This window comes from Aureimonas frigidaquae (assembly GCF_001463905.1).
Lineage (GTDB): Bacteria > Pseudomonadota > Alphaproteobacteria > Rhizobiales > Rhizobiaceae > Aureimonas > Aureimonas frigidaquae.
In genome coordinates this window covers 171,146-373,094 of the sequence record NZ_BBWR01000003.1, presented here as the reverse complement: position 1 = coordinate 373,094, position 201,949 = coordinate 171,146, and the positions used below count along the sequence as shown (strand labels likewise).

General features: G+C 66.4%; 189 protein-coding genes, 2 tRNA genes, 2 pseudogenes and 1 riboswitch (1 of these 194 only partly in view). Of the genes and pseudogenes, 96 read left to right on the top strand and 97 right to left on the bottom strand.

Annotated elements, in window-relative coordinates; translation table 11 throughout:
• Window positions 1-12: 12 nt before the first annotated feature.
• On the bottom strand, window positions 13-534 hold the full coding sequence (locus AUL30_RS05425; protein WP_244490718.1) for a L,D-transpeptidase family protein: 522 nt from the start codon (window positions 532-534) through the stop codon (window positions 13-15).
• Between the two features lie 129 nt (window positions 535-663).
• Between AUL30_RS05425 and AUL30_RS05420 the strand changes: the two genes are divergently transcribed.
• Together AUL30_RS05420 and AUL30_RS05415 are read left to right on the top strand one after the other, a co-directional pair.
• The gene (locus AUL30_RS05420) at window positions 664-1,347 is read left to right on the top strand and encodes a response regulator transcription factor (RefSeq protein WP_062226815.1); all 684 of its coding nucleotides are present in this window, start codon (window positions 664-666) and stop codon (window positions 1,345-1,347) included.
• A gap of 108 nt (window positions 1,348-1,455) precedes the next feature.
• On the top strand, window positions 1,456-1,932 hold the full coding sequence (locus AUL30_RS05415; RefSeq protein WP_062226814.1) for a Crp/Fnr family transcriptional regulator: 477 nt from the start codon (window positions 1,456-1,458) through the stop codon (window positions 1,930-1,932).
• A 36-nt stretch (window positions 1,933-1,968) separates the two neighbouring features.
• Here AUL30_RS05415 and AUL30_RS05410 read toward each other — a convergent pair whose 3' ends face one another.
• From AUL30_RS05410 to AUL30_RS05380, 7 genes are all read right to left on the bottom strand, one after another.
• Entirely contained in the window at window positions 1,969-3,591 is a 1,623-nt protein-coding gene (locus AUL30_RS05410; protein WP_062226813.1) for an FGGY-family carbohydrate kinase, read from the bottom strand.
• Window positions 3,592-3,595: 4 nt separating this feature from the next.
• Window positions 3,596-4,372 (bottom strand): SDR family NAD(P)-dependent oxidoreductase, encoded by a 777-nt coding sequence (locus AUL30_RS05405; RefSeq protein WP_062226812.1) that lies wholly within the window; start codon window positions 4,370-4,372, stop codon window positions 3,596-3,598.
• Between the two features lie 47 nt (window positions 4,373-4,419).
• Complete coding sequence (locus tag AUL30_RS05400) at window positions 4,420-5,421, bottom strand: ABC transporter ATP-binding protein (RefSeq protein WP_062226811.1); 1,002 nt, start codon at window positions 5,419-5,421, stop codon at window positions 4,420-4,422.
• Between the two features lie 10 nt (window positions 5,422-5,431).
• Window positions 5,432-6,262, bottom strand: a complete 831-nt coding sequence (locus AUL30_RS05395) for a carbohydrate ABC transporter permease (RefSeq protein WP_062226810.1) — start codon at window positions 6,260-6,262, stop codon at window positions 5,432-5,434.
• A gap of 4 nt (window positions 6,263-6,266) precedes the next feature.
• Window positions 6,267-7,139: a carbohydrate ABC transporter permease gene (locus AUL30_RS05390; protein WP_062226809.1), complete on the bottom strand. Its 873-nt coding sequence runs from the start codon at window positions 7,137-7,139 to the stop codon at window positions 6,267-6,269.
• 76 nt (window positions 7,140-7,215) lie between these two features.
• Window positions 7,216-8,532: an ABC transporter substrate-binding protein gene (locus tag AUL30_RS05385; RefSeq protein ID WP_062226808.1), complete on the bottom strand. Its 1,317-nt coding sequence runs from the start codon at window positions 8,530-8,532 to the stop codon at window positions 7,216-7,218.
• Window positions 8,533-8,665: 133 nt separating this feature from the next.
• On the bottom strand, window positions 8,666-9,664 hold the full coding sequence (locus AUL30_RS05380; RefSeq protein WP_244490717.1) for a sugar-binding transcriptional regulator: 999 nt from the start codon (window positions 9,662-9,664) through the stop codon (window positions 8,666-8,668).
• 74 nt (window positions 9,665-9,738) lie between these two features.
• Window positions 9,739-9,853: riboswitch (SAM-I-IV-variant riboswitch) on the top strand.
• 49 nt (window positions 9,854-9,902) lie between these two features.
• Here AUL30_RS05380 and AUL30_RS05375 point away from each other — a divergent pair.
• Complete coding sequence (locus AUL30_RS05375; RefSeq protein WP_062226807.1) at window positions 9,903-10,226, top strand: hypothetical protein; 324 nt, start codon at window positions 9,903-9,905, stop codon at window positions 10,224-10,226.
• 11 nt (window positions 10,227-10,237) lie between these two features.
• Here AUL30_RS05375 and AUL30_RS05370 read toward each other — a convergent pair whose 3' ends face one another.
• Complete coding sequence (locus tag AUL30_RS05370; RefSeq protein WP_062226859.1) at window positions 10,238-10,501, bottom strand: hypothetical protein; 264 nt, start codon at window positions 10,499-10,501, stop codon at window positions 10,238-10,240.
• 166 nt (window positions 10,502-10,667) lie between these two features.
• On the opposite strand from AUL30_RS05370, the gene hemF reads away from it, so the two are divergent.
• Window positions 10,668-11,576, top strand: a complete 909-nt coding sequence (gene hemF / locus AUL30_RS05365) for an oxygen-dependent coproporphyrinogen oxidase (protein WP_062226858.1) — start codon at window positions 10,668-10,670, stop codon at window positions 11,574-11,576.
• Window positions 11,577-11,656: 80 nt separating this feature from the next.
• On the top strand, window positions 11,657-12,976 hold the full coding sequence (gene chrA, locus AUL30_RS05360; protein WP_157069920.1) for a chromate efflux transporter: 1,320 nt from the start codon (window positions 11,657-11,659) through the stop codon (window positions 12,974-12,976).
• Between the two features lie 432 nt (window positions 12,977-13,408).
• On the opposite strand, the gene AUL30_RS20260 is transcribed toward chrA, so the two are convergent.
• From AUL30_RS20260 to AUL30_RS05330, 7 genes are all read right to left on the bottom strand, one after another.
• Window positions 13,409-13,837, bottom strand: a complete 429-nt coding sequence (locus tag AUL30_RS20260) for a type II toxin-antitoxin system PemK/MazF family toxin (protein ID WP_083507677.1) — start codon at window positions 13,835-13,837, stop codon at window positions 13,409-13,411.
• Between the two features lie 25 nt (window positions 13,838-13,862).
• Window positions 13,863-14,051 (bottom strand): hypothetical protein, encoded by a 189-nt coding sequence (locus AUL30_RS19215; RefSeq protein WP_062226805.1) that lies wholly within the window; start codon window positions 14,049-14,051, stop codon window positions 13,863-13,865.
• 110 nt (window positions 14,052-14,161) lie between these two features.
• Window positions 14,162-14,431, bottom strand: coding sequence for a DUF1289 domain-containing protein (locus AUL30_RS05350; protein WP_062226804.1), 270 nt, complete (start codon window positions 14,429-14,431; stop codon window positions 14,162-14,164).
• Between the two features lie 5 nt (window positions 14,432-14,436).
• Window positions 14,437-14,895 carry a DUF1178 family protein gene (locus tag AUL30_RS05345; RefSeq protein WP_062226803.1) on the bottom strand — a complete coding sequence of 153 codons (459 nt, stop codon included), beginning with the start codon at window positions 14,893-14,895 and terminating at the stop codon, window positions 14,437-14,439.
• Entirely contained in the window at window positions 14,892-15,746 is an 855-nt protein-coding gene (locus AUL30_RS05340; protein WP_062226802.1) for a carbon-nitrogen hydrolase family protein, read from the bottom strand. The genes AUL30_RS05345 and AUL30_RS05340 overlap by 4 nt, the downstream gene beginning before the upstream one ends.
• Window positions 15,747-15,749: 3 nt before the next feature.
• Window positions 15,750-16,016, bottom strand: coding sequence for a glutaredoxin 3 (gene grxC / locus AUL30_RS05335; RefSeq protein ID WP_062226857.1), 267 nt, complete (start codon window positions 16,014-16,016; stop codon window positions 15,750-15,752).
• Complete coding sequence (locus tag AUL30_RS05330; RefSeq protein ID WP_083507675.1) at window positions 15,928-16,797, bottom strand: ComF family protein; 870 nt, start codon at window positions 16,795-16,797, stop codon at window positions 15,928-15,930. The genes grxC and AUL30_RS05330 overlap by 89 nt, the downstream gene beginning before the upstream one ends.
• 142 nt (window positions 16,798-16,939) lie before the next feature.
• Between AUL30_RS05330 and AUL30_RS05325 the strand changes: the two genes are divergently transcribed.
• On the top strand, window positions 16,940-17,836 hold the full coding sequence (locus tag AUL30_RS05325) for a methyltransferase domain-containing protein (protein WP_062226801.1): 897 nt from the start codon (window positions 16,940-16,942) through the stop codon (window positions 17,834-17,836).
• A 3-nt stretch (window positions 17,837-17,839) separates the two neighbouring features.
• Here AUL30_RS05325 and AUL30_RS05320 read toward each other — a convergent pair whose 3' ends face one another.
• The 5 genes from AUL30_RS05320 to AUL30_RS05300 all read right to left on the bottom strand — a co-directional run bounded on the left by AUL30_RS05320 (window position 17,840) and on the right by AUL30_RS05300 (window position 21,771).
• Window positions 17,840-18,121, bottom strand: coding sequence for a hypothetical protein (locus AUL30_RS05320; protein ID WP_157069918.1), 282 nt, complete (start codon window positions 18,119-18,121; stop codon window positions 17,840-17,842).
• Window positions 18,122-18,237: 116 nt separating this feature from the next.
• Window positions 18,238-18,636, bottom strand: coding sequence for a (deoxy)nucleoside triphosphate pyrophosphohydrolase (locus AUL30_RS05315; protein ID WP_062226799.1), 399 nt, complete (start codon window positions 18,634-18,636; stop codon window positions 18,238-18,240).
• A 19-nt stretch (window positions 18,637-18,655) separates the two neighbouring features.
• Window positions 18,656-19,435 (bottom strand): GNAT family N-acetyltransferase, encoded by a 780-nt coding sequence (locus AUL30_RS05310; protein WP_244490716.1) that lies wholly within the window; start codon window positions 19,433-19,435, stop codon window positions 18,656-18,658.
• A complete protein-coding gene (gene argJ, locus AUL30_RS05305; RefSeq protein WP_062226797.1) occupies window positions 19,416-20,648 on the bottom strand; it encodes a bifunctional glutamate N-acetyltransferase/amino-acid acetyltransferase ArgJ in 1,233 nt (410 codons plus the stop codon). Before argJ ends, AUL30_RS05310 begins: the two co-directional genes overlap by 20 nt.
• Window positions 20,649-20,817: 169 nt before the next feature.
• Window positions 20,818-21,771 (bottom strand): peptidylprolyl isomerase, encoded by a 954-nt coding sequence (locus tag AUL30_RS05300; RefSeq protein WP_157069916.1) that lies wholly within the window; start codon window positions 21,769-21,771, stop codon window positions 20,818-20,820.
• A 240-nt stretch (window positions 21,772-22,011) separates the two neighbouring features.
• Here AUL30_RS05300 and secA point away from each other — a divergent pair, with 240 nt between their 5' ends.
• Together secA and AUL30_RS05290 are read left to right on the top strand one after the other, a co-directional pair.
• Window positions 22,012-24,687: a preprotein translocase subunit SecA gene (secA, locus tag AUL30_RS05295; protein WP_062226795.1), complete on the top strand. Its 2,676-nt coding sequence runs from the start codon at window positions 22,012-22,014 to the stop codon at window positions 24,685-24,687.
• 152 nt (window positions 24,688-24,839) lie between these two features.
• Window positions 24,840-25,433 (top strand): hypothetical protein, encoded by a 594-nt coding sequence (locus tag AUL30_RS05290; RefSeq protein WP_157069915.1) that lies wholly within the window; start codon window positions 24,840-24,842, stop codon window positions 25,431-25,433.
• 26 nt (window positions 25,434-25,459) lie between these two features.
• On the opposite strand, the gene AUL30_RS05285 is transcribed toward AUL30_RS05290, so the two are convergent.
• The 4 genes from AUL30_RS05285 to AUL30_RS19675 form a co-directional block, all read right to left on the bottom strand.
• A complete protein-coding gene (locus AUL30_RS05285; RefSeq protein ID WP_062226793.1) occupies window positions 25,460-26,467 on the bottom strand; it encodes a L,D-transpeptidase family protein in 1,008 nt (335 codons plus the stop codon).
• Window positions 26,468-26,632: 165 nt separating this feature from the next.
• Entirely contained in the window at window positions 26,633-27,592 is a 960-nt protein-coding gene (locus AUL30_RS05280; protein WP_062226792.1) for an acetyl-CoA carboxylase carboxyltransferase subunit alpha, read from the bottom strand.
• A gap of 136 nt (window positions 27,593-27,728) precedes the next feature.
• The gene (locus AUL30_RS05275) at window positions 27,729-28,664 is read right to left on the bottom strand and encodes a tyrosine recombinase (RefSeq protein WP_062226791.1); all 936 of its coding nucleotides are present in this window, start codon (window positions 28,662-28,664) and stop codon (window positions 27,729-27,731) included.
• Window positions 28,665-28,694: 30 nt separating this feature from the next.
• On the bottom strand, window positions 28,695-28,871 hold the full coding sequence (locus AUL30_RS19675; protein ID WP_157069913.1) for a hypothetical protein: 177 nt from the start codon (window positions 28,869-28,871) through the stop codon (window positions 28,695-28,697).
• A gap of 159 nt (window positions 28,872-29,030) precedes the next feature.
• Here AUL30_RS19675 and AUL30_RS05270 point away from each other — a divergent pair, with 159 nt between their 5' ends.
• Window positions 29,031-29,612, top strand: a complete 582-nt coding sequence (locus tag AUL30_RS05270; protein WP_062226856.1) for a shikimate kinase — start codon at window positions 29,031-29,033, stop codon at window positions 29,610-29,612.
• 11 nt (window positions 29,613-29,623) lie between these two features.
• The gene (gene aroB / locus AUL30_RS05265) at window positions 29,624-30,760 is read left to right on the top strand and encodes a 3-dehydroquinate synthase (RefSeq protein WP_062226790.1); all 1,137 of its coding nucleotides are present in this window, start codon (window positions 29,624-29,626) and stop codon (window positions 30,758-30,760) included.
• Here the strand turns inward: aroB and AUL30_RS05260 are convergent.
• Window positions 30,732-31,448, bottom strand: a complete 717-nt coding sequence (locus AUL30_RS05260) for a YoaK family protein (RefSeq protein ID WP_157069912.1) — start codon at window positions 31,446-31,448, stop codon at window positions 30,732-30,734. The two genes, aroB and AUL30_RS05260, sit on opposite strands and share 29 nt — an antisense overlap.
• Entirely contained in the window at window positions 31,442-31,741 is a 300-nt protein-coding gene (locus AUL30_RS05255; protein ID WP_062226788.1) for a BolA family protein, read from the bottom strand. The genes AUL30_RS05260 and AUL30_RS05255 overlap by 7 nt, the downstream gene beginning before the upstream one ends.
• A gap of 115 nt (window positions 31,742-31,856) precedes the next feature.
• On the opposite strand from AUL30_RS05255, the gene AUL30_RS05250 reads away from it, so the two are divergent.
• From AUL30_RS05250 to AUL30_RS05235, 4 genes are all read left to right on the top strand, one after another.
• Window positions 31,857-32,465, top strand: a complete 609-nt coding sequence (locus tag AUL30_RS05250) for a J domain-containing protein (RefSeq protein WP_062226787.1) — start codon at window positions 31,857-31,859, stop codon at window positions 32,463-32,465.
• Window positions 32,466-32,561: 96 nt separating this feature from the next.
• Window positions 32,562-33,548 carry a cobaltochelatase subunit CobS gene (gene cobS, locus AUL30_RS05245; protein WP_062226786.1) on the top strand — a complete coding sequence of 329 codons (987 nt, stop codon included), beginning with the start codon at window positions 32,562-32,564 and terminating at the stop codon, window positions 33,546-33,548.
• Window positions 33,549-33,551: 3 nt separating this feature from the next.
• Window positions 33,552-35,447, top strand: a complete 1,896-nt coding sequence (gene cobT, locus AUL30_RS05240; protein WP_062226785.1) for a cobaltochelatase subunit CobT — start codon at window positions 33,552-33,554, stop codon at window positions 35,445-35,447.
• Window positions 35,447-36,448: an esterase-like activity of phytase family protein gene (locus AUL30_RS05235; RefSeq protein ID WP_062226784.1), complete on the top strand. Its 1,002-nt coding sequence runs from the start codon at window positions 35,447-35,449 to the stop codon at window positions 36,446-36,448. Before cobT ends, AUL30_RS05235 begins: the two co-directional genes overlap by 1 nt.
• A 24-nt stretch (window positions 36,449-36,472) precedes the next feature.
• Here AUL30_RS05235 and AUL30_RS05230 read toward each other — a convergent pair whose 3' ends face one another.
• A complete protein-coding gene (locus tag AUL30_RS05230) occupies window positions 36,473-37,165 on the bottom strand; it encodes a queuosine precursor transporter (RefSeq protein WP_062226783.1) in 693 nt (230 codons plus the stop codon).
• 151 nt (window positions 37,166-37,316) lie between these two features.
• Window positions 37,317-37,616 (bottom strand): 50S ribosomal protein L28, encoded by a 300-nt coding sequence (gene rpmB / locus AUL30_RS05225; RefSeq protein WP_062226782.1) that lies wholly within the window; start codon window positions 37,614-37,616, stop codon window positions 37,317-37,319.
• Between the two features lie 248 nt (window positions 37,617-37,864).
• Between rpmB and AUL30_RS05220 the strand changes: the two genes are divergently transcribed.
• Together AUL30_RS05220 and AUL30_RS05215 are read left to right on the top strand one after the other, a co-directional pair.
• Entirely contained in the window at window positions 37,865-38,215 is a 351-nt protein-coding gene (locus AUL30_RS05220; protein ID WP_062226781.1) for a hypothetical protein, read from the top strand.
• A gap of 164 nt (window positions 38,216-38,379) precedes the next feature.
• Window positions 38,380-39,168 carry a DUF3108 domain-containing protein gene (locus AUL30_RS05215; RefSeq protein WP_062226780.1) on the top strand — a complete coding sequence of 263 codons (789 nt, stop codon included), beginning with the start codon at window positions 38,380-38,382 and terminating at the stop codon, window positions 39,166-39,168.
• A 7-nt stretch (window positions 39,169-39,175) separates the two neighbouring features.
• On the opposite strand, the gene gloB is transcribed toward AUL30_RS05215, so the two are convergent.
• The gene (gene gloB, locus AUL30_RS05210) at window positions 39,176-39,952 is read right to left on the bottom strand and encodes a hydroxyacylglutathione hydrolase (RefSeq protein ID WP_062226855.1); all 777 of its coding nucleotides are present in this window, start codon (window positions 39,950-39,952) and stop codon (window positions 39,176-39,178) included.
• Between the two features lie 120 nt (window positions 39,953-40,072).
• On the opposite strand from gloB, the gene AUL30_RS05205 reads away from it, so the two are divergent.
• Both AUL30_RS05205 and AUL30_RS05200 read left to right on the top strand, forming a co-directional pair.
• A complete protein-coding gene (locus AUL30_RS05205; RefSeq protein ID WP_062226779.1) occupies window positions 40,073-40,834 on the top strand; it encodes a class I SAM-dependent methyltransferase in 762 nt (253 codons plus the stop codon).
• Window positions 40,835-40,937: 103 nt separating this feature from the next.
• Window positions 40,938-41,921 carry an aldo/keto reductase gene (locus tag AUL30_RS05200; protein ID WP_062226778.1) on the top strand — a complete coding sequence of 328 codons (984 nt, stop codon included), beginning with the start codon at window positions 40,938-40,940 and terminating at the stop codon, window positions 41,919-41,921.
• Window positions 41,922-41,945: 24 nt separating this feature from the next.
• Here the strand turns inward: AUL30_RS05200 and metW are convergent, their stop codons facing one another.
• Window positions 41,946-42,623 (bottom strand): methionine biosynthesis protein MetW, encoded by a 678-nt coding sequence (gene metW / locus AUL30_RS05195; protein ID WP_157069910.1) that lies wholly within the window; start codon window positions 42,621-42,623, stop codon window positions 41,946-41,948.
• Window positions 42,620-43,801: a homoserine O-acetyltransferase MetX gene (gene metX / locus AUL30_RS05190; RefSeq protein WP_062226777.1), complete on the bottom strand. Its 1,182-nt coding sequence runs from the start codon at window positions 43,799-43,801 to the stop codon at window positions 42,620-42,622. Before metX ends, metW begins: the two co-directional genes overlap by 4 nt.
• Window positions 43,802-43,954: 153 nt before the next feature.
• Here metX and pheA point away from each other — a divergent pair, with 153 nt between their 5' ends.
• From pheA to AUL30_RS05170, 4 genes are read left to right on the top strand one after another with little or no spacing between them, the layout of a single operon-like run.
• Window positions 43,955-44,755 (top strand): chorismate mutase, encoded by an 801-nt coding sequence (pheA, locus tag AUL30_RS05185; protein ID WP_062226776.1) that lies wholly within the window; start codon window positions 43,955-43,957, stop codon window positions 44,753-44,755.
• 26 nt (window positions 44,756-44,781) lie between these two features.
• Complete coding sequence (locus AUL30_RS05180; protein WP_062226775.1) at window positions 44,782-45,885, top strand: pyridoxal phosphate-dependent aminotransferase; 1,104 nt, start codon at window positions 44,782-44,784, stop codon at window positions 45,883-45,885.
• Window positions 45,882-46,832: a prephenate/arogenate dehydrogenase family protein gene (locus tag AUL30_RS05175; protein ID WP_062226774.1), complete on the top strand. Its 951-nt coding sequence runs from the start codon at window positions 45,882-45,884 to the stop codon at window positions 46,830-46,832. The genes AUL30_RS05180 and AUL30_RS05175 overlap by 4 nt, the downstream gene beginning before the upstream one ends.
• A 40-nt stretch (window positions 46,833-46,872) precedes the next feature.
• A complete protein-coding gene (locus tag AUL30_RS05170; protein ID WP_062226773.1) occupies window positions 46,873-48,066 on the top strand; it encodes an MFS transporter in 1,194 nt (397 codons plus the stop codon).
• 11 nt (window positions 48,067-48,077) lie between these two features.
• On the opposite strand, the gene AUL30_RS05165 is transcribed toward AUL30_RS05170, so the two are convergent.
• Both AUL30_RS05165 and AUL30_RS05160 read right to left on the bottom strand, forming a co-directional pair.
• The gene (locus AUL30_RS05165; protein WP_062226772.1) at window positions 48,078-48,782 is read right to left on the bottom strand and encodes a GntR family transcriptional regulator; all 705 of its coding nucleotides are present in this window, start codon (window positions 48,780-48,782) and stop codon (window positions 48,078-48,080) included.
• 10 nt (window positions 48,783-48,792) lie between these two features.
• Window positions 48,793-49,794, bottom strand: coding sequence for a 4-hydroxyproline epimerase (locus AUL30_RS05160; RefSeq protein ID WP_062226771.1), 1,002 nt, complete (start codon window positions 49,792-49,794; stop codon window positions 48,793-48,795).
• Window positions 49,795-49,981: 187 nt separating this feature from the next.
• On the opposite strand from AUL30_RS05160, the gene AUL30_RS05155 reads away from it, so the two are divergent.
• Window positions 49,982-51,436, top strand: a complete 1,455-nt coding sequence (locus tag AUL30_RS05155) for an NAD-dependent succinate-semialdehyde dehydrogenase (RefSeq protein ID WP_062226770.1) — start codon at window positions 49,982-49,984, stop codon at window positions 51,434-51,436.
• 9 nt (window positions 51,437-51,445) lie between these two features.
• Here the strand turns inward: AUL30_RS05155 and iolB are convergent, their stop codons facing one another.
• The 8 genes from iolB to AUL30_RS05115 form a co-directional block, all read right to left on the bottom strand.
• A complete protein-coding gene (gene iolB / locus AUL30_RS05150; RefSeq protein WP_062226769.1) occupies window positions 51,446-52,255 on the bottom strand; it encodes a 5-deoxy-glucuronate isomerase in 810 nt (269 codons plus the stop codon).
• The gene (iolE, locus tag AUL30_RS05145) at window positions 52,252-53,166 is read right to left on the bottom strand and encodes a myo-inosose-2 dehydratase (protein WP_062226768.1); all 915 of its coding nucleotides are present in this window, start codon (window positions 53,164-53,166) and stop codon (window positions 52,252-52,254) included. Before iolE ends, iolB begins: the two co-directional genes overlap by 4 nt.
• Before the next feature lie 7 nt (window positions 53,167-53,173).
• Entirely contained in the window at window positions 53,174-55,006 is a 1,833-nt protein-coding gene (gene iolD, locus AUL30_RS05140) for a 3D-(3,5/4)-trihydroxycyclohexane-1,2-dione acylhydrolase (decyclizing) (protein ID WP_062226767.1), read from the bottom strand.
• Window positions 55,003-56,916 (bottom strand): bifunctional 5-dehydro-2-deoxygluconokinase/5-dehydro-2-deoxyphosphogluconate aldolase, encoded by a 1,914-nt coding sequence (locus tag AUL30_RS05135; protein WP_062226766.1) that lies wholly within the window; start codon window positions 56,914-56,916, stop codon window positions 55,003-55,005. The genes iolD and AUL30_RS05135 overlap by 4 nt, the downstream gene beginning before the upstream one ends.
• Window positions 56,913-57,686: an ATP-binding cassette domain-containing protein gene (locus AUL30_RS05130; RefSeq protein ID WP_062226765.1), complete on the bottom strand. Its 774-nt coding sequence runs from the start codon at window positions 57,684-57,686 to the stop codon at window positions 56,913-56,915. The genes AUL30_RS05135 and AUL30_RS05130 overlap by 4 nt, the downstream gene beginning before the upstream one ends.
• The gene (locus AUL30_RS05125) at window positions 57,686-58,792 is read right to left on the bottom strand and encodes an ABC transporter permease (protein WP_062226764.1); all 1,107 of its coding nucleotides are present in this window, start codon (window positions 58,790-58,792) and stop codon (window positions 57,686-57,688) included. The genes AUL30_RS05130 and AUL30_RS05125 overlap by 1 nt, the downstream gene beginning before the upstream one ends.
• Window positions 58,793-58,858: 66 nt before the next feature.
• Complete coding sequence (locus AUL30_RS05120) at window positions 58,859-59,800, bottom strand: sugar ABC transporter substrate-binding protein (RefSeq protein ID WP_062226763.1); 942 nt, start codon at window positions 59,798-59,800, stop codon at window positions 58,859-58,861.
• An 88-nt stretch (window positions 59,801-59,888) separates the two neighbouring features.
• A complete protein-coding gene (locus AUL30_RS05115) occupies window positions 59,889-60,713 on the bottom strand; it encodes a MurR/RpiR family transcriptional regulator (RefSeq protein WP_062226762.1) in 825 nt (274 codons plus the stop codon).
• A gap of 132 nt (window positions 60,714-60,845) precedes the next feature.
• Between AUL30_RS05115 and AUL30_RS05110 the strand changes: the two genes are divergently transcribed.
• Together AUL30_RS05110 and iolG are read left to right on the top strand one after the other, a co-directional pair.
• Entirely contained in the window at window positions 60,846-61,982 is a 1,137-nt protein-coding gene (locus AUL30_RS05110; protein ID WP_062226761.1) for a Gfo/Idh/MocA family protein, read from the top strand.
• Complete coding sequence (gene iolG, locus AUL30_RS05105; protein WP_062226760.1) at window positions 61,979-62,980, top strand: inositol 2-dehydrogenase; 1,002 nt, start codon at window positions 61,979-61,981, stop codon at window positions 62,978-62,980. Before AUL30_RS05110 ends, iolG begins: the two co-directional genes overlap by 4 nt.
• A 123-nt stretch (window positions 62,981-63,103) precedes the next feature.
• On the opposite strand, the gene AUL30_RS05100 is transcribed toward iolG, so the two are convergent.
• Window positions 63,104-63,313: a cold-shock protein gene (locus AUL30_RS05100; protein ID WP_062226759.1), complete on the bottom strand. Its 210-nt coding sequence runs from the start codon at window positions 63,311-63,313 to the stop codon at window positions 63,104-63,106.
• 748 nt (window positions 63,314-64,061) lie between these two features.
• Between AUL30_RS05100 and AUL30_RS19210 the strand changes: the two genes are divergently transcribed.
• The gene (locus AUL30_RS19210; protein ID WP_192843011.1) at window positions 64,062-64,511 is read left to right on the top strand and encodes a MarR family winged helix-turn-helix transcriptional regulator; all 450 of its coding nucleotides are present in this window, start codon (window positions 64,062-64,064) and stop codon (window positions 64,509-64,511) included.
• Between the two features lie 10 nt (window positions 64,512-64,521).
• On the opposite strand, the gene AUL30_RS19670 is transcribed toward AUL30_RS19210, so the two are convergent.
• Entirely contained in the window at window positions 64,522-64,677 is a 156-nt protein-coding gene (locus AUL30_RS19670; RefSeq protein WP_157069909.1) for a hypothetical protein, read from the bottom strand.
• Window positions 64,678-64,993: 316 nt separating this feature from the next.
• Here AUL30_RS19670 and AUL30_RS20255 point away from each other — a divergent pair, with 316 nt between their 5' ends.
• The 3 genes from AUL30_RS20255 to AUL30_RS19665 all read left to right on the top strand — a co-directional run bounded on the left by AUL30_RS20255 (window position 64,994) and on the right by AUL30_RS19665 (window position 70,142).
• Window positions 64,994-65,164 carry an ArdC-like ssDNA-binding domain-containing protein gene (locus AUL30_RS20255; RefSeq protein WP_407638263.1) on the top strand — a complete coding sequence of 57 codons (171 nt, stop codon included), beginning with the start codon at window positions 64,994-64,996 and terminating at the stop codon, window positions 65,162-65,164.
• Between the two features lie 1,065 nt (window positions 65,165-66,229).
• Window positions 66,230-68,944 (top strand): Ig-like domain-containing protein, encoded by a 2,715-nt coding sequence (locus AUL30_RS05090; protein ID WP_062226757.1) that lies wholly within the window; start codon window positions 66,230-66,232, stop codon window positions 68,942-68,944.
• Window positions 68,945-69,797: 853 nt separating this feature from the next.
• Window positions 69,798-70,142 (top strand): hypothetical protein, encoded by a 345-nt coding sequence (locus AUL30_RS19665; protein WP_157069907.1) that lies wholly within the window; start codon window positions 69,798-69,800, stop codon window positions 70,140-70,142.
• Here the strand turns inward: AUL30_RS19665 and AUL30_RS05085 are convergent.
• Together AUL30_RS05085 and AUL30_RS05080 are read right to left on the bottom strand one after the other, a co-directional pair.
• Window positions 70,077-71,471, bottom strand: coding sequence for a M20/M25/M40 family metallo-hydrolase (locus AUL30_RS05085; protein WP_062226756.1), 1,395 nt, complete (start codon window positions 71,469-71,471; stop codon window positions 70,077-70,079). The two genes, AUL30_RS19665 and AUL30_RS05085, sit on opposite strands and share 66 nt — an antisense overlap.
• A gap of 78 nt (window positions 71,472-71,549) precedes the next feature.
• Window positions 71,550-72,134, bottom strand: coding sequence for a YqaA family protein (locus AUL30_RS05080; RefSeq protein ID WP_244490715.1), 585 nt, complete (start codon window positions 72,132-72,134; stop codon window positions 71,550-71,552).
• A gap of 233 nt (window positions 72,135-72,367) precedes the next feature.
• Between AUL30_RS05080 and AUL30_RS05075 the strand changes: the two genes are divergently transcribed.
• Together AUL30_RS05075 and AUL30_RS05070 are read left to right on the top strand one after the other, a co-directional pair.
• The gene (locus AUL30_RS05075; protein ID WP_062226755.1) at window positions 72,368-74,014 is read left to right on the top strand and encodes a dihydroxyacetone kinase subunit DhaK; all 1,647 of its coding nucleotides are present in this window, start codon (window positions 72,368-72,370) and stop codon (window positions 74,012-74,014) included.
• Window positions 74,015-74,095: 81 nt separating this feature from the next.
• Window positions 74,096-76,099 carry a PhoX family protein gene (locus tag AUL30_RS05070; protein ID WP_407638262.1) on the top strand — a complete coding sequence of 668 codons (2,004 nt, stop codon included), beginning with the start codon at window positions 74,096-74,098 and terminating at the stop codon, window positions 76,097-76,099.
• A gap of 43 nt (window positions 76,100-76,142) precedes the next feature.
• Here AUL30_RS05070 and AUL30_RS05065 read toward each other — a convergent pair whose 3' ends face one another.
• The 6 genes from AUL30_RS05065 to AUL30_RS05040 form a co-directional block, all read right to left on the bottom strand.
• Window positions 76,143-79,223: an efflux RND transporter permease subunit gene (locus AUL30_RS05065; RefSeq protein ID WP_280137386.1), complete on the bottom strand. Its 3,081-nt coding sequence runs from the start codon at window positions 79,221-79,223 to the stop codon at window positions 76,143-76,145.
• Entirely contained in the window at window positions 79,220-80,287 is a 1,068-nt protein-coding gene (locus AUL30_RS05060; protein ID WP_062226754.1) for an efflux RND transporter periplasmic adaptor subunit, read from the bottom strand. Before AUL30_RS05060 ends, AUL30_RS05065 begins: the two co-directional genes overlap by 4 nt.
• The gene (locus AUL30_RS05055) at window positions 80,284-81,363 is read right to left on the bottom strand and encodes an efflux RND transporter periplasmic adaptor subunit (RefSeq protein ID WP_062226753.1); all 1,080 of its coding nucleotides are present in this window, start codon (window positions 81,361-81,363) and stop codon (window positions 80,284-80,286) included. Before AUL30_RS05055 ends, AUL30_RS05060 begins: the two co-directional genes overlap by 4 nt.
• Window positions 81,364-81,472: 109 nt before the next feature.
• The gene (gene amaB / locus AUL30_RS05050) at window positions 81,473-83,002 is read right to left on the bottom strand and encodes an L-piperidine-6-carboxylate dehydrogenase (RefSeq protein WP_083507686.1); all 1,530 of its coding nucleotides are present in this window, start codon (window positions 83,000-83,002) and stop codon (window positions 81,473-81,475) included.
• 38 nt (window positions 83,003-83,040) lie between these two features.
• A complete protein-coding gene (locus tag AUL30_RS05045; protein WP_062226849.1) occupies window positions 83,041-84,333 on the bottom strand; it encodes an NAD(P)/FAD-dependent oxidoreductase in 1,293 nt (430 codons plus the stop codon).
• A gap of 134 nt (window positions 84,334-84,467) precedes the next feature.
• Complete coding sequence (locus tag AUL30_RS05040) at window positions 84,468-85,814, bottom strand: dicarboxylate/amino acid:cation symporter (protein WP_062226848.1); 1,347 nt, start codon at window positions 85,812-85,814, stop codon at window positions 84,468-84,470.
• A 247-nt stretch (window positions 85,815-86,061) separates the two neighbouring features.
• On the opposite strand from AUL30_RS05040, the gene AUL30_RS05035 reads away from it, so the two are divergent.
• The 7 genes from AUL30_RS05035 (at window position 86,062) to yjfF (ending at window position 94,273) form a co-directional block, all read left to right on the top strand.
• Window positions 86,062-87,891 (top strand): sensor histidine kinase, encoded by a 1,830-nt coding sequence (locus AUL30_RS05035; protein ID WP_062226752.1) that lies wholly within the window; start codon window positions 86,062-86,064, stop codon window positions 87,889-87,891.
• A complete protein-coding gene (locus AUL30_RS05030; RefSeq protein WP_062226751.1) occupies window positions 87,888-89,225 on the top strand; it encodes a sigma-54-dependent transcriptional regulator in 1,338 nt (445 codons plus the stop codon). The genes AUL30_RS05035 and AUL30_RS05030 overlap by 4 nt, the downstream gene beginning before the upstream one ends.
• 108 nt (window positions 89,226-89,333) lie before the next feature.
• Window positions 89,334-89,615 (top strand): hypothetical protein, encoded by a 282-nt coding sequence (locus tag AUL30_RS05025; RefSeq protein ID WP_157069903.1) that lies wholly within the window; start codon window positions 89,334-89,336, stop codon window positions 89,613-89,615.
• An 88-nt stretch (window positions 89,616-89,703) separates the two neighbouring features.
• Complete coding sequence (gene ytfQ, locus AUL30_RS05020; RefSeq protein ID WP_062226749.1) at window positions 89,704-90,666, top strand: galactofuranose ABC transporter, galactofuranose-binding protein YtfQ; 963 nt, start codon at window positions 89,704-89,706, stop codon at window positions 90,664-90,666.
• Window positions 90,667-90,771: 105 nt separating this feature from the next.
• Window positions 90,772-92,298 carry a sugar ABC transporter ATP-binding protein gene (locus AUL30_RS05015; RefSeq protein WP_062226748.1) on the top strand — a complete coding sequence of 509 codons (1,527 nt, stop codon included), beginning with the start codon at window positions 90,772-90,774 and terminating at the stop codon, window positions 92,296-92,298.
• Window positions 92,295-93,305: an ABC transporter permease gene (locus AUL30_RS05010; RefSeq protein WP_062226747.1), complete on the top strand. Its 1,011-nt coding sequence runs from the start codon at window positions 92,295-92,297 to the stop codon at window positions 93,303-93,305. The genes AUL30_RS05015 and AUL30_RS05010 overlap by 4 nt, the downstream gene beginning before the upstream one ends.
• A complete protein-coding gene (gene yjfF, locus AUL30_RS05005; protein ID WP_062226746.1) occupies window positions 93,302-94,273 on the top strand; it encodes a galactofuranose ABC transporter, permease protein YjfF in 972 nt (323 codons plus the stop codon). The genes AUL30_RS05010 and yjfF overlap by 4 nt, the downstream gene beginning before the upstream one ends.
• On the opposite strand, the gene AUL30_RS05000 is transcribed toward yjfF, so the two are convergent.
• Window positions 94,230-95,513 carry a multidrug effflux MFS transporter gene (locus AUL30_RS05000; protein WP_157069902.1) on the bottom strand — a complete coding sequence of 428 codons (1,284 nt, stop codon included), beginning with the start codon at window positions 95,511-95,513 and terminating at the stop codon, window positions 94,230-94,232. The genes yjfF and AUL30_RS05000 overlap by 44 nt on opposite strands.
• A 218-nt stretch (window positions 95,514-95,731) precedes the next feature.
• On the opposite strand from AUL30_RS05000, the gene AUL30_RS04995 reads away from it, so the two are divergent.
• The 7 genes from AUL30_RS04995 to AUL30_RS04965 all read left to right on the top strand — a co-directional run bounded on the left by AUL30_RS04995 (window position 95,732) and on the right by AUL30_RS04965 (window position 102,475).
• Window positions 95,732-96,952, top strand: a complete 1,221-nt coding sequence (locus AUL30_RS04995) for an aminotransferase (RefSeq protein ID WP_062226745.1) — start codon at window positions 95,732-95,734, stop codon at window positions 96,950-96,952.
• Window positions 96,949-98,025, top strand: coding sequence for an agmatinase (speB, locus tag AUL30_RS04990; protein ID WP_062226744.1), 1,077 nt, complete (start codon window positions 96,949-96,951; stop codon window positions 98,023-98,025). The genes AUL30_RS04995 and speB overlap by 4 nt, the downstream gene beginning before the upstream one ends.
• Before the next feature lie 50 nt (window positions 98,026-98,075).
• Window positions 98,076-99,104 carry an ABC transporter substrate-binding protein gene (locus AUL30_RS04985; protein WP_062226846.1) on the top strand — a complete coding sequence of 343 codons (1,029 nt, stop codon included), beginning with the start codon at window positions 98,076-98,078 and terminating at the stop codon, window positions 99,102-99,104.
• Window positions 99,104-100,138, top strand: a complete 1,035-nt coding sequence (locus AUL30_RS04980; RefSeq protein ID WP_062226743.1) for an ABC transporter ATP-binding protein — start codon at window positions 99,104-99,106, stop codon at window positions 100,136-100,138. Before AUL30_RS04985 ends, AUL30_RS04980 begins: the two co-directional genes overlap by 1 nt.
• Window positions 100,135-100,992 (top strand): ABC transporter permease, encoded by an 858-nt coding sequence (locus tag AUL30_RS04975; RefSeq protein WP_062226742.1) that lies wholly within the window; start codon window positions 100,135-100,137, stop codon window positions 100,990-100,992. Before AUL30_RS04980 ends, AUL30_RS04975 begins: the two co-directional genes overlap by 4 nt.
• Window positions 100,989-101,786, top strand: a complete 798-nt coding sequence (locus tag AUL30_RS04970; protein WP_062226741.1) for an ABC transporter permease — start codon at window positions 100,989-100,991, stop codon at window positions 101,784-101,786. The genes AUL30_RS04975 and AUL30_RS04970 overlap by 4 nt, the downstream gene beginning before the upstream one ends.
• Window positions 101,787-101,896: 110 nt before the next feature.
• The gene (locus AUL30_RS04965; protein WP_062226740.1) at window positions 101,897-102,475 is read left to right on the top strand and encodes a hypothetical protein; all 579 of its coding nucleotides are present in this window, start codon (window positions 101,897-101,899) and stop codon (window positions 102,473-102,475) included.
• Window positions 102,476-102,481: 6 nt separating this feature from the next.
• On the opposite strand, the gene AUL30_RS04960 is transcribed toward AUL30_RS04965, so the two are convergent.
• Entirely contained in the window at window positions 102,482-104,530 is a 2,049-nt protein-coding gene (locus tag AUL30_RS04960) for an NAD(+) synthase (protein WP_062226845.1), read from the bottom strand.
• Window positions 104,531-104,945: 415 nt separating this feature from the next.
• Between AUL30_RS04960 and AUL30_RS04955 the strand changes: the two genes are divergently transcribed.
• Window positions 104,946-107,609 carry a glucose/quinate/shikimate family membrane-bound PQQ-dependent dehydrogenase gene (locus AUL30_RS04955; RefSeq protein WP_062226739.1) on the top strand — a complete coding sequence of 888 codons (2,664 nt, stop codon included), beginning with the start codon at window positions 104,946-104,948 and terminating at the stop codon, window positions 107,607-107,609.
• 153 nt (window positions 107,610-107,762) lie between these two features.
• On the opposite strand, the gene AUL30_RS04950 is transcribed toward AUL30_RS04955, so the two are convergent.
• The gene (locus AUL30_RS04950) at window positions 107,763-108,257 is read right to left on the bottom strand and encodes a YciE/YciF ferroxidase family protein (RefSeq protein ID WP_202814476.1); all 495 of its coding nucleotides are present in this window, start codon (window positions 108,255-108,257) and stop codon (window positions 107,763-107,765) included.
• A gap of 188 nt (window positions 108,258-108,445) precedes the next feature.
• Here AUL30_RS04950 and AUL30_RS04945 point away from each other — a divergent pair, with 188 nt between their 5' ends.
• On the top strand, window positions 108,446-109,327 hold the full coding sequence (locus AUL30_RS04945; protein ID WP_062226737.1) for a manganese catalase family protein: 882 nt from the start codon (window positions 108,446-108,448) through the stop codon (window positions 109,325-109,327).
• A gap of 179 nt (window positions 109,328-109,506) precedes the next feature.
• On the opposite strand, the gene AUL30_RS04940 is transcribed toward AUL30_RS04945, so the two are convergent.
• From AUL30_RS04940 to AUL30_RS04925, 5 genes are all read right to left on the bottom strand, one after another.
• Window positions 109,507-109,854 (bottom strand): DUF427 domain-containing protein, encoded by a 348-nt coding sequence (locus tag AUL30_RS04940; RefSeq protein WP_192843009.1) that lies wholly within the window; start codon window positions 109,852-109,854, stop codon window positions 109,507-109,509.
• A 31-nt stretch (window positions 109,855-109,885) separates the two neighbouring features.
• Window positions 109,886-110,131 (bottom strand): hypothetical protein, encoded by a 246-nt coding sequence (locus tag AUL30_RS04935; RefSeq protein ID WP_062226735.1) that lies wholly within the window; start codon window positions 110,129-110,131, stop codon window positions 109,886-109,888.
• Between the two features lie 27 nt (window positions 110,132-110,158).
• On the bottom strand, window positions 110,159-110,356 hold the full coding sequence (locus AUL30_RS19205) for a hypothetical protein (protein WP_083507673.1): 198 nt from the start codon (window positions 110,354-110,356) through the stop codon (window positions 110,159-110,161).
• Between the two features lie 79 nt (window positions 110,357-110,435).
• Window positions 110,436-110,837, bottom strand: a complete 402-nt coding sequence (locus tag AUL30_RS04930) for a response regulator (protein WP_062226734.1) — start codon at window positions 110,835-110,837, stop codon at window positions 110,436-110,438.
• A gap of 57 nt (window positions 110,838-110,894) precedes the next feature.
• Window positions 110,895-111,374 carry a MarR family winged helix-turn-helix transcriptional regulator gene (locus AUL30_RS04925; RefSeq protein WP_062226733.1) on the bottom strand — a complete coding sequence of 160 codons (480 nt, stop codon included), beginning with the start codon at window positions 111,372-111,374 and terminating at the stop codon, window positions 110,895-110,897.
• Between the two features lie 168 nt (window positions 111,375-111,542).
• Between AUL30_RS04925 and AUL30_RS04920 the strand changes: the two genes are divergently transcribed.
• Entirely contained in the window at window positions 111,543-112,025 is a 483-nt protein-coding gene (locus tag AUL30_RS04920; RefSeq protein WP_062226732.1) for a MarR family winged helix-turn-helix transcriptional regulator, read from the top strand.
• A gap of 12 nt (window positions 112,026-112,037) precedes the next feature.
• On the opposite strand, the gene AUL30_RS19660 is transcribed toward AUL30_RS04920, so the two are convergent.
• Complete coding sequence (locus AUL30_RS19660) at window positions 112,038-112,187, bottom strand: hypothetical protein (protein WP_157069899.1); 150 nt, start codon at window positions 112,185-112,187, stop codon at window positions 112,038-112,040.
• A 176-nt stretch (window positions 112,188-112,363) separates the two neighbouring features.
• Between AUL30_RS19660 and AUL30_RS04915 the strand changes: the two genes are divergently transcribed.
• Both AUL30_RS04915 and AUL30_RS04910 read left to right on the top strand, forming a co-directional pair.
• Window positions 112,364-112,810 (top strand): DUF892 family protein, encoded by a 447-nt coding sequence (locus AUL30_RS04915; protein ID WP_062226844.1) that lies wholly within the window; start codon window positions 112,364-112,366, stop codon window positions 112,808-112,810.
• Between the two features lie 211 nt (window positions 112,811-113,021).
• Complete coding sequence (locus AUL30_RS04910) at window positions 113,022-114,194, top strand: zinc-dependent alcohol dehydrogenase (RefSeq protein ID WP_062226731.1); 1,173 nt, start codon at window positions 113,022-113,024, stop codon at window positions 114,192-114,194.
• Window positions 114,195-114,234: 40 nt separating this feature from the next.
• On the opposite strand, the gene AUL30_RS04905 is transcribed toward AUL30_RS04910, so the two are convergent.
• The 5 genes from AUL30_RS04905 to AUL30_RS04890 all read right to left on the bottom strand — a co-directional run bounded on the left by AUL30_RS04905 (window position 114,235) and on the right by AUL30_RS04890 (window position 117,752).
• The gene (locus AUL30_RS04905) at window positions 114,235-114,570 is read right to left on the bottom strand and encodes a hypothetical protein (RefSeq protein ID WP_157069897.1); all 336 of its coding nucleotides are present in this window, start codon (window positions 114,568-114,570) and stop codon (window positions 114,235-114,237) included.
• Between the two features lie 92 nt (window positions 114,571-114,662).
• Window positions 114,663-114,809 carry a hypothetical protein gene (locus AUL30_RS19655; protein WP_157069895.1) on the bottom strand — a complete coding sequence of 49 codons (147 nt, stop codon included), beginning with the start codon at window positions 114,807-114,809 and terminating at the stop codon, window positions 114,663-114,665.
• Between the two features lie 128 nt (window positions 114,810-114,937).
• On the bottom strand, window positions 114,938-115,429 hold the full coding sequence (locus AUL30_RS04900; protein ID WP_192843014.1) for a VOC family protein: 492 nt from the start codon (window positions 115,427-115,429) through the stop codon (window positions 114,938-114,940).
• A gap of 104 nt (window positions 115,430-115,533) precedes the next feature.
• Window positions 115,534-116,460, bottom strand: a complete 927-nt coding sequence (locus AUL30_RS04895) for an amidohydrolase family protein (RefSeq protein ID WP_062226728.1) — start codon at window positions 116,458-116,460, stop codon at window positions 115,534-115,536.
• Window positions 116,457-117,752: an MFS transporter gene (locus AUL30_RS04890; RefSeq protein ID WP_062226727.1), complete on the bottom strand. Its 1,296-nt coding sequence runs from the start codon at window positions 117,750-117,752 to the stop codon at window positions 116,457-116,459. The genes AUL30_RS04895 and AUL30_RS04890 overlap by 4 nt, the downstream gene beginning before the upstream one ends.
• A gap of 207 nt (window positions 117,753-117,959) precedes the next feature.
• On the opposite strand from AUL30_RS04890, the gene AUL30_RS04885 reads away from it, so the two are divergent.
• Complete coding sequence (locus tag AUL30_RS04885; protein ID WP_062226726.1) at window positions 117,960-118,910, top strand: LysR family transcriptional regulator; 951 nt, start codon at window positions 117,960-117,962, stop codon at window positions 118,908-118,910.
• A gap of 395 nt (window positions 118,911-119,305) precedes the next feature.
• Here AUL30_RS04885 and AUL30_RS04880 read toward each other — a convergent pair whose 3' ends face one another.
• Genes AUL30_RS04880 through AUL30_RS04865 form a run of 4 tightly spaced genes read right to left on the bottom strand, consistent with a single transcriptional unit; the run spans window position 119,306 to window position 125,272 of the window.
• On the bottom strand, window positions 119,306-121,060 hold the full coding sequence (locus tag AUL30_RS04880; protein WP_062226725.1) for a dihydroxy-acid dehydratase: 1,755 nt from the start codon (window positions 121,058-121,060) through the stop codon (window positions 119,306-119,308).
• Window positions 121,061-121,072: 12 nt separating this feature from the next.
• Complete coding sequence (locus tag AUL30_RS04875) at window positions 121,073-122,518, bottom strand: NAD-dependent succinate-semialdehyde dehydrogenase (RefSeq protein ID WP_244490714.1); 1,446 nt, start codon at window positions 122,516-122,518, stop codon at window positions 121,073-121,075.
• A gap of 26 nt (window positions 122,519-122,544) precedes the next feature.
• Window positions 122,545-124,419 (bottom strand): thiamine pyrophosphate-binding protein, encoded by a 1,875-nt coding sequence (locus AUL30_RS04870; protein ID WP_062226723.1) that lies wholly within the window; start codon window positions 124,417-124,419, stop codon window positions 122,545-122,547.
• A 49-nt stretch (window positions 124,420-124,468) separates the two neighbouring features.
• The gene (locus AUL30_RS04865; protein ID WP_062226722.1) at window positions 124,469-125,272 is read right to left on the bottom strand and encodes an IclR family transcriptional regulator; all 804 of its coding nucleotides are present in this window, start codon (window positions 125,270-125,272) and stop codon (window positions 124,469-124,471) included.
• Between the two features lie 374 nt (window positions 125,273-125,646).
• Between AUL30_RS04865 and AUL30_RS04860 the strand changes: the two genes are divergently transcribed.
• From AUL30_RS04860 to AUL30_RS04840, 5 genes are all read left to right on the top strand, one after another.
• Window positions 125,647-126,699 (top strand): ABC transporter substrate-binding protein, encoded by a 1,053-nt coding sequence (locus AUL30_RS04860; protein WP_083507670.1) that lies wholly within the window; start codon window positions 125,647-125,649, stop codon window positions 126,697-126,699.
• Window positions 126,700-126,784: 85 nt separating this feature from the next.
• Window positions 126,785-127,720: an ABC transporter permease gene (locus tag AUL30_RS04855; protein WP_062226720.1), complete on the top strand. Its 936-nt coding sequence runs from the start codon at window positions 126,785-126,787 to the stop codon at window positions 127,718-127,720.
• 36 nt (window positions 127,721-127,756) lie between these two features.
• Window positions 127,757-128,884 (top strand): Gfo/Idh/MocA family protein, encoded by a 1,128-nt coding sequence (locus AUL30_RS04850; RefSeq protein ID WP_062226719.1) that lies wholly within the window; start codon window positions 127,757-127,759, stop codon window positions 128,882-128,884.
• 8 nt (window positions 128,885-128,892) lie between these two features.
• Window positions 128,893-129,720, top strand: coding sequence for a sugar phosphate isomerase/epimerase family protein (locus tag AUL30_RS04845; RefSeq protein ID WP_062226718.1), 828 nt, complete (start codon window positions 128,893-128,895; stop codon window positions 129,718-129,720).
• Window positions 129,717-130,544, top strand: coding sequence for an ATP-binding cassette domain-containing protein (locus tag AUL30_RS04840; protein ID WP_083507669.1), 828 nt, complete (start codon window positions 129,717-129,719; stop codon window positions 130,542-130,544). Before AUL30_RS04845 ends, AUL30_RS04840 begins: the two co-directional genes overlap by 4 nt.
• Before the next feature lie 534 nt (window positions 130,545-131,078).
• Here AUL30_RS04840 and AUL30_RS19650 read toward each other — a convergent pair.
• Window positions 131,079-131,573 carry a hypothetical protein gene (locus AUL30_RS19650; protein ID WP_157069894.1) on the bottom strand — a complete coding sequence of 165 codons (495 nt, stop codon included), beginning with the start codon at window positions 131,571-131,573 and terminating at the stop codon, window positions 131,079-131,081.
• Window positions 131,574-131,805: 232 nt separating this feature from the next.
• On the opposite strand from AUL30_RS19650, the gene AUL30_RS04830 reads away from it, so the two are divergent.
• From AUL30_RS04830 to AUL30_RS04800, 7 genes are read left to right on the top strand one after another with little or no spacing between them, the layout of a single operon-like run.
• Window positions 131,806-132,618 carry a FadR/GntR family transcriptional regulator gene (locus AUL30_RS04830; RefSeq protein WP_083507668.1) on the top strand — a complete coding sequence of 271 codons (813 nt, stop codon included), beginning with the start codon at window positions 131,806-131,808 and terminating at the stop codon, window positions 132,616-132,618.
• Window positions 132,615-133,061 carry a ribose 5-phosphate isomerase B gene (gene rpiB, locus AUL30_RS04825; RefSeq protein WP_062226716.1) on the top strand — a complete coding sequence of 149 codons (447 nt, stop codon included), beginning with the start codon at window positions 132,615-132,617 and terminating at the stop codon, window positions 133,059-133,061. Before AUL30_RS04830 ends, rpiB begins: the two co-directional genes overlap by 4 nt.
• A 29-nt stretch (window positions 133,062-133,090) precedes the next feature.
• Window positions 133,091-134,011, top strand: a complete 921-nt coding sequence (locus AUL30_RS04820) for an NAD(P)-dependent oxidoreductase (protein WP_062226715.1) — start codon at window positions 133,091-133,093, stop codon at window positions 134,009-134,011.
• Window positions 134,008-134,685: an amino acid ABC transporter permease gene (locus tag AUL30_RS04815; protein ID WP_062226714.1), complete on the top strand. Its 678-nt coding sequence runs from the start codon at window positions 134,008-134,010 to the stop codon at window positions 134,683-134,685. Before AUL30_RS04820 ends, AUL30_RS04815 begins: the two co-directional genes overlap by 4 nt.
• Before the next feature lie 11 nt (window positions 134,686-134,696).
• Complete coding sequence (locus AUL30_RS04810) at window positions 134,697-135,371, top strand: amino acid ABC transporter permease (RefSeq protein WP_062226713.1); 675 nt, start codon at window positions 134,697-134,699, stop codon at window positions 135,369-135,371.
• Window positions 135,368-136,123, top strand: coding sequence for an amino acid ABC transporter ATP-binding protein (locus AUL30_RS04805; RefSeq protein WP_062226712.1), 756 nt, complete (start codon window positions 135,368-135,370; stop codon window positions 136,121-136,123). Before AUL30_RS04810 ends, AUL30_RS04805 begins: the two co-directional genes overlap by 4 nt.
• Before the next feature lie 44 nt (window positions 136,124-136,167).
• Window positions 136,168-136,962: a transporter substrate-binding domain-containing protein gene (locus AUL30_RS04800; protein WP_062226711.1), complete on the top strand. Its 795-nt coding sequence runs from the start codon at window positions 136,168-136,170 to the stop codon at window positions 136,960-136,962.
• A 237-nt stretch (window positions 136,963-137,199) separates the two neighbouring features.
• On the opposite strand, the gene AUL30_RS04795 is transcribed toward AUL30_RS04800, so the two are convergent.
• On the bottom strand, window positions 137,200-138,027 hold the full coding sequence (locus tag AUL30_RS04795; RefSeq protein ID WP_062226842.1) for an oxidoreductase: 828 nt from the start codon (window positions 138,025-138,027) through the stop codon (window positions 137,200-137,202).
• A gap of 95 nt (window positions 138,028-138,122) precedes the next feature.
• Here AUL30_RS04795 and AUL30_RS04790 point away from each other — a divergent pair, with 95 nt between their 5' ends.
• Window positions 138,123-139,016 (top strand): AraC family transcriptional regulator, encoded by an 894-nt coding sequence (locus AUL30_RS04790; RefSeq protein WP_062226710.1) that lies wholly within the window; start codon window positions 138,123-138,125, stop codon window positions 139,014-139,016.
• Window positions 139,017-139,403: 387 nt separating this feature from the next.
• On the opposite strand, the pseudogene AUL30_RS20060 reads toward AUL30_RS04790, so the two are convergent.
• Window positions 139,404-140,024: pseudogene (locus AUL30_RS20060) on the bottom strand (tyrosine-type recombinase/integrase).
• 321 nt (window positions 140,025-140,345) lie between these two features.
• Between AUL30_RS20060 and AUL30_RS04780 the strand changes: the two are divergent.
• Together AUL30_RS04780 and AUL30_RS04775 are read left to right on the top strand one after the other, a co-directional pair.
• On the top strand, window positions 140,346-141,659 hold the full coding sequence (locus tag AUL30_RS04780; RefSeq protein WP_062226709.1) for a ComEC/Rec2 family competence protein: 1,314 nt from the start codon (window positions 140,346-140,348) through the stop codon (window positions 141,657-141,659).
• Window positions 141,660-142,382: 723 nt separating this feature from the next.
• Window positions 142,383-142,958, top strand: a pseudogene (locus AUL30_RS04775) (helix-turn-helix domain-containing protein); the annotation flags it as partial.
• Between the two features lie 224 nt (window positions 142,959-143,182).
• Here AUL30_RS04775 and AUL30_RS04770 read toward each other — a convergent pair.
• Window positions 143,183-143,259, bottom strand: a tRNA-Arg gene (locus AUL30_RS04770).
• A 673-nt stretch (window positions 143,260-143,932) separates the two neighbouring features.
• Between AUL30_RS04770 and polA the strand changes: the two genes are divergently transcribed.
• The 11 genes from polA (at window position 143,933) to AUL30_RS04715 (ending at window position 156,098) form a co-directional block, all read left to right on the top strand.
• Window positions 143,933-146,857 carry a DNA polymerase I gene (gene polA, locus AUL30_RS04765; RefSeq protein ID WP_062226841.1) on the top strand — a complete coding sequence of 975 codons (2,925 nt, stop codon included), beginning with the start codon at window positions 143,933-143,935 and terminating at the stop codon, window positions 146,855-146,857.
• Window positions 146,857-147,591 (top strand): orotidine-5'-phosphate decarboxylase, encoded by a 735-nt coding sequence (pyrF, locus tag AUL30_RS04760; protein WP_062226707.1) that lies wholly within the window; start codon window positions 146,857-146,859, stop codon window positions 147,589-147,591. Before polA ends, pyrF begins: the two co-directional genes overlap by 1 nt.
• A 23-nt stretch (window positions 147,592-147,614) precedes the next feature.
• Complete coding sequence (locus AUL30_RS04755) at window positions 147,615-147,908, top strand: DUF1330 domain-containing protein (RefSeq protein WP_062226706.1); 294 nt, start codon at window positions 147,615-147,617, stop codon at window positions 147,906-147,908.
• A gap of 153 nt (window positions 147,909-148,061) precedes the next feature.
• A complete protein-coding gene (locus tag AUL30_RS04750) occupies window positions 148,062-149,456 on the top strand; it encodes a polyhydroxyalkanoate depolymerase (protein WP_083507685.1) in 1,395 nt (464 codons plus the stop codon).
• A 217-nt stretch (window positions 149,457-149,673) separates the two neighbouring features.
• Window positions 149,674-150,093, top strand: coding sequence for a DUF2852 domain-containing protein (locus AUL30_RS04745; protein WP_062226705.1), 420 nt, complete (start codon window positions 149,674-149,676; stop codon window positions 150,091-150,093).
• Between the two features lie 125 nt (window positions 150,094-150,218).
• On the top strand, window positions 150,219-150,983 hold the full coding sequence (locus tag AUL30_RS04740; protein WP_244490713.1) for a M48 family metallopeptidase: 765 nt from the start codon (window positions 150,219-150,221) through the stop codon (window positions 150,981-150,983).
• A 67-nt stretch (window positions 150,984-151,050) separates the two neighbouring features.
• The gene (locus AUL30_RS04735) at window positions 151,051-151,725 is read left to right on the top strand and encodes a phosphoribosylanthranilate isomerase (RefSeq protein ID WP_062226839.1); all 675 of its coding nucleotides are present in this window, start codon (window positions 151,051-151,053) and stop codon (window positions 151,723-151,725) included.
• Complete coding sequence (gene trpB, locus AUL30_RS04730; protein WP_062226704.1) at window positions 151,722-152,942, top strand: tryptophan synthase subunit beta; 1,221 nt, start codon at window positions 151,722-151,724, stop codon at window positions 152,940-152,942. Before AUL30_RS04735 ends, trpB begins: the two co-directional genes overlap by 4 nt.
• Before the next feature lie 9 nt (window positions 152,943-152,951).
• Window positions 152,952-153,785: a tryptophan synthase subunit alpha gene (gene trpA / locus AUL30_RS04725; protein ID WP_062226703.1), complete on the top strand. Its 834-nt coding sequence runs from the start codon at window positions 152,952-152,954 to the stop codon at window positions 153,783-153,785.
• A 56-nt stretch (window positions 153,786-153,841) separates the two neighbouring features.
• Window positions 153,842-154,735, top strand: coding sequence for an acetyl-CoA carboxylase, carboxyltransferase subunit beta (gene accD, locus AUL30_RS04720; protein ID WP_062226702.1), 894 nt, complete (start codon window positions 153,842-153,844; stop codon window positions 154,733-154,735).
• Between the two features lie 28 nt (window positions 154,736-154,763).
• A complete protein-coding gene (locus AUL30_RS04715; RefSeq protein ID WP_083507684.1) occupies window positions 154,764-156,098 on the top strand; it encodes a bifunctional folylpolyglutamate synthase/dihydrofolate synthase in 1,335 nt (444 codons plus the stop codon).
• Between the two features lie 16 nt (window positions 156,099-156,114).
• Here AUL30_RS04715 and AUL30_RS04710 read toward each other — a convergent pair whose 3' ends face one another.
• From AUL30_RS04710 to AUL30_RS04690, 5 genes are all read right to left on the bottom strand, one after another.
• Window positions 156,115-156,735, bottom strand: a complete 621-nt coding sequence (locus AUL30_RS04710) for a class I SAM-dependent methyltransferase (RefSeq protein ID WP_062226700.1) — start codon at window positions 156,733-156,735, stop codon at window positions 156,115-156,117.
• Window positions 156,736-156,786: 51 nt separating this feature from the next.
• Window positions 156,787-157,428, bottom strand: coding sequence for a class I SAM-dependent methyltransferase (locus AUL30_RS04705; RefSeq protein ID WP_062226699.1), 642 nt, complete (start codon window positions 157,426-157,428; stop codon window positions 156,787-156,789).
• 199 nt (window positions 157,429-157,627) lie between these two features.
• Window positions 157,628-158,764, bottom strand: a complete 1,137-nt coding sequence (gene dnaJ, locus AUL30_RS04700) for a molecular chaperone DnaJ (RefSeq protein ID WP_083507683.1) — start codon at window positions 158,762-158,764, stop codon at window positions 157,628-157,630.
• A gap of 194 nt (window positions 158,765-158,958) precedes the next feature.
• Complete coding sequence (gene dnaK / locus AUL30_RS04695; RefSeq protein ID WP_062226698.1) at window positions 158,959-160,893, bottom strand: molecular chaperone DnaK; 1,935 nt, start codon at window positions 160,891-160,893, stop codon at window positions 158,959-158,961.
• A 210-nt stretch (window positions 160,894-161,103) separates the two neighbouring features.
• Window positions 161,104-163,596: a transglycosylase domain-containing protein gene (locus tag AUL30_RS04690; RefSeq protein WP_062226697.1), complete on the bottom strand. Its 2,493-nt coding sequence runs from the start codon at window positions 163,594-163,596 to the stop codon at window positions 161,104-161,106.
• Between the two features lie 218 nt (window positions 163,597-163,814).
• Here AUL30_RS04690 and AUL30_RS04685 point away from each other — a divergent pair, with 218 nt between their 5' ends.
• Window positions 163,815-164,402, top strand: a complete 588-nt coding sequence (locus tag AUL30_RS04685) for an HdeD family acid-resistance protein (protein ID WP_062226696.1) — start codon at window positions 163,815-163,817, stop codon at window positions 164,400-164,402.
• A 27-nt stretch (window positions 164,403-164,429) separates the two neighbouring features.
• On the opposite strand, the gene AUL30_RS04680 is transcribed toward AUL30_RS04685, so the two are convergent.
• Entirely contained in the window at window positions 164,430-165,188 is a 759-nt protein-coding gene (locus AUL30_RS04680; RefSeq protein WP_062226837.1) for an SDR family NAD(P)-dependent oxidoreductase, read from the bottom strand.
• Between the two features lie 145 nt (window positions 165,189-165,333).
• On the opposite strand from AUL30_RS04680, the gene AUL30_RS04675 reads away from it, so the two are divergent.
• The 3 genes from AUL30_RS04675 to AUL30_RS04665 all read left to right on the top strand — a co-directional run bounded on the left by AUL30_RS04675 (window position 165,334) and on the right by AUL30_RS04665 (window position 169,714).
• Window positions 165,334-166,557 carry an ABC transporter substrate-binding protein gene (locus AUL30_RS04675; protein WP_062226695.1) on the top strand — a complete coding sequence of 408 codons (1,224 nt, stop codon included), beginning with the start codon at window positions 165,334-165,336 and terminating at the stop codon, window positions 166,555-166,557.
• Window positions 166,554-169,025, top strand: a complete 2,472-nt coding sequence (gene hrpB, locus AUL30_RS04670; protein WP_062226694.1) for an ATP-dependent helicase HrpB — start codon at window positions 166,554-166,556, stop codon at window positions 169,023-169,025. The genes AUL30_RS04675 and hrpB overlap by 4 nt, the downstream gene beginning before the upstream one ends.
• 113 nt (window positions 169,026-169,138) lie before the next feature.
• Complete coding sequence (locus AUL30_RS04665; RefSeq protein ID WP_280137385.1) at window positions 169,139-169,714, top strand: ActR/PrrA/RegA family redox response regulator transcription factor; 576 nt, start codon at window positions 169,139-169,141, stop codon at window positions 169,712-169,714.
• A gap of 16 nt (window positions 169,715-169,730) precedes the next feature.
• Here AUL30_RS04665 and AUL30_RS04660 read toward each other — a convergent pair whose 3' ends face one another.
• On the bottom strand, window positions 169,731-170,228 hold the full coding sequence (locus AUL30_RS04660) for an MmcB family DNA repair protein (RefSeq protein ID WP_062226693.1): 498 nt from the start codon (window positions 170,226-170,228) through the stop codon (window positions 169,731-169,733).
• A gap of 273 nt (window positions 170,229-170,501) precedes the next feature.
• On the opposite strand from AUL30_RS04660, the gene AUL30_RS04655 reads away from it, so the two are divergent.
• Window positions 170,502-171,272 (top strand): L,D-transpeptidase, encoded by a 771-nt coding sequence (locus AUL30_RS04655; RefSeq protein WP_062226692.1) that lies wholly within the window; start codon window positions 170,502-170,504, stop codon window positions 171,270-171,272.
• Between the two features lie 89 nt (window positions 171,273-171,361).
• Here the strand turns inward: AUL30_RS04655 and AUL30_RS04650 are convergent, their stop codons facing one another.
• From AUL30_RS04650 to AUL30_RS04640, 3 genes are all read right to left on the bottom strand, one after another.
• Window positions 171,362-171,766, bottom strand: a complete 405-nt coding sequence (locus tag AUL30_RS04650) for a VOC family protein (RefSeq protein WP_062226691.1) — start codon at window positions 171,764-171,766, stop codon at window positions 171,362-171,364.
• A gap of 70 nt (window positions 171,767-171,836) precedes the next feature.
• Entirely contained in the window at window positions 171,837-174,011 is a 2,175-nt protein-coding gene (locus tag AUL30_RS04645) for a malate synthase G (protein ID WP_062226690.1), read from the bottom strand.
• An 86-nt stretch (window positions 174,012-174,097) separates the two neighbouring features.
• Window positions 174,098-175,324, bottom strand: coding sequence for an ROK family transcriptional regulator (locus AUL30_RS04640; protein ID WP_062226689.1), 1,227 nt, complete (start codon window positions 175,322-175,324; stop codon window positions 174,098-174,100).
• Between the two features lie 178 nt (window positions 175,325-175,502).
• Here AUL30_RS04640 and AUL30_RS04635 point away from each other — a divergent pair, with 178 nt between their 5' ends.
• The 3 genes from AUL30_RS04635 (at window position 175,503) to AUL30_RS04625 (ending at window position 178,549) form a co-directional block, all read left to right on the top strand.
• The gene (locus AUL30_RS04635) at window positions 175,503-176,531 is read left to right on the top strand and encodes a sugar ABC transporter substrate-binding protein (RefSeq protein WP_062226688.1); all 1,029 of its coding nucleotides are present in this window, start codon (window positions 175,503-175,505) and stop codon (window positions 176,529-176,531) included.
• Window positions 176,532-176,669: 138 nt separating this feature from the next.
• On the top strand, window positions 176,670-177,764 hold the full coding sequence (locus tag AUL30_RS04630; RefSeq protein ID WP_062226687.1) for an ABC transporter permease: 1,095 nt from the start codon (window positions 176,670-176,672) through the stop codon (window positions 177,762-177,764).
• Window positions 177,761-178,549, top strand: a complete 789-nt coding sequence (locus tag AUL30_RS04625) for an ATP-binding cassette domain-containing protein (RefSeq protein ID WP_062226686.1) — start codon at window positions 177,761-177,763, stop codon at window positions 178,547-178,549. Before AUL30_RS04630 ends, AUL30_RS04625 begins: the two co-directional genes overlap by 4 nt.
• A 78-nt stretch (window positions 178,550-178,627) precedes the next feature.
• On the opposite strand, the gene AUL30_RS04620 is transcribed toward AUL30_RS04625, so the two are convergent.
• The 5 genes from AUL30_RS04620 to hemP form a co-directional block, all read right to left on the bottom strand.
• Complete coding sequence (locus tag AUL30_RS04620) at window positions 178,628-179,422, bottom strand: lytic murein transglycosylase (protein ID WP_244490712.1); 795 nt, start codon at window positions 179,420-179,422, stop codon at window positions 178,628-178,630.
• A gap of 143 nt (window positions 179,423-179,565) precedes the next feature.
• Entirely contained in the window at window positions 179,566-180,345 is a 780-nt protein-coding gene (locus AUL30_RS04615; RefSeq protein ID WP_062226684.1) for a heme ABC transporter ATP-binding protein, read from the bottom strand.
• Window positions 180,342-181,427 carry a FecCD family ABC transporter permease gene (locus AUL30_RS04610; RefSeq protein ID WP_062226835.1) on the bottom strand — a complete coding sequence of 362 codons (1,086 nt, stop codon included), beginning with the start codon at window positions 181,425-181,427 and terminating at the stop codon, window positions 180,342-180,344. The genes AUL30_RS04615 and AUL30_RS04610 overlap by 4 nt, the downstream gene beginning before the upstream one ends.
• Window positions 181,427-182,356 carry a heme/hemin ABC transporter substrate-binding protein gene (locus AUL30_RS04605; protein WP_062226683.1) on the bottom strand — a complete coding sequence of 310 codons (930 nt, stop codon included), beginning with the start codon at window positions 182,354-182,356 and terminating at the stop codon, window positions 181,427-181,429. Before AUL30_RS04605 ends, AUL30_RS04610 begins: the two co-directional genes overlap by 1 nt.
• The gene (hemP, locus tag AUL30_RS04600; protein ID WP_192843008.1) at window positions 182,353-182,532 is read right to left on the bottom strand and encodes a hemin uptake protein HemP; all 180 of its coding nucleotides are present in this window, start codon (window positions 182,530-182,532) and stop codon (window positions 182,353-182,355) included. The genes AUL30_RS04605 and hemP overlap by 4 nt, the downstream gene beginning before the upstream one ends.
• 209 nt (window positions 182,533-182,741) lie before the next feature.
• Here hemP and AUL30_RS04595 point away from each other — a divergent pair, with 209 nt between their 5' ends.
• Together AUL30_RS04595 and AUL30_RS04590 are read left to right on the top strand one after the other, a co-directional pair.
• Window positions 182,742-184,853, top strand: a complete 2,112-nt coding sequence (locus AUL30_RS04595) for a TonB-dependent hemoglobin/transferrin/lactoferrin family receptor (protein ID WP_062226681.1) — start codon at window positions 182,742-182,744, stop codon at window positions 184,851-184,853.
• A gap of 80 nt (window positions 184,854-184,933) precedes the next feature.
• Entirely contained in the window at window positions 184,934-185,263 is a 330-nt protein-coding gene (locus AUL30_RS04590) for an antibiotic biosynthesis monooxygenase family protein (RefSeq protein ID WP_062226680.1), read from the top strand.
• Between the two features lie 55 nt (window positions 185,264-185,318).
• Here AUL30_RS04590 and AUL30_RS04585 read toward each other — a convergent pair whose 3' ends face one another.
• Complete coding sequence (locus tag AUL30_RS04585; protein WP_062226679.1) at window positions 185,319-186,497, bottom strand: NAD-dependent epimerase/dehydratase family protein; 1,179 nt, start codon at window positions 186,495-186,497, stop codon at window positions 185,319-185,321.
• Between the two features lie 95 nt (window positions 186,498-186,592).
• Between AUL30_RS04585 and AUL30_RS04580 the strand changes: the two genes are divergently transcribed.
• From AUL30_RS04580 to AUL30_RS04555, 7 genes are all read left to right on the top strand, one after another.
• Window positions 186,593-187,654, top strand: coding sequence for a glycosyltransferase family 4 protein (locus AUL30_RS04580; RefSeq protein ID WP_062226678.1), 1,062 nt, complete (start codon window positions 186,593-186,595; stop codon window positions 187,652-187,654).
• 101 nt (window positions 187,655-187,755) lie between these two features.
• On the top strand, window positions 187,756-188,802 hold the full coding sequence (locus tag AUL30_RS04575; protein WP_157069892.1) for a GlxA family transcriptional regulator: 1,047 nt from the start codon (window positions 187,756-187,758) through the stop codon (window positions 188,800-188,802).
• Between the two features lie 178 nt (window positions 188,803-188,980).
• Complete coding sequence (locus AUL30_RS04570; RefSeq protein WP_062226833.1) at window positions 188,981-190,282, top strand: quaternary amine ABC transporter ATP-binding protein; 1,302 nt, start codon at window positions 188,981-188,983, stop codon at window positions 190,280-190,282.
• Window positions 190,198-191,040, top strand: a complete 843-nt coding sequence (locus AUL30_RS04565; RefSeq protein ID WP_062226677.1) for an ABC transporter permease — start codon at window positions 190,198-190,200, stop codon at window positions 191,038-191,040. The genes AUL30_RS04570 and AUL30_RS04565 overlap by 85 nt, the downstream gene beginning before the upstream one ends.
• A gap of 40 nt (window positions 191,041-191,080) precedes the next feature.
• Window positions 191,081-191,926, top strand: a complete 846-nt coding sequence (locus AUL30_RS04560; RefSeq protein WP_062226676.1) for a glycine betaine ABC transporter substrate-binding protein — start codon at window positions 191,081-191,083, stop codon at window positions 191,924-191,926.
• Window positions 191,927-192,156: 230 nt separating this feature from the next.
• Window positions 192,157-192,306: a DUF1127 domain-containing protein gene (locus AUL30_RS19200; protein WP_083507665.1), complete on the top strand. Its 150-nt coding sequence runs from the start codon at window positions 192,157-192,159 to the stop codon at window positions 192,304-192,306.
• 158 nt (window positions 192,307-192,464) lie between these two features.
• Window positions 192,465-193,091: a ribonuclease D gene (locus AUL30_RS04555; RefSeq protein ID WP_062226675.1), complete on the top strand. Its 627-nt coding sequence runs from the start codon at window positions 192,465-192,467 to the stop codon at window positions 193,089-193,091.
• On the opposite strand, the gene AUL30_RS04550 is transcribed toward AUL30_RS04555, so the two are convergent.
• The 6 genes from AUL30_RS04550 to aroA all read right to left on the bottom strand — a co-directional run bounded on the left by AUL30_RS04550 (window position 193,078) and on the right by aroA (window position 200,647).
• Entirely contained in the window at window positions 193,078-194,061 is a 984-nt protein-coding gene (locus AUL30_RS04550) for a hypothetical protein (RefSeq protein ID WP_062226674.1), read from the bottom strand. The two genes, AUL30_RS04555 and AUL30_RS04550, sit on opposite strands and share 14 nt — an antisense overlap.
• Before the next feature lie 10 nt (window positions 194,062-194,071).
• Window positions 194,072-195,217 carry a UDP-galactopyranose/dTDP-fucopyranose mutase family protein gene (locus AUL30_RS04545; protein ID WP_062226673.1) on the bottom strand — a complete coding sequence of 382 codons (1,146 nt, stop codon included), beginning with the start codon at window positions 195,215-195,217 and terminating at the stop codon, window positions 194,072-194,074.
• Between the two features lie 120 nt (window positions 195,218-195,337).
• On the bottom strand, window positions 195,338-195,958 hold the full coding sequence (locus AUL30_RS04540) for a GNAT family N-acetyltransferase (protein WP_062226672.1): 621 nt from the start codon (window positions 195,956-195,958) through the stop codon (window positions 195,338-195,340).
• A gap of 671 nt (window positions 195,959-196,629) precedes the next feature.
• Window positions 196,630-198,336 carry a 30S ribosomal protein S1 gene (gene rpsA / locus AUL30_RS04535; protein WP_062226671.1) on the bottom strand — a complete coding sequence of 569 codons (1,707 nt, stop codon included), beginning with the start codon at window positions 198,334-198,336 and terminating at the stop codon, window positions 196,630-196,632.
• Between the two features lie 309 nt (window positions 198,337-198,645).
• Window positions 198,646-199,284, bottom strand: a complete 639-nt coding sequence (gene cmk / locus AUL30_RS04530; RefSeq protein ID WP_062226670.1) for a (d)CMP kinase — start codon at window positions 199,282-199,284, stop codon at window positions 198,646-198,648.
• A gap of 4 nt (window positions 199,285-199,288) precedes the next feature.
• Window positions 199,289-200,647, bottom strand: a complete 1,359-nt coding sequence (gene aroA / locus AUL30_RS04525) for a 3-phosphoshikimate 1-carboxyvinyltransferase (RefSeq protein WP_062226669.1) — start codon at window positions 200,645-200,647, stop codon at window positions 199,289-199,291.
• Window positions 200,648-200,920: 273 nt separating this feature from the next.
• Here aroA and AUL30_RS04520 point away from each other — a divergent pair, with 273 nt between their 5' ends.
• Both AUL30_RS04520 and AUL30_RS04515 read left to right on the top strand, forming a co-directional pair.
• Window positions 200,921-201,334, top strand: a complete 414-nt coding sequence (locus AUL30_RS04520; RefSeq protein ID WP_062226668.1) for a TIGR02300 family protein — start codon at window positions 200,921-200,923, stop codon at window positions 201,332-201,334.
• Between the two features lie 119 nt (window positions 201,335-201,453).
• Window positions 201,454-201,529 (top strand) — tRNA-Ala (locus AUL30_RS04515).
• A 97-nt stretch (window positions 201,530-201,626) separates the two neighbouring features.
• On the opposite strand, the gene lhgO is transcribed toward AUL30_RS04515, so the two are convergent.
• Window positions 201,627-201,949: the 3' end of an L-2-hydroxyglutarate oxidase gene (gene lhgO, locus AUL30_RS04510; protein WP_157069926.1), read on the bottom strand. 901 nt of this gene lie beyond the right edge of the window; 323 of the gene's 1,224 nt are visible here — the last part of the coding sequence; its start codon lies beyond the right edge, outside the window; the stop codon is at window positions 201,627-201,629.

The following is a 201,949-nucleotide window of genomic DNA, read 5'->3' as shown; positions in this document are numbered from 1 at the left end:
GGCCGGGCGCGGTCAGCGCAGGACGCGGAGCCGCGAGCGGCGCGACAGAACCGGCGCGAGCCGCTCCATGTCGGCCGGCAACAGCGCGACGCAGCCCTGCGTGGGGCCGAGCCCGGCCCGCGCCACATGCAGAAAGATCGCGCTTCCGCCGCCGCGCTGCCGACGCGTCAGGTTGAAGTCCAGCACCACGCCGAAATCATAAAGCCTGTCCCTGCGCTGCAGTGTTTCGGCGCTGGCCGGAAAGGGCAGGCGCACGTGGCGGTTATAGGCCGCATGGCGGGGCGCATCGCACCAGCCGTCGGTCGGCCGCGTCCACAGGACCGGCAGGCGCGGCGCAAGGCGCGTCATGCGCCCCGGCCGGCGAAAGGCCGACAGGAGCGGCATCGACGCGGCCGGCGTTGCGCCGTCCCCTTCCCGCTTGAAGATGGTCGTGCCGGAGCGGCCGAGCGCGCAGGGCAGGCTCAACGGACCGGCCCGCAGGATGCCCCGCAGGGGCGAAAGAGGTGAGCGGCGCACCGTGATCACCTGGCTCATCAAGTGTTTTTGCATTGCATCCGCTGGAAAAATGGCATGCTTCATCACACATTAGACTGATAGGGCCGTGATCGACACGGCTCTTCCGCATGTTCGACACTTCACGCCCATACCAACTCATATGGTTTCATGAACGCACGCAGCATCCTGATCGTAGACGATGACGACGACCTGAGGCAGACCCTGACGGAGCAGCTTTCGCTCTATGAAGAGTTCAATGTCCTCGACGAGCCGACCGCCACGAAGGGCATCGCGACCGCGCGTGCGGGATTGATCGACCTCGTGGTGATGGATGTCGGCCTGCCCGACATGGACGGGCGCGAAGCCGTCAAGCTCTTGCGCAAGTCCGGCTTCAAGGCGCCGATCATCATCCTGACGGCGCAGGACGCCGATTCCGACACGATCCTCGGGCTGGAAGCGGGCGCCAACGACTACGTCACCAAGCCATTCCGCTTCGCCGTGCTCCTGGCGCGGATCCGCGCCCAGCTCCGCCAGCACGAGCAGAGCGAGGACGCGACCTTCCAGATCGGTCCCTATGTCTTCAAGCCGAGCCAGAAGATGCTTCTGGACGAAAAGGGCGGGAAGATCCGGCTGACCGAAAAGGAAACCGCGATCATACGCTACCTCTACCGGGCCGATCGGCGCGTCGTCACGCGCGATATCCTGCTGGAGGAGGTCTGGGGCTACAATTCCGGCGTGACCACCCATACGCTGGAAACCCACGTCTACCGCCTTCGTCAGAAGATCGAGCCCGAACCCTCCGCGGCACGGCTGATCGTCACCGAGGCCGGTGGCTACAAGCTGATGCCCTAACGGCAGATCGCGCGCCTTCCAGCCGTCATCTTGACGGTTTGGAAGGACATTGCTTCTACCCTTCGCTCCGATACGCATGGAAATGGCATCGGAGCATCGCGTCGGTTCATGGGTCTGGAAAGCGACATCGCCCTTCTGGGCAATGTGCCTGTCTTCGCCGACATGTCGCGCGAGCAGCTCCGACTTCTCGCCTTCGGCGCGGAGCACCGCTGGCTGTCGGACGGGGAAACCCTGTTCCGCGAAGAAGCCCGCGCCGATGGCGGCTTCGTGGTCGTATCGGGCGAAATCCTCCTGATGTCGCGGGATCGCAGCCGGGTCCTCGCCGTGGCGCCCGAAGGCGCGCTGATCGGCGAGTTGTCGCTGATCGCCGAAACGCGCCGGCACTCCACCGCGGTAGCGCGGGGCGAGACGGAAGTCATCCGCATCGGCCGGCAGCTCTTCCGCCGGCTTCTGGAGGAATTTCCGGACATCGCCGCGTCGATCCAGGCCACCCTGGCGGCCGAGCTGATCGGCCTGACCGCTCGCATCGACACGCTGTCCCCCTATTTCGACGCTCCGGACGAGGACGAGGGCACCGGGCACTGACGCGCCCGGTACCTGTCACGGATCACTCCGCGCGGGTCAGTCGGCCAAGGCCCTGATCTGACGCTCCGCCTGCCGCAGGATGTGATAGGCCTTGAGCTTGCGCGCGTGGAAACCCGCCATGGCTTCGTTCGGGACCGTTTCTTCCCCGATGCCGCCCATCTGCGCGGCGGCCGCCGACAGGCTGGGGAAGGCACGCGCCGCCACGGCGCCGATGATGGCACTGCCCAGAAGGACCGGCTCGGGCGTCGTGGGAAGGGCGACGCGCATGCCGGTGGCATCCGCAAGAATGCGCCGCAACAGGGTGGAGCGTGCCGCCCCGCCCGACACGACAATGGCGTCGAGGCTGACGCCCTTCTCCCGCATGGCGCGCACGATATCGCCCGTGCCGTAGGACAGGCCGCACAGTCCGGCGACGAAGAGGCGCACCAGCGCCGTATCGCTGGCATCCAGCGTCAGCCCCGCCAGGGCGGCCGTCGCGGCAGGGTCAGCCTCGGGCGAGCGGTTGCCGAGGAACTCCGGCAGGACATGAATGTCGTGCGCCAGATGTGCCACCGCTTCCACCGACCCGGCCATGTCGAGAGCGCGGGTTTCCAACTCGCCGATCAGCGAGCGGCCGGCATCCTTGGCGGCCTGTGCCATGCGCGGCGCGGCCGGATGCAGCGAGACGAGGAAGTCGAGCGCCGCGCCATAGGCCGACTGGCCGCCTTCCAGGAGCCAGTAGCCCGGCAGGAGCGAATCTTTGTAAGGCCCCCAGACGCCGTCGACGAAGGCGGCGTCATGCGTGACGGCCATGGCGCAGGAAGACGTGCCCATGATGAAGGCAAGTTCCGAGGCCGGATCGCTCGCCTGGCCCGAGCGGCTGGAGCCGAGCGTCCCGATGCCGCCCGCATGGGCGTCGATCGCCGGCGCGCCGACGGCGGTCCCCGGCCTCAGGCCGAGTTCTTCGGCGGCCTGTGCCGTCAGGCCCGTTGCCACGGGCTCGCCGATGTCCAGCACCTCGGTCCCGATCCGGGAGAAGCCCTCATCCACCAGTTCGCCAAGGCCGATGCGCTGGAAGAAATCGCCGTCCCAGCGGCGCTCATGGGCAAGGTAGGTCCATTTGCAGGTGAGCGTGCAGACCGACCGCGCCAGGCTGCCCGTGGCACGGTGGGTCAGATAGTCCGCCAGATCGAAGAAATGCGCCGCCCCGGCAAAGACCGATGGCCGGTTTTCCTTCAGCCACAAAAGCTTCGGCGTTTCCATTTCGGGCGAGATGACGCCGCCCACATAGCGCAGCACAGGGTGCCTGGTCGCGTTGATCCGCTCGGCCTGCCCCAGGGCGCGGTGATCCATCCAGACGATGATATCGCGTTCCGGGTCCTCGCTCGGCCCGACGGGAAGCCCCTTTCCATCCGGCCCGATGACGACCAGCGAACAGGTTGCGTCGAAGCCGAGGCCCCGGACCGCCTCTGCCGGCACGCCCGACAGGGTCATGGCCTCCCGTACGGAGGCGACGACGGCGTTCCAGATATCGTTCGAGGATTGCTCGACGATACTGCCTTCGCCACGCCAGATCCGGATATCCCGCTTGGCCGTTCCCAAAAGACGGCCAGAACGATCGAAAACGCCGGCGCGGGCGCTGCCCGTGCCGACGTCTACTCCAACAAATGCGTCCATCATTTCCTTACCAGCAGGTATAGCCACCGTCAGCGACGACGATCGAGCCGGTCAGCAGGCTGGCAGCGTCGGAGGCCAGGAAATGGACGACCGATGCGATCTCTTCCGGCTGACCGACGCGACCCATCGGCGTCATGTCGAGCCACACCTTATACATTTGCGGGTTCTCTTCCATCCCAAAGCGTGTCAACGGCGTTTCGATATAGGTCGGCGCCACGGCGTTGACGCGCACGCCCCGCTGGCCCCATTCCGCCGCCAGCGACTTGGTCAGGTGGTGCACCGCCGCCTTGGAGGCATTGTAGAAGGCCTGCGGCTGCGGCTTGTTGACGATGAAGCCGGACATGGAGCCGATATTGACGATGGAGCCCGAGCCGGCCTCCAGCATCTTGCGCCCGAACTCGCGGCAGCACCAGAAGAGCCCGTCCAGGTTGACGTCCATGTGGAAGCGCCAATGCTCGTCGCTCGTATCCTCGGCCCGCACGTCCGAACGGGCGACGCCCGCATTGTTGACGAGGATGTCGATGCGGCCATGCTCGCCGGCGATCCGGTCGGCCAGCGCCGCCACATCCGCCGAACGCGTGACGTTGAGCTCGGCCCCATGGGCCTTGTAGCCGGCGGCGGTCAGCCGTTCCACCGCACCGCGCACACGCTCGGGGTCCATATCGGCCACGATGACGGTGGCGCCGGCTTCCGCCAGGGCGGTGGCGCAGGCCTCGCCGATGCCTTGCCCGGCCCCGGTGACGACGGCGACCTTGCCGTCCAGCTTCAGTCTTTCCAGGTACATATCGTTTCCTCAAGCTATGCGACGTTTGGCGAAAAGGATGCCGCCGCTCATGCGAGCGCGCGTCCTTCCGCATCGAAGCGGTGAAGCTGGCCTTCCTCCGGCGTCAGCCAGACCCGGTCGCCATGCGCCACCCGGTAATCGCCGATGGACCTTGCGGTAACCTGCTCGCCGCTGTCCAACCGGACATGGATGAACGTGTCCGAGCCCAGATGCTCGGAGACGCCGGCAATACCCGGCAGGGCGCCCGACTGGGTGGAAATCAGCGTATGCTCGGGGCGGAAGCCGAGCGTGTCCGCCCCATGCGCCTGCGCGCCGGCGCCGCGCAGGAAGTTCATGCGCGGGGAGCCGATGAAGCCGGCCACGAACAGATTGGCCGGCCGCCGGTAGAGTTCCAGCGGTGAGCCGACCTGCTCCACCCGCCCCTTGTTCAGGACCACGATCTTGTCGGCCATGGTCATGGCCTCGATCTGGTCGTGGGTCACGTAGATCATCGTCGTGCCGAGTTGCTGGTGCAGCTCCGACAGCTCCAGGCGCATGTTCACCCGCAGCGCGGCGTCGAGGTTGGACAGGGGCTCGTCGAACAGGAAGCCGGTCGGCTCGCGCACGATGGCTCGGCCGATCGCCACGCGCTGGCGCTGGCCGCCGGACAGTTCGCGCGGGCGCCGCTCGAGATAGTCGGTCAGGTTCAACGTGGCCGCCGCGGCCTCGACCTTGCGGGCGATCGCGTCCTTGGACTGGCCCGCCATCTTGAGCGGGAAGCCGATATTGGCCCGCACGCTCATATGCGGATAGAGCGCATAGGACTGGAACACCATCGCCAGCCCCCGCTTGGCCGGCGAGACCTGCGTCACGTCCCGCCCGTCAATGCTGATGGTGCCGCCCGAGACATCCTCCAGCCCGGCGATCAGGCGCAGCAGCGTGGACTTGCCGCAGCCGGAGGGCCCGACGAAGACCACGAACTCGCCATCCTCAATGGACAGGTCGAGACCGGGAATGATGGTGACGTCCCCGAAACGCTTCTGGACGTTCTTCAGTTCGATCGCGCTCATGTCGGGTTTCCTATTTCACGGCGCCGAAGGTCAGGCCACGCACGAGCTGGCGTTGCGAGAACCAGCCGATGATGAGGATGGGTGCGATCGCCATGGTGGAGGCAGCCGACAGCTTCGCGTAGAAATTGCCTTGCGGGCTGGAGAAGGATGCGATGAAGGCCGACAGGGGCGCGGCGTTCGTCGTGGTGAGGTTCAGCGTCCAGAAGGCTTCGTTCCACGCCAGGATGACCGACAGGAGGACGGTCGAGGCGATGCCGGGAACAGCCATCGGCGCCAGGACATGGGTGATCTCATGGCGCAGCGACGCCCCGTCCATCCGCGCCGCTTCCAGGATCTCGACCGGGATTTCCCGGAAATAGGTGTAGAGCATCCACACCATGATCGGCAGGTTGATGAGGAAGAGCACCCCGATCAGCCCGGTTCGCGTGTCGAGAAGGTTGAAGTCCCGGAACAGAAGATAGATCGGCACCAGCACGCCGACGGCCGGCAGCATCTTGGTGGACAGCATCCAGAGGAGGATGTCCTTGGTCCGCTTGCCGGGCGAGAACGCCATGGACCAGGCCGCCGGGACCGCGAAGATGAGGCCCACCAGGGTGGAGCCGAGCGCCAGATAGACCGAGTTCATCATGAAGCGGAAATAGTCCGAGCGCTCGTTGACCGTGACGTAGTTTTCGAGCGTCCAGTCGAAGAAGACGTATTTCGGCGGCACGGAGATCGCGTCGATCTCGGTCTTGAAGGATGTCAGCACCGTCCACAGGACGGGAAAGAAGATCAGAAGTCCGACGGCCCATCCGAGGATGGTGAAGCCGAGCTTGCGACGGGTCGTGGCGGCGCGTGCCATATCCTCAGGCCTCCAGGTTCTTGCCGATGAGGCGGATCAGGAAGAAGGCGACGATGTTGGCCAGGATAACCGCCACGATGCCGCCGGCCGAAGCGCCGCCCACGTCGAACTGCAGGAGCGCCTGGCTGTAGACGAGATAGGGGATGTTGGTGGTCTGCAGCCCAGGCCCGCCGCTGGTCGTCACGTAGATTTCGGCGAAGATCGACAGAAGGAAGATGGTCTGGATCAGAATCACGACGGTGATGGCCCGCGCCATATGCGGCAGGGTGATGTGCCAGAAGATCGAGAGCACCCCCGCCCCGTCCATCTCGGCCGCTTCCTTCTGGTCTTCCGACAGGGATTGCAGCGCCGTCAGGAGGATGAGCGTGGAAAAAGGCAGCCACTGCCAGGCCACGATGATGATGACGGCCGTCAGCGGCGCCGTGGAGAACCAGTCGATCGCCCCGATGCCGATGGCGTTGAGGGCCTGCCCGATCACGCCGTAGACGGGGTTCATCATCATGTTCTTCCACACCAGCGCGGCCACCGTCGGCATGACGAAGAAGGGCGCGATGACGAGAAGCCGGACGATGTTGACGCCGTAGAAGGCCTGGTCCAGCAGCAGCGCCAGAAGAATCCCGCCGCCCACGGTGATGACGAGCACCCCGGCCACGAGCGTCAGCGTGTTGCGCAGGGCGGTCAGGAAGGCGGGGTCGGACAGGAAGAACTTGTAGTTCGTCAGCCCGATGAAGGGCGTCTCGGCCGGATTGAAGAGATTGTAGTTCAGCGTCGAGAAGTAGAGCGTGAGGGACAGTGGCACGATCATCCAGAGGAGGAGCGCGATCACCGAGGGCGCCAGCATGAGCCGTGCGGCCGTATGGGTCTTTGCGGTGGCCATGGGGAAGACTCCCGACGCGTGGGGCTTTTCGTGATGACCGGCCGGCCCGGGGCGGGCCGGCCGGCGAAAGGCGCGACTACTTGATGTAGCCGCCGCGCGTCATTTCACGCATGGCCGTCTGCTGGGCCGCGGCAAGCGCCTGCTCGGGCGGCATGGAGCCGGACACGGCCGCCGCCATCTGCTGGCCGACGGCGGTGCCGAGGCCCTGGAACTCCGGTATGGCCGCAAATTGCAGGCCGACATAAGGCTTGTCCGGCTTGATCGACGGATCGGCATTGTCGATGGCCTGCAGGGTCTGGGCCGCGAAGGGCGCTGCGCTCAGGTATTCCTGGTTCTCATAGAGCGAGGTGCGCGTTCCGGGGGGAACGTTGGCCCAGCCTTCCTTGCCGGCCACGAGCTCCAGATAGGCCTTGGAGGTCGCCCAGGCGATGAAGGTTTCGGCGGCATCGGCCTTCTGCGAGCCCGCGGGAATGGCGAGCGACCAGGCCCAGAGCCAGTTGGCACCCTTGTTCGGGCAATTCTCCACACCGCAGGGGAAGGGCGCGAAGCCGACCTTGTCGGCGACCTGGCTTTCCTTCGGATTGGTCACGAAGGAGGCCGCGACGGTCGCGTCCATCCACATGGCGCAGCGGCCCTGGTTGAACAGCGTGAGGTTTTCGTTGAAGCCGTTCGACGCCGCGCCCGGGGGGCCGTATTTGGTCAGGAGTTCGACATATTGGGCGACGGCGGACTTCCAGCCTTCGCTTTCGAATTGCGGCTGCCAGTTCGCGTCGAAATAGTTGGCGCCATAGCTGCGCGCCATCGAGCCGAGGAACGCCATGTTCTCGCCCCAGCCGGGCTTGCCGCGCAGGCAGATGCCGTAGACGTTCGAGTTCGCCTCGGAAATCTTCTGCGCCGCCTGCGCGATGAACTGCCAGGTCGGGGCCTCCGGCATGGTCATGCCGGCCGCCTCGAACAGGTCCTTGCGGTAGAGCGTCATCGCGCTTTCGGCATAGAAGGGCGCCGCAAAGAGCTTGCCGTCCGCCGAAAGGGCTTCGCGGATCGGGGGCAGGATATCCTCGGCGTCGTAGTCGGCGCCGAGATTGTCGAGCGGCAGGAGCCACTGGTTCTTGGCCCAGATCGGAACCTCGTAGGTGCCGATCGTCATCACGTCGAACTGGCCGCCCTTGGTGGCGATGTCGGTCGTGACGCGCTGGCGCAGGACGTTTTCTTCCAGCGTCACCCAGTTGAGCTGGATGTCGGGATGCTTCTGCGTGAAGTCCTGCGTCAGACCCTGCATCCGGATCATGTCGCCATTGTTGACGGTGGCGATGGTGAGCGTCTGCTGTGCCATAACAGGACCGGACAGGGCGGCGAGCGACGCCGCGCCGGTCAGGAGCGCGATTTTCAACATGTCGAGATGAGCCTCCCAGCTTAATATGCGGGCAATTACCCGCCTCCTGGGCAAATTCTCAATCTCCAGGCAGCTTGTCAATCCGTGGTGGTTGATGCAGTGCACAAGCAACTATACGGTTGCCGGGTTCGCCTTACGCCAGAAGCGCCTCTGCCGTCGCCTCGTCCGTGATGAGCCCGCTGACGAGCCCGCCCTGTACGGCGGCTGCCAGCGCGGCCAGCTTTGCCGGCCCCATGGCCAGCGCGATGACGTCCGACCGGTCCGCCGGCGGCAGCGGCGCGCTCGCCACGCGCTCATTGTAGGGGCAGTCGAGAATGGCGCCGGCCGCGTCGAAGACCCAACCCACGATTTCCCCCACACCGCCCAGCCGGACCAGTTCGTCGCACTCTTCGGGTGAGATGAAGCGGTCCTTCATCAAGGGCGCACCCGGCCCGATCTCGCCGATGCCCACGAAGGTCACGTTGGCCTTGGCCGCGAGGGACAGGGTCCGGGCCACGACCTTCTGCTGGTGCAGGAGCGCGCGCTCCTGCGGCGAGGATACGACAACGGGAAGCGGCATGGGAAAGAGCGGCGCGGCGACCTTGTCGGCCATGGAGAAGATCACGTTGAAGACCGAGGCCGAGCCGTCCAGCGTGATGTTGCCTGTCAGGGAGACGATGCGGTGCTGTGGGCAACCGATGGGCGAGAGCTGCTCGACGGCCGCCTTCAGCGTGCGGCCCGTCCCCATGGCGATGATCCCCGGTTCAGGATCGGCCAGCCGCCGCGCCAGTTCGGCCGAGCCGGCGAGCGCGACGCCGAGCGTCGTGGAGCCTGAGGACGGGTCGGTCGGCACCACATCGGCAAGGCGCAGGCCGAAGCGCGTGCGCAGCGCCTGCGCCAGATCCAGGCAGGCGGCGATCGGATGGTCGATTCTCACCTTGACGAGCCCGGCGCTGACCGACAGCGATACGAGCCGCTGCGCGCTCTGGCGTGAAATGCCGAGCTGGCGTGCGATATCGTCCTGCGTACGCCCGGCCACGTAGTAAAGCCATCCGGCGCGTGCCGCGTCGTCCAGCCGTTGCGTATCGTCCTGCCGTGGCTTGGCCATGGTGCGCGGATTGCCTTTGCGGTTCCCCTCGATCCGCATTGTCATGGCGTCGGTGCGGCGATGTGTCAAACGGGGTCGACGGCGCCCCTTGCGCTTGCGGCGCCGACATGGCATGCAACCCCTCGCATCAAGAGTTGGGCGCGGCCCAACGCCAACCTGCCATTCCGGGCAAGGTGGCGCTTTCTCCCGAAAGGGGGAAGGGATGTGGCCGAACCGGCAACCAAGCGGATACGCCACATCGTCGCGCCATTCAGACAGGCTTTCGCAAGAAAGGGCACGACCTATGGGCTCCGGTTTCGATCCTTCCTCCAGGCTGCATCTGCGCGCGGGCGACACCGCCCTCTGCATGGGCCGGACGGCGATCATGCCGGGCGGGCGGGCGCGAGCCTCCACGGTCTTCGGCGTGGTCCACCGGTCGGCGGGTGAGGTCTTCACCCATCTCTACCTCGTCCCGCATCTGCCCGAGCAGCGGCACCTCCGCGGCGAGGTGCTGCTGGCGGCCGTCTTTCCGGGCGACGATCTTTCCGCCGCACGCGCCTTCGCGGCACGCCATCTGGGGCTGGCCCTCTGCGACGAAACGAGCGAGCCGGTCCGCGCCGCAGCCTGACGCGGCATGGCTCAATCGGCGGAAGGCAGGCGCCGCATGGTGAATTCGATTCGGTCGTCCGGCAGGCTCCGCCAGCTTTCCACCGAGGTCCAGTAAGCCGCCTTCGGGTAGCGCTCGAACCACTGCCGCGCCACGCTGCGCGCTTCATCGCGCGGGAGGGCGTAGGTCTGGCGGATAAAGGAATCGGCCGGGTTCGCGCCCGCGCCTTTGCCAGCGCGGCTGCGGGCGAGCTGGCGCCGGAGCCCATCGAGGGGCGGTGTGCGCTGTGCCGGCATGGACGTCTCCTCGAAACACATCATCTAGGAGAGTGGCGCTCGCCCTCAAGTTGGACTCGGCAATTCCCAATAAGGACGCATTGTTCTAATCTTCGCGCCGCTTGGGTTGCATGGTGGGCAAGCACAACCTTTGCGTGGGCGGCGCGTTATGCTGCTGGAGGACGACATGGAACGACCGGATCTACCGCAGGGCTTGCCTGAAGGGCTGGAAGACAAGAAACAGGCGGCGCGCGAATGGTTCGAGCAACTGCGCGACCGCATCTGCGAGGCCTTCGAGACTCTGGAGGACGAACTGGATGCCGATGGTGGGACACCGCCCGGACGGTTCCAGCGCACCCCCTGGCAGCGTGAGAAGGACGGCGGCGGCGGCGTCATGTCGATGATGCATGGCCGCGTTTTCGAAAAGGTCGGCGTTCATGTGTCGACCGTCCATGGCCAGTTCAGCGCCGATTTCGCCAAGCAGATCCCCGGCGCGAGCGACGATCCGAACTTCTGGGCCTCCGGCATCTCGCTCATTGCCCATATGCGCAATCCGAACGTGCCGGCCGTCCACATGAACACCCGCATGGTGGTGACGACCGGACAATGGTTCGGGGGCGGCGCCGATCTGACGCCCACCCTGGCGCGCCGCCGCACCCAGGAGGATCCCGACACCATGGCCTTCCACAAGGCCATGCGCTTCGTCTGCGAGCGCCATGGCGCCGTTGCCAATTACGACCGCTACAAGCAGTGGTGCGACGAATACTTCTTCCTGCCGCATCGCAACGAAGCCCGGGGTGTGGGCGGCATCTTCTACGACTGGCTGCATTCGCCGGAAGAGGCCGGTGGCTGGGAAGCCGACTTCGCCTTCACGCGGGATCTCGGCAAGGCGTTCCTCGTGGTGTACCCGCACATCGTGCGGCAGAACATGCACAAGACCTATACCGAGGCCGACCGCGAGGAACAGCTCGTCCAGCGCGGACGCTATGTGGAATACAACCTGCTCTATGACCGGGGAACCCTGTTCGGCCTGAAGACGGGGGGGAACGTGCATTCGATCCTGTCGTCCATGCCGCCCGTCGTCAAATGGCCCTGAGCGAGGCGAGGCACGCGGACACGCAAGGAGCACCGCCTGCCAGCTCGCACCTGCCGGTTCCCCGGCCGAGCCTGCGGGCCATGACGCGCTGCTTTGCCCGGATCGGCCTTCTGTCCTTCGGCGGCCCGGCCGGCCAGATCGCGCTCATGCACCGTGAGCTGGTGGACGAGAAGCGCTGGATCGACGAGAAGCGGTTCCTGCATGCGCTCAACTACTGCATGATCCTTCCAGGGCCCGAGGCGCAGCAGCTTGCCACCTATACAGGTTGGCTCCTGCACCGCACTTTGGGCGGCCTCATCGCCGGTCTTCTTTTCATCCTGCCCGGTGCCGGGCTGATGCTGGCTTTGAGCATCCTCTACGTCCTGTATCGGAGCGTGCCGGCCGTGGACGCGGCGTTCCTCGGCATCAAGGCGGCCGTCCTTGCGATCGTCCTGCAGGCGCTCCTGCGCATCGGCCGCCGCGCCCTTATCGACCGCTTCTCCCGCAGCGTGGCCCTGGCGGCCTTCCTGGCGCTCTTTATGCTGCAGATCCCCTTCCCGCTCGTCATCATGGCCGCGGGTCTGGCGGGCTGGATCGCGCATGGGCGCCGGCCCTCGGCCGTGGCGGCAAGCGCAGGCGCCCCGGCACCCCTGCCGTCAGCCATCGATACCATGCTGGCCGAGGGTATGCTGGAGCATACGCGGCCCTGTGCCCGCACGGCGCTTCGGGTTCTAGTCGTGTGGCTCGCGCTCTGGCTCACGCCACTTCTCGTCAGCGTACTCGCCCTGGGTCCGGATGCGGTCTTCACGCAGATCGCCGGCTTCTTCAGCCTGATGGCGGCCGTCAGCTTCGGCGGCGCCTATGCCGTCCTGGCCTATGTGGCGCAGGCGGCCGTGGAGGGTCTGGGCTGGCTTGCGCCGGGTGAGATGCTGGACGGGCTGGGACTTGCCGAAACGACCCCCGGGCCGCTCATCCTGGTCCTGCAATTCGTCGGCTTCCTGGCCGCCTATCGCAATCCGGGCATCCTCGACCCCTTCCTGTCAGGCAGCATCGGCGCGGCGCTGACGCTCTGGGTCACCTTCGCGCCTTCCTTCCTGTGGATCTTCCTCGGAGCGCCTTATGTGGAAGCCCTTCGCGGGCACCAGCGCCTCGCCGCCGCTCTATCGGCCGTGACGGCAGCCATCGTGGGCGTGATCCTGAACCTGTCGCTCTGGTTCGGCCTGCATATCCTGTTCAGGCAGACCCGCCCCCTCAATGGCGCCGGCATCGGACCCGACATCCCGATCCTCGCCTCCTTCGACTGGCGGGCCGGCTGCCTGGCGCTTCTTTCCGCCGCGCTGCTCCTGCGCTTCAAACTCGGCGTCGCCCCACTCCTGGCGATCGGCGCCGGCGCCGGCATCCTCCTCGGACGGCTCGGGTAGGCGGCATTCAGCTATAAGATTGTTCGCCTTTCACGAAGGCCACGTCTGGTTGGTGACGGGGTTGAGGTCGGGGAGGTGTCCATTCTTGGCGCATGGCTCTGATGCTGGCGGCCAATTCGTCGGAGGGTGCGTACAGGCAACCATGGAGCCAATCCCGTATGGCTCAAAACCGACCACGGTCGGATCGGTACCGGATCAAGCGCATGCACGAAAAGGAGTTTGTTGAGGGCGTGGGTAGCGCACCTACGATCGCTTTCCGGGGATAGCTGACCTGAATACGCGAAAAGCCCCACCGTCCTGGCAGGGCTTTCCCGAACACATCGACGGCCTCGCAAGCTTGTTATCGCAGAAGCAAGGCCCGCTGCTTCGATTAAGAAGCAGTCTCCAAGCCCGATGCCGAAGCAGAGCGGGAACGCTCATTGACATAAGCGCCTAGAGGTGAATCGTCAATGAACCCAACCCAAGACCATGCAGGATAGCTCGGCGTATTTCGATCAGTTGGGCGGCACTTACGTTACCCGTTCTAAACCGTCGAGCACCGCCGCCGGGCGCCCTGCCATCACGAAATCGATCGAGCCGGGACAATGCCACAGTCGAAACCATATCGCATTTCGCCCACATTTGCGGCGTCTCGAACGGCGCAGGCAACGGCACCACCAGACTAAGGCAGCAATGGTGAGGCTCTGCCGGATTGGGTGGCGTGGTGCTAAGCGGAACAACGGCGACAAGGTCAGCCCGTCGCCGTAGTCTAGGTGAAACAATTACGACGGGCCGAAGCTTTACCATTTCTGGTTTAATGAAGCCTGTTGAATAATTACAGAGGACAATTTCTCCGGCAGAGGGATAGTATAAGAGTGGCATGTTTTAATGAAAGGCCTTTACCATCTTATGCATCCGGCCCGGCCTCGTCGAGCGGGCACGGCACTCCCTCCTTGGCGCATTTGCGCCGGTAGGCCATGGCCCAGAAGGCCGGGTTGCGCTCGAGCGATACGCGCTCCACGACGCGCAGAATGAAATCGCGCTTCATCTCTGCGCTGCCCGATTGGGGGAAGGCGTCTTTTTCTGCCTTCGTCATGGTGCAACCAACGCAGCGGCCCTGGCGCTTGTACTTGCAGATATCGACACAGGGCGATGGGGCGGTGGACCAGCTATCGGACACGGGACTGTCTCCTGGCGCGGGGCGGTCTAACCATGGCCGAGCTCGTCCAGCGGACAATCCCTGTCCTTGCGGGCGCAGCGTCGGCGGTACATCTTCGACCAGTATCCGTAGCGGCCGGCCGCGTTCAGGCGCTCCACCAGCATGTCGAAGAAGGCACGCCGCTTCTTCTTGCCGCCGAGCTTCTTGAAGGCCTTCTTTTCCGGCTTGGTCATGCGGCAGCCGATGCAGTGGCCCGCATCGCGGAACTTGCAGACCCCGATGCAGGGAGACGGCGCCTTGCGCCAGACATTGGCCATAGGGTTCAGTTTCCGTCTTCGGGCAGGCGGGGCAGCGGCAGGGCCGGAACGCCGTCGTCCAGCAAGGCCTTCACCTCGTCTCCGCTGGCCTCGCCGTAGATGCCGCGGGGCTCCGCCTCTCCGAAGTGGATGCGCCGCGCCTCTTCGGCAAAGCGCGGCCCCACATAATCGGAGTTCGAGCGAAGCGCGCGCACGAAGGCATGGAACGTCTTCACCACCTCTGCGGCGCGCGGATCGGCCAGGGCGACGCTGTCAGCCCCCTTGGTGGCGGGCGCATCGCCGTCCGGGCTCCCCATAGGGCGGCCCACGGCAGGCGCCATCAGGGCCTTTTCCACTGCACCGGCGCCGCAGGACGGGCATGCCACCAGCCCGCGCTGGGACTGGGTGTCATAGTCCTGGGCGGAGCGGAACCAGCCATCGAAGCCATGGCTGCAACCGCGGCAACGCAAGGCGTAGTGGATCATGAAGCGCGCGCCGTGAAATCCGTTGCGAAGGGGCGCCGGTTCTTCAGGTTCGGGATCTTGCCCCGCGCCGCATCCACGGCCGACAGGTCCAGCCGGGCGACGGCCACGCCGGGTTCGTCACCATCCACTTCGGCCGCCACCTTGCCCCAGGGATCGATGATGATGGAGTGGCCGTAGGTCTCGCGGCCATCGGCATGGCGCCCGCCCTGTGCCGCCGCGATCATAAAGGTGTTGTTTTCGATGGCGCGGGCCCGCAGCAGAACATGCCAATGCGCCTCGCCCGTCTGGCGCGTGAAGGCCGCCGGAGCGGTCAGGATATTGGCGCCCGCCAGCGCCTCGGCCCGGAACAGCTCGGGAAAGCGCATGTCGTAGCAGACGGCAAATCCCAGGCGCACATCCGCCCCGTCCACGCTGAAGCGCGCCAATGCCGCCCGTTCGCCGGGGACGTAGGTTCGCGATTCGCGCCAGCTCTCCCCGTTGTCGAGATCGACGTCGAACATGTGAATCTTGTCGTAGCTTTCCACACGCGTTCCGTCGGGCCCGAACAGGAAGGCGCGGTTGGCGGCCATGCCGCCGGGAGCCCGGATCGCCGTGGAGCCGATATGCAGGTAGATGGCGTGCCGCCGCGCGAGGGTGGCGGCCGCCTTGACGATCGGATCGTCCTGTTCCGGCTTCAGGTTGGCCAGGAGATGATCGCGGTCACGGCAGACCGCGCCCGTCATTTCCGGCGTCTGGACATAGGCGGCGCCGCGTCCGGCGGCCTCGCCCACCAGTTGTTCGAGCGCAACGAGATTTTCCGACGGCTCCATGGTGGAGCGCATCTGCACGACGGCGGCGACGAGTTCGGCCATGGATCAGCCCTCCTGGCCGGCAAGCAGCGGATCGAGACGCCCGGCCGCATCCAGCGCGTAGAGATCGTCGCAACCGCCGACATGGGTTTGGCCGATGAAGATCTGCGGAAAGGTCGTGCGCCCGTTGGCGCGCGCCAGCATTTCCTGCCGGAAGGCCGGGTTCACCGTGGCGTCCTTTTCCTCATAGCTCACTCCCTTCCTGTCGAGGAGTGCCTTGGCGCTGCTGCAGAAACCGCAGAGCTGCCGCGTATAGACCGTTACCTGCACCATCCGCTCCGGGGTCCGACGTGACGTTCGTCCACATATGCGGCGCGGCGACTTCGCTCGCAACCCTCGAAAACGTCAGAACCACCACATGCGATGCCCCGCCGCGGATCAGCGCGCGGCTGGCGGACTGGACCGTGGCGCCCGTGGTGAAGACATCGTCCACCAGGAGAACGCCACGGCCGCGCAGCCTGTCGCGCTGTCGGGCCGGCACGTCGAAGGCGCCGCGCACATTGGCGGCGCGCTGATGCCGGTCCAGCCCCACCTGGCTGGCTGTCGCGCGGCGGCGGACCAGCACCGCGTCGGCAACCGGCAGGCCCGCCAGCGGACTTAGGGCGCGCGCCAGCTCCCGCGCCTGGTTGAAGCGGCGCAGGATCTGCCGCCGCCGATGCAGGGGAACAGGCACGATCATGTCGGCCTGCGCGAAGAGCTCGGCTCCCGCCCGCGCCATCCATTGCGCCATGATGGGGGCGAGATCGGCGCGGTCGCTGTATTTGAGCTGCGTCGGCAGCCGCATGCCGAGCCCCGTATGGACGACGGCCGAGCGCGCCACACGAAAGGCTGGCGGATCTGCCAGGACGGACAGGCGGACGGGCTCGTCCGGTATCTCGAAGGCCATGGGATCGCCCGAGACGGCGCAATAAGGCGGCTCGATGAAGTGCGTCGCCGCCCAGCACCGCGCGCACAAGGCCCCGTGGCGGGCGGTCGCCGCACGGCAGCCGGCGCAGACCGGCGGGTAGATCAGGTCCGTCAGGCGCAGGGCGAAGCCGCGCAAAGCTGCTCGCATTTCGGGCCGTGGCACTTTACTCACTCCATCCGCCGGAAGGGAACGCGTTGCACTACCGGTGCACCGCGCACCATATGGGCAGGGTTGCGGCCCGTCTTTCATGTCGATGCCATGATGCCGCGTGCCGCAGAAAAGGGGCAAGATGACCAGCAATAGGCTTTCACCCGAAGCGCCCTTCGACCGTGGATTGCAGGCACGCCATCGCCGCCGCTGGGCAGGCCGCGGCATGGCGGGCGCGCGTTTCCTGTACGACGCCGCCGCGGCGGAACTGGCGGAGCGGCTATCGCTCGTCCAGCGCCGCTTCGCCGTGGGGTTGGAGATGAACGGCTATGACGGCAGCCTGGCGCGTGCCGTCGGCGGCCAGGTGGATTTTCTGATCCGCAGCGAGCGCGAGGGCGACTGGCTCGACGGTACACCCCTGGCTGTGGTGGCGGACGAGGAGCTCCTGCCCTTTGCCAATGGCAGCCTGGACCTCGTCCTGTCCTGCCTGTCGCTGCACCTGACCAACGACACGCCGGGTGTCCTGGCGCAGATCCAGCGGGCGCTGCGGCCGGACGGCCTGTTCCTGACGGCGCTTCTGGGCGGCGACAGCCTGCAGGAATTGCGGACCTGCCTGATCACGGCCGAAGCGGAACTGACCGGGGGTGCATCCCCGCGCGTTCCGCCCTTCGTCGAACTGCGCGATGCCGGCGCGCTCCTGCAACGGACGGGCTTTGCCCTGCCCGTCATCGACCAGGACCGCCAGACCGTGCGCTACGATACCATGTTCGGCCTTATGGCCGACCTGCGCGCCATGGGCATGGCCAACAGCCTGACGGCGCGCAGCCGCAGGCCCCTGGGCCGGCGGGTCTTCCTGCGGGCGGCGGAGATCTATGCCGAGCGGTTCAGCGATCGCGACGGGCGAATCCGCGCGACCTTCGACATCGTCTATCTATCGGGCTGGAAGCCGCATGAGAGCCAGCAGAAGCCGCTGCGCCCCGGCAGCGCGCAGGTCAGCCTGGCAGATGTTCTGACGGACAGGTCCGGCGGGCGCGGCTAAGCGTCAGCAGGCGCCGCGGCGCGAGCCGTCCGGGAACTCCAGGCACGGCGCCGGGCCGCGGCCGGGCTCGATGCGCATGGCGCGCACGGGGCCGATGGAGCCGGTCTGGACGGGGTCCACGCCCACGGGGCCGTTGGCCATGGCGCGGTCGGTGCGGAACGTATCGGGCTGGACGGCCAGCGCCGTTACCACGGCGACGGCGCCGAACAACACCGTCGCCCGCAACAGAGCCATGGCCGTGTCGCGCGCCGAGCAGCGCCGTCCGTGGTAGGTCATCTTCGCCATGATGTCCCTCGTCGCATCGAGCCGCATCCTCAATCCCGTCCATCTCGCGCAGACCCGGTTAACAGAGGCTGAACGGGCCAGACCATCAATCTGGGATGGTTAATCCGTCGCCAGCCTTACAGAAGGTCGATCAGCGGTGCGATCAAAGGCAGGTCGGCCGGCGGCATCGGATAGTCCCGCATGTCCCGGGGTCGCACCCATTTCAGCGCCTGTCCTTCCCGCCCGTGGGGAATGCCCTCGTAGCGGCGGCAGACATAGAGCGGCATGAGAAGGTGAAAGTCGGGATAGGCATGGCTGGCGAAGGTCAGCGGCGCGAGGCAGCTTTCCCAGGTGGTGATGCCGAGCTCCTCGTCCAGTTCGCGGATCAGGCAGGCTTCCGGCCGTTCGCCCGGCTCGAGCTTGCCACCGGGAAATTCCCACAGCCCGGCGAGCTGCTTGCCGGGCGGGCGCTGCGCCAGGAGCACGCGACGATCGGCATCCACCAGCGCACAGGCGACGACGAGAAGAAGTTTCATGCGGTCATCCTTGGCCCCGTCAGGCGGGCTCGCGGCGGTAGACGTAGCGATAGGCTTCGGAGAAACCGAGCCCCTCATACAGGGCAACGCCCGCCACATTCTCGGCCTCCACCTGCAGCCAGCCCGTGCGCGCGCCCTTGTGCAGCGTATGGCGCAATGCCGTGGCGATGAGATCGCGGCCGATCCCCCGGCGCCGCTCCTGCGGCAGGACGGCGACATCCAATATGCCGGCGAGGTCGTTGTCTGTAATGGCGAGCGCGGTGGCGATGGGCTGCCCATCCGCCCGCTCGCGCACGAAGCAGGCCGCCGGCGGGCGGATGGCCGACAGGACCTGGCTGAGCCCCGGCCGCAGCGATTCCGGCCGCTGATGGACGATCAGGCTGGCGTCCAGGTACCGCTCCACGTCGCGGATGGGAATCCGGTCCAGCGCGCCTGCCAGGTCCAGAAGCGCCAGATCGGCCGTAAAGACGATGGATTCGCCGAAGCTCTCCCACCCGGCCTCGTCGAGCCAGGCCTTGAGGGCGGGGGGCGCCAGCGGCGATTGCCGGAAGATCAGGGGCCGGCCGGCCGCGTCGAAGCGCTGGCGTGCCCGTGCGATGCGCGCCGGGATATCGCGATCGTCCGAGGGATCGAGCGGATTGACGGAGTTGAGGCGCTTGGCCGGAAAGCTCGTCGCCAGGCGTACGGCCCAGGTTCCGTCATAATGGGTCTCGGTCGCCGGCCAGGCCCGGAAGCCCGCAGCTTCCAGCCGCCGGGTAATGGCGAACTGCCGCAGCTGATCAGCTTCTGTAATCGCCATTGATCGCCACATATTCCTTCGTCAGATCGCAACCATATACCGTCCAGGCACCATCGCCGAGTCCGAGGTCCACGCGGATGCGGATGATCTCCTGGCGCATGGACAGGCTGGCCTCCGCCTCGGAATAGGCAGGATCGCGCGCGCCGTCCACCGCCACGCGCACATCGCCGAACCAGATGGCCAGGCGGTCGCGGTCGGCCGGCTCGCCCGCCTTGCCGACGGCCATGACGACGCGGCCCCAATTGGCATCCTCGCCGGCGACGGCCGTCTTGACCAGGGGCGAATTGGCGATGGACATGGCGATGCGCTTGGCCGACCGGTCGTCCGTGGCGCCTTCCACCCGCACCTGGATCTCCTTGCGGGCGCCCTCGCCATCCCGGGCGACCTGGCGGGCCAGGTCGATCAGGAGCTCGGTCAGCGCCGTGCGGAACCCGGACAGGCTCGGGTCGGACGCATCGCTCACCACGGCATTGCCGGCCTGCCCCGTCGCAAACAGAAGCAGCGTATCGGATGTCGAGGTATCGCTGTCCACCGTCACGGAGTTGAAGCTTGGCGCCACCGCGGCGCTGAGCAGCGCCTGCAAGGCGCCGGGAGCGATGGCCGCGTCGGTGGCGATGAAGGACAGCATGGTCGCCATATCGGGCGCGATCATGCCGGCGCCCTTGGCCATGCCGTTGATGCGCACGGCCACGCCATCGATCGTCACGCTGCGCGTCGCCACCTTGGGATAGGTGTCGGTTGTCATGATGGCTTCCGCCGCCATGCGCCAGCCGTCCTCGGCGGCCTCTGCGGCCAGTGGGGCCAGGAGGCCGGAGAACTTGCCGGCATCCAGCGGCTCGCCGATCACCCCGGTCGAGGCCAGGAAGACATCCGACGGGGCGCAGCCGAGCGCAGCCGCCGCGGCCGCGGCTGTCGCTTCGACCGTATCCACCCCGCGCCGGCCGGTGAAGGCGTTGGCGTTGCCGGAGTTCACCACCAGAACGCGGGCGCGGCCGCCCGGCAGGTTGGCGCGGCAGAAATCGACCGGCGCGGAGGGGCAGCGCGTCGTCGTCAAGACACCGGCGACGCTGGTGCCCTCGTCCAGCACCATCATCATCACATCCGTCCGGTTGCGATACTTGATGCCGGCAGAGCCGGCCGCCAGGCGAACGCCCGCAATGGGCGGCATGTCGGGAATGGAGCTCGGTGCCAGAGGGGAAACGGCGTCGGACATCGCGAGGGGGCCTTCATCGAGAACTTGTCTGAAACGGCAGCGGGCGCGATGACGGCGGTTCTGTTCGGGAACCGCGCCATCGCGCCCGCTGCGACAGGAATTGCATCAAGGCCGGGCGGCGCGCAAGAGGCGTGCGCCGCGGGTTCGGGCAAGCGTGCCGGGCGGCGCCTTACTGGGCCGGCGCCTGCCCGGCGGCCGGGGCGGCGTCCTGCGCCGCGTCGGCGCCGGCTTCCAGCGCGTCGATCTGCGACTTCAGCTCCGGATCGACATAATCGACCTTCAGCTCCTCGCGGGCCTTTTCGAGCATCTCGACATACTTGTCGCGCATGACGACCTGGCGGGCCTGTTCACGCACCTGTTCGAACGGCGGGAATGCGCTCTTGCCCTTTTCCACGACCTCAATGACGTGCCAGCCGAACTGCGTCTCGACAGGGGTTTGGCTGTGGCTGCCAGGCTCGAGCGCAAAGGCCGCCTCCTCGAAGGCGGGGACCATGCGGCCCTTGCCGAAGGTACCGAGATCGCCGCCATTCTGCGAGGACGGATCCTTGGACAATTCGCGCGCCAGATCGGCGAAGGTCTCGCCCTTGTCGAGCCGCGCGATGATGCTGTCCGCCTCTTCCTTGGTGTCGACCAGGATATGGCGCGCATGCACCTCGTCCTGCGGAACGAAACGCGCCTTCTCCGCCTCGTAGCGGGCAAGAAGCTCGTCCTCGGTGATGGCCGACACGCCGTGCTTCTCGAAATAGGCATTGTGCAGGACGCGGTCGCGCAGGAAGTCGATCTGGCGGGCCACGGCGGCCTCGTCCTGAAGGCCCTCGGCCTCGGCCTTGGCAGCCAGCGCCTTGACGTCGATCAGCGCGGAAATGGTGGCGAGCCGCCGCTGCTCGGGCGGAAGCTGGCCGAACTGGGCGCCGATTTCCTGGGCCGCGGCGTCGACATCGGCCTCGGTCAGGTCCTTGCCGCCAATGCGGGCGACGACGCTGTCCGGCGCGGGGGCGGCCGGCGCCTGCGCGGCCGGTGCCGGCGTGGGTTGCGTCTGCGCCTCCTGGGCGCCGGCCGACGCCGTCAGGCCGGCCAGCAACAAGGCCGAGGCCATGAGGCGTGCAGTGATGCGCAATGTCATGATCATTCCTTCCCGGTGGGTCGGGGCCCGGCTTTGCCGAGGCTTGTGGCTTTTTCAGGACGAGGTGACGGCCCTCCCCCGGGGCATTCCCAGGGTGGCGTTGACATCGACTTGGGGCACTCTTATCTCTCGCACGTTCTTAAAGTCCAGCCGGTCCAGGTCAAGTCAAGCGGCGACCCGCCGGCAGCGGTGGGTGGTCATCCCTTCCCCTCGCCGCCAATTCTCTTGGAAGGACCCTCAATGGTCAGTTTCGGTGGCCTTGCCCGCTTGTTCCTCGGTTCGGCCAACAGCCGACTCGTCCGTCGCTTCGATCCGACGGTGCGGCAGATCAGTGCCCTCGAGGCGGAGCTCGCCGCCCTGTCCGACGCCGACCTCGCCGCGCGCACGCTGCACTTCCGCGAAGGGATTGCCGGCGGCAAGACGATCGAGGATCTTCTGGTCCCGGCCTTCGCCACGGTGCGCGAAGCGGCCAAGCGCGCGCTGGGCATGCGCCATTTCGATGTGCAGATGATCGGCGGCATGGTCCTGGCCGGCGGCGCCATCGCCGAGATGCGCACCGGTGAGGGCAAGACGCTCGTCGGCACTCTGCCCGTCTATCTGGCGGCGCTGGAAGGCAAGGGCGTGCACGTCGTCACGGTGAACGACTACCTCGCCACGCGCGACTCGGGCTGGATGGGGCGCGTCTACAAGTTCCTCGGCCTGTCCGTCGGCGTGATCACGCATGGCCTGTCGGACGACGAGCGCCGCGCCGCCTATGCCTGCGACATCACCTATGCCACGAACAACGAGCTCGGCTTCGACTATCTGCGCGACAATATGAAGTATGACCGCGCGCAGATGGTGCAGCGTGGGCACCACTTCGCCATCATCGACGAGGTGGACTCCATCCTCATCGACGAGGCGCGCACGCCGCTCATCATCTCCGGCCCGCTCGACGACCGGTCCGATCTCTACAAGACGATCGACGCCTTCATCCCGCAGCTTTCGCCCGAGGATTTCGAGGTCGACGAGAAGCAGCGGCAGGTCTCCTTCACCGAGGACGGGACCGAGAAGCTCGAAGGGCTCCTGGCCGCGGCCGGCCATCTGCAGGGCGAGTCGCTCTACGACATCGAGAACGTGGCCATCGTCCACCACGTCAACAACGCCTTGAAGGCGCACACCCTGTTCCAGCGGGACAAGGACTACATCGTGCGCAACGACGAGATCGTCATCATCGACGAGTTCACCGGCCGCATGATGCCGGGGCGGCGCTTCTCCGAGGGCCTGCACCAGGCGCTGGAGGCCAAGGAAGGCGTCACGATCCAGCCGGAAAACCAGACGCTGGCCTCGATCACCTTCCAGAACTACTTCCGCATGTACAAGCGGCTGGCCGGCATGACGGGCACGGCCTCCACGGAAGCCTCCGAATTCGCCGACATCTACAATCTCGACGTTGTGGAGATCCCTACCAACCTGCCGGTGCAGCGCATCGACGAGGATGACGAGGTCTACCGCACCGCCGAGGAAAAATACGCCGCCATCGTCGAGGAAATCAAAGCGGCCGCAGCGCGGCGCCAGCCCATCCTGGTCGGCACGACCTCCATCGAGAAGTCGGAGCATCTGGCCGAGCGGCTGCGCAAGAGCGGAATGAAGGACTTCCAGGTCCTGAACGCCCGCTACCATGAGCAGGAAGCCTATATCGTCGCCCAGGCGGGCGTGCCGGGCGCGGTGACCATCGCCACCAACATGGCCGGTCGCGGGACGGACATCCAGCTCGGCGGCAACCTCGAAATGCGCGTCGAAGCCGAGTTGGCCGACATGCCCGAAGGCCCCGAGCGCGATGAGCGCGTGGCCGCTATCCAGGCCGATATCAAGCGCCTGAAGAAGGAGGCGCTGGAAAGCGGCGGCCTCTACGTCCTGGCGACCGAGCGGCACGAAAGCCGCCGCATCGACAACCAGCTGCGCGGCCGCTCCGGCCGGCAGGGCGATCCCGGGCGGTCGAAATTCTACCTGTCGCTCCAGGACGATCTGATGCGCATCTTCGGTTCGGAGCGCATGGACACGATGCTGACGCGCCTCGGCCTGAAGGAAGGCGAGGCCATCGTCCATCCCTGGATCAACAAGGCGCTCGAAAAGGCGCAGAAGAAGGTCGAGGCGCGCAACTTCGACATCCGCAAGAACCTCCTGAAATACGACGACGTCATGAACGACCAGCGGCGGGTCATCTTCGACCAGCGCCTGGAGCTGATGGACGCTGACGGCCTGACGGAAACCGTCGACGACATGCGTGAGGAAACGGTCGACGCGCTCGTATCCCGCCGTATTCCCGAGCGGGCCTATCCCGAGCAGTGGGAAAGCAAGGAACTGGCGGAAGATATCCGCGAGACCCTCAATCTCGACCTGCCGATCGAGGCATGGGCCGCCGAGGAAGGCATCGACGATACCGATATCCGCCAGCGCATCCACGAGGCTGCCAACGCAGCAGCGGCGGAAAAGAGCGCGCGTTTCGGCCCCGAGCTGACGACCTATGTCCAGCGCTCCATCGTTCTCCAGACCATCGACGGCCTGTGGCGGGAACATCTGGTCAACCTGGATCACCTGCGCTCCGTCGTCGGCTTCCGCGGCTATGCGCAGCGGGACCCGCTGAACGAGTACAAGTCGGAGGCCTTCGAGCTCTTCCAGTCCATGCTGGACAATCTGCGTGAGCGCGTGACGCAGCAATTGTCCCGCGTGGAGATCCAGCAGCGCCCGCCGGAGCCGGAGCCGCCGGTCATGCACCCCCACCATCTGGACCCTGAAACGGGCGAGGATGAAGTGCGCGACGATCCTGCGCGCGATCCCAACGACCCGTCGACATGGGGCCATGTGTCCCGGAACGAGCCCTGCCCCTGTGGCTCCGGCAAGAAGTTCAAGCACTGCCACGGCGTCTTCGCCTAAGCGCAGGTACCATCGTCTGACAGGTCAAGTCTGCGGCAATCCGCCGCAGGCATGCGCAACCGGGCGTTTCTTGTGAAAAATCCGGCCGCGACGCGATCATTCCCTCCGTTCCGCGGCATGGGTGCCGCGGCGGTCCGGATGTTTCACGCCCGATGCGCACGGCCCTAGCCTTCCTAACCATGCTTCTCGTGCCGGTCGCATCGCCCCCGGTGCTTGCCAAACCCTTCGGCCTTGCCATGGGCGAAAGGCCGCCTGCCTTGAGCCTGCGGCGCGACAATGGCGACGGCACCATCGTCCTGCGCGACGTGCCCATCCCCTATCCCGGCCTTGCAAGCTACTTTGCGCGCTATGATCCCGATGCCGGCCTCTGCTCCGTCGCGGGCGCAACGGCGCGCTTCGACGGCGATCCGACCGGGGCACAGGCCCGCGCCTATTTCGAGCGCCTGGCAAGCCTTCTGACAAACCTCTACGGGCCGGCCCATCATTACGAGGTGGACCTTGCAGGTCCCGGACGCGCGGGGACCTCCATCCTGCAATGGTCGGCCGAACTCGCGCGGGGGGAACGCTTCTATTACAGCTTCTGGTCGGCCGGATCCGGCGCGCGGATGCGCGACGATGTCGCCTCGATCGCCGTCAGCATCGGCGCGGGCCCTGAGGCCGCGCCCTTCGTGCTGGTGCAGTTCGATTTTGCCAATTACGCCGCCTGCGACGAAGGGCAGAAGGCGCTTCGATCCTCCGGCCTGTAGACCCCGCCTGGACGGCGGCGCGAGCGTCAGCGGGAGATGAGCGCCCCGAAGATCGAGGTGCGGGCCGGCGTCTCGATCCGGTTTCCGAGGCGGTCGTAGCCGGCCCGGCGGTTCTGCTCACGCGCATAGGCTTCGGCGGTGATCGGATCGCCCGTGCGGTAGGTGAAGGTGGATTGTGTGACGAACTCGCTCGGGTCCATCTTGGCCAGGAGGGACGCGATCTCGGCCTCTTCCGACACGCGGCGCGCCGCGATGGCCGGATCCTCCTGGACGGTGGGGCAGGCGCCCGCCGGGTCCAGCGTCACGCCCTCGCCCAACCGGGCGTTGAACAGGTAGCGGCGCTCGCAGACATCGACCTTCACCGGCTGCTTGGTCGCCTCGAAGGTGTCGTAACCCTGCTTGAGCATCGACCAGAAGGCATAATGCTGCGACTGGTTGTGCCGCGCCATGTTCTTGGCCGTCATCCGGAACGGATAGGCCTGGAACTGGAAATTGCGTTGCCCGCCGGTGAAGGCTTCCCGCGCCAGCGCGTAGATCTGCTCGATCTGCTGGTTGTCCATGGCGTAGCAGCCGGACGAATTGCACGAGCCATGCACCATCAGGTGCTGCCCGGTGAAGCCGTTGGACGCGTCGTAGCGGTTGGGATAGCCGATATCGAAGGCCAGATGGTGCTGCGAGCGCGGGTTCAGGGAACCACGCGTGATGTTGTAGAAACCTTCCGGCGCCTGGCGATCGCCTTCGCGCGTCTTGGGGCCGAGCTTTCCGGACCAGGCGCAGATGGGATAGGTCGTCAAAAGCGCGTAGGTCCCGTCGTCGGTCTGCTTCCAGACCTCGAGCTCGGACTCTTCCTTGAACAGGCGCACCAGCATGGGCGAGCGCACGCCCATGTTCTTTTCCTTCATGAGCTTGGTCAAGGAGGCCGAGATCGGCGCCTCGGCGCCCATGAGGTCGTCAATGCTGCCGGGCTTGCAACCGGCAAGCGCAACCAGCGTCGTGGACAGAAGTGCGGCAGTCAGAAGACGTTTGGCGAACATTCCCCGTTCCCCTTGCGGCCGTGCGCTTCGCCACGCCGGCCGTCTGGCACATAGCATCTCGACTTCTTATGACTCCGTCAACCTTGCAGCCCGGTTAACGGCATTGCCTGCATTCGATTGAATGGGCAGGTTATTACACGAAGGGTTGCATTCACGCCAAGAGCATCAGATCTTCAAATCGCGGCCCATTGCCAGGAACTTGTTCCGCCGCTCGGCCTTCAGGGCATTGCCGTCCAACCCCGAAAGGTCCCGGAGGGAACGCCGGACCGCATCCGCCGTCCGCCCAATGATGGCGTCCCGATCGCGGTGCGCACCGCCGATGGGCTCCTCGACGATCTCGTCGATGATGCCGAAGCTCTTCAGATCCTGTGCGGTGATCTTCATGGCCTGGGCGACGTCGCGGGCCCGGGCGGCATCGCGCCACAGGATGGAGGCGCCGGCTTCCGGCGAGATCACGCTGTAGATCGCATGCTCCAGCATCAGCACCCGGTTGGCCGCGGCGATGGCGATGGCGCCGCCGGATCCGCCCTCACCGATCACCACCGAGACGAGCGGCACCTTGAGGTTGAGGCAGGTTTCGGTCGAGCGGGCGATGGCCTCGGCCTGGCCGCGCTCCTCGGCCCCGATGCCGGGATAGGCGCCGGCCGTATCCACCAGCGTGAGCACGGGGATGGCAAAACGCTCGGCCATCTCCATGATGCGCACGGCCTTGCGGTAGCCTTCGGGCCGCGCCATGCCGAAATTGTGCTTGAGCCGGGTCTGGGTGTCGGAGCCCTTCTCCTGCCCGATGACGGCGATGGGGGCGCCGTCGAAACGCCCGAACCCGGCGATGACCGCCAGATCCTCAGCGAAGTACCGGTCCCCCGCCAGGGGCGTGAAGTCGGTGATGAGCCGCTGGACATAGTCCAGGCAATGGGGCCGGTCGGGATGCCGGGCGACCTGGGTTTTCTGCCAGGGCGTCAGCTTGCGGTACAGATCGACCAGCGCGTCCTGCGAGCGCTTTTCCAGCCGGGCGATGTCGTCACCGACATCGAGGCTGCCCTCGTCCGCGCTGATCCGCTTCAGTTCCAGGATCTGGCTGTCGAGATCGGCGACGGGTTTTTCGAAATCGAGGTAATTGTGCATTCGTCAGCGGCTGCGGCCGTCCCTCTGCCAGCCGTGGCGCGCCATCCGCGATGGTCGAAACGCTGGCTGCCGGTGATTTTGGCGCAAACTGACGACAAGCCCCTGCCTTGTCAAGGAAATGGCGCGTCCTCAAGGCTCAGCCGCCCGGCCAGGCCTCCGACAGGGGATGGTGCGCGCTGACGAGATCGAGGAGCCGCCGCTCCAGGACATGGGTGTAGATCTCGGTCGTCGAGATGTCGGCATGCCCGAGCAGTTCCTGCACGGCGCGCAGGTCTGCGCCATTCTGCAGGAGGTGGCTGGCGAAGGCATGGCGCAGCACGTGCGGCGACACCGCCGAGGGTGGCAGCCCCGCCCGCGCCGCCAGCCCTTTCAGCTCCCGCGCCACGGCCTGGCGGGTGACGTGGCCGCTGGCGGAGACGGCCGGAAACAGCCAGCGCTCGCTGCCGGCCGGCGAACCGGCCTCGCCCTCCAGCGCGGAGAAGCGGGCGAGCGCCGGGGCCGCGCGCTCGCCCAGGGGCACCAGCCGGTCGCGCCCCCCCTTGCCACGCACCAGGACGGCGCCGCCGCCGGCTCGCAGGACCGCGCGCGGCAGGGCGATGAGCTCGGACACACGCAGCCCCGTCGCATAAAGCGTTTCGGCCAAGGCATGCAGCCGGGCGGCGCGCAGCCGTGCACGGCCAGGCTGCGCCTGTTCAACTTCCGCCTCGGCAAGGTCGAGGAGGCGCCCGGCCTGGTCCTCGGACAGGTTGCGCGGCAGCGCCCGCGCCTTGCGCGGGGCCTCCAGGGTTCCGGTCGGATCGTCCGGCCGCACGCCGTCCAGATAGAGTTGCCGGAAGAACTGGCGCAGCGCCGCCAGCCGCCGCCGCCGGGTTGCCGGCGCAAAGCCGGCATCGGAAAGGCCGGCGAGATAGGCCCGGAGCGCGTCGGTGCCGGCCGCCTCCAGCGATTGGCCGCGCCCGGCCAGGAAGGATGCGGCATCGCCGAGATCGTGCGCATAGGCCGCCAACGTGTGATCGGACGCGCCGCGCTCGACCGCCATCACCTCCAGGAAGCTCTCGACATGACGACCCATCGTCGCCCCGCGGGCCGGGCCCAAGACCGGTCAGGGCCGTGGCGCGCCGGGCGCGGGCTCTTCGCCCTGCCCCAGCGTGCGCAAAGGCACTGTCTGCGATACGGGATGCTGCTTGGGCTCGACATAGAGCACGAGCAGGGCCATCGACGCCACGATGATGGCGGCGATGACGATCAGTGCGGAGAGAAGGCGGACAAGCGTGGGCATGGCGATCGAAAGCTTGGGGTTTGCGCATCATTGTGGCCGGGAAGGGTTAACACTTCCAGTCCTGGCGCATTGCGCGGATGTGCAGCGCTTGACGTGGCCGGTGCTTTCCTGTTTTCCGGGCGGAACCATCATTTCCGCCCCGCGGCAGCAGGACGCTTCATGACATCGACCGCCGACAGGCCCCGGCAGCGCGCCCGCCAGATCGACCTGCAGGGTCGCTCGGTCGCGCTCGTCGGCCTGATGGGCGCCGGCAAGACGACCATCGGCCGCAAGCTCGCCCAGATGCTGGAAATGCCCTTCGTCGATTCCGACGCCGAGATCGAGCGCGTCTCGCGCATGAGCGTGTCGGAACTCTTCGCCGCCTATGGCGAAACGGAATTCCGCGCGCTCGAGGCGCGCGTGCTCGGCCGCATCGTGGAGGACCGGCCGCGCGTCATCGGAACCGGCGGCGGCGCCTATATGAACGAGGCGACACGCGGCCTGTTGCGCCAGAAGGCCGTAACCGTCTGGCTGAAGGCCGATATCGACCTGTTGATGGAGCGGGTCGGCAAGCGGCCGACCCGGCCGCTCCTGCAGGCACCCGATCCGCGCGGCGTGATGCAGCGGCTGATGGAACAGCGTTACCCCATCTATGCCGAGGCCGATATCACCGTGCAGAGCCGCAACGCCCGGCGCGAGACCATCGCCCGCGAGATAGTGACCGCGCTGGACCGCTGGGCGCGGTCCGGCGACCAAGCCTGAAGGATCCGACGATGACGCCATCCAATACGCCAAGACGCGTCGCCGTGGATCTCGGCACCCGATCCTACGACATCCTGGTCGGCCCGGGCCTGATCGCTGAAGCCGGGGAACGCATCGCGGCCCTGATGCCGGGCATCCGGGCGGCGGTGGTGACCGACGAGAACGTCGCCCGGCTGCATCTGCCGGCCCTGTCGGCATCTCTCGACGCGGCCGGCATCGGCCATGTCGCCATCGTCCTGCCGGCCGGAGAAACCACCAAGAGCTTCGCCAAGCTGACCGGCCTCGTGGATTCCATCCTGGAGGCGCGGCTGGAGCGCGGCGATGCGGTCATCGCGCTCGGCGGCGGCGTGATCGGCGACCTGGCGGGCTTTGCGGCCGGCATCGTGCGCCGGGGCATGCAGTTCGTCCAGGTGCCGACCACCCTCCTGGCGCAGGTGGATTCGTCGGTCGGCGGCAAGACGGGCATCAACTCGCCGCGTGGCAAGAACCTGATCGGCGTCTTCTACCAGCCCCGCCTCGTCCTGGCTGACACCGAGGTTCTGTCCACGCTGACGCGGCGGGAATTTGCCGCAGGCTACGCGGAAGTCGCCAAATACGGCCTGATCGACCGGCCGGACTTCTTCGAGTGGCTGGAGGCGCACCACGCCGCCGTCTTCGCTGGCGGGCCGGAGCGGGTGGAAGCGGTGGCACGCTGCTGCGAGGCCAAGGCGGCCGTCGTCGCCGGGGACGAGCACGAGCATGGGGACCGCGCGCTGCTCAATCTCGGCCACACCTTCGGCCATGCGCTCGAATCGGCGGCGGCCTACGATGCGGCACGGCTGGTCCATGGCGAGGGGGTCGCCATTGGGATGGCCCTTGCACACCGCTTCTCGCACCAGCTCGGCCTGATCGACGGACAGGAGGTGACGCGCGTGACGCGCCATCTGGAAGCCGTGGGCCTGCCCACCCGCATCGGCGATATTCCGGGCGCGGCCTCGGATTTCAATGTCGACACGCTGATGTCGCGCATCGCACAGGACAAGAAGGTCAGCCGCGGGCAGCTCACCTTCATCCTGTCGCGCGGGCTCGGCCGCTCCTTCATCGCCCGCGACGTGGAGCCCGACGCCGTCCGCAGCTTCCTTACCGACGAGTTGGGCCGGACCGCCTGACCGCCACAGGCGCCGTATAACGCGCGCGCCAGCGCATCGGGATGAAGAGCATGGCGAGCGCCATGACGAGGCTGAAGCCCGCCGGAACCAGAAGGCCCGCCTGCGGAATCAGCCGGTAGGCACCCGCACCCACCATGGCGCCGGCGATCATGCCGACCCAGGGGGTGATCTGGAAGGTCCATGTCGTGTCCCTGTCGCCCGTCAGGCGCCGGCCGAGCCCGCGCCCGAAGCGGGACAGGGCGCCTGTCACGAAGGTGATGCCGAAGGCCTGGCCCTCCACCTGCTCGATCGCCGCATTGAGCATGCCCATGGCCAGCACCACCGCCAGAATCGGCCAGACCGGCCCGGGCAGCACCAGCGGCACGGGAATGAGCAGCGCGACGATCCAGAGGATCTGCCCGTTCGTTCGACCGATCCGGCGGCCGACGATCTCGCCCAGCGCGTTCCCGGCGACGAAACAGGCGAGGATCCCGCCCAGAAGCAGCGCATGGGCGAACTCGCCCCGGATCATGGCGGCGGCAAAATCCGTCGTGTTGCCGCTCATGAATGAGACGTAGGATCCGATCATCATGAAGCCGATGGCATCCGTCATGCCGGCCAGCATGGACAGGCCGATCGTCAGCGCGAGCCCCGCCCCCAGCCGGTTGCGGCGCAAGCGTCGGTACCGGCGCCGGAGCGGTGTCACCACCGCGTCGCCTCGCCGGGAGCGGCAACCTCGATGGCGAGCGCATGCACCCCACCCGCCAGCTCCTGCGCCAGCGCCGCGTTGATGGCGCGGTGCCGGTCGATGCGGCTCATCGCCGCAAAGGACGCGGCCACGATGCGCACCCGAAAATGGGTTTCCCCGGAACCGTCGAAGGCCGCGTGGTGGCTCGTATCGTGATGATGGCCCGCATGGAGGTGGCTTTCGTTCACGACGTCGAGCCGGTCGGGCGCGAAAGCCTGCGTCAGCTTGTTCTCAATGGCCGACTTGATCGTCATGCGTCACCGTGCTTTCCAGGCCCGCAGGGCTGCGGGCATCGAATTCGTTTTGCGCGGCTTTTCCCGTCTGTCAATTCTTGTTCGGCGGGTATCGCGCTCCCATAATTGTCCGGTCATGAAACTCGACTCCAAATATTTCGACCGGATCAGGGTCCGGCAAAGCGACAAGCCGCAGCACGAGGCTCCCGCCTGTGCGTGGGAGGGCTGCTGTGAACCCGGAACCCACCGGGCGCCGCGCGGTCGTGACCAGGAGGGGCAGTACTACCAGTTCTGCTTCGAGCATGTGCGGCTCTACAACAAGAGCTACAACTACTTCTCAGGGCTGGCGGACACGGACATCCAACGCTTCCTGAAGGATTCGCTGACCGGCCATCGGCCGACCTGGAAGATGGGCGCCAGTTCCGAAGGCACGCCCGGCCCGGCGCAGGGGACCGGCCGTCCGACACCGCGCTGGAGCCGCCACACCCACGCCTACAACCTGTTCCGCGATGGTGAATTGCCGCGGCGCGAAGGCCCGCGCCGGCGGCCCCGCACGCTGGAGATCAAGGCGATGGAAACGCTCGGCGTCGCGCAGGATGCCAATGGCGGGGCCATCCGCCTGCGCTACAAGGCACTGGTCAAGCAGTACCATCCGGACGCCAATGGCGGCGACCGGGGGAACGAGGATCGCCTGCGCGAGGTTATCCAGGCTTACAAGCTCCTGAAACAGGCCGGTTTCTGCTGATATCGGCTTCAAAAGGCGCGGGAAAGATTCTACACAAACGAGCGCGATAAGGTGACTGACCGGTGTCCGAGGTCGATGCCGGTCCTTGGAGGTGTGATGAGTGCAGCGGAACAGGAAGTGGCCGGGTTGCCCGATGCCATCGTCTCCGTCCGCGAAACCTTCGGTTTCGAGAGTGATTTGAAAGTACCCGCCTATTCGGTCGCGGGTCCGCATGTGCCGGAGATCGATCCGGACTACCTGTTCGATCGCCAGACGACGCTGGCGATCCTGGCGGGTTTTGCCAAGAACCGGCGGGTCATGGTGTCCGGCTTCCACGGCACCGGCAAGTCGACCCATATCGAACAGGTGGCGGCGCGCCTGAACTGGCCCTGCGTGCGTGTGAACCTCGACAGCCATGTCAGCCGCATCGACCTGGTCGGCAAGGATGCGATCACCGTGCGTGAAGGCCTGCAGGTGACGGAGTTCCGCGACGGAATCCTGCCCTGGGCCTATCAGAACAACGTGGCGCTCGTTTTCGACGAGTACGATGCCGGCCGGCCGGACGTCATGTTCGTCATCCAGCGCGTTCTGGAATCCAGCGGTCGCCTGACGCTCCTGGACCAGAGCCGCGTCATCCGCCCGCACCCGGCCTTCCGCCTGTTTGCGACGGCCAACACGGTGGGCCTGGGCGATACGACGGGCCTGTATCACGGCACGCAGCAGATCAACCAGGCGCAGATGGACCGTTGGTCCATCGTGACGGTCCTGAACTACCTGCCGCATGACAACGAGGTCGGGATCGTGCTGGCCAAGGCGCGGCACTTCGATACCAAGGAGGGGCGGCAGACCGTTTCGCGCATGGTGCGCGTGGCCGACCTGACCCGCTCGGCCTTCGTCAACGGCGACCTGTCGACCGTCATGAGCCCGCGCACCGTGATTACCTGGGCCGAGAATGCCGAGATCTTCGCCGATGTGGGCTTTGCCTTCCGCCTGACCTTCCTGAACAAGTGCGACGAGCTGGAGCGGCCCCTCGTGGCCGAGTTCTACCAGCGGGCCTTCGGCGAGGAACTGCCCGAGTCTGCCGCCAACCTCGTGCTCGACTGAGCCATGGCACGCCCCGGCGACAATCAGCGGCCCGGAACCATGCCCGCATTCGACCGTGAGCCGTTCCGGCGCGCGGTCACGGGCTGCATGCGTGCCATTGCCGGGGAAGGTGAGCTCGACGTCAGTTTCGGCAATGAGCGGCCCGGCCTGACCGGCTCCAAGGCGCGCCTGCCCGACCTGCCCAAGCGGCCGACCGGCAACGATGTCGCCGTGACGCGAGGCCTGTCGGATGCGATGGCGCTTCGGCGCGCTCGGCACGATGCGCGCATCCATGCCACCCTGTCGCCGGAGGGGCGCAATGCGCGGGCCATCTTCGATGCGGCCGAGCAGGCCCGCTGCGAGGCGATCGGCGCCAATGCCATGCAGGGCGTAGGTGACAATCTGGCCGCCATGCTGGAAGACAAGTTCCAGCGCTCCAACCTGTCGGCCGTGACCGACAAGACGGAAGCCCCGCTCGAGGATGCCATCGCGCTGCTCTTGCGCGAGCAGCTGACCGGCCGGCCCATCCCGCGGAGCGGCCAGGCGGTGGTCGATGTCTGGCGCGACTGGATCGCCGAACGGGCGGGCAACCGCTTCGACCGCCTGAACGACCTGATCGAGGATCAGCGCGCCTTTTCCCGCGCCATGCGCGACATGCTCGTGGCGATGGAGATGGCCGAGGAACTGGCCAACGAAGAGCCCGAGGACAGCCAAGACGAGGACGAGGCGAGCGACAACCAGTCCCGCGACAACGAGGAGACGGGCGCCGAAAAGGAAGCCGGTCAACAGGACGCGCAGCCGCAGGAAACCGATATCGAGGGCGAGAGCGAGGACGACGCCCAATCGGAAGCATCGGATGCGACGAGCGACGATCCGTCCGAGGACGATTCCGCCGATACAGAGACGCCGGGCGATACGCGCCGCCCCAATCAGCCCCTGTCCCTGCAGGCCGGGGAAAGCGACTACAAGATCTTCACGCCGCAGTTCGACGAGGTGGTCGGCGCCGAGGAGCTTTGCGACGAAGAGGAACTGGACCGGCTTCGCGCCTTCCTGGACAAGCAATTGTCGGCGCTGCAGGGCGTCGTCGGCCGTCTTGCCAACCGTTTGCAGCGGCGGCTGATGGCCCAGCAGAACCGCTCCTGGGACTTCGATCTGGAGGAAGGCTACCTCGACACCGCCCGGCTGATCCGGCTGGTGACGGACCCGATGCAGCCCCTGTCCTACAAGATGGAGCGGGATACCGATTTCCGCGACACGATCGTCACCCTGCTCATCGACAATTCGGGATCGATGCGCGGCCGGCCGATTTCCGTTGCCGCAACCTGCGCCGACATTCTGGCGCGCACGCTGGAGCGCTGCGGCGTGAAGGTGGAGGTCCTCGGCTTCACGACCCGCGCCTGGAAGGGTGGCCAGTCGCAGGAGCTCTGGCGCAAGGAAGGCAAGCAGCCGCGGCCCGGCCGGCTGAACGATATACGCCACATCGTCTACAAGGCGGCCGACGCGCCCTGGCGGCGTGCCAAGCGCAATCTGGGCCTGATGATGCGCGAAGGCCTGTTGAAGGAAAATATCGACGGCGAGGCGCTGATCTGGGCGCACAACCGGCTCCTCGGCCGCAGCGAGCAGCGCCGTATCCTGATGGTCATCTCGGATGGCGCGCCAGTGGATGATTCCACCTCCTCGGCCAATCCGGGCAATTACCTGGAACGGCATCTGCGCGCCGTGATCGAGGAGATCGAGCAGCGCTCGCCCGTGGAGCTACTCGCCATCGGCATCGGACACGATGTGACACGCTACTACCGCCGTGCCGTCACCATCATCGATGCGGAGGAACTGGCCGGCGCCATGACCGAGCAGCTTGCCGCCCTGTTCGAGCAGGAAGAACAGACAGGCCGGCGCCGGCGTTCCGGAACCCGCCATTGATGCTGCGCGCCGTGGCGGCGCTCGCCGCCATCATCGCCTGTACTGCCATGGCCGCGACGGGCGCGGCTGCCCCGGCCGGCCTGTCCATCGACGCCACGCCCATCATGCGGTTCAAGGCCGGCTCGGCCGAGACGCGCTTCGGCATGCTGGAATTTCGCGGGGGCTTCAGCTTCCGCGCCTCGGATCGTCGGCTCCAAGGCGTGTCGAGCCTGCGCTTCACGGACAGGCAGGGCTCGCGGTTCCTGGCGGTGACGGATACGGGCTTCTGGTTCGAAGGCGCGATCCTGCGCGGGCCGGACGGCGTTCCGACCGGCATCGGCGACGCCCGCATCGCCCCCATCCTGGATGCGCAGGGGCGGCCGCAGCCAGCCAAGGGCGATGCGGATGCGGAAGGACTGGCCATCGGTCAAGACGCAATTCTCGTGGCCTTCGAGCGCGACCACCGGGTGGCCGTCTACGACGCGCAAGCGCCGCTGACGAGCCCTGAAGGCGAGCGCCTGGATATCCGCATTCCCTTGCGTGAGCTGCGCCGCAATGCGGGCCTGGAAACCATCGCGATCGCGCCGCCGGACAGCCGCCTGGCGGGCGCGCCCGTCATCGTCAGCGAGCAGTCGCTCGATGGCAAGGGCGATCTCTTCGCCGCCGTGCTGGGGCCGAAGGGCGGTATCTTCACCGTCGCGCGCGAGGCGCCCTGGCATGTGACGGATGGCGCGTTCCTGCCAGATGGCGACCTCGTCCTTCTGGAGCGGCGCTATGAGGGGCTTGGGCGGATCGGCATGCGCCTGCGGCGGATCGACGGCCGGACCATCGCAGTCGGCGCGCGCGTCGATGGGCCCGTGATCATGGAGGCCGACGGCCGCTACGAGATCGACAATATGGAAGCGCTGGATATCGTCCGCGACGCGGCGGGCGCTACGATCCTCGCCATTGCCTCGGACGACAACGGCTCTTTCTTCCAGCGCAACCTCTATCTGGAATTCCGGCTCATCGACGCACCGTGAGGCGCCGGCCGCGTCCTTTGGGACTCAAGCCTTGACGGTCGGCGCATCCCGATAGGGCAGGAAGGCGTTGATCACCACCCGGTAGGGGACGAGCCCGAACACCGCGACAGCGAGCTTGACCGTAAAATCGCCCAGCGCCCAGGACACCCAGCGCGCCGCCTCGACCGGCAGCACGCCGAAAAGCGGGGCGGCTTCCAGCGCGAAGGGCTCGTTCGGCCCCAGGAACAGGAAGATGGGCGCGAAGGCGAGCGAGAAGAAGATCGCCGTATCGAGGATGGTGCCGGCCACGCCGGAGGCGAGCGGCGCCTTCCACCAGCTACGGCGGCGCAAGCGGTTGAAGACGACGATGTCGAGAAGCTGCGCAAACAGAAACGCCGTGCCGCTTGCCAGCGCGATGCGCACGAGACGGCCCGTTTCCAGCCCGAAGGGCACCAGGCCCCAGGCATGCAGCAGCGGCGGGAAGACGATGGAGCTGACAATCGCCGCGGCAAAGCCCGCATAGACGACACGCCGCGCCATGGCCGGGCCGAACAGCCGGTTGTTGATATCCGTCACGATGAAAGCGAAGGGATAGACGAAGGCGCCCCAGGTCAGAAGATCGCCCAGCGACAGGGGACCGACCTGCCCCGCAACGGGGAATTGCACGGCGATGTTCGACGCCAGGACGATCAGCGTCATGGCGAGGACGGGCAGGATGTAACGGCGCGGCAGGGTCATGGCGCTTGAGGTTCCATTTTTTTAGGCTGGGGTATGGCACCAGCTGGACGGAATCGCTCCGAATCGGAGGATCGATGAGAAACGGCCCCGCCATGGGCAGGGCCGCTATATCGGATCTGACGTCAGGAGCGGGCAGACGCCCGCCCGCACCTTACTGTGCGGCGGTGTCCGCGGCGACCTTCTTGGCGACCTGGCGCTTCAGCAGCCGGGCGCGCTGGGACAGATCGTCCTCGGACGCCTTCAGAAGGAAGGCATCGAGTCCGCCGCGATGCTCGACCGAACGCAGCGCGTTGGCGCTGATGCGCAGGCGGTAACGCTGGCCGAGCGAATCGGAAATCAGCGTGACGTTGCACAGGTTCGGCAGGAAGCGGCGACGCGTCTTGTTGTTCGCGTGGCTGACATTGTTGCCAGACTGGACGGCCTTGCCGGTCAGTTCGCAAGCGCGCGACATGGAATCACCTTTCAATTGCCATAGGCCCGGGCCGGTCGCGCAGCCGCATCATGGGCGGCGCGATCATCAGCCAACAGGCATGATCGGAATTGACGCTCCTATAGTGGCTGGGGCCGGAAAGGTCAACAAGCGGAACGCCACCCCGTATTTCCCCCAGCCGCTCGGCGGCGGACGCATCCCACTGGAAGGGAACCTTAAGGCTGCGGGCACCGTTGCCCGGCCATCGAATCCACACGGAGAATGCTGATATGAAGCCGCAGATTATCGGAGCCGCCATGGCGCTTTCCATCCTTGCATCCGGCGCCAGTGCGCAGGTCGTCAAGATCATGGAAATGGACGACGCCGTGATGGTGCCCGCCTTCGGAATCACGGTCGGGGAGCTGGAGAAGCAAGCGCTGACGGATGCCGGCGGCAACCGTATCGGCGATGTGGAAGATGTCATCGGAACCGCGCAGGGGCCGACGGCCATCGTCATCGACCTCGAGAATTCCGACCTCGACGTCATCGTGCCGCTCGAGCGTTTCCAGAACACCAACGGTGTCCTGACCGTCAACATGACGCCGGCGGAACTGGCCGCGCTGCCGGCCTACGACGACTGATTCTGCGCAAAGCGCCGTCCGCTGCAATCCTGCAGCGGGCAGCGCGGTCCGAGCGGCACCGCATGCGCCTCGCATTGCCGGCGCGGCGTGCCCTTCACGCACTTATGCGGGCTCCGGTGGCCTGCTATAGGCTGGGATGTCCCAGCTTCACCGGTCCCCCGCTCATGCTCGCGCGTCGAATTTACCGCCTTGCCCCTTTGGCCCTTTTGGCCGCCATCGCCTGGCTCGCGCCGGCACCGGCGCGGGCCGACACGCTGGAGACGCGCTACAGCATCTCCATCTTCGGCGTCCCGCTCGGCAAGGCGGACTTTACGACGGAGCTCGGGCCGACGAGCTATGCCGTCTCCGGCACGCTGCGCTCGGCGGGGCTTGGCGCACTGGTCTCCTCGACGCAGGGAAAGACATCGTCCGCGGGGATGATCCGCGGGTCCCGGGTGCTGCCCAACCGTTATGCCCTGGCCTATACGAGCGATGGCAAGAGCTGGGCATCGGATGTGCGCCTGCGCGGCGGCCAGGTGGTCGATACGACCGTCTCTCCCCCCGCCCGCACGACCCATCCGGACGACTACATCCCCGTGACGAACGCCCAATTGCGCAGTGTCGTGGACCCGCTCTCGGGCATGATGATCAAGTCCCGGCCAGATCGGGTCTGCAACCGGACGCTGCCCGTCTTCGATGGCTGGTCGCGGTTGAACCTCAAGCTGTCGCCCGGTGGCACGGCGGCCTTCTCGGCCGACGGGTTTTCCGGCAGTGCCATCGTCTGCGATGTGCGGATCGATCCGGTCGGGGGCTATCGCACGAGCTCGTCCGGCGTCCAGTATCTGCGCCGGCAGGTGATCAAGATCTGGTTCGCGCCGATCGGTGACACCGGCCTCTACGCACCGGTCCATGTGCGCATCCCCACCAAGATCGGCCCGCTCACCCTGACCGCGACGACCTTCGCCAAGTCCTGACGATTCGTCAGAACCGGTCCTTGCGGCTGCGCAGCTCGGCAAAGACCTCCTCGGCGGTGGCACGCCCGCCGCCCATGCCAAGTTCGACGGCCAGATCGGCATCGTCGGCCCGCAGGAAGGGGTTGGTCCGCTTTTCCAGCCCGAGCGACACGGGCAGCGTCGGCTCGCCCGCCACACGCTGGCGCTCCACGGCCGTGGTGCGTTCATGCAGCATGAGGTTGCGGGGATCGACCGACAGGGCGAAGCGGGCGTTCGACGCCGTATATTCGTGGCCGCAATAGAGCATGGTGTCGTCCGGCAGGCTGCGCAGGCGCTGAAGGGAAGTCCAGAGCATGCCGGCCGTTCCTTCCAGGAGCCGCCCGCAGCCGAGTGAGAACAGCGCATCGCCGGCGAACAGGCATTCCAGGCCCGGCATGTGGTAGGACACGCTGCCGAGCGTATGGCCCGGCGTATCGATCACCACGATCTCGATATCGCCGATCGAAAAACTGTCGCCGCCCGTCACGCGCCGGTCGATGCCGGGGATGCGGTCCGCCTCCGCCTGCGGGCCGATGATCGTCGCGCCGTAATGCGCCTTCAGTTCCGCATTGCCCGCCACATGGTCCGCGTGATGGTGGGTGGTCAGGATATGGGTCAGCGACCAGCCCTCTGCGTCGAGTGCGGCACGGATGGGCGCGGCCTCCGGCGCGTCGATGGCGATGGTGTCGCCGCTTGCTCCATTGTGCAGGAGGACGCCGAAATTGTCCGTGCGGCAGAGGAACTGCCTGATCTCGACCGTACTCATGAGCGACCCTTTCTTGCCAAACGGCGTTGGAAGCCAGACATAGAGCGAGGATTCGTCCGAACAAAGGTCGCCCGGCGGCTGCGCAAGCGCATGGAGGAAAAGATCAGCGCCACGCAAACCATGAACGCCGATATCGTCGACCTGCGCGACTTCTATGCCACGCGCCTCGGCCAGGCGGCGGCGCGCGCCATCGGGCTGGCGCTGACGCCGCTCTGGCGTCCCATCGCGCAGGAGCGGCTGGTCGGGCTCGGCTATACCCTCCCCTATCTGGACCGATTCGGCGCCGATGCCGACCGCACCCTGGCCTTCATGCCGGCTGCCCAGGGCGCCATCCGCTGGCCGCCGGGCGCCGCATCCACCAGCGCCCTGGTGGACGAATCCTCTCTGCCGCTGGGCGATGCCTCGGTGGACCGGGTGCTGATGGTCCATGCACTGGAATTTGCCGAGAACCCGTCCGACCTGTTGAGCGAAGTCTGGCGTATCCTGGCGCCGGGCGGCCGGCTGGTCGTGGTCCTGCCCAACCGGGCCGGGGTCTGGACGCGGTTCGACCGCACGCCCTTCGGCTCGGGGCGGCCCTGGTCGCGCGGGCAGGCCCAGCGCCTCCTGCACGGCGCCATGTTCAGCCCTTCCGGCATTTCGCAGGCGCTGTTCTTTCCGCCCTTCCGGCGCAGCGGTTTCGTCAACCTGGCAGCGCCGCTGGAGCGGGCCGGGCGGGCGGCCTGGCCGCTCTTTGCCGGCGTGATCATCATGGAGGCGACCAAGCTCGTCTATCGTGGCATTCCCGTCACGCGGCGGGAGCGCCAGCGCCTGCGCCTCGGCCGGCCCGTCCTGGTGCCGCAAGGCGCCCCGGTGCTGAACCGCAAGGGCCCGAGCCCGTCCTAAAGGCTTTTTGACGCCGTTACTCTTTCAACCGGCCCCGGCGGTTCCCAGATCTTCGCGGGCGACCTGTATTCTTGCGGGTCAGCATGCCAGGAGGGGTACTCCCATGAACAAGCGCAAACTCGGACCCGAGCTCACCGTATCGGCCATCGGCCTCGGCTGCATGGGCATGTCGGAATTCTACGGCGCCTCCGACGATCTCCAATCCATCGAGACGATCCACCGCGCGCTCGACATCGGCGTCGACTTCCTCGACACGGCGGATATGTACGGCGTCGGCCGGAACGAGGAACTGGTCGGCCGCGCCATTGCAGGGCGCCGGGACTCGGTCGTCCTGGCGACCAAGTTCGGCAATATGCGCGGGCCGAAGGGCGAGCGGCTCGGCATCAACGGCCGCCCGGATTACGTCCAGTCCGCCTGCGAGGCGAGCCTGAAGCGGCTGAAGGTCGATGTGATCGACCTGTACTACCAGCACCGGGTCGACCCGAGCGTGCCGGTCGAGGAAACGGTCGGCGCCATGGCGCGGCTGAAGGAACAGGGCAAGATCCGCTATCTCGGCCTGTCGGAGGCCGCGCCGCAGACCATTGCCCGGGCGCATGCCGAACACCCGATCACGGCGCTCCAGACGGAATATTCCCTGTGGAGCCGCGAGCCGGAGGACGAGATCCTGCCGCTCCTGCGGGAGCTGGGGATCGGCTTCGTGCCTTACTCGCCGCTCGGACGCGGCTTTCTGACGGGGCGCTTCCAAAGCGTGTCGGACCTTGAGGAAGGCGATTTCCGTAAGGACAATCCGCGTTTCTCGGACGAGAACTTCGCCCGCAACCGCAAGCTCGTCACCGCCGTGGAGGATCTTGCCCGGCGCAAGGGCACGACGGCCTCCCAGATCGCCCTGGCCTGGGTTCTGGCGCAGGGCGAGGATGTGGTGCCCATTCCCGGCACAAGGCGCATCCGCTACCTGGAAGAGAATGCCGCGAGCGCCGGCATCGTCCTGTCGCGCGAGGAGATGGAAGAAATCGACGCCATCTTTCCGCCCAACGCGGCGGCCGGAGCGCGCTACGCGCAGTCGGGCATGCAGACCGTCAACCTGTAGCCGGGTGCGGCAGGCCGGCGCGCGTCAGCCGCGCCGGCGCAGCACGAAGACGGCCTGCTGGCCCAGAAGGTTCCAGAAGGCCCAGGGCATGCGCATGCCGATGCGCTGGCCCATCGCGTCGAGCGCGACGGCCGTTTCCACCTCCGCATCGAGATCCCGGGTCAGCTCCACGAAGTCGCGGATCGTGCAGAAGTGAATGTTGGGCGTGTCGTACCAGCTATAGGCGAGGTTGCGCGTCACCGGCATGCGCCCATGCGCCAGGAGCGAGAGGCGCACCGACCAGTGCCCGAAATTGGGGAAGGACACGATGGCCCGCCGGCCGATGCGCAGCATCTCGGCCAGCACCTGCCGCGGACGCTGCGTCGCCTGGATGGTCTGCGACAGGATGACATAGTCGAAGGCGCCGTCGGGATAGTGGACGAGGTCCTTGTCGGCATCGCCCTGGATCACCGAAAGCCCGCGTGCGACGGCCTCGTTCACCCCCTGCTGGCTGATCTCCATGCCGCGCGCGTCGACACCGCGCTGGCTTTCCAGGAGCGCCAGGAGGCTGCCATCGCCGCAGCCGACATCCAGGACGCGGCTGCCGCGCGGCACCAGCCCCGCGATCAGCGCCAGGTCCACGCGGACATTGGCATCGGCCGCCACGAGCTGGCTCGTCGGCTGGGGCGCGGGCTGGGTCGTCGTGTCGGCTGGGGCGCTCATGCCGGCAGGCCCCGCACGCGGGCGGCCGACTTCAGGAAGCCGTCGATCGCCGCATAGAAGACCGGCTCGTCCAGAAGGAAGGCGTCGTGCCCGCGATCGGTCTCGATCTCCACGAAGGACACGGAGGCGGCCGCGGCGTTCAACGCATGCACGACGGCCCGGCTTTCCCCCGTCGGGAACAACCAGTCGGACGAGAAGGAGACGAGGCAGAAGCGCGTGCGCGTGCGGGCGAAGGCATCGGCCAGCCGCCCGCCATAATCGGCGGCGATGTCGAAATAGTCCATGGCGCGTGTGAGATACAGATAGGCGTTGGCATCGAACCGGTCGACGAAGCTCGTGCCCTGATGGCGCAGATAGCTTTCGATCTGGAAATCGGCATCGAAGCCGAAGCCCAGTTGCTCCCGGTCCTGCAGGTTGCGTCCGAATTTGCGCTGCAGCGCCGCCTCCGACAGGTAGGTGACATGCGCCGTCATGCGCGCGACGGCCAGCCCCTTGTGCGGCCGGACCCCACCCTCGATGTAGCGGCCGCCCTGCCAGTCCGGATCGGCCATGACGGCCTGCCGGCCCACCTCGTGGAAGGCGATGTTCTGCGAGGAATGGCGCGCGCCCGTGGCAATCGGCAGGGCGCAGAAGACGCGCTCGGGGTAGGCCACGGTCCATTGCAGGCATTGCATGCCGCCCATCGATCCGCCGATCACGGCGAAGAGCTGGTCGATGCCGAGCCGGTCCACCAGCATGGCCTGCGCGCGCACCATGTCGGCGATGGTCAGCACCGGCAGGTCGAGCGCATAGGGCAGGCCTGTCGCCGGGTCGAGGCTGGCCGGTCCGGTGGACCCCATGCAGGAGCCGATAACGTTGGCGCAGATCACGAAATAACGGTCGGTATCGATCGGCTTGCCCGGCCCGATGATGGACGACCACCAGCCCGGCTTGCCGGTCACGGGGTTGCGGCTGGCGGCATACTGGTCACCGGTCAGGGCGTGGCACACGTAGATGGCGTTGCTCTTGTCGGCGTTGAGTTCGCCCCAGGTCTCGTAGGCGATGTCGAAGGGCGACAGGACGGTGCCGGCATCCAGCGGCAACGGCGCGTCGGCGCCGAAATGCATGCTCTTGCTGGAGGGTGCGCGCGCCTCCTTCAGAGAGAGGCCAGCCACCTCGGTAAAAGACGGTGCGTTCATCCTGTCCTTGACCCTGCGCTTTCGTCCCGGCCGTTCGACCACGCTTCCTGCTATCCTTCCGGTGTGCCGGGATCAACGCTTCTTTGCAAGCGCGCCATCGGCTGTGTAGAGCTTCTCGGGCAATGGATCGCAGGCTGAAGGGGACAGCGGCAGATGAGCGACAGGAAGGGCGACGATCTCGGCCGGCTATCGGAATTGCGGGCGCAGATCGATGCGATCGACGAATCCATCCACCGGCTGCTCATGCAGCGCGCGACGGTCATCGACGCGCTGATCGCCGTGAAGGGCCACCAGAAGAACGGCGCGGCCTTCCGGCCAGGGCGAGAGGCCGACATGATGCGCCGGCTCGTCGCGCGGCACAGCGGGCATCTGCCCATCACCGCAGTGGAGCATCTCTGGCGCGAAATCATCTCGACCTTCACGGCGCTCCAGGCCCCCTTCGAGGTCGCCGTATCGACCGGCGGAGACGTCGCGAGCGCGGTGGAGACGACCCGCTTCACCTGCGGCTTTTCCGTTCCCATGCATCTGGTGGACCAGGCCGATGCCGTGATCGAGCGCGTCGGCAAGGCGGATGACTGGCTCGGCATCGTGCTCCTGAAGGAACAATCCGGCCCCTGGTGGGAGCGCCTGGGGCGCGCGGCCATCGTCGCGCGGCTGCCCTTCCTGGCACAGGACGGCCGGCCCGCGGGGGAGCCGGCCCTCGTGCTGGCGCCGCCGCTCGCCGACCCGGTCCCTTTCGAGATCGAGTGCCACGCCGTGACGACGGCGCAGGCTACGCCCCTGGCCGACGGGGCGCAGGAGCTCGCCCGTTGCGTGGATGCCGCCGGGCTGCACAGGCTCGTCGCGGCACCGCGCGGCCTCGGCCCGCTGCCGGCGGCGATGGACGGCCATCTCGACATTCGGCCGGTCGGGGGCTATGCCGCTCCGGTGCAGCTGCAGGAGCGGCGCAGCTAGAGACGACGAGTTCCGGGGACACCAGGATGCAGACCCTGACGACGGCGCCCGTGCCGAGGCCGGGCGTATTGGATATCGAAGCCTATGTGCCGGGCAAGAGCCACGCGCCGGCCGGTATCCGGCTGCATAAGCTGTCGTCCAACGAAACGCCGCTCGGCCCCTCTCCCGCCGCCCGCGCAGCCCTGACGCAGGCCAGCGAGCGGCTGGAGCTCTACCCCGATCCGCAGGCGACGCGGCTGAAGGCGGCGCTGGCGGATCGCTACGGGCTGAACCCCGCGCGGATCATCTGCGGCAACGGCTCCGACGAGCTCCTGAGCCTCCTGGCCAATGCCTATTTGTCCGAGGGGACCGAGGGCATCTACACCGAGCACGGCTTCCTCCTGCATCGCACGGCCATTCTGGCGGCGGGCGCGAAGGCGGTCATGGCGCCCGAGCGCGACGCGCATGTGGACGTCGATGCCATCCTCGAGCGCGTCAACGCGCGGACGCGCATGGTCTACATTGCCAATCCCGGAAACCCGACCGGCACCTATATTCCCTTCGACGAGGTGCGGCGCCTGCATGCCGGCCTGCCGCCGGCCTGCATCCTGGTGCTCGATGCCGCCTATGCGGAATATGTGCGCCGCAACGACTACGAGGCCGGCATCGAGCTGGTTTCCGGCTCGAATAACGTGGTCATGACGCGGACCTTCTCGAAGATCCACGGGCTGGCGGCGCTGCGCGTCGGCTGGATGTACGTGCCGGAAACCATCGCCGACGCGGTGGAGCGCATCCGCGGGCCCTTCAACCTGAACGCGCTCGCCATCGCCGCGGCGGCAGCCTCCACTGCCGATACGGCGCATGTCGAGGAGACGGTCGCCTACAACAACGAATGGCTGCCGCGCCTGACCGAAGGTTTGACGGCGCTGGGGCTCGGCGTCACGCCCAGCGTCACCAACTTCGTGCTGATCCATTTTCCGCAGGATGCCGGAAAATCGGCGGCCGAGGCCGACCGCTTCCTGGTCGAGCGCGGCTTCGTGCTGCGCGCGGTCGGCGGTTACGGTTTCCCACATGCGCTGCGCATGACCATCGGCTCGCCGGAGGCCAATGAGGGCGTCCTGGCGGCGCTGGCCGAGTTCATGGCCCGATGACCGAGCCCCTGTTCAAGCGCGTCGCCCTTCTGGGCATCGGCCTGATCGGCTCGTCCATCGCCATCAACCTGCGCGAGCGGGGACTGGCAGGCCACATCGCCATCGCCACCCGCCGGCCGGAGACGCTCGATCGCGCCCGGGAGCTCGGCCTCGGCCACAGCTACCACAGCGATTTCGCCGATGCGGTGGCAGGCGCCGATCTCGTCGTGCTCTGCGTGCCCGTCGGCGCCTGCACCACGGTGACGAAGGCCATCGCACCAGCCTTGGCGCCGGGCGCCATCGTCACCGATGTCGGCTCGGTCAAGGGCGCGGTGGTGGAGGCGATGCAGCCGCATCTGCCGGCGCATGTCGAGTTCGTCCCCGGCCACCCCATCGCCGGCACCGAACAGTCCGGGCCCGATGCCGGCTTCCTCGAACTCTTCGAGAACCGCTGGTGCATCCTGACCCCGGTCGAAAATGCCGATCCGCAGGCCGTCGCGCGGCTGCGCCGCCTGTGGGAAGAGATGGGCTCGCAGGTCGAGACGATGACCCCGTCGCATCACGACCTGGTCCTTGCCATCGTCAGCCACGTGCCGCATCTCATCGCCTACAACATCGTGGGCACGGCGGCGGACCTCGAAACGGTCACCCAGTCGGAAGTCATCAAGTTCTCGGCGTCGGGCTTCCGTGATTTCACGCGCATCGCCGCGTCGGACCCGACCATGTGGCGCGACATCTTCCTGACCAACCGCGAAGCGGTGCTGGAAATGCTGGCGCGCTTCTCGGAAGATCTGTCATCGCTGCAGCGGGCCATCCGCTGGGGCGATGGCGATGCCCTGTTCGACCTGTTCACGCGAACGCGCGCCATACGGCGCTCCATCGTGGAAGCCGGCCAGGACACGGCCGACGCCAATTTCGGGCGCCAGCCGCACCGCAAGGACGCCTGGAACGAAACGACCGCGGAGTAGCGACAAGGTCGCACGCGCGGGAGACGAAGGACAAGATACGATGACCGCGCTGCAACAGGATACATCGGCCAAGGCGACGACGGTTTCGATCATCGCCGCCGTCAGCCTGTGCCATATGCTCAACGACATCATGCAGTCGATGCTGGCGGCGATCTATCCGCTGTTGAAAGCCGACTTCGCCCTGTCCTTCGCGCAGATCGGCGTTCTGACCCTCGCCTTCCAGATCACCGCATCGCTGCTGCAGCCCCTCATCGGCATCGTGACCGACAAGCGCCCCATGCCCTACTCCCTGCCCGTCGGCATGGGCAGCACGCTTATCGGACTCGTCACCCTGTCGCAGGCGCACAGCTACGGCATGCTCGTGGCCGGCGCCTGCCTGATCGGCTTCGGCTCGGCGATCTTCCATCCGGAAGCCTCACGCGTGGCACGGCTTGCCGCCGGCGGGCGCTTCGGCTTCGCGCAGTCCTTCTTCCAGGTCGGTGGCAATGCCGGCACGGCGCTCGGACCGCTCCTGGCGGCCTTCATCGTGGTGCCGAACGGCCAGCGCAGCGTCATCCTCTTTGCCGGGCTCGCGCTCCTGGGCATCGCCATCCTCGGCTGGGTTGCGCGCTGGTATGCCGAGCAGCATCGCGCCAGCAAGGGGCGGCCGGCCGCTGCGCGCACGCTGCTCCTGCCGCGCAACGTGGTGCTGCGGGCGGTGCTCATCCTCGTGCTCCTGACGACGATCAAGAACGTCTACATGTCGAGCTTCTCAAGCTACTTCACCTTCTATGCGATCGACCGCTTCGGGCTCGACGTCCAGGCCTCGCAGCTCATGCTGTTCCTGTTCCTCGGGGCAGCCGCCGCCGGCACCTTCCTGGGTGGCCCGATCGGCGACAGGTTCGGCGCGCGCTTCGTGATCTGGTTCTCGATACTGGGCGTCATTCCCTTCGCCCTGATTCTGCCTTACGCCAACCTCTTCTTCACCGGCGTCCTGGCGGCGATCATCGGCTTCGTCCTTGCTTCGGCCTTCCCGGCCATCGTGGTCTTTGCGCAGGAACTCCTGCCGGGCCGGGTCGGCTTTGTGGGCGGACTGTTCTTCGGCTTCGCCTTCGGCGCCGGCGGACTGGGTGCGGCCCTTCTGGGCGGCCTTGCCGACGAATGGGGCATCGCCAACGTCTACTGGGCCATTTCGCTCATGCCGATCCTCGGCCTGGCGACGATCTTCCTACCCAGGCTCGACCGTCAAGCCTGAAGCGTAAGGACCTATAGCGCCAGCGCGCGGCGGCGATCCTGCGCGATGAGCTGGCGGATTTGGCGCACGATCTGGTCGGCATGGGCCGCGGCGATGCGGTCCGCCGCCTCGATATCGCGGGCTTCCACCGCGCCGATCATCTCCTCGTGCTCCTCCACGTAGCGGGCGGGGAGACGATCGTCGAAGCTGGAATAATAAAGCCGCAGGATTCGCCGCCCCTCGTCCAGCAGCCGCGTAAACAGGCCGATGTAGTAGGGATTGCGCCCTGCCTCGGCGATGCGCGCATGGAAATCGCGGTTGGTGGCGATCATGCCCAGCGCATCCTGCCGGCGCACCGCATCGGCAAAGGCCGCCTGGCCGGCGCGGATGGAAGGCAGATCCTGCGGCTGGTGATACTCGGCCGCCAGACGGGTGGTGACCCGGTACATCAGCGTGAGCGCGTCGAAGAAGGTGTGCAGATTGACGAAATCGATGTTGGAGACGATCGTCGAGCGGTTGGGCAGCGTCGTCACCAGCCCCTCGCCGGCCAGCCGCACGAGCGCTTCGCGGATGGGCGTCCGGGACATGGACAGGCGCTCGGATATCAGAATTTCGTCGATCGGGCTTCCGGGGGCCAGACGCAGGTCGATGATATCGTCGCGCAGCTGCTCGTAGACGCGGCGCACACCTTCGCCGCGCTTGCGCTCGGCCGTGGCGGGTTCGGGGCGTTCACTCATAAGGGTCGCCTCACCGGACAACGAAGCCGTGGGCGAAGGGATCGCGATCATCGATGAAGATGGTGTTGTAGCCGGTCATCCGCGCCCATCCGGCAATCGAGGGAATGATGGCGTCGCGGTCGCCCACACTGGCGGCAGCCTCGACGCGGCCGGCAAACAGGCTGCCGATGATCGATTCATGCACGAAGTCGTCGCCCACGCGAAGGCGCCCCTTGGCGGCGAGCTGCGCCATGCGGGCCGAGGTGCCCGTCCCGCAGGGGGAGCGGTCGATGGCTTTTTCACCATAGAAGACGGCATTGCGCGCATGGGCCTCCGGCACCGTCGCCGCGCCGGTCCAGAGGATGTGCGACAGGCCCCGTATCTGCGGATGCTCCGGATGGACGAAGTCATATTTGGCGTTCAGGGCCGCGCGCAGCCGGGGCGACCAGCCGATGAGTTCGCCGGCCGTGTGGTCCGCCAGATCTCGGAAATTACGCTGCGGATCGACGATGGCGTAGAAATTGCCCCCATAGGCGACATCGACCACGATTTCCCCGAGCCCCTCGACCTCCGCCGTCAGGCCCTCGGAATGAAGGAAACCCGGCACGTTGGTCAGCCGCACCTCCTCCACGAAGCGCCCCTCCTGCCGATAGGCGACCTCTACCCTGCCGGCCGGCGTATCGAGCGCCAGGCGGCCGGGCGTGCGGGGTACGATCAGCCCGTTCTCCAGGCCCATCGTGACGGTTCCGATGGTCCCGTGCCCGCACATGGGCAGGCAGCCCGATGTTTCGATGAACAGGATGGCGACATCGCAGTCGGCCCGCGTCGGCGGATAGAGGATGGAGCCGGACATCATGTCGTGCCCGCGTGGCTCGAACATCAGCCCGGTGCGCACCCAGTCATACTCCGCCAGGAAATGTGCCCTGCGCTCCAGCATGGTGGCGCCCTCGAGGCGCGGACCGCCGCCGGAGACAAGGCGGACCGGGTTGCCGCAGGTATGGCCGTCGATGCAGGAGAAGGTGTGTGTGGTCATGGAGCACTCGGTTTATGCCGGCCTGCGGGGTCACGCGTCGGCGCAATGAACCAAATATACACGGAGTATACAAGCCCGGTGCGTGTGCCGGAGTGCAGGACCGGCAGCGTTGACACGCACCGCCCGGCTCTTCACAATTCGCAGTAATGATTATCGTTCATTATAATGAACATTTGGAGTTTGCAGCATGCTTGCGTTGAAGAACCCGTCGCTCCTGCGGGACGCCTGCCTTCTGGACGGCGCCTGGGTGGACGCAGACGACGGATCGAAGGTGGATGTCACCAACCCTGCCAACGGATCGGTGGTCGGCACCGTCCCGTCGATGGGCGCGGCTGAGACGGAGCGTGCCATCGCTGCGGCGGCGCGGGCCTTCCCGGCCTGGAGCGCCCGGCCTGCCAAGGAGCGTGCCGCCATTCTGCGGCGCTGGTTCGAGCTTCTCGTGGCCAATGCGGACGACCTTGCCGCGCTGATGACCGCCGAACAGGGCAAACCCCTGGCGGAAGCACGCGGAGAGGCGCTCTATGCGGCGTCCTTCGTGGAATGGTTCGCCGAGGAAGCCAAGCGCGTCTATGGCGAGACGATCCCCGCGCCGACGCAGGACAAGCGGATCATCGTGCTGCGCCAGCCGATCGGCGTGACGGCCGCCATCACCCCCTGGAACTTCCCGGCTGCCATGATCACACGCAAGGCTGCGCCGGCCCTGGCGGCGGGTTGCCCGATGATCGTCAAGCCGGCCATGCAGACACCCCTCACCGCGCTCGCCTTGGCGGCGCTGGCCGAGGAAGCCGGCGTTCCGGCGGGCATCCTGCAGATCGTCACCGGCAAAGCGGCCGCCGTGGGCGGCGCGCTCACGCAGAGCGCGACGGTGCGCAAACTGTCCTTCACGGGATCGACCGAAGTCGGCCGCGTGCTGATGGCCCAGTGCGCGCCGACCATCAAGAAGCTGTCGCTCGAACTCGGCGGCAATGCGCCCTTCATCGTCTTCGACGATGCGGATCTGGATGCCGCAGTGGATGGCGCCATCGCCTCCAAGTACCGCAATGCGGGGCAGACCTGCGTCTGCTCCAACCGCATCTACGTGCAGTCCGGCGTCTACGACGCCTTCGCGCAGAAGCTTGCGGAGCGGGTGCGTTCCCTGACCGTCGGCGACGGCACGCAGGCGGGTGTGGTGATCGGCCCGCTGATCGACGCCAAGGCCGTCGAGAAGGTGGAAGAGCATATCGGCGACGCCGTCGCCGCGGGCGCGCAGGTCCTCGTCGGCGGCAACCGCCATGAACTCGGCGGCACCTTCTTCGAGCCGACCGTGCTGACCGGCGTCACCAAGGCCATGAAGGTCGCGCGGGAGGAGACGTTCGGCCCCGTCGCGCCGCTGTTCCGCTTCGACGACGAGGCGGACGTTATTGCAGAGGCCAATGATACGGAGTTCGGCCTGGCCGCCTACTTCTACACCGAGAACGTACGACGGACCTGGCGCGTGGCCGAGGCGCTGGAATACGGCATGGTCGGCCACAATACCGGGCTCATCTCCAACGAGGTTGCGCCCTTCGGCGGGGTCAAGCAGTCCGGCCTCGGCCGCGAGGGCTCCCACCTCGGGATCGAGGAGTATCTGGAGGTCAAGTACCTCTGCTCGGCCGTGGCCTGACGGCGCCCGTCAGCCCGCATCCCGTTCGACGATCCAGGCATGGTCCGGGTGGTTGCGGAAGCGCCACTTGCGCAACGGCCCGGCCATGACGTTCAGGTAATACATCTCGTAGCCGTACGGCGCACCGCAGGGGTGGTGGCCGCGCGGCACGAGGACGAGATCCCCGTCCGCCACGGCCATGGTCTCGTCCAGACTGCCATCTTCGGTGAAGACACGCTGAACGCCGAAGCCCTGTGACGGGTTGAGACGGTGATAGTAGGTTTCTTCCAGATAGGTCATATCCGGAAAGGCGTCCTCGTCATGGCGGTGCGGCGGATAGGAAGACCAGTGCCCCTGTGGCGTGAAGACCTCCGTCACCAGGAGGGAATCGGCGACATCGCGGTCTTCCATGGCGATGGCATTGATGGCGCGGCGGTTCGTGCCCTTGCCGCGCTGCGTGGTCACGATGCCGTCCGGCCCGAGCCGCGCCGCCGGACGCCCGGTGCCGCCCGGCGCCGAACAGACCGCCAGGGTCGCATCGGTGGTCGCCACGGCGTCGAAGGGCGCCCCGGCCGGCACGTAGATGGCATGCGGCGGCGTGCCCTCGAAGACGCTCATCCGCTCGCCCGCTTCTCCGAAATCGATGCCGTCGGCGCGGATCCTCGCCTTGCCCTCCACCAGGACCAGAATGGCTTCGCGCCCCTCCAGCCGGTCCTCCACCCTGTCGCCCGGCGCCAGGCGGTAGAGGTCGAAGCCAACATAGGTCCAGCCCGCGCTTTCCGGGGTCAGATGATGGACGCGCCCCTTCTGCACTGTGGGCTTGCGCAGGAGCGGGCTCATGCGCCCTCTCCTGCCGGTGCGGTGTCGAGCCCGGCCTTGCGGGCCATGTCTTTCAGCGCGTTAAGGCCCATCGACTGGTAGCGGTGCGGGTGGCGGATGGCGGGGTCCTGCTCCGCCTCGATGACCAGCCAGCCGGAATAGCCGTGGCGCGCCGCCTCCTGGAGGACGGGCAGGAAGTCGACCCCGCCATCCGGGTCCCCCGGAACGGTGAAGACGCCGGCCCGCACGCCGTCGAGGAAGGTCAGCCTGTCGCCCCGCACGCGCTGCATCACCTGCGGGCGGACATTCTTGCAATGGATGTGCCCGACGCGCCCCATATAGCGGCGCGCCAGCGCCAGCGGATCGGCCCCGCCGAAGAAGGCGTGCCCCGTATCGAGGAGCAGGCGCGTCGCCGGGCCGGTGGCGTCCATGAAGCGGTGAATGTCCTCCTCGCTTTCGACCACGGTCCCCATGTGGTGGTGGTAGACGAGCGGCAGCCCCTCGGCGGCGATGCGCTCGGCAAAGCGCTCCATGTCTTCGCCGAAGCGCGCCATGCGCTCGGCCGTCAGCATGGGACGCTCGGCCAGCGGAATATCGGCGCCATGGATGGCGTTTGACGTTTCGGCCGCGATGAAGACCGTGCCGCCGGCTTCCAGCGTCATGGCCACCTGGCGGCGCGCCGCGTCGAGTTCCGCCTCCACCGAGCGCGTCAAGAGGTGCGTCGAGTACCAGCCGCCCACGAAGGCCAGGCCGTAGGCATTGAGGGCCGCTTTGAGGGCGGTCCCGTCATCGGGCATCTTGTGCCCTTTCTCGATGCCGTCGAAGCCGATGGCGCCGGCCTCGGAAAGGCATGTCTCGAGCGTGATGTCCTGGCCGAGGCTCCGGTCGTCATCGTTCGACCAGGCGATCGGGTTGGTGGCGTAGCTGATCATGCGGTCCTCAATCCGGGCGCTGGTTGCGTCTGTCGGCTTCATAGGCGGCGCGCGCGGCCGTCACGGCAGAGCGTTCCGAAACTTGCGGCACGGCCACGTCCCACCAGGCGCCGCCCGCCTTGGTGGTGGGCATCGGATCGGTATCGATCACGATGACGCTGACGGACCGCCGTGAGCGGGCCTCCCGCAGAGCCGCTTCCAGCCCGGCAATGTCAGCCACCTTCTGCGCATGCGCGCCCATGGCGGCCGCATGGGCGGCAAAGTCGATGGCCGATGGCACGACGTGGCGGGCCGTATCCAGAAGGTTGTTGAAGCTTTCGCCGCCACAGGCCATCTGCAGGCGGTTGATGCAGCCATAGCCGCGATTGTCCAGAAGGACGACCGTCAGCCTGTGGCCGAGCATGACGGCGGTGGCGAGTTCGCTGTTCATCATCATGTAGCTGCCATCGCCGACCATGACGACGACCTCGCGGTCCGGACGGGCCATGGCGACGCCCAGCCCACCGGCAATCTCGTAGCCCATGCAGGAAAAGCCGTATTCGAGATGGTAGCCGAAGGGCTGGCTTGTGCGCCACAATTTGTGCAGCTCCCCCGGCAGGCCGCCCGCCGCGCAGACGAGGATCGCATCCTCGCCCACCCCGCGTTGCACGGCGCCGATCACCTGCGCATCGGAGGGCAGGTGATTGGCGGCCGGTGCGGGAACGGCCGTCGCCGCATCGACCGCCGCGTTCCATTCCGGCATGAGGCCTGCGTCCAGAGCGGGCGCCTGCCAACCCGACAGGGCATCGGCAAGATGCGTCAGGGCGCTTCTGGCATCGGCCACCAGGGTCATGGCATCGTGCTTGCCTGCGTCGTAGGCGCCTATATTGATCGACAGGAGCCGCCGCTCCGGGTTGCGGAACAGCGCCCAGGACCCGGTCGTGAAATCGGCGAGCCGCGTGCCCACGGCAATAACGAGATCGGCCTGTTCCGCGGCGGCATTGGCGGCCGAACTTCCGGTCACGCCGATGGAGCCGAGGTTGCAGGCATGATCATGCGGCAGCGACGATTTGCCGGCCTGCGTCTCCGCGACCGGGATGCCGCACCCTTCGGCAAGTCGCGCAAGCGCATCCATGGCGCCCGAATACAGGACGCCGCCGCCGGCCACGATGAGCGGGCGGCGCGATGCGGCAATGGCAGCGACGGCCGCCTCTAATTCGACCGGATCGGGCTCGGGGCGGCGCTGGCGCCAGATGCGCGGGGCAAAGAAGCTTTCGGGGTAGTCATAGGCATCCGCCTGCGTGTCCTGGCAGAAGGCCAGGGTGACGGGACCGCAATCGGCCGGGTCCGTCATGGTGCGGAAGGCGCGCGGCAGGGCCGTCAGAAGGTGTTCCGGGCGGGAGATCCGATCGTAGTAGCGGCTCACCGGCCGGAAGCAGTCATTGGCCGATACGGTGCCGTCGCCCATATCCTCCACCTGCTGCAGCACGGGGTCGGGCGCGCGGTCGGAAAAGACGTCGCCCGGCACGAACAGGACGGGCAGCCGGTTCACATGGGCCAGCGCCGCCGCCGTGACCATGTTGAGCGCCCCCGGGCCGATGGAGCTCGTCACCATCATGGCGCGGCGGCGGCCCAGCGTCTTGGCATAGGCGATGGCGGCGTGGGCCATGCCCTGCTCGCTATGGCCGCGCCAGGTGGGGAAGCTGTCCCCCGCCCCATAGAGAGCCTCACCCAAACCGGCCACGTTGCCGTGGCCGAAGATCGCCCAGGCACCGGAGAGGAACGGCTCCCCGTCCTCATTCAACTGCGCCGCGCAATAGCGCACCATGGCCTGCGCCGCCGTGAGCCGGATCGTCTTCATGGTTGCGTCCCCGTCCCTGCGGCCCGGGCCGCGTCCCATATGTCGCACAGGCGCTTGTAGCGGGCGGCCATGTCGGCCGCGGCGGCAGCATCGTCGATGCGCCCCGCAAACCAGTCTGCCGCGACCGCGCCGAAGATGCTGCGCCCCACCGCAAAGCCCTTGACCAGCGGGAAGCCGGCCGCCACCGAAAAGCAACGGGCAAGATCGTCCTCCGGCGCTTCCAGTCCCAGGACGACGATGCCCCGCGTGTGCGGATCGTTGCGTTCGATCGCATCGACGGCGCGGCGCCAGGCCTCCGGCTCACGCATCGGCTCGAGCTTCCACCAGTCGGGGAAGATCTCCTCGGCATAGACCCGCTCGATGATGTCGGCCGTGGTGGCCGCATCGACAGGGCCGACGCGTGAGGGGATGACCTCCAGGAGGAACTCCAGATCGTTGGCGCGCGCCGCCTGCGCCAGCCGCTTCAGCGTGGCCAGTTGCGTGTGCCACAGATCCGCCGGGTCATCGGGATGGCAATAGCACAGCACCTTGACCACATGCTCGCGCGGCCAGGCATCGAGCGCGCTGCCCCAGTCCAGCCCGAGCTCTTCCAGTTCCAGCGGGCGGGAGCCCGGCAGTTCGACCGGCCGGCCGATCCACAGGCCCGTGCCGGCGGCGGCGTGCAGGGCCTGGCGGCCAAGCCTGTCGTCGCACAATATGCCGTAGCCTGCATCGCCCCCGGCATCGGCCACCTGGCGTGCCGCCGTCAGGCAGACCTGTTTGAACCGCGCGATCGAGTCCGGCGCGGCCCCCGCGACGGCTTCGAGCTGGGAGCGGTGGTCGAAGGCGAAGACGCGCAGTTGGGGCCAGTCGCCGCGCCGGTTGGTGGACCAGTGGATCTGTTCCAGCGGTCGATCGTGCCGCAGCGCCGGCGTCACCACCCCGCGCTCCAGGAAGAAGTCGAGTTCGGCCCGGGACGGATAGGCCGGCGCGCAGCCATGGCGAGAGACCGCCAGCGCCCCGCAGGCATTGGCGTATTCCAGCGTCCGGGGCCAGTCGGCGCCGCCGAGCCAACCATAGAGGAGCCCCGACATGAAGCCATCGCCCGCGCCGAGCACGTTGAACACTTCGATCGGGAAGCCCGGCCCGCTTTGTCCGAGTTCCAGCCGGTCGGGAATGTCGCCGTCAAAGGCGACGGCCCCCATCGGCCCGCGCTTGCAGACGAGCGTCGCGGGCGTCACCGCGCGCACGGCCCGCAGGGCGGCAAGCGTATCGGTGGTGCCGCCGGCGATGTGGAACTCCTCTTCAGTCCCGACGATGAGGTCGAAGAGCGGCAGATGGGCCATCAGGCGGCGCGTCACCGCGTCGGACTCGATGTAGCGGCTCTCTCCGGCATCGTGTCCTGCAAGGCCCCAGAGATTGGGGCGGTAATCGATATCGAGCGCCGTGCGGGCCCCGCATTGCCGGGCGATGCGCACGGATTTCAAGACGGCGGCCTCGGTGCGGGGGTGCGACAGATGCGTGCCCGTGGCCACCGTCGCACGCGCCTGCGCGATGAAATCGGGGTCTATGTCGGCCTCTGTCAGGGCCATGTCGGCGCAGTTTTCGCGGTAGAAGATGAGGGGAAAGGAGTCCTCGTCGCGGATGCCCAGGATGACGAGCGCGGTCAGGCGTTCGGAATCGGTGACGACGCCGCGCGTATCGACCCCCTGCGCGGCGAGCGTCTCGCGGATGAAACGGCCCATATGCTCGTCGCCCACCCGGGTGATGACCGCCGACCGCAAGCCCAGACGCGCGGTGCCGCAGGCCATGTTGGTGGGCGAGCCGCCGATATATTTGCGAAAGGATCGCATGTCCTCGAGCCGGCCGCCCACCTGCGCGCCGTAGAGGTCCACCGACGATCGGCCGATGGTGATCACATCGAGGTTCATACCGTGCCTCCGAGCGACGCTTCCAACGCCGCCATTTCCTGCCCGCCGGCCATCATATCCTGCAATTCCTCCGGTTGAACCTCGCCCCGGCGTGCGGTGCCAAGCGTCTTGCCCCGGTTGAGAACGGTGAACCTGTCGCCGACCGCCATGGCATGGCGCACATTATGGGTGATGAAGACGACACCGATACCCTGCTTGCGAACCCTGTCGATGGTGGACAGGACATTGGCCGTCTGGCGCACGCCGAGCGCCGATGTGGGCTCGTCGAGGATCAGAACCTTGGCGCCGAAATAGGCGGCCCGGGCGATGGCGACGGTCTGCCGCTCGCCGCCCGACAGCGTGCCGACGGCCTGGTCGGCCATGCGAAGCTGGATGCCCATGCGGCGCATCTCCTCCATCGTCACGCGGTTGGCGGTCTCAAAGTCGATCAGCCGCAACGGGCCGAAACGCCGGACCGGCTCGCGACCCATCCAGAAATTGCGCGTGACCGACATCAGCGGAATCATCGCCAGATCCTGGTAGACGGTGGCGATCCCCGCATCCATTGCATCGCGCGGGCTTTCGAAGACGACGTCCCGGCCCTCGACCAGCATCGTGCCCCCGCTCGGCCGATGGACGCCCGACATGGTCTTGATAAAGGTCGATTTGCCGGCGCCGTTGTCGCCGAGCAGGCAGTGGCACTCGCCTTCGTTCACGTCGAAGGACACGCCGCTCAGCGCGATGACGGGTCCGAAGTGCTTTTCGATGCCGCGCATCTCGATCAGGGGCATCACCGCTCTCCCGTGATGGTGCGGCGGATCCACGTATTCATGATGACCGCCATGATCAAAATGGATCCGAGGAAGACCCGGAACAGCGAACTTTCCGCCTGGGCGAAGAACAGGCCCTGCTGGACCACGCCGAAGATCAGGGCGCCCAGCGCCGCGCCGATGACGGAACCGTAGCCACCTGTCAGGAGCGCCCCGCCGATGACGACGCAGATGATGGCCTCGAACTCCTTCAGGAGCCCGCGATCGGCCGCGGCGGAACCGAACTCCATGACCTGGCAGGTCGCGAAGACGGTGGCGCAGAAGGCGGTGAACATGAACATCAGGATCTTCACGCGGTCCACCGGCACGCCGACATAGCGCGCAGCCTGCGCATCGCCGCCCGCCGCGAAGATCCAGTTGCCGAAGCGGGTGCGCGTCAGCAGAACATGGGCGAAGACGATGAGGATGAGCGCCCAGACCACGACCATGGGAATGCCGTCCACCACCGGCTGCCCGGCACGCGTGCCCCGCCCGAAGACGGCGATGACGCCGTGCTCGGCCAGCCAGGTGAAGAGACCGGTCAGGATCTTGCCGCCGAACAGGCTTGCGAGCCAGTCGCCCTGCGCACGCTCGGCCACGCCGCCGATGATGGTCTGGCGTGTCGTCAGGATGGCGAGCCAGATGGTCAGCCCGCGCAGGATGTACAGGAAGGCAAGCGTGACGATGAAGCTCGGCAGGCCCGTGCGGATCACCAGCCAGCCGTTGAGGGCCCCGATGGCGAGCGCCACCAGGAAGGCGCACAGGATGGCGAACCAGACCGGCAGCCCCCATTGCACCGACAGGATGGCAATGACGATGCCCGCAAAGCCGATCATCGAGCCGACCGACAGGTCGAACTCCCCGGCGATCATCAGGAGGCAGGCGCCCACCGCGATGATGGCGAACTGCGCGGAGACGACCGTCCAGTTCATGATGCCCTGTGCGGCGAACATGCCCGAATCCCGGGCGATCAGGAAAAAGAACGAGAAGACGAGGATGGCGCCGCAGATAGCGCCCAGTTCCGGACGGATCATCGCCCGGCGCAGTCCCGACATCGTCTTCACGCGTTCATCGGCATGTGCCGTCATGGCCTTAACCTTTCGGACGAACGGGTTCGAAACGGTCCGGGCGGCGTGGCCGCCCGGACGCGATGGTCAGCGGTACTGGCCGGCCAGCGCCTCGACCTGGGCGATATTGTCCTTGGTGATGAAGCCCGGCCCGGAATTGACGTCGTTGGCCGGGATGACGCCGTAGCGGACGTAGTTGGTCAGAAAGACCACGGGCAGGTAGCCCTGCAGGAAGGGCTGCTGGTCGATCGCAAAATCGATCGTTCCGTCCTTGATCGCGGCGGCGATCTCGGCCGACAGGTCGAAGGTCCCGAAGACGATGTCGTTCTCCAGCCCCGCATCCTTGACGGCGCGGATGGTCGGGTGGGCCGAGGTCGGACCCAGCGTCAGGATGGCCGACGTATCGGGATTGGCGGTCAGATAGGCTGCGACCTTGTTCTGGATCTCGGACGGGTCCTGGCCGGCATCGACCATCTGGTTGCCGAGCGGCACGCCCAGGGCATCGGCAAAGCCCTGGCAGCGCTCCACCGAGGCAGGATTGGTGATGTAGTGATTGACGCAAAGGAAGCTTGTCGCGCCTTCGGCCTTGGCCCGCTCGCCCGCCGCCTTGCCGGCATCGTATTCCGGCTGGCCGACATGCATGAGCGCGCCCATCTCTCGCGATTGCTCGGCCGTGCCCGAATTGATCGTGATGACCGGGATGCCCTGGTCCACCGCGGCCTTGATCGGCCCGGACAGGACATTGGCATCGGCGATGGTGACGATGATTCCGTCGGGGCCGGCCGCCGTCGCCTGCTCGACGATGCGCGCCATATCCGCCAGATCGCCCGTGGGCGGGTTGCGGTAGTCCACGCGGACTTTCATCTCTTCGCCCGCCAGGTTGATGGCGTTCTTAATGGTGTTCCACCAGCTGTCCGAATCGGGCGCGTGGCTGATGAGAACGAACTCTTCGTCGGCCGCGAGGGCCGGGGCGGCCAGGGCGCCGAGCGCGGTGGCCACGGCGAGCGCACGCGTGAAGTTGCGGATCATGATGTCTCCTCCCAAGAGAACACGGGCGCCTTGTCCTCCGGCACCTCGATGGATGGAATATTCCATCCATTTTGGAAGGATTGCAACCCTATTGTTCCAATCTGCCGCGCCGGGCTCCCGTGGCCACCACCAGGGCCGTGGCCAGGGACAAGGTCGCGGCGAGCGCACGGAAGGCGCCGACATCGACTTCCGCCACCGACAAGCGTGTGGCTTTTACCCGCCAGAGCGGGCTGGTCATCGTATCGGTGATGGCAACGACCGGCAGTCCGCGCTCCGCCGCATAGGCGGCCAGATCGACGGTGGCCGGCGTGTAGGGCGCAAATGTCACCGCCACCAAGGCATCGCCCTCCAGCATGGCGTGGCGGGTGTCGAAATGGCCGACCGCGCCGTGCAGGACGGCCGGGATCTCCATCTTCTCCAGCGCATAGGCCATGTAGCTGACGACCGGAAAGACGCGCCGGAAGCCGACCAGATGAATGGTCCGGGCCTGTGCCAGAACCTCCACCGCCTCGTCCAGAGCCGCATTGTCGAGTGCATTGGCGAGATCGGCCAGCGAGTGGCGCCCCGCTTCGACGAATTCGGCCAGGAGCGCGGACGGGCTGTCATGCCCCTGCCGGCGCAGGGACTCGAGCCGCGTGGCATAATCGGGCCAGCGCGGGGCATGCGCCTCGCGGAACAGTTTCTGCATTTCCGAAAAACCGGAGAAGCCGAAGAGCTGGCAGAAGCGCACGAAGGCAGAGGGCGGGACGTCCGCGGCGGCCGCAAGCTCCGCAACGGTGGAGACGGCGATACGCTCCGGCGCCCGTGCGACCAGGTCGGCGCATTGCCGCAGGCGCCGCGGCAGCGTGTCGGCGATGGCCAGGAGCCGCTCGCGAAAATCATCCATGGTTTGCGGCGGGGGCAGCGCGTTCATCGAGCGACCTTATTGACAGCCACCGCAGACAGGCGGCATGACGTATTTGGAACAAAAATTCCATCGCGGCAAGTTACGTACGATCGCGGGGCGCGCGCCATCAACCGGTGCGAGGGAGTGGGAGGACAGGGCATGCGGACCTTCGGGATCGGGCTGATCGGCACCGGATTCATGGGCAAGAGCCACGCCCTCGCCTATCGCAACGCACGTGCGGTGTTGGGCGGCCCGGCGGCGCGGCTCGATGTCCTGTGCGACGTGCCGGCCGACAAGGCAAGCGCCATGGCATCGCAATTCGGCTTCGCCCGCGCCACCGCCGACTGGCGCGAGGTGGTGAACGACCCGGCCGTGGACATCGTCTGCATCACGACGCCCAACCGCTACCACCACGACATGGCCGTCGCCGCGCTCCGGGCCGGCAAGCATGTCCATTGCGAAAAGCCCCTGGCCGTGACGCTGGCGGACGCCGAAAACATGGCGGCCGTGGCCCGGGAAACGGGCCTGCGCACCATGGTCGGCTACAACTACCTGCACAATCCGGCCTTCGATCACGCACGCCGCCTGGTGGACGAGGGCGCCATCGGCGCGCTCCTGCACCTGCGCGGATGGGTGGACGAGGATTACCAGGCCGATGCCGACCTGCCCTGGACATGGCGGGCGCGCGCGGACGAGGCGGGGCTCGGCGCGCTGGGCGATATCGGCTGCCATCTGATCAGCATGGTGACGCGCCTTGCCGGTCCGATCGACAGCCTCGTGGCGGATATGGCGACGCTCTACCCGACACGCCCCATGCCTGACGGGGACGGCCGCGGCGCCGTCGAGAACGAGGACGTGGCGGGGGCGCTCGTGCGTTTTGAAAGCGGGGTCAAGGGAACGCTTGCCATTTCGCGCTGTGCCCATGGGCGCAAGAACAGGCTCGGCTTCGAACTGCACGGAACACGGGGCACGATCGTCTTCGACCAGGAGCGGTTGAACGAATTGCAACTCTACCGTCAGGGAAGCGAAGCGACGGCCGGCTTTACCACCATACTGACAGGCCCGTCCCATCCACCCTATGGCGATTTCATCCCCGCCAGCGGCCACCAGCTCGGCATGAACGACCTGAAGACCATCGAGGCGGCGGCCTTCCTGGCCGAACTGTCCGGCGGGCCCCGGCGCGGACCGGACTTTGCCGAAGCGCTCGCCATCGAGCGCGTCATTCACGCCATCGCGCGATCCGCCCGGGAGGACCGGCGCATCGCGATGAACCCGCAGGAGGACAGACATCCATGACCATTCGCTTCGCCGTCCTGGGCGCAGGACGTATCGGCAAGGTGCATGCACGCGCCATCGGCGCCAGTGAGGGCGCGCGCCTGGTGGCCGTTTTCGATCCGGTCGAGGCGAGCGCCGTCGCGCTGGCCACGGCCTGGGGTGCCGAGCGCCGCTCGATCGATGCCATCCTGGCTTCCGACGATATCGACGCAATCGCCATCTGCACGCCGACCGACACGCATGCCGACTTGATCGAGCGGGGCGTGCGCGCCGGCAAGGCCATCTTCTGCGAAAAGCCCGTCGATCTTTCGGTGGCGCGGGTGCGGCAGTGCCTGGATGTGGTCGCCGCAGAAGGCGGCCGGCTGATGGTCGGCTTCAACCGCCGCTTCGATCCACATTTCCGGGCGCTCAAGGCGGCGATCGACGAGGGTGCGGTGGGCAGGATCGAGATGATCACCATCACCTCCCGCGATCCGGGCCCTCCGCCGGCAGAGTACATCCGGTCGTCGGGCGGCATCTTCAAGGACATGACGATCCACGATCTCGACATGGCCCGCTTTCTCCTGGGCGAGGAGATCGCCTTCGTCAGCGCGACGGGCGCCGCGCTGGTCGATCCGGCCATCGGCACCTTGGGCGATTTCGACAGTGCGAGCCTGATCCTGGAAACGGCGAGCGGGCGCCAGTGCCTCATCTCCAACTCACGGCGCGCGGCCTATGGCTACGATCAGCGTGTCGAGGTGCTGGGCGAAACGGGGATGATCGCGGTGGAGAACCAGCGCCCCGTATCGATCGAGATCGCCGGCGCTTCCGGCTTCACCCGGCCCCCGCTGCATGACTTCTTCATGACCCGCTACGTCGAAGCCTACGCCGCGGAAATCGCGACCTTCATCGCGGGCCTCACGCAAGGCACGCCCCTGTCCCCGACCGGCCAGGACGGGCTGCAGGCGCTGGTTCTGGCTGAGGCCGCCCTGCGCTCCGTACAGGAGGGGCGGCGCGTCGCAACGGCTGAGATCGTCTGAGGGGTTGACACAGTATAGGCCGGTAACGGCCATGCTGATTGCCCTCCGCCCCATCCGGCGGGCCGGGCAGCAAAAAGGGCGGCCTAGGGCCGCCCTTCATTCGGTGCAAAACCGCGCCAGCCCTTAGAGGACCTTGATGTTCACCGCTTTGTCGCCCTTGCCGCGCCGGTCGGCTTCAAGGTCGTAGGACACCTTCTGGCCGTCCTTCAGGGATGCGATCCCGGAATTCTGCAATGCCGAGATGTGGACGAAGTTGTCCGGTCCGCCATTATCCGGCGTGATGAAGCCGAACCCCTTGTCGGCATTGAAGAATTTAACAGTACCAGTAGCCATGGGTATCCTTTTGGGCAAGGTCCGCGGAGTTGCGGTGCCGGTATAATGACATGTCAGGCAAGCAAGCACAAACACGTGCTTGGCGCAAATGCGAATCACCCCACGCCAAAATGGATGGGGTGTTGCAGCAACGCCGCCGCCCGGGCGCAGGCGGTGTTGATGCAGGCGGACACCGGACCGGAATGCGTGCTACAGCCCAGGCTGCGCGCCCGCGATCGGCAAGAGGGGATGTCAGGCCCATGTTTCAGCGCAGTCACCGACAGGATTCAGGGGCCATCGCCGCCAGCGCTGGCCGAAGCACCAGTGGTTGCACGGCGATCGCCATCGCCATAAGCCGTACGATGATTGCCCTTGCTGCCGTTTGTTGGGTGCCTAACTATGCGTTCGGAGGGCAATCATCCTTGTCGCAAGGCTCGAAACGACATGATAGGTTGACGGTCGGCTGCGTCGATTTGTCCGAGGCGGCGCGGCCGGCGGTCCCGGCCAACCGAGACAGTGTGCCGTTCCGCTTGACCGGAATTGAACCGAGGGGCGTACCGGCACGCTGGGCGGAATGGTTGCCGTCCTCCACCTTGGAGAGTGGCGGAGTGCAAGCTCCGACCCATCGGAAGAGTGCGGAGGCAACCGGTACCTCGCCTTGTTAGGATGGGGTTACCACCTTTTAGGGAACTTGGGGTTTTGGCCTCCAAGAAGGCATTTTTATACTGACGGGTATGCAGAGGGCGAACATGCCCAGGGAACCATTGATGTGATCAGACAAGTGGCTAGCAAAGGGTCCCAGAACCCCGAAACAGCCGGGCGGTCCTTCGCCCGCGCCAGCGACCGCCTCATGCGCGTGCTGGGGCGCAAACTTCTGCCGCATGCGATCGCGCCGGGCGAGTGGCTCGTCCTGTGCGAATTGGTCGATGCCGGGCGCATGATGCCGAGCACCTTGGCCGAGCGCCTGAACATGAGCCGAGGCGGCGTTTCGCGCCTGGTGGACCGGATGGTGGAGCGTGGGCTGATCGACCGGACGGCGGATACGAACGACCGGCGGGCGCATTGGCTGTCGGTAAGCCCCAAGGGGCTCGACTCCATGCCTGGCATCGAGGTTGCCGTGGCGGAAGGCGAGGAGCAGTTCTTTGGACGGCTCAGCCAGACCGAGCGGCGCAACCTCCACACCATATTGTCACGCCTGGCTGACAGCGACCGGCGTTAGCGAACCCGGCTCATTCCGCCGCCTGTGCCATGGGCGCGCGTGCCTCGCCTCCCGACAGAAGCACGTCGAGGACTGCGGCACGCCGCCTGCGTGCCGCCGCGGCCGCGGCCAGCCGAACCGGGCCGAAGACACGAACGTGGCTCGGCATGGACAGGTGTTCGGTCACCGCTTGCATGTCCATCGCTGAAAGCGTTGCCAAAAGCCAGCTTCGCAATCGCCCTGATAGATGCCGATGGCCGCGCGCTCACTGCGCCGCTCAGCCCTTTAGCCGCAACGCTCAAGGTCGCCCCGCGCAGGGCGCCCAAGCGGGCCGGGACTCTGAACACCGGCAGGATCCAAGGGCCGACGCTGCGCTTGCGTGAGCGCCCATTGGCATCCTCTCAGCCCAGCACGGGTGGCGTCCCGTCCTGAACAAGGCCGTGTGATTCAGGCATCGGCAGGCCTGGTTTCTCGTTCCAAGCCATCGCCACCACGGGCAACGCCTGGTTTCGCGTCAACGCCCTGCTTCTCTGGGTCCGCGGATCGAGAACGGGCCCCAGACCCAACGTTGGCTGACGCTCAAACAAGCACGTGATGCTGGCGGCCATGCCGGCAACGGGCAGAAGATGACGCAGGTCGCTTGCGCTGGCACCTTCAGACCAAAGGTCGGATAGGCTCGCGTGGCCAGAAGGGAGCGTGACGCCTCCGTCGCGTCATTCCTCAAGCCCCATACGGCCTTCAATGTCGCCCGGCGATCATCAGGATCAGGGAACCAGGCAGCGACGATATCTCAGGCGCTTCTTCCGCAGAAGGGCCCATCACATCGGAGCGGTATCATCTTTCGATGTCGGGCTCCGAGCACTGCGATAAAGGCTGCCGTTCCCGTTTTCCGCGGCTCTATTGAACATCGTACCGATGGGGATATCCGCGCTGCGGTTTGCCACCAGCTCCCGGCGACGTCACTCGACATGAGCCTGTTGCATTATGATCACCTACTTATATCATTTGCATGATAAAGGTTTTTCACTGGAAAGCCTCTCGCTGGCTACATCGATATTGAGTTTACGCCACACCGAGATCGGCGGGTTCATATCGATGTCGGGAAGGTCGGAACGATGGGTAACGAACTTGAGCGGAGCTTGTGGCTGAGTACCCCCAACGGAAGATGGCGATAAGAATACGTATCACGGATATTCACGTAACCGTCCTCGAAAACCTCGGATCTAAGGCTCAATCGGCAAAACTATCGCCCTCTAATTGCCACTTCTTGATAAAATGGCTCGACGGAGAAGAAATTGTTAAAGTTCCGCGATACGCGTGCGACGCTTCGCATCAAGGTGTCCGATCGTGGAGCTGCGCTGCTTATGCTTGCGCTGTGCTTATTCTTTCCATCTGCCGCCTTTGCGGCAGCGGATGGCTGCACGGCCATCGCAGCCAACTTAAACAACAGAACATTCGTTGACGGAAGCACTGACTACTACGCAGTCAACAATCTTCGGTTTGTGGCCGGTCAGAAAATTATCTATAGCGTTCAGACATCTGGAACTTTGACGTCAGATCCAAATTTTACCGGAGGTTTAATTTTAGAATTATCCGGGAACTACCTTATAAATCAGGCCTCATCGATCGGAGCTGAGATTAACGTTTCCAACGTAGAGTATACGGTTCAAACGACCTCAGACTATTATTCAGTATACGCTAACGGTGCATATGGCTCTACGGGTCGCGCTACGATTACAATGGCATGCGCAGGTACTGCCCAGGCCCAGGCACCGACGGCTGGATCGGTAACGACCACGGTCGCTGCCAACAGCACCGCGAATGCAATCGCTCTTGCCCTGTCGGGCGGCACCGCGACATCCGTCGCCGTCGCCAGCCAGCCCAGCCACGGCACGGCCACGGCGTCCGGCACCTCGATCACCTACACCCCCGCCCCAGGCTATTTTGGCTCCGACAGCTTCACCTACACCGCTGCCAACACATCGGGCACGTCTGCGCCGGCAACTGTGACCATCACCGTCCCGGCCATCATCCTGACCCCCTCGCCGGCCTCCGGCGCACTGCCGGGCGCTACCGTCGGCACTGCCTACAGCCAGACCCTCACCACCTCAGGCGGTGCCAGCCCCTACACCTACTCGGCCACCGGCCTGCCGCCCGGCGTCATCCTGTCCACCGGCGGCGTCCTTTCCGGAACGCCCACGGCAGCCGGCTCCTACACCGTCTCCGTCAGCATCGCCGACGCCAACGGCACCGCCGGATCGGCCAGCTACACCATCGCCGTCGCCGCACAGCCGCCCGTGGCCAACGCCGTCTCCACGACGGTCGCCGCCAACTCCTCGGCCAACCCCATCACGCTCAGCATCACCGGCGGCACCGCGACATCCGTCGCCGTCGCCAGCCAGCCCAGCCACGGCACGGCCACGGCGTCCGGCACCTCGATCACCTACACCCCCGCCCCAGGCTATTTTGGCTCCGACAGCTTCACCTACACCGCTGCCAACACATCGGGCACGTCTGCGCCGGCAACTGTGACCATCACCGTCCCGGCCATCATCCTGACCCCCTCGCCGGCCTCCGGCGCACTGCCGGGCGCTACCGTCGGCACTGCCTACAGCCAGACCCTCACCACCTCAGGCGGTGCCAGCCCCTACACCTACTCGGCCACCGGCCTGCCGCCCGGCGTCATCCTGTCCACCGGCGGCGTCCTCTCCGGAACGCCCACGGCAGCCGGCTCCTACACCGTCAACGTCAGCATCGCCGACGCCAACGGCACCGCCGGATCGGCCAGCTACACCATCGCCGTCGCGCCGACGCATACGGTGTTCGGCTTCACGCCCCCGGCCGGCACCCTTCCATCGGCCATGGCGGGCGAGCCGTACCAACAGGCGATCTCGGCCGCCGGCGGCTCGGGAATGAAGATCTACAGCGTTGCCTCCGGCTCGTTCCCGGACGGCATGATCCTCAACGTCTCGACCGGCGCGCTGAACGGACCGCTCAAGCCCAACACCGAGGGCGACTACAGCTTTACCATCGCGGTCACGGACAGCAGTGGCGCGACGAGTTCGGCCAGCTACACACTGAAGGTCAAGCCGCGGGCCGTGACGGTGACCGACAAAGCGGTGACGCTGGCACCGGGGGACGCCCCTCCCAACGTGTACCTCAATGAAGGCGCCACGGGCGGTCCCTTCGTGATGGCGGAGATCGGGCGTGTCACGCCCGCCGATGCCGGCACGGCTCAGATCATCGAGGGCGAGGTGGCCGCGCTCGATGACGTGAGGCCCAAGGGCTTCTACCTGAAGTTCACCCCGAACCCGCTGTTCACGGGATCGGCGACCATCGACTACACCCTGACGAGCGCGCTCGGCATCTCGAACACAGGCGTCGTCAGCTACACGGTGGCACTCGATCGCCAGGCCGTCGCCGGAGAGGCCAACCGAGTCGTGCGCGACTTCGTGGGTGCCCGTCAAAGCCTTCTTGCCAATCACGTCAAGGAGCCGGGACTGATCGAACGCCATCTCGCCAACCGTTCAGGCGAAAGGGCCACGTTGAGGATCGCCCCGAGCGGTAACGGCGTCGGCGTTTCTTTGGCCACCAGCACGACCCAACTCGCCGCTGCGCGTCGCGTGGGTGACCCGGCCATAGGCGATCAGCCAATGCCGTTGTTCAACTTCTGGTTCGAAGGGACGATCCTGGCGCATAAGCAGGGCGGTTCGGCAGGCCGTGCGGATACGTTGATCGGGCCGGACAACGGAGGGACGAACGACAACAACGGCTGGGGAACATTCTCCCTCCTGTCCGCTGGTGCCGATTACCTCGTGACAAGCAACATGCTTCTCGGTCTGGCCGTCCATTCGGACCGGATGACCGATCCCGGAAACGGAACGCATGTTGAAGGGACGGGTATGCTCACCGGCCCGTACGCCTCCATCCGGCTTGCACCGAGCCTCTATCTCGATGCCAGCCTGCTCTACGGCCGCAGTTGGAACGACGTCGATCTGGGCGCGTTCGGGGGCAGCTTCGACACGACCCGTTTGATGGCAACGACGAAGCTGGAAGGACTGCTCAGCTACGGCCCACTGACATTCCGCCCGAGCGTGAAGCTTAGCTATCTCACCGAAAAGGTCGATGATTTCGACGTGGGCAATGACGTGGCGCGTGTCGCCGTCGAAGGCTTCACGCAGGACGACCTGCGCGCCAGCGCCGGGCTGAGGGCGAGCTACAGGATTGTTCTGGACAATGGATGGCGCCTTTCGCCGGAAGTCGGCGGTCGGGTCGGTGTCTTCTCGTCGAGCCGGAGTAACGCGTATGACAACGGTCTGTTCGGAACGGTCGAAGCAGGCTTTTCGATCGCCGGGATCGACGCTTGGACCCTGAGCGCGTTGGGGACGTTCGATGTTCAAGAAGAGGGGACGACCGCCGTCGGCGCGCGTATGGGACTGGCGATTCCGTTCTAAGACCGCTTGCATTCTGGTCACGGCGAGTAGGGCAACGTCGAACCCGCTCTGCGCCTTGCCTGGCAGCCGAATCGTTGTCGGGAGACCTGCGCGCGGCCGGCTTTGATTGCGAAGTGGGCGCCGTGAGGTTCGCCAATCGGCCACGGCTGGCGTTTTTCGCTATGCGCCAAGACGGTTCCGAAGCACGTCTGGCCCCCGTCAGCCAATGGCGGACAGAACTTATGACACGCGCTCCGGCAGGGTAATTGAGGCTCGCGCGGAAGGATCGCGATGTCCGCGGGATGCTGAAACGGGCCAAAGGTGGACGGCGCGAAGGGAAGGGCCGGAAGCGCCGTTTCAGAATTTGGGTACGAGCATGTCTCGATCGACCGTAAACATGGCTTTATCCGACGCATCATCATGACCAGCGCAGCCGGCCACCACCGAGCGCAACCGGCGAGCGTCCCCGATCAGGCCAACACGGCGAGCGATGTCCGGGCCGACATGGCGTACCGCCGGCATCATTGAAGGCCTGCAGCACTTCCTCATCATGCTAAGCAAGCCTGCTCATCGTCACGACGATGATGGTCAGATTGACGGCGCGTCCGTTCGTAGAATGATGTCGGGAACAGAGCATCCGTCTTCCTGCAGCTTGTGCTGCAAAACCTGTTGGATGCCAATGACTGTGGAAATTACCACAATCACCGCTCCTAGTTCCACAAATTAACAAGGCAGGCAAACAATTAAAAGTTGTTTGCGTCGTTATGTCGCACTTTGCACTGCAATCTAAAATCGTCATAAGAGCACAACAGTAACTATCCAAATAACATCTTGTGGCGCTATGCTGAGAGCAATTATCAACTATTCTTGCGATATGCAGATCATTCAGAACTGGATCTTGGCAGTTTACGATGATGCAGCGCTCCACGGCGTCATTGGACAAGGCCTGTGCATCGCAGCCGCCGTCAATCAGGCGATCGACACGACCATAGACGAACTCGTCGGACGGCATGCTCCACCCGAGCTCGTGACCGCGCTTCACCAGCGCATGTTGTGCGAACGAAAGAGCATGATTTATTCGCTCGGTCACGACCTCGAAGTAGAGGGGCACACCGCCTTGCAGCGATGCGCCCAGGCACGGTTGGTCGATGCCTCAAGCGCCCTGGCGGCCCATCAGGTCGAGAAGCCGCGCCCACGAGCGCTGACCCTTGTGAAATGACGTCATCTCGTACTTCTCGTTCGGCGAGTGGATCCGGTCGTCCCCGAGGCCGAAGCCGATCAGGAGCGAGGATACGCCGAGCCTTCGCTTGAATTCACCAACCACCGGGATCGATCCGCCCATCCCGATCATGACGGCCGGTTTTGGCCATTCGTCGCCCAGCGCCTGGCGCGCCGTTGCCAGGACGGGGGAATCGAACGGCAGCTGGATCGCGCCCGAGCCACCATGCTCGTGGAACTCCACCCGGCAGTCGGCCGGCAGACGTTCCGTGACAAACGCACGAAAGCTGGCCCGCACCGCAGCAGGATCCTGGTCGAAGACGAGCCGGAACGAGACCTTGGCACGGGCCTGCGCCGCAATGACCGTCTTGAATCCCTTGCCCGTATAGCCGCCCTCGATGCCGTTGACCTCCGCCGTCGGCCGCGCCCAGACCTGTTCCAGCACCGATCGTCCCTTTTCTCCGGCGGGAACCGACAGGCCGGCCGTGCCGAGGAAATCGGCTTCCGAAAAATCCAATGCGTTCCAGAGGTTACGAACCTCGTCCGGCAGCTCGGCAACGCCGTCATAGAAGCCCGGCAGCGTGACACGGCCGTCAGCATCGTGCAGATCGGCCAGGATACGGGCCAGGACATGGATGGGATTGGCGGCCGCTCCGCCATAATAGCCCGAATGCAGATCCATCGACGCGGCGTGGATGATCACCTCCTCCCCCACCAGTCCGCGCAGCCCGGTGGCGATGGCCGGCGTGTCCCGGTCCCACATATTGGTGTCGCAGACGAGGGCGATATCGGCTGCGAGTTCGTCGCGATGCGCGTCGAGGAACGGGATCAGGGAGGGCGAGCCGGATTCCTCCTCCCCTTCCAGGAAGATGGTGACGCGGCAGGGCAGCGTCCCGGTCTCTGCAATGAAAGCGCGGCATGCCTCGACAAAGGTCATGAGCTGACCCTTGTCGTCGGCCGAGCCGCGGCCGGTGATGCGCCGGCTGCCGTCCGGTCCGGTCACGACGGTGGCTTCGAAGGGATCGCTCGTCCAGAGTTCGAGCGGATCCACCGGCTGCACGTCGTAATGGCCGTAGAAGAGGACATGCGGCGCGTCCGGGCCGGCGCCGTCATGATGAGCGACGACCATCGGGTGACCCGGCGTATCGCGCAGCGAGGCCGAAAATCCAAGCCCCGACAGATCGTCGGCAAGCCATTGCGCGGCCTTGCGGCAGGCATCCGCATAGGCCGGATCGGTCGATATGGAGGGAATGCGGATCAGGTCCTTCAGCCGTTCGACCGATTGGTCCAGATTGGCATCCAGGCAGGCCAGGACACGTTCCAGCGACATGGGTTCACCCTTCCTCGTCTCGTCGTCGATCCGCCGCTTAGACCACATGCGCCGGGCGATTGTCTCGCATCCGATGCATCACAGGATCAGCCCCGCCATCGCGAAGCCACCGATGACGAGGACGATGGAAGCAACGGCGACCTTGCGCGGATGGCGACGCGTCAGCTCGCCCGCGGCAGGGCCGAAGGCGTAGAGAAGCGCGCAGGGGATCAGGTAGCGCAGCCCCCGACCGAACAGCCCCACCAGGACAAAGGTCCAAAGGTCAAGGCTCGTGACACCGCTGGTGATGGTGATGACCTTGTAGGGGATCGGGCTCAAGGCTCCGATGAGGACCATCAGCCAGCCGGCATCGTTGAAGCGGGCGGCCAGCGTGTCGAAATCCCCCGTCAGGCCATAGAAGGCCAGGAGCGGCTGGCCGACCAGTTCGAACAGGAACAGGCCGATCGCATAGCCGAGCATGCCCCCGGCCACCGAGGCCAGCGTGCAGATCGCCGCGAGGCGCCAGGCGCGGCGCCGGTCGGCCATGATCATCGGCGCCAGCATGACCTCCGGAAAGGCGGGGATGAGCGATGCCTCGGCAAAGCACAGGCCGGCCAGAACCTTTTCGGCATGGCGGTGGCCGGTCAGGGCGGACAGTCTCTGAACGAAGGCAACCGAGCCCAAGGACGCTCCTTTCTGCGACGCAACGATACCGATGGTTGCGTGATAGCCCTATAATCCGGACGCGCCGGCCACGGATACGGCCTGCCCCGCCGCAGGCCCGCAAATCACCGTGGCCCGGACGCCATCTCACGAACAAATGAGGCTTGCGTCACCCAGCGCCCCGCAGCCACCGGTCGCCGCTTTGCCATCCGCCCCACAATGATTCTATGACAGGGCAACGGGAGAGTAGATCCATGAAGCGTTTCATCCGCACGCGCGACACGGTCGTGACCGATGCCATCGAAGGTCTTCTGGCCGGCTCGGATGGCAGGGGGCTGACGCGGCTGGACGGCTTTCCGGATCTGCGCGTCGTCCTGCGGGCCGACTGGAGCGGCGACAGGGTCGCGCTCGTCTCGGGCGGGGGGTCGGGCCACGAGCCGGCCCATGCGGGCTATGTCGGCGAAGGCATGCTCACCGCGGCGATCTGTGGCGCGCCCTTCGCCTCTCCCAGCGTCGATGCGGTTCTGGCGGCCATACGGGCGGTGACGGGCGCGGCCGGCTGCCTCCTGATCGTCAAGAATTACACGGGCGACCGGCTGAACTTTGGCCTGGCGGCCGAGCTTGCGCGGGGCGCCGGCCTGAAGGTCGAGATGGTCATCGTCGGCGACGACGTGGCGCTGCCGGACAATCCGCAGCCGCGCGGCATTGCCGGAACGCTCTTCGTCCACAAGCTCGCCGGCGCCCATGCTGCTTCCGGCGCGCCGCTGGCGGATGTGGCGGCCACTGCGCGCGCCGTGGCATCCGCCACCGCCTCGCTCGGCCTGTCGCTCACCGGCTGCCACCCGATCGGCACCGACCTTGCCGACCGCATCGGGCCGCAACAGCTTGAGCTCGGCCTCGGCATCCATGGCGAGCCGGGGGCGGAGACCCGCCCCCTCGAACCGGTGGACGCATTGGTCGACCTGGTGGCGGCCCGGCTTCTCGACGCCGTCCGCCCTCGGCCAGAGGACAGGTTCGCGCTGATGGTCAACGATCTGGGAACGAGCGGCCCCCTGGAAATGAACATCGTCATGCGCGCCGTGGCCCGCAGCGCGCTGGCGCCGCATGTCAGCCATCTCGTCGGACCCGCGCCGCTGATGACCGCCCTCGACATGCACGGTTTTTCGCTCAGCCTCCTGCGGCTCGATCCGCAGCGCACCCGGCTTCTGGAGGCGCCGGCAGCGCCCCGTGCCTGGCCGCCCGCCGCGCCGATGCGGATCGAGGTCGTGCCCGTCCCGCTCCCTGCCGGGCTCGTGCGCAAAGCGGCGCCGGCATCCTCCGATCCGGTCCTGCGCAGCATCCTGTCCACCATCGCCCGCACGCTGCAAGACAATGAACGCTCGATGGACGAGCTCGACGCCAAGGTGGGCGATGGCGATGCCGGCTCGACCTTCGCGCTGGCGGGCCGCAGCGTGGCGGCCGAGCTCGATACACTGCCTCTTGCGGACGGCGCGGCGCTGATGCGGGCGATCGCCGATCTTCTGATGCGCAGCGCGGGTGGATCGAGCGGCGTGCTGATGGCCACCATGGCGGCGGCGGCCTCCATCGAATTCGCACAATCGCAAAACTGGGCGCGGGCCTTTGCCGCCGGCGTGGAACGCCTGCGCCAGAATGGCGGCGCGCGGCCGGGCGACCGGACCATGCTCGACGCCCTGCAGCCGGCGGCCGACAGTCTTCTGGCCGGCGGCAGCCTGTCCGATGCGGCGCGCGCGGCGCGGGCGGGTGCCGACGCCACGGCGGCGATGAGCCATGCCGGCGCGGGACGGTCCTCCTATCTCGGTGCGCGCAACCTGACCGGCATTCCCGATCCGGGTGCCGAGATGGTGGCCCGGGTGTTCGAGGCCGTGGCCGGCCGCGGCTGACGCCCCCGGGTGGCCTGTCATCCCCCTGTTACCGCCGGTTCCTAGAGAGACCTGGAATTCTTCCAGAAAGAGGGTCTCGACATGGACAAGATGAGCGACACGATGGGCAACTGGCCGAATGCGTTCCGCACCAGCCGCCTGGAGGAGGCGGACGGCGAGGGACGCAACCCCACCGGCAACCGCACCATGGGCGACATCATCGCGGCGCGCTTCTCGCGCCGCAGCTTCCTGCAGGGATCGCTCGCCGCGACGGCGATCGCCGCCACGGTCAGCCCGTTGGCCATCGCCACGGCGCAGGATGCACGGGCCGAAAACAGCGGATCGCGCTTCGACTTTCCCGAGGTGACGGCCGGCATCGATGCCCATCATCATGTGGCCGAAGGCTACGACGCCGATATCCTGCTGCGCTGGGGCGACAAGATCTTCGCCGATTCGCCCGACTTCGATCCCTTGGCCCAGACGCCCGAACACCAGGCCCGCCAGTTCGGCTACAACAACGACTATGTGGGCTACATTCCGATCGACGGGTCGAGCGAGCATGGGCTGCTCGTCGTCAATCACGAATACACGAACGAACATCTGATGTTCCCGGGCGTGGTGACGGTTGCGAACGGCGAGATCACCGTGAGCCCGCCGGACCGGAACCGTGTGGACATCGAGATGGCCGCGCATGGCGGCACGGTCATCGAGATCCGCAAGGAGAACGGGAAGTGGACGCCCGTTCTGGACGGTGCCCAAAACCGCCGCATCACGGCGCAGACACCGATGGCCCTGTCCGGCCCGGCTGCCGGCCATGACCGGCTGAAGACCAAGGCCGATCCGACGGGCCGCGCGGTGCTGGGCACGATCAACAATTGCGCGGGCGGCGTGACGCCCTGGGGCACCTACATCATGGCCGAGGAGAACATCCACGGCTACTTCATGGGCACTCTGCCGGCCGACCATCCGGAGGCGGCCAATTACGAGCGCATGGGCATTCCGGAGGGAACCTATGGCTGGGGCCTGTTCCACGACCGCTTCGACCTGTCCAAGGAGCCGAACGAGCCGAACCGCTTCGGCTGGGTGGTCGAGGTGGACGTGTCGGACCCGAACTCCGTCCCGCGCAAGCGCACGGCGCTCGGCCGCTTCAAGCACGAGGGCGCGCAATCGGTCGTCGCCACGAGCGGGCAGGTCGTCTTCTACCTCGGCGACGACGAGCGCTTCGACTATGTCTACAAGTTCGTGACCAAAGGCCGGTTCGATCCGCAGGACCGCGCGGCCAACATGGATCTCCTCGACGAGGGCACGCTCTATGTCGCCCGCTTTGACGAAGACGGCACCATGGCCTGGCTGCCGCTGACCTTCGGAGAAGGCCCGCTCGGCCCGCAGAACGGTTTTTCCTCGCAGGCCGACGTCCTGATCGAAACGCGCCGCGCGGCCGATCTTCTGGGCGCGACGCCCATGGACCGCCCCGAGGATGTGGAGCCGAACGAAACCAATGGCCGCGTCTATGTGATGCTGACCAACAACACCAAGCGCAAGCCCGACCAGGTGGACGCCGCCAATCCGCGCGCCGGGAACGCCTTCGGCCATATCATCGAGATCGCCGAGGAAGGCGAGGACTTCGCCGCGACGACGGGGCGCTGGGAAGTGCTCCTGAAATGCGGGGACCCTTCCATTGCCGATGTGGGGGCGACCTTCTCCACGCAGACCAGCGCCAATGGCTGGTTCGGAATGCCAGACAATTGCGCGGTCGATGCGGAGGGCCGTCTCTGGGTTTCCACCGACGGCAATTCGCCCAAGGCGACGGGCCGGACCGATGGCGTCTGGGCGGTGGATACAGAAGGGGACGCGCGCGGAACGTCGCGCCTGTTCTTCCGCGTGCCCGTCGGGGCGGAAATGTGCGGCCCCCTGATGGCGCCCGACATGCAGACCATGTTCGTCGCCGTCCAGCATCCCGGCGACGGGGGCGAGGACTGGGAAGGCTTCGGCCGTCCGTCCTATTACGAGGACCTGTCCACCCGTTGGCCGGATTTCGACGATGCCATGCCGGTGCGCCCGGCCGTGGTGGCCATCACCCGGCAGGGCGGCGGCCGCATCGGCTGAAGCGACGATGCCGGAGCGGCGCGGTATGCGTCCCGCCGCTCCGTTACGCCGTGGCGCCCGGCGTTTCCTTCGGCGTCGCGTGCTCTTCGCGGATGCGGAACCAGGTAATGTAGAGCGCCGGCAGGAACAGGAGCGTCAGCACCGTTCCGACGATGATGCCGCCCATCATGGCGTAGGCCATGGGGCCCCAGAACACCTCGCGCGAGATGGGGATGAGGGCCAGGCTGGCGGCGGCGGCGGTGAGCATGATGGGCCGCATGCGATGCTCCGTCGCCTCCACCACGGCATCCCAGGGCGAGTCCCCCTCCTCCTTCGCATGCTCGATCTGCACGATCAGGATGACCGAGTTGCGGATCAGGATGCCGGCCAACGCCAGGACGCCCAGTATGGCCACGAAGCCGAGCGGCGCATTGGCGATCAGAAGCGCGGCCACCACGCCGATGAGGGCCAGGGGCGCCACCGAAAAGACCAGGAAGAGCCGCTGGAAGCTCTGCAGCTGGACCATCAGCACCGTTGCCATGACAAAGAGCATCAGCGGCACGACGGCGATGATCGGGGCCTGGCTCTTGCCGCTTTCCTCGACCGCGCCGCCGGTCGCGACGGCATAGCCGGCCGGCAGTTCGGCCGCGAAGGCATCGATGGCAGGGGTCAGCTGGCGCACCACCGTATCGGGCTGGATCGTGCCCTGGACGGCCGCCTGAAGCGTGATGGTCGGCTCGCGCGAGCGGCGCCAGATGACCGGCTGCTCCATCTCGTAGCCGATGGTGGCGATGGCGGCCAGCGGGACGGACTGGCCGCTGGACCCCGGAAGCTGCAGGTTCTGCAGCGTATCGATGGAACCGCGCTCGGCGGCATCCGCCCGCGCGACCACGTTGACGAGGTAGATATCGTCCCGGACCTGGGTGATGGCCGAGCCTTCCACGACGCTGTTCAACGCGCCGGCGATATCGGCCGAGGAGACACCGAGGCGACGGGCCATGTCCTGCGAGACGTTCACCCGCACGACCCGGGCCGGCTCGTGCCAGTCATAGACGATCTCGTCCAGGTTGGGGTTGGTCGCCATGACGGTGGCGAGCTTTTCGGACAGGCCCCGCACGGTCTGGATGTCCGGCCCGCTGATCCGGTACTGGACCGGGCGCCCGACCGGCGGCCCGATGTCGAGAAGCTTCACGAAGGCATCCGTGCCGGGGAAGGTGCGGCGCAGATAATCCTGCAACTCGGCGCGCACCGTATCACGCACATCCAGGCCCTTGGTCACGACGACGACCTGCCCGAAGGACGGATCGGGCGTTTCCACGTCGAAGGACAGGATGAAGCGCGGCGCGCCCTGGCCGACATAGGCCGACCAGTGATCCACATTCGGATTGCCGGCCAGCATCTGTTCCTCGAACTGGCGGATCTGGCGGTCGGTCTCGGCGATGGAGGCATTCTGCGGCAGGTCGAAGTCGACGATCAGCTCCGGGCGGTCCGACGAGGGAAAGAACTGCTGCTGCACATGGCCGAGCCCGTAGAGGGAGACGCCGAAGGCCAGGAAGGTCAGGCCGATCGTCACCCAGCGCGCGCGCATGGCAAAAAGCAGGACGTGGTGGAAGACCCGGGCGAAGCGGCCCTTCTGCGCTTTGTGGTCCGGCAGTTTGCGCGGTAGGATCGTGACGCCGAGAAGCGGGGTGAAGAGCACCGCCACGATCCAGGATACGAGCAGCGCGACGGCCATGACCACGAAGAGCGTGAAGGTGAACTCGCCGGCATTGGAGCTGTTCAGCCCGATGGGGATGAAGCCGGCCACGGTGACGAGCGTGCCGGTGAGCATGGGAAAGGCGGTCGAGGTATAGACATAGGTCGCCGCCTTCTGGAGGGCGTCGCCGACCTCCAGCCGCGCGACCATCATCTCGACCGCGATCATGGCATCGTCGACGAGCAGGCCGAGCGCGATGATGAGCGCGCCGAGCGAGACGCGCTGCAGCGATATGTCGAGATAGGCCATCGCCAGGAAGGTGATGGCGAGCGTGAGCGGAATGGAGATCGCGACCACGAGGCCGGCCCGCAGGCCGAGGCTGATGAAGCTGATCGCCAATACGATGGCCACCGCCTCGAACAAGGCCCTCGTGAAGTCAGAGACGGCCTCGTCCACGACGACGGGCTGATCGGCCACCCGGACGATGTCGACCCCCACCGGCAGCTGCCCGGTGATGCGCTCCATCTCCGCTTCCAGCGCCTCGCCGAAGGCGAGGAGGTTGGCGCCCGGCCGCATGCCGATGGCCAGGCCGATGGCTTCCTCGCCATTGGCGCGGAACAGGCTGGAAGGTGGATCCTCGTAGCCGCGGGTGATGGTGGCGACATCCGTCAGCGGGAAGAACCGGTCATTGATGCGCAGGTTCACCGCGCGCAGGCTGTCCTGCGAGGCGAACTGCCCGCTGACACGGACCGAAACGCGCTCGGGCCCCGCCTGGATGACGCCGGAGGGGCTGATGGCGTTCTGCTCGCGCAGCGTGTTGATGATCTCCTGCTGGTCGATGCCGAGCGCCGCGATCTCCCGCGTGGAGAATTCCAGATAGATGACCTCGTCCTGCGCGCCGAGGATCTCGACGCGGCCGACATTGTCCACGGTCAGAACGCGGGCGCGCACATCTTCCACGATGTCGCGCATCTCGCGCCGCGTCAGCCCGTCGGACTGGAAGGCGTAGATGTTGCCATAGACATCGCCGAACCGGTCATTGAAGAAGGGGCCCTGCACGCCTTCCGGAAAGGTCGGCTGGATGTCCTGGATCATGTTCCGGACCTCGAGCCAGATCCGGGGCACGTCGCGCGCCGGTGTCGTATCGCGCAGGTTCACGAAGACCGTGGTGACGCCCGGCCGGGTCACCGACCGGGTGAAGTCGAGCGAATCGAGCTCCTCGAGTTTCTTCTCGATCCGGTCGGTCACCTGCAGCGCGGTTTCCTCCGCCGAGGCGCCGGGCCACTGCGCCTGGACGAGCATGGTCTTGATGGTGAAGTTCGGATCTTCCTCGCGGCCGAGATTCACGTAGGACCAAGCGCCGGCCAGAAGGAAGACGATCATGAAGTACCAGATCATCGACCGGTGCCGCAGCGCCCATTCCGAAAGGTTGAACCGCTCCTGCGTCACAATTCCCCCTCGCCCACGCGCACACGCTGCCCGTCCTGAAGCCGGTTGACCCCGGCCACCGCGATCCTGTCGCCATCCGCAAGGCCGGACGTCACCTCCACCATGCCGCCAATGGCAGGCGCCACGGTGACGGGGCGCAGCGCGACATGGCCATCCGTCCCGACGGTGAAGACATGCGCACTACCGTTGCTGCCGCCAATCGCGCTCTGCGGCACCAGGATGCGCGCCGGCCCCTCCGCCGACGGAAAGACGCGCACCGTCGAGCCCAGCCGGAAATCGGGCCCCGGATCGGTGAGGGCGATGCGCACGCGCCGCGTGCGGGTTGCCGGGTCCGCGCTGGGTGCGATCTCGCGGATGGTGCCGCGTGCCGTCAGGCCGTGATCGAGTTCCAGAAGCGCGGCAAAGCCATCGCCGACCGAAAGGCTGGAAGCCAGCTGGTCCGGCACGTCCACCACGGCTTCGCGCACGTCCGGCCGCGCCAGCGTCAGGACGGCCTGGCCGGGACTGACCACCTGCCCGACCTCGGCATTGGTGGCCAGGACGACGCCGTCGTAATCGGCTTTCAGTTCCGCGTAGTTGCGCTGCTCACGCGCCTTGGACAGGCGCGCCTCGGCGCTGGTCACCTGGGCCTGCGCGGTGCGCCGCTGCTGGTCGGCCGATTCGAAGCTTGCCGGGGTGGAGGCCCGCGCCGCCAGGAGTTCGCTCTGGCGGTAGGCGACGCCGGAGGCTTCGGCAAGCTGGGCGCGGGCGCTGAGAAGGTCGGCTTCGGCGGCCTGCACGGCAAGGTCGAGCTGCGTCGGATCGACGGTGGCCAGAACCGCCCCGGCTGCGACCGTGTCGCCGGTTTCCACCGGCCGGGAGGTGATCCGGCCCAGAACCCGGAAGCCGAGGGCCGTCTGGATGCGCGGCTCGATCGTTCCCGGCAGGTCGAAGGATGGCCCACTCACGCCCGCCACATCCATGACGAGGACGGGCCGGACGACGGGCTCGGGCGCTTCATCCCCTTGCGAGCAGGCGGACAGGAGCGCCGTGAGCAGAATGGCGGCAACGGGGCGCATGGTCATGTCCCGGCCTTGTCCAGAATGGACACCACCTCGTCCGGGCGCAGGAACTTGGTTCCGTCCACCACGACGCTTTCCCCGGCCTCCACCCCCTCCGACAGGATGATGCGCCCCGTTTCGTAACTGGCGATCGATACGCGCCGGAGCTGCGTCTGGCCATTGGCGGGATCGACCACCCAGACGGCCGGATGGCCGGCGTCGGAGGCGAGTGCGCTCCAGGGCAGGACGACGCCGCGGCCGGCAAAAAGCTGCGCATGGCCGACAATGGCCGATCCGAGGTTCATCCGCGCGGGCACACTGTCCATCGCCACCTTGACGCGGACCGTGCCCGTATTGGCATCGACCGCCGGCGAGATTTCCCGCACGGTGCCGGTCGTCTCCACGCTGGGATCGGTCGCCAGCGTCAGGCGGATCGCCTTGGCCTCAGGGCGTTCGTAGAGCATCCGCTCATAGACCTGGAACACCGCGTCGCGCGGGCCGTCCTCGGCCACGCCATAGGCGGTCTCGGCGGCCTGGACCACCTGCCCGACCTCGATGTTGCGTTCGGTCACGACGCCGGGGGCCGTGGCGCGCAGTTCGGTATAGGACAGGGCGTCGGCCGACGTCCCCTGCTGCGCCTCTGCGGCATCGAGCGAGGCCTGGGCCGTGCGCACGGCCTCCTGCGCGCGCTCGAAGACGCTGCGTGTCGTCAGGCCCTGGCGGAACAGCGCGTTCTGCCGGTCGAACTCGGAGCGGGCCTGGTCGAGCTGCGCGTTCGCCGCCGCGACGCCGGCCTGCGCGGCCGCAAGGTCGGCCTGCTGCTCCTGCGGGTCCAGCCGCGCCAGGACATCGCCCGCGGCGATCCTGTCGCCCACATCGACCAGACGCTCGGTCACGCGCCCGCCCACGCGAAAGGCCAGCGAGGTTTCGAACCGGGCCCGAACCTCTCCGGTCAGCGCGGCGGCCGATTCGTAATCGGTATAGGCGGCTTTCTCGACACGCACCGGTGTGACGGGCGTCTCGGACTGCGCGGCCGGCGGCCGGCAGCCGGCAAGGGCAAGCATCAAAGGCAGCGCCAGGACAAGGATGCGGTGTGCCATGCGCTCGTTCCGGACGCTCCTGCCGATGGCGATAGGGTCCCCGAACTAGCCATCCTTTGACGGGAAGGTCAATGCGGGCAAATGCCCGCATTACCCTCATGCGTTCGCGTCAGCCGACGTCGAACGTCACACCCTGCGCCAGGGGCAGCGAGCGGCCGTAATTGATCGTGTTGGTCGCGCGGCGCATATAGGCCTTCCAGGCGTCGGACCCCGATTCACGGCCGCCGCCGGTTTCCTTCTCGCCGCCGAAGGCGCCGCCGATCTCGGCTCCCGAGGGGCCGATATTGACGTTGGCGATCCCGCAATCGGAACCCGATGCCGACAGGAAGATCTCGGCCTCCCGCAGATCGTTCGTAAAGACCGACGAGGACAGACCCTGCGGCACGCCGTTCTGCAGATCGAGCACGGCCGCGAAATCGTGGTAGCGCACAACATAGAGGATGGGCGCGAAGGTTTCCTCCAGCATGGGGCCGGCCTGCTCGGGCATCTCCACCAGAGCGGGGCGGACATAGACGCCGCCCGTGCCGACCGGCACGCGCTCGCCGCCGCTGACCGTTCCGCCAAGCTTGCGCGACGCGTCGAGCGCGGCGTCCATGCGCTGGAGCGCGGCCTCGTCGATGAGCGGTCCGACCAGCGTGCCATCGGCCATCGGATCGCCGACCTTGACCGAGGCATAGGCCGACTTCAGCCGCGGCAGCAGCGCGTCGTAGACGCTGTCATGGACGAAGAGCCGGCGCAGCGTCGTGCAGCGTTGCCCCGCCGTTCCCATGGCGGCGAAGGCGACGCCGCGCAGCGTCAGGTCGAGATCGGCCGACGGGCAGACGATGGCCGCGTTGTTGCCGCCGAGTTCCAGGAGCGAGCGCCCGAAGCGCTGCGCCACGCGCGGACCGACGATGCGGCCCATGGCCGTCGAGCCGGTGGCCGAGACGAGGGGAACCTTGGGCGAATCGACCAGCACCTCGCCGATGGCGCGGCCGCCGATCAAAACGGCTGAGAGCCCGTCCGGCGCCTGGCCGCCGCCTTGGCGGAAGCGGGCCAGCGCCCGCTCGAACAGGCTTTGAGTAGCCAGGGCCGTCAGTGGCGTCTTCTCGGAAGGCTTCCAGACGGTCGCATTGCCGCAGACGAGCGCGAGCGCCGCGTTCCAGGACCAGACCGCCACGGGGAAGTTGAAGGCCGAGATGATGCCCGTCACGCCGAGCGGGTGCCAGCTTTCCATCATCCGGTGCTCGGCGCGTTCCGTGGCGATGGTCAGGCCGTAGAGCTGCCGCGACAGGCCGACCGCGAAGTCGCAGATGTCGATCATCTCCTGGACCTCGCCGAGGCCCTCGGAGGTCACCTTGCCGACCTCGATCGATACGAGCCGGCCGAGCGCGGCCTTGTGCGTGCGCAGTTCCTCGCCCAGGAGCCTGACAAGTTCGCCGCGGCGCGGGGCCGGCACGGAGCGCCATTCCAGGAACGCAGCATGCGCACGGTCCACGGCATGGGCGGCGTCGGCCACGCTGGTTTCCGCCAGCCTGGCGATGACGGTTCCGGTAACGGGCGAGCGGACGGCCAGCGTCCCCTCTGTCAGGCTTTGCGTCGGGTGGCCGAGCACTGCAAACAGGCCGGCGACGTCCTCGGCAAGGCTCTGTTCGGACATCATCGAAACCGGAACATTCATGGGTCTTTTCCTTTGGGTCAGATCTTGGAAGTCAGGTGCGCGATCTGGGCGCCATATTCGTAGAAGCCTTCGCGCAGCGCGCGGAAGCTCTGTGCCGTGGGCGGCGTCACGGGCAATGGCAGCTCCGATTCCGCGATCTCACCGGCGAGATGCCCGGCCATCAGCCGACCGAAGACGGTTCCGGGCGCGATTCCCCGGCCATTATAGCCGCTGACGGAGACGACGCCCTCGTCCAGTCTATGGAAGCGCGGCACCGCGTCGGCGGTCATGCCGATCATGCCATACCAGGCGCTGTCGAAGGCGATCTTTCCCATTATCGGGCCGAGTGTCGGGAACAGCCGCCGGAGCGTGGCGCGCGCCCAGCGCTCATGGATCGGGCGTCCGGCACCGCGCAAGGCGCCGACGCTCCCCAGGACCAGCCGGTTGGCGGCGTCGAAGCGGAAGGAGGTCAGGACATCCTTCGTATCCCAGCAGCCCTGCCCGCCGGGCAGGATCGTCTCCCGGACCGTGCCGGGCAGCGGCACGGTCGCGAAGTTGAAATAGGGAAGATGCACGAGCTCCTCGCGGAGCTGCGGCCAAAGCCCCTTCGTATAGGCATTGGTCGCGACCAGGATCCTGGCGGCCGTGACGGAGCCGCCGGGCGTCGACAGCGTCCAGGCGGCGCCGGAGCGGGTGACGGACCGCACGGGGCTGTCGGCATGCAGCCATGCGCCGGCCTCCTGAGCCGCGCGAGCGAGCCCGCGGGCATAGGCCAGGGGCTGGATGGTGCCGGCGCGCCTGTCCAGAAGCGCGGCGCGGTAGGCCGTGCTGCCGACGGCCCCCTGCGTGGCGCTGGCATCCAGAAGCTCCACCGGCGCGCCATGCGCCTGCCACTCGGTGGCCCGTTCGGACAGTTCGCGCGCCCCGTCCTCGCCCACGCCGCAATGGAGCGCGCCGTTGCGCACGGCCTCGCATGCCATGCCATGGCGCTCGACACGTGCGAAAACCTCGGAGGGGCCGTTGCCGAGGACGTGGAGAAGCCGTGGGCCGTAGAGCGGCCCGAGGAGATCCAGAAGCGCGGAGGGCCGCACCCACAGGCCGGCATTCACCAGTCCGACATTGCGCCCCGACCCGCCATAACCGATGGAGACCGCCTCCAGAAGCCGGACCGAAAGGCCGCGTTCGGCCAGTTCCAGGGCAGCGGACAGGCCCGTATAGCCGCCCCCCACAATGGCGATATCGGCCGTTTTCGCGCCGTCCAGCGCGGGGCATTCGACGGGTTTGGGCGCGGTTTGCGCCCACAGGCCATGAGTTGTGGGGTCCCGTTCCATTCCGCCGTCGTCCGCCGCATCCTTGACCTCGAGGATCACGGCTTGTCGCCTTGCGCGCAAGCACCAGGATAGCGATGATTGATCCGGGCGCCATTCCGCTGCGGAATGGGCGCCCGGATCTATGACGCTTTCTGTTACTCCGCCGGGACGGCGGGTGCATCCTGGCCGGGCAGGATCGCCGGGCGCGCATCCCCGCGCTCGTGGCCGCCGAGTACGGCATGGAGCCGGTCTGTATCGAGCTCGCCCTCCCAGCGCGCCACGACGAGCGTTGCCACCGCATTGCCGACGAGGTTGGTGAGCGCCCGGCATTCCGACATGAAGCGGTCGATGCCGAGGATCAGCGCCATGCCGGCCACCGGCACCGAAGGCACCACGGACAGGGTGGCCGCCAGGGTGATGAAGCCCGCGCCGGTGATGCCAGCCGCGCCCTTGGACGACAGCATGGCCACCAGGAGGAGGAGGATCTGGTCGGTCAGCGACAGGTCGATATTGGTGGCCTGGGCGATGAAGAGCGCCGCCAGCGTCATGTAGATGTTGGTGCCGTCGAGGTTGAAGGAATAGCCTGTCGGCACGACCAGCCCGACGACGGATTTGCGTGCGCCGGCATTTTCCATCTTTTCCATGAGGGTCGGCAGCGCCGCCTCGGAGGACGAGGTGCCGAGCACCAGCAGCAGTTCTTCCTTGATGTAGCGCAGGAGGGCGAAGATGGAGAAGCCGTTGTAGCGGCAGACCGCGCCCAGGACGATCACCACGAAGAGGATCGACGTCAGGTAGAAGGTGCCGACCAGCATGGCGAGGTTGGCCACCGAGCTGATCCCGTATTTGCCGATCGTGAAGGCCATGGCGCCGAAGGCGCCGATGGGCGCGGCCTTCATGAGGATCGCCACCAGGCGGAACATCGGCACAGACACGGCCTGGAGGAGGTCCAGCACCGGCTTGCCCTTTTCGCCGACCATGCCGAGCGCAATGCCGAACAGGACCGAAAAGAAGAGGACCTGGAGAATATCCCCGTCCGCGAAGGCGGAGACGACCGTCGTCGGAATGATGTTGGACAGGAAGCCGACAAGGCTCTGCTCATGCGCCTTGGTCGCATAATTGGCGACGGCCGCCGGGTCGAGCGAGGCCGGATCGATGTTCAGCCCGGCGCCCGGCCGCACGACATTGGCGACGATCAGCCCGACGATCAGCGCCAGGGTCGAGAAGGTCAGAAAGTAGATCATCGCCTTGCCCGCGACGCGGCCGACCTTCTTCAGATCGCTCATCCCGGCAATGCCCGTGACGATGGTCAGGAAGATGACCGGGGCGATGATCATCTTAACCAGCTTGATGAAGGCGTCGCCCAGAGGCTTCAGGCTTTCCCCGAAGGTCGGGTAGAAATGTCCGAGCGTGATGCCGAGCGCGATCGCCACAAGCACCTGTACGTAGAGCTGCGCGTAAATCGGCTTGCGGACCGGCTCCGTCGCGGCGGGTTGTGTCGCCATGGAAATGGCCATGATCATGATCCTCCCTGTGCCTGGGCATGGGCCAGTGTGGTCCGCGCCGTCCCGTCCCTTTGCGCAGGGTGCAAAGGGTTCGCTTCGGTGTATGGCAAGCCGCGTGCCATTCCGTCGGCGCAGGGCTCCCATGCCGCAAATGCAGGGCGGTTGAGCTGGTCCGGTCGGACCCTGATGATCCGGCCGTGCGAAAATCCGCTCGCCTTTCCAGTCAATTGTGCGATAATCCGCACATATGGTGACATTCGCTCAGCCGCGTGCCTGGCGGCGCTACCGCAACGCCGCGCTTCTGATCGCGCTGGTCGCCACGCTCGTTTACGGCGCCGGAGAGGCGGCGCGGCATGCCGCCATCGCCCGCCTGGACGAAGAAGCCCGGCAGGCGGCGCCTCTTGCCCTCGCCGTCCTGTCGTCGGAGATCGAAAAGCAGCGCAGCGTGCCGTTGATCCTGTCGCAGGACACGGCGATCCAGGCCCTCCTTCTCCAGCCGGAGGCGGAGGCGCTCGAAAGGGCGAACCGGCGGCTCGAGCAGCTTGCCGCAGAGACCCGGGCCAGCGTGATCTATGTCATCGACTCAGCGGGCAAGACGCTTGCCGCCAGCAATTACCGCGATGATCAAAGCTTTGTCGGCAGCAACTATGCGTTCCGCCCCTACTTCCTGCGTGCGCTTACCGAGGGCATCGCCGAACAATATGCGCTGGGCACGGTCAGCCAGCGGCCCGGCCTCTATCTGTCGCGCAGCGTGCGCTCCGCCGACGGCACGGTCATGGGCGTCATCGTGGCCAAGGTCGAGCTGACCGGGGTCGAAAGCGCCTGGGCGCGCAGCGGGCGGCCAACCTATGTCGAGGACGGGCGCGGCGTAGTGCTTGCAACCAGCGTGCCGGAATGGCGCTTCCGGGCCCTGGCCCCGCTATCCGAGGCAGAAGCCGAGCGGATCCGCGACAGCATCCAGTCGCCGCGGGCCGGCTTGCACCCCTTGAGTCTCGAGGCCCGATCCGACGGGCTCGTGCAGCTCCGCTCGGAGGATGCCGCCGGCCGCGGCGCGCTCTATGCCGAGGCTTTTCTGCCCGTCGATGCCGGACCGGCGGACTGGCGGCTGCATCTTCTGGTCCCCGCGCAAGGCCGGCTGGCGCAGGCGGCCTGGTACTGGCGCCTCGTCACGCTGCTCCTGGCCGTCCTGATCGGCGGGTTCGGCATCGTCGCGCGGCGGCGCCGGCGCTGGGCGCGCGAACGGCAGGCGGAACTGGCGCAGACGGCGGCCGAGCTGGAACGGCGCGTCGCCGAGCGAACGGCGGCCCTGTCGACGGCCAACCAGCGCCTCGAGGCCGAGATCGGCGAGCGCGAACGCGCGCAAACGCGCGTCCTGCGGCTGCGCGACGACCTGGCCCAGGCGAACCGGCTGGCATCGCTCGGCCAGATCACGGCCGGTGTCGCGCATGAGATCAACCAGCCGCTGTCGGCCATACGCACCTATTGCGAGAACGCCCTGGAATGGCTGACCCGGCGCGATCCGGACCGCGCCCGCGGCAATCTGCAGGAGGTGATCGGCCTGACCGACCGGATCGGAACCATCACCGGGACGCTCAGGGGCTTTGCCCGGCGGCAACAGGGGCCGTTGCGCGTCATGGACATTGCCGAGCCGCTCGACGGGGCGGTGATGATGCTGCGCAGCCGGATGAAGGAGGATAAGGTGACCCTCGTGCAGGAGCGTGGCCCCGGACCGGTCACCGTCCTGGCCGACAAGACACGGCTGGAACAGGTCTTCGTCAATCTCCTGCGCAATGCGCTGGACGCCACGGCGGGCCAGGCGGAGAGCCGGATCCGCATCCACGTCGAGAACCGCGCAGGACGGGTGATCGTGACCGTCGAGGATAACGGCCCCGGTTTTACGGCGGCGATACTGGAACGGCTGTTCCACCCCTTTTCCACCACGCGGGAAACCGGGCTCGGTCTCGGGCTCGTCATCAGCGCGGACATCATCCGGGACCTTGGCGGCGAACTGACCGCAGGCAACCGACCAGAGGGCGGCGCAAGGCTGGCGATCGACCTTCCGGAGCCCCGGCCATGAGCCCGGTCGCCACCCGGCGCGTCCTCTTCGTGGAGGATGACGACGCCCTGCGCAACGCCAATGCGCAGATGCTGGAACTGGCCGGCTACGAGCCCATCCCGGTGGCGGACGCGCGTGCGGCCCTCGATGTGGCGGGGCCGCAATTCGACGGCGTGGTCGTGACCGATATCCGCATGCCCGGCATGGACGGCCTCAAGCTGCATGCCACGCTCCGGGCGCGCGACGCCGACCTGCCGGTGATCCTGATCACCGGCCATGGCGATGTGGAGATGGCCGTCTCGGCCTTGCAGGACGGCGCCTACGACTTCATTCCCAAGCCTTTCGCGCGCGAGCGCATCCTGGCGAGCATCGCCCGCGCAGCGGAGAAGCGCGGGCTGGTCCTGGAAAACCGTCGCCTGCGTCACCTGGCCGAGTCGGCACAGGACGATCTGCCGCTGATCGGCCAGACACCCATCATGCAGGATCTGCGACGGACCCTGCAGCAGATCGCCCGAACCGATGTCGACGTTCTGATCGAAGGAGAGACCGGATCCGGCAAGGATGTGGTGGCGGGGCTCCTGCATCGCTGGAGCCACCGTGCCGCCCGGCCCTTCGTCGCCCTCAACTGCGGTGCGCTCCCCGAAAGCGTCATCGAAAGCGAATTGTTCGGCCATGAGCCCGGCGCCTTTACCGGCGCCCAGAAGAAGCGGGTTGGGCGTATCGAGCATTCGAGCGGCGGCACCCTGTTCCTGGACGAGATCGAATCCATGGCGCCGGCCTTGCAGGTCAAGTTCCTGCGCGTCCTCGAAACGCGCCGGATCGACCCGCTCGGAACCAATGAGAGCCGTGCCGTCGATCTGCGCGTGGTGGCCGCCGCCAAGGTCGACCTTGGCGATCCGCTGTCGCGCGGCAGCTTCCGGGAAGATCTGTACTACCGGCTCAACGTGGTGACGCTCCGCCTCCCGAGCCTGCGCGAGCGACGGGCCGATATTCCGCTTCTCTTCTCGCACTTCCTGGCATCGGCGGCGGCGCGCTACGGGCGGGATGTGCCAACGATGGACGCGGCGACATACGCCTACATGACGCAGCATGACTGGCCCGGCAATGTGCGCGAGCTGGTCCATTTTGCGGAACGCTGCGTTCTGGGCGTGGCTGGCCCGCAAGGTTTGGCGACGAGCCTGCCGAGCCTGCCCGAACAGGTCGATGCCTTCGAGCGGGACGCCATCCGTCAGGCTCTGAGGGCCAGCGGCGGCGACGTCCGCAGGACGATCGAGCGCCTGCAGATTCCGCGCAAGACCTTCTACGACAAGCTGCAAAGACACGGCATCAACCGGCGGGACTTCGATCCGGCATAATCGGCCGAAGCCTCCTCTTGCGACATTTCGGCGCGGCCTAAACCCAACCAAACGTTAAATTATAACTTCAACGTGAAAATGCTATATATCATAGGTTGTGGCTCCTCCTTGAACAACGTCGATCCCTGCCCCTATTTCCGGAAGCAACATCTTCCTCAGGTTTTATTAGCGCGTTTGTTTTTTAGGATCATTCCCATGTGCTTTGACCAATCCGGCATGGATGAGCTTGTTACCATGCTGCTGCGTTCCCGCGAAATGGCCGTCGATGATCGTCTGGACGCCGTCCTCCCGGCCCTCGATGCCGCCCTCTTCATCGCCGGACAGGAGATCGCGCGGCGACTGGCCGACCAGTCCGTTGGCTACGTTTCCAATTCGACGATCCTGAACTGACGCGATCGCACGCTTGCCAAAAGTCATACTATATGCACTCTAAAGCAGGACGGCCCGGCTACGTGGCCGCTTGGGAGGAGACAATAGGATGACGAAACTGAGGTTCCTGGCCGGCGCGGCATCGCTTGCGGCGCTTCTGGCCGGCACGGCGTCTGCTTCGGCATTGACGGTGGGCTTTTCGCAGATCGGTTCGGAATCCGGCTGGCGCGCGGCTGAAACGACCGTGACCCGGCAGGAGGCTGAAAAGCGCGGAATCGACCTGAAATTCGCCGATGCGCAGCAGAAGCAGGAAAACCAGATCAAGGCGGTCCGGGGCTTCATCGCCCAGGGGGTGGACGCCATTCTCATCGCGCCGGTCGTCGCCACGGGCTGGGACGCCGTCCTGGAAGAGGCCAAGGAAGCCGAAATCCCGGTCGTTCTGCTGGACCGTCAGATCGACGCGCCGGACGATCTGTACCTGACGGCCGTGACGTCGGACCAGGTCTATGAGGGCAAGGTCGCCGGCGACTGGCTGGTGAAGGATGTGGGCGATGCCTCCTGCAAGGTCGTCGAGCTTCAGGGCACGACGGGGTCCTCGCCGGCCATCAACCGCAAGAAGGGCTTCGAGGAAGCGATCGCCGGCCACGACAATATCTCCATCGTCCGCAGCCAGACCGGCGACTTCACCCGCGCCAAGGGCAAGGAAGTGATGGAAAGCTTCATCAAGGCCGAGGGCGGCGGCAAGGATATCTGCGCGGTCTATGCCCACAACGACGACATGGCCGTCGGCGCCATCCAGGCCATCAAGGAAGCCGGCCTGAAGCCGGGAACCGACATCCGCGTCGTGTCGATCGACGCGGTGCCGGATATCTTCATGGCCATGTCCAACGGAGAGGCGAACGCCACGGTCGAGCTGACGCCGAACATGGCCGGCCCTGCCTTCGAGGCCATCTCCGCCTATCTGGACAATGGCACCGAGCCCAAGAAGTGGATCCAGACGGAATCCAAGCTCTATACGGACAAGGACGATCCGAAGGCCGTCTACGAGGCCAAGAAGGATCTCGGCTACTGATCGCCGCGCGGCCGGCCTGACGGCCGGCCGTCTTCCTGACCGAAGCGGTGGCCTGCGGCGCGCCTGCGCCGCCGGCCGCCTTTCCCATGCCGGCGGACCCTTGCCATGACATCTGAACCAGCGCTCCTCGAGGCGCGCGGCATTGCCAAGTCATTCTTCGGCATCCGTGCCCTCGACAATGTCGACTTCACCCTGCGGCGCGGCGAGGTCCACGCCCTTCTGGGCGAGAACGGCGCCGGCAAGTCCACACTCGTCAAGATCCTGACCGGCGCCTACCGCCGCGATGCCGGCGACATCCGCGTCGAGGGCCGCAGCGCCGATCCGCGCAACACGCATGATGCCCAGAAGCTGGGCATCGGCACCGTCTATCAGGAGGTGAACCTCCTGCCCAATCTCACGGTCGCCGAGAACCTCTTTCTCGGCCGCCAGCCCAGGCGCTTCGGACTCGTGGACCATCGGCGCATGAACGCCGATGCCCGGCGGATCACCACGGGCTACGGGCTGGACATCGATGTCACGCAGCCGCTCCAGACGTTTTCCGTGGCCATTCGCCAGATCATCGCCATTGCCCGGGCCATCGACCTGTCCGGCAAGGTGCTGATCCTCGACGAGCCGACGGCCAGCCTCGACGCGGGCGAGGTGGAGATGATCTTCACCGTCATCCGCAAGCTGCGCGATGCCGGGGTCGGCATCGTCATCATCACCCACTTCCTGGACCAGGTCTTCGCCATTTGCGACCACGTCACGGTCCTGCGCAACGGCGCCCTGGCCGGCAGCCGGCCCATTGCGGGCCTCGACCGGATGGAGCTCATTTCCCTGATGCTCGGGCGGGCGCTCAAGGAAGAGGTCATCCATCGCGAGCCCGTGGAGGCCGGCGCCGATCGCAAGCCCGCCTTCCGCTTCGAAAATTACGGCCGGCGCGGTCGGATCGAACCCTTCGATCTTTCCCTCGCCGCAGGCGAGGTCGTCGGCATTGCGGGCCTCCTCGGCTCCGGGCGCACGGAGACGGCGCGGCTGCTCTTCGGCGCCGACCGCAAGGATAGCGGACGCGCCTTCATCGACGGACAGGAGGTGCAGATCACCGGGCCGGAAAGCGCCATCGCGGCGCGGATCGGCTTCTGCCCGGAAGAGCGCAAGACCGAGGGCATCGTCGAGGATCTGTCGGTGCGCGAGAACATCATCCTGGCCTTGCAGGCGCGGCGCGGCTGGGCGCGCCCCCTGTCCCGGCGGGAGCAGGCGCGCATCGCCGACCGGTTCATCAAGGCGCTCGATATCCGCCCGGCCGATCCGGAGCGGCCGATCAAGTTCCTGTCCGGGGGCAACCAGCAGAAGGCCGTGCTGGCGCGCTGGCTGGCGACCGAACCGCGCCTTCTGATCCTGGACGAGCCGACGCGCGGCATCGATGTCGGCGCCCATGCCGAAATCATCCGCCTGATCGACGCGCTGCGCAAGGACGGGCTTTCGCTCGTGGTCATTTCGTCCGAGCTGGAGGAACTGGTCGTCTATGCCGGGCGGGTCGTCGTGCTGGCGGACCGCCATCACGTGGCCGAACTGACCGGGCCGCAGGTCACGCCCGGCGGCATCATGGAAGCGATCGCCGCCCACGGCCACAGGGGAGCCGACGCCGCATGACACGCCTTGCCCGCCTTGCGCCGCAGATCGCCGCGCTCCTCATCATCCTCGGCGTCAATGCCACGCTGTCGCCCGGCTTCCTCGACATCACCTTCCAGAACGGGCGCTTCTACGGCAGCCTGATCGACATTCTCGTGCGGGGGGCGCCGGTCGGGCTTCTGGCCGTCGGCATGACGCTCGTCATCGCCAGCCGCGGCATCGACCTGTCGGTCGGCGCCGTCATGGCGATCAGCGGCGCCACGGCGGCCTCGCTGACCCTGTCGGGCACGCCCCTGCCCGTCACCATCCTGGCGGCGCTGGCCATCGGCATCCTGTGCGGCATCTGGAACGGGGTGCTCGTCGCCCTTCTGCGCATCCAGCCCATCGTGGCGACGCTCATCCTCATGGTGGCGGGGCGCGGCATCGCGCAGCTCATCACCGAAGGCGCCATCCTGACCTTCAACGATCCCGGCCTTTCCTTCCTGGGCTCCGGCGCCGTCTTCGGCGTGCCGATGCCGGTCCTCATCCTGGCGGCCGTGGCGCTGGCGGTCGGGCTGACGGTCCGGCGCACCGCACTCGGCCTGATGCTCGAAGCCATCGGCATCAACCGCGCGGCCAGCGCGCTGGCAGGCGTGCGGACCACCTTCCTTCTGATCGCCGTCTATGCCGTATCCGGGCTGACTGCGGCCATCGCCGGCCTGATCGTCACGGCCGATATTCGCGGGGCGGATGCGAACAATGCCGGCCTGTGGCTGGAGCTCGACGCCATCCTGGCCGTGGTGATCGGCGGCAACTCGCTTCTGGGTGGCCGCTTCTCGATGATCGCTTCGCTCATCGGGGCGATGATCATCCAGTCGATCAATACCGGCATCCTGATGTCGGGCTTTCCGCCGGAGTTCAACCTCGTGATCAAGGCCGGCATCATCATCGTCATCCTGGCGCTGCAGTCGCCCGCCCTCGGCACGCTGGCCGGCTGGGTTTCGCAGCGCCGCACCGTCAAGCCGCAGGAAAGGGCCGCGACACGATGATCGCCCGCCGCAACCTCCCCTTCGTGGCGACGGTCGTCGTCTTTTTAGTCGCCTACGGCCTGGCCATGCTGCAGTTTCCCAACATCCTGTCGACGCGGGTGGTGGCCAACCTCCTGACGGACAACGCCTTCCTCGGCATCGCCGCCGTCGGCATGACCTTCGTGATCCTGTCCGGCGGGATCGACCTGTCGATCGGCTCGGTCATCGCCTTCACCAGCGTCTTTCTGGCCGTGACCGTATCGGCCGGCCTTGATCCCATCCTCGCCGTCGTGCTGCTCCTGGTCATCACCGCCGGCTTCGGCGCCCTGATGGGTGCGACGATCCACTACCTGTCCATGCCGCCCTTCGTGGTGACGCTGGCCGGCATGTTCCTGGCGCGCGGCACGGCCTTCCTGATCTCGACCGATTCGGTGCCGCTGGCCGATCCCCTCCTGTCGGCCGTCTCCAACTTCTACATCCGCCTGCCGGGCGGCGGGCGGCTGACGGCCATCGCGCTCCTGATGCTCGCGGTCTTCGCGGTCGGGATCGTGCTGGCGCATCGCACGCGCTTCGGCGCCAATGTCTATGCGCTCGGGGGCAATCCGCAATCGGCCCAGCTCATGGGCGTGCCCGTCGCGCGGATGACCATCGCCATCTATGCCCTGTCGGGCTTCCTGGCGGGGCTGTCGGGCATCGTCTACACGCTCTACACCTCCGCCGGCTATTCGCTGGCGACGGTGGGCGTGGAGCTGGATGCCATCGCCGCCGTGGTCATCGGCGGCACGCTTCTGACGGGCGGGTCGGGCCTGGTCGCCGGCACCTTCGTGGGGCTGATGATCCAGGGCCTGATCCAAACCTACATCGTCTTCGACGGCACCTTGTCCTCCTGGTGGACCAAGATCGCCATCGGCTTCCTGCTCTTCGCCTTCATCGCCCTGCAGCGGCTTATTCTGTGGCGGAGTGAGCGCGCGCTCCAGTCGGCGCATTGACGGCATGGAACAGGCGCCCGCCCTCCGTCACGAAGACGATGAGGATGGCGAGCGCACCGAGCACCGCATAGCCGAGCACGACGGGGGTGGCCGTCCCGTCGTAATGCTGGCCGATGTAGAAGCCTAAGAGCGCGCCGCCCACCGTGGTCACGAAGCCCTGGAAGGACGCGGCCGTTCCGGCCACGGCGCCGACCGGATCCATGGCCATGGCGCTGAAATTCGACATGATCAGCCCGAAGCAGAACATCATCATGGACTGCAGCACCATGAAGGACAGGAGGGATTCGTGGCCGCTCAGGGCCACGGCCGCATGCAGGCAGGCGATCGCGGTAAAGGCGATGATGGCCGTGTGCGAGACGAGCCGCATGCCGAGCCGCTCGACGATCCGCGAATTGACGAAGGACGACAGGGCCATGAACAGCGCGATGGCCGCGAAGTAGAGCGGGAAGGACTGGCCCGTGTCGAACACCTCGACGAAAAGCTGCTGCGCCGAGTTGATGAAGCCGAACAGGCACCCCAGCACCGCCGCAGCCGCCAGCGTGTAGCCGAGGCAGGCACGGTTGGTCGCCACGATGCGAAAGGCGGCCACGACCGACGACAGGACGATGGGCGTTCGGCTTTCCGGCGGCAGGGTTTCGGGCAGGCGCAACCAGATCCACCCGGCCAGGAGAAAGCCGAACAGGCCGAGCGCCAGGAAAATCCACTCCCAGGGCGCCACCAGCACGATGGCCTGGCCGAAGCTCGGCGCGATCACCGGCACGGCGATGAACATGATGAAGGCGATCGACATGACCCGCGCCATGTGCCGGCCGGAATAGCAGTCCCGCACGATGGAGACGGCCAGGACCCGCGTGGCGGCCGAACCGACGCCCTGCAGCACGCGGGCCGCCAGCATCTGGTCGAGATTCGACGCCGCCGCCGCCGCCGTTCCGGCAAGGGCGTAGACGCCGAGCCCGAACAGGAGCACGCGCCGCCGCCCGTACCGGTCCGAGATCGGCCCATAGAAGATCTGGGCGACGCCGAAGCCCAAAAGGTAAGCGGTGATGATGAACTGCCGCTGGTTCTCCTGCGCGATCGACAGGGCCTCCGAGATCTGCGGCAGCGCCGGAAGCATGGCGTCGATCGCCAGCGCGTTGACCGCCATCAGGCAGGCGACGATGGCGACGAACTCGCGAAAACCCATTCCGGAATGCGGCGTGGCGGACGGCAGACGATCTGCCGTTTCCTGGTGACTGCTCATGGTCGATACCTTTTGCGCTCGCCTTCGAACTGGCCGACGGCGCGCGGAAGATCGCGCGCGGGGGCAAGGCGATGGCCCCTCTGTAATCGTAAGTCAGGCGAATGACCAGTCTTCCCCTGTTGCAACCCGACCGGCAAATTGACGCGCGGATGCGTTTCGGCTTTCCTCACCCTACACGCTGCGTTATGTGCCTTTGCGACTGGCAGGGACATGATTTGATGAAGTTCGAGGCAGAACAGGCCAAACCCTCGATTGCGCCGGCTTTGGCCGCCGTCGCAGCGCCACCGATCCCGACGGCGCAGGCCTGGCTGCGAGACTATGACGGTGCCTGCGGCCCGGCCGTGGATATGAGCCAGGCGGTTCCCGGCTATGCCCCGCCGGAAGCCTTCACGGATGCCTTCCGCGCCGCGACCGGTCACGCCGAGGATGCCCGCTACGGCGCGATCCTCGGCAACGATGCGCTGCGCTCGGCCTATGCCGGCCATGTCAGCGGCCTCTACGGATGCGCCATCGCGGCGCAGGACGTCGGCATCACGGCGGGCTGCAACCAGGCCTTCTTCGCATCGGTCATGTGCGTGGCCGGGTCCGGTGATTCCGTCCTGCTGCCGACCCCCTGGTACTTCAATCAGCAGATGACGCTGGCCATGCTGGGCATCGAGCCCGTACCGGTGCCCACCCTGCCGCAGGACGGCTTCCTGCCGAGCGTCGCAGCGGTGGAGGCGGCCATCACGCCGCGCACGCGCGCGCTCGTCCTCGTCACGCCCAACAATCCCACGGGTGCGATCTGTCCGCCCGAGCGGATCGCGGCGCTGTATGCGGTCTGTGCGGCACACGGCATCGTCCTTATCCTGGACGAGACCTATCGTGATTTCCTGGCGCCCGGCACGGGCGCGCCGCATGGCCTGTTCGAGCGCCCGGACTGGCGCGACGGGCTGATCGCCCTCTACTCCTTCTCCAAGGCCTATGCCATTCCCGGCCACCGCCTCGGCGCGATGATCGCCGGGCCGCGGGTGCTCGATGCCGCGGGCAAGGTTCTGGACTGCATCCAGATCTGCCCGAGCCGGCCGAGCCAGGCGGCGCTTGCGCCGTCCATCGAAAGCACGGCCGCCTGGCGCGCCGACAAGGCCGCCGATGTCCGCGCCCGGGCGGCGCTGTTCCGCGCGGCCATGGCGGCGGATGCGCCGGCCTGGCGGATCGAACAGGCGGGCGCCTATTTCGCCTATGTGCGCCACCCCTTCAGTGGGATGGATGCCGTCCGTGTCGCCCGCCATCTCGGCCGGCGCTACGGCCTGTTGACCCTGCCCGGAAGCTTCTTCGGCCCGGGGCAGGAGGATTACCTGCGGATCGCCTTCGCCAATGTGGATGCGGCGGGCATATCCGCTTTCGCGGCAAGGCTCGGCAGCGTCACGGCGCCGGAGCGCCTGAAGGAAACCGCATGACGACACGAAACGCCGATCTTCCATCCCTGCGCGCCCGCTTCGGCGGGGAGAACGAATCCGTCATTCACGATCCGCACTTCGCCGCCATGGCGGCGCAGGTGATCGACAAGAGCGGCACGCGGCTGGCGCCCTATGCCGGCTTCCCGACCCTTCTCGATGCCCCCTGGCGCGCGATCGACTGGACCCGGCCGGACCTGTCGGGCCTTGATGTGGCGCTTCTGGGCGTGCCGATGGATCTTGGCATCACCAACCGGAACGGCTGCCGTTTCGGGCCGCGGGCGCTGCGCGCCATCGAACGCATCGGGCCCTACAATCACGTGCTGCGCACCATGCCCACGCGGGAACTGGCCGTGGCCGATATCGGTGACGTGCCCTTCCGCTCGCGCTTCGACCTGGCCGGTTCGCACGAGGATATCGAGGCCACCGTGGCGCGGATCGTGGCAGCGGGCGTCGTGCCCCTGTCGGTGGGCGGGGATCATTCCATCACCCTGCCGATCCTGCGGGCCGTGGGGCGCGAGCGTCCGGTGGGGATGATCCATATCGACGCGCATTGCGATACGTCCGGCCCCTTCGACAATTGCCGCTTCCACCATGGCGGGCCGTTCCGGCAGGCCGTGCTGGACGGCGTCCTCGACCCGGCCCGCACCATCCAGATCGGCATTCGGGGCGCCTCGGAATATTTGTGGGAATTCTCCTATGCATCCGGCATGACGGTGATCCACGCCGAGGAGGTGACGGGGCTCGGCATCGAGGCCATCGTGGAGCGCGCCCGCGCGGTGGTGGGCGATGGCCCCACCTACCTGTCCTTCGACATCGACAGCCTTGACCCTGCCTTTGCGCCGGGCACCGGAACGCCCGAGATCGGCGGCCTGACGACGCGTGAGGCGCAGGCCCTCTTACGCGGGCTCAAGGGCCTTTCCATCGTCGGCGGCGATGTCGTGGAGGTCGCGCCGCAATACGACGCGACGACGAACACCGCCCATGCCGGCGCGCAGATGCTGTTCGAAATCCTGAGCCTCCTGCCCTTCACACCCGACCTTGCCGACCGGCACAGCGAAAGGAGATCCGCTTGACCCATCCCTTCACCCCGACACGGCGCACCGTCCTGGCCGGCGCGGCCGTCATGGGCGCGTCGCTCGCCATGCCCACCGTCCTGCGGGCGCAGGAGCGCTCGCTGAAGGTCGGCGTCTATGGCGGTTACTTCAAGGACAGCTTCGACAAGCACGTCTTTCCGGCGTTCACGCAGGCGTCCGGTATCGCCGTGGAATCCATCGCCGAGCCGACGGGCGAGGCGTGGCTCGTCCAGTTGCAGCAGGCGGCACGGGCCGGCATGGCCCCGGCCGACGTGTCGATGATGTCGCAGACGGCGCTGCGCAAGGGCATCGCCAGCCAGTTGTGGACGCCGATCGATTCGGCCCGCATCGCGCATTTCAACGATATCCTGCCGCCCTTCGTCGCCCGGTACCCGGACGATGGCGTGGCCGGCGTCGGCGCCGTGGCCTGGTACATCACGCTCGTCTCCAACACCGACGCCTACCCGCAGGCACCGGATAGCTGGGCCTTCCTGTGGGATCCGTCCAATGCCGACAAGCTCGGCCTCCTGGCCCTGGCGTCCAACTCCTTCCTGCTGGAAGTGACGGCCAAGACCTTCTTCGGCGGCACGCAGAAGCTGGATACGGAAGAGGGCATCCTGGAGATCATGGACAAGCTGGCAGAGCTCAAGCCCAACGTCCAGCTCTGGTACCGCGACGAAGCCCAGTTCGAGCAGGCCCTGAAATCGGGCGAGGTTCCGATGGGCCAGTATTATCACGACGTGACGGGCCTGGCCGCCAAGGACGGGTTCCCCGTCCGCTCGACCTTCCCCAAGGAAGGCGGCATTTCGGATGCCGGCTCCTGGGCGATCTCGTCCGCCTCCGACAAGGCCGACGAGGCCCATGAGTTCATCGCCTTCACCAGCCAGCCGGAAATCCAGGCGCTGATGGCCCGCCAGATCGGCACCGCGCCGACCGTGCGGCGCGATCTCCTGGACCTGACCGACGCGGAGTTCAACGCGGTCTCCTCGACCATCGACCCGATCGTCCCGCGCTACGACCTCTATGTCGACAAGGCCGACTGGATAAACCAGAAGTGGACCGAGCTGATCGTAAGCTGATGAGCGGGCTCAGCATTACCCATCTGTCGCGGCGGTTCGATACGGTGACCGCTGTCGACGATGTCAATCTGGAGGTCGAGCCCGGCAGCTTCGTCTGCCTGCTCGGCCCGTCCGGCTGCGGCAAGACAACCCTCCTGCGCATGATCGCGGGCCTGGAAACGCCGTCCGAAGGCTCCATCCGCTTCGACGGGCAGGATCTGACGGGCCTGCCCGTCCATCGCCGCGACATCGGGATGGTGTTCCAGTCGCTGGCGCTGTTCCCGCATCTGTCGGTGGGAGACAACATCGCCTATCCGCTTGCAATTCGTGGCGTCGGGCGGGCGGATCGCGACCGGCGCGTCGAGGAACTCCTGGATATGGTACGGCTTCCCGGCGTCGCGGGGCGGGCCATCACCCAACTGTCCGGCGGCCAGCGCCAGCGCGTCGCCATTGCGCGCGCGCTTGCCGTGTCGCCCCGGCTCTTCCTCCTGGACGAGCCGCTCAGCGCCCTCGACGCCAAGCTGCGTGAGGCCATGCAGGTGGAGCTGCGGCAATTGCAGCAGCGGCTCGGGATCACGACCATCGTGGTGACGCACGACCAGCGGGAGGCCATGACCATGGCCGACCGGATCGTGGTCATGCAGGCCGGGCGCATCCAGCAGGCCGCCCCGCCGGTGGACGTCTATCGCCGGCCCGCCACGCCCTTCGTGGCCGACTTCATCGGGCAGACGAACCTTATCGAGGTGACGCTGCGCGACGGCGTGCCCCATCTCCTCGGCCAGCCCTGCGGCGAGCACCGGCCCGGCACCGCATCGGTGCGGCCGGAAGACGTCATCGTCCAGCCGGCCGGCACGGCCCCGATCCAGGCCGAGGTCGTCTTCGTGCGCGATATCGGCTCCAGCGTCGAGCTGCACCTGACGGTCGGCGCGGAGCGGCTGGTGGCGCTGGCCCCGGCCGGCCTGCACCCGGCAGTGGGCGACAGCGTCGCGGTTTCGGTGCGGGCGGAGGCGGTGACCTACTTCCCCGCCAAACTGGCCTTTGGGGCGCCGGCATGACCGCGCTGACCCGAGCGCGGTGGCGGGACAACCTCCCTTTGGCCTTCCCGGCGGCCATGCTGGGGGCCTTTTTTGTCGTCCCCTTCGCCATCATGATCTCGGTGTCGCTTTTCCAGCGAACGCCGGGCGGCTTCTTCGAGCCGACGCTGACGCTCGAAAATTACGCCCGCTTCTTCACGCTCTTCTTCGGGCGCATCCTCGGCTTCTCGCTGGGCCTGTCGGCGCTGGTGGCCGCCCTGTGCATCCTGGTGGCCGTGCCCTTCACCCGCGTGCTGACGCAGATGCCCCGCCGCGCGCAGATTCCCTGGCTGGTTGCGCTCCTGGCGGTCCTGTCCCTGTCGGAGGTCATCATCGGCTTTGCCTGGTCCACCCTTCTGTCGCGTACGGCCGGCATCGGCAATCTCGTGGCGGCGCTGGGCCTTTCCGACGGGCCGGCAGCCTATGCGCCGAGCTTTACGGCCGTGGTCCTGGGCATGACCTACCAGGCCTTTCCCTATGCGGTGCTGGTGCTCTATCCCGCCTTCTCCCGCCTCGACCCATCGCTGGCCGAAGCGGCGCGCACCATGGGCGCCACCCCCATGCGCGCCTTTGCGACGGTGATCCTGCCGGCGCTGCGGCCGGCCATCGTGGCGACCTTCATCCTGATCTTCGTCTTTGCGCTGGGCAGCTATCTCCTGCCGCAACTGCTCGGGCGTCCGCAGCACTGGACCCTGTCGGTCTTCATCACCGACCAGGCGATCTACCAGTCCAACATGCCCTTCGCGGCCGCGATGGCGGTCTTCCTGGTCGTCACCAGCATCGCTCTCGTCGCCCTGACGGCCGCCATCGGCCGCGGCGGGAGGGCACGGGCATGAGCGTCTGGCCAAGACGCGCCCTTCTGGCGGCGGTCGGACTGTTCATGGCGGCGCCGATCTTCGTCATCGCGGGCGTGTCGATCAACGAAAAGCGCGCTTTGACCTTTCCGCCGCAGGGTTTCTCGCTCGGCTGGTATGGGGAGATTTTCACCGATGCCGGCTGGCGCAACGCGCTTCTGGCATCGGTGACGGTGGCGGCCTTGGCCGCCTTGCTCAGCCTCCTGATCGCCCTTCCCATCGCCTACGCCCTGTGGCGCCGCACGACGCGGCTCGGCCGGCTGGTGCAGCTCCTGGGCGTATCGCCCTTCGTCCTGCCGCCGGTCATCACGGCGCTCGGCGCCCTGTCCTTCTGGATCACCACCGGCCTTTACGGGCAGCACGTGACCGTCGTCATCAGCCACGCGATCTTCTTCACCTCCCTGCCGCTGGTGACGCTGACCCTCGGCTTTTCGACGATCGAAACGGAAATGGTCGAGGCCGCGCGCTCGATGGGCGCCAATGAGGCGACGGTGCTGAGGACGATCGTCCTGCCGATGATCGCCCCCTACATGATCTCCGGCTTCGCCTTCGCCTTCGTCCTTTCGCTCAACGAATATATCGTCGCCTACATGACGGTCGGCTTTACGCTGGAGACGATCCCGATCAAGATCTTCAATGCGCTGCGCTACGGCTACACGCCGGTCATGGCGAGCGTGACGGTCTTCTTCGTGCTGATCGCAGTGCTCGTCTTCGGGGCGATCGCCCGGTTCGGCAACCTGCCCCGTCTCCTCGGCGCCTGGAGTGATGGCGACTGAGCACAACCCTGCCTTGAAATCTTCGTCATTGCACGCTTCAAGCGCGCGTGAAGGACGCATGACATTGCAAGGCTGGACATGACTCGGCTCAAAATGACGCGGGGGCACTGATGGGCTCTCCGCTTCTTGTGCTTGCGCTGAACGTGATCGCGGCGCTGGCTGTCGCGGCCGTCCTGTCGCTGACCGTCAAGACCCTGGCGCGGACGGTGCCGGGCTTCGCCTGGCTCAAGGCCACCCGGGAGATCTCCCGGGTCGGCACGCTGGTGGAACAGCTCCGCGACCGCGACCCCACGCGCATGATGATGGCGATGATCGTTCGCCAGTTCTCGATCTACCTCATCCTGTCGCTTGTCATGGTGGCGGCGATCGTCGCCTGCCTGGCGACCCGCGGCAGCCATTTCGACGAGTGGTTTCCGGTGGCAGTCGCGGTGATCGGCCTTCTCTTCCAGAAGACGCACGAGGATTACACCCGCGCCTCGGAGCTCTTGCAGCACCGCAACCCGGGGATCGACGTCGTCGCCGCGCGCGTGCGCACCTTCTACCTTGCGATGAACGACGAGCAGCGCACCGCGCTGGACGCGCAGCTCGACCAGTTGAGCGAAGACTTCGACACGCTGGGCCAGGCCTGTCAGCGCCGCGTGCCGGCGGCTCCGCCGCACGACACGCAGGCAGAATCGGCGCCGGCCTGACGACGGTCAGTTTTCCGACGCCAAAGCCTCGGCGAGTTCGTCCAAAAAGGCGGTTGCCTTCGAGTCGGACGGTGCCCGCCAGTCGCCGCGCGGCGACAGGGCACCGCCGGACGAGACCTTCGGCCCGTTCGGCATGGCCGTGCGCTTGAACTGGCTCGTCTGGAAGAAGCGCAGAAGGAAGGTTTCCAGCCATTTGCGGATGGTGGGCAGGTCGTAGGTGCCTTGGGCCGAGGCCGGGAAATTGGGCGGCCAGCCGCCGCGTGACGCATCCTCCCAGGCCTGCAGCGCCAGATAGGCGACCTTGGACGGCGCCTGGCCCTGCCGGGCGATATGGTACAGGAAGAAATCATGCAGCGCGTAGGGGCCGATGCGGTCCTGCGTGCTCTGCATCTTCCCATCCGCATCGGCCGGCACGAGCTCCGGAGATATTTCCGTGGCCAGAATGTCGATGAGGACGTCGGATGTCTCCGCGTCGAACGCCCCCGTCGAGGCGCACCAGCGGATGAGATGCTGGATCAGCGTCTTGGGCACACCGGGATTGACCCCGTAATGGCTCATCTGATCGCCGACGCCATAGGTGCTCCAGCCGAGCGCGATCTCCGACAGATCGCCCGTGCCGATGACGAAGCCGCGCCGCTGATTGGCCAGGCGGAAGAGAAAGTCGGTGCGCAGCCCGGCCTGGACGTTTTCGAAGGTGACGTCGTAGACCGGCTCACCGGCGGCGAAGGGATGGCCGATATCCGACAGCATCTGCCGCGCGGCAGGGCGAATGTCGATCTCTTCCGCCTCAACCCCCATGGCGCGCATCAGCCGCCACGCATTGGCACGGGTTTCCTCGCCCGTGGCGAAGCCGGGCATGGTAAAGCCAAGGATGGTGGAGCGTGGCAGGCCGAGCCTGTCGCAGGCCTTGGCGGCCACGACGAGGGCATGGGTGGAGTCGAGCCCGCCGGATACGCCGATCACCATCCGGTCGCCCGGCGTCGATTCGAAGCGGCGGATCAGGCCGTGCACCTGTATGTTGAAGGCCTCGTAGCAATCCTTGTCCAGATGTTCGGGCGCGTTGGGCACGAAGGGAAACCGGCGCAGCGGCCGCATCAGCGGGTCGGTCGATGCGTGGGGCTGGTGCGTGAAGCCGATGCGGCGGAACCGCCCCTCCGGATGGCCGGCCCGCGCGGCGGCATCGTTGAAGGTTCCGTTGCGCAGGCGCTCCTGACGGATACGCGTCAGGTCCACATCCGCCAGGACATGCTGCGCACCCATCGGGAAGCGCTCCGCCTGCGCCAGGAGTTCACCCAGCTCGTGCACCATGCCCTGCCCGTCCCAGGCGACGTCGTTGGTGCTTTCGCCGGCGCCGGCCGCCGCATAGACATAGGCTGCAGAACAGCGCATCGAGTGGGACGCCGCCAGAAGATGGCGGTCGGCGGACTTGCCGACCGTGATGTTGGATGCCGACAGGTTGCAGAGAATCAGCGCCCCGGCCAAAGCCCCATCGGTCGAGGGCGGGACGGGCGCCCAGTAGTCCTCGCAGATTTCCACATGGAAGATGAAATCGGCCATGTCGTCCGCGGCAAAGAGGAGGTCCGTGCCGAAGGGCGCCTCATATCCCGCCACGCTTGCCGTCAGCCCGGTCAGCCCGGCGCCGGAGGCGAACCAGCGCTTTTCGTAGTACTCCCGGTAGTTGGGCAGGAAGCTTTTGGGCACGATGCCGAGAAGGCGCCCCCGCGCGATCATGACCGCACAATTGTAGAGCCGCCCGTTGCGGCGCAGGGCAGCCCCCACGGCCAGGACCGGCGCCAGATCCACGCTTTCACGGACCAGATGCGCGATCGCCCCTTCGGTGGCGTCGAGCAGGCCTTCCTGCATGTGCAAGTCTTCGCTTGAATAGCCGGGCAGTCCGAGCTCGGGGTAGACGAGAAGATCCGCCCCCTGTGCAGCGGCCACATGCGCGGCCTTGAGCGTCGCCTGCGCATTGGCCATGGGATCGGCGAGATGAACGCGGGGTGTGACGGCGCCGACGCGCACGAAGCCATGCCGGTGGAAAGCGCGGAACGGCATGGTCTTCAGAATGTCGCTCCCGGCGACCGCTGCTTGCGCCTTTGCCATATCGGGCCGTCTCTCCTGGGTGTCCGCTCGGCCAGGCACAGCATGGCCGCGTCTTCAGGTAGCGAGGCGGCACCGCTCTGGCAAGCTGCGCGCCCTTAGCCGAACAGGAGTTCGCACAAGGCCATGCCGCCGAAAATCAGTAGGTACCAAAGTGAAGCGGAGGCGGTGATGATAAAGACAAAATTGTTCATCGCCCCTCCTTTCCGACCGATGGTTGCCGAGCGTTGCGAGGGGATGGAACCACAGCCAGGTATATGCATCGCAAAGCTGGAAGGTTAGCAACGCCCTAACGCGTCAGATCGCTCCGCAACCTTGACCTTCGGCTGCAGCGCAACATCTGCGCCGGGATATGACGGAGGGTTCAGTCATGGCCGCACGGCGCACCAGCACCATCACCACCATCGCCGCAATCGTCTTCGGGCTCCTGGCCGCCGTCATGGCGGTGGGCGGCGCATGGCTGATCGCGCTCGGTGGCTCCTGGTACTATCTCATCGCTGGGCTCGGCCTCCTGGCCACTGCCGTCCTGTTGTATCGCCGCCAGACGGCGGCCCTCATCCTGTATGCGCTGGTCGTGCTCGGCACGCTTGTCTGGTCGCTCTGGGAAGTGGGCTTCGACTGGTGGCCGCTGGCGGCGCGCGGGGGCCTGTTCATCGTTCTGGGCGTGGTCCTGCTCCTGCCCTTCGTTACCCGCAGGCTCGGCCTGCAGACCCTGCCGCAGGCGCTGGACGGCGTTCCCGGCCATGCCTCGGCCCTGCGGGGTGGCGGCCTGGCGCTGACGGCCACGCTGCTCCTGTCCTGCGTCGTGGCGGTCGTGTCCTGGTTCACCGACCTGCACCGGATCGAGGGCGAGGTGGGCGGCGCGGTCGCCGGCGCGACGGCGCAGGATGACGGCGTCCCGGAGGGCGAATGGCACGCCTATGGTCGCACCGAACTCGGCCAGCGCTACTCGCCTTTGTCGAACATCACGCCGCAGAACGTCTCCGACCTGGAAGTCGCCTGGCACTACAAGACGGGCGATATCTCGCAGCCGGGCGATCCGGAAGAGACGACCTTCCAGGTCACCCCGCTCAAGATCGGCGACCGCCTGTTCCTGTGCACGCCGCACCAGTCGGTCATCGCGCTCGACGCCACGACCGGCGACGAGATCTGGCGCTACAATCCGCAGATTCGCGGCGAGCTGGCCCTGCAGCACCTGACCTGCCGCGGCCTGTCCTACCAGCCCGCGACAGGCACGGTCGCAGAGGCCGCCGCGCCGGCCGACGGCCAGACGCCGCTTCCGCAGGAAGCCGTCCAGACCCTCAGCCCGCAGGGCGAAGGCGCTGACGCGCCCGGGACAAGCGCCGAAGTTCCCTCCACCTTCGAAGGCGGCGGGACCGGCGATGCTCCGCAAGGCGGCGACACGCAAGTTCCGGCCCAACCGGCGCAGACGCCACGGGCGCCGGTGGAGGGCGCAACGGCCGAGCGCCCCCTGCCCGACCTGCCCATCGCCGCCGATGACGACCATCCGACGCAAGTCTGCGACGCCAAGCTCTTCATGCCGACGGCGGACGCGCGGCTGATCGCCATCAGCCCAGATACCGGCGCGGTCTGCTCCAATTTCGGCGGCGGCGACGGGCAGATCGACCTGTGGCCCGGCATGCCGAACATCAATCCGGGCTCCTACTACTCGACCTCCCCGGTGGTCGTCGCCGACGGGCTGGTCATCGTGGGCGGAACCGTGCTCGACAATGTCTCGACCACCGAGCCGTCCGGCGTCATCCGCGCCTTCTCCATCGAAACCGGCGAACTGGTCTGGAACTGGGACAGCGCCAATCCGGACGATACTGCGCCGATCGCCCCCGGCCAGACCTATACACCGAACTCGCCCAACAGCTGGTCCATTTCCAGCGCGGACACCGAACTCGGCCTCGTCTATGTGCCGATGGGCAACGAGCCGCCGGACCAGTGGGGTGGCAATCGCAGCGAGGCTGCGGAAACTTATTCCTCTTCCGTCGTCGCGCTCGACATTGCGACGGGACAGGTTCGCTGGGTCTTCCAGACGGTCCACCACGATCTCTGGGACTATGACGTGCCCTCGCAGCCGACCCTCGTGGATCTTCAGGTCAATGGCGAGACCGTACCTGCCCTGGTGCAGCCGACCAAGCAGGGCGAGATTTTCGTCCTCGACCGCCGGACCGGTGAGCCGATCCTGCCGGTGACGGAGGAAGCGGCGCCGCAGGGCGCGGCCGAAGGTGACACCACCGCGCCGACGCAGCCTGTCTCCGCCCTGTCCTTCGACCCGCCTCCGCTGGTGGAAAAGGACATGTGGGGCGCCACACCGATCGATCAGCTTGCCTGCCGGATCGCCTTCCACGGCCTGCGCTACGAGGGGCGCTTCACGCCCCCGTCGGAAGAGGGAACATTGGTCTATCCCGGCAATTTCGGCGTCTTCAACTGGGGCGGCGTGGCGGTGGATCCGGTGCGGCAGGTGGTCTTCGCCACGCCGGCCTACCTCGCCTTCACCTCGAAGCTCTTCCCGCGTGAGAACGAGACCGATCTCGTCGTCAATGCCGAGCCGCCGGCCGGTGCGCTGCCAGCGCTGAACGAGAATTTCGGCGGGCCCTTCGCCGTGGAGATGGGACCCTTCCTGTCCTTCCTCGGCCTGCCGTGCCAATCCCCGCCCTGGGGCTATGTCGCGGCGGCCGATCTTCGGACCGGCAAGGTGATCTGGCAGCACAAGAATGGAACGGTCCGCGATGCCTCGCCCGTTCCGCTGCCCTTCCGCATGGGCGTGCCGAGCCTCGGCGGACCGCTCGTCACCGGTGGCGGAGTCGCCTTCCTGTCCGGCACGATCGACTATTTCATCCGCGCCTACGACCTTACGACCGGTGCGGAGATCTGGAAGGATCGCCTGCCGGCCGGCGGCCAGGCGACACCGATGACCTATACCGGTGCGGACGGGCGGCAGTATCTCCTGGTCGTGGCGGGTGGGCATGGCTCGCTGGGCACCAAACGGGGCGACGACGTCATCGCCTACGCGCTGCCGAACTAGCCGTTCACGCCCGACAAAAGGCGGCACCTGGCTTCCTGCCCGGTGCCGCTCGTCGCAATTCCTGCTGCCTGAACGACGAAAGCGCGCGGGAAACACGCGCGCTTTCGTAAATCTGACGCCCCGGCGGGCGCTTGCATCTTCGAATGCCGCCGATCAGGCGGCTTCCTCGTTCAACGTGCCTTCGGCAAGCTCCGTCAGCAGACCGTCGGTCTTCTTTTCCTCCTCCAGCGTCTCTTCCAGAAGGGAGGCTGCCTCGTCCATGCCCAGATGCCGGGCCCAGGATACGAGGGTGCCGTAGCGGGCGATCTCGTAGTGCTCGATCGCCTGGGCAGAGGCGATCAGCCCCACATCGAGGGCGGGCGCGTCCTTGAACTCTTCCATGATCTCGCGGCCTTCTTCGACAAGGCCCTGCATGGCCTCGCACGGCTTGCCGCGGGATCGCTTGCCCATGAGCTCGAAGATCTGGTCAAGCCGCTGGACCTGGTTGTCCGTTTCCTCCCGGTGGGTTTCGAAGGCGCTTCTCAGCTCTGGCGACTGGGTCGCCTTGGCCATACGGCCGAGCGCGCGCAGGATCTGCTTTTCGGCGTGGTAAACGTCCTTGAGCGTTTCGAGAAACAGGGTTTCGAGTGTCTTGTCCTTGGTCGCCATCTTGCTCTCCATGTATGATACGAGCCGAAAACGGTACCGTGACTATGGCGTTCCTAGGCTACGAAGTGCACACACAAAGAATGACATTAGCCAACAAAGTAATCGGGATACGTGGCTAACGAAAACGAATTCGCCATGGCAGACATCGTGCACATGTCCCTGTCTCAACAGACTGAAAGGCGTCGACGATGTTTTACACCGATGGAAAGTTACAATACCCGGTCCGGGTCGAACGGCCCGATCCGCTCTTCGCCAAGGCCCTTCAGCAGGCCATTGGCGGCGTCGAGGGGGAAATCCGCGTCGCCATGCAGTACATGTTCCAGGCATTCGGGGCACGTGGGCCGGCGAAGTACCGTGACATGCTGCTCAACACCGCCACCGAGGAGCTCGGCCATATCGAGATGCTGGCAACGGCCGTTGCCTTGAACCTGGAGAAGGCACCCTTGTCCATGCAGGAGGATGTCTCCGCGGATGCGGTGGGTGGCGCGGTGCTGAACGGCGTCGATATGCGCCATATCCTGTCCACCGGCCTGGCGGCGCTTCCGTCCGATGCCAATGGCGTGCCGTTCGATGCGTCCCACGTCTATGCCTCGGGCAATCTGGCGGCCGACATGTATGCCAATGTCGCCGCAGAGTCGTCCGGCCGCGTTCTCGCCACCCGGTTGTATAATATGACCGACGATCCCGGGATGAAGGACATGCTCTCCTTCCTGATCGCACGCGATACGATGCATCAGCAGCAGTGGCTGGCGGCGCTGGACGATATGGGTGGGTCGGAGACCAATCTACCGATCCCCAACAGTTTCCCGCAGAGCAAGGAAAACCAGAAATTCTCCTATGCCTATCTCGGCCATATGGTCGACGGGTCCATCCCCCAGGGGCGCTGGAGCGAGGGGCGGTCAATCGACGGGAAAGGTCGCTTCAGCGCGCAGCGTTCGGAACCAATGGGCGGTGAGCCCGCCTTGGCGCCAGCCCGCCCGGATGGCGGCGCACAGGATGCGCAGGCCTCGAAGTCGGGTATCGGTGGCATGCTGGGTGCCGCCGAAGGAGCCATCGAACGCAACCTCTAGCAGGGCGGCGCGCTCAAAGCCCGGCGCTGCGCCCGTGTCATCCTGGGTCTGCGCAGTGTCGATCGCCTCGGGCGGTGACGGGCGTCCCGACGGATGGCTTGCGACTTTCGTCCACGCGTATATTGCCCGGCGAGCCGATCCCGCCGGGCAATCCTGGCTGATCGTGTCAGCGGGCTCCGTCAGTCCGCCATGACGCTCAGCTTGTCGGGATCGAAGCCGACATAACCTTCGACGGCGGCCAGTTCACCCTCCGGCCGCCGCAACACCCACGCCGCATGGTCGAGGCCGCCACCGGACGCGGTGACAGAAAACCAGCTCCGATCGTCCGGGGCGCCACGGCCGGGCAACTCGGCCGCCGTCATCTGCTCGAAATAAACGTCCTGCCTCGGCAGATAGTAGATCGGCGCCTCGCGCTCACCATGCACGACAAGGGCGGCCTTGCTGGCGGCGATCACGGCATCGTGGTGCTTCACCACAACCGAACCGACAGCGCGCTCGACGCGGACACTTTGCTCACTCTGGCTCATCGTCATGCATCTCCCTTCAAAATCTCAGCTTTCATCGGCGCGGCGGCGGCGTTGGAGCGAGAGGCTCCGTGCGCCCCGAAGCTTCATCGCCCGCGTCGGCACCCGCCTCGGCGTCGGCATCGGCGGATGCCGCGGCAGGCTGGTGCAGAACCGGGTCCGGCTGACCGGCCATGCCGGCCGTGGTATCGTTGACGCGCGGAAGCTCCCCTTTTTCCGGGATGCGCGACTCCTCAGGCTTCTGGCCGAAGGAGTGCAACCGTTCGATCGGATTCTTCATCTGGCACGATCCCTCGCTGCATGGACCTCAACGGTCCTGCTGATAGCCCTGGTGCGTCGTATTCTCGCGGATGTCGCCAGCATCGCCCTGCTTGCCCGCACCGCCCTGCTTGGACACATCACCCGGGCCGGCCTTGCGCGCGTCCGCAGCCCCGGAGCTGCGCGAAGGCACGGGCGCTCTGCTGCTTTGGTTCTGTGGCGGAACAGGCGGTGCTTTGGCGTTCATGGCGCTCTCCCTTGCTGCTCCATCAACCCCGCAGCAAGGTGGCCGGTTCCGGAGGATCCGGCAGGCGGCCAAACACCGGTCAGTCGGTCTTGCGCCGGTTCAGACGCGTTTCTTCCTGCATGAGGAGGCGGACCACGTTTTCCGGGTCCATCGGCTTGCGGTAGAGGGGGATCTCATCCAGTTCGTCCGGGACGAACCAGTTGTCGTAGCCGGTGATGAAGATGACCGGGACGCCCCGCTTGCGCAGCGCCTCGGCGATGGGGAAAGACAGACCCTCGCCGAGCTTGATGTCGAGAAGCGCCCCATCCACCGTCACGCCTGTGTCCAGAAGCCGGAGCGCAGCGTCGACATCGGGCACGATGCCGGCGCAATGACCGCCGGCATCCAGAACGGTTCTGGCCAGTTCGTCCGCCAGGAAGAAGTCGTCCTCGACGATCAGTATGGAGCGGCCATCGAGGCGCGCATGAACGGAATCCGTCATTTCAAATTCACCCGGTGCCCTGCGCCGTCGCATGGGCATCATGACCGGAACGCAGTCCTATCGCAATCGGGATAGGCGCGCCTTGAGTGCGAGCGAAACCCGACCGAGGTCTTCGTTCAACGCTGCCAGCCGGTCCTCCGGTACGCAGGCCACGAGTTCACGATCGAGTTCGGCGGAGATGGCACGCGCTTCATCCGCCAGCTTTCGCCCCTTCGGTGTCAGGACGAGCATGATCTTGCGCATATCGTCCTTCGAGCGGTTCCGCCGGCAGATTCCGGCCCGCTCGAGGGGATCGATCATCTTGGAAATCGTGGAGGGGCGGACAAGCAGTTCGTCGGCAACCTCCGTGAGATGCCGACCGCCGGACTGCGCCAGGGCAATGAGCGCCTGGTCCTGTCCGATGACGAGATCCGCGTCTGCAAGCTTCAGGCCGAGAAGCGCTCGGGTCGATTTCGAGATCATGGACAGTCGTGGCACCAGCAAATCCCGCGTATCCGCGTGTTCGTCGATCGTATCCTGTGTTGCGTGACGCTCCATATCGTTTGCTCCGGTGTGCATCGTCTTTCCAAACTGTGCAGGCCGCACTGTCAATTCAGCCGGTAAATCTTAGCTAAGCAAGGAACATTTCCGTACCCGTACAAGCGTCTCCTGTAATCATTCGTCATTCTGACCGATATCGAGGCTCGACGCGAGGAGGCTGGCACAATGCAAACGTCACAGCGCAAGAGCGGCCCTGCAAATACGGCTCAGGCGGTCGAAACCGGGCTTCTGGACAAGCTGCTACTGATTGCCAAGGCGTCTCGCGCGCTTCTCGGGGTGCGTCTGGCGGAGATCGGGCTGAACCCCGGACAGGACCAGATGATCGTGCTTCTGGAGCGGGAGGTGCGCTGCAAGGTCGGTGCTGTGGCCGATGCCCTGAATGTGCGTCCGTCCACCGTCTCCAAGATGGCCGACCGGCTGCGTGCCATGGGCCTGATCGATAAGGAGACGATCGAACTTGACGCGCGTTGCACGGAGCTGTCCCTGACGGATGCCGGCAAGGCCAAGAAGATCGAAGTCCTGGCATGCTGGCAGGAACTGGAGTTGCAACTCGTCGATGCCAATCCACAACTGGCCGATCCGCGCCTGCGCGAGTCGCTCGAACTGATCGAAAGCGTCCTAAAGTCCCGTCTGTCGCGGCTGCGGTAGAGGCCCGGCGGCTCAGCTCATCGCCGCAAAGAAGGTTCCGCCGATCAACAGGAACGCCAGGACGAAGCCGAAGAGTTTGAAGCGCCCATCGAGCTGATTGCCGCCGAAGGCCACGCGCCAGGCGCGCATTCTAACATTCTTCTGGTCTTTCAGACTGTCCATCGCCGCCGATACCCTGTCCTGTGGTTCGAACGCCAAACCAAGGGCGAAGCGGGCGGCGTTTCGAGCCCCGTTTGCGTGGGCAGCCAACCTTTGGGCAACGAACGATATGTCGGCCTGGCGATCGGAACGGCACTGCCGCTCACCGATTTGCCCTTCTCCACAGCAAAGAGATGAACATGGTCACGACCGTCGGAACGGAAACCACTTTCGAGAAGCTGGTAGAGAACCTTCTCATCCTCGAACACGATGCCATGGCAGCCTATGAGTCGACCATCGAGCGGTTGGACGATCCGCAGGCCAAGGCGAAGATCGGCGAGTTCCTGAACGACCACCGGCAGCATGTGGCCGAACTGACCCGGCTGGCCTCCACGCTGGGCATCGACGCCCCGCGTGAAGGCGATGCGAAGGAATGGCTGACGACGGGCAAGGTCGCGCTGGCGTCGCTCGTTGGCGACAAGACGATCCTGAAGGCGATGTCCTCCAACGAAACGGACACCTGCACGGCCTATGACGAGGCATCGCGCAACGCGGCCGCCTCAGAGGAAGCGCGCGGCTTCTTCCGCAAGGCCTATGCCGACGAGGTCCGCCACAAGACCTACATGGACCAGGCCGCAACCGCCTGAGAACCAGGACGACTGGCAGTCAAAGGCCCGCTCCGCCCGCCGGAGCGGGCCTTTGCCGATCTGCGGGCGGCTGTCCGCGGACCGGACCAAAGGCGCGTCGGGTCCCTTAGCCGCGACGCATGTTTCCCTGCCCGGGCAGGAACGTTCAGTGCTCCGGCCCCTTCCCCAGCAAAGGCCCAACGCTTGGGCAAGACACGAGGAGACATCAGCGATGAAAGCTTTGTGCTGGCACGGCAAAGGCGACATTCGATGCGACACGGTCCCCGATCCCAAACTCGAAGGGCCGCGCGATGCGATCATCCGGGTGACCGCCTGCGCCATCTGCGGGTCCGACCTCCATCTCTATGACGGCTACATGCCCTCCATGCAGTCCGGCGACGTGCTGGGCCACGAGACCATGGGCGAAGTGGTGGAGGTCGGCGCGGAGGTGACGAACCTGAAACCCGGCGATCGCATCGTCGTGCCGTTCAACATTTCCTGCGGGGACTGCTTCTTCTGCCGCAAGCAGCTCTTTTCCCTGTGCGACCGCTCCAACCCCAATGCGAAGATGGCGGCTGAGGTGATGGGGCATTCACCGGCCGGGCTGTTCGGATATTCGCACATGCTCGGCGGATATGCCGGCGGACAGGCCGAGTATCTGCGCGTGCCCTTCGCCGATGTCGGCCATATCAAAGTGCCGGATTCGATCCCCGACGAGCAGGCCCTGTTCCTGTCCGACATCTTCCCGACCGGCTACATGGCGGCCGAGAATGCGGAGATCGAGCCGGGCGATACGGTCGCCGTCTGGGGATGCGGCCCGGTCGGGCAATTCGCCATCCAGAGTGCCTGGATGCTGGGCGCAGGGCGGGTCATCGCCATCGACAACGTGCCCGAGCGCCTGGCCATGGCCCGAACCCATGGCAGGGCCGAGGTGATCGACTTCGATGAGGTGAAGGTCTACGACCAGCTCCAGGAGATGACGGCCGGCCGCGGTCCGGACCGCTGCATCGACGCCGTCGGCACCGAAGCCCATGGCGGCGGGGCCGTCGATGCCGTCATCGACAAGGTCAAGGCCGCGGCCTATCTTGGCACCGACCGGCCGCATGTCCTGCGGGAAATGATCATGTGCTGCCGCAAGGGTGGCACCCTGTCCGTGCCGGGCGTCTATATCGGCTTTCTCGACAAGATCCCCTTCGGCGCCCTCATGAACAAGGCCTTGAGCGTGCGCACCGGACAAACCCATACGCACCGCTACCTCGAACCCCTGCTCCGCAAGGTCGAGGAAGGTGCGATCGATCCCTCCTTCGTCGTTACCCATCAGGCCAGGCTCGACCAGGGGCCGGAACTGTACAAGGCCTTCCGCGATAAGCAGGACGGCTGCATCAAGGTGATGATGCGGCCGTAAGGCCGATGGCGCGTGCCGGCGCTGCGGCGCCGGCGGCGCTTCAGCCTGCCTGCCCTGCCTGCTCGAGGCCGCGCTCGAAGCCGGTGACGAAGCCGGTCAGGAAGCCGACGATGAGCGAGGCGAGGAAACTGACCACCACGACGGTCGCCATCTGCCGCACCGACATGCCGAAGGCAAGGCACACCAGGATCGACGCGACGATCTGGCCCGCCGCCGCCACGGCGAAGGACTGGCCAAGCGCCTGGAGGCCGATGGCGACGACCACCGAAATGGCGATGGCGATGGCGCCGTGCCAGAGATTGGCCCCGGCGATCCGCGCCCCGAGGGCACCCCCCGCCACAGAGACGATCGCATAGAGAAGACTGGTCCAGGCCACGACGGATACCCTTGGCAGAATGACGATACCCATTGGTCATCGGCGCAACCGCAAATGGCAAGACCGGATCGTGCGGGATGCTGAACGGTTCCTTACGCCGCTGGAGCGGTAGCTTTGCCCGCAGCGAGCACGCCCATCCGGGACGCCGGCTCCCGCCCGAGTGCCGCACAGATGAACAGGGCCGCATCCACCACGGCGTGCCGGTCGATCCCAGTCACGATGCCCCTGCCGTCCAGCATGTTAAGCCGCAATCCGGCGCCCTGCGATGCGGACCGTCCTTGCCTGCGCCACGATCGCCCCCTTGACCTGTCTATGGCCCCGGATCGGGAGCCATCCGACCAGTCGTGACGCTGCAGACGCTGGCGCTCTACTGGCCCCGGCCGCCATTACCCGCAATGGCGGCCTCGATCGCGGCGATATCGATGCGGCGCATTGTCATCATCGCCTCGAACGCGCGGCGGGCGGGTTCGCCGCCCGTGCTGAGAGCCTGTGTCAGCACATTCGGGGTGATCTGCCAGGACACGCCCCAGCGGTCCTTGCACCAGCCGCAGGCGCTTTCCTGGCCGCCATTGCCCACGATGGCGTCCCAGTAGCGGTCCGTCTCCGCCTGATCTTGCGTCGCGATCTGGAAGGAGAAGGCCTCGCTCTGCCGGAACGCCGTCCCGCCATTCAGGCCAAGACAGGCGACGCCGAGCACGGTGAACGCGACCGTCAGAACATCGCCTTGCCGGCCGGACGGGAAGTCGGCCGGGGCGCGGTGTATGCCGTGGACCGCGCTGTCCGGAAAGACGCTCGCATAGAAGGCCGCCGCCGCTTCGGCCTCGCGCTCGTACCATAGGCAGATCGTGTTCCGGGCCATTGCCATATTCAACTCCTCCCCATGTATGAGAGTTGATATCAACATAAATGGTGCCTGTCGAGCCGGCGACCCGGGCGGATCGCCGGCCCACGATACGCCGCCGATCAGCCGTTGCCTTGAAGGCTGTAGGTTTCGGTGGCCGTGTCCAGGAACAGCCGGCGCTGATCGGGTTCCGGCAAATCCGCCACGATGGTCTTGAAGCCCCGATACATCGTATCGAAATCCACGCACAGGCTGTCGACGGGGAAGTTGCTGGCGAACATGGCCCGCTCCGGGCCGAAGATGGCGATGGCCTCGCGCACGATCCAACGATTGCTTTCGACCGTCCAGGCGATGCCGGCTTGTCCAAAGCCGGAAATCTTCACACGCATATTGGGGGCGCTTGCCATGCGCGCCAGCGCCCGCCGCCATGCCAGGAGCGCTTCCTGGCTCCGGTCGGCCGGCAGGCTCAGATGGTTCAGGATGATCGTCGTATCCGGAAAGTCGAGGGCGAGTTGCAGGGCTTCCTCGGCGTTCCACCACGGCGTCTGCAGATCGAAGTGCAGGCCATGGGCCCCGAGCAGCGCGAAGCCCTGCCGCCAGGAATCGGAAGCCATGAGGGTCGGCACGCTTCCGACCTCGCGCGGGCTGGCCGGGCCGCCGGGCTTGTGGCGGACCGAGCGCACCATAGGTGCGGCGCCGTAGACGGCGGCGAGCTGCGGCCAGTCGTCCCGGTCGAGCCAAGCCTGCGCCACGATGGCGTTGGGCAGGCCGTATTCTTCGGCCAGGCCACAAGCATAGCGCACTTCGCCGAGCGGATCGGCAGGGTCCCACTCGGTCTCCACATAGACCGACCCGATGACGTTGTGCCCGCGCGTGAGCTGCCGGTACTCCGGCGGCAGGAAGGGCCGGCGGATGGCGGCATAGTCGCCGTAGCGGAAGGGGATGACCCCCTCCTCGGTGAGCCAGGGGTGGTGGTTGCGCACGGGATCCCAGAAATGCTGGTGCGCATCGATCACCGGCCCGTCATAGAGGAGAGCCTGCGCGCTCATCGGGCCGGCTCCCGGGTGGCGCGGCCGCCGCTCAGGTCGATCAGGAGCGTTGCGGCGACATAGAGCCCGGCGGCGGCGGCGAAGAAGGCGAGCACGCTGCCATAGGACTGGTTCGACACATCCAGGATCCAGCCGATCAGGATGGGAATGATGATGCCGGAGATCGAGCCTGCGCAGTTCATGGCGCCGCCGACGAAGCCGACCTTGTCGGAGGGCGCGAGCACCGGCGGGAAGCTCCAGTAGAGACTGCCCCACAGAAGGAAGAAAGCCGTGACCGACAGGAGCAGCACCGCATGGACCGGATCGGCGACACGCGGCAGCGCGATCAGTGAGAGGGCGGCCACGAGGCCCGACAGGGTCAGCATCGTCTTGGCGACGCGGCCGCGATCATAGCCGCGATTGACCATGGCATCGGCCAGAAAACCGCCGGTGAGCGAACCGGCTGCCCCGCACAGGAAGATCACGAAGGTCGCGTAGCCCATAGCCTTCAGGTCCATGCCGCGTGCAGCCGACAGGTAGCTCGGCCCCCAGGTGATCAGCCCGAAGAAGACGGTGGCCCATCCGAAGCGGCCGATGCAGAGCGCTGCGAGCGAGCGGGGCGACAGGCGCCCCGGCGCCTGCGCCGCCTGCTGCCCGACCGGGCCGGCGGAGCGGATGTGCGACAACTCCGCCGCGTTCACGCCGCCATGATCCTCCGGGCGGTCGCGCAGATACCACCAGGACAGGATGCCCATGGCGATCGTGACGAGCCCGGCCACCAGGAAGGCCAGCCGCCAGGAGCCGAGCGACAGGATCAGCCAGGAAATGACTATACCGCCGATTGCCGCCCCGAGCGGCCCCCCGCAATCCATGATGACGGCCCCGCGGCCGCGTTCGCCGGGCGAAAGCCAGGCCGCGTTCAGCTTGCCACCGGCCGGAAAGAGCGGCGCCTCCGCGCCGCCGAGCCCGACGCGCGTCAAAAGCAGCGACAGGCCGCCGCTCGCCACGGCCGCGAGCGACTGGAAGATGCCCCACAGGACAGTCGCCCAGGTGACCATGGCGCGGGGTCCGAACCGGTCGATCAACCAGCCGGACGGAATCTGCAGCGCGGCATAGCTCCAGAAGAATGACGACAGGATCAGCCCCTGCATCGTGGCCGACAGGCCGAATTCGGACGCGATGGTCGGCATGGCGATGGACAGGGCGACCCGATCCACAAGGTTGATCACCACCAGGGCGAAGATGACCAGGAAAATGCGCCAGCGGACCGAACTGGCGGGCGCGCCTGCGGGCGCAAGCGTGGCGGATGACATCGGACAATACCTCCCAAACGCCGGCCGGCCCCACCCTGCGGATGCCGTGCGGCAAACGCGATGCTCCTCTTGCATCGCGCACTCCCTTTGCTGGCATAAAGCCAGCCTCCATAGCGCAGGCTACGCGGCATTTACGGGCGTTCCCAATTCCGCTTTGCTATGCTCCGATGCCAAATCGGCATCGCTGACGCATGGGGAGGGTCCGGAATGGACAGCGGCGACAGGCTTTTGCGGCGGGTAAAGTCCAGCCATCTCCTTCTCCTGCTTGCGCTCAGCGAGCATGGGAGCTTGCGCCGCGCAGCGGAGGTGACGGGCACGACGCAACCTGCCGCGACGCGCCTCCTGCGTGATCTGGAGGCGGCGATCGGCCAGACGCTTTTCGAGCGCCACCCGAAGGGACTGCGCCCGACCGGTTTCGGGCGGGTGATGATCCGGCATGCGCGGGCCGTGCGGGCCGAGCTCGACCATACGGTGGGCGAGATCATGGCCCTGTCCTCCGGCTATTCCGGCACGCTGCGCATCGGCTGCATCCCGAGCGCGGTGCCTTTCCTCGTCGCCCGCACGGTGGTGCGCCTGAAGCGCCAGCACCCCCGCCTGCGGGTCCTGATCGACGTGGCGACCAGCAACCACCTGATGGACGCTCTGGCAGAGGGAAGCCTCGACCTCGCCCTCGGCCGCGTCCTCGACGCGACGGACGAGCCGGGGCTTGCCCTGCATGGAACGGTGGATGAGGAACTCGTCGTCTGCTGCCGCAAGGACCACCCGCTGCGCACTGAGAGCGCCCGCATCTCGTGGGTTGAGCTGTCCCGCTGGCCCTGGGTCGTCCTGCCGGCCGGCTCGCCGATGCGGCACATCCTGTCCAGCGCCTTTCGCGGCGGCGGCGCCCACGAGCCCGACGACCTGACCGAAACCGCCTCCTTCCTGATGGCAATCTCGCTTCTGGCGCAGAGTGATGCCGTTTCGCTCCTGCCGCGCGATGTGCTCCTGTCGACCTTCGGCCGCCCCACCATCGAGGCCCTGGCCGTGGACCATTATCCCCGCATGGGCCCCTACTCCATCCTCACCCGCCGCGACCGCGAAACCGACGCAGCCGTGCAACTCTTCATCGCGGGGCTGAAGGAAACGGCGGTGGAGAGGGGCGGGGTCGGCACGGTTTAAGCCAGATAGGTCTATAATCCTAGAATCAGTTGACAGTTTTACGATCGTGAGCGATATTCAGCTCACCCCGGTCAAGCGTGCCAATTCGCGCTCCTTCAGCCCGGGCTAGACGGTAGGTGGCTAGCCGTCAATTCTTCTCCGTACAGCAGCGTGCCGCTTCTCCTCGAAGCGTGCACCTGCTTGCGGATTGAACCGACCGTCGTGCCCTTCCATCCGCCTCCCGCCATTCGAACGCGACGAAGCTGTGGTACGCATCCGCCAGAGAGCGGGGTTCTGTCGGACGAGCCGGTTCAGATGCAGAGATATGGAGCCGGACCGTCCCGACAGCGCCGGCAAGGAAAGCCGAACCGTCGATCCTATTAGTGACGGCCTTCAGCAAGCCTTCGGGCCGGCCACTAACGCCCGTCCGGTTTCGTGGCCTCCGCCGGTTGGGCGCGGAGGAAGTCGAAGTCGCACCCTTCGTCCGCCTGAAGGATATGCTGGTCGTAGAGCCGCGCATAGCCGCGCGTCGCCTGCGGCGTCTCCGGCCGCGCGGCGCCTTCCGCCCGTCGGCGTTCCAGCTCCTGCGCCGGCACCAGAAGCTCTAGCGCACGGTTCGCGACGCTCAGCCTGATGCGGTCGCCACTGCGCACGAGGCCGAGCGGCCCGCCCGAGGCGGCGTCCGGCGCGATGTGCAGGACGATCGTGCCGTAGGCCGTGCCGCTCATGCGCGCATCCGACATGCGGACCATGTCCTTGACGCCGGCCTTGGCGAGCTTGGCGGGAATCGGCAGGTAGCCCGCCTCCGGCATGGCGGCCTCGCTCGTCGGCCCGGCATTCTGCAGGACGAGGAAGTCGTCCGCATGCACATCCAGCTCCGGGTCGTCGATCCGCTCGGCAAGGTCGGCGAGCGAGGTGAACACGACCGCCCGCCCTTCCCGCTCGAAGAGGTTCGGGTCGGCCGCCGAGCGCTTGATGATCGCCCCGCGTGGCGCGAGGTTGCCGAAGAGCGCGACGAGGCCCCCGTTCGGGCGGATCGGATCTTCCAGCGGGCGCACGATCGAACGGTCGACCCAAGGATCGGCAGCGTCGATCCGCTCGCCGATCGTCTCACCGCTGATGGTCCGCACGTTCAGATGCAGGAGGTGGCGCAGCTCGCGCATGACGGCCGGAATGCCGCCCGCCGCGTAAAGATCCTCCATGTAAGCCTCACCCGTCGGCTTCAGATCGACCAGCACGGGGGTGGTTTCGCTGAGCTCGTTCATCCGCGCGAAGTCGAATGGCAGGCTGAGCCGCCCCATAATGGCCGCCAGATGGACGACGGCATTGGTGGAGCCACCAAGGGCCAGAAGGATGCGCAGGGCGTTCTCGAAAGCTTCCTTCGTCATGATGGCGCTCGGCCTGCGGTCGTTGCGCCCGATCAGCTCGACGGCGATGCGCCCGGTTTCCTCTGCCATGCGCAGGCGGTCGGCGTCGACCGCCGGGATTGCGGCTGCGCCCGCCGGCATCATGCCGAGGGCTTCGGCGATCGACGCCATGGTGGAGGCCGTGCCCATCACCGCGCAGGTTCCGCTCGTGGAGGCGAGCCGCTTCTCGACGGCATCGATGCCGGCATCGTCCACGCTGCCAGCGCGGTAGCGTTGCCAGAAGCGGCGGCAGTCGGTGCAGGCCCCAAGGCGCTCGCCCCGGTGGCGGCTCGTCGACATCGGCCCGGCGACAAGCTGGATGGCGGGCAGGTCGGCGGAGGCCGCGCCCATCAGTTGCGCGGGCACGGTCTTGTCGCAGCCGCCCAGGAGGACCACCGAGTCCATGGGCTGCGCGCGCACCATCTCCTCGACATCCATGGACATGAGGTTGCGGAACTTGAGGCTTGTTGGCGACAGGAAGACCTCACCAAGCGAAATCGTCGGAAACTCCACAGGCAGGGCGCCGGCCGCCAGGACGCCGCGCTTGACGGCCTCGATCATCTCAGGAAAGTGGCGGTGGCAGTTATTGAAGCCGCTCGCCGAATGGGCAATTCCCACGATGGGCCGGTCGAGCATCTCCCGGCTGTAGCCCATGGAGGCGGCGAAGGAGCGCCGCAGATAGAGCGAGAAGCGGCGGTCGCCATAGTTGGTCAGGCCGCGCGCGAAGCCGTGCGGCTCCGTCTTCGTGTCGGTATCATCGGTCATGGTCGGGTTCCGTCAGGCGAGCCGAAGCTTCACATATTTGGGTTCGAGATAGTCCAGGATGCCGAGCTTGCCGCCCTCGCGGCCCATTCCGCTTTCCTTGACGCCGCCAAAGGGGATCTCGGCCGCGGCCAGCAGCATGTCGTTCACCCCGACCATGCCGACCTCCAGCGCCTCGGCCGCACGGTTGGCCGTCTCGAGCGAGCGCGAGAAGACATAGCCGGCCAGGCCATAGGGCACATCGTTCGCGCGTGCGACGACCTCGTCGAAATCGGTAAAGGTCGCAATGGGCGCCACCGGTCCGAACGGCTCCTCGCGCATGATCTCGGCCGCATCCGGGACATGGCCGAGCACGGTGGGCGAGAAGAAGAAGCCCCGATTGTGCTCCGGCGGGATGGACCCGCCGGCAAGGACCTGCGCGCCGCGCGCGACGGCGTCCTCGACCAGCCGCTGGATGCGCTCGCGCCCCCGCGCATTCGCCATCGGGCCGACCTCCACGCCCGCGTCACGGCCGCGACCCAGGCGCAGCGCCTTCGCGGTCTCGGCCATGGATCGCGCGAAGGGTTCGTAGACGGACTCGTGAACGTAGAAGCGGCTTGGCGAGATGCAGACCTGCCCGGCATTGCGGAACTTGGTCCGGGCGCACATCACGCCCGCGGCCACCGGATCGGCATCCGCAAAGACCAGGACAGGCGCGTGGCCGCCCAGCTCCATCGAAACCTTCTTCACGGTCTCGGCGCATTGTTTGAGGATCAGCTTGCCGACCGGCACGGACCCCGTCAGCGATACTTTGCGGATCACCGGCGAGGCGATGAGGTGCCGCGAAATCTCGGCTGACGGGCCGCTCACGACATTGAGGACACCCGCCGGCACCCCGGCCGCAATGGCAGCCTCGGCAATGAAGAAGGTGCTGGATGGCGCCTCTTCCGACGGCCGGATGACGATCGGGCAGCCCGCCGCGAGCGCTGCGGCGATCTTGCGGGCGGGGAGCAGCGCCGGAAAGTTCCAGGCGGTGAAGGCGGCGACGGGGCCGACAGGATCGTATCGGACCTGGAGACGGGTCGCCGGATCGCGACCGTCCAGCGTGTGGCCGAAGATACGACGGGCCTCGTCGGCGTACCAGTCGAACTGGTCGATGGCCGCCCGGAACTCGGCCGCCGCCTCTGCTATGGGCTTTCCCGTCTCGATCGACATGGCGAGGGCAGCCTCGTCGATGACGGATTGGAGGTTGCCGACGATGCGGCGCAGGATCGCGGAGCGCTCCCAGCCGGAGACGGCGCGCCACCGGGGCGCCTCCCGCGCAAGCGCCGCCAGCACCGCCTCGAGATCCTCCGGCTCGGCGCAGGGCAGATGGCCGATCGGCTCCTCGTTCGTGGGGTCGATCACCGGGCGAGTGCGCCCTTGGCTCCCCCGGCGCCAGCGTCCATCGATCAGAAGTCCGAAGCGTTCGTACATTGTCATGCTCCCAAGATTCGTCCTACGCCCCGTCAGATGGCCTGGCGCGCATAGAGCGCTTCGACCGCCTCGACCCAGGGCCCGACGTTCCAGCGTCCATAGGCACCCATTCCGGCGATCTCGTCCTCGCCCCAGTAGACGGGCACGTGCACGAGCGAGAGCCCGTCATGGGCATGCGCCTCCTGCAGCGCGGCCCTCAGGCTCCGGGCATCCGTCCCGCCGAAGACCGCCTTCACGCCCTTCACCGCATTGGCCATGGCGACGTAATCGACCGCCACGTCGTCATTCGTTCCGAAGTCGGGCCCGTATTGAGCGGTCTGGAGCGAGGAAATCGCGCCCATGCGCCGGTTGTCGAAGACGACGAGGATACCCTTCGCACGATGGGCGACGGCGTCGATCAGGATCTGCGGGTTCATCATGAAGGAGCCGTCGCCGGAAAAGGCGATCATGGGCCGGGGCGCGTCCGCAACGGCGGCCGACAGCAGCCCATTGGCCGCAAAGCCCATATAGGAGGCCCCGCTCTCGGTGACGGTTTCGCCCGGTGCGTCGTCCTCGATCACCTGGAACCCGTTGGCCTGGACGTCGCCGGCGTCGAAGAGCTTGACCGCTCCGATCTCCCGGGCAAAGCGCGCGACGATGGCAATCGCACTTGGCTGGGTCAGGACGGGCCCCTTCCAGACCGGGTCGTCCAGGCGGACCTCTGCGCACCTCTGCGCCTTGAGCGCCGCCCATTCCCGCTTGCGCGCCCCGCATTCGGCAAGCCACGCATTGCGTGCCCCTTCGTCGGCCGGCCGGTTGCCGAGCGCGCCGAGCAGGCCCTCGATGGTCGCCCCGATATCGCCGACAAGCGCCACGGTCCGGTTGTAGTGTGTGGCCGCGGCAATATCGGCATTGATGTTCACAACTGCCTTCGCGGACGGATAGCCCGTTCCCGAGCAGTCGGCCTGGCACACGGCGCGCGAGCCGACGACGACCAGCAACTCGCCATGCTCCATGGCGAAGTTCCCGCTGATCGAGCCCTTCGATCCGCCCACATGCATGTTCTGCGGATGGGCGTCCGGCAGCACGCCGAGCGATCCCGGCGACAGGACGACGGCCGCGCCGATGCGCTCGGCAAGGCGCCGCACGGCATCGGCATGCCTGCGGGCGCCGCCGCCCACCTTCATGACAATGCGGGGATGGCGCCCCACGAGCTCCGCTACCCTGGCGAAGGCGGCCGGATCGCTCGGGGCCAGCGGGGCAACATCGATGCGCTCCGGCAAAGCATCGAGGCGCAGCCCTTCAATGCGGCGCGGCTGCACGTTGATCGGCAGGTTCAGGTAAAAGGGCGAGGCAGCATAAGGGTGATGCACCGCTGCGGTGCCGCGGCGCATCGCATCGCGCAGGGCTTCGGGCGTGTGGAGCGTAAAACTCGGACCCATGGTTTCGGTCAATCGCCCGAACTGGTCCTGCCGGCCGCCGGGCACCTGCTGCATGTTCGGACCCTCGCCATGGGTCGTCTCGTCGCCGTAGAGGTGATAGACGCCAATGCCGTTGGCAGCGGCCGCCAGTGACCCGGCCAGCGCCTGGAGTGCGCCCGGGCCGATCGAGGTCAGGACAGCGGGGACCTCACCATAGACCCAGGACAGCGCCGTCGCCGCATGCGCCATCGCGGTCTCGTTGCGGCATTGAATGAAGCGCAGGGCTCCGGCCTCGGCATAGACGCGCAGCACCTCTCCGATATCCGTATTGCCGTGACCGAGGATGCCGAAAAACTTGTTCACCCCCTGCTTCAGTAGGCCAAGCACCACCCCTTCCGACACCGTGACGTCGACGGTGTTCGGCAGTGCCCCGCTCTCGATGGCGCGCACGACTTCTCCCGCGCGCGCTACGGCGGCAGCGCGCCCTACTCTATCCAACTCGCTCATGACCTTCCTTTCAGGCTGCCGCAGCCAGGGCGCGGCAGTCGTCCATGCCTTAGGTCCGTACCCGCACGCTCGCCCCTTCCGGGGACACGGCGAAGCCGTCCTCCTCCCAACCCAAACGCGCCGACAGTTCCGCTGCCGCCCCCTTCACCCGCGGCTCCCATGCGCGCAGGCGCTCGTCCGTCACCCGAGGGCTCGGTCCCGATACCCCGATGGCGCCGCAGACGGCGCCGTCATAGCGAAACACCGGCGCAGCAATGCACCGCACACCGATGCTGAACTCCTCGTCGTCGATCGCCACTCCCTGCTCACGCACGCTGTCGAGGTGGCGGACGAGACCTGCAGGGTCGACGATGGTGCGGCGCGTGAAGGGTTCGAGCACACCTGCCGCCAAGATCTCTTCCCGCAGCGCTTCCGGCTGGAAGGCGACGAGCGTCTTGCCAAGCGCCGTGCAGTGCACCGGTGCGAGCGTTCCGATCGGAGCATCGACGACGACGCCCCGGCGCGGGGACGCCTGATCGATATAGAAGGCCCGGTTGTCGGCGAGAATTGCGATATGGCTGCACTCCCCCGTCTCTTCCGCCAGAGCCTCCAGGAAAGGGCGCGCCGCCTCCCGCAGGTCCAGGCGGCGCAGGGCCTTGTGGCCGAGCACGCCCATCCGGATGCCGAGCGAATATCGCTGTGTCTTGGGGTCCTGCTCGACATAGCCGGACTGCTCCATGGTTCTCAGCATGCGTGACACCGAACTCTTGTCGAGCTCGAGCTGGCGGGCCAACTCGGACACGCCCAACGTCCCAGGCTGCTCGCCGAGGGCATCCAGGAGCCGAAGGGCTTTCGTCAGCGATCTGATTTCCATGAGCGAGCCGCCATCTGCTAATCGAGGGAAAGATTAGGGCCTTGTTGCACATCGGTCAACGATGTTGCGTGCCATTTCGTTCGTGCACTGGCCATATGACATGAAAGCGCTGCGCTTTGAAATGCTGACTGTTTAAGCGACAACCGCTTTCACTCCCCTTTTACCGCAAACGAGGGGAGCAGATCACGTGGCGCATTGCAGTCCGCCTTCCGGCGCCCAGCACATCCATCGCAACCAAAACCGCTAAAATGAAACGGTGTTGACTAGTGTGATACAGCGTGATTAGCTTCCTGTGCCTTTTGGGAGAAGGGCGTTGCGATCTGCGATGCGCGACTGGGTCGCTCCGCGGGTCGGGCGAACCAGGGAGAAAATGCATGCCATCTGAGATGACACGCCGCCGCGTCCTGCGCGGGGCAACGGCTCTTTGCGCGGTGATCCTCGCCGCTGGCGCCACGCAGGCATCCGCCACGACGCGTATCGGCGTCTCGATCCCCACCCTCGACAACCCCTTCTGGGTCAACGCAGTCAATTTCGCCGAGCATGTCGCCACGGCACTCGACATCGAGTTGACCGTGGTGGGCGCCGAGAACCGGGAGGACAAGCAGCTTACGGACGTCCAGTCCCTGGTGTCCTCCGGCGCCCAGGCCCTCGTCGTGACGCCGCAATCGACGGCGAGTGCGCCCGGGCTGATCCGCCTGGCCGCCCGCGCGAACCTGCCCATCGTCATCGTGGACCGCTATCCGGGCTTCGAGCCGGGCAATGCCGATGCGCCCTATGTGGCCTTCATCGGACCCAACGACGTGACCGCGGGCCGCGACATCGCCCAGCACCTGATCGACGATGGCGCCAAGAAGCTGGTGGGCCTGGGTGGAACGCCCGGCTCCTCGGTGGCCGAAGGGCGCGAGGAGGGGCTGCGGGCCGCGGTGGACGGGGCCTCCGGCGTGCAACTGGTCCAGTATGTCGGCGCCGGCGAGTCCGAGGATGACGGTTACGGCGCCATGCAGAACCTTTTGGCGGCGAACCCCAAGGGTTCGATCGACAGCGTGTGGTGCTACAATGATGCGCTGTGCCTGGGTGCCTTCCGCGCCGTGCGCCAGGCCGGCCGCGAGAACGAGATCAAGCTCGCCGGCATGGACCTCGTACCGCAGGCCCTCGACCTCATCGAACAGAAGACGAACTACACCTTCTCGACCGGCGGCCACTGGCTCCAGCTCGGCTTCGGCGTGATGATCGCCTACGACAAGGTGAACGGCCACGACCCGATCAAGCCCGTCGTGCGGCTCGACCTTCTCGGCGTCGATGCCGGCAATTTCACCAAGTTCAAGCAGCAGTTCATCGAGGGCGAGCCGCCTTACGATGTCGAGCAATACACGCTGACGAACAACCCGTCCGCCACCTCGCAGCAGTTCCCGCTCGAGACGAAGTGACGGTAGCGTCCCGGGGCGCACGGCTCCGGGACGTTCCCTGCTCTGGCTACCCGCCATTCCCGCATCGTATCGTCAAGGCGTCTTCATGCCCAAAGCCACTCTCGGCGAAGTCATATCCCGCTATATCGCCTACCTCGCCCTGGCCGTCGTCATCCTCGTCTTCGGCGTGCTCGCGCCCGATCGCTTTCTCACCCCCGGCAATCTCGGTGTGGTGCTGCAGAACGCGGCCGTGCTCTGCATCGTGGCGATCGGCATAACCTTCATCATCATCGGCGGCAGCATCGACCTGTCGGTCGGCTCCATGATGGCGCTGTCGGGCGCGGTCGCCGCAAGCCTGACACCCCAGTTCGGCGCCTGGGCCTTCCTGGCCGCGCCGCTCGTCGGGGCGGTGCTGGGCGCCGTGAACGGCTCTGTCTTCGTCTATGGCCGCATTCCGTCCTTCGTCGTCACGCTCGGCATGCTGTCGGTCGCACGCGGACTGACCGTGGTCTTTTCCGGCGGGCGGCCCGTCCCGATCCCCTTCACGAGCGATTTCTACATCTTCGGGACCCCTCCGGTTCCCTTCATCATCGCCCTCGCCGTCGCCGTGGTGATGGCACTGCTCCTCTCCTTCACGACGTTCGGCCGCTACACGCTCGCCATTGGCGGCGACGAGGAGAAGACGCGTGTCCTCGGCGTGCCGGTCGACCGCGTGAAGCTTGCCATGTTCGTCGTCTCGGGCCTGCTGGCGGGCCTGGGCGGCGGCATCCTCACCTCGCAGCTTGGATCGGGCAGCCCGACGGTCGGCGTCGGCTTCGAGCTTCTTGCCATTTCGGCCGTCGTCATCGGAGGCACGCCTTTGACCGGTGGTCACGGCTCCATCGTCGGCACGGTCGTGGGCAGCCTGGTGATCACCACGCTTGCCAATGGCCTCGTCATCCTTGGCATTTCGACGAATGTTCAGACGATCCTGACCGGTGTCGTTCTGGTCGGCGCAGTGATGATCTCGATCAGTCGCGGCAAGATGAAGATCATCAAGTAGCCGTCCGCAACCTTTGCAGCCAGAGAAAGCAGTTCCATGTCCCACCAGGATACACCCGCCCTCCGGATCGGCCTCGTCGGCGGTGGCGCCATCATGCGGCTGAGCCACGCGCCCACGATCGCGCGCAACCCCCGCACCGAGCTTGCCGCTGTCTTCGACGTGAACCTCGACAATGCGTCGGCCATCTGCGACACCTTCGGCGGGCAGGCCTTCGACGATCTCGAGGAGATGCTCGACAAGGGCGGCGTCGATGCCGTTATCGTCGCAACGCCAAACCGTTTCCACGAGGAAGGCGTCGTCGCGGCCGCGCGCCACGGTAAGCACGTCTTCTGCGAGAAGCCGCTCAGCATGGATGTGGCCGGATCGCGCCGCATGATCGAAGCCTGCGAACAGGCCGGCGTCATCCTGCAGGTCGGCTTCAACCAACGCTTCTGGAGCCAGGTGCAGATCGCCAAGGAGCTGATCGATGCGGGCTTCATCGGTAAGGTCCACCAGATCCGGTCCAACTACGCCGAGAAGGCGAGCGCCTATCCGGCCGCCTCGCGCTACCGCTACGACCTTGCCCAGTCCGGCGGGGCCACGATCATCGATCTGACGATCCACCGGATCGACCTCGCCCGCCACCTCGTCGGCGACTATGCCGCCGTCTTCGCCGAACTTGCCCATAGCGAGATGCAAGAGAAGGTCGACGACAATGTCTGGCTGCTCACCCGTTTTGAGGGCGGGGCCCGTGGCTGCCTGTCGGGCAACCGCTACTCCCCGGCGATCGGCGACGGGACCGATATCTACGGCACCGAGGGCACCATCCACATCGCCAGCGAGACCATCAATCCGTTCAACGCCGTCCCCCTTGCGGTGCACACCGAAAAAGGGGCGGGGGATCTGCCGGACGTCCTACGCGAGGCGCACTACCCCGACGCCTGGTGGGAGCAGTTCAAGGGTGGTTGGATCTCTGTGAAGCCGCCGCGCCGCAGCCCCTACGACGCGCAGCTCGAAGCCTTCCGCCGGAGTGCCGTCGAAGGTCGACCCGCGGTCGTCGACGGCTATGACGGCCTGCGGGCGCAGGAGGTCGTGCAGGCGTCCTACCTGTCGCTCGACCGCGGCGGCTGGGTCGACCTGCCGCTCGACGCCGACGCCCCCTTCCTCGTCCCCACCTACGCCTGAGGCCTGCGATGAAGAGTGCCTTCCATTCCGTCGGCTTGCCGGACGTCCCCATCCTGGCGCTGATCGATCGTGTGGCCGACGCTGGGTATCGGGGGATCGAGCTCAACGCGGAAACCCTTCCCTGGGCGGGCCCGCATGTCACACCGGACACACCGCCGCAGGAGCGGCGCACGATCCGCACGGCCTGCGCGGCGCGCGGGCTCGCCATTCCCGCCATCGGCGCGCATGTGGAGATGGTCGGCGAAAGCGCAGAGGCGCGCCAGGCTGCTATCCGCTTCGTCGAGGGCTGCATCGATCTGGCATCCGACCTTGCCTGCCCGTTCGTGCATGTCCTGTCCGGTCCGCAGGCAAGCGGGGCCAGTTATGACGCGAGCTGGCGCTGGTTCGCCGACGCGATCGCGCGTTGCGCAAGCCATGCGGACGGCCGCGGGGTGGGCCTGGGCGTCGAAGCCATCGCCGGCCACCTGTTCCATGCGACGGACGACTATCACCGCCTGTTCCACGATCTTCCGGGTTCGACGATCTTCGTCAACTTCGATCCCAGCCATCTGGAAGTGCAGGGCGAGAACCCGGCGCGGGTCCCGGACGAGTTGGGGGACCGCATCCGCCACGTGCATCTGAAGGACGGCAAAGGGCGCTTCCCCGATTTCGCCTTTCCGCCGCTGGGGCAGGGCACGATCGATTTCCACGATCTTGCCGGCCGCCTGCGGACCGCCGGCTTTAACGGCTTTGCCTCCGTCGAATACGAGGCCCAGGTCTATGGCTACGCGCTCGACGAGGACACGATCCTGAAAGGTGGGGAAGCGTTCTGCAACAGTTTGGAGATCGACCGATGACCACGCCCGCCCTCCCCCCACGCACGGCATCCGTCCAACCGGCGGGCTTTCCCGGCGAGGAATATTTCCTGCGCCTGTCCGATGTCGGCAAGCGGTTCGGCGGCGTGACGGCCCTGGAAGGGATCACCCTCGACATTCGCCGCGGAGAGGTGCTCGGGCTCCTGGGAGACAATGGCGCAGGCAAGACCACCCTGGTGAAGGTCATTTCCGGCGTCCATCAGCCGACCTCGGGAGAGATCCGCTGCACCGGCGAGGTCACGCGCATCTCGACACCGGATCGTGCGCACGATCTCGGCATCGAGACCGTCTTCCAGGATCTTGCTTTGGTTCCGAACCTGCCCGTCGCCGACAATTTCTTCATTGGCCGGGAGATGACCTGGAACCTGGTGCCGGGTTTCATCAAGGTCCTGAAGAAACGGGAGATGGAGCGCGACGCGGCCGAGACGCTCAAGCAGCTGGACATTCACATCCCGTCGCTGCGGGTCAATGTCGACATGCTGTCCGGCGGCCAGCGACAGGCGATCGCCATTGCCCGCGCGATCCGCTGGAAGGCCAATCTCGTCATCCTCGACGAGCCGACGGCCGCGCTCAGCGTCCCGGAGCAGAACAAGGTCCTGGAACTCGCCCGGCGCCTCGCCAGCCAGGGCGTCGCGGTGATCTACATCACGCACAACATGGACGACGTCATGCGCGTGACGGACCGGATCGCGGTGCTGTACCGCGGACGCCTCGCCTGCGAACTGCGCACGGCGGAGACGAGCCAGGACGAGATCGTCGGGGTCATCATGTCCGGCAAGCCACCCCGACGGATGGCCGACGCCTGAAAAGGACGCACAGGTTCAGGAATGGCAGCTGCCGCGTCGCTCTCGACCGGCTGCTGCCATTGCGTCGTCTGCGAACCTGTCCGCACCCGCTCGCCCGCATCCCTATCGCCGCAGGGGGCTCCCGGCCGGTGACAATCTTGGGGCGCGCTTACGAAGCGCCATGGCCGCTGCGGGCGCGTCTGCCGCCGTTTCGTTCTTCGACAAAAACAGGCCTGGCCTGATCCAACCGCCATGTGGCACGGGCCGGGTGCGGGCGGTTCGTCGGGCCCTCGTCTGGGCAGCCAGCTGACCATCGAGCTGCAGGGATTTTTTACCGCATTGAGGGGTCAATCGAGCGCCCTGGCATGGAGGTTGCACCAATGATCCGGGCCGGGCAGTAGCGAACTGACCTGACGTCATTCTTTGAAGATAACGTCTGCCCACCGGATCGGCCGTCAAGAAATCGGCCGCAACGCTATACGCAGTCGCGTCTCGAGTGGAATTATACTGTGGCACGTATAACTCGCTCTACACGCATATGCGTATATCATGTCTTTATACGCGCTCGCGTATGAGCTCATGGAGGCACTTTCGGCTCTGCGCCTCGAACTCGTCGTCAGGCCGCGCACCGAAGCCGACGATATCGAGGACATCCTCTCGTGGCGAGAAGAATGTCAAACGCACCCCGAGAACTTCAGTATCTTCCTCGATCCAGGGGGACGCTTCCGTATGACGCCCTTGTACGATGTACTGACGGCGCAGCCGAGTCTCGATTCCGGACATGTCGATCGTAAGGAATTCAAGCTTGCCATGTCTGTTGGCCTGAAACGGCACTAGTCGATCCGCGACGTCATGCCCCGCCATTTCATGCAGACGGCGGACATTGCGGGTCGGCAAACCCCGTATGCGCGAGATATTCGACGATCTGTCAGTGCATGCGCGAAGCCAGGCGGACACAGTTTTCAACGCACTGCCGAACAACTTCCCGGAGCCGCTGATCGGCTCGGTTCGCTCGGCGATCGAGCAGCGAACGGCGATCCTGGCCGGCACGAAGGATCATGCCACGGATTAGCGCACTTCGTGCGCGCGACGCTGCAACCTGGGCCACTTGTTCATGGACGGGCGACCTGACCCGCTGAGACACCGCTTGCAGCGTCCAGGCAGCGGTCCTGCACATGCGCATGACCGATCCGAAGTATTTCCCCGACCTTTGGAACCAGGCATGGAGTTGACAGGATAAGCGACTTGTCTTTAAGTGGTCTTACCACGGACGGATCACCTGATGAGCAGTGACGTTTCCATCACACGCGGCGACACCGAGACACGGAGCGGCTACGAGCGCGTCGTGTCCTTCCTGCGCGAGCAGCTTTTGTCCGGCCAGTTGAGGACGGGTGACTGCCTCCTGCCCGAACGCGAGTTGTCGGTGCGGCTGAACGTGAGCCGCCCCATGCTGCGCGAAGCGCTGCGGGCGCTGGCGATGATCGGCGCGGTGGAGATCCGGCACGGCGTCGGGACGATCGTGAAGCGGCCGGACGTCTCGACGCTCGGCGAGTTCTTTTCCTTCGTTCTGGCCCAGCAGGCGGATGTCATCGACGACATCATGGAAGCGCGCATCGCGATCGAGCACCATGCGGTGCGTCTCGCCTGCCGCCGGGCAGGCCAGATCGATCTGGACCGCATTGCCGATGCTCTCACGCAGATCGCGCAGACCATCCACGATGTGGAAGCAGGGGGCGCCGCAGACTTCCGTTTCCACGAGGCGATCGTGCGGGCTGCCCATTCGCCGACGCTCGTCAGCATTTATGGCTCGCTCTCCGCATTGATGATGCGCTCGCACCTCGACCGGCGCGAGCAGATTATCCGGATCGAGGGGATCGACGCCTTCCTGATCGATCACCACCGTCTGATTTTCTCGGCCATCGTCGATCGCGATGCGCAGAAGGCCGACGATCTTCTCACCCGCCACTTCGAGATCGGTGCCGAGTTCCGGCGCCGGGCAACGATGCTCGAGACCGCGCACCGGATGGGGGAGCGCCGGGAGGCGGCATCGCCCGCCGGGCCGTCGAACGACCAGAACGCAAGGACCCATCCATGAAGATCGTCATCGGCAGCGACCACGCCGGCTTTCCGCTGAAAGCCCAGCTCATCGAGCATCTGAAGGCGGGAGGCCACGATATCGAGGATGTCGGCAGCTTCGATGCCAATCCAGTCGATTTTCCCGATATTGCGCGGCTGGTCTGCGACAAGGTGCGCAAACAGGATGCCGAGCGCGGCCTTCTCGTCTGCGGCACGGGCGTGGGCGCCGCCATCGCGGCCAACAAGATCCGCGGCATCCGGGCCGCCGTCTGCCACGATGTCCATTCTGCCCACCAGTCGGTGGAGCACGACGACGTCAATGTCATGTGCATCGGCGCCCAGATCGTCGGCCCCTGGCTCGCCAACGATCTCGTCGATGCCTTCTTCGCCGCCGCCTTCGATCGCAACGAAGATTTCGTGCGCCGCGTCGACAAGCTCGCCCAACTCGAATCCGCCGACTGACCGGGACGACGTTTGGGAGGACGTCAGGGATGAACGAGAAAGACACGATCCGGATCGGCTTCGTCGGCCTCGGCACCATGGGCCGCGAGATGGCCCGCAATCTGGTCGAGGCGGGTTACGCCGTGACCGCTTACGACATCGCACCGGCGGCCGTTGACGCCCTGGCGGCGCTCGGCGCCCGGCCCGCGGCTGGCGTGGCGGATATCGGCGCGGGCGCGGACGTCGTCATCACGATGCTTCCCGATACACCGCATGTGGAAGAGGTGGTTCTGGGCGCAGGCGGTCTCATCGAGACCATGCGTCCGGGCTCCATCATCATCGACATGAGCACGATCTCGCCGGCTGCGACGCGCGCCATGGCGGAGCGCCTGGCATCGACCGGCATTTTCATGCTCGACGCGCCTGTCTCAGGCGGCCCGATCGGTGCGAAGACCGCCACGCTCTCGATCATGGCGGGCGGCGACGCCGACGCCTTTGCGCGCGTGCGCCCCGTCCTGTCCGCCATGGGCACGACAATCACTCGCGTGGGTGAGAGCGGCGCCGGACAGACGGTCAAGCTCTGCAACCAGCTCGTCTGTGGGGTGAACCTCCAGGCCATCTGCGAGGCCTTGGCGCTCGGTCGCGCCTGCGGGGTCGATCTCGACCAGATGCGCGCGGTGCTGCTCGGCGGCTCGGCTTCATCCTGGATGCTCGACAAGCTCGGACCGGCGATGATCGCGGGGGATGCAGGCGCGGGCTTTCGCATCGACCTGATGCTCAAGGACCTGCGCCTGACGCTCGACATGGCACAGGCGCAGTCCGTTCCCCTGCCGGCGACCTCTCTCGTCACCACCCAGTATCTCGAGGCCAGGGCGCATGGCGAAGGCGCCAACGGCAACCAGGCCCTGTTCCGGGTCTATGACCGGATGACCGGGCAGCGCGCCGCCGGCGCGTCTGACAGCCAGCCATGACCCTCGACTTCACCCCCATATTCGCCCGCTGGCAGATGCTTCAGGACGGCCTTCTCCTGACCATCCAACTGGCTGCGGTGACGACGCTGACCGGCTTCCTCATCGGCACGATCTGCGCGATCGCCCGCCGGTCGAGCTGGCCCTGGGCATCCAGGCTGGCGGGCATCTACATCGAGAGCATTCGCAACACACCGTTCCTGGTGCAGATCTTCGTCGTCTATTTCGGACTGTCGAGCCTGGGCTTCTCCTTCTCGGCCGTCACCGTCGCCATCATCGCGCTGACCATCAATGTCGGCGCCTATACGGCCGAAATCATGCGCGCGGGTTTCGATTCCGTGCACCGGGGACAGTGGGAGGCAGCCGAGTGCCTCGGCCTGTCGAAGGCCAAGGCCTATTGGCACGTCGCGCTGCGGCCGGCGATGGAGCGCGTCTACCCGTCCTTGACCAGCCAGTTCATCCTCCTGATGCTGGCCTCGTCCGTCACCTCGCAGATCTCCGTCGAGGAGCTGACCGCCGCCGCCAACTTCATCCAGTCCGAGACGTACCGCCCGTTCGAGACCTTCCTCGTGGCGGCGGTCCTCTATCTCGGCCTGTCGCTGGTGATGCGGCTCGTCTTCTGGCTCTTCGGCCTTCTCATCTTTCCGCGGCTGCGACGCCTCGGAACGGCGCTCTAGAGGGTACGGCCATGAACACCGCCGTCAATCTCGGCCATCTCCAGTTTCTGCTCACCGGCGCATTCTGGACGCTCGTCCTGTCGCTGATGGCCTTCGCTGGCGGTGGGCTCGTCGGCTTCCTAGTCGCACTCGGGCGCACGGCGCCCTGGCGGGCGCTTCGGGTTCTCGCCGGCTTCTACGTGACGGTCGTGCAGGGGACGCCGCTCCTCATCATCCTGTTCATCACCTATTTCGGCCTGCCGACGCTCGGCTACTCCATCTCCCCGCTCCTGGCCGCCGGCCTGTCGCTGACGATCTATGTCGGCGCCTATCTCGGCGAGATCTGGCGCGGCTGCCTTCAGTCGGTCCCCAAGGCCCAGTGGGAGGCGGCAGAGTGCCTGGCGCTGTCGAAGACCAGCCGCATGTTCAAGGTGATCCTCCCGCAGGCGATCCGCATTGCGACGCCGCCCACCGTCGGCTTCTGCGTCCAGATCATCAAGAACACCTCGCTCGCATCCGTTGTCGGCTTCGTGGAACTGGCACGCGCCGGGCAGCTCATCAACAACTCGATCTTCGAGCCCTTCCTGATCTACGTCATCGTCGCCGCGCTGTATTTCTGCCTCTGCTACCCGGTGTCGCTTCTCAGCCGCCGTCTGGAGCAGCGTGGCGCGGCGCGTCTTGCCACCCTCAAGGCGCTGTCGGCATGACCGCGGCTCCCATCCAGGATACAGCCATGCCCATCGTCGCCCTCAGAGACGTCCGGAAGAGCTTCGGGGCCGTGCAGGTGCTGCACGGCGTGTCCTTCACCGTGGAGAAGGGCGAAGTCGTTGCACTGATCGGCGCCAGCGGCTCGGGCAAATCCACCGCGCTGCGCTGCATCGACCGGCTGGAGGTCATCGACAGCGGCGAGATCGAGGTCTGCGGACACCGGGTCGACGATCCGAAGCTCGACCTGCGGCGCTTGCGGCAGGATGTCGGCATCGTGTTCCAGAGCTACAACCTGTTTCCGCACCTGACAATCGCCGAAAACATCATGCTGGCGCCGCGCTCGGTGAAGAAGATGCCGAAGGCGCAGGCACGGGCGGTGGCTGAAGGCGTGCTCGCCAAGGTGGGCCTTGCCGAGAAGGCGGACCAGTATCCCGAGCAGCTGTCGGGCGGCCAGCAGCAGCGCGCCGCGATCGCCCGCTCACTGGCGATGGAGCCGAAGGTCATGCTCTTCGACGAGGTCACCTCCGCGCTCGACCCCAAGCTCACCGGGGAGGTCCTGCGCGTCATCGAGAGCCTGGCCGCCGGCGGCATGACGATGATCATGGTGACGCATGAGATGAACTTCGCCCGGCGCATCGCCGACCAGGTCGTCTTCATGCACCAGGGCCGCATCCACGAGCAGGGAACGGCCGGCATTCTCGACAAGCCGGCCACCACGGAGCTGCGCGACTTCGTCGCCGAAGAATTGTGACGGCCGGGCGCACCCGCACCGGCTGCATGAAGGGGAGGAACCACATGAAGCTGAAGTCTTTGACCACCATCGCCGCGGTCCTGGCGACGCTCGCCGCCGGCATCGCGCCCGCCGCGGCCGATGCGCTGGCCGATATCATGGCCGCCAAGAAGATCCGCGTCGCCACCGACATGGCCATCCCGCCGTCGGGCATGCTGGACGCCGACCTTCAGCCGACGGGCTCCGACGTCGAAACCGCCAAGCTCCTGGCCGCCGACTGGGGCCTGGAACTGGAGTTCATCCAGACCACGGGCGCCACGCGCATCCCGAACCTCCAGACCAACAAGGCCGACATCGTCATCTCGACCCTGTCGGTCACGCCGCAGCGCGCCGAAGTGATCGACTTCTCCACGCCCTATGCCGCGCTCCAGTCTGTCGTCGGCGCGCCGAAGGCCTCGACCATCGCAAGCTGGGACGATGTGCGCGGCCAGGCGATCACCGTAACCCGCGGCACGACGCAGGACACGGAGCTGACGGGGCTGGCCTCGGAGAAAGGCTTCACCGTGACGCGCTACGACGACGACGCCACGATGGTGACGGCGGCCGTCAGCGGCCAGGCCAAGATGGTGGCGACCTCCGCCACGCTGGTGAACCAGATCGGACAGCGCAACCCGGAGCTGGCCTTCGAGCCGAAATTCGTGATCCGCACCTTCGATCTGGCCATCGGCCTGCGCAAGAACGAGCCGGAGCTGAAGGCCAAGCTCGACGAGTGGGTCTCCACCAACCTCAAGAACGGCAAGCTCAACGAGATCTACCAGCGCTTCCACGGCTCGCCCCTGCCGGCGGAGATGCTGCAATAGGCAGGCCGTCTGGCGCCATCGGGGTGAGAGGGGCGCGGACATAAGGTCCGCGTCCTTTTTTTTGCGTCACGGACCGGCCACGTCGGGTGCCCTCCCCTGCGAAGCTCTGATGCCGGCGCTCTGCGCACATCGTGCCGGATCGTCACTACGACACAAATCGCATCGACGCGTGTTTCATCGCGTCCGGGCGGCAGATCGCGTCCCATGCTTTCGATGCAATGGCGCATCCCGGCGTCGTCACCCATCCGTGGAACAGGTCAGTGTCTCCCAGTCCTCGATCTCACGCAGCATCGCTTGCAGGCGGTGACGCACCAGCCCGAGGGCGTCGCTGCCCAGAAGCAGTTGCGGCGGAGGATTGTCGGAATTCACGAGCGTCAGGACGGCTTGCGCAAGCTTTTCCGGATCCCCCAGCTGTGCGCCATGCTTTTTCTGCCGGGCCTCGCGGATCGGATCGAAGAGCCTGTCATAAGCATCGATCGAGCGCTCCGTGCGGACCATCGAGCGCCCCGCCCAGTCCGTCCTGAAAGAGCCCGGGCAAAGCGCCGTGACGTGCACGCCAAAGGGTGACATCTCGGCCCGCATGACTTCGGATATGCCCTGCAGCGCAAATTTGCTGCCGCAGTAATAGGCGATCCCCGGCATGGTGATCAGGCCGCCCATCGACGTGACGTTGACGATAAATCCCGAGCGCCTCTGGCGGAAGCGCGGCAGAAACGCCTTGGCCACGGCTACCGCGCCAAAGACATTCACGTCGAACTGGCGCTGCATCTCGGACAGAGGGGATTCCTCCAGCACCCCCTCATGCCCATAACCGGCATTGTTGATCAGCACGTCGACCGGGCCGACATCAGCCTCGGCCTGTCGGACGATTTCCTCGATGCGGTCGAAATCGGTGACGTCACATAAGACGGCATGGGCCTGCGGATGTCTCTCTGCCAGGGAGCGGCGCGCCTCCTCGGAGCGAACAGTGCCGATCACCGTATGCCCCGCCCGCAGCGCTGCCCCGGCGATGGCAAGCCCGAACCCCGAATTGGCGCCGGTGATGAAAAACGTCTTGCCTGTCACGGTCGAGCCTCGCTTGCGCATGTCCATGGATTGCAAAATACTCTGATGCCGCGCCGCGCAATACCGCAGATCCTCTGGCATAATTGAGCAATCCTATGAAACCCGATGACCTTGCCCGGCATGCATCCCGGCTGGCACCCCGCCCCGGCTACAACCCAACGGCCCTGCGCGGCATGCGCATCCTGCGGTCCGAGACCGTTCTAGAGGATATGCCTGTCCTCTATCGACCTGGGGCGGTCTTCGTGCTGCAAGGCGCCAAGCAGGGCTTCCTGGATGGGAAAGTCTATCGCTACGATGCCGACCACTATCTCGGCGTATCGGTACCCGTGCCATTCCGCATGGCATCGCAAGCCAGCCGCGAAGTACCCCTTCTTGCACTCTACCTGGAGTTCGACCTGAACCTCGCCGCCGAAATAGCCATGATGCTCGAGCATGGCGGACACGGTGTACAGGATGAGGCCCGAAGCCTTGTCTCGAGCCCCTTATCTCCGAGATTGCGAGACCTGTTGCGCAGGGTTTTGGCTGCGCTTGCCGACCGCCAGGAATGCGCGATCCTTGGACCAGGCTTGTTGCGGGAGCTGCATTACCGTGTCCTTGTCGGACCACAGGGCGGCGCTCTTCGGGCCGCCCTTCGTCACCGGGGGCCTGCCGGACGGATCGTGCAGAGCCTTGCGCACATACGGGCATCCTTCACGGTGGGCATATCCGTCCCGGAACTGGCGGCAGCGGCCGGTATGAGCGTTCCCTCCTACCATGCGCATTTCAAGGCCCTGACAGGCACCTCGCCCATCCGCTACATCCGGGCAATACGACTTCACGAAGCGCGCATGATGATCGCCTCCAACCAGGGCTCCATCGCCACCGTTGCCGCCAAAGTCGGCTATGCGAGTGCCGCCCAGTTCAGCCGCGATTTCCGCAACCACTTCGGGCGAACCGCAACCGAGGAGATCCGCTGGATGCGCGAGCATCTGGCATATCCAGCGGGTTGAAGAGCGCAGACGCTCTTAGACCGTTCTTTGCCTGCCTCAAGCAGGCAAGCGTTCGATTTCCTATCAGGCCGCGGCGAGACTGAAATTCAAGCTGAAAAACGCACGGCTTCAGTCATGCAACCAAACCCACAATCTCCCTCAAACCCGGGAAGCTTAGGGTCTAAGGTCGAGTTCTACGGCAATCGGTGGTAATTGGCGCGCCGCGCCGCGGATTGATCGCGATGTCGTATAGGAGTATTTAAACTGCCGAGAGGACTACGCCGACGTCGAAGCATCGCAACTGTGCGGTCTAGCGCCTGGTCAATGGAGTGTCGGCTTGTGGGAACGAGACGGTCTGGTCTGAACGACTGAAATGAGGGCGCGTTTCTGAACGCGGCCTCGCCATGTTCAACGAGGCCGCATGAGCGCATCATCCATATCGACACCGAGGTATCGAACGGTGTATTCGATTCTAGCGTGTTCAAGCAAAATCTGAATAACTCGGAGATTGCCGGTAGCCTTGTAGATCAGGAGGGCCTTGGTACGGCGGAGCGAATGCGTTCCCTATTCCTCGGAGCGCAGTTCAATTGCCGTAACCCATTCATCGACCAATCGCGCGTACTGTCGAGTGCTGAGGTGCCCCCCCGTGGTCGACCCGGCTCGGGGACGCGTAGTCGTCGATACTGCTACCACGGCGTTCGAGCCACGTGAGCAAACTTGCCCCCGTGTCTGCGGTGATCTCGAGCTGGACGGGCCGGCCGGTCTTTTGCTGGACCACCATTGATCGGGTCCGTATTCCCGAGCTGGAGACAAACGATCCGATTTTCATATTAACGAGGTCGCAACCGCGAAGCTTGCTGTCGATTGCGAGGTCAAACAATGCCCGGTCCCACATTCGCGCTTCGCGATTGGGGATAACCGGATCAACCAGATTTGCTTCACTTTGAGCGCTCGTTTGGTGCCGACCTGCTTGCCTGCATTCCGGGCCGGCCGACCTTTGGCGGCTGAGTCGTACTTTGAGATACCCATGTCATTTCTCCTTTTAGCCACCATGGCCAATGGAGAGATACGAGGGGCCGCCAGCGCACTGGCTGGATTAAGGCCCGGGGATAGGATAGCCGCAGTTCTGCCGTGGGCGGTTTGCAACCTCATCGCGGTTGATCAAAGAGCATCAGCGTGCTGCAAGCAGGCGCCTTTTGGTTCCCGTCACGAACCCCTAGGCTATGGAATGTTGGCACAGGGCATAACTTGGCCTCCAACCGAGCAAGTATGGATTTTTTGGGTATAAATGTAGCGTGGAGCAGACCAGCCCCACTTAGCGTCGGTGTGTATGCTGCAGTCAGGGAAAACATGGTTCTACAACATCACCGGACGCAGCATCCCGTCGGTCAGGGCTTCTTTCATTCTGCACGGCTTGAAGAAGTCGGTCGCGTGTTCCGTTATGTGTTCGATTGTGGCGCGATGTCCACCTATAAGACTGCAAGAGCTGCGCAGATAGAAGAGTACCGCAAGGGCTGCGGTTCAAACGCGCTGATCGACGTGTTGTTTATTTCGCACGCGCACGCCGATCATCTGAACGGGCTCGAACAACTGCTCTCCCCTGGGCTTGAGGTCGACACCATCGTCTTGCCATTGATGAATGTTGAGGACCGTTTAATTGCTTATGGCCGCGACCTCGCCGTCGACGCGGCTTCCGCACAGGATGGATTCTACCGGGACTTCATCATAGACCCCGCTACCGCGCTTGGGCGGTTCAAGCCGCGTCAAATTCTGTTCGTGCGCCCGCAACATGGGGACGGCGGGGCGCCAGGAAGTGATGGGGATGGTTTCGGGGGCCCCGATGGCGACCGGGATGTCAGCTCGGTTCCCATCGACACGCGGCTTGGATTCAAGCTGGTCGGACGTGGCTCGGTCCGAAAGATATCGACTGGAACAGAGGCAAACTCAGCAAGTTCGGGAGCAGCAGGTTCAGACGTGTCGGAGATAGAAGATACGCAAGCACTGGCAGTGCCGCTTAGTACATCAATGTCCTGGCTTCTAGCACCATATGTCGATCCAACCATTGAGGCTGATCGCAAGCTTTTTAAAAAGGCCTTGAAGTTCGAACTTAACGCGGCTGGAGCGAAGACGCTCAGTCTTAAAGTCGGCAAGCTGACGACGAGGGACCTCCAGACAATTGTCATTGACCATGTCGCGGTCTTGTCCTCCGCCTATGCGAGCATCAATAAGAACCTTAACGTGACCTCGTTGTGTCTCTATTCGGGGCCGGCACCGCAAGGCCCAAAGCCAAAGGTTTCATATGCTGCGTCGTTTGGTAAGTGGTGCACGACCTCAATTTCGGACGAGCGGGTTGCTTGGCTGACGACAGGTGATGCGGCGCTCAAGCAGCTGAAACGCCGTAAGCCGTTCTTGAAGCACTACGGCAAACTGCTCGACCAGGTGACGACCCTGACATTGCCCCACCATGGGTCGGAACATAATTTCGACCCTGAACTGATCTTGGCGGTGAAGCCGTCCATGTTCGTGGTGGCCGCAGACTACTACAAGGGTTGGCGGCATCCGGGATCGACAGTGATCCAAGCTGTAGCCTCTGCCGGAGGTGTGGTCTCGGTCGTGACAGCGAGCGAGCTGTCGAGGGTCGAAGAGTTTTTGCAACTCTCGTAAAACGTCGTGCAGTGCTAAGGGGCGGACCCAGTCCTTGGGCGAGATAGTAGCGAAGCGACCTTGGCTCAGCCAACAATTAATCAAGCGAGATGTGCCTCATGTAACACATGATCAGTTTTCTACCCTGTCGATCGCGTAGACTCTGCACATCACTTAGAAACATTGGAAATCTTGACGATATTGTTGACTGCAATGATCCGCGCCTAAGATTAGCGTGCAGTGTTTTGTCTGCCATGCGCGTCAACATAAATTGTTTGCATTGTTCGGCGCATAGTTCGCGAGTTGCGCGATTGCGTGGGCGGCAAGCGTTCCCACGAGAGTCGCTTTATGGGTACTCGGGTCTTAGCAGCCCCCAGAATAAGATGGAGCCTCCAGTCGGACGACAATGCCTTAAGGTATTCATGGGATTTGATCGGACGGCTGAAATGAAGGCGCATACCGGCCACTCTAAGCCCATACACGATGCCTACGATGGTAAGGAAATCGCCCAATCGACCGAACGCGATTCGAACTTCTCGACCGCAAAACACCCCAGTTTCTATGCTATTCTGTCCGCTGGCTATTCCTCACTCTTTACCAGAGCGTAGTTCCCACGCTTATCGGCGGTAATAGCGGGCAATCGGTGTGCGACCCGAGACATACGTGACGATTTGTACCGGACGCATGGGTAACACTTTTCGCTTTTCGCGGGAGGTGTTGATGCCGTGAAAAGAGAGTTCGGTTATGGACGAGCGGGTTCGTTTTGTCGGCCGTCTTTTGGACGGTGAGAGCATGAGCGATGTTTGTCGAGAGTTCGGCATCTTGCGCAAGACAGGCTACAAGATCTGGGACCGCTACTGGAACGAAGGCCTGGAGGCACTGACGGACCGCTCGCGGCGGCCTGTGCGCTACGCCAATCAGCTGCCGCAACAGACAGAGCGGCTGATCGTCGAAACCAAGCGGAACAAGCCGCATTGGGGTGCCAGGAAGATCCGCGAACTTCTGCTCAGACGTCTGGCAGGTGACGTTCGCATTCCAGCCCAATCAACCGTGCGTGCGGTGCTCGACCGCTATGGGCTTGTGAAGCGGGCCCGGCAGCGGCGCCGCTTCACGGCCGAGGGAACGACCTTGTCGTGCGCAACCGCGCCCAACGATCTGTGGTGCGCCGACTTCAAAGGCGAATTCAAGACCGGTGACGGACGTTACTGTTACCCCCTGACGGTGACCGACCAGGCTTCGCGCATGATCCAGGCCTGCGAAGCCCTTCAATCGACGAGGGAGCAGCCCGTCATCGAAACCTTCCTGCGTCTGTTCCGCCAACGTGATTGCCGCAAGCGATCAGACCGTCCTTGCCGGTCAGAGACTCGGCTTGAAGGAGGTTGACGATGGCATCTGGCTCTTAAGCTTCATGCACTACGATCTGGGATATATCGACTTGGAACAGAGAACACAGCAAACCATCGACAACCCGTTCGGCATGAGGTTGTCACCTATGTCTCAGGTACGATCTGTTACCTAGGTCTTCGGGCTGTACAGTTCTGAAATGGCGCACCCGACAGGATTCGAACCTGTGACCTCTGCCTTCGGAGGGCAGCACTCTATCCAGCTGAGCTACGGGTGCGGAGCGGCTTTTGGCCGGCTGGTGAGCGGGACTCCTAGCCGATCCCGGGCGGATCGGCAAGGTTGGGTGGTGGATTTTCTGGGGCGGAGAGGCGGCCCGAAGTGCCTTGTCCGAAAGGCGTAACAGCTATTGCAGGGGTGCAACAGCGGTTTGGAAAAGCCGATCATCGTGGGGGATAGAACGCAAAAAAGAGCCGTCGCGGACTGGAGGGGGATTGTCGCGACGGCTCTCTCTGAGTAAGCGGATATCCCGAGAGGGGGATAGGGATTATCCACTTCAATCCGGTCCGAAAGCGGGGGACGAGCTTTGGGCCGAACCACGACGCCTTAGTGTCGCGTCGTTGATCGTAAAATGCGCCTTCTGCCCGGCTGGTTCAAGACCGGCCGTTCACGCTTGCGTGATAATGCGGATTAAGTTTTCGTAATCTCGGCGTCATGTCAGCGTAACGTGCGGTTAAGTAACTGTATTTAAACGGTTTTCGCGCGGTCAAGTCCTTGTTCGCTCACACGGTTACGGAAGCGTTTCCGCGACCGCCTGACGCAGGGGAATTTTCTGTTTTGTCGGCGACATGCTGGCAATGCGGCATGTCGGCCCCGCGCAGCTCGTGGTAAGCCTTGCCGCCGTGTCGCTCGCGCGGCATGGACAGGCGTTTTCCGGCACGGTACGAGCGGTCATGCAAAAGGGCGATCACCTCTTTCTCGTTGACGGCTCGGCTTATATTTTCCGGGCCTATCACGCACTTCCGCCGCTCACCCGCAAGTCCGACGGCTTGCCCGTCGGGGCGGTGTCGGGCTTCTGCAACATGCTGTGGAAGCTCGTGGAAGAGAGCAAGGACACCTCCGTCGGCGTGGCGCCGACGCATTTCGCAGTGATCTTCGATCATTCCTCGACGACGTTCCGCAACGCGCTCTTCGAAGGCTACAAGGCCAATCGCACCGCGCCGCCGGAAGATCTCGTCCCGCAATTCGCTCTGATCCGCGAAGCCGTCCGCGCTTTCGACCTGCCCTGCATCGAGAAGCAGGGCTTCGAGGCGGACGATCTGATCGCCACCTATACGCGCCTGGCGCTGGAAGCCGGCGGCGACGTGACCATCGTGTCGTCCGACAAGGACCTGATGCAGCTCGTCGGGCCCTGCGTCACCCTGTATGACCAGATGAAGGACAAGCGGCTCGGGCCCGCCGAGGTCTTCGAGAAGTTCGGCGTCTACCCCGAGAAGATGATCGACCTGCAGGCGCTGGTCGGCGATACGTCGGACAATGTGCCCGGCATTCCCGGGATCGGGCCCAAGACCGCCGCGCAGCTTCTCGACACGTTCGGCGATCTGGAAACGCTTCTGGCGCGCGCGGCCGAGATTCCGCAGGCCAAGCGGCGCGAAAACATCATCGCCTTCGCGGACCAGGCCCGCCTGTCGCGCACGCTCGTCACGCTGGATGTGAACACGCCGTTCGACGTGCCGCTCGACGCGCTTGCCATAGAGCACACGGATGGGGAGCGGCTAATCGCCTATCTGAAGGCGATGGAGTTCACCACGCTGACGCGACGCGTTTCCGCCAAGCTCGGCACGGAAGTGGCGGGCATCGAAGCGGCGCAGATCGATGTCGATGCGCCGGCCCGCGGCCCGGACCTTGACCCCACGGGAACCCCGGGCGGCGACAAGAGCGATGCGGACCTGCCCCTGACGCCGGCGGCCTTTGCCGCAGGCCGCATGGCGCAAATGGCCGATCGCCCCGTCGACCGCACCGCCTACACGACCATCCGCGACCAGGCGGGGCTCGAAGCCTTCATCGCCCGCGCCTATGAGACGGGCATCCTGTCCTTCGATGTCGAGACGACCGCGCTCGACGCCATGCATGCCGAAATTGTCGGCCTGGCCCTGGCCGTCAGCCCGGGCGAGGCTGCCTATGTGCCCCTGGCCCATGTGGCGGAGGGCGATGGCGATCTTCTCGGTGGCGGCCAGGGCGCGGATGGGGGCGTCGGGCCGCAACTTTCCGAGGCGCTGGCGCTCGATCTGCTGCGCCCGGTGCTGACCGATGGCGCTGTCCTGAAGATCGGGCAGAATTTCAAATACGACTATCTCGTCATGCTGCGGCGGGGCATCGCCATTGCGCCCTTCGACGATACGATGCTCATCTCCTATGCGCTGGACGCCTCGTCGTCGCTGGACGGGCATGGCATGGACGAGCTGTCGGAGCGGTTCCTGGGCCATAAGCCGATCAGCTACAAGGAGCTGTGCGGCAGCGGGCGCGGGGCGCGCGCCATCGCCGCCTGTCCGATCGACAAGGTGACCGAATATGCCGCCGAGGACGCCGATGTCACGCTGCGGCTCTGGGAGGTTCTGAAGCCGCGCCTTGTGGCCGATGGCCTGACCCATGTCTATGAGCGGCTGGAGCGGCCGCTCGTACCGGTGCTGGCGCGCATGGAAGAGCGCGGCATCAGGGTGGATCGGCAGATCCTGTCACGCCTGTCCGGCCGCTTCGCGCAGAAGGCCGCCTCGCTCGAGGCCGACATTCACGGCTTTGCCGGCGAAAGCTTCAATCCCGGATCGCCCAAGCAGCTCGGCGAAATCCTGTTCGGCAAGCTCGGCCTGCCCGGCGGCAAGCGCACGCGCACCGGCCAATGGTCGACCGATGCCCGCACGCTGGAGGATCTGGCCGCCGAGGGGCACGAACTGCCCCGCCGCATCGTGGAATGGCGCCAGCTCACCAAGCTGAAGGGCACCTATACGGATGCGCTTCCGGGCCATATGGATGCGCAGGGGCGCATCCATACCTCCTACTCCATGGCGTCCACCACGACGGGGCGCCTGTCCTCGTCCGAGCCGAACCTGCAGAACATTCCCGTGCGCACCGAGGAAGGCCGCGCCATCCGCACCGCCTTCATCGCCGCTCCGGGCATGACGCTCGTCTCGGCCGACTACAGTCAGATCGAGCTGCGGATTCTCGCGCATATGGCCGAGATTCCCCAGCTGTCGGAGGCGTTCAGGCAGGGGATCGACATCCACGCCATGACCGCGTCGGAAATGTTCAACACGCCGGTCGAGGGCATGGAGCCTTCGGTGCGCCGGCGGGCCAAGGCAATCAATTTCGGCATCATCTACGGCATATCGGCCTTCGGCCTGGCGGCGCAGCTCTCCATCCCGCGGGAGGAGGCCGCGCTCTATATCCGCCGCTACTTCGAGCGCTTCCCCGGCATCCGCGACTACATGGACGCCATGAAGGCCCAGGCCAAGGCGCAGGGCTATGTGGAAACGCTGTTCGGCCGGCGCGCGCATTACCCCGATATCCGCCACGCCAACCCGTCGGTGCGCGCCTTCAACGAGCGTGCCGCCATCAACGCGCCCATCCAGGGCACGGCGGCCGACATCATCCGCCGCGCCATGATCCGCATGGAGCCGGAACTGGCGGCAGCGGGCCTGTCGGCACGCATGCTGCTGCAGGTCCATGACGAACTCGTCTTCGAAGTGCCGGAGGACGAGGTGGAGCGCACCATCCCGCTGGTGCGCGAGGTGATGGAGCGCGCGGCCGAGCCGGTCATCCAGCTTTCGGTACCGCTGGTCGTCGATGCGCGCGCCGCCGCGAACTGGGAAGAGGCCCATTGATGCCACAGGACAATGCCACCGCACAGGCCGAAGCGCTTGCGGCCGACGACCGCCTGATCGTCGGCCTGGATGTGCCGGACCGGGCTGCCGCCGAGCGCATGATCGATCTTCTGGGCGACAGCGTGAGCTTCTACAAGATCGGCTTCCAGCTTGCTCTGGCCGGCGGCCTTCCGCTGGTCCAGGACCTGTCGCGGGCGGGCAAGAAGGTCTTTTTGGACATGAAGCTCCTCGATATCGCCAATACGGTGGAGAAGGGCGTCAACAGCGCGATCGGCCTCGGCGCATCGATGCTGACCGTCCATGCCTATCCGCAGGTGATGCGCGCCGCCGCCAAGGCATCGGCGGGCTCCGGCGTCACCATCCTGGCGGTGACGGTTCTGACGTCGATGAACCAGTCGGATCTGAACGAAGCGGGCTACGACGTGCCCTTGGCCGAGCTCGTCCGTCGGCGCGCCGCGCAGGCAAAGGCCTGCGGCGTCGGCGGTATCGTCGCCTCGGCGGCCGAAGCCGGCGCAATCCGGGCCACTGTGGGGCCGGACATGGCCATCGTAACACCGGGCATCCGCCCGGGCTTTGCGAGCGCGGACGATCAGAAGCGCATCGTCACGCCGGCCGATGCTCTGGCGGCCGGCGCCTCGCATCTGGTGGTGGCCCGCCCTATCCTGAATGCGCCGGACCCGCGCCGGGCGGCCGATCTGATCCGGGCCGAAATGTCCGGCATCCCCGCCCGCTAGACCCCTGCCGAAAGGAACGAAGAATGCCCAAGGCCTATTGGATCGCGCGTGTGGACGTGGCCGATCACGAGCGCTACCGCGATTATGTCAGCACGGCCGCGCCGGCGCTGGAACGGCATGGCGCGCGCTTCCTGGCGCGCGGCGGTCCCTTCCACGAGATGGAGGGCCCGGCGCGCAGCCGCAACGTGGTGATCGAGTTTCCGTCCATCGACGACGCGCTCGCCTGCTACAACAGCGCCGAATACCAGGCAGCCAAGGCGATCCGCCAGGACGTGTCGGAGGCCGAGATCGTCATCGTGGAGGGCGTGGAGGTCTGACGCCGCGCCGGCGCCGCCGCCCCTCGCCCACCTGTCGAAACTGGCAGCCGGATTGACCTTGGGCACCGGGAGGCCCATCCTCCTGCGGGACGATGCGGATGGCCCGGTCGAACAATAGCCTTCGCCGTCCGGCCGATCATGCGCGGAGTGCGGATCTTGTACCAGCTTTACGAATGGAATCACGCGATGCTGGCGCCGTTCCGCGCCATGGCGGATGCGACCAAGGCTTTTTACCAGAACCCGCTGAACCCCCTGTCGCGGACCAGCGCCGGCCGCACGGCGGCGGCCATGGCGGAACTCTTCGAACGTTCGACGCGGATCTACGCCAAGCCGGAGTTCAACCTCCACGAGACGGTGGTGGACGGGCAGCGCACGCCGGTCGTCGACAAGCCGGTCTGGCAGCGGCCCTTCTGCCGGCTCCTGCATTTCGAGCGCGCCCTGCCCCCCACCCGCAAGGCGGACCCGAAGATCCTGATCGTGGCGCCGATGTCCGGCCATTACGCCACGCTCCTGCGCGGAACCGTCGAAGCGCTCCTGCCCTATGCGGATGTCTATATCACCGACTGGACCGATGCGCGCACCGTGCCGCTGACGGATGGCGGCTTCGACCTCGACGACTATGTCGACCATGTGGTGGACATGATCCGGTTCCTCGGGCCCGATACGCATGTCGTGGCCGTCTGCCAGCCGGCGGTGCCCGTTCTGATGGCGGTGTCCCGCATGGCCGAGTGGGAAGACCCGGCGCGGCCGGCCTCCATGGTGCTGATGGGCGGGCCCATCGACACGCGCGTCAACCCGACGGGCGTCAACCGCCTGGCGCAAGAGCGCGGCATCGACTGGTTCCGCCAGAACGTCATCATGAAGGTGCCCTTCCCGCAGGCGGGCTTCATGCGGGACGTCTATCCGGGGTTTCTGCAACTGTCGGGCTTCATGTCCATGAATCTCGACCGGCACCTCATCGCCCATAAGGATTTCTTCTGGCACCTCGTCAAGGATGACGGCGACGGTGCCGAGCGGCACCGCATCTTCTACGATGAGTACCTGGCGGTGATGGACCTGACGGCCGAGTTCTACCTGCAGACGGTGGAAGAGGTGTTCATCCGCCATTCGCTGCCCAAAGGCGAAATCCTGCATCGGGGCGCGCGCGTCGATCCGTCCGCCATCCGTGATACCGCGCTCCTGACCATCGAGGGCGAGAATGACGATATTTCCGGCGTCGGGCAGACGGAGGCGGCCCATCGCCTCTGCTCCAACCTGCCGGATGATCGGCGCGCCCATTACGTGCAGCCGAAGGTCGGCCATTACGGCGTCTTCAACGGATCTCGGTTCCGTGCCGAAATCTGTCCGCGCATCGTCGATTTCGTGCTGACGCACGGCGCGGAGGGGCGGGCCGTGCAGGCGCGCCGGGCTGCCCAGGCAGCGGCGGATGCCGCGAGCGCCTCGCTGGATGGGTCGCAAGAGGCGCCACAGGATGTGCCGGCACCGGCCAAACCGGCCGGACGGCGCGTTGCACGGCGGGTCCCCGCGCCGGGTCCAATCACCGATTGAGGCGACATTCAGGCCAAGCCTCTGGCCTGCCAGCACAAATTCCGACGGCTGAAGATTGAACCGGGGTTGCGCCGTTCCCATCTCAAAGGCGGGGCGGCGCAGTCCGCCCGGGGCCGATCGCGCCGCGGCACAACCGCGCGCCTGGCCGTTTCGACCACGCACGGAAGCGCGGCCGGATCGTCCGGTTGTTGCTCCTGCCCTTTGATGGAGCTGTCCAATGACCTCGCAAGCCTTGATCCGCCCGGCATGGACCCCGGCAACGATTGCCTTGATGGTGCTCGGATTCATCGTCTACTGGCCGCTCGGCCTCGCCGTCCTGGCCTATATCCTGTGGGGCGACCGGCTCGAAGCCTTCCGCACGGATGTCAGCCGGTCCACCGACCGCGTGATGGGAAGCCTGCGCCGCAGCCGCGTCACGACGCCGTTTTCGGCGGAGCGGACGGGCAATGTCGCCTTCGACGACTGGCGTGAGGCGGAACTCACCCGCCTGGACGAGGAACGCCGCCGGCTCGATACGGCGCGCGCCGAATTCGAAGCCTATGCCCGCGAGTTGCGCCGGGCCAAGGACCAGGAAGAGTTCGACCGCTTCATGCGCGACCGCACGAGCCGCAACGCACCGGTGGTCGACGCCAACTGAAGACAGTCTGGCGCGCGTTCGGGCCACGGCCCGAAGGCACGCCTTGCCAAACGATCGGGCCGTGGCAAACATTGCCGCGGCCTTTTCTCTGTTCGATTCGGCCGCCCGACGGACCCTTGCTATCGATGACATCCTTCCTGCCGGCTTTCCTGACACGCGTGGTGCGCGCCCCTGCCGCCCGATCCGAGCGGATGCCGGACCGGATCGAGCTGGATGGCCGTTCCGTGCCGCTGGCCTTCCGGGAGCATCCGACGGCCAAGCGGCTGATCATGCGGCTGACGCCGGACGGGGGCGTCCTGGTGACCATGCCGCGGCGCACGCGGCGGGGCGTGGTGCTCGAATTCGTGGAGCGGCACCGCGCCTGGGCCAGCGCCCGCCTGGCCGAGCGGGACGTGGTTCCGGCCATCGGCGACGGGGCGACCCTCATGCTGCGCGGCAAGCCCCTCGCCCTGCGGCACCGGGCGGAATTGCGGGCGAGCCGCCTCGTGCACCAGGATGGCGGGGACGAGCTCCATATCGGCGGGCAGGCGCAGTTCATGGGCCGGCGCGTGAAGGATTTCCTCGTGCGCGAGGCGCGCCGCGATCTGGCCGTAGCGGTCGAGCGGCACGCGGAGCGCGTCGGGCTGCGGCCGCGCGCCATGGCCATCAAGGACACGTCGAGCCGCTGGGGTTCCTGCACGGCCGATCGGCGGCTGTCCTTTTCCTTCCGCATCGTCATGGCGCCGCCGGAGGTCCTGGACTATCTGGCCGCGCATGAAGTGGCGCATTTCGTGCACATGAACCATGGCGATGGCTTCTGGGCGCTGTGCCGGGAACTCTGCCCCGGCACGGAGCGCGGACGGCGCTGGCTGAAGCACCAGGGAACCGGCCTGCAGGCCATTCGATTTTGATCCGATCGGGTTTACCTGACGCCATTTGCGGGCGATAAGCGGGCAGACGACGAAAGGATGGGCGGTGCTGCGCCAGCCACATATCAAGATCTGCGGTCTGACATCGTTGGAGGCCGTCGAAGCGGTCCTCGCACGGGGTGGGCCGGAGGTCGGTTTCGTCCACTTCGCAAAAAGCCCGCGGCATCTTTCACTCGACCGCATGGCCGCCTTGCGCGCGGCGGTCGGATCGCGCGCCGGCGTGGCCGTCGTGACGGTCGATCCGGACGATGACCTTCTCGATGCCCTGGTCGCGACGGTGCGGCCCGACACGATCCAGCTCCACGGCCATGAAACGACCGATCGCGTGCGCGACGTGGCCGCCCGCACGGGCCTTGCCGTGATGAAGGCCGTTTCCATCCGCACCCATGACGACCTGGCGGCGATACCCGCCTACAGCGCCGTGGCGGACCGCCTTCTTCTGGACGCCAAGGCGCCCGAGGGAGCCGATCTTCCGGGCGGCAACGGACAGACCTTCGATTGGTCCCTCCTCAGCGGCTTTTCGCCGGACACGCCCTATATGCTGTCGGGAGGCCTGACGGCGGACAATGTCGGCCAGGCGATGGCACGGCTGCACCCTTACGGCCTCGACGTGTCCTCCGGTGTGGAATCGTCGCCAGGCGTCAAGGATATCGGCCGGATAGACGCCTTTTTCGACGCGGTCGCCGCCGCACCGCAACCCGAACGATCGAGCCCCGCACGATGAACGAGACCCCGCTCCCTAACTCCTTCCGCTCCGGACCGGACGCCGACGGGCGCTTCGGCATCTATGGCGGCCGTTTCGTCGCCGAAACGCTGATGCCGCTCATCCTGGAATTGCAGGATGCCTATGCCAAGGCGCAGGACGACCCCGCCTTCCAGGCAGAGCTGGACAATCTGTCCCGCCATTATGCGGGCCGGCCGTCCAAGCTGTATTTCGCCGAGGGGCTGACACGGCACCTTGGCGGCGCGCGCATCTTCCTGAAGCGCGAGGACCTGAACCACACGGGCAGCCACAAGATCAACAATTGCCTTGGCCAGATCCTCCTGGCCCGCCGCATGGGCAAGACGCGCATCATCGCGGAAACGGGCGCCGGCCAGCATGGCGTGGCCTCGGCCACCGTGGCGGCCCGCTTCGGCCTGCCCTGCGTCGTCTACATGGGCGCGACCGATGTGGAGCGCCAGGCGCCCAACGTCTTCCGCATGAAGCTCCTGGGCGCGGAGGTGAAGCCCGTCACCGCCGGCCACGGGACGCTCAAGGACGCCATGAACGAGGCGCTGCGCGACTGGGTGACCAATGTCCACGACACCTACTACCTGATCGGCACCGCAGCTGGCCCGCACCCCTATCCGGAAATGGTGCGTGACTTCCAGGCCGTGATCGGCGTGGAGGCCCGCGCCCAGATGCTGGAGCAGGAAGGGCGGCTGCCGGACGCCATCATCGCCGCGGTCGGCGGCGGCTCCAACGCGATCGGCCTGTTCCATCCCTTCCTGGACGATCCGGACGTGGCCATTTACGGCGTGGAAGCCGGTGGGCGGGGCTTGGAGGGCACCGAGCATTGCGCGTCCATGACGGCGGGCAGCCCGGGCGTTCTGCATGGCAACCGGACCTACCTTTTGCAGGACCGGGAGGGGCAGATCCTGGAAGGGCACTCCATCTCGGCCGGCCTCGACTATCCGGGCGTCGGTCCGGAACATTCCTGGCTGAAGGATTCCGGCCGCGTCAGCTATGTCCCGATCCTCGACAGCGAGGCGCTGGAGGCGTTCCAGCTCCTAACCCGCGTGGAAGGGATCATCCCCGCGCTGGAATCGGCCCATGCCATCGCGCAGGCCATGAAGATCGCGCCGGGCATGGGCCCGGACAAGACCATCATCGTCAACCTGTCGGGGCGGGGCGATAAAGACGTCCATACCGTCGGCAAGATGCTCGGCGTGGAGCTTTGAGTTTTCAAGATGACGCAGCGTATTGAAGCCCGTTTCGCACGCCTGAAGCAGGAGGGACGGGCCGGCCTGGTGACCTTCCTGATGGCAGGGGATCCGGACGGCGAAACCACCCTGTCCATCCTGCGCCGCCTGCCGCAGGCCGGCGCCGACCTGATCGAGATCGGCATGCCCTTCTCCGATCCGATGGCCGATGGGCCGGCCATCCAGAAGGCGGGCCTGCGCGCGCTGAAAGGCGGCGAGACGCTGGCGCATACGCTGCAGACGGTCCGGCGTTTCCGCGAGGGGGACCCGGATACGCCCATCATTCTGATGGGCTATTTCAACCCGATCTACATCCACGGCGTCGATCGCTTCGTGGCGGAGGCGCGGGAGGCCGGTGTCGACGGGCTGATCGTCGTGGACCTGCCGCCGGAAATGGATGACGAGCTCTGCCTGCCGGCCATGCAGGCGGGCATCAGCTTCATCCGGCTGGCAACGCCCACCACCGACGAGAAGCGCCTGCCGACCGTGCTGCGCAACACGAGCGGCTTTGTCTATTACGTGTCGATCACCGGTATCACCGGATCGGCGTCGCCCGACACGGGCGCCGTCGCCAAGGCGATCGGGCGCATCAAGGAGCATACGGAGCTGCCGGTGGCGGTCGGCTTCGGGGTGCGCAGCGCGGCCCAGGCGGAAGCGCTCGGCAAAGTGGCGGACGCCGTCGTCGTGGGCTCGGCACTGGTATCGGCCATTGAAAACACGATGCAGGCCGGCGGCGATAGCGCCGCGGCCGCCGAGGCGGTGCTCGACGTGGTGCGTGAGCTTTCCGCGGGCGTGCGCGCGGCACGGCTTGCCCCTGCCTGATTTTGCGTCGATATGACGGGCACTTGCATGAGCGGTCGAAACGAAGGGTTCCTCCCGTGAACTGGATCACCAATTACGTACGCCCCAAGCTGACGAGCCTTCTCGGCCCTCGGGAAGTGCCGGAGAACCTGTGGATCAAATGCCCGGAAACGGGCGAGATGGTGTTTCGCAAGGATCTGGAAGCCAATCAGTGGGTCGTGCCGACATCCGGCGTCCACATGAAGATCAGCGCGCGCGAGCGGCTGACCCACTTCTTCGACGATGGCGCCTACGAGACGATCGAGCTTCCCAAGGTCGTGGCCGATCCGCTCAAGTTCCGTGATTCCAAGCGCTATACGGACCGCATCAAGGAGTACCGGACCAAGACCGGGCTGGAAGACAGCGTGCTCGTCGCGACGGGCGCCATCGAGACGCTTCCCATCGTCGCCGCCGTTCAGGACTTCGCCTTCATGGGCGGCTCGCTCGGCATGGCCGCCGGCGAGGCGATCGTCACCGCCGCGCAGACGGCCGTGGCGCAGCACCGCCCGCTGGTGCTGTTCGCTGGATCGGGCGGGGCGCGCATGCAGGAGGGCATCCTGTCGCTTATGCAGCTGCCGCGCACCACCGTGGCGGTGGATATGGTCAAGGATGCGGGCCTGCCATACATCGTCGTCCTGACCAACCCGACAACCGGCGGCGTGACGGCCTCCTACGCCATGCTGGGGGATGTCCATATCGCCGAGCCGGGGGCGCTGATCGGCTTTGCCGGGGCCCGCGTGATCGAACAGACGATCCGCGAGAAGCTGCCCGAGGGCTTCCAGCGCTCCGAATATCTGATGGAACACGGCATGGTGGATATGGTCGTGCACCGGCACGAGCTGAAAGCGACCATCGCCCGCCTGTTGAAGATCCTGACGCATGCGCCGGCGGAGCCGCAGAACGACTCCCTCCCCGCCCCTGCCGAGGTCTGACGCGGCGCCCCTGACCGGACCGATGGATATGAACGCCCCCTCGCTGGCGGATGCCGAGATCGCCGCCCTGATGCTGCGCCATCCCAAGGGGTTCGATCTGTCGCTCGACCGGATCGCCCGCCTTCTGGACCAGCTCGGCAACCCACAGGACAGGCTGCCGCCGGTGATCCACGTGGCAGGCACCAACGGCAAGGGATCGACCATTGCCTTCTGCCGGGCGATGCTGGAGGCGGAGGGCCTGTCGGTCCACGTCCACACATCGCCGCACCTCGTCTCCTGGTCGGAGCGCTACCGGCTGGGGCGCCCGGGGGAGCCAGGACGCCTGGTGGACGACGCCGTGCTGGCTGACGCCATCCACCGTGTCGCCACCGTGAACGATGGAGCGCCCATCACCGTCTTCGAGATCCTGACGGCGGTGACCTTTCTCCTTTTCAGCGAGCATCCGGCCGACGCGGCGCTGATCGAGGTCGGGCTTGGCGGGCGGTTCGATGCGACGAATGTGATGAAGTCACCGGCGGCGACGCTCGTCTCCACCGTCTCGCTCGATCACCAGTCGTATCTCGGCGATCATGTCCATGAGATCGCGCGCGAAAAGGCCGGCATCTTCAAGCGCGGCGTGCCCGCCGTGATCGGCCAGCAGAGCGAGCAGGCCGCTTTGGACGTGCTCTGCGACAGGGCCGCGCGGGTCGGCGCACCGGCCACCGTCTACGGCCAGGACTTCCTGGCCTATGAGGAGCATGCCCGCCTTATCTATCAGGACGAGCAGGGCCTTCTGGACCTGCCGCTTCCCCGCCTGCCGGGCCGGCACCAGATATCCAATGCGGCGCTGGCCATTGCCGGCCTGCGCGCGGCGGGCCTTCCAGCCAGCGATGCGGCGATTTCCAGGGGCATGTCGCGCGCGGAATGGCCGGGCCGCCTGCAGCGCATCACCACCGGCCGGCTCTACGCCCTGACTGTCGAGGGCACGGAACTCTGGCTCGATGGCGGGCACAATCCCGGCGCCGGGACTGTCGTGGCAGAGGCCATCGCAGACATGGAGGACAGGGTGCAGCGCCCGCTCTTCCTGATTGCCGGCATGCTGAACACCAAGGATCCCGTGGGCTTCTTCGAGGCGTTCGCCGGCATGGCGCGCCGTGTCTTCACGGTTCCGATCCGCACCTCCGACGCCGGGATCGGCCCCGACGCGCTGGCCGACGCGGCGCTGGACGCCGGTCTGGAGGCCGAGCCCTGCGACAGCGTGGAAGAGGCGATCCGCCTGATCTCGACCGGCTGGCAGAGCCAGCCGGCGCCCCGGATCGTCATTTGCGGCTCGCTCTACCTGGCGGGCGACGTCCTCTCCGACAGCAGCCTGGCGCCGCGCTGACGGCCAGGCCCACGCGTCAGCTCACGGGCTGCAGGGCCGGCTCGGGCGTATAGACCCACACCCGGGCGGGTGGAATGTTGCTCCAGACCACATCCGACGCGCTGACGGTGAAGCGCCCCGGCACCGGCTCGATGGGCGCCTTCCACAAATAGGACAGCTGCGTCACGTTTCCGCCGGGGTTCAGCCGCCGGAAGTAGCGCTCCAGAAGGGCCCGGCGCTCGGCCTGCCGCAGATTGACGATGGGGATCGCCAGGAGGATGCAGGCAAAGCGTTCCTCGCCCTGGTCTGCCAGCGTGGCGTCGAGGTCGAAGCCATCGCCTTCGATCACGTTGACACGCGGATAGCGGGACTTCAGCGCGGATGCGAAATCATGGTCATACTCGATCGACACGATCCGCTCCGGTTCCACGCCGGCGCGCAGGAGGGCCCGTGTCACGGCGCCGAGGCCCGGCCCCAGCTCCAGGATGCGGCCCGTATTGCCGGTCGCGGACCGCGCCACCATCTCGTCGCAATAGGCGGTGGAGGACGCGGCGACCGCACCCATCTTCAACGGGTGGCGCAGCCACGTGCCGAGAAACCTGGCCCAGTCTCCGCGCTGTTCCTCGATATCGGTCCGGTCAACCCTGTGTTCACTCATGCCTTCGACGTCTCCCCTGTCCGCTCCACGGATACCGGATTGAATATGCGTTCAGGCTCCCGTAGCCGCACCGGCCGGGTCTGCACGCCTGTAGACAAGCACACGCGCGGGCGGCAGGTTTCTGGCCACCCAGCTTACCCCATCCAGCCGCGCGCCGATTCGTTCCGCCCGAACCGGCATGGTCAGAGCATAGGTGAACTGTATGAAGGGCGCTTGGCAGTCCAGAAGGGACAGGTAGCCGCCGAGCGCCGCCTCCCGCTCGCTTTCCGGGCGCGTCATCAGCGGCAGGCTGGACACGATGGCCGCGATGCGCCGGCCGCCGAGCGCGTCACGCAGTGCCCCGCCGGGATCGTAGGCATCGCCCTCGATCACCCGGGCGCCCGCATGGCGCTTGCGCAGGAGCGTGCAGAAGGCAGACGCGTATTCCAGAAGGACGAGATTGGCCTCCGGTATGCCATGGGCGAGGAGCGCCCGCGTGACGGCCCCCGTGCCCGGCCCCAGCTCCAGGACGGCGGCGCGCCCGTCACAGGCCTCCGCCAAAGGCACCTTCGCCGCCATGGCGGCGCACAAGCCGCGTGAGGATGGAAGGATGGCGCCGGTCATCAGCGGCTTGCGCAGCCAGCCGGCCAGAAATGTCGCCTCATCCCCCCTGCGTCGCCGCTCGGTCTGGGATGCGCTGTTCTTGGAATGCATCGGGACTCCGGTTCCGCTCGGGATCACGTGGCTGCGTGACGGGCGCGCATGAAGGGCGCTCCCGCTCCATCCCGTCCTGGCACAGTGGATGCCGCTGCGCCGGATGGATCCTGCCACCCGCCGCCGGCCATGTGCGCGAGACTAGCCGAACAGGCTGGCGACGGAAGCGAATTCTGCCGCCAAGCCCTTGAATGGGCGTTCAGTTTTCGCCCAGTCCGCCCAAAAACTCTTTCATGCGCGCGAAGAAGCCGGTCGATTGCGGCGAGTTCTCCTGCGAGGAGATCGTCTCGAATTCCTCCAGCAGTTCGCGCTGGCGGCGCGACAGGTTCTGCGGCGTTTCGATCGTGACCTGGATGAACATGTCGCCGACCTGGTTCGAGCGCAGCACCGGCATGCCCTTGCCGCGCACGCGGAACTGGGTCCCGGCTTGGGTGCCTTCCGGCACCTTCACGCGGTTCTGCGTTCCGTCGAGCGTGGTGACCTCGAAAGAGCCGCCGAGCGCCGCCGACACCATCGAAATCGGCACCTTGCAGTAAAGGTCGGCCCCTTCGCGCTGGAAGATCGGGTGGCTGCGGACCGACAGGAAGATGTAGAGATCGCCCGAGGGGCCACCGCGCAGGCCGGCCTCACCCTCGCCGGCCAGGCGGATGCGCGTGCCATCCTCGATCCCGGCGGGGATGTTGACCGAAAGGTTGCGCTCCTGCGGCAGACGCCCTGCCCCACCGCACTTGCCACAGGGATCGCTGATGATCTGCCCGTTGCCGTGGCAGGTCGGGCAGGTGCGCTCCACGGAGAAGAAACCCTGCGAGGCGCGGATGCGACCGTTGCCGCCACAAGTGGGACAGGTCCGGGGCGCGGTGCCCGGCTTGGCGCCGGAGCCCGTGCAGGCATCGCACTGAATGGTGGTCGGCACGCGGATCTCGGCCGTCTTGCCGTTGAAGGCTTCCTCCAGCGAGATTTCCATGTTGTAGCGCAGGTCCGAGCCGCGCTCCCGGCCGCTGGTGGAGCGTCCGCGCCGGGCGCCGCCATGCATCTGGCCGAATATATCGTCGAAGATGTCGGCCATGGAGGAGGAGAAGTCCCCCCTGAAGCCGCCGCCCCCGCCACCGCCATTCTGGAAGGCGGCATGGCCGAAACGGTCATAGGCGGCGCGCTTCTGCGGATCCTTGAGGACCTCGTAGGCTTCGCCGATTTCCTTGAACTTGAGTTCCGCTGCCGTATCGCCCGGGTTCTTGTCGGGGTGATACTTCATGGCGAGCTTGCGAAATGCCGACTTGAGCACCTTATCGTCGCAGGTCCTCTCGACCCCGAGCATTTCGTAGTAATCGACCTTCACGGACACTTGTGACCAACCTTAAGAATCTGTTGCCGGGAGCCGGTTCGAAAAGCAGCGGGACCGCCGCCGGCCTTCATTTAGGAATTGTTCCAACCGCTTACCACAGCCGCATGCGGCGGCGGGGCAACGCCCCATGAAGAAAAGGCTCCGGCTTTGACTGCCGGAGCCTCCCTTCGGTGTGCCGGAGCGTGGCGTCAGGCAGACTTCTTGCGATCGTCGTCCTTGACTTCCTCGTAGTCGGCATCGACCACGTCGTCCTTGTCGGCGCCGGTGGCGCCATGCGCCTCCGGACCTTCGCCACCGGCCGTGGCATCGGCCTGCTGGGCCTCGTACATGGCCTGGCCGAGCTTCATCGACACTTCCGCCAGCCGCTCGCTCTTGGCCGTGATGGCGCTCGCATCGGGCTCGCTCGCCTCGAGTTCGGACTTCAGGTCGGCGATCGCCGTCTCGATGGCGGTGCGGTCATCCTGCGAGACCTTGTCACCATAGTCCTTGAGGGACTTCTCGGCCGAGTGGACCAGGCTTTCGGCCTGGTTCTTGGCTTCGACAGCGGCGCGGCGCTTCTTGTCGGCGTCGGCATTGGCCTCGGCGTCCTTGACCATCTTCTCGATATCGGCGTCGCTGAGGCCGCCCGATGCCTGGATGGTGATGCGCTGCTCCTTGTTCGTGCCCTTGTCCTTGGCGGACACGTTCACGATGCCGTTGGCGTCGATGTCGAAGGTGACCTCGATCTGCGGCATGCCGCGCGGTGCGGGCGGAATGCCCTCCAGGTTGAAGCGGCCAAGCAGCTTGTTGTCGGCCGCCATCTCGCGCTCGCCCTGGTAGACCTGGATGGTCACGGCGTTCTGGTTGTCGTCGGCCGTCGAAAAGACCTGGCTCTTCTTGGTCGGGATCGTCGTGTTGCGGTCGATCAGGCGGGTGAAGACGCCACCCAGCGTCTCGATGCCCAGCGACAGCGGCGTGACGTCGAGCAGGAGGACATCCTTGACATCGCCCTGCAGAACGCCGGCCTGGATGGCCGCACCCATGGCGACGACCTCATCCGGGTTGACGCCCTTGTGCGGCTCCTTGCCGAAGAAGTTCTTCACGACTTCCTGGATCTTCGGCATGCGCGTCATGCCACCGACGAGCACGACCTCGTCGATGTCGGATGCGGACAGGCCGGCATCCTTGAGCGCCGCCTTGCAGGGCTCGACCGTCCGCTGGACGAGATCGTCCACCAGGCTTTCGAACTTGGAGCGCGTCAGCTTCAGCGTCAGGTGCTTGGGGCCGGAGGCGTCGGCGGTGATGAAGGGCAGGTTGATTTCCGTCTGCGCGGCAGAGGACAGCTCGATCTTCGCCTTTTCCGCAGCTTCCTTGAGGCGCTGCAGGGCCAGCTTGTCGTTCTTGAGGTCGATCCCCTGATCCTTCTTGAACTCGGTCGCCAGATAGTCGACCAGGCGCAGGTCGAAATCCTCACCGCCCAGGAAGGTGTCACCGTTGGTGGACTTCACCTCGAAGACGCCGTCGCCGATTTCCAGGATGGACACGTCGAACGTGCCGCCGCCCAGATCGTAGACCGCGATCGTCTTGCCGTCGTTCTTTTCGAGCCCGTAGGCCAGCGCGGCGGCCGTCGGCTCGTTGATGATGCGCAGAACGTCGAGGCCGGCGATCTTGCCGGCATCCTTGGTGGCCTGGCGCTGGGCGTCGTTGAAATAGGCCGGGACAGTGATGACCGCCTTCTCGACCTTCTCGCCGAGATAAGCCTCCGCCGTCTCCTTCATTTTCTGAAGGATCATCGCCGAGACCTGCGAGGGAGAATACTTCTGATCCAGCGCCTTGACCCAGGCGTCGCCATTGTCGGAGCGCACGATCTCGTAGGGTACGAGGCTGCGGTCCTTCTGCGTCAACGGATCGTCGAAGGTGCGGCCGATCAGACGCTTGATGGCAAAGAGCGTATTTTCAGGGTTGGTGACCGCCTGGCGCTTGGCCGGCTGCCCGACGAGGCGCTCGCCATCGTCCAGGAACGCAACGATCGACGGCGTCGTCCGCGCGCCTTCGGCGTTCTCGATGACTTTCGCGGTCTTGCCGTCCATGACGGCGACGCAGGAATTGGTGGTGCCGAGATCGATGCCGATCACCTTGGCCATGGGTGTCTCCTTCTAGAGCGAACCGCCCGGACCCTCGTCGAGGCGTTCCGTCAGGCGGGTCCTTGTGAGTTGTCCATACATGCTTCCCCGACCATCCGCGTGGCGGACGGTATCGGGGTTGCCAGCTATATATGAACGGGCGTTTGAGCGTGCAAGTCGGCGAGAGGCGCCAGCGTGACAGGAGTTTGCCACGCCGGGCCAAGGGCGGCCTCAGCCGCCGAAAAGGCCGCGGAACAAGGAGCGATCGGTGGCGCGCCCGCCCTGCGCCGGCCCTTCCAGAACGGCGTCCGGCGGCAGTTCGTCCTGCCGGATCACCCGCGCCGGCCCTTCCAGGACCATGCGCGGCGGCGCACCGTAATCGGCCGGGGCGCCGTATTCCGGCGGCGCGCCGCCATAGGTGCCGTCGCCATAGGGATCGTGGGGCGCGGGCGCGCCGGGTGGCGGAGCAACAGCGGCGGCGGAATCCTGCGCCGGCGCGGCCACGCCGCCCGAACGATCCAGTTCCGCCTGCGAGGGCGGCTGGTTGGGCATCATGCGGCCGTACTGGTCCAGCAGGTTGCCGTATTCGTCCACATAGGTGGCGCGGGGCGGCTCCCCTCCGCCGCCGGCCGGGATGCCCTCCGCCGGCGCTTGCGGCTGCGCGGACGCCATGGGCACGCCGCCCTGGTGATCGCCGATCCGGTAGTCGCCCGGCAGCGGCACGGGGGGCAGGCCCTCATGCGCGGTGACCATGAAGGCCTTCCAAGCCTCGGCCGGCAGCGAACCGCCGGTGACCTGCCGCATCGGCTTGCCATTGTCGTTGCCGAGCCAGACGCCCGTCGTCAGATTGGCCGTATACCCGATGAACCAGGCGTCCTTGAAATCCTGCGTGGTGCCGGACTTGCCGGCCACCTGCCAGCCGTCCAGCTGCGCGCGCCGCCCGGTGCCGGAGGTAACCACGCCCGTCAGCATGGCGTTCATCATGCCGGCTATGTCGGCGGTGATGACCATGGGCGGGACTTCGGACGGCCGCTCGTAGAGCACCTCGCCATCCACCGTGGTCACGCGGTTGACGAGATGGGGTGTCGCCCGGTAGCCGCCATTGGCGAAGGGAGCGAAGGCCCCCGTCAGTTCCAGGAGCGAGACCTCGGACGTGCCGAGCGCGATGGAGGCGTTTTCCTCCATGGGGGAGGTGATGCCCATGGAGGTGGCGGTCTCGATAACCGTCTTGGGGCCGAGTTCGGCCGTCAGCGCCGCCGCCGTCGTGTTGAGCGAATGGGCCACGGCCTGCGCCATGGTGACCGGGCCGCGGAACTTGTTGTCGTAATTGGACGGCGTCCAGTTCCCGATGCGCACCGGCTGGTCCATCATCATGCTTTCGGGCCGCCAGCCGAATTCCAGCGCCGTCTCGTAGACGAAGGGCTTGAAGGCCGAGCCCGGCTGCCGGCGCGCGTCCACGGCGCGGTTGAACTGGCTTTCCGCATAATCGCGCCCGCCGATGATGGCGCGGATGGCGCCCGTCCCGTCGATGGAGACGAGCGCGCCCTGCGTCACATTCTGCTTGGCATGGTCGATCGTATCGCGGATGGCCTTTTCAGCCGCCTTTTCGAGCGGCAGGTCGATCGTCGTCTCGACGATCACGTCCTTGCGGATGTCGTCCCCGACCAGGCCTTTCAGATCGCGCATGACCATGTCGGCGGCGTAATGCTCGCCGCCGGTCCAGAAGCTGCGGGCCTCGGTCGGCTGTTCGGCCAGGGCGGCCTTGTATTCATCCTGCGTGATGAAGCCGGCTTCGAGCATGGCGCCGAGCACCACGTCGGCCCGCGCCTTGGCCGCTTCCGGATTGCGCACCGGCGTCAGTTCGGACGGCGCCTTGAGAAGCCCGGCCAGCATGGCCGACTGGCTCAGCGTCAGTTCGCTCGCATCCTTGTCGAAATAGCGTCGGGCAGCGGCCTGCGCACCCGTGGCGCCCGAACCGAAATAGACCCGGTTCAGGTACATCTCCAGGATCTGGTCCTTGGAGAAGCGCTGCTCGAGCCATAGGGCGAGGATCGCCTCCTGAATCTTGCGCGTCAGCTTCTGCTCGGGCGTCAGGAAGATGTTCTTGGCGAGCTGCTGGGTCAGCGTCGAGCCGCCCTGCACGGTGCCGCCCGCCTGAAGATTGGTCGTCAAGGCGCGGATGATGCCGATCGGGTCCACGCCGAAATGCTGGTAGAAGCGGCGATCCTCGATCGCCATGACGGCCTGCGGCAGGTAGGGGCTGATCTGGTCGAGCGCCAGCGCCTCGCCGCCGGTCACACCCCGGTTCGCAAGCAGATCCCCCGTGACCGAGACGATGCGCACATTGGGCGGCCGGTCGGGGACGACCCAGGCCTCCTGCGGCAGCGTCAGGGCGAAGTAACCGATGACCGCGGCGCCCGCGAGCATCGCCCAGAAGCCGAGCATGACGACGAAGCCCGCCAGCCGGGCGAACGGCGAACGGCGGCGGCGCCCGCCGCTCGAGCGTCCACCGCCCCGGCCGCCGCCATTGCCGCTGCCCCCACCATTGCCATCACCGCCACCACGGCGGCGGGGCGCCTTGCGCTCCACGCGTTCGCGGCGCGGCGCACGGTCCTGCGGCACGGCCCGGTCGTCGGCCGACAGGCGGAAACCCTCGCCGCCCGATCCCTCGGGCGTCTGCCCGAATGTCGGCTCGATACGCGGTTCCTTTCGCCGCAAACCCATGTGGCCTCCTGGCTCGGTGCAGTGTTTAGGCAGGCTGTACGATGTTGCCGCGTTGCATTGCAAATATGGCGGTTTGACGGGCCGGCGGCACACTGGGCCTTGCGCTGTTGCACCTCGGTCACGCAGAGTTGCCGCCGTACGGACGCAGCACACGGGCCGGTTGTCGGTCCAGCGGGCCGCGGTCAAACGGCATGACAGAAGAATGGAAGGGACAATCCATGACCTTGCCAAAGGATCGGCCGGCCGCAGCCGGCGCCATCGAACGGCGGTTCCGCTCCGAACTGCACGACCACTGGAAAGCCTATGCGCTGCAGGGAGGGCTGATGCTCGCCGTCGGCATTCTGGCCTTGCTGGCCCCCTTTGCCGCGACGCTCGCCTCGACGCTGTTTTTCGGATGGCTCCTGATCATCGGCGGCGTCATGGGGATCGTCGCCGCCTTCCAGGCACGCGCCCATTCGGGCTTCTGGTCCAATCTGGCGCTGGCGGTGCTGGCGGCGGTGCTTGGCGCGGTGATCGTCTATAATCCCGTGGCCGGCGCCGTCACGCTGACATGGATGCTGGCGACCTACTTCCTCGTGACGGCCTTTCTGGAATTCGCGCTTGCCCGTGCCATCCGCTCGGGCAGCCGGTCGGGCTGGTGGGCACTGGTGCTGACGGGGATCCTCAACATCGTGCTGGCCGTGCTTCTGATCCTCGGCCTGCCTGGAACCGCCGTCTGGGCGGTCGGCGTGTTCCTGGGGATCTCCTTCATCTTTTCCGGGTCCAGCCTCCTCTTCGCGGCGCTGGACGCGCGCCGCAACCCCTGACGGCCGTCGGGGCGCCGATGGCGGCCGTCAGACGTGCTGGCCGCCATTGATATGCAGTTCCGCCCCGTTGACATAGGCGGACTGGCCCGAGCACAGGAAGTAGATCACATCGGCGACTTCCGCCGTCTTGCCGAGCCGGCGCAGCGGGATTGTCTCAACGATCTTTTCCGTGCCGGGCGACAGGATGGCGGTGTCGATCTCTCCGGGGGCGATGGCATTGACGCGGATGCCGGCCGGGCCGAAATCGGCTGCCATTTCCCGCGTGAGTGAGGCGAGCGCCGCCTTTGAGGTCGCATAGGCCGTCCCCGCAAAGGGGTGGACGCGGCTGCCGACGATGGAGGTGACGTTGACGACCGAGCCGCCGGCCGTCTGAAGCTCGGCATAAAGACCCCGCGCCAGCATGATCGGCGCGAAAAAATTCACCTGGAACACGTCCCGCCAGACATGCATCGGCGTGTGGATCGAATCCATCCGATCGCCGCCATTGACCTTGGGCGAGATGGCCGCGTTGTTGACGAGTGCGTCGAGCCGGCTGCCATTGGCTTCCAGCCTTCGGCGGATTTCCGAGATGGCGAAACCGATGTCTTCCGGGTCGGCCAGGTCCACGCGGATGTGATCCTCCGGCCCGGCCGGCCAGGGGCAGTCGGTGGAGAAATCCTGCCGCGAGCAGGTGATGACCCGCCACCCCTCGCGCGAGAAGCGCTTCACGGTCGCATGGCCTATGCCGCGCGATGCTCCCGTCAGCACGATCGTGCGACGGGTATCCTGGCCTTCGGTTTCCGACATGGTCTTCATCCCCCTCATCGCACGCGGCTTTTCTTTAGATCGTGTCCGCGGGCATGAAAAGCCATATGCGCACCGCACCGGTAGGCGCCGACCATTGCCTTTATGCACGCGGCATGAAATTTCCAATGAAACGGAGACGAAAGCCTTGGTCGTATATCGTGGATTCTCCCTGCGCCGCCTCGTGGCCGCCGCTCTGATTGCCGCGGCCCTGCCCGGTATGGCCGCCGCGCAGATGCCGGACGGCTGGCCGGACCTTCGCGACTGGCCCGCCATCGCAACCGCCGCGCATGACCAGACGGTGCGCCTGGCCCTGACGGGCGACGGCACGGCCGATCCGGACTTCCTGGAATGGGCCGCCACCGAGTTGCAGGCCCGCTTCGGCGTCCGGCTGGACCTCGTCGAACTGCCGTCCGACATGGCCGCGCTCGAAGCCTTGCGCGGGGAAGAGCCTGCTCCTTTCGACCTTGCGGCGGTGGGGTCGGTGGCCGTCGCCAGGGCGCGTATGGAGAATCTCCTGCCCGGGCGCTTCGCCTTCCGGCTGCCGAACTGGCAGTTCGTGGATGTGGCGAAGCATCCCTCGCTCCTGCAGGCCGCCGGGCTGCCGACCCGCTACGGCGCCGTTCCCCTGGGCCTGCGCCGCGTCACGCTCTATGCCAACACGCGCGCCACCAGTGCGCGCCCAGATACGCCGGAAGCGATCCTGACCTATGCACGGGCCAATCCCGGCCGGTTCGCCATCGTCGATCCGGCCGCGCCCGACGGGGAAGCCTTCCTGGAAGAGATGCTCTTCGCCCTGGCGGACGATCCGTCCCTCCTGCAGGCGCCGGTCAAGGACGCCGATGCCGAGGCGGTGGCCCAGCCGCTCATGGACTGGCTGGACACGATCCGGCCGCTGCTTTGGCAGGAGGGCCAGGCGTTCCCGGCCAATGGCGCGGAGGCGCGGCGCCTGCTTGCCGAGGGCAGTGTCGACATGATCGCCGATTTCGATCCCCTGCCCGGCGGGGCCGGCAGCCCATCGGCCGATGGCGGCGGTGGGGAAATTGCCGGCTTCGGCCTGGCGGTCGGCGGCATGGTGGACGCGCATTTCCTTCTGATCGATCGGGACACGCCCGTTCCCGCCGCGGCACTCGTGGTGGCGGATTTCCTGATGTCGCCGCAAGCGCAGATCCGCAAGGCCGATCCTGCCCTGTGGGGCGATGCGTCGGTCCTGGCCCTGTCGGCGCTGCCGGCCGAAGATGCGGCACGGCTGCGCCAGGCCATGGCCCCGGCCATCGGCTTCGGCCCGCGCGACATCGCCATACCGCGCCCGCATATCAGCTGGATCGACTGGCTGCGGCCGGCCGTGGCGGCCCGCCTGTCGGCGCAATGACGCCTCCCTCCCTGCCGGATCTTCCCGTTGTCGCCGTGCTGCCCGAATTGGGGCAGGCGCTTGTCGGCGGCGGCCGCGCCGTACTGGTGGCCCCTCCCGGCGCCGGCAAGACGAGCCTCGTGCCCTTGCATCTCCTGTCCACGCTGCCGGAAGGCCGGATCATCCTGATCGAGCCGCGCCGGCTGGCCGCACGCGCTGCGGCGGCGCGCATGGCCGCGCTCCTGGGAGAGACGGTCGGCCAGACCGTCGGATGGCGCATGCGGCTCGACACGCGCATCGGCCGCGCCACCCGGATCGAGGTCGTGACCGAAGGCGTCTTCACGCGGCTGATCCTGGACGATCCGGAACTGGCCGGCATCGCCTGCGTGATCTTCGATGAGTTCCACGAGCGCTCGCTCGATGCCGATTTCGGCCTGGCGCTGGCGCTCGACGTGCGTTCGGCCCTGCGCGACGACCTGTCCATCCTGGTCATGTCCGCCACGCTCGACGGTGCGCGCGTTGCCGAGCTTCTGGCCCCCGCACCCATCATACAGACGCAGGGACGCAGCCATCCGGTGGAGATCGTCCACCGGGAGCGGGGCAGTGAGCGGATCGAGGACGCCGTCGCCACCGCCATCCGCGATGCGCTGGCAGAGGATGACGGCAGCATCCTGGCCTTCCTGCCCGGTCAGCGCGAGATCGAGCGGGTGGCCGAGCGGCTTTCCGGGCGGCTGCCCGCCGATGTGATCCTGGCGCCGCTCTATGGCGCGCTCGACACGGCCGATCAGGACATCGCAATCCGTCCGGCGCCCGCCGGGCGCCGCAAGGTCGTGCTCGCCACCTCCATCGCGCAGACCTCCATCACCATCGACGGGGTCCGCACCATCGTCGATAGCGGACTGTCACGCCGGCCCGTCTTCGAGCCCGCGACGGGCCTGTCCCGGCTGGAAACCGTCGCCGTGTCGCGGGCGAGCGCGGACCAGCGGGCGGGGCGCGCCGGACGGACAGGTCCCGGCCGGGCCATCCGCCTCTGGCGCGCAGAGCAGACCAACGCCCTGCCGGCCTTCGACACGCCGGAAATCCTGTCCACGGACCTGTCCGGCCTGATCCTCGACTGCGCCGCCTTCGGCATCGGCGATCCGGCGGCGCTCGCCTTCCTCGATCCGCCGCCGGAACCGGCACTGATCGAGGCGCGCGGCCTGCTCACGGCGCTCGGCGCCTTCGATGCCGATGGACGGCTGACCGAAGCGGGGCGCCGGATGCGCAGCCTTGCCCTGCCGCCGCGCCTGGCCGCCATGGTCGTGCGCGCCGCGCCCGGCACGCCCCGGCGGCTGGCCGCCGAGTTTGCCGTGCTCGTGACCGAGCGCGGACTGGGCGGCAACGATCCGGACCTGGCCGAGCGCCACCGCCGGCTCGTTGCCGATCGGGGGCCGCGCGCGCGCGCCGCGCTGGAGCTTGCGCGGCGCCTGGGGGCCGATGCCAATGCCGGCGAAAGCCGGATCGACACGCCCGATCCGGCGCTTCTTCTGGCGGAAGCCTATCCCGACCGGATCGCCGTCGCCCGGGGGGCGCGCGGCCATTTCGTCCTGGCCAGCGGGCGCGGCGGGCAGATCGAGGACACGACCCGCCTGGCAGGCGCCCCCGGCCTGATCGTCGCCGAGCTGCAGGGCGCGGCCCGCGCCGCCCGTATCCTCAGCGCCGTGGCGCTCGACAAGGCGGGGCTGGCGATCCTCGAAGAGCGTTACGGAACGCAGGAGGACCGGGTCCTCTTCGATCCGGCGTCGCGTTCGGTGCGCGCCCGCCGCCAGCGCCGGATCGGCCGCGCAGTCCTGTCGGAGACGCCCTTGCCCGACGTCGATCCCGGCGCCGCAGCCGCTGCACTGGCCGACGGTATCCGCAGCCTCGGCGCGGACAGCCTGCCCTTCGACACGGAGGGACGGCGGCTTCTGGAGCGGCTGCGCTTCCTGAACGGCACCCTTGGCGACCCATGGCCCGCCATGGACGAGGCCTCGCTCATGGATACGCTCGAAGCCTGGCTCATGCCCTTCGCGCCGGGCGCGACGCGCCTCTCCGATATCGGCGCCGGGGCCCTGCGCGAGGGGCTCCTCCACCGGCTGCCACACGGGCTGTCCGGCCAGATCGAAAGGCTGGCCCCGTCGCATTACGCGGTGCCGACCGGTTCGCGCCTGCCCCTGCGCTACGAGGAGGACAAGGTCGTGCTGGCGGTCCGTGTCCAGGAATTGTTCGGGCTGACGCAACACCCTGCCATTGCCGGCGGCCGCATGCCGCTGACGTTGGAACTCTTGTCCCCGGCGCATCGGCCGATCCAGATCACCCTCGATCTGCCGGGCTTCTGGAGCGGGTCCTGGCGGGATGTGCGCGCCGCTCTGCGCGGCCGCTACCCCAAACATGTCTGGCCGGAAGATCCCGCCCGGGCCGCCCCGACTGCTCGGGCGCGTCGGCCGGGAGAACCCGCACCGGGGGTTTGATGCGCCGCCGGGCGAATCACCCGCAAGGGTAATCGGCTCGGCCATCTCCGGTCGTGCAACCCGAAGACACAATCCGCGTTGTTTCCCACGGGCCGTCCTTGGAGAGACACGGAATGAATGCTGAATCGCCGGTGCATGACGCCCGTATGGCGCGGTCCAGGAACGAGACGAAGCGGATCCTGGTCATCGACGAGGATGCAGGCTTTGCGGCGCGGCTGGCGCGCGGGCTGGAACAGCGCGGCTACGAGATCCAGGTCGCCGGCACCTATGCCGATGCCGAACGCCTGATCCAGGCGAGCCCGCCGGCCCGTGCGCTGGTCGATCTGCGCCTGTCCGGCGGCAATGGGCTGGACCTCGTCGAGCTGATTCACCAGCGGCGGCCCGATGCAGTGACCGTGGTGCTGACCGCCTATGGCAACATCGCCACGGCCGTCGCGGCGGTGAAGATCGGCGCTGCCGACTATCTGTGCAAGCCGTCGAGCGTCGATGAGGTGCTCGGCGCCCTGACCCAGACATCCGAAAACCGCCCCTTGCCCCCGGACAATCCCATGTCGGCCGACAGGGTCCGCTGGGAGCATATCCAGCGTGTCTTCGAGCTCTATGGGCACAATGTCAGCGAGACGGCCCGCCGCCTGTCCATGCACCGGCGAACGCTACAGCGCATCCTGGCCAAGAACGCCCCGCGCTGAGCGCGGCCCGCAAGGATTACGCCTCTCGCACGCCCGTCATGAACGGGTTCGCCGCCCATTCCGCCTGCATCAGCCGCGTTGCCGCGAGCCGGGCGAAGCGCAGCGTGACGGCCTTGCGCGCCGCCGGCGCGAGCCGATGCTCGGGCGCCTCGCGCAGGAGTTCCCCGCCATAGCCGTCCGACAGGATCAACCCGCAATCCTGCGGGAAGATGTCGAGCGGCACGCCGGGATGGGTCGCGAAGAAGAGCCTGTCGCAGTGCTGGCGGTACTCCGGCCACTTGCGATCGACGCGGAAATCCTCGATCGACGTCTTGATCTCCACGATCCAGATCTCCCCCTTCTCCGTCAGGCAGATGAGGTCCGCCCGGCGGCCGGAGGCCAGCGCGATCTCCGGCAGGCTGACCGCCGCCTGTGCGGTGACGAGGCGCTGGACCCCGCGGCGCACCATCATGGCGCGCTCGGACTGGCGGCCGTCCACCAGCGGTTGGTACGGAACGGAAGAGACGATCGGCATGGAGCGGAATTGTCCTGTCTGTACACATCGAGCGAGTGGCGGGCCGGTCGCGCGGCAGCCACGGGACATACCAGCCTGGCACACCGTGGATCGTCGATGACGCGGAGCGTGGCCGCCTCGGCGGGCGATCTGTGCTCGCACCGCAACAAGGCTTCGTTAACTAAGATGCTCTAGGTTGACGACAATTGCCAGCCTGACGGCGAGCGCCTATCCGTAAAGCCAATCGACCGGCCCCGATGCCTCGGCAAGGCCGGTTCCGATCCGGACCTGTTCATGACCAAACGAATCGCCCTCTGCACCCTTTCCCTTCTGGCGCTCGGCCTTGCCGGCTGCCAGACCTCCGGCGACCGCGCCGCCATTTCCCGGGGCGATCCGGCCGTTGCCACGGCCTATGCCGCGGCCGAGCCGAGCATCCTGGCTGGTGGGCCGCTGGGCCCGGTCGAGCCGGTGGCCTATGCCTCCATCCAGGATGGCGGCTTCGCACTGCCGGCCATCCCGATCGAAAAGATCGATCCCAAGTTCCTGCGCCAGCGTGTCGTCTATGACGGCCAGGGTTTCCCCGCCGGCACCGTGATCGTCGATACGGGGAGCCATTTCCTCTACGTCATCGAAGAGCGCGGCACGGCGATGCGCTACGGCATCGGCATCGGCAAGGCCGGCTTCTCCTGGTCGGGCGAAGCCTATGCGCGCGACAAGCAGCATTGGCCCAAGTGGTTCCCGCCCAAGGAGATGATCGAGCGCCGCCCCGAGCTTGCCCCCTATGGCAACGAAGTCGGGATGAATCCGGGCCTCAACAATCCGCTGGGCGCCCGCGCCGTCTACCTCTGGCAGGGCAACAAGGACACGCTGTACCGCCTGCATGGCACGCCGGAATGGTGGTCCATCGGCAAGTCCGTATCCTCCGGCTGCATCCGCCTGATCAACCAGGACGTGATCGACCTGTATGAGCGCGTGCCCCTGCAGGCCCGCGTCATCGTCCTCATGCCGGGCGAGACGCTGGCGCAGAAGCGCGTGGCCGAAAACCGCAAGGCGCAGGCGAGCTAAGCCGCCGCGCCCAGAGTTCCAAGGCGGGGGACCGCCATGCCGGGTGCTTCGGGGGAGGCACCCGGCTTTTCTTTGCGCGGATCATGCCCTTACGGGGCGAAGGGATCGTAGGTCCCGAAGTTCCAGACATGGCCTTCGAAATCACGGCACGAAAATTCGCGGCTGCCATAGGGCTCGTCCCGCAGCGGCAGGACGATTTCCGCGCCGGAGGCTGAAATGCGCTGAAACAGGGCATCGGCATCGCGGATGACGATATAGGTGCTCTGCGTCACACCGCCCGCCTCGTCCGGGGTGATCTGGAGACTGCCGAGCGCATCGTCCCGCAGGCTGCCGAGCATCAGCATTCCACCGTCCAGTGTCAGTTCGGCATGCGAGACGAGGCCGTCCTCGTCCTCCATCACCATTTCGGCGGTAAAGCCGACCACCTCGGTAAGCCAGTCGATGGCCGTGTCGACATCGCGGTAGCGCAAGGTTGGAATGATCCGCGACACCATGGAGCCTGCCCTTCCCGAAGGTTTACTCGGGAAGGGTAGTGCATTTGCGGGTGCGACGGAATTGGCCGCGTCAGCCGCGGCGCGCCGCCTTCTTTTCCAGCCGCCGCCGGTGCAGCACCGGCTCGGTATAGCCATTGGGCTGTTCGCGCCCCTTCAGGACCAGGTCCAACGCCGCCTGGAAGGCGATGGATGCGTCGAAGCCGGGCGCCATGGGCTCGTAGTCCGGATCACCCGCATTCTGCCCGTCGACGACCTTGGCCATGCGCTGCATGGTTTCCACGACCTGCTCGGCGCTGACCACGCCATGATGCAGCCAGTTGGCGATGTGCTGGGACGAAATGCGGCAGGTGGCCCGGTCTTCCATCAGGCCGACATCGTTGATGTCCGGCACTTTCGAACATCCGACGCCGGCATCGATCCAGCGCACGACATAGCCGAGTATGCCCTGCGCATTGTTGTCGAGCTCGGCCTGGATGTCTTCCGGCGTCCAGTTGGGGCGCACGGCGACAGGGATGGTCAGGATATCCTCGAGCGGCGCCATGGGGCGGCTGGCGAGCTCGGCCTGGCGGGCGGCGACATCGACCGTGTGATAATGGGTCGCGTGCAGCGTGGCGGCGGTGGGCGACGGGACCCAGGCCGTATTGGCCCCCGCGCGCGGATGGCCGATCTTCTGCTCGAGCATGGCGGCCATGAGGTCGGGCATGGCCCACATGCCCTTGCCGATCTGCGCATGCCCGCGCAGGCCGCAATGCAGGCCCACATCCACGTTGCGATCTTCGTAGGAACGGATCCAGGTGGACCCCTTCATATCGCCCTTGCGGATCATCGGGCCGAGCTCCATCGAGGAATGGATCTCGTCTCCGGTCCGGTCCAGGAAGCCCGTATTGATGAAGACGACGCGCTTGCGCGCGGCGCGGATCGCCTCCTTCAGATTGACGGTCGTGCGGCGCTCCTCGTCCATGATGCCCATTTTCAGCGTGTTGGACGCAAGGCCGATGAGGGCCTCCACCCGCCCGAAGATCTCGTCCGCGAAGGCGACCTCCTCCGGGCCGTGCATCTTGGGCTTGACGATATAGACCGAGCCGGCCCGCGAATTGCGGGGGCCGTCGGTCTTCTTCAGGTCGTGCAGGGCGATGAGGCTGGTGAAGACACCGTCCAGGATACCCTCCGGCGCCTCCGATCCATCCGCCAGGAGCACGGCCGGGTTGGTCATCAGATGCCCGACATTGCGCACCAGCATGAGCGAGCGGCCCGGCAGGACGAGTTCGGAGCCGTCGGGACGGCGGTAGACCCGGTCCGGCGACAGGGTCCGCGTGACGCTCCGGCCGCCCTTCTCGAAGGTCTCGGACAGATCGCCCTTCATGAGGCCGAGCCAGTTGCGATAGACGGCGACCTTGTCTTCCGCATCCACGGCGGCGACGGAGTCCTCGCAATCCTGGATGGTCGTCACGGCGCTTTCCAGGACGACGTCGGAAATACCGGCCGGATCCTGGCTGCCGATCGCCGAGCTGCGATCGATGACGACTTCACTGTGCAGCCCGTTGCGCACGAAAAGCAGCGCCTGCGGCGCGGCATCCTCGCCGCGCAGCCCGACGAACTGGGCCGGGTCCTTCAGCGCCGTCTGCGTTCCGTCCACGGTGACCGCAAGGCGGCCATCCGAAATTTCGAGCGCCGTCACGTCGCGCCAGGAGCCTTCGCGCAAGGGGACCGAGCCGTCCAGGAAATCCCGCGCCCAGGCGATGACCCGCGCGCCGCGCGTCGGATTGTAACCCTTGCCCTTCTGCGCGCCGCCATCTTCGGCAATAGCGTCCGTGCCGTAGAGCGCGTCGTAGAGCGAACCCCAACGCGCATTGGCAGCGTTCAGCGCATAGCGCGCATTCATGACGGGCACGACAAGCTGTGGGCCGGCGATGGAGGCGATTTCCGGGTCGACATGGTCGGTTTCCACCGAAAAGTCGCCGCCTTCGGGCACGATGTAGCCGATCTGCCGAAGGAAGGCCTCGTAGGCGGCGCCATCCAGCGCCCCGCCCTGACGCTCGCGGCACCAGGCGTCGATCTCTTGCTGGAGCGCATCGCGGCGCGCCAGGAGCGCGCGGTTGCGGGGGGCCAGCTCCTCGAGCATGGCGGCCAGGCCGCGCCACAGCGCATCGGCCTCGATACCCGTCCCCGGCAGGGCTTCGTTCTCGACGAAAGTCTTCAACCCGGCATCGACCTTGAGGCCGTGCATCTCCACATAGTCCGACATAGGCACTCCCTTGCACGAGGCGAACTGCTTCGCATCGGCCATCGGGCGTTCAATGTCAAATCATGGAGCCGCCACCAGGGAGCAGCCTAGCGGTCCGCGTAAAGGATCCGGCGGTCGGAGAAGAATCGGGCGAAGAAGGGCAGGCTGGCGGAGCCGATCTCCCGCGCGGAGCGGCCGATCGTGCCCTCCATCACGGCGATGTCCGCCAGGCCGCGGCGGTCGAGCCGCCGGAGCGCGGCATCGACACGCTCGACAAGGCGTGCCCGCACCCGGGGCGGGAAGCTGCCATCGATCACCGCCACCGGGAAATCATAGACGCTGACAGCCGACACGATGGCATGCGCAATGCCGGCCGAAGCCTCGTCGAGCCACCGGTCCAGGAGCGGGCCGAGCCCGTCCCAGTCGGACTCCCGCCGCCAGAGCTCGACCGGATCGCCCCCGGCTTCTTCGACGAGGCGCTCCAGAAGGTGGATCGAGGATGCCTCGATCAGCTGGCGCGAACCGCCACCCGGCGCCGGCACCGGCATCGAGCCGAGCGCGCCGGCATTGCCGGAGCGCCCCTCGATCAGCTGGCCGTCGATCACGATCCCGCCGCCGATGAAGGCGCCGACGAAAAGGTAGAGGAAGTCCGGGCCCGCCCTCTGTCCGAAAGCGCGTTCCGCCCCGCAGGCGGCCGTCACGTCGTTGGCCATGGTCACGTCTTCGCCGGTGACCTCCGCCAGGTCGGTGGCGATGTCGGCGTTGCGCCAGGTGGCGTTCTCCCGCTTGTCGGCGCCCCGCGCGGCCCCCCAGGACCAGATTTCGAAGGGCAGGCCAACCCCCAGCCCGGCGATGCGCGAACGCTCCTGCGGAGCGAGCTGCGCACGCAGCGCATCGGCTGCGTCGCCGGCAAAGGCCATGACGGCATCGTAGACCGGAAGCCGATAGAAGACGTCCCGGCTGCCAAGCACGTTGCCGACGAAATCCATCAGCACCATCTCGCTCGTCCGGCGGCCGATCTTGAGCCCGAGCGCGAAGGCGCCCCGTGCGTTCAGGCGCATCGGCACCGAGGGTTGCCCCACCTTGCCCCGGCGCGGCACCCCCGGCAGAACGAGGCCCTCCCCCTCCAGCTGGCGCATGATGACGGATGCGGTCTGGGGCGACAGGCCCGAATAGCGGGCGATCTCCGCCTTGGCGAGCTCGCCATGGGCGCGGATCAGCGACAGGACGAGCCGCTCATTATGGGCGCGCAGGCCGGCCTGGCTGGACACACGCGGCGACTCACCCATCGCGGGCGCCGCCGCCGGTGCGACCCGTCCATCCTGCGTCTGCATTGTCGCCTCCCCCAATATTGCGGCGACGATGATCCCAACTGTACGACCTGTCAATAAATAAATCCGCGTGATTTATCTATTGACAGCTGCGGTCGTTTCGCGTCCTATTCGTATATTGGTCCGCACTGGGAGGTGGACCTGTGGTGGCAGTGGCGCCATCCGAACGGGAGGACATTCCATGATACTGAAGCATCTGGCCGCCGGTGCGGCACTCGGCGCAGCCGTGCTTGCCTTTCCGGCCCTGGCGGCAGCGCAGGAACCGATGACGGCCTGCCTGATCACCAAGACGGACACCAATCCCTTCTTCGTCAAGATGAAGGAAGGTGCGACGGCCAAGGCCAAGGAACTCGGCATCAATCTGCAGACCTATGCCGGCCGCGTCGACGGCGACTCCGAGTCGCAGGTTGCCGCCATCGAAAGCTGCATCGCCGCAGGCGCCAAGGGTATCCTGATCGCCGCGTCCGACACCAAGGGCATCGTCCCCTCCGTCAAGCAGGCGCGTGACGCCGGGCTTCTCGTCATCGCGCTCGACACGCCGCTCGAGCCGGTGGACTCGGCCGACGCCACCTTCGCGACCGACAATTACGAAGCGGGCGTGCTGATCGGCCAGTGGGCCAAGGGCAAGATGGGCGCCGAGGCCGAGAACGCCAAGATCGCCTTCCTGGACCTGACGCCGCAGCAGCCTTCGGTCGCCGTCCTGCGTGACCAGGGCTTCATGGAAGGCTTCGGCATCGACAACAAGGACAAGGCGATCGTCGGCGACGAGGACGATGCGCGCATCGTCGGCCACGACATCACCAACGGCAACGAGGAAGGCGGCCGCCAGGCCATGGAGAACCTTCTCCAGAAGGATCCTTCCATCAACCTCGTCTACACGATCAACGAGCCTGCGGCCGCCGGCGCCTTCGAAGCGCTCAAGGCGGTCGGCCTGTCCGACAGCGTGACCATCGTCTCGGTGGACGGCGGCTGCCCGGGCATCGCCAACGTCAAGGACGGCGTCATCGGCGCCACGTCGATGCAGTATCCGCTGAAGATGGCCGCCATGGGCGTCGAAGCCATCAAGGCCTTCGCCGACTCCGGCCAGAAGCCGCAGGCGAGCGAAGGGCTCAGCATCACCGCGACCGGCGTCGACCTCGTCACCGACGAGCCGATGGAAGGCGTCACCTCCATGACGTCGGAAGAAGCCTCCAAGCTCTGCTGGGGCTAAGCGCGGCGCGGGTGCCACGCGCACCCGCTCGCTGACCGTCGCCGCGGCCGGCCCGAAAGGCCTGCCGCGGCCCTCGATCATCTCGTATGGCCGGCGGCCCCGCAGGATTGCGCGCCCCGGTATTCAGGGGCCAGCACCATGACCGACGCCAGCCAAAAGGGCGCTCCGCCGAGCGGCAGCGCCAGCAGTTTCGAGGCCGGCCTCGCCGGCAGCAGCAGCGAGGTCGCCGACTTCACCCACCGTGGCCGCGGGCCTCTGGACCGGCTGCAGCACTTCCTGCACGCCTATCCGACCATGGTTCCGGTCTTCGTCCTGATGGTCGGCATCGGCACCTTCGGCGCGCTGATCGGCGATCGCTTCTTCAACGCCTTCACCCTGACGCTCATCATGCAGCAGGTGGCCATCGTCGGCATCGTCGGCATCGCGCAGACGCTGATCATCCTGACGGCCGGCATCGACCTTTCGGTCGGCGCCATCATGGTCCTCTCTTCGGTCGTAATGGGCACCTTCGCGGTGAATTTCGGCATGCCGCCGGTGCTAGCGCTGTTCTGCGGGCTTCTGACCGGCACCATCTGCGGGGTCATCAACGGGCTGCTCGTCGCATTGGTGCGCCTGCCACCCTTCATCGTCACGCTCGGCACCTGGTTCATCTTCGAGGCCGCCAACTTCATCTATTCCCAGAACGCGACCATCCGCGCGCAGGATGTGGAAGCGGCCGCGCCGCTCCTGCAGTTCCTCGGATCGACATTCCGCATCGGGGGCGCCGTCTTCACCTATGCGGTCGTGGCCGTCGTCGTCCTGGTGGTGATCTTCTACTACATCCTCAATCACACGGCCTGGGGCCGGCATGTCTACGCCATCGGCGACGATCCCGATGCGACGCGCCTGTCGGGTATCCGCACGCGCCGCCTGCTCATCTCGGTCTATGCCGTCGCCGGCCTGATCTGCGGCTTTGCAGGCTGGGCGCTGATCGGGCGGCTGGGCTCCGTCTCCCCGACATCGGGCTACGAGGCGAACATCCAGTCCATCACCGCGGTGGTGATCGGCGGAACCTCGCTCTTCGGCGGGCGCGGATCGGTCGTGGGCACGCTCATCGGCGCCCTGATCGTCGGTGTCTTCGCCATGGGCCTGCGCATCTGGGGCACCGACCCGCAATGGACGCGCCTCACCGTCGGCGGCCTCATCATCCTCGCCGTCGCGGCGGACCAGTGGATCAGAAAGGTTTCCGCATGAGCACGACCGTCGAACCCATCCTGTCCGCCCGCAACCTGACCAAGCGCTATGGGCGGGTGGTCGCCATCGACAACGCCGATTTCGACCTCTATCCCGGCGAGATCCTGGCCGTGATCGGCGATAACGGCGCCGGCAAGAGCACGATGATCAAGGCGCTGACCGGCGCCGTCCAGCCCGATGGCGGCGATATCCGGCTCGACGGCAAGCCGCTGCACCTGTCCAACCCGCAGGAAGCGCGCGACGCCGGCATCGAGACCGTCTATCAGCAGCTCGCTCTGTCACCCGCCCTGTCCATCGCGGACAACATGTTCCTCGGGCGGGAGCTGCGGCGCAAGGATATGCTCGGCAAGGTGCTGCGCATGCTGGACAAGCGCACCATGCGCGGCATCGCCCGGGAAAAGCTGAACGAGCTCGGCCTGATGACCATCCAGAACATCGACCAGGCGGTGGAAACGCTTTCGGGCGGCCAGCGCCAGGGCGTCGCGGTGGCCCGTGCGGCCGCCTTCGGCTCCCGCGTCCTGATGCTGGACGAGCCGACGGCCGCGCTCGGCGTGAAGGAATCGCGCAAGGTCCTGGACCTGATCCTGAACGTGCGGGCGCGTGGCCTGCCCATCGTCCTGATCTCGCACAACATGCCGCATGTCTTCGAGATCGCCGACCGGATCCACATCCATCGCCTGGGCCGCAGGCTCTGCGTCGTCGATCCGAAGTCCATCTCCATGTCCGACGCCGTCGCGCTGATGACCGGCGCGATGGACCCGGGCAGCCTGCGCGCCGCCGCCTGAAGCTGCAGACAACAAAGGGCGGCGGATGCACCATCGCATCCGCCGCCCTTCTGCGTTCCGTCCCGCTGTGTGGGGTGGCTATTGCGCCAGGCGCGAGGCGAACAGCGCGAGGGCCTGCTGGTAGACCCCGGCGCGGTTCCAATCCCGCAGGCGGGCGAAGTTCGGCTCCCCTTGCATGTAGCCGGCGCCCGGCTGCCAGCCATGCTGGCGCAGGAAGTTCGCCGTCGATGCCAGGACATCGGCGCGCGAGCGGATCAGGTCGCGGCGGCCATCACCGTCGAAATCCACCGCATAGCGCAGATAGTTGGTCGCCAGGAACTGCGTCTGGCCGATCTCGCCGGCCCATGCGCCCTTCATATCCTCCGGCCGCTTGTCGCCGCGCTGCACGATCATCAGTGCGGCGTTGAGCTCGGCCGTGAAGAAGTCGGATCGGCGGCAGTCATAGGCGAGCGTTGCCAGCGAGCGGAAGATGTTCATATTGCCGGAATTGGCGCCGAAGCCCGTTTCCATGCCCCAGATGGCGACGAGGATTTCCTTGGGCACGCCATATTGCTGCTCGATGGCGTTCAGAAGCTTGGCATTCTCGCGCATGATGCCCTTGCCGCGCTTCACGAACGAGGCCGGCGCCCGGCGCTGCATGAACTCGTCCAGCGAGAGCTTGAAGCTGCGCTGGTTGCGATCCAGCCGGATGACTTCCGGATTGTAGGTGACCGAGCCGAGCGCCGTCTGCAGCGTGCGGGCCGAAATGCCCTGCGCCTGGGCCGCCTGCTTGTAGCCTTCCATCCAGCGTTTGAAACCGGATGCGTCGTTGCCGCAGCTCTGCGCCAGTGCGGGAGCCGCCGCAAGCGTCAAGAGCGCGCAAGCTGCAAGCATCGTCGCGCGTATCGAAGTGCGCCTGTTCCCCATTTCCTGCCTCCTGGGCATCGTCATGTGCCTGATTGAAAGGCAGTAATAACAACCCAAGGTTTAACGTAGTGCGAATTGGTGACAGGCGGCGTCGATAGCGACGCCCGGCGTCACTCTTTCGCGATCTGCGGCAAGAGGAAGGGTGCCGTCGCGGGTACGCGGCCCACCGGCAGGCGCAGGCCGTAGGTCGCTTCCACCACCCCATCGGTGACGACCTCCTCCGGCCGCCCCTGCGCGACGACCCGGCCGCCGGCCAGAGCCAGGATCCGGTCTGCCGCAAGGCAGGCGAGGTTCAGATCGTGCAGGATGGCGAGCACGCCGACACCCTTGCGCGCCAGGCGGCGGGCGATATCGAGGGTCAGGATCTGGTGCTTGAGGTCGAGGCTCGCCGTCGGCTCGTCCAGGAGCAGGAAGCGGTGCGGCCCCGGCATGGCGCGGACCTGCGCCAGTGCGCGCGCCAGATGGACGCGCTGCGCCTCACCGCCGGACATGGCAGCGACATTGCGGCCGGCAAAACCGTCGAGCCCCACCTCCGCCAGCGCATCGTGGCACAGGCTTGCCACCGCTTCGGCGCGCGCACCGCCCGCTTCCGCCCCCAGGCGCACCAGCTCGAACGCATTGAAAGCAAATCCCAGTTCGACCGATTGCGGCAGCACGGCCCGGACCCGCGCCATGGCCGCGGGCGCGCGCGCGTCGGCCACCGGCCCCGTCAGCATGCCGGCATCGGGCCGCCGTGCCCCGGACAGGAGGCCGAGCAGAGTGGACTTTCCCGCACCGTTGGCGCCGATCACGCAGAGCACCTCGCCCGGGCGAAGCTCGAGGCTGACGCCGTCCAGAATGGCCCGCCCGCCCACGGCGAGGCGCAGGTCCCGGGCTGCGATGGCGCTCATGTCAGCTTGCCCGCGCGGGCGCTGCGCATCAGGAGAAACAGGAAGAAGGGGGCCCCGATCAGCGCCGTCACGATGCCGAGCGGCAGTTCGGCGGGGGCCACCAGCGTGCGGGCCACCAGATCGGCCAGCGCCAGAAGGGCTGCGCCGGTGCAGGCAGCGGCCGGCAGCAGCACCCGATGCCCCGGACCGGCCACCAGGCGGACCAGATGCGGCGCGACCAGCCCGACGAAGCCGACAATGCCCGAAACCGAAACCGCCGCACCCACCGCAGCCGCGATGACGAGCACGGCCAGCCGCTTGATCGGTTCGACCGATACGCCGAGATGGAAGGCCTCCGCCTCGCCCATCGCAAGCCTGTCGAGAGCCCCGCCCAAAAGCGGCGCGGCCAGGAAGGCGGGGATCATCAGGGGCAAGGCGGCGAGGAGCTTGGTCCATGTCGCCCCGCCGAGGCCGCCCATGGTCCAGAAGGTCAGCTCCCGCAATTGCTGGTCGGTGGATATGAAGGTCAATATGCCGGTGAAGGCGCCGGCAATGGCGGCCAGCGCGATGCCGCTCAAGAGCATCGTGGCCATGGATGTATGCCCGCCAAAGGTCGACATGCGGTAGACGAGGAAGGTCGACACCATGCCCCCCGCAAAGGCAGCCATCGGCAGGAGATGGGGCACGAGCGCGGCGGGAACGAGCGGCACGGCCAGCCCGCCGAGCACGATGACGCAGATCGCGGCGAGCGCCGCACCGGAGGACACGCCCACCAGGCCGGGATCGGCCAGCGGGTTGCGGAACAGGCCCTGCAGCATCGCGCCGGAGAGCGCCAGAGCCGCGCCGACGGCCATGGCCAGGAGAACGCGCGGCAGGCGGATATCCAGCACCACGGCCGCCAGCCCGGCATCGAGCCCGGAACGGTTGCCGGACATTCCCGCCACGAGCGCCTTCAGGACCGCGCCCGGCCCATAGCCGGCCGCGCCCCCGGCAAGAGCCGCAAGCCCGGCTGCCAGCATCAGCACCGCAGAAAGGCACAGGACGAGTTGCCCGGTCCGGCGACGGTCTCCCACAGTCCGGCCGGCCACTGCCAGGGCGGACATCAGCCGTCCGTCCCGGCCGCCCATGGACGGTCGGGAAGGCTCGGCAGGGCGAGGCCGGGGTGCAGGGCCTGTGCCAGCTCCCGCATGGCCTGGGGTGCGCGGGGGCCGAAGCCGAGGAGATAGCCGCCATCCATGGCGACGATGCGCCCCTCGCGGCCGGCCGGCGTTTGCGCAAAGACGGGGCTCTGCGCCAGGCTTGCCGGATCGTGGGCCGCCGAGCGCATGGAAACGATGACCTGCGGCGCGGCGGCAAGGACGGCTTCCGGCGTCGCCGGGCGGAAGCCCTTCAGCCCGGCGAAGACGTTGGTCGCGCCGGCCAGCGCCAGGGCGCTGTCGGCCGAGCTCCCCGCCCCCGCCACGAGCGGCGCGCCCCCGCTCATGGACAGGACGAAGGCCGCCCGCGGCCGCGTCTCCACGCCGGCCAACGCCTGTTCGAGCGCCTGGAAGTCCGCCCGCACGGCCTCGGCCAGTTCGGCGCCGCGCTCCATCTCCCCGACGGCCTGTGCAACGGCTTTGATCTTGGCGGCAACGCCCTCTGCCGTCGGCACGTCGGGAATGTTCACGAAGGGTATGCCGGCCCCTTCGAGCAGCGCGATGACATCCGGTGGCCCCGCGCCGTCCACCGACAGGATCAGCGTCGGCGACAGGGACAGGACGCCCTCGGCCGACAAGGCCCGCATATAGCCGACATCCGGAGCGGACAGGGCGGCCGGCGGGTAGAGCGAGGTGGAATCGCGCCCCACGATGCTGTCGGACCGGCTTAAGGCATGAAGGATCTCCGTGACCGATCCGCCGATGGATACGATGCGGGACGTGTCCGTCACCTCGACGCTGCGGCCATGCGCATCGCGCACCGTTTCGGCCCGGGCCGCCGGCGACAGGAAAAGACAGGCGGCCAGCGCCGCCAGGACGGTCAGGCAGCGCTTCATTTTGTGAGGATCAGCTTGTTGTTGGAGGTCAGGCGGAGCCGGTACTGCGCATCTTCATGCAGGATGGTCACCTCCCGCGTGTGGGCGAAGAGGTCGCGGCTGTCGATGGCGGAACGGTCACGGCGGAGCTTGCCGGCCTTGTCGCTCGCCTCCAGGTTGGGTTCCTCGCGCGTCATCTCGTCCATCCCTCTCAGCCTCGGTGTTGCACCGCGGACGCAAGGCTCGCGTCCGGTCGCCCCGGTGCGTGGTTTAAAGTTGACTGTCGATATCATATTAATTAGCGCTGGCAAGGCAAGACGCACCGCCGTCTTGCGCTCCTCACCAGCCAGCCAGCCGCATCCGCAGCCAGCCAGCCTTCAACGCCCTTCCGCTCCGAAGTCTCGCCATGCTGCGTTCAGACCGTTCCATCCCGCTTCTCCTGTCCACTGTCCTGTGCAGCGTCGCCGCCATTCCCCTGGCCCGAGCCGCTTATGCGCAGGAAGCCACCGCAACAGCCGGTGTGATCGAGCTCGATCAGGTGACCATCCTGTCCGACCGGCGCCCGCAGAAGCCGATCGACACGCTGGGCGGGGTTTCCGTCGTCAGCCGGGGCGAAATCGACCGAATGCAGCCATCCCTCATCAACGAGGTGCTGAACACGATCCCCGGCGTGTCGGCCGGCCCGCGCAACGACGATCCGGCCACGGTCGTCAACATTCGCGGCCTGCAGGATTCGGGGCGCGTCAACGTGCTGATCGACGGGGCGCGGCAGAATTTCCAGGTGGCCGGGCACAATGCCGGCAACGCCTTCTATGTGGACCCGTCGCTGCTGGCCGGCATCGACGTCATTCGCGGCCCGATCGCCAATGCCTATGGCTCGGGCGCGATCGGCGGCGTCGTCTCGCTGCGCACGCTCGGCATCGAGGATCTGGTCGATCCGGATGAGAAGGCGGCCATGCGCCTGGGCATCGACCTTGGCTCCAACGGACCGTCGGGCCTTCTGAACCTGCAGGCCGGCACCTACATCACCGATCAGCTGGACGTCTTCGGCGCTTTCGCGCTCCGCCGCAACGCCGACTATGTCGCCGGCAACGGCGATACGATCGACCTGACGGGTTTCGGTGTCGAGAGCGGCATCTTCAAGACGCGGCTGCGACCGGCCGACGGGCACGAGCTGGAATTCTCCGGCCTCATCTACGATACGGATTTCGAATCGGCCACCGGCACGGGCGACCCGCGCGACACGGATGTCAGCACCAGCACCTACCGGCTCGGCTACCGCTTCGATCCGGCCGATTCGCAGGCGATCGACCTGACATTCAACCTCTACCGCACCGATACGGATTACCGGCAGACGCTGCAGGACGGCTCGGGAGATCGTCGCAAGGTGGATGTCGCCACGACCGGCTTCGACCTTTACAACTCATCCATCGTGGATGTGACGCCGTCGATCGCCACGACGCTGACCTACGGCGTGGACGCCTTCCGGGACGAGGTCGACGTATCGAGCGACTATGACACGACGGCGCTCTTCAACCCGGCCGGCGACCGGACGCTCTATGGCGGTTTCGCACAGGCGCTCTTCGAGTATGAGGAGCTGATCGACCTGACGCTCGGCGGCCGCTTCGACCATTATGACCTGTCCAGCGCCGCCTCCCCCGACAATAAGGGCGACCGCTTCTCCCCCAAGGTGTCGCTCGGCATCACGCCGGTCCAGGGCTTCCAGCTCTACGGCCTCTATGCGGAAGGCCTGCGCGCGCCGACGCTTCAGGAGGCGCTCGTATCCGGCTTCCACCCGGCGCCCGCGGCCTTCGAATTCCTGCCGAACCCCGGCCTCAAGCCCGAGGTCGGCCATACGGTGGAGGCCGGCGTGAACCTGTCCTATGACGACGTGTTCACGGGCGGCGACGCGTTCCGCGCCAAGCTCTCGGTCTTCCAGAACGATGTGGACGACTATATCGATATGGACAACATCGATCGGCCGGGCGTCATCAACCCCTGCGTGGCGCCGGGGCCGCGCGGGCGTTGCTTCTTCCGCCTGCCCTTCGACGCCGTCACCTATGTCAATGTGGACGAGGCCCGAATCCGCGGCATCGAGCTGGAAGGCGCCTATGACTGGGGTTGGGGCTTTGCCGGCCTTGCCGGCAGCCTGTCGGAGGGCGAAAACCGCCAGACCGGCGCTCCGCTGGACAGCATTTTCCCCGCCAAGGTCACGACGACGGTCGGCCTGCGGGCGCTCGCCAACCGCCTGACCTATGGTGCGCGCTGGCACTGGGTCGATGCCAAGGGCGTCGATGACGTCTCGACGCCCGAGCTCGCCACCTCCGCCTACAATATCGTGGATCTGTTCCTGGCCTATGAGCCGGACAAGAACACGCGATTCGACGTGTCGCTCAAGAATGTGTTCGATACGGAATATGTGGCCTATAGCGGTGGACCGAGCATCGAATCCTTCCCGGCGCCGGGCTTCGAGGCGCGGGTCGGCCTCAGCTTCAAGCTCGGCGTGCCGAAGGATTGACCACCCCGCGCCCGGACCGGCAAGTCCATCGGATCACGTCGGGCCGGGCTTCGACACAGTAGGATAGGAGTTTTCATTCCATGTTCATCGCCATGAACCGCTTCAAGGTGGCCAAGGGGTCGGAGGCGGAGTTCGAAGAGGTCTGGCTGAGCCGGGATTCGCACCTGGCCGACCTGCCGGGCTTCGTCGAATTCCACATGCTGCGCGGGCCGGACCGGGAGGATCACACGCTCTACTCCTCCCATACGATCTGGGAGAGCCGGGCCGATTTCGAGAACTGGACCAGGTCCGAGGCCTTCCGCGCGGCGCATCAGTCCGCCCCGCGGTCGAAGCCGCTTTATATCGGCCACCCCGAATTCGAAGGCTTCGAGGTGATCCAGACCGTCGAGCGTAAGCGCGACGCAGCCTGAACTCATCGGCGCCGGCCATGGCCGGCGCCCATTTTCGCAAGGAGGGGCCCCGTCCCTATTCGGCCGCCTGCGGCCGAACCCAGAGGCTGGAACAGACGATCCGGCTTTCGTCGCAACGATCGCGATGCCGCGCGGCGATATCGACCACTTCCGACAGGAGCCCTTCCGACAGGCGGGTCGGCTCCAGGCCGAGCTTCAAGAGCGTATCATTGGCGACGACGAGGTCGTTCTCGGCCATTTCCTTGCGCGGATTGTCCCGCAGCTCGACCGGCACGCCCGTCAGCCCCGAAATCATCTCCGCCAGATCCCGGATACGGTGGGTTTCCGTCATCTGGTTCATGATCCGCACGCGATCGCCGCGCTCCGGCGCCGCGGCAGCGGCCAGCGCGATGCAGCGGACCGTATCGCGGATATGGATGAAGGCGCGCGTCTGGCCGCCGGAGCCGTGGACGGTCAGCGGATGGCCGATGGCCGCCTGCATCAGGAAGCGGTTCAGCACCGTCCCGTAATCGCCGTCATAGTCGAAGCGGTTGACGAGCCGGTCGTCCAGCTCGGTCTGCGGGGTCGTCGTACCCCAGACGATCCCCTGGTGCAGATCGGTGATCTTCAGCCCGTCATTCTTGGCGTAATACATGAAGAGCAGCTGATCGAGCGTCTTGGTCATGTGGTAGATCGAGCCCGGATCGACCGGGTAGAGGATCTCCACATCGGCATGGGCGCCATGGGAGCGCAATGTCGCGTCGATATAGCCTTCGGGAATGGTCATTCCCTTGGTCTTGCCGTAGCCATACACGCCCATCGTGCCCAGATGCACCAGATGGGCATCCGGCGCCGCCTCCACCATGGCGCACAGCACGGCATGGGTGGCGTTGACATTGTTGTCGACCGTATAGCGCTTGTGGCCTGGCGACTTCATGGAATAGGGCGCGGCGCGCTGCTCGGCAAAATGCACGATCACGTCCGGTTGCACGCTGGCAAAGAGCGCCTCGAGCCGCTCATAGTCGCGTGCAACGTCCAGTTCGACGAATTCGATGGGCGTGTTGCGTGTTTCGCGCCACGCCGCCAGCCGCTCCTCCATGGAGCGGATCGGGGTGAGGCTCTTGACGCCGAGTTCCTCGTCGGTGCGGCGCCTTGCGAAATTGTCCACGATCAGAACATCGTGGCCTTCCGCCGACAAGTGCAGGCTGGTGGCCCAGCCGCAGAAGCCGTCGCCTCCGAGTACAATGATTTTCATAGGGCTAGCGACTCCGTCACGCTATCTATACGCAACCGTGATTTAGCATTCTTGTCTGTCGCGACAAATCCATCTCGCGAGGGGAGAATTAGGGGATGCGCATTCTCATTTCCACCGATGCTTGGCATCCACAGATCAACGGCGTCGTCCGTGTCCTGGATATGACGGCGTCACTGCTGCGGGCGGGCGGCGACGAGGTCATGGTGGTCGAGCCATCCATGTTCCCGACGGTCCCGGCGCCCGGCTATTCAGAGGTGCGCCTGGCCGTCATGCCGGGCCGGCGGCTTGCCGGCATGATCGAGGCCTTTCGCCCCGATGCGATCCACATCCCGGTCGAGGGAACGATCGGCCTTGCCACGCGCCGCTATTGCCTGCGCCGCGGGCTCCCCTTCACCACCTCCTTCCACACGCGCTTCGGCGACTATATCGAGAAGCGGATCGGCCACGGGGTCAATCTGGCCTATGCGCTGCAGCGGCGCTTTCACAATGCCGGCAATGCGCTGATGGTCCAGACGCCGACCCTGGAGCGGCAGCTCGCGGAGCGGGGCTTTCGCAACATGACGCGCTGGGGACGGGCCGTCGACCTGGCCGCTTTCACCCCCTGCCGCGAAGATCCGGCCTTCGACAAGGACTTTCTGAACCTGCCGCGCCCCATCTTTCTGTATCTCGGGCGCGTCTCGGCCGAAAAGAACATCGAGGCTTTCCTCGACCTCGACCTGCCGGGCTCCAAGCTCGTGGTGGGCGATGGGCCGCAATTGCCGCAGCTCAAGGCGCGCTACCCCGGCGTGCACTTCACCGGCTACCGTACCGGGCACGATCTGGCCCGGCACTTCTCGGCGGCGGACGTCTTCGTCTTCCCCTCCCGCTTCGAGACGTTCGGCCTCGTCGTCCTGGAATCGCTCGCCTGCGGCACGCCCGTCGCGGCGCTGCCGGTGGCCGGCCCTGCCGACATTGTGGGCGATGCGCCCGTGGCCGTTTTGTCGGAAGATCTGCGCACAGCGGCGCTGGCGGCGCTCCACATCGACCGGGCGGCCTGCCGGGCCCATGCGGAGTCCTTTTCCTGGGACGAATGCACCGCCGAGTTCCGCGCCAATCTCCTGACGATCCCGCCTGTCGTCTGGAACCTCGGCGCGGCGCCGGGGCGCAGCGCCGCCTGATCCGCCAGGCCACGCCGTTCTTGTAACGATTCCGGACTGGTCATCGGTCGGAACACGCGTCATGATCGTCTCGTCGGCATCGCACACGAGAGGGTCGGGCCATGGCATCTCAGATCACGATGCATACGAAGCGGTTCATCGAGCGCCCGGCCTTGCGCGTCGGTTTCCTTGCCGCCAACAACTTCACCCTGTCGGCCCTCTCGCTGTTCCTCGATGTCCTGCGGCTGGCCGGTGACGAAGGGGACCGTTCGCGCCAGGTCCGCTGCACCTGGCAGATCATGGCCGCGCGTCCCGAGCCGATCCGGTCGAGCTGCGGCGTCAGCATCCTGCGCAGCGCGCCGCTGACCGACCCGACGCATTTCGACTATATCGTCGTCGTCGGCGGGCTTCTTCACGCCGGCGAGCAGCTGGACGACGCCGCCATCGCCTATCTGCGCACTGCGGCCGCGGCCGGCGTGCCGCTCGTGGGCGTCTGCACCGGCTCCTTCATCCTGTCGCGCGCCGGTCTCATGAAAGGCCGCCGGACCTGCGTGTCCTGGTACCATTTCGCCGATTTCGAAGCCGAGTTTCCCGATCAGGTGCCCGATGCCGACCGCCTCTTCATCGAGGATGGCGACCGCATCACCTGCGCCGGCGGCAGCGGCGTCGCCGATCTTGCTGCCTGGCTGATCGAGCGGCATATCGGGCCGCAGGCGGCGCAGAAGGGCCTCCACGTCCTGCAGCTTCAGAATGCGCGGGCCGGGAGTGATGCGCAGCCGCATTCCGGCGGCATCGCGGTGGCCGACGATCGTGTCCGGCGGGCGCTGCTGCTGATGGATCAGCATGTGGCGCAGCCGCTGTCGGTCGAAGCCATCGCCACGCGCCTTGGCCTGTCCACACGCCAGCTCGAACGCCTGTTCCACGAAACCCTGTCGATCAGCCCGGCCCAGGCCTATCGGCAATTGCGCCTGCGCTATGCGCGGCGCCTTCTGGAAACCACGAAGAAGAGCGTCACGGAGATTGCCGTCGAAGCAGGTTTTTGCGACGGCGCGCATTTCGCACGACAGTTCCGCCTCTTCTTCGGCATTGCACCAAGAGATATTCGCGCCGCGGAAAGAGGCACGTTGCACAAAGCTGAGCCGGTTGACTATCCGGTTTTTGTGCAGTAGCGAAAGGGTCTACCCGATCAGTGCGCGACAGATGATGCGCTGATCTATCCTCTGTCGGGTTTATACCTATCCGTGTCCGTTCTGGCATCGTCAACGGGTAGGCTTCCCGTCACGATCCCCCTTGCAACCGAAGGTGCAGCGCTTGCTGGCGGGGCACTTCGGCAACGACGGAGCATCGATGACGAACGAACGCATTCGCGTGGAGAATGTCGTCAAGCTGTTCGGCGACAACGCCGCAACGGGCCTCGCCCTCCTGACGTCCGGAAAGGGCAAGGACGAGATCCATGACGAAACAGGAGCCGTTCTCGGGCTCGACAATGTCTCCTTCAGCGTCAATGAGGGCGAAATTCTGGTCGTCATGGGACTGTCCGGTTCCGGCAAGTCGACCATGCTTCGCTGCATCAACCGCCTGATCGATCCCACGAGCGGCTCGATCAAGGTGGACGGGACCGAGGTCACCACGCTGAACCACCGCGATCTCCTGGAGTTTCGCCGGGCCAAGTTCGGCATGGTGTTCCAGCATTTCGCGCTCTTTCCCAACCGCACCATCGCCGAAAATGTGGAATACGGGCTGGAGGTGCAGGGCGTTTCACGCACCGAGCGCCGCAACCGTGCCCTTTCGGCGATCGAGCTGGTCGGGCTGAAGGGCTGGGACAGCCGGTATCCGAGCCAGCTGTCGGGTGGCATGCAGCAGCGCGCCGGGCTTGCCCGCGCGCTGGCCGTGGATGCCGACATCCTCCTGATGGACGAGGCCTTCTCTGCTCTGGATCCGCTGATCCGCCGGGAAATGCAGGACGAGCTCGTCGCGCTCCAGCGCAAGATGAAGAAGACCATCGTCTTTGTCAGCCACGATCTGGACGAAGCCATCCATCTGGGCGGGCGGATCGTGCTCATGAAAGACGGCCGGATCGTGCAGCAGGGCTATCCGGAAGAAATCCTGACCAACCCGCAGGGCGATTATGTCCGCCGTTTCGTCGAGAATATCGACGTCTCGTCGGTCATCACGCTCGGGCGCTTGGCCCTGCGCGATCCGCCGGGCCTGTTGCGCAGTGCCAGCGCACGGGATGTGTTCCCCCAGCTCGGCAACCGGAAGACGGACATCTACATCGTCACCTGCGATCGCAACATGCCGGTCGGCCGCATCACGCGCGATGCGCTGGCAGGCTCGTCCGACGGTGCCCCCATCGATCGGCTCATGCAGTCGGGCGTGGCGACGGCCAAGGCCTCGGACGTCCTGAAGACCGCCCTTCCGCGGCTCGCCTCCGAACCTGGCGGCATCGCCATCGTCGACGACGATGGCCGCTATGTCGGCATCGTGACGCAAGCCATGGCGCTGCGGGCCCTGGCGGGCACGGCCGGCGCGATCGACACCCCCGATGAGAGCGGAGACGCATCGTGGACTGGACAGTTCCCAAATTCCCCCTCGACCGATACAGCGACAACGCCCTCTCCTGGCTCACAGCCCACTTTTCGGATGTAACGCGCAGCACCAGTCGCGTCGTGCGCGGCTGGATCGAGACGGGGACGGAGTTCCTGACCGCGCTGCCGCCCCCGGTGGTGATCATCGCCATCGCGCTCCTGGCCTGGTGGCTGGCGGGGCGCAGGGTCGCCATCCTGTCGGCGGTGGGTTTCCTGTTCCTCTGGAACCTGCGCCTGTGGGGCCCGACCATGGAGACGCTGGTCCTCGTCATCCTGGCGACGGCGGCCGCCCTGTCCATCGGCATCCCGATCGGCATTCTCTGCGCCCTGAGCAAGCGGGTGTGGCGCGGTGTCGGGCCGGGCCTCGACATGATGCAGACCATGCCGAGCTTCGTCTATCTGATCCCCGCCATTCCCTTCTTCGGGCTGGGCTCGGTCTCGGCCGTCTTCGCCACGATCGTCTTTTCCATGCCGCCGGTGATCCGGCTGACGGCGCTGGGCATCCTGTCGGTCCCGCGTGAACTCGTCGAGGCATCGGACGCCTTCGGCACGACGACGATGCAGAAGCTCTTCAAGGTCCAGCTGCCGCTGGCCCTGCCGACCATCATGGCCGGCATCAACCAGACGATCATGCTGTCCCTCTCGATGGTCGTCATCGCCTCGATGATCGGGGCCGGGGGTCTGGGCCGAGAGGTCTGGCGCTCCATCCAGCGCCTCGATGCCGGCTCCGGCTTCCAGGCCGGCATCGCCATCGTGATCGTCGCCGTGGTCCTCGACCGCATCACCCAGGCCATGGCCCAGAAGGCCCGGCCGAGCTGAGCCCACTCCACCACCAACCACAACCCAGAAGGAAACAGATATGCTCCGAGTCATGACCGCTGCGCTGCTTGCCACCGCAGCACTTGCCGGGACGGCGAACGCCCAGTCCAAGACGGTCGACCTCGCCTATGTCGAATGGTCCGATGCCGTGGTTGCGACCAACATCCTGAAGACCGTCCTCGAACAGGAAGGCTACACCGTGAACATGACGCCGCTCCCCGCCGCGGCCATGTGGCAGGCCGTGGCGACGGGCGAGGCCGACGCCATGGTGGCGGCCTGGCTGCCGGTGACGCACGCGGCCTATTACGAGGAACTCAAGGACCAGGTCGAGCTTCTCGGCCCCAATGTCGAAGGCGCCAAGATCGGCTGGGCCGTCCCCGCCTATACGCAGATCACCTCGGTCGAGGAACTGAAGGACGAGGGCGAGTCGGTGGACAACCGCGTCATCGGCATCGATCCCGGCGCCGGCCTGATGCAGGCGTCCGAAAAGGCGATCGCCGATTACGACCTGTCCAACATCACGCTGGTGGAAGGGTCCGACGCGACGATGACCGCGGCCCTGAAGGACGCGATCGATCGCAAGGAAGACATCGTCGTCACCACCTGGACGCCGCACTGGATGTTCGGCCGCTGGGACCTGAAATATCTGGAGGATCCGAAGGGTGCCTTCGGGGGCGCCGAATCGGTCAACACCGTGGTGCGCAAGGGCCTGCAGGAGGACATGCCGGAAGCCTACGCCATCCTGAAGAACTTCAAGCTCAGCCTCGATGCCGAGCAGAAGGTGATGCTCGAAAACGAGGAAGGCGGAGATCCCGCCACGACGGCAAAGGCCTGGGTGGACGCCAACACCGACACCGTCGCAGCCTGGACCGCGGGCGCCCAGTAAACAGCCCATCACACCGATATTCTCGAGAGAGGGCCGGCATCGCACGATGCCGGCCCTTTTTGCTGTGGAATGAATGGGCAAGCTTCAGGGGAGGCATGCGAACTGGGTCGCCCGAAGTGACCTTGTCATGCACAAAACGCACAACTGGTGTGCAGCAATTGCTCTCCTTTTGTGCAGTCCGTGGAGCTATATCAGGAGCAACAGATTTTCCTGCCCGAAGGTAGACCACAATGATCAACGAACTTGCTTCCCGCTTCCGCAACTTCCGCAACCGTCAGCGCGTCATCAACGAGCTGTCCTCGCTGGACGACCGTCAGCTCGCCGACATCGGCGTCTCGCGGGGCGATATCCGCCGCGCTGTCAGCTTCGGCCGCATCTGACATGTGATCTGCGGCGCCGCACCGGCGCCGGATCGACAGACATCAAAGGGCGGCATCGCGACGATGCCGCCCTTTTCGCGTTCCGACCACATTGGACGAGGTGTGTCCTATGGGGTAAGGACAGGACGTCTCTTCACCTCCCGGGAAGCCTGCGCCCCATGCCGATCCGCGTACACAAGGGCGACCTGCCCGATCTCGACCGCTACACAGGCGCCGTTGCCATCGATACTGAGACCTTGGGTCTCAACACCCGGCGGGACCGGCTCTGCGTCGTCCAGCTATCGCCCGGCGACGGATCGGCCGATGTGGTGCAGATCGCCAAGGGCCAGAGCGCGGCGCCCAATCTGACGGCGCTCCTGGCCGATACCAGCAAGGTCAAGATCTTCCATTATGCTCGCTTCGACATCGCAGCGCTGTACCACGCCTTCGGCGTCATGGTGGAACCCGTCTTCTGCACCAAGATCGCCTCGCGGCTCACGCGCACCTATACGGATCGGCACGGCCTCAAGGACCTGGCCAAGGAATTGATCGGCGTCGATCTGTCCAAGCAGCAGCAATCCTCCGATTGGGCGGCCGAAACGCTCACCCAGGCGCAGCTCGACTATGCGGCCTCGGACGTTCTTTATCTACACGACCTGATGGGCGTGCTGCTGAAGCGGTTGGAGCGCGAGGACCGGCTGGACCTGGCCCGCGCCTCATTTGCCTATCTGCCGACCCGCGCGAAGCTCGACCTTGCCGGCTGGGCCGAGGAAGACATCTTCTCCCACTCCGTCAACCGCACTTAGCCGATCCGTCGCCACCCCAGACGGTGCGCACCGCCAGGTCGAAGGCCTGCCTCTGCCCGGCGATCCAGCGCCGATAGCCGTCCTGCCGGGCGACCTGCGCATCGTAGTCTGCCACGATATGGCGCAGCGCCTGCGCGCAGTGGCCGGACTCGACCTCGTCGTCGCGGAACTTGAAGTCGCGATGGATGGGCACGTCCACCAGATTGCCGGCGGCGCCGCGCAGCCCGGTCATGACGACGAGCCCGTTCAGCGCTGCCTCGCGCGGGATGCGGTCCATCCCGGGATGGCTTCCGAAATCGATATAGACGCGCGACGTTGCGAAGACCTGCTTCATCTCGTCAGGCGACAGGCCCTGAAGCGGCTGGAATCGAAGCTCGGGACATTGCCGGGCAAGGATGCGCCAGAAGACGTCGTCCTTGCGTGGATTGTAGAGGATAACGGGCTGGCGCTCCTGAACGCCTGCCGGTCCGGCGCCGCCGGAAAAGAGGCTGTTCACATAGCATTTGAGTTCGTGCGCCTGCAGGACGCCGCGCCCATGCAGGAAGGCGGCCGCATAGAAGCTCTGATACAGATGCACGAAGTCGCGCGCGCTGCCTTCCGCAAAAAACGGATGGTCACGCCATGCGCCGAGATCACCGTAAAAGGCATTGTCGAGGCTGAGCCACCAGATATACCGACGGCAGGCCAGTCGCCGCAGCTCGCCATGGAAGCGGATATAGACCTCCGGCACCACGATACTGTCCTGCGGCAGAAGATGCGCCTGGTGCACGCAGGTCACGCCGTATTCCGGATAGGTCTGCGCAAAATCGGCCGGACCATTCGCCAGGATGTGGCGTTCGCTGTCCATCGCCAGTTCCCCCGGCAGGAGCCGGGCCGTCACGCCGATCGATTCCAGGGCATGGGCGAGCTGGAAGATCGCCTCGATGCCTCCGGTCTTGGCAACGGGTGTCAGGATGTAGACCGTGCTCATGCCATCACTCTCACAGTGGGGGATGATAGAAGGCGCAAGGGGCCGCGCCCTGCGACAGCGCTGCTCCGGCCGCCTGTGCGGTATCGATGGCGCGGCGCACGGCGACATCCATGTCGATGTAGGAATAGGTGCCGAGCCGCCCGGCAAAGGTGACGCCGGATGTCCCGCGCCCCAGTGCCACATAGGCGGCCAGACGCGCTTCGTCCGCCGCCAGCCGGATCGGATAGTAGGGCAGATCGGTCGGCCCGCAGTCGCGGCTGTACTCCACAGACAGGATCGATTCCCCCCTTGGCGCGCGCCACGGCGCGAAGTGGCGATGTTCGGTGATCCGCGTGTAGGGAATGGCGGCATCGGCATAGTTCAGGACGGCGGCGCCCTGGACGTCGCCGGGTGCATAAACCGTCTCGAAATCCAGCGTGCGATAGGCGAGCCGGCCGGCCGCATGATCGAAGTAGCGGTCGAGCGGGCCGCTATAGACGACGTGGCGCGCTGGAAAGCGCTCCCGGACGAAGGGCGTGCCAAAGCGCAGCTCGATCGCCGGATGATCGAGCATGGCCGCGATCATCGGCGTGTAGCCATCCTCCGGAATGGCCTGGTGGCGGTGCGTGAAGTAGCTGTCCTCGTAGCTGAAGCGCAGCGGCAGGCGCTTCAGCACGCTGGCTGGAAGAGCGGTGGGATCCAGCCCCCATTGCTTGCGCGTATAATCCCGGAAGAAGGCCTCGTAGAGCCGGCGCCCGATCATCGACAGCGCCTGCTCCTCGAAGTTGGCGGGCGCCATGCATGGCTCCGCCTCCGCGGCAATGAAGCGTTGCGCCTCGCCCGGGTTCATCGCCGTGCCGAAGAACTGGTTGATGGTCAGGAGATTGATCGGCAGCGTATAGACACGGCCGCCATGCTGCGTGATCACCCGGTGGCGATATGGCCGCATGGTGCAGAAGCGCTGGACGAAACGCCACACCTCCTCGTCGTCGGTATGGAAGATGTGCGGCCCGTGGCGGTGGACGATGATGCCCGTTCGTTCGTCCGTCTGCGTATGGCAGTTGCCGCCGGCATGCGGCCGCTCCTCGATCACCAGGCAGGCATGGCCGGATTCCGCCAGGACCCGGGCGATGACCGCTCCGGAAAGCCCTGCCCCGACGATGAGGATCCTGTCCATGCGTCCGCTCGGTTCGAGCGGCGCCCCTCAAAGGGCGGCCGCGCCGTCAACATGGCCGCCCCAATGGCAGCCCCGACAGCGTCATAGCACAGGATTTTGCTATTCTATATAGTTTGTATGTTATGCATCGTGCGGATTGTCGATGGGAAAGATCGGGACGTGCGGCGCCGCGTCCATGGGCAGAACGCCGCGCAGGCGGGGATCGTCGGCAACCTCGATCTGCTGCGATACGGGCGTAAAGCCCGTGCGGCGGTAGAATCCCATGGCGTTGGGGTGGTCGAGCGTATTGGTGTGCAGCCAGACCCGCCCCACGCCCCGTGCCTTGGCCGTCGCCAGCGCATGGTTCATCAACCGCCGCGCTGCGCCCGTCCCCTGGAGCGGGACGGTGACGCCGAAATACTTGATCTCGCACGTATCGTCTTCCGAGAAGTCAAGCTCCAGAAGCCCCTCGTCCCGCCCGTCGATCGTCAGCCGCGCCACATAGGTGGCGGCATCCGACAGGACGGCGATCAGCGTTTCGCGCTCCATAAAGAGGCGCGAGAACCAGAGATGATCGGCGCCCACGCGACGATAGACTTCCAGATACCAATCCACATCGGGCGTCGAGACGGGTTCGACCGTACCGGGCGCATCCGGGCGCTCGGGGCGCGGCGCGGGCCACCGGGTCAGTTCCATCGACGTCGCGATGGCGGCGATCTTGCCGCGCGGCAGATCCTCGAAGCGCTCGTCCCAATTGGTCATGCCGCTCAACCCTTTCCCACACCCACGCCCTTCGCAATTTCCAGAAGCGGGCCGGGTTTGCAAGCCTTCACGCCGGCCATGGACCCGCCGATGCAAGACGGCCATGCAGCGCTGTCGCAATAGCGAGCGTGATATGGGTAGGCACAGGCTCCTTCACCGAGCCGGGAAGGTTCTCTCCACGACCGTGTGCTGCGATCCCCAGACGATCCAGGCCTCCGCAAGACTTCCGATCCTGGCCGTAACGGCAGCCGACAGTGTGCAAGGAGCGGCCGTGGCCGCGGCGCAGGGGCCGGCCTGACGATGCGCGCCCTAACGCGCCGGCCGGATACGTCGCGGTGCCGCGCCGGGCCTCTCGCCTATCCTGCATAGCCCGTGGCGGCCTTCGAGGCGGAGCTCGACGCCGCCTTCGGCCATCAGCGCACCCATGCGATCGCGGAAAAGTTCCGCTGTTTTGCCGCAGCGCCGGATGCGGCCAATGCCGTTCTGGTGAGTTCCTTCCAAACGGTTCACGCACTGGCGGGCTTTACACCAATCCGCACGGAAAGCCGGGCTGGCCGTCACCGCGCCATCCTGACCTCGGCTCCTTCCGCATACGGCATAAAAAAAGCCCGCGGCGCCTGGAAGCGCCGCGGGCTCGTTCTTGCAAGGTCCGCGTCTCGCGGCCCTTGTGCTTATTCGGCGTCGTCGGTGCGGTTCTTCATCGCCGCGGCGAGGATGTCACCGAGCGAGGCGCCCGAGTCGGACGAACCGTACTGAGCCACGGCTTCCTTCTCTTCGGCGATCTGCAGCGCCTTGATCGACACGCCGACGCGGTGCGCCTTCTTGTCGAACTGCGTGACGCGCACATCGACCTTCTGGCCGACAGAGAAACGCTCCGGGCGCTGCTCTTCGCGGTCGCGGCTGAGATCGGCCCGACGGATGAAGGAGGTGAGGTCCGTATCGACGATCTTCACCTCGATGCCGCCCTCGTTGACCGAGGTCACTTCGCAGGTGACGATCGCGCCGCGGCGGATGTCGCCACCCTCGGACGCGTTGACGAAGGGATCACCGCCGACCTGCTTCATGCCGAGCGAGATGCGCTCCTTCTCGACATCGACGTCCAGGACCTGCGCCTTGACGACGTCGCCCTTGTTGAACTCCTCGATGACCTGCTCGCCCGGACGGTTCCAGTCCAGATCCGACAGGTGCACCATGCCGTCCACGTCGCCGTCCAGGCCGATGAACAGGCCGAACTCGGTCTTGTTCTTGACTTCGCCTTCGACGACGGAGCCGACCGGGAACTGGTCGCGGAACGCTTCCCAGGGGTTCTGCAAGGTCTGCTTGAGACCGAGCGAGATGCGGCGCTTGACCGGATCGACCTCGAGCACGACGACCTCGACCTCCTGGGAGGTGGAGAGGATCTTGCCCGGATGGACGTTCTTCTTGGTCCAGCTCATCTCGGACACGTGGATCAGGCCTTCGATGCCCGGCTCCAGTTCCACGAACGCGCCGTAGTCGGTGATGTTGGTGACGCGGCCCGTGACCTTGACACCCATCGGGTACTTGACGCCGATGCCTTCCCAGGGATCCGCCTCGAGCTGCTTCATGCCCAGCGAGATGCGGTGCGTCTCCTGGTTGATGCGGATGATCTGCACCTTGACCGACTGGCCGATCTGCAGGATCTCGCTCGGGTGGTTCACACGGCGCCATGCCATGTCGGTGACATGCAGGAGGCCGTCGATGCCGCCCAGGTCCACGAACGCACCGTAATCGGTGATGTTCTTGACGATACCGTCGACGACCTGACCTTCCTCGAGGTTCTGCACGATCTCCGAGCGCTGCTCGGCGCGGCTCTCTTCCAGGACGGTCCGGCGCGAAACGACGATGTTGCCGCGGCGCTTGTCCATCTTGAGGATCTGGAAGGGCTGCGGCGTGTTCATCAGCGGGCCGACGTCGCGGATCGGACGGATATCGACCTGCGAGCGCGGCAGGAAGGCCACGGCGCCGTCGAGATCGACCGTAAAGCCGCCCTTGACCTGGTTGAAGATCTGGCCTTCGACCTTTTCGCCGGCGCTGAACTTGGCTTCGAGCTTGACCCAGCTCTCTTCACGGCGTGCCTTGTCGCGCGACAGGACCGCTTCGCCGAGCGCGTTTTCGATACGCTCGACATAGACTTCGACCGTATCGCCGACCTGCAGTTCGCCGTCCTTGCCCTTCGAGCCGAATTCCTTCAGCGCGACGCGGCCTTCCACCTTCAGACCGGCGTCGATGACGGCCATGTCCTTTTCGATGGCGACGACCGTACCGCGGACGACACTGCCTTCGGCAACGTCGTGATCGTGGAAGGAGGCTTCGAGCAGCGCGGCGAAATCGTCACGCGAGGTTGTTACGTTGGACATTCGTTCTCCTAGAGAACCTGCCCCGCGGGGCAGGCGTGCGCCAAGATGTTCGTGTTTCGACTGCCCGGTGCGGCCGTTCCGCTTCCGGCTGACGCAAAGCGCCATGTCGGAAGGAGGGGTGCTCCCGTCGGTGACGGAAAGCGGTATGTGGCGCGGTGGAACCGGCCCCGGACGTTTGGCATTTCGGTGATCGGATCCGCCGTCCGGCTGCTGCGTCTGGATTTCCCGGAGGGCGTCCGGAAGCGTCGCAACCCGATGGCATCGTTCCTGCCCAGGCAGGGCTTGCGAGCCGCAACGGCGGCTCCCCCGTCAAGATGTGGCGCGATCGATCAAATCGCAAGCCGCACGGAACGCGGTTTCTATATCCATTTCGCTCGTATCCAGCAAGAGTGCGTCTTGCGCCGGCCGCAAGGGTGCGGCACTGCGCCCGGCATCGCGCGCATCGCGGTCCCGCACCTCGGCCAGGATGGTTTCATAGGCGACGGACCGCCCCTTGGCGTTCAACTCGTCGGTGCGCCGGCGCGCCCGGACTTCCGGCGAGGCGGTGACGAAGATCTTCACCTCGGCATCCGGGCAGATGACCGTGCCGATATCGCGCCCGTCGAGCACCGCGCCGCCGGGCTGGCTGGCAAAGCTGCGCTGGAAGGCAATCAACGCTTCCCGCACCGGCGGATGCACCGCCACGCGGGAGGCGCGCTCCCCCGCCTCGCGGCCGCGCAGCCCTGTTTCGGTCAGATCGGCCGTGTCCAGGCGCGCGGCGATGGCGCCGGTTGCCTCCGGGTCGTCCAGATCCACACCGCTTTCGGCCGCCAGCCTGCCGACGGCGCGGTAGAGGAGGCCCGTATCCAGATAGGCCAGCCCGTAATGCTGCGACACGCGCTTGGCGAGCGTGCCCTTGCCCGCTGCGGCCGGGCCGTCGATGGCGATGGTCAGGGGACGATCCGCCATGGCCTCACGCCACCGCCAGCGGCTCGAGCGTGCCGCCGAGCCCGTCCACCAGGCCCATGAACTCCGGAAAGCTGGTGGCGATCATCGTGCCGTCATCGACGGTCACCGGCTCGGCGCTGGCCAGCCCCATGACAAGGAAGCTCATGGCGATGCGATGATCGAGATGCGTGGCGACGACGCCGCCGCCGATCCCCTTGCCCGAGCCGCGCCCCTCGACGCTCAGCCAGTCCGGCCCCTCCTCGTGGACGACGCGGTTTGCCGCAAGCCCTGCCGCCACGGCGGCAAGCCGGTCGCTTTCCTTGACGCGCAACTCGTCCAGCCCTTCCATCCGGGTCGTGCCTTCGGCGAAGGCGGCGGCCACGGCAAGGACGGGATACTCGTCGATCATGGAGGGGGCCCGCGCCGCAGGCACCGTCACGCCGCGCAGCGTCGAATGGCGCACGGCAAGGTCGGCGACGGTCTCGCCGCCGGATTCGCGCAGGTTCAGAATGTCGATATCGGCGCCCATCTCGCGCAGCGTGTCGATCAGCCCGGTGCGCGTGGGGTTCATCAGGGCGTTCTCGATCAGGATGTCGGAGCCCGGCACGATCAGGGCGGCCACCACCAGGAAGGCGGCCGAGGACGGATCCCCCGGCACGACGAAATCGGGAACTGCCACGAGTCGGCCCTGGCCTTCCAGGCGGATGGTCCGCACGCCGGCGGCATCGGTGTCCACGGCCACATTCGCGCCGAAGCCTTCCAGCATCCGCTCCGTATGGTCGCGCGTCATGACGGGTTCGATCACGGTGGTGGTGCCGGGGGCGTTCAGTCCGGCCAGAAGCACCGCCGACTTGACCTGCGCCGACGCCATGGGGACCCGGTAGACGATCGGCGCGGCCGTCCGCGGGCCGTGCAGGGACAAGGGCAGGCGGTCGCCCGAGCGGGCCACGACCTGCGTTCCCATCTGCCGGAGCGGATCGAGCACGCGCGCCATGGGACGGCGTGACAGGGAAGCGTCGCCCACGAAGGTGGCCGAAAAGTCATAGGTGCCCACCAGACCCATGGTGAGCCGGGACCCGGTGCCGGCATTGCCGAAATCGAGGACGCCCTCGGGCTCGAGCAGCGCGCCGTTGCCGACGCCGTCGATCACCCATGCGGCTCCGTCCCGTTCGATCCGGGCGCCCATCTGGCGCATGGCCCGCCCCGTGGCGAGGACGTCTTCGCCTTCCAGAAGACCGGTGACGCGTGTCCGGCCAGCGGCCAGGCCCCCGAATAGGAAGGCGCGGTGCGAAATGGACTTGTCTCCGGGCACCCGGACCGTCCCCTTGAGGGCGCTGCCGCCGATCGCTCGAACGGGGCTTGCCTGCCCACTATGTCCACTCATATTGCAACAACCTTCGTCCATCTGCGTCCGCGCGCAAGGATATGCGGGCGCAACCGGTTAACATGCATTCCGACCGCGCGTCACGGGGGGCCGACCGGAGGTGTCCCCGCCGGCGCGTCTTCACCGAAACATCAAGCTTTGACAAGGGCGGGTACACGCCGTAAGGGACCATCGATTTTCCGGCAGGCGCGGTCCCGGAGCGCGGTCGCCCCCGGGAGCTAGAGACCGCGGGTTGCCCGCCCAGCCTTCACGACCCATCGCAGCGAGGTCACGATGTCGAAACCAGAACTTGGCACCAAGCGTGTCTGCCCCGAAACGGGCCGCAAATTCTACGATCTGAACAAGGACCCGATCGTGTCTCCCTTTACCGGGAAACAGTATCCCCTGTCCTTCTTCGAGACGATCAAGGCCGCGCCGAGCCGCCCGAGCCGCGTTGCGGACGAGGCGGAGACCGAGGTGACGGAGGTTGCCGAGACCGACGAGGAGACCGTCTCGATCAACGACCTCGACGAGGATGACGACAACGGCAAGGACGAGCTGCCCGATGTCGACGGCGACGATGACGAGGGGATCGTGGTCGACGACGATGGCGACGATGATTCGACCTTCCTCGAGGACGACGAAGACGAAGACGACGACATGACCGACATCATCGGCGGCGGTCGCGACGACGAGGATGACGTCTGATTTGAAGGGCTTGGAACGGGCTGCAGACAAAGCGTCAATTTAGCGCTTGATCTTCTCCCGGCATTCCAATACCAAGCCGCCACACGAGAGCAACGCCGCTTCACGAAGCGGCCCGCTCCGGGGCCATAGCTCAGTTGGGAGAGCGCTTGAATGGCATTCAAGAGGTCGTCGGTTCGATTCCGATTGGCTCCACCAGTTTGAATGAAGGGTCGATATCCAGCAGGATATCGACCCTTTGTTTTTTGCCGTTCCCGCCTTTACCCGAACCGATCCGCAAGCTGTGATTCGCCTTTCAGGCAGCGTTGATCGCGCCGGCCTGCCCCGTCACGCCGAGCATCCTGTCCAGGATCATTTCGGCGATGGGGAAGGCCGAGGTCGCGGCCGGTGACGGCGCGTTGACGACATGCAGCATGCGGGGGCTCTGGGCGAAGAGGAAATCGTGGATGAGCGTTCCGTCCCGCGCGACGGCCTGCGCGCGGATGCCGGCCGGGTAGGGCTGGAGATCGTTCAAGGTCAGGCTCGGGCAGTATTTACGGCACTCGGCAAGGTAGCCGTTGCGGGACAGGGCATTGCGGGATTCGCGAAGGCCGCTTTTCCAGTGGATGCCGAGTGTCT

Coding starts and splice junctions, on each gene's coding strand:
- AUL30_RS05405 (WP_062226812.1), bottom strand. CDS start 4,372: ATGTACCTGGAAAGACTGAAGCTGGACGGCAAGGTCGCCGTCGTCACC.
- pheA (WP_062226776.1), top strand. CDS start 43,955: ATGAGCGACAGGAAGGGCGACGATCTCGGCCGGCTATCGGAATTGCGG.
- iolG (WP_062226760.1), top strand. CDS start 61,979: ATGACCATTCGCTTCGCCGTCCTGGGCGCAGGACGTATCGGCAAGGTG.
- AUL30_RS05015 (WP_062226748.1), top strand. CDS start 90,772: ATGACATCTGAACCAGCGCTCCTCGAGGCGCGCGGCATTGCCAAGTCA.
- AUL30_RS04705 (WP_062226699.1), bottom strand. CDS start 157,428: ATGCATTCCAAGAACAGCGCATCCCAGACCGAGCGGCGACGCAGGGGG.
- AUL30_RS04595 (WP_062226681.1), top strand. CDS start 182,742: ATGCTGCGTTCAGACCGTTCCATCCCGCTTCTCCTGTCCACTGTCCTG.
- AUL30_RS05155 (WP_062226770.1), top strand. CDS start 49,982: ATGCTTGCGTTGAAGAACCCGTCGCTCCTGCGGGACGCCTGCCTTCTG.
- AUL30_RS04935 (WP_062226735.1), bottom strand. CDS start 110,131: ATGAAGAATCCGATCGAACGGTTGCACTCCTTCGGCCAGAAGCCTGAG.
- AUL30_RS05135 (WP_062226766.1), bottom strand. CDS start 56,916: ATGAACCTCGATGTGATCACCATCGGCCGATCGTCGGTGGACCTCTAC.
- AUL30_RS05060 (WP_062226754.1), bottom strand. CDS start 80,287: ATGACCATGCGCCCCGTTGCCGCCATTCTGCTCACGGCGCTCCTGTCC.
- AUL30_RS19665 (WP_157069907.1), top strand. CDS start 69,798: ATGCAGATCATTCAGAACTGGATCTTGGCAGTTTACGATGATGCAGCG.
- AUL30_RS04875 (WP_244490714.1), bottom strand. CDS start 122,518: ATGACAATGTACGAACGCTTCGGACTTCTGATCGATGGACGCTGGCGC.
- AUL30_RS05340 (WP_062226802.1), bottom strand. CDS start 15,746: ATGGCCGAACTCGTCGCCGCCGTCGTGCAGATGCGCTCCACCATGGAG.
- grxC (WP_062226857.1), bottom strand. CDS start 16,016: ATGGTGCAGGTAACGGTCTATACGCGGCAGCTCTGCGGTTTCTGCAGC.
- amaB (WP_083507686.1), bottom strand. CDS start 83,002: ATGTCCGAACAGAGCCTTGCCGAGGACGTCGCCGGCCTGTTTGCAGTG.
- AUL30_RS04950 (WP_202814476.1), bottom strand. CDS start 108,257: ATGGCGACCAAGGACAAGACACTCGAAACCCTGTTTCTCGAAACGCTC.
- AUL30_RS04880 (WP_062226725.1), bottom strand. CDS start 121,060: ATGACCGATGATACCGACACGAAGACGGAGCCGCACGGCTTCGCGCGC.
- AUL30_RS04895 (WP_062226728.1), bottom strand. CDS start 116,460: ATGAGCGCGCAGGCTCTCCTCTATGACGGGCCGGTGATCGATGCGCAC.
- AUL30_RS04860 (WP_083507670.1), top strand. CDS start 125,647: ATGCCATCTGAGATGACACGCCGCCGCGTCCTGCGCGGGGCAACGGCT.
- AUL30_RS04550 (WP_062226674.1), bottom strand. CDS start 194,061: ATGAGCACGGTCTACATCCTGACACCCGTTGCCAAGACCGGAGGCATC.
- AUL30_RS04885 (WP_062226726.1), top strand. CDS start 117,960: ATGGACAGCGGCGACAGGCTTTTGCGGCGGGTAAAGTCCAGCCATCTC.
- AUL30_RS04710 (WP_062226700.1), bottom strand. CDS start 156,735: ATGAGTGAACACAGGGTTGACCGGACCGATATCGAGGAACAGCGCGGA.
- AUL30_RS05010 (WP_062226747.1), top strand. CDS start 92,295: ATGACACGCCTTGCCCGCCTTGCGCCGCAGATCGCCGCGCTCCTCATC.
- AUL30_RS20260 (WP_083507677.1), bottom strand. CDS start 13,837: ATGCCACTCTTATACTATCCCTCTGCCGGAGAAATTGTCCTCTGTAAT.
- AUL30_RS05325 (WP_062226801.1), top strand. CDS start 16,940: ATGACCAGCAATAGGCTTTCACCCGAAGCGCCCTTCGACCGTGGATTG.
- AUL30_RS05035 (WP_062226752.1), top strand. CDS start 86,062: ATGGTGACATTCGCTCAGCCGCGTGCCTGGCGGCGCTACCGCAACGCC.
- AUL30_RS04925 (WP_062226733.1), bottom strand. CDS start 111,374: ATGGAGCGTCACGCAACACAGGATACGATCGACGAACACGCGGATACG.
- AUL30_RS04975 (WP_062226742.1), top strand. CDS start 100,135: ATGACCGCGCTGACCCGAGCGCGGTGGCGGGACAACCTCCCTTTGGCC.
- AUL30_RS05075 (WP_062226755.1), top strand. CDS start 72,368: ATGAAGCGTTTCATCCGCACGCGCGACACGGTCGTGACCGATGCCATC.
- AUL30_RS05175 (WP_062226774.1), top strand. CDS start 45,882: ATGACCGAGCCCCTGTTCAAGCGCGTCGCCCTTCTGGGCATCGGCCTG.
- AUL30_RS04570 (WP_062226833.1), top strand. CDS start 188,981: ATGACGAACGAACGCATTCGCGTGGAGAATGTCGTCAAGCTGTTCGGC.
- AUL30_RS04805 (WP_062226712.1), top strand. CDS start 135,368: ATGACCGCGGCTCCCATCCAGGATACAGCCATGCCCATCGTCGCCCTC.
- AUL30_RS04820 (WP_062226715.1), top strand. CDS start 133,091: ATGAACGAGAAAGACACGATCCGGATCGGCTTCGTCGGCCTCGGCACC.
- AUL30_RS19215 (WP_062226805.1), bottom strand. CDS start 14,051: ATGACGAAGGCAGAAAAAGACGCCTTCCCCCAATCGGGCAGCGCAGAG.
- AUL30_RS04575 (WP_157069892.1), top strand. CDS start 187,756: ATGGCATCTCAGATCACGATGCATACGAAGCGGTTCATCGAGCGCCCG.
- AUL30_RS05385 (WP_062226808.1), bottom strand. CDS start 8,532: ATGTTGAAAATCGCGCTCCTGACCGGCGCGGCGTCGCTCGCCGCCCTG.
- hemF (WP_062226858.1), top strand. CDS start 10,668: ATGGAACGACCGGATCTACCGCAGGGCTTGCCTGAAGGGCTGGAAGAC.
- AUL30_RS05110 (WP_062226761.1), top strand. CDS start 60,846: ATGCGGACCTTCGGGATCGGGCTGATCGGCACCGGATTCATGGGCAAG.
- AUL30_RS05400 (WP_062226811.1), bottom strand. CDS start 5,421: ATGAGCGCGATCGAACTGAAGAACGTCCAGAAGCGTTTCGGGGACGTC.
- AUL30_RS04920 (WP_062226732.1), top strand. CDS start 111,543: ATGCAAACGTCACAGCGCAAGAGCGGCCCTGCAAATACGGCTCAGGCG.
- AUL30_RS04790 (WP_062226710.1), top strand. CDS start 138,123: ATGAAACCCGATGACCTTGCCCGGCATGCATCCCGGCTGGCACCCCGC.
- hrpB (WP_062226694.1), top strand. CDS start 166,554: ATGACGCCTCCCTCCCTGCCGGATCTTCCCGTTGTCGCCGTGCTGCCC.
- AUL30_RS04890 (WP_062226727.1), bottom strand. CDS start 117,752: ATGTCATCCGCCACGCTTGCGCCCGCAGGCGCGCCCGCCAGTTCGGTC.
- AUL30_RS04930 (WP_062226734.1), bottom strand. CDS start 110,837: ATGACGGATTCCGTTCATGCGCGCCTCGATGGCCGCTCCATACTGATC.
- AUL30_RS19200 (WP_083507665.1), top strand. CDS start 192,157: ATGATCAACGAACTTGCTTCCCGCTTCCGCAACTTCCGCAACCGTCAG.
- AUL30_RS04855 (WP_062226720.1), top strand. CDS start 126,785: ATGCCCAAAGCCACTCTCGGCGAAGTCATATCCCGCTATATCGCCTAC.
- AUL30_RS05380 (WP_244490717.1), bottom strand. CDS start 9,664: ATGACAATGCGGATCGAGGGGAACCGCAAAGGCAATCCGCGCACCATG.
- AUL30_RS04980 (WP_062226743.1), top strand. CDS start 99,104: ATGAGCGGGCTCAGCATTACCCATCTGTCGCGGCGGTTCGATACGGTG.
- AUL30_RS19655 (WP_157069895.1), bottom strand. CDS start 114,809: ATGCTGGACGGCAGGGGCATCGTGACTGGGATCGACCGGCACGCCGTG.
- hemP (WP_192843008.1), bottom strand. CDS start 182,532: ATGACGCGCGAGGAACCCAACCTGGAGGCGAGCGACAAGGCCGGCAAG.
- AUL30_RS04620 (WP_244490712.1), bottom strand. CDS start 179,422: ATGCTTGCAGCTTGCGCGCTCTTGACGCTTGCGGCGGCTCCCGCACTG.
- AUL30_RS05235 (WP_062226784.1), top strand. CDS start 35,447: ATGCTGCGCGCCGTGGCGGCGCTCGCCGCCATCATCGCCTGTACTGCC.
- AUL30_RS05310 (WP_244490716.1), bottom strand. CDS start 19,435: ATGGCGATTACAGAAGCTGATCAGCTGCGGCAGTTCGCCATTACCCGG.
- AUL30_RS04665 (WP_280137385.1), top strand. CDS start 169,139: ATGAATGCTGAATCGCCGGTGCATGACGCCCGTATGGCGCGGTCCAGG.
- AUL30_RS05330 (WP_083507675.1), bottom strand. CDS start 16,797: ATGCGAGCAGCTTTGCGCGGCTTCGCCCTGCGCCTGACGGACCTGATC.
- AUL30_RS05045 (WP_062226849.1), bottom strand. CDS start 84,333: ATGGAACGGGACCCCACAACTCATGGCCTGTGGGCGCAAACCGCGCCC.
- yjfF (WP_062226746.1), top strand. CDS start 93,302: ATGATCGCCCGCCGCAACCTCCCCTTCGTGGCGACGGTCGTCGTCTTT.
- AUL30_RS04615 (WP_062226684.1), bottom strand. CDS start 180,345: ATGAGCGCCATCGCAGCCCGGGACCTGCGCCTCGCCGTGGGCGGGCGG.
- AUL30_RS05000 (WP_157069902.1), bottom strand. CDS start 95,513: ATGAGCAGTCACCAGGAAACGGCAGATCGTCTGCCGTCCGCCACGCCG.
- AUL30_RS04660 (WP_062226693.1), bottom strand. CDS start 170,228: ATGCCGATCGTCTCTTCCGTTCCGTACCAACCGCTGGTGGACGGCCGC.
- AUL30_RS05275 (WP_062226791.1), bottom strand. CDS start 28,664: ATGGGTCGTCATGTCGAGAGCTTCCTGGAGGTGATGGCGGTCGAGCGC.
- AUL30_RS04755 (WP_062226706.1), top strand. CDS start 147,615: ATGCCCAAGGCCTATTGGATCGCGCGTGTGGACGTGGCCGATCACGAG.
- AUL30_RS05410 (WP_062226813.1), bottom strand. CDS start 3,591: ATGATGGACGCATTTGTTGGAGTAGACGTCGGCACGGGCAGCGCCCGC.
- speB (WP_062226744.1), top strand. CDS start 96,949: ATGACGACACGAAACGCCGATCTTCCATCCCTGCGCGCCCGCTTCGGC.
- AUL30_RS05055 (WP_062226753.1), bottom strand. CDS start 81,363: ATGGCACACCGCATCCTTGTCCTGGCGCTGCCTTTGATGCTTGCCCTT.
- rpmB (WP_062226782.1), bottom strand. CDS start 37,616: ATGTCGCGCGCTTGCGAACTGACCGGCAAGGCCGTCCAGTCTGGCAAC.
- AUL30_RS05205 (WP_062226779.1), top strand. CDS start 40,073: ATGAACGCCGATATCGTCGACCTGCGCGACTTCTATGCCACGCGCCTC.
- AUL30_RS04560 (WP_062226676.1), top strand. CDS start 191,081: ATGCTCCGAGTCATGACCGCTGCGCTGCTTGCCACCGCAGCACTTGCC.
- AUL30_RS04715 (WP_083507684.1), top strand. CDS start 154,764: ATGAACGCCCCCTCGCTGGCGGATGCCGAGATCGCCGCCCTGATGCTG.
- AUL30_RS05345 (WP_062226803.1), bottom strand. CDS start 14,895: ATGATCCACTACGCCTTGCGTTGCCGCGGTTGCAGCCATGGCTTCGAT.
- AUL30_RS04650 (WP_062226691.1), bottom strand. CDS start 171,766: ATGGTGTCGCGGATCATTCCAACCTTGCGCTACCGCGATGTCGACACG.
- AUL30_RS04800 (WP_062226711.1), top strand. CDS start 136,168: ATGAAGCTGAAGTCTTTGACCACCATCGCCGCGGTCCTGGCGACGCTC.
- AUL30_RS05420 (WP_062226815.1), top strand. CDS start 664: ATGAACGCACGCAGCATCCTGATCGTAGACGATGACGACGACCTGAGG.
- AUL30_RS05120 (WP_062226763.1), bottom strand. CDS start 59,800: ATGATCCGCAACTTCACGCGTGCGCTCGCCGTGGCCACCGCGCTCGGC.
- AUL30_RS05070 (WP_407638262.1), top strand. CDS start 74,096: ATGGACAAGATGAGCGACACGATGGGCAACTGGCCGAATGCGTTCCGC.
- iolD (WP_062226767.1), bottom strand. CDS start 55,006: ATGAAGACGATCCGGCTCACGGCGGCGCAGGCCATGGTGCGCTATTGC.
- AUL30_RS04585 (WP_062226679.1), bottom strand. CDS start 186,497: ATGAAAATCATTGTACTCGGAGGCGACGGCTTCTGCGGCTGGGCCACC.
- AUL30_RS04845 (WP_062226718.1), top strand. CDS start 128,893: ATGAAGAGTGCCTTCCATTCCGTCGGCTTGCCGGACGTCCCCATCCTG.
- AUL30_RS05165 (WP_062226772.1), bottom strand. CDS start 48,782: ATGAGTGAACGCCCCGAACCCGCCACGGCCGAGCGCAAGCGCGGCGAA.
- AUL30_RS05300 (WP_157069916.1), bottom strand. CDS start 21,771: ATGACATTGCGCATCACTGCACGCCTCATGGCCTCGGCCTTGTTGCTG.
- AUL30_RS05250 (WP_062226787.1), top strand. CDS start 31,857: ATGAAACTCGACTCCAAATATTTCGACCGGATCAGGGTCCGGCAAAGC.
- AUL30_RS04850 (WP_062226719.1), top strand. CDS start 127,757: ATGTCCCACCAGGATACACCCGCCCTCCGGATCGGCCTCGTCGGCGGT.
- AUL30_RS05270 (WP_062226856.1), top strand. CDS start 29,031: ATGACATCGACCGCCGACAGGCCCCGGCAGCGCGCCCGCCAGATCGAC.
- AUL30_RS05220 (WP_062226781.1), top strand. CDS start 37,865: ATGAAGCCGCAGATTATCGGAGCCGCCATGGCGCTTTCCATCCTTGCA.
- gloB (WP_062226855.1), bottom strand. CDS start 39,952: ATGAGTACGGTCGAGATCAGGCAGTTCCTCTGCCGCACGGACAATTTC.
- AUL30_RS04995 (WP_062226745.1), top strand. CDS start 95,732: ATGAAGTTCGAGGCAGAACAGGCCAAACCCTCGATTGCGCCGGCTTTG.
- metW (WP_157069910.1), bottom strand. CDS start 42,623: ATGAGCGCCCCAGCCGACACGACGACCCAGCCCGCGCCCCAGCCGACG.
- AUL30_RS05215 (WP_062226780.1), top strand. CDS start 38,380: ATGCTCGCGCGTCGAATTTACCGCCTTGCCCCTTTGGCCCTTTTGGCC.
- AUL30_RS05280 (WP_062226792.1), bottom strand. CDS start 27,592: ATGCACAATTACCTCGATTTCGAAAAACCCGTCGCCGATCTCGACAGC.
- AUL30_RS04945 (WP_062226737.1), top strand. CDS start 108,446: ATGTTTTACACCGATGGAAAGTTACAATACCCGGTCCGGGTCGAACGG.
- polA (WP_062226841.1), top strand. CDS start 143,933: ATGCAAAAGGGCGATCACCTCTTTCTCGTTGACGGCTCGGCTTATATT.
- AUL30_RS05180 (WP_062226775.1), top strand. CDS start 44,782: ATGCAGACCCTGACGACGGCGCCCGTGCCGAGGCCGGGCGTATTGGAT.
- dnaK (WP_062226698.1), bottom strand. CDS start 160,893: ATGGCCAAGGTGATCGGCATCGATCTCGGCACCACCAATTCCTGCGTC.
- AUL30_RS19660 (WP_157069899.1), bottom strand. CDS start 112,187: ATGGACAGTCTGAAAGACCAGAAGAATGTTAGAATGCGCGCCTGGCGC.
- AUL30_RS05315 (WP_062226799.1), bottom strand. CDS start 18,636: ATGAAACTTCTTCTCGTCGTCGCCTGTGCGCTGGTGGATGCCGATCGT.
- AUL30_RS04630 (WP_062226687.1), top strand. CDS start 176,670: ATGACCGACGCCAGCCAAAAGGGCGCTCCGCCGAGCGGCAGCGCCAGC.
- AUL30_RS04740 (WP_244490713.1), top strand. CDS start 150,219: ATGACATCCTTCCTGCCGGCTTTCCTGACACGCGTGGTGCGCGCCCCT.
- AUL30_RS05285 (WP_062226793.1), bottom strand. CDS start 26,467: ATGTTCGCCAAACGTCTTCTGACTGCCGCACTTCTGTCCACGACGCTG.
- AUL30_RS04545 (WP_062226673.1), bottom strand. CDS start 195,217: ATGGACAGGATCCTCATCGTCGGGGCAGGGCTTTCCGGAGCGGTCATC.
- AUL30_RS05100 (WP_062226759.1), bottom strand. CDS start 63,313: ATGGCTACTGGTACTGTTAAATTCTTCAATGCCGACAAGGGGTTCGGC.
- AUL30_RS04960 (WP_062226845.1), bottom strand. CDS start 104,530: ATGCCGTTCCGCGCTTTCCACCGGCATGGCTTCGTGCGCGTCGGCGCC.
- AUL30_RS04685 (WP_062226696.1), top strand. CDS start 163,815: ATGACCTTGCCAAAGGATCGGCCGGCCGCAGCCGGCGCCATCGAACGG.
- AUL30_RS04580 (WP_062226678.1), top strand. CDS start 186,593: ATGCGCATTCTCATTTCCACCGATGCTTGGCATCCACAGATCAACGGC.
- trpB (WP_062226704.1), top strand. CDS start 151,722: ATGAACGAGACCCCGCTCCCTAACTCCTTCCGCTCCGGACCGGACGCC.
- AUL30_RS05255 (WP_062226788.1), bottom strand. CDS start 31,741: ATGACGATCAAGTCGGCCATTGAGAACAAGCTGACGCAGGCTTTCGCG.
- cobT (WP_062226785.1), top strand. CDS start 33,552: ATGGCACGCCCCGGCGACAATCAGCGGCCCGGAACCATGCCCGCATTC.
- AUL30_RS04870 (WP_062226723.1), bottom strand. CDS start 124,419: ATGAGCGAGTTGGATAGAGTAGGGCGCGCTGCCGCCGTAGCGCGCGCG.
- aroB (WP_062226790.1), top strand. CDS start 29,624: ATGACGCCATCCAATACGCCAAGACGCGTCGCCGTGGATCTCGGCACC.
- AUL30_RS05200 (WP_062226778.1), top strand. CDS start 40,938: ATGAACAAGCGCAAACTCGGACCCGAGCTCACCGTATCGGCCATCGGC.
- AUL30_RS05290 (WP_157069915.1), top strand. CDS start 24,840: ATGCGCACGGCCCTAGCCTTCCTAACCATGCTTCTCGTGCCGGTCGCA.
- ytfQ (WP_062226749.1), top strand. CDS start 89,704: ATGACGAAACTGAGGTTCCTGGCCGGCGCGGCATCGCTTGCGGCGCTT.
- AUL30_RS04985 (WP_062226846.1), top strand. CDS start 98,076: ATGGGCGCGTCGCTCGCCATGCCCACCGTCCTGCGGGCGCAGGAGCGC.
- AUL30_RS04970 (WP_062226741.1), top strand. CDS start 100,989: ATGAGCGTCTGGCCAAGACGCGCCCTTCTGGCGGCGGTCGGACTGTTC.
- AUL30_RS04745 (WP_062226705.1), top strand. CDS start 149,674: ATGACCTCGCAAGCCTTGATCCGCCCGGCATGGACCCCGGCAACGATT.
- AUL30_RS04610 (WP_062226835.1), bottom strand. CDS start 181,427: ATGTCCGCCCTGGCAGTGGCCGGCCGGACTGTGGGAGACCGTCGCCGG.
- AUL30_RS04645 (WP_062226690.1), bottom strand. CDS start 174,011: ATGTCGGACTATGTGGAGATGCACGGCCTCAAGGTCGATGCCGGGTTG.
- AUL30_RS05115 (WP_062226762.1), bottom strand. CDS start 60,713: ATGAACGCGCTGCCCCCGCCGCAAACCATGGATGATTTTCGCGAGCGG.
- AUL30_RS04555 (WP_062226675.1), top strand. CDS start 192,465: ATGCCGATCCGCGTACACAAGGGCGACCTGCCCGATCTCGACCGCTAC.
- AUL30_RS05425 (WP_244490718.1), bottom strand. CDS start 534: ATGAGCCAGGTGATCACGGTGCGCCGCTCACCTCTTTCGCCCCTGCGG.
- AUL30_RS04900 (WP_192843014.1), bottom strand. CDS start 115,429: ATGGCCCGGAACACGATCTGCCTATGGTACGAGCGCGAGGCCGAAGCG.
- AUL30_RS05130 (WP_062226765.1), bottom strand. CDS start 57,686: ATGCCCCTGATCGAGATGCGCGGCATCGAAAAGCACTTCGGACCCGTC.
- rpsA (WP_062226671.1), bottom strand. CDS start 198,336: ATGTCCAACGTAACAACCTCGCGTGACGATTTCGCCGCGCTGCTCGAA.
- AUL30_RS04640 (WP_062226689.1), bottom strand. CDS start 175,324: ATGCAGACGCAGGATGGACGGGTCGCACCGGCGGCGGCGCCCGCGATG.
- AUL30_RS05390 (WP_062226809.1), bottom strand. CDS start 7,139: ATGGCCACCGCAAAGACCCATACGGCCGCACGGCTCATGCTGGCGCCC.
- cobS (WP_062226786.1), top strand. CDS start 32,562: ATGAGTGCAGCGGAACAGGAAGTGGCCGGGTTGCCCGATGCCATCGTC.
- trpA (WP_062226703.1), top strand. CDS start 152,952: ATGACGCAGCGTATTGAAGCCCGTTTCGCACGCCTGAAGCAGGAGGGA.
- metX (WP_062226777.1), bottom strand. CDS start 43,801: ATGAACGCACCGTCTTTTACCGAGGTGGCTGGCCTCTCTCTGAAGGAG.
- AUL30_RS04865 (WP_062226722.1), bottom strand. CDS start 125,272: ATGGAAATCAGATCGCTGACGAAAGCCCTTCGGCTCCTGGATGCCCTC.
- iolB (WP_062226769.1), bottom strand. CDS start 52,255: ATGAGCCCGCTCCTGCGCAAGCCCACAGTGCAGAAGGGGCGCGTCCAT.
- AUL30_RS05090 (WP_062226757.1), top strand. CDS start 66,230: ATGGCATGCGCAGGTACTGCCCAGGCCCAGGCACCGACGGCTGGATCG.
- rpiB (WP_062226716.1), top strand. CDS start 132,615: ATGAAGATCGTCATCGGCAGCGACCACGCCGGCTTTCCGCTGAAAGCC.
- AUL30_RS04520 (WP_062226668.1), top strand. CDS start 200,921: ATGTCGAAACCAGAACTTGGCACCAAGCGTGTCTGCCCCGAAACGGGC.
- AUL30_RS04955 (WP_062226739.1), top strand. CDS start 104,946: ATGGCCGCACGGCGCACCAGCACCATCACCACCATCGCCGCAATCGTC.
- AUL30_RS04780 (WP_062226709.1), top strand. CDS start 140,346: ATGGTTCTACAACATCACCGGACGCAGCATCCCGTCGGTCAGGGCTTC.
- AUL30_RS04680 (WP_062226837.1), bottom strand. CDS start 165,188: ATGTCGGAAACCGAAGGCCAGGATACCCGTCGCACGATCGTGCTGACG.
- AUL30_RS05230 (WP_062226783.1), bottom strand. CDS start 37,165: ATGACCCTGCCGCGCCGTTACATCCTGCCCGTCCTCGCCATGACGCTG.
- AUL30_RS04830 (WP_083507668.1), top strand. CDS start 131,806: ATGAGCAGTGACGTTTCCATCACACGCGGCGACACCGAGACACGGAGC.
- AUL30_RS05375 (WP_062226807.1), top strand. CDS start 9,903: ATGGGCTCCGGTTTCGATCCTTCCTCCAGGCTGCATCTGCGCGCGGGC.
- secA (WP_062226795.1), top strand. CDS start 22,012: ATGGTCAGTTTCGGTGGCCTTGCCCGCTTGTTCCTCGGTTCGGCCAAC.
- AUL30_RS05030 (WP_062226751.1), top strand. CDS start 87,888: ATGAGCCCGGTCGCCACCCGGCGCGTCCTCTTCGTGGAGGATGACGAC.
- AUL30_RS05370 (WP_062226859.1), bottom strand. CDS start 10,501: ATGCCGGCACAGCGCACACCGCCCCTCGATGGGCTCCGGCGCCAGCTC.
- AUL30_RS05350 (WP_062226804.1), bottom strand. CDS start 14,431: ATGGCCAATGTCTGGCGCAAGGCGCCGTCTCCCTGCATCGGGGTCTGC.
- AUL30_RS19205 (WP_083507673.1), bottom strand. CDS start 110,356: ATGAACGCCAAAGCACCGCCTGTTCCGCCACAGAACCAAAGCAGCAGA.
- argJ (WP_062226797.1), bottom strand. CDS start 20,648: ATGTCCGACGCCGTTTCCCCTCTGGCACCGAGCTCCATTCCCGACATG.
- AUL30_RS04965 (WP_062226740.1), top strand. CDS start 101,897: ATGGGCTCTCCGCTTCTTGTGCTTGCGCTGAACGTGATCGCGGCGCTG.
- AUL30_RS05320 (WP_157069918.1), bottom strand. CDS start 18,121: ATGGCGAAGATGACCTACCACGGACGGCGCTGCTCGGCGCGCGACACG.
- AUL30_RS04810 (WP_062226713.1), top strand. CDS start 134,697: ATGAACACCGCCGTCAATCTCGGCCATCTCCAGTTTCTGCTCACCGGC.
- AUL30_RS19675 (WP_157069913.1), bottom strand. CDS start 28,871: ATGCCCACGCTTGTCCGCCTTCTCTCCGCACTGATCGTCATCGCCGCC.
- AUL30_RS05125 (WP_062226764.1), bottom strand. CDS start 58,792: ATGACGGCACATGCCGATGAACGCGTGAAGACGATGTCGGGACTGCGC.
- AUL30_RS04815 (WP_062226714.1), top strand. CDS start 134,008: ATGACCCTCGACTTCACCCCCATATTCGCCCGCTGGCAGATGCTTCAG.
- AUL30_RS05160 (WP_062226771.1), bottom strand. CDS start 49,794: ATGACCACACACACCTTCTCCTGCATCGACGGCCATACCTGCGGCAAC.
- AUL30_RS05415 (WP_062226814.1), top strand. CDS start 1,456: ATGGGTCTGGAAAGCGACATCGCCCTTCTGGGCAATGTGCCTGTCTTC.
- AUL30_RS04840 (WP_083507669.1), top strand. CDS start 129,717: ATGACCACGCCCGCCCTCCCCCCACGCACGGCATCCGTCCAACCGGCG.
- AUL30_RS05085 (WP_062226756.1), bottom strand. CDS start 71,471: ATGTCGCTGGAACGTGTCCTGGCCTGCCTGGATGCCAATCTGGACCAA.
- AUL30_RS04590 (WP_062226680.1), top strand. CDS start 184,934: ATGTTCATCGCCATGAACCGCTTCAAGGTGGCCAAGGGGTCGGAGGCG.
- AUL30_RS05040 (WP_062226848.1), bottom strand. CDS start 85,814: ATGGCGACACAACCCGCCGCGACGGAGCCGGTCCGCAAGCCGATTTAC.
- AUL30_RS04625 (WP_062226686.1), top strand. CDS start 177,761: ATGAGCACGACCGTCGAACCCATCCTGTCCGCCCGCAACCTGACCAAG.
- cmk (WP_062226670.1), bottom strand. CDS start 199,284: ATGGCGGATCGTCCCCTGACCATCGCCATCGACGGCCCGGCCGCAGCG.
- AUL30_RS04540 (WP_062226672.1), bottom strand. CDS start 195,958: ATGACCAATTGGGACGAGCGCTTCGAGGATCTGCCGCGCGGCAAGATC.
- chrA (WP_157069920.1), top strand. CDS start 11,657: ATGACGCGCTGCTTTGCCCGGATCGGCCTTCTGTCCTTCGGCGGCCCG.
- AUL30_RS05395 (WP_062226810.1), bottom strand. CDS start 6,262: ATGGCACGCGCCGCCACGACCCGTCGCAAGCTCGGCTTCACCATCCTC.
- AUL30_RS04655 (WP_062226692.1), top strand. CDS start 170,502: ATGACCAAACGAATCGCCCTCTGCACCCTTTCCCTTCTGGCGCTCGGC.
- pyrF (WP_062226707.1), top strand. CDS start 146,857: ATGCCACAGGACAATGCCACCGCACAGGCCGAAGCGCTTGCGGCCGAC.
- aroA (WP_062226669.1), bottom strand. CDS start 200,647: ATGAGTGGACATAGTGGGCAGGCAAGCCCCGTTCGAGCGATCGGCGGC.
- AUL30_RS04915 (WP_062226844.1), top strand. CDS start 112,364: ATGGTCACGACCGTCGGAACGGAAACCACTTTCGAGAAGCTGGTAGAG.
- iolE (WP_062226768.1), bottom strand. CDS start 53,166: ATGATCAGCTACGCCACCAACCCGATCGCCTGGTCGAACGATGACGAC.
- AUL30_RS04690 (WP_062226697.1), bottom strand. CDS start 163,596: ATGGGTTTGCGGCGAAAGGAACCGCGTATCGAGCCGACATTCGGGCAG.
- AUL30_RS04940 (WP_192843009.1), bottom strand. CDS start 109,854: ATGAGCCAGAGTGAGCAAAGTGTCCGCGTCGAGCGCGCTGTCGGTTCG.
- AUL30_RS05170 (WP_062226773.1), top strand. CDS start 46,873: ATGACCGCGCTGCAACAGGATACATCGGCCAAGGCGACGACGGTTTCG.
- AUL30_RS04635 (WP_062226688.1), top strand. CDS start 175,503: ATGATACTGAAGCATCTGGCCGCCGGTGCGGCACTCGGCGCAGCCGTG.
- AUL30_RS04605 (WP_062226683.1), bottom strand. CDS start 182,356: ATGAAGCGCTGCCTGACCGTCCTGGCGGCGCTGGCCGCCTGTCTTTTC.
- AUL30_RS04910 (WP_062226731.1), top strand. CDS start 113,022: ATGAAAGCTTTGTGCTGGCACGGCAAAGGCGACATTCGATGCGACACG.